General features: G+C 71.7%; 210 protein-coding genes, 4 tRNA genes, 1 pseudogene and 1 riboswitch (2 of these 216 only partly in view). Of the genes and pseudogenes, 99 read left to right on the top strand and 116 right to left on the bottom strand.

From position 1 onward, the window contains the following. Positions 1-1,677 carry the 3' portion of an accessory Sec system translocase SecA2 gene (gene secA2 / locus ACIBP6_RS01865; RefSeq protein WP_246074893.1) on the top strand. It extends 504 nt beyond the left edge of the window, so 1,677 of the gene's 2,181 nt are visible here — the last part of the coding sequence; the start codon falls outside the window, past its left edge; it ends in the stop codon at positions 1,675-1,677. Positions 1,678-1,690: 13 nt separating this feature from the next. Here the strand turns inward: secA2 and ACIBP6_RS01860 are convergent, their stop codons facing one another. Beyond that, a complete protein-coding gene (locus ACIBP6_RS01860) occupies positions 1,691-2,287 on the bottom strand; it encodes a nucleotidyltransferase (protein WP_132613172.1) in 597 nt (198 codons plus the stop codon). Positions 2,288-2,357: 70 nt separating this feature from the next. Here ACIBP6_RS01860 and ACIBP6_RS01855 point away from each other — a divergent pair, with 70 nt between their 5' ends. Then, complete coding sequence (locus ACIBP6_RS01855; protein ID WP_132613174.1) at positions 2,358-2,843, top strand: DUF1360 domain-containing protein; 486 nt, start codon at positions 2,358-2,360, stop codon at positions 2,841-2,843. Between the two features lies 1 nt (position 2,844). On the opposite strand, the gene ACIBP6_RS01850 is transcribed toward ACIBP6_RS01855, so the two are convergent. Further along, a complete protein-coding gene (locus ACIBP6_RS01850; RefSeq protein WP_397047778.1) occupies positions 2,845-3,798 on the bottom strand; it encodes a TIGR03557 family F420-dependent LLM class oxidoreductase in 954 nt (317 codons plus the stop codon). A 70-nt stretch (positions 3,799-3,868) separates the two neighbouring features. Here ACIBP6_RS01850 and ACIBP6_RS01845 point away from each other — a divergent pair, with 70 nt between their 5' ends. Both ACIBP6_RS01845 and ACIBP6_RS01840 read left to right on the top strand, forming a co-directional pair. Further along, positions 3,869-4,018 carry a GPGG-motif small membrane protein gene (locus ACIBP6_RS01845; protein ID WP_164903902.1) on the top strand — a complete coding sequence of 50 codons (150 nt, stop codon included), beginning with the start codon at positions 3,869-3,871 and terminating at the stop codon, positions 4,016-4,018. 145 nt (positions 4,019-4,163) lie between these two features. After that, positions 4,164-5,951: a PP2C family protein-serine/threonine phosphatase gene (locus tag ACIBP6_RS01840; protein WP_397047776.1), complete on the top strand. Its 1,788-nt coding sequence runs from the start codon at positions 4,164-4,166 to the stop codon at positions 5,949-5,951. Here the strand turns inward: ACIBP6_RS01840 and ACIBP6_RS01835 are convergent. Genes ACIBP6_RS01835 through ACIBP6_RS01825 form a run of 3 tightly spaced genes read right to left on the bottom strand, consistent with a single transcriptional unit; the run spans position 5,948 to position 8,029 of the window. Continuing rightward, positions 5,948-6,709 carry a metallophosphoesterase family protein gene (locus ACIBP6_RS01835; protein ID WP_397047774.1) on the bottom strand — a complete coding sequence of 254 codons (762 nt, stop codon included), beginning with the start codon at positions 6,707-6,709 and terminating at the stop codon, positions 5,948-5,950. The genes ACIBP6_RS01840 and ACIBP6_RS01835 overlap by 4 nt on opposite strands. Next, positions 6,693-6,941: a BON domain-containing protein gene (locus tag ACIBP6_RS01830; RefSeq protein ID WP_397047772.1), complete on the bottom strand. Its 249-nt coding sequence runs from the start codon at positions 6,939-6,941 to the stop codon at positions 6,693-6,695. Before ACIBP6_RS01830 ends, ACIBP6_RS01835 begins: the two co-directional genes overlap by 17 nt. Positions 6,942-6,997: 56 nt before the next feature. After that, complete coding sequence (locus tag ACIBP6_RS01825; RefSeq protein WP_397047770.1) at positions 6,998-8,029, bottom strand: DNA topoisomerase IB; 1,032 nt, start codon at positions 8,027-8,029, stop codon at positions 6,998-7,000. A gap of 55 nt (positions 8,030-8,084) precedes the next feature. Here ACIBP6_RS01825 and ACIBP6_RS01820 point away from each other — a divergent pair, with 55 nt between their 5' ends. From ACIBP6_RS01820 to ACIBP6_RS01810, 3 genes are all read left to right on the top strand, one after another. Next, positions 8,085-8,342 (top strand): hypothetical protein, encoded by a 258-nt coding sequence (locus ACIBP6_RS01820; protein WP_397047768.1) that lies wholly within the window; start codon positions 8,085-8,087, stop codon positions 8,340-8,342. Positions 8,343-8,348: 6 nt separating this feature from the next. Further along, positions 8,349-9,359, top strand: a complete 1,011-nt coding sequence (locus ACIBP6_RS01815) for an SDR family oxidoreductase (protein ID WP_397047767.1) — start codon at positions 8,349-8,351, stop codon at positions 9,357-9,359. A 124-nt stretch (positions 9,360-9,483) separates the two neighbouring features. After that, a complete protein-coding gene (locus ACIBP6_RS01810; RefSeq protein WP_397047765.1) occupies positions 9,484-11,310 on the top strand; it encodes a transketolase in 1,827 nt (608 codons plus the stop codon). Between the two features lie 162 nt (positions 11,311-11,472). On the opposite strand, the gene ACIBP6_RS01805 is transcribed toward ACIBP6_RS01810, so the two are convergent. Further along, entirely contained in the window at positions 11,473-11,856 is a 384-nt protein-coding gene (locus ACIBP6_RS01805) for a ChaB family protein (RefSeq protein ID WP_132613192.1), read from the bottom strand. Between the two features lie 13 nt (positions 11,857-11,869). After that, a complete protein-coding gene (locus ACIBP6_RS01800) occupies positions 11,870-12,151 on the bottom strand; it encodes a hypothetical protein (RefSeq protein ID WP_111177880.1) in 282 nt (93 codons plus the stop codon). A 38-nt stretch (positions 12,152-12,189) separates the two neighbouring features. Between ACIBP6_RS01800 and ACIBP6_RS01795 the strand changes: the two genes are divergently transcribed. The 3 genes from ACIBP6_RS01795 (at position 12,190) to ACIBP6_RS01785 (ending at position 17,075) form a co-directional block, all read left to right on the top strand. After that, positions 12,190-12,699, top strand: a complete 510-nt coding sequence (locus ACIBP6_RS01795; protein WP_397047762.1) for a shikimate kinase — start codon at positions 12,190-12,192, stop codon at positions 12,697-12,699. A 13-nt stretch (positions 12,700-12,712) separates the two neighbouring features. Beyond that, on the top strand, positions 12,713-13,267 hold the full coding sequence (locus ACIBP6_RS01790; protein WP_397047760.1) for a GNAT family N-acetyltransferase: 555 nt from the start codon (positions 12,713-12,715) through the stop codon (positions 13,265-13,267). 97 nt (positions 13,268-13,364) lie between these two features. Next, a complete protein-coding gene (locus ACIBP6_RS01785) occupies positions 13,365-17,075 on the top strand; it encodes a protein kinase domain-containing protein (protein ID WP_397047758.1) in 3,711 nt (1,236 codons plus the stop codon). On the opposite strand, the gene ACIBP6_RS01780 is transcribed toward ACIBP6_RS01785, so the two are convergent. From ACIBP6_RS01780 to ACIBP6_RS46805, 3 genes are read right to left on the bottom strand one after another with little or no spacing between them, the layout of a single operon-like run. Then, positions 17,072-18,385: an FAD-dependent oxidoreductase gene (locus ACIBP6_RS01780; protein WP_397047756.1), complete on the bottom strand. Its 1,314-nt coding sequence runs from the start codon at positions 18,383-18,385 to the stop codon at positions 17,072-17,074. The genes ACIBP6_RS01785 and ACIBP6_RS01780 overlap by 4 nt on opposite strands. A gap of 26 nt (positions 18,386-18,411) precedes the next feature. Beyond that, positions 18,412-19,122: a maleylpyruvate isomerase family mycothiol-dependent enzyme gene (locus tag ACIBP6_RS01775; RefSeq protein WP_397047755.1), complete on the bottom strand. Its 711-nt coding sequence runs from the start codon at positions 19,120-19,122 to the stop codon at positions 18,412-18,414. Then, complete coding sequence (locus ACIBP6_RS46805; RefSeq protein WP_449593540.1) at positions 19,122-19,562, bottom strand: fumarylacetoacetate hydrolase family protein; 441 nt, start codon at positions 19,560-19,562, stop codon at positions 19,122-19,124. The genes ACIBP6_RS01775 and ACIBP6_RS46805 overlap by 1 nt, the downstream gene beginning before the upstream one ends. 66 nt (positions 19,563-19,628) lie before the next feature. Here ACIBP6_RS46805 and ACIBP6_RS01760 point away from each other — a divergent pair, with 66 nt between their 5' ends. Continuing rightward, positions 19,629-20,405, top strand: coding sequence for an IclR family transcriptional regulator (locus tag ACIBP6_RS01760; RefSeq protein ID WP_397047753.1), 777 nt, complete (start codon positions 19,629-19,631; stop codon positions 20,403-20,405). Between the two features lie 17 nt (positions 20,406-20,422). On the opposite strand, the gene ACIBP6_RS01755 is transcribed toward ACIBP6_RS01760, so the two are convergent. Next, a complete protein-coding gene (locus ACIBP6_RS01755) occupies positions 20,423-22,366 on the bottom strand; it encodes a serine/threonine-protein kinase (RefSeq protein ID WP_397047751.1) in 1,944 nt (647 codons plus the stop codon). Between the two features lie 208 nt (positions 22,367-22,574). Here ACIBP6_RS01755 and ACIBP6_RS01750 point away from each other — a divergent pair, with 208 nt between their 5' ends. Both ACIBP6_RS01750 and ACIBP6_RS01745 read left to right on the top strand, forming a co-directional pair. Further along, complete coding sequence (locus tag ACIBP6_RS01750) at positions 22,575-23,675, top strand: winged helix DNA-binding domain-containing protein (RefSeq protein ID WP_397047749.1); 1,101 nt, start codon at positions 22,575-22,577, stop codon at positions 23,673-23,675. Between the two features lie 86 nt (positions 23,676-23,761). Continuing rightward, complete coding sequence (locus ACIBP6_RS01745; protein WP_397047747.1) at positions 23,762-25,423, top strand: catalase; 1,662 nt, start codon at positions 23,762-23,764, stop codon at positions 25,421-25,423. Positions 25,424-25,586: 163 nt separating this feature from the next. Here ACIBP6_RS01745 and ACIBP6_RS01740 read toward each other — a convergent pair whose 3' ends face one another. From ACIBP6_RS01740 to ACIBP6_RS01720, 5 genes are all read right to left on the bottom strand, one after another. Then, on the bottom strand, positions 25,587-26,489 hold the full coding sequence (locus tag ACIBP6_RS01740; protein WP_397049267.1) for a dihydrodipicolinate synthase family protein: 903 nt from the start codon (positions 26,487-26,489) through the stop codon (positions 25,587-25,589). Between the two features lie 134 nt (positions 26,490-26,623). Next, complete coding sequence (locus tag ACIBP6_RS01735; protein WP_397047745.1) at positions 26,624-27,613, bottom strand: ABC transporter ATP-binding protein; 990 nt, start codon at positions 27,611-27,613, stop codon at positions 26,624-26,626. Beyond that, complete coding sequence (locus ACIBP6_RS01730; RefSeq protein ID WP_397047743.1) at positions 27,606-29,534, bottom strand: dipeptide/oligopeptide/nickel ABC transporter permease/ATP-binding protein; 1,929 nt, start codon at positions 29,532-29,534, stop codon at positions 27,606-27,608. Before ACIBP6_RS01730 ends, ACIBP6_RS01735 begins: the two co-directional genes overlap by 8 nt. Continuing rightward, the gene (locus tag ACIBP6_RS01725) at positions 29,531-30,490 is read right to left on the bottom strand and encodes an ABC transporter permease (RefSeq protein ID WP_397047741.1); all 960 of its coding nucleotides are present in this window, start codon (positions 30,488-30,490) and stop codon (positions 29,531-29,533) included. The genes ACIBP6_RS01730 and ACIBP6_RS01725 overlap by 4 nt, the downstream gene beginning before the upstream one ends. Next, the gene (locus tag ACIBP6_RS01720) at positions 30,487-32,094 is read right to left on the bottom strand and encodes an ABC transporter substrate-binding protein (protein ID WP_397047739.1); all 1,608 of its coding nucleotides are present in this window, start codon (positions 32,092-32,094) and stop codon (positions 30,487-30,489) included. Before ACIBP6_RS01720 ends, ACIBP6_RS01725 begins: the two co-directional genes overlap by 4 nt. 165 nt (positions 32,095-32,259) lie before the next feature. Here ACIBP6_RS01720 and ACIBP6_RS01715 point away from each other — a divergent pair, with 165 nt between their 5' ends. Further along, positions 32,260-32,982, top strand: coding sequence for a FadR/GntR family transcriptional regulator (locus tag ACIBP6_RS01715; protein ID WP_397047737.1), 723 nt, complete (start codon positions 32,260-32,262; stop codon positions 32,980-32,982). On the opposite strand, the gene ACIBP6_RS01710 is transcribed toward ACIBP6_RS01715, so the two are convergent. After that, on the bottom strand, positions 32,983-33,564 hold the full coding sequence (locus ACIBP6_RS01710; protein ID WP_397047736.1) for an HD domain-containing protein: 582 nt from the start codon (positions 33,562-33,564) through the stop codon (positions 32,983-32,985). Positions 33,565-33,615: 51 nt separating this feature from the next. Here ACIBP6_RS01710 and ACIBP6_RS01705 point away from each other — a divergent pair, with 51 nt between their 5' ends. Both ACIBP6_RS01705 and ACIBP6_RS01700 read left to right on the top strand, forming a co-directional pair. Continuing rightward, a complete protein-coding gene (locus tag ACIBP6_RS01705; RefSeq protein WP_397047734.1) occupies positions 33,616-34,479 on the top strand; it encodes a DUF4429 domain-containing protein in 864 nt (287 codons plus the stop codon). A gap of 56 nt (positions 34,480-34,535) precedes the next feature. After that, entirely contained in the window at positions 34,536-34,862 is a 327-nt protein-coding gene (locus tag ACIBP6_RS01700) for a hypothetical protein (protein WP_397047732.1), read from the top strand. A gap of 52 nt (positions 34,863-34,914) precedes the next feature. Here ACIBP6_RS01700 and ACIBP6_RS01695 read toward each other — a convergent pair whose 3' ends face one another. The 5 genes from ACIBP6_RS01695 to acnA all read right to left on the bottom strand — a co-directional run bounded on the left by ACIBP6_RS01695 (position 34,915) and on the right by acnA (position 41,227). Further along, a complete protein-coding gene (locus tag ACIBP6_RS01695; RefSeq protein ID WP_397047730.1) occupies positions 34,915-36,456 on the bottom strand; it encodes a gamma-glutamyltransferase family protein in 1,542 nt (513 codons plus the stop codon). Beyond that, positions 36,453-36,962, bottom strand: coding sequence for an SGNH/GDSL hydrolase family protein (locus ACIBP6_RS01690; protein ID WP_397047728.1), 510 nt, complete (start codon positions 36,960-36,962; stop codon positions 36,453-36,455). Before ACIBP6_RS01690 ends, ACIBP6_RS01695 begins: the two co-directional genes overlap by 4 nt. Further along, positions 36,959-37,633, bottom strand: coding sequence for a GntR family transcriptional regulator (locus tag ACIBP6_RS01685; RefSeq protein WP_397047726.1), 675 nt, complete (start codon positions 37,631-37,633; stop codon positions 36,959-36,961). The genes ACIBP6_RS01690 and ACIBP6_RS01685 overlap by 4 nt, the downstream gene beginning before the upstream one ends. After that, positions 37,630-38,499, bottom strand: a complete 870-nt coding sequence (locus ACIBP6_RS01680) for a hypothetical protein (protein WP_397047725.1) — start codon at positions 38,497-38,499, stop codon at positions 37,630-37,632. Before ACIBP6_RS01680 ends, ACIBP6_RS01685 begins: the two co-directional genes overlap by 4 nt. 130 nt (positions 38,500-38,629) lie before the next feature. Then, a complete protein-coding gene (gene acnA / locus ACIBP6_RS01675) occupies positions 38,630-41,227 on the bottom strand; it encodes an aconitate hydratase AcnA (RefSeq protein WP_397047723.1) in 2,598 nt (865 codons plus the stop codon). Between the two features lie 77 nt (positions 41,228-41,304). Here acnA and rocD point away from each other — a divergent pair, with 77 nt between their 5' ends. After that, positions 41,305-42,528 (top strand): ornithine--oxo-acid transaminase, encoded by a 1,224-nt coding sequence (gene rocD, locus ACIBP6_RS01670; RefSeq protein WP_397047721.1) that lies wholly within the window; start codon positions 41,305-41,307, stop codon positions 42,526-42,528. Positions 42,529-42,531: 3 nt separating this feature from the next. Here the strand turns inward: rocD and ACIBP6_RS01665 are convergent, their stop codons facing one another. Beyond that, positions 42,532-43,431 (bottom strand): MurR/RpiR family transcriptional regulator, encoded by a 900-nt coding sequence (locus tag ACIBP6_RS01665; protein WP_397047719.1) that lies wholly within the window; start codon positions 43,429-43,431, stop codon positions 42,532-42,534. Between the two features lie 497 nt (positions 43,432-43,928). Between ACIBP6_RS01665 and ACIBP6_RS01660 the strand changes: the two genes are divergently transcribed. Genes ACIBP6_RS01660 through ACIBP6_RS01620 form a run of 9 tightly spaced genes read left to right on the top strand, consistent with a single transcriptional unit; the run spans position 43,929 to position 53,126 of the window. Further along, entirely contained in the window at positions 43,929-45,584 is a 1,656-nt protein-coding gene (locus tag ACIBP6_RS01660) for an ABC transporter substrate-binding protein (protein WP_397047718.1), read from the top strand. 2 nt (positions 45,585-45,586) lie between these two features. Next, positions 45,587-46,540, top strand: coding sequence for an ABC transporter permease (locus ACIBP6_RS01655; RefSeq protein ID WP_397047717.1), 954 nt, complete (start codon positions 45,587-45,589; stop codon positions 46,538-46,540). After that, a complete protein-coding gene (locus ACIBP6_RS01650; protein ID WP_397047716.1) occupies positions 46,537-47,400 on the top strand; it encodes an ABC transporter permease in 864 nt (287 codons plus the stop codon). Before ACIBP6_RS01655 ends, ACIBP6_RS01650 begins: the two co-directional genes overlap by 4 nt. A 5-nt stretch (positions 47,401-47,405) precedes the next feature. Further along, positions 47,406-48,215, top strand: coding sequence for an ABC transporter ATP-binding protein (locus ACIBP6_RS01645; protein ID WP_397049266.1), 810 nt, complete (start codon positions 47,406-47,408; stop codon positions 48,213-48,215). Next, complete coding sequence (locus ACIBP6_RS01640; protein ID WP_397047714.1) at positions 48,212-49,045, top strand: ABC transporter ATP-binding protein; 834 nt, start codon at positions 48,212-48,214, stop codon at positions 49,043-49,045. Before ACIBP6_RS01645 ends, ACIBP6_RS01640 begins: the two co-directional genes overlap by 4 nt. Positions 49,046-49,094: 49 nt before the next feature. Further along, on the top strand, positions 49,095-50,150 hold the full coding sequence (locus tag ACIBP6_RS01635; RefSeq protein WP_397047712.1) for an isocitrate/isopropylmalate dehydrogenase family protein: 1,056 nt from the start codon (positions 49,095-49,097) through the stop codon (positions 50,148-50,150). A gap of 21 nt (positions 50,151-50,171) precedes the next feature. Next, positions 50,172-51,548, top strand: coding sequence for an NAD-dependent succinate-semialdehyde dehydrogenase (locus ACIBP6_RS01630; RefSeq protein WP_397047710.1), 1,377 nt, complete (start codon positions 50,172-50,174; stop codon positions 51,546-51,548). Further along, positions 51,545-52,258 (top strand): cupin domain-containing protein, encoded by a 714-nt coding sequence (locus tag ACIBP6_RS01625; RefSeq protein WP_397047708.1) that lies wholly within the window; start codon positions 51,545-51,547, stop codon positions 52,256-52,258. Before ACIBP6_RS01630 ends, ACIBP6_RS01625 begins: the two co-directional genes overlap by 4 nt. A gap of 28 nt (positions 52,259-52,286) precedes the next feature. After that, a complete protein-coding gene (locus tag ACIBP6_RS01620) occupies positions 52,287-53,126 on the top strand; it encodes a hypothetical protein (protein ID WP_397047706.1) in 840 nt (279 codons plus the stop codon). 106 nt (positions 53,127-53,232) lie between these two features. On the opposite strand, the gene ACIBP6_RS01615 is transcribed toward ACIBP6_RS01620, so the two are convergent. Next, positions 53,233-54,243 carry an RNA-guided endonuclease InsQ/TnpB family protein gene (locus tag ACIBP6_RS01615; protein ID WP_397047704.1) on the bottom strand — a complete coding sequence of 337 codons (1,011 nt, stop codon included), beginning with the start codon at positions 54,241-54,243 and terminating at the stop codon, positions 53,233-53,235. Positions 54,244-54,419: 176 nt separating this feature from the next. Here ACIBP6_RS01615 and ACIBP6_RS01610 point away from each other — a divergent pair, with 176 nt between their 5' ends. Together ACIBP6_RS01610 and ACIBP6_RS01605 are read left to right on the top strand one after the other, a co-directional pair. Continuing rightward, complete coding sequence (locus tag ACIBP6_RS01610; protein WP_397047702.1) at positions 54,420-55,874, top strand: serine hydrolase domain-containing protein; 1,455 nt, start codon at positions 54,420-54,422, stop codon at positions 55,872-55,874. Between the two features lie 34 nt (positions 55,875-55,908). Beyond that, on the top strand, positions 55,909-57,093 hold the full coding sequence (locus ACIBP6_RS01605; RefSeq protein WP_397047700.1) for a copper resistance D family protein: 1,185 nt from the start codon (positions 55,909-55,911) through the stop codon (positions 57,091-57,093). 58 nt (positions 57,094-57,151) lie between these two features. Here the strand turns inward: ACIBP6_RS01605 and ACIBP6_RS01600 are convergent. The 3 genes from ACIBP6_RS01600 to ACIBP6_RS01590 form a co-directional block, all read right to left on the bottom strand. Then, positions 57,152-57,225, bottom strand: a tRNA-Lys gene (locus ACIBP6_RS01600). A 47-nt stretch (positions 57,226-57,272) separates the two neighbouring features. After that, positions 57,273-58,193: a nucleoside hydrolase gene (locus ACIBP6_RS01595; RefSeq protein ID WP_397047698.1), complete on the bottom strand. Its 921-nt coding sequence runs from the start codon at positions 58,191-58,193 to the stop codon at positions 57,273-57,275. Positions 58,194-58,477: 284 nt separating this feature from the next. Further along, positions 58,478-58,870, bottom strand: a complete 393-nt coding sequence (locus tag ACIBP6_RS01590) for an OsmC family protein (RefSeq protein ID WP_397047696.1) — start codon at positions 58,868-58,870, stop codon at positions 58,478-58,480. Positions 58,871-58,922: 52 nt separating this feature from the next. Here ACIBP6_RS01590 and ACIBP6_RS01585 point away from each other — a divergent pair, with 52 nt between their 5' ends. Continuing rightward, complete coding sequence (locus ACIBP6_RS01585; RefSeq protein WP_397047694.1) at positions 58,923-59,621, top strand: hypothetical protein; 699 nt, start codon at positions 58,923-58,925, stop codon at positions 59,619-59,621. 50 nt (positions 59,622-59,671) lie between these two features. Beyond that, positions 59,672-60,448, top strand: a complete 777-nt coding sequence (locus tag ACIBP6_RS01580) for an FAD:protein FMN transferase (protein ID WP_397047692.1) — start codon at positions 59,672-59,674, stop codon at positions 60,446-60,448. Between the two features lie 56 nt (positions 60,449-60,504). On the opposite strand, the gene ACIBP6_RS01575 is transcribed toward ACIBP6_RS01580, so the two are convergent. Then, positions 60,505-60,780, bottom strand: coding sequence for a hypothetical protein (locus tag ACIBP6_RS01575; protein ID WP_132622175.1), 276 nt, complete (start codon positions 60,778-60,780; stop codon positions 60,505-60,507). A gap of 113 nt (positions 60,781-60,893) precedes the next feature. Between ACIBP6_RS01575 and ACIBP6_RS01570 the strand changes: the two genes are divergently transcribed. Further along, the gene (locus tag ACIBP6_RS01570; protein ID WP_397047690.1) at positions 60,894-61,274 is read left to right on the top strand and encodes a phage holin family protein; all 381 of its coding nucleotides are present in this window, start codon (positions 60,894-60,896) and stop codon (positions 61,272-61,274) included. Between the two features lie 18 nt (positions 61,275-61,292). Here the strand turns inward: ACIBP6_RS01570 and ACIBP6_RS01565 are convergent, their stop codons facing one another. Then, complete coding sequence (locus tag ACIBP6_RS01565) at positions 61,293-62,282, bottom strand: LacI family DNA-binding transcriptional regulator (RefSeq protein WP_132622171.1); 990 nt, start codon at positions 62,280-62,282, stop codon at positions 61,293-61,295. 92 nt (positions 62,283-62,374) lie between these two features. On the opposite strand from ACIBP6_RS01565, the gene ACIBP6_RS01560 reads away from it, so the two are divergent. Then, entirely contained in the window at positions 62,375-63,232 is an 858-nt protein-coding gene (locus ACIBP6_RS01560) for an amidohydrolase (RefSeq protein ID WP_397047688.1), read from the top strand. Beyond that, entirely contained in the window at positions 63,229-63,768 is a 540-nt protein-coding gene (locus ACIBP6_RS01555) for a cysteine dioxygenase (RefSeq protein WP_397047686.1), read from the top strand. Before ACIBP6_RS01560 ends, ACIBP6_RS01555 begins: the two co-directional genes overlap by 4 nt. Here ACIBP6_RS01555 and ACIBP6_RS01550 read toward each other — a convergent pair. Both ACIBP6_RS01550 and ACIBP6_RS01545 read right to left on the bottom strand, forming a co-directional pair. Beyond that, positions 63,731-64,408, bottom strand: a complete 678-nt coding sequence (locus tag ACIBP6_RS01550) for a hypothetical protein (RefSeq protein WP_397047685.1) — start codon at positions 64,406-64,408, stop codon at positions 63,731-63,733. The genes ACIBP6_RS01555 and ACIBP6_RS01550 overlap by 38 nt on opposite strands. A gap of 2 nt (positions 64,409-64,410) precedes the next feature. Then, positions 64,411-65,583 (bottom strand): CynX/NimT family MFS transporter, encoded by a 1,173-nt coding sequence (locus ACIBP6_RS01545; protein WP_397047683.1) that lies wholly within the window; start codon positions 65,581-65,583, stop codon positions 64,411-64,413. A gap of 68 nt (positions 65,584-65,651) precedes the next feature. On the opposite strand from ACIBP6_RS01545, the gene ACIBP6_RS01540 reads away from it, so the two are divergent. Further along, the gene (locus ACIBP6_RS01540; protein ID WP_397047681.1) at positions 65,652-66,638 is read left to right on the top strand and encodes a LacI family DNA-binding transcriptional regulator; all 987 of its coding nucleotides are present in this window, start codon (positions 65,652-65,654) and stop codon (positions 66,636-66,638) included. Here ACIBP6_RS01540 and ACIBP6_RS01535 read toward each other — a convergent pair. Further along, on the bottom strand, positions 66,598-67,920 hold the full coding sequence (locus ACIBP6_RS01535; protein WP_397047679.1) for an MFS transporter: 1,323 nt from the start codon (positions 67,918-67,920) through the stop codon (positions 66,598-66,600). The genes ACIBP6_RS01540 and ACIBP6_RS01535 overlap by 41 nt on opposite strands. Before the next feature lie 59 nt (positions 67,921-67,979). Between ACIBP6_RS01535 and ACIBP6_RS01530 the strand changes: the two genes are divergently transcribed. The 9 genes from ACIBP6_RS01530 to ACIBP6_RS01490 all read left to right on the top strand — a co-directional run bounded on the left by ACIBP6_RS01530 (position 67,980) and on the right by ACIBP6_RS01490 (position 77,939). Further along, complete coding sequence (locus ACIBP6_RS01530; RefSeq protein ID WP_397047677.1) at positions 67,980-68,969, top strand: ArsR/SmtB family transcription factor; 990 nt, start codon at positions 67,980-67,982, stop codon at positions 68,967-68,969. Between the two features lie 82 nt (positions 68,970-69,051). Further along, positions 69,052-70,017, top strand: coding sequence for a sugar-binding transcriptional regulator (locus ACIBP6_RS01525; RefSeq protein WP_397047675.1), 966 nt, complete (start codon positions 69,052-69,054; stop codon positions 70,015-70,017). A gap of 132 nt (positions 70,018-70,149) precedes the next feature. After that, entirely contained in the window at positions 70,150-71,235 is a 1,086-nt protein-coding gene (locus ACIBP6_RS01520; RefSeq protein WP_397047673.1) for a sugar ABC transporter substrate-binding protein, read from the top strand. 7 nt (positions 71,236-71,242) lie between these two features. Next, entirely contained in the window at positions 71,243-72,034 is a 792-nt protein-coding gene (locus ACIBP6_RS01515) for an ATP-binding cassette domain-containing protein (RefSeq protein ID WP_397047671.1), read from the top strand. A gap of 101 nt (positions 72,035-72,135) precedes the next feature. Continuing rightward, positions 72,136-73,359 (top strand): sugar ABC transporter permease, encoded by a 1,224-nt coding sequence (locus tag ACIBP6_RS01510; protein WP_397047669.1) that lies wholly within the window; start codon positions 72,136-72,138, stop codon positions 73,357-73,359. Then, the gene (locus tag ACIBP6_RS01505) at positions 73,359-74,840 is read left to right on the top strand and encodes an FGGY family carbohydrate kinase (protein ID WP_397047667.1); all 1,482 of its coding nucleotides are present in this window, start codon (positions 73,359-73,361) and stop codon (positions 74,838-74,840) included. Before ACIBP6_RS01510 ends, ACIBP6_RS01505 begins: the two co-directional genes overlap by 1 nt. Next, entirely contained in the window at positions 74,837-76,324 is a 1,488-nt protein-coding gene (locus tag ACIBP6_RS01500) for an FGGY-family carbohydrate kinase (protein ID WP_397047665.1), read from the top strand. Before ACIBP6_RS01505 ends, ACIBP6_RS01500 begins: the two co-directional genes overlap by 4 nt. Continuing rightward, positions 76,321-76,935 (top strand): histidine phosphatase family protein, encoded by a 615-nt coding sequence (locus ACIBP6_RS01495; RefSeq protein ID WP_397047663.1) that lies wholly within the window; start codon positions 76,321-76,323, stop codon positions 76,933-76,935. The genes ACIBP6_RS01500 and ACIBP6_RS01495 overlap by 4 nt, the downstream gene beginning before the upstream one ends. Before the next feature lie 11 nt (positions 76,936-76,946). Further along, a complete protein-coding gene (locus tag ACIBP6_RS01490) occupies positions 76,947-77,939 on the top strand; it encodes a 2-hydroxyacid dehydrogenase (protein WP_449593524.1) in 993 nt (330 codons plus the stop codon). On the opposite strand, the gene ACIBP6_RS01485 is transcribed toward ACIBP6_RS01490, so the two are convergent. The 4 genes from ACIBP6_RS01485 to ACIBP6_RS01470 form a co-directional block, all read right to left on the bottom strand. After that, the gene (locus tag ACIBP6_RS01485) at positions 77,918-78,709 is read right to left on the bottom strand and encodes an AMP-binding protein (protein WP_397047662.1); all 792 of its coding nucleotides are present in this window, start codon (positions 78,707-78,709) and stop codon (positions 77,918-77,920) included. The two genes, ACIBP6_RS01490 and ACIBP6_RS01485, sit on opposite strands and share 22 nt — an antisense overlap. 313 nt (positions 78,710-79,022) lie before the next feature. After that, a complete protein-coding gene (locus tag ACIBP6_RS01480) occupies positions 79,023-81,377 on the bottom strand; it encodes an ATP-binding protein (protein ID WP_397047660.1) in 2,355 nt (784 codons plus the stop codon). Positions 81,378-81,449: 72 nt separating this feature from the next. After that, the gene (locus ACIBP6_RS01475) at positions 81,450-82,901 is read right to left on the bottom strand and encodes a penicillin-binding transpeptidase domain-containing protein (RefSeq protein ID WP_397047658.1); all 1,452 of its coding nucleotides are present in this window, start codon (positions 82,899-82,901) and stop codon (positions 81,450-81,452) included. Positions 82,902-82,937: 36 nt separating this feature from the next. After that, positions 82,938-83,297, bottom strand: a complete 360-nt coding sequence (locus ACIBP6_RS01470) for a MerR family transcriptional regulator (RefSeq protein ID WP_397047656.1) — start codon at positions 83,295-83,297, stop codon at positions 82,938-82,940. Between the two features lie 92 nt (positions 83,298-83,389). On the opposite strand from ACIBP6_RS01470, the gene ACIBP6_RS01465 reads away from it, so the two are divergent. After that, positions 83,390-84,034, top strand: coding sequence for an aldo/keto reductase (locus tag ACIBP6_RS01465; RefSeq protein ID WP_397047654.1), 645 nt, complete (start codon positions 83,390-83,392; stop codon positions 84,032-84,034). Further along, complete coding sequence (locus ACIBP6_RS01460) at positions 83,971-84,156, top strand: aldo/keto reductase (protein ID WP_397047652.1); 186 nt, start codon at positions 83,971-83,973, stop codon at positions 84,154-84,156. Before ACIBP6_RS01465 ends, ACIBP6_RS01460 begins: the two co-directional genes overlap by 64 nt. Before the next feature lie 6 nt (positions 84,157-84,162). Here the strand turns inward: ACIBP6_RS01460 and ACIBP6_RS01455 are convergent, their stop codons facing one another. Next, positions 84,163-84,786: a TetR family transcriptional regulator gene (locus ACIBP6_RS01455; RefSeq protein WP_397047650.1), complete on the bottom strand. Its 624-nt coding sequence runs from the start codon at positions 84,784-84,786 to the stop codon at positions 84,163-84,165. 34 nt (positions 84,787-84,820) lie between these two features. Then, positions 84,821-85,717 (bottom strand): coiled-coil domain-containing protein, encoded by an 897-nt coding sequence (locus tag ACIBP6_RS01450; RefSeq protein WP_397047648.1) that lies wholly within the window; start codon positions 85,715-85,717, stop codon positions 84,821-84,823. 194 nt (positions 85,718-85,911) lie between these two features. On the opposite strand from ACIBP6_RS01450, the gene ACIBP6_RS01445 reads away from it, so the two are divergent. Then, positions 85,912-87,345, top strand: a complete 1,434-nt coding sequence (locus tag ACIBP6_RS01445; RefSeq protein WP_397047646.1) for an aldehyde dehydrogenase — start codon at positions 85,912-85,914, stop codon at positions 87,343-87,345. 251 nt (positions 87,346-87,596) lie between these two features. Here ACIBP6_RS01445 and ACIBP6_RS01440 read toward each other — a convergent pair whose 3' ends face one another. The 4 genes from ACIBP6_RS01440 to ACIBP6_RS01425 are packed head-to-tail and all read right to left on the bottom strand — an operon-like array spanning position 87,597 to position 92,027. Beyond that, positions 87,597-88,349, bottom strand: coding sequence for an alpha/beta hydrolase (locus ACIBP6_RS01440; protein WP_397047644.1), 753 nt, complete (start codon positions 88,347-88,349; stop codon positions 87,597-87,599). A gap of 32 nt (positions 88,350-88,381) precedes the next feature. Beyond that, positions 88,382-88,756, bottom strand: coding sequence for an AMP-binding protein (locus tag ACIBP6_RS01435; RefSeq protein WP_132616375.1), 375 nt, complete (start codon positions 88,754-88,756; stop codon positions 88,382-88,384). A gap of 57 nt (positions 88,757-88,813) precedes the next feature. After that, complete coding sequence (locus ACIBP6_RS01430; protein WP_397047642.1) at positions 88,814-91,234, bottom strand: LuxR C-terminal-related transcriptional regulator; 2,421 nt, start codon at positions 91,232-91,234, stop codon at positions 88,814-88,816. Positions 91,235-91,286: 52 nt separating this feature from the next. Continuing rightward, complete coding sequence (locus ACIBP6_RS01425; RefSeq protein ID WP_397047640.1) at positions 91,287-92,027, bottom strand: AMP-binding protein; 741 nt, start codon at positions 92,025-92,027, stop codon at positions 91,287-91,289. A 189-nt stretch (positions 92,028-92,216) separates the two neighbouring features. Between ACIBP6_RS01425 and typA the strand changes: the two genes are divergently transcribed. Continuing rightward, positions 92,217-94,067 (top strand): translational GTPase TypA, encoded by a 1,851-nt coding sequence (typA, locus tag ACIBP6_RS01420; protein WP_132616381.1) that lies wholly within the window; start codon positions 92,217-92,219, stop codon positions 94,065-94,067. Positions 94,068-94,306: 239 nt separating this feature from the next. Here the strand turns inward: typA and ACIBP6_RS01415 are convergent, their stop codons facing one another. From ACIBP6_RS01415 to ACIBP6_RS01405, 3 genes are all read right to left on the bottom strand, one after another. Next, positions 94,307-94,957 carry a DUF2461 domain-containing protein gene (locus ACIBP6_RS01415; protein ID WP_397047638.1) on the bottom strand — a complete coding sequence of 217 codons (651 nt, stop codon included), beginning with the start codon at positions 94,955-94,957 and terminating at the stop codon, positions 94,307-94,309. 21 nt (positions 94,958-94,978) lie between these two features. Further along, on the bottom strand, positions 94,979-95,752 hold the full coding sequence (locus ACIBP6_RS01410) for a polysaccharide deacetylase family protein (protein WP_397047636.1): 774 nt from the start codon (positions 95,750-95,752) through the stop codon (positions 94,979-94,981). Positions 95,753-96,324: 572 nt separating this feature from the next. After that, the gene (locus tag ACIBP6_RS01405; protein WP_397047634.1) at positions 96,325-96,900 is read right to left on the bottom strand and encodes a helix-turn-helix domain-containing protein; all 576 of its coding nucleotides are present in this window, start codon (positions 96,898-96,900) and stop codon (positions 96,325-96,327) included. Between the two features lie 95 nt (positions 96,901-96,995). Between ACIBP6_RS01405 and ACIBP6_RS01400 the strand changes: the two genes are divergently transcribed. Together ACIBP6_RS01400 and ACIBP6_RS01395 are read left to right on the top strand one after the other, a co-directional pair. Then, complete coding sequence (locus ACIBP6_RS01400; RefSeq protein WP_397049262.1) at positions 96,996-97,823, top strand: EamA family transporter; 828 nt, start codon at positions 96,996-96,998, stop codon at positions 97,821-97,823. 24 nt (positions 97,824-97,847) lie between these two features. Continuing rightward, on the top strand, positions 97,848-98,786 hold the full coding sequence (locus tag ACIBP6_RS01395) for an anti-sigma factor RsbA family regulatory protein (RefSeq protein ID WP_397047632.1): 939 nt from the start codon (positions 97,848-97,850) through the stop codon (positions 98,784-98,786). 3 nt (positions 98,787-98,789) lie between these two features. On the opposite strand, the gene ACIBP6_RS01390 is transcribed toward ACIBP6_RS01395, so the two are convergent. Together ACIBP6_RS01390 and ACIBP6_RS01385 are read right to left on the bottom strand one after the other, a co-directional pair. Next, positions 98,790-99,374, bottom strand: coding sequence for a sigma-70 family RNA polymerase sigma factor (locus ACIBP6_RS01390; protein WP_397047631.1), 585 nt, complete (start codon positions 99,372-99,374; stop codon positions 98,790-98,792). Positions 99,375-99,852: 478 nt separating this feature from the next. Continuing rightward, positions 99,853-100,317 (bottom strand): MarR family winged helix-turn-helix transcriptional regulator, encoded by a 465-nt coding sequence (locus ACIBP6_RS01385; RefSeq protein WP_397047629.1) that lies wholly within the window; start codon positions 100,315-100,317, stop codon positions 99,853-99,855. Positions 100,318-100,457: 140 nt separating this feature from the next. Between ACIBP6_RS01385 and ACIBP6_RS01380 the strand changes: the two genes are divergently transcribed. Then, entirely contained in the window at positions 100,458-101,654 is a 1,197-nt protein-coding gene (locus tag ACIBP6_RS01380; RefSeq protein WP_397047627.1) for an MFS transporter, read from the top strand. A 31-nt stretch (positions 101,655-101,685) separates the two neighbouring features. Further along, positions 101,686-102,510: an aldo/keto reductase gene (locus ACIBP6_RS01375; RefSeq protein WP_397047625.1), complete on the top strand. Its 825-nt coding sequence runs from the start codon at positions 101,686-101,688 to the stop codon at positions 102,508-102,510. Positions 102,511-102,542: 32 nt separating this feature from the next. On the opposite strand, the gene ACIBP6_RS01370 is transcribed toward ACIBP6_RS01375, so the two are convergent. Next, the gene (locus ACIBP6_RS01370) at positions 102,543-103,520 is read right to left on the bottom strand and encodes an ABC transporter substrate-binding protein (protein ID WP_397047623.1); all 978 of its coding nucleotides are present in this window, start codon (positions 103,518-103,520) and stop codon (positions 102,543-102,545) included. 98 nt (positions 103,521-103,618) lie between these two features. On the opposite strand from ACIBP6_RS01370, the gene ACIBP6_RS01365 reads away from it, so the two are divergent. Genes ACIBP6_RS01365 through ACIBP6_RS01355 form a run of 3 tightly spaced genes read left to right on the top strand, consistent with a single transcriptional unit; the run spans position 103,619 to position 106,490 of the window. Further along, on the top strand, positions 103,619-104,653 hold the full coding sequence (locus ACIBP6_RS01365; RefSeq protein ID WP_397047621.1) for a FecCD family ABC transporter permease: 1,035 nt from the start codon (positions 103,619-103,621) through the stop codon (positions 104,651-104,653). Then, the gene (locus ACIBP6_RS01360) at positions 104,650-105,702 is read left to right on the top strand and encodes a FecCD family ABC transporter permease (RefSeq protein WP_397047619.1); all 1,053 of its coding nucleotides are present in this window, start codon (positions 104,650-104,652) and stop codon (positions 105,700-105,702) included. The genes ACIBP6_RS01365 and ACIBP6_RS01360 overlap by 4 nt, the downstream gene beginning before the upstream one ends. After that, a complete protein-coding gene (locus tag ACIBP6_RS01355; protein ID WP_397047617.1) occupies positions 105,699-106,490 on the top strand; it encodes an ABC transporter ATP-binding protein in 792 nt (263 codons plus the stop codon). Before ACIBP6_RS01360 ends, ACIBP6_RS01355 begins: the two co-directional genes overlap by 4 nt. Before the next feature lie 13 nt (positions 106,491-106,503). Here ACIBP6_RS01355 and ACIBP6_RS01350 read toward each other — a convergent pair whose 3' ends face one another. The 5 genes from ACIBP6_RS01350 to ACIBP6_RS01330 form a co-directional block, all read right to left on the bottom strand. Next, entirely contained in the window at positions 106,504-108,180 is a 1,677-nt protein-coding gene (locus tag ACIBP6_RS01350; RefSeq protein WP_397047615.1) for a tetratricopeptide repeat protein, read from the bottom strand. Positions 108,181-108,451: 271 nt separating this feature from the next. Next, the gene (gene ftsY, locus ACIBP6_RS01345) at positions 108,452-109,630 is read right to left on the bottom strand and encodes a signal recognition particle-docking protein FtsY (RefSeq protein ID WP_397047613.1); all 1,179 of its coding nucleotides are present in this window, start codon (positions 109,628-109,630) and stop codon (positions 108,452-108,454) included. A gap of 53 nt (positions 109,631-109,683) precedes the next feature. Beyond that, positions 109,684-113,535, bottom strand: a complete 3,852-nt coding sequence (locus ACIBP6_RS01340; RefSeq protein ID WP_397047611.1) for an AAA family ATPase — start codon at positions 113,533-113,535, stop codon at positions 109,684-109,686. A gap of 167 nt (positions 113,536-113,702) precedes the next feature. Continuing rightward, complete coding sequence (locus tag ACIBP6_RS01335; protein WP_043618321.1) at positions 113,703-113,897, bottom strand: hypothetical protein; 195 nt, start codon at positions 113,895-113,897, stop codon at positions 113,703-113,705. Positions 113,898-114,088: 191 nt separating this feature from the next. Further along, the gene (locus tag ACIBP6_RS01330; protein WP_132620460.1) at positions 114,089-114,376 is read right to left on the bottom strand and encodes an acylphosphatase; all 288 of its coding nucleotides are present in this window, start codon (positions 114,374-114,376) and stop codon (positions 114,089-114,091) included. A gap of 797 nt (positions 114,377-115,173) precedes the next feature. Between ACIBP6_RS01330 and ACIBP6_RS01325 the strand changes: the two genes are divergently transcribed. Both ACIBP6_RS01325 and ACIBP6_RS01320 read left to right on the top strand, forming a co-directional pair. After that, a complete protein-coding gene (locus ACIBP6_RS01325; RefSeq protein WP_397047608.1) occupies positions 115,174-115,332 on the top strand; it encodes a hypothetical protein in 159 nt (52 codons plus the stop codon). 288 nt (positions 115,333-115,620) lie between these two features. After that, the gene (locus ACIBP6_RS01320; protein ID WP_397047606.1) at positions 115,621-116,157 is read left to right on the top strand and encodes a dihydrofolate reductase family protein; all 537 of its coding nucleotides are present in this window, start codon (positions 115,621-115,623) and stop codon (positions 116,155-116,157) included. Between the two features lie 35 nt (positions 116,158-116,192). Here ACIBP6_RS01320 and ACIBP6_RS01315 read toward each other — a convergent pair whose 3' ends face one another. Next, a complete protein-coding gene (locus tag ACIBP6_RS01315; protein WP_397047605.1) occupies positions 116,193-117,089 on the bottom strand; it encodes a LysR family transcriptional regulator in 897 nt (298 codons plus the stop codon). 91 nt (positions 117,090-117,180) lie between these two features. Between ACIBP6_RS01315 and ACIBP6_RS01310 the strand changes: the two genes are divergently transcribed. After that, positions 117,181-118,347: an MFS transporter gene (locus tag ACIBP6_RS01310; RefSeq protein WP_397047603.1), complete on the top strand. Its 1,167-nt coding sequence runs from the start codon at positions 117,181-117,183 to the stop codon at positions 118,345-118,347. On the opposite strand, the gene mutM is transcribed toward ACIBP6_RS01310, so the two are convergent. The 7 genes from mutM to recG all read right to left on the bottom strand — a co-directional run bounded on the left by mutM (position 118,295) and on the right by recG (position 124,539). Beyond that, complete coding sequence (gene mutM, locus ACIBP6_RS01305) at positions 118,295-119,140, bottom strand: bifunctional DNA-formamidopyrimidine glycosylase/DNA-(apurinic or apyrimidinic site) lyase (protein WP_397047601.1); 846 nt, start codon at positions 119,138-119,140, stop codon at positions 118,295-118,297. The genes ACIBP6_RS01310 and mutM overlap by 53 nt on opposite strands. A gap of 90 nt (positions 119,141-119,230) precedes the next feature. After that, a complete protein-coding gene (gene rnc, locus ACIBP6_RS01300; RefSeq protein ID WP_132621260.1) occupies positions 119,231-119,950 on the bottom strand; it encodes a ribonuclease III in 720 nt (239 codons plus the stop codon). A gap of 215 nt (positions 119,951-120,165) precedes the next feature. Further along, positions 120,166-120,345: a 50S ribosomal protein L32 gene (gene rpmF / locus ACIBP6_RS01295; RefSeq protein WP_033409409.1), complete on the bottom strand. Its 180-nt coding sequence runs from the start codon at positions 120,343-120,345 to the stop codon at positions 120,166-120,168. 1 nt (position 120,346) lies between these two features. Further along, entirely contained in the window at positions 120,347-120,916 is a 570-nt protein-coding gene (locus ACIBP6_RS01290; RefSeq protein ID WP_397047599.1) for a YceD family protein, read from the bottom strand. A gap of 53 nt (positions 120,917-120,969) precedes the next feature. Beyond that, a complete protein-coding gene (coaD, locus tag ACIBP6_RS01285) occupies positions 120,970-121,446 on the bottom strand; it encodes a pantetheine-phosphate adenylyltransferase (RefSeq protein WP_397047597.1) in 477 nt (158 codons plus the stop codon). Positions 121,447-121,460: 14 nt separating this feature from the next. After that, entirely contained in the window at positions 121,461-122,027 is a 567-nt protein-coding gene (rsmD, locus tag ACIBP6_RS01280) for a 16S rRNA (guanine(966)-N(2))-methyltransferase RsmD (RefSeq protein ID WP_397047595.1), read from the bottom strand. Positions 122,028-122,352: 325 nt separating this feature from the next. Beyond that, a complete protein-coding gene (gene recG / locus ACIBP6_RS01275) occupies positions 122,353-124,539 on the bottom strand; it encodes an ATP-dependent DNA helicase RecG (protein ID WP_397047593.1) in 2,187 nt (728 codons plus the stop codon). A gap of 263 nt (positions 124,540-124,802) precedes the next feature. On the opposite strand from recG, the gene rpmB reads away from it, so the two are divergent. Further along, on the top strand, positions 124,803-124,988 hold the full coding sequence (gene rpmB / locus ACIBP6_RS01270; RefSeq protein WP_043618345.1) for a 50S ribosomal protein L28: 186 nt from the start codon (positions 124,803-124,805) through the stop codon (positions 124,986-124,988). A gap of 60 nt (positions 124,989-125,048) precedes the next feature. Here the strand turns inward: rpmB and thiD are convergent, their stop codons facing one another. From thiD to ACIBP6_RS01255, 3 genes are all read right to left on the bottom strand, one after another. Further along, complete coding sequence (gene thiD, locus ACIBP6_RS01265; RefSeq protein WP_397047591.1) at positions 125,049-125,852, bottom strand: bifunctional hydroxymethylpyrimidine kinase/phosphomethylpyrimidine kinase; 804 nt, start codon at positions 125,850-125,852, stop codon at positions 125,049-125,051. A gap of 8 nt (positions 125,853-125,860) precedes the next feature. Then, on the bottom strand, positions 125,861-127,516 hold the full coding sequence (locus ACIBP6_RS01260) for a hypothetical protein (protein WP_397047589.1): 1,656 nt from the start codon (positions 127,514-127,516) through the stop codon (positions 125,861-125,863). 125 nt (positions 127,517-127,641) lie between these two features. Continuing rightward, positions 127,642-128,610: a thiamine-phosphate kinase gene (locus tag ACIBP6_RS01255; protein ID WP_397047587.1), complete on the bottom strand. Its 969-nt coding sequence runs from the start codon at positions 128,608-128,610 to the stop codon at positions 127,642-127,644. Between the two features lie 48 nt (positions 128,611-128,658). On the opposite strand from ACIBP6_RS01255, the gene ACIBP6_RS01250 reads away from it, so the two are divergent. Both ACIBP6_RS01250 and ACIBP6_RS01245 read left to right on the top strand, forming a co-directional pair. Beyond that, positions 128,659-128,892, top strand: a complete 234-nt coding sequence (locus ACIBP6_RS01250) for an Lrp/AsnC family transcriptional regulator (protein WP_132621248.1) — start codon at positions 128,659-128,661, stop codon at positions 128,890-128,892. Positions 128,893-128,903: 11 nt separating this feature from the next. Next, entirely contained in the window at positions 128,904-129,332 is a 429-nt protein-coding gene (locus tag ACIBP6_RS01245; RefSeq protein ID WP_397047584.1) for a DUF3515 domain-containing protein, read from the top strand. Here ACIBP6_RS01245 and ACIBP6_RS01240 read toward each other — a convergent pair. From ACIBP6_RS01240 to ACIBP6_RS01230, 3 genes are all read right to left on the bottom strand, one after another. Next, positions 129,315-130,409, bottom strand: a complete 1,095-nt coding sequence (locus ACIBP6_RS01240; RefSeq protein WP_397047582.1) for a D-alanine--D-alanine ligase family protein — start codon at positions 130,407-130,409, stop codon at positions 129,315-129,317. The two genes, ACIBP6_RS01245 and ACIBP6_RS01240, sit on opposite strands and share 18 nt — an antisense overlap. 79 nt (positions 130,410-130,488) lie before the next feature. Beyond that, the gene (locus tag ACIBP6_RS01235; protein ID WP_397047580.1) at positions 130,489-131,499 is read right to left on the bottom strand and encodes an NAD(P)H-dependent glycerol-3-phosphate dehydrogenase; all 1,011 of its coding nucleotides are present in this window, start codon (positions 131,497-131,499) and stop codon (positions 130,489-130,491) included. A 4-nt stretch (positions 131,500-131,503) separates the two neighbouring features. Then, complete coding sequence (locus tag ACIBP6_RS01230; RefSeq protein ID WP_397047578.1) at positions 131,504-132,163, bottom strand: lysophospholipid acyltransferase family protein; 660 nt, start codon at positions 132,161-132,163, stop codon at positions 131,504-131,506. 129 nt (positions 132,164-132,292) lie between these two features. Here ACIBP6_RS01230 and cofC point away from each other — a divergent pair, with 129 nt between their 5' ends. Beyond that, positions 132,293-132,940, top strand: a complete 648-nt coding sequence (gene cofC / locus ACIBP6_RS01225; RefSeq protein ID WP_397047576.1) for a 2-phospho-L-lactate guanylyltransferase — start codon at positions 132,293-132,295, stop codon at positions 132,938-132,940. Here the strand turns inward: cofC and ACIBP6_RS01220 are convergent. After that, positions 132,921-134,114 (bottom strand): MFS transporter, encoded by a 1,194-nt coding sequence (locus tag ACIBP6_RS01220; protein ID WP_397047574.1) that lies wholly within the window; start codon positions 134,112-134,114, stop codon positions 132,921-132,923. The two genes, cofC and ACIBP6_RS01220, sit on opposite strands and share 20 nt — an antisense overlap. 52 nt (positions 134,115-134,166) lie before the next feature. On the opposite strand from ACIBP6_RS01220, the gene ACIBP6_RS01215 reads away from it, so the two are divergent. Continuing rightward, positions 134,167-134,373 carry a hypothetical protein gene (locus ACIBP6_RS01215; protein WP_397047572.1) on the top strand — a complete coding sequence of 69 codons (207 nt, stop codon included), beginning with the start codon at positions 134,167-134,169 and terminating at the stop codon, positions 134,371-134,373. Between the two features lie 52 nt (positions 134,374-134,425). Here ACIBP6_RS01215 and ACIBP6_RS01210 read toward each other — a convergent pair whose 3' ends face one another. The 4 genes from ACIBP6_RS01210 to leuC form a co-directional block, all read right to left on the bottom strand. Further along, positions 134,426-134,725, bottom strand: coding sequence for an HU family DNA-binding protein (locus ACIBP6_RS01210; protein WP_090760437.1), 300 nt, complete (start codon positions 134,723-134,725; stop codon positions 134,426-134,428). Between the two features lie 99 nt (positions 134,726-134,824). Then, a complete protein-coding gene (locus ACIBP6_RS01205) occupies positions 134,825-135,064 on the bottom strand; it encodes an SCO5555 family protein (RefSeq protein WP_132622793.1) in 240 nt (79 codons plus the stop codon). Then, positions 135,043-135,630: a 3-isopropylmalate dehydratase small subunit gene (gene leuD, locus ACIBP6_RS01200; RefSeq protein ID WP_397047570.1), complete on the bottom strand. Its 588-nt coding sequence runs from the start codon at positions 135,628-135,630 to the stop codon at positions 135,043-135,045. The genes ACIBP6_RS01205 and leuD overlap by 22 nt, the downstream gene beginning before the upstream one ends. Positions 135,631-135,642: 12 nt before the next feature. Beyond that, complete coding sequence (leuC, locus tag ACIBP6_RS01195; protein WP_397049260.1) at positions 135,643-137,028, bottom strand: 3-isopropylmalate dehydratase large subunit; 1,386 nt, start codon at positions 137,026-137,028, stop codon at positions 135,643-135,645. A 170-nt stretch (positions 137,029-137,198) separates the two neighbouring features. Here leuC and ACIBP6_RS01190 point away from each other — a divergent pair, with 170 nt between their 5' ends. After that, positions 137,199-137,915 carry an IclR family transcriptional regulator gene (locus ACIBP6_RS01190; protein WP_043618626.1) on the top strand — a complete coding sequence of 239 codons (717 nt, stop codon included), beginning with the start codon at positions 137,199-137,201 and terminating at the stop codon, positions 137,913-137,915. 58 nt (positions 137,916-137,973) lie between these two features. Continuing rightward, on the top strand, positions 137,974-139,683 hold the full coding sequence (locus ACIBP6_RS01185) for a hypothetical protein (RefSeq protein WP_132622789.1): 1,710 nt from the start codon (positions 137,974-137,976) through the stop codon (positions 139,681-139,683). Positions 139,684-140,417: 734 nt separating this feature from the next. On the opposite strand, the gene ACIBP6_RS01180 is transcribed toward ACIBP6_RS01185, so the two are convergent. The 5 genes from ACIBP6_RS01180 to ACIBP6_RS01160 form a co-directional block, all read right to left on the bottom strand. After that, positions 140,418-140,490, bottom strand: a tRNA-Glu gene (locus ACIBP6_RS01180). Positions 140,491-140,509: 19 nt separating this feature from the next. Then, positions 140,510-140,585: transfer RNA gene (locus tag ACIBP6_RS01175), tRNA-Glu, on the bottom strand. 478 nt (positions 140,586-141,063) lie between these two features. Next, entirely contained in the window at positions 141,064-141,861 is a 798-nt protein-coding gene (locus tag ACIBP6_RS01170; protein WP_397047567.1) for a DUF1963 domain-containing protein, read from the bottom strand. A gap of 60 nt (positions 141,862-141,921) precedes the next feature. Next, positions 141,922-142,536, bottom strand: coding sequence for a response regulator (locus ACIBP6_RS01165; protein WP_397047565.1), 615 nt, complete (start codon positions 142,534-142,536; stop codon positions 141,922-141,924). 248 nt (positions 142,537-142,784) lie between these two features. Continuing rightward, positions 142,785-144,137 carry a sensor histidine kinase gene (locus ACIBP6_RS01160; RefSeq protein ID WP_397047563.1) on the bottom strand — a complete coding sequence of 451 codons (1,353 nt, stop codon included), beginning with the start codon at positions 144,135-144,137 and terminating at the stop codon, positions 142,785-142,787. A 109-nt stretch (positions 144,138-144,246) separates the two neighbouring features. Between ACIBP6_RS01160 and ACIBP6_RS01155 the strand changes: the two genes are divergently transcribed. Further along, positions 144,247-145,182: an alpha/beta hydrolase gene (locus ACIBP6_RS01155; protein WP_397047561.1), complete on the top strand. Its 936-nt coding sequence runs from the start codon at positions 144,247-144,249 to the stop codon at positions 145,180-145,182. Between the two features lie 37 nt (positions 145,183-145,219). Here ACIBP6_RS01155 and ACIBP6_RS01150 read toward each other — a convergent pair. Next, positions 145,220-145,291: transfer RNA gene (locus ACIBP6_RS01150), tRNA-Gln, on the bottom strand. 166 nt (positions 145,292-145,457) lie between these two features. On the opposite strand from ACIBP6_RS01150, the gene ACIBP6_RS01145 reads away from it, so the two are divergent. Then, positions 145,458-147,428: a M3 family metallopeptidase gene (locus tag ACIBP6_RS01145; RefSeq protein ID WP_397047559.1), complete on the top strand. Its 1,971-nt coding sequence runs from the start codon at positions 145,458-145,460 to the stop codon at positions 147,426-147,428. 120 nt (positions 147,429-147,548) lie between these two features. Here ACIBP6_RS01145 and ACIBP6_RS01140 read toward each other — a convergent pair whose 3' ends face one another. Continuing rightward, positions 147,549-148,094 (bottom strand): PadR family transcriptional regulator, encoded by a 546-nt coding sequence (locus ACIBP6_RS01140; protein WP_132613481.1) that lies wholly within the window; start codon positions 148,092-148,094, stop codon positions 147,549-147,551. 54 nt (positions 148,095-148,148) lie between these two features. On the opposite strand from ACIBP6_RS01140, the gene ACIBP6_RS01135 reads away from it, so the two are divergent. Then, on the top strand, positions 148,149-149,405 hold the full coding sequence (locus ACIBP6_RS01135; RefSeq protein ID WP_397047557.1) for an MATE family efflux transporter: 1,257 nt from the start codon (positions 148,149-148,151) through the stop codon (positions 149,403-149,405). Here ACIBP6_RS01135 and gltX read toward each other — a convergent pair. Both gltX and ACIBP6_RS01125 read right to left on the bottom strand, forming a co-directional pair. Continuing rightward, the gene (gltX, locus tag ACIBP6_RS01130) at positions 149,299-150,630 is read right to left on the bottom strand and encodes a glutamate--tRNA ligase (RefSeq protein WP_397049258.1); all 1,332 of its coding nucleotides are present in this window, start codon (positions 150,628-150,630) and stop codon (positions 149,299-149,301) included. The genes ACIBP6_RS01135 and gltX overlap by 107 nt on opposite strands. A gap of 34 nt (positions 150,631-150,664) precedes the next feature. After that, positions 150,665-151,444 (bottom strand): fumarylacetoacetate hydrolase family protein, encoded by a 780-nt coding sequence (locus ACIBP6_RS01125; RefSeq protein WP_111176907.1) that lies wholly within the window; start codon positions 151,442-151,444, stop codon positions 150,665-150,667. A 182-nt stretch (positions 151,445-151,626) separates the two neighbouring features. Here ACIBP6_RS01125 and ACIBP6_RS01120 point away from each other — a divergent pair, with 182 nt between their 5' ends. Genes ACIBP6_RS01120 through ACIBP6_RS01090 form a run of 7 tightly spaced genes read left to right on the top strand, consistent with a single transcriptional unit; the run spans position 151,627 to position 154,928 of the window. Continuing rightward, positions 151,627-152,115 carry an Asp23/Gls24 family envelope stress response protein gene (locus ACIBP6_RS01120; protein WP_397047554.1) on the top strand — a complete coding sequence of 163 codons (489 nt, stop codon included), beginning with the start codon at positions 151,627-151,629 and terminating at the stop codon, positions 152,113-152,115. Beyond that, positions 152,112-152,480: a hypothetical protein gene (locus tag ACIBP6_RS01115; protein ID WP_397047552.1), complete on the top strand. Its 369-nt coding sequence runs from the start codon at positions 152,112-152,114 to the stop codon at positions 152,478-152,480. The genes ACIBP6_RS01120 and ACIBP6_RS01115 overlap by 4 nt, the downstream gene beginning before the upstream one ends. Beyond that, positions 152,477-152,665, top strand: coding sequence for a hypothetical protein (locus ACIBP6_RS01110; RefSeq protein WP_132613486.1), 189 nt, complete (start codon positions 152,477-152,479; stop codon positions 152,663-152,665). The genes ACIBP6_RS01115 and ACIBP6_RS01110 overlap by 4 nt, the downstream gene beginning before the upstream one ends. Further along, positions 152,662-153,045, top strand: coding sequence for an Asp23/Gls24 family envelope stress response protein (locus tag ACIBP6_RS01105; RefSeq protein WP_397047550.1), 384 nt, complete (start codon positions 152,662-152,664; stop codon positions 153,043-153,045). The genes ACIBP6_RS01110 and ACIBP6_RS01105 overlap by 4 nt, the downstream gene beginning before the upstream one ends. Before the next feature lie 17 nt (positions 153,046-153,062). Beyond that, positions 153,063-153,947 carry a DUF6286 domain-containing protein gene (locus ACIBP6_RS01100; protein ID WP_397047548.1) on the top strand — a complete coding sequence of 295 codons (885 nt, stop codon included), beginning with the start codon at positions 153,063-153,065 and terminating at the stop codon, positions 153,945-153,947. Next, on the top strand, positions 153,944-154,531 hold the full coding sequence (locus tag ACIBP6_RS01095; RefSeq protein ID WP_397047546.1) for a hypothetical protein: 588 nt from the start codon (positions 153,944-153,946) through the stop codon (positions 154,529-154,531). Before ACIBP6_RS01100 ends, ACIBP6_RS01095 begins: the two co-directional genes overlap by 4 nt. 16 nt (positions 154,532-154,547) lie before the next feature. Next, positions 154,548-154,928: an antibiotic biosynthesis monooxygenase family protein gene (locus ACIBP6_RS01090; protein WP_397047544.1), complete on the top strand. Its 381-nt coding sequence runs from the start codon at positions 154,548-154,550 to the stop codon at positions 154,926-154,928. Position 154,929: 1 nt separating this feature from the next. Here ACIBP6_RS01090 and ACIBP6_RS01085 read toward each other — a convergent pair whose 3' ends face one another. Next, the gene (locus tag ACIBP6_RS01085; protein ID WP_397047542.1) at positions 154,930-155,535 is read right to left on the bottom strand and encodes an HD domain-containing protein; all 606 of its coding nucleotides are present in this window, start codon (positions 155,533-155,535) and stop codon (positions 154,930-154,932) included. Between the two features lie 160 nt (positions 155,536-155,695). Here ACIBP6_RS01085 and ACIBP6_RS01080 point away from each other — a divergent pair, with 160 nt between their 5' ends. Beyond that, positions 155,696-157,330 (top strand): heparinase II/III family protein, encoded by a 1,635-nt coding sequence (locus ACIBP6_RS01080; protein ID WP_397047540.1) that lies wholly within the window; start codon positions 155,696-155,698, stop codon positions 157,328-157,330. A 1-nt stretch (position 157,331) separates the two neighbouring features. Here the strand turns inward: ACIBP6_RS01080 and cimA are convergent, their stop codons facing one another. Together cimA and ACIBP6_RS01070 are read right to left on the bottom strand one after the other, a co-directional pair. Beyond that, positions 157,332-158,909 carry a citramalate synthase gene (gene cimA, locus ACIBP6_RS01075; RefSeq protein WP_397047538.1) on the bottom strand — a complete coding sequence of 526 codons (1,578 nt, stop codon included), beginning with the start codon at positions 158,907-158,909 and terminating at the stop codon, positions 157,332-157,334. Positions 158,910-159,152: 243 nt separating this feature from the next. Next, positions 159,153-159,800: a DsbA family protein gene (locus tag ACIBP6_RS01070; RefSeq protein ID WP_397047536.1), complete on the bottom strand. Its 648-nt coding sequence runs from the start codon at positions 159,798-159,800 to the stop codon at positions 159,153-159,155. Between the two features lie 58 nt (positions 159,801-159,858). Between ACIBP6_RS01070 and ACIBP6_RS01065 the strand changes: the two genes are divergently transcribed. After that, positions 159,859-160,503, top strand: a complete 645-nt coding sequence (locus ACIBP6_RS01065; protein ID WP_397047534.1) for an O-methyltransferase — start codon at positions 159,859-159,861, stop codon at positions 160,501-160,503. Between the two features lie 59 nt (positions 160,504-160,562). Further along, a complete protein-coding gene (locus ACIBP6_RS01060) occupies positions 160,563-161,552 on the top strand; it encodes an aldo/keto reductase (protein WP_397047532.1) in 990 nt (329 codons plus the stop codon). A gap of 47 nt (positions 161,553-161,599) precedes the next feature. On the opposite strand, the gene ACIBP6_RS01055 is transcribed toward ACIBP6_RS01060, so the two are convergent. Together ACIBP6_RS01055 and ACIBP6_RS01050 are read right to left on the bottom strand one after the other, a co-directional pair. Continuing rightward, on the bottom strand, positions 161,600-162,697 hold the full coding sequence (locus tag ACIBP6_RS01055) for a branched-chain amino acid aminotransferase (protein ID WP_397047530.1): 1,098 nt from the start codon (positions 162,695-162,697) through the stop codon (positions 161,600-161,602). A gap of 213 nt (positions 162,698-162,910) precedes the next feature. Beyond that, positions 162,911-163,957 (bottom strand): 3-isopropylmalate dehydrogenase, encoded by a 1,047-nt coding sequence (locus ACIBP6_RS01050; protein ID WP_397047528.1) that lies wholly within the window; start codon positions 163,955-163,957, stop codon positions 162,911-162,913. Between the two features lie 106 nt (positions 163,958-164,063). Next, positions 164,064-164,206: riboswitch (cyclic di-AMP (ydaO/yuaA leader) on the top strand. A 160-nt stretch (positions 164,207-164,366) separates the two neighbouring features. On the opposite strand from ACIBP6_RS01050, the gene ACIBP6_RS01045 reads away from it, so the two are divergent. Continuing rightward, positions 164,367-164,849 carry a C40 family peptidase gene (locus ACIBP6_RS01045; protein ID WP_132613507.1) on the top strand — a complete coding sequence of 161 codons (483 nt, stop codon included), beginning with the start codon at positions 164,367-164,369 and terminating at the stop codon, positions 164,847-164,849. Positions 164,850-165,441: 592 nt separating this feature from the next. Here ACIBP6_RS01045 and serA read toward each other — a convergent pair. Next, positions 165,442-167,031 (bottom strand): phosphoglycerate dehydrogenase, encoded by a 1,590-nt coding sequence (gene serA, locus ACIBP6_RS01040; protein ID WP_397047526.1) that lies wholly within the window; start codon positions 167,029-167,031, stop codon positions 165,442-165,444. A 408-nt stretch (positions 167,032-167,439) separates the two neighbouring features. Here serA and ACIBP6_RS01035 point away from each other — a divergent pair, with 408 nt between their 5' ends. Both ACIBP6_RS01035 and ACIBP6_RS01030 read left to right on the top strand, forming a co-directional pair. Further along, the gene (locus ACIBP6_RS01035; protein ID WP_397047524.1) at positions 167,440-168,144 is read left to right on the top strand and encodes a hypothetical protein; all 705 of its coding nucleotides are present in this window, start codon (positions 167,440-167,442) and stop codon (positions 168,142-168,144) included. A gap of 60 nt (positions 168,145-168,204) precedes the next feature. Further along, positions 168,205-169,566, top strand: coding sequence for an MFS transporter (locus ACIBP6_RS01030; protein ID WP_397047522.1), 1,362 nt, complete (start codon positions 168,205-168,207; stop codon positions 169,564-169,566). Here ACIBP6_RS01030 and ACIBP6_RS01025 read toward each other — a convergent pair. The 3 genes from ACIBP6_RS01025 to ACIBP6_RS01015 are packed head-to-tail and all read right to left on the bottom strand — an operon-like array spanning position 169,526 to position 173,450. Then, a complete protein-coding gene (locus ACIBP6_RS01025; protein ID WP_397047520.1) occupies positions 169,526-172,255 on the bottom strand; it encodes an FtsX-like permease family protein in 2,730 nt (909 codons plus the stop codon). The genes ACIBP6_RS01030 and ACIBP6_RS01025 overlap by 41 nt on opposite strands. After that, a complete protein-coding gene (locus ACIBP6_RS01020; RefSeq protein WP_397047519.1) occupies positions 172,252-172,935 on the bottom strand; it encodes an ABC transporter ATP-binding protein in 684 nt (227 codons plus the stop codon). The genes ACIBP6_RS01025 and ACIBP6_RS01020 overlap by 4 nt, the downstream gene beginning before the upstream one ends. Continuing rightward, entirely contained in the window at positions 172,932-173,450 is a 519-nt protein-coding gene (locus tag ACIBP6_RS01015; protein ID WP_397047517.1) for a PadR family transcriptional regulator, read from the bottom strand. The genes ACIBP6_RS01020 and ACIBP6_RS01015 overlap by 4 nt, the downstream gene beginning before the upstream one ends. Positions 173,451-173,538: 88 nt before the next feature. On the opposite strand from ACIBP6_RS01015, the gene ACIBP6_RS01010 reads away from it, so the two are divergent. Then, positions 173,539-174,087: an FHA domain-containing protein gene (locus tag ACIBP6_RS01010; protein WP_397047515.1), complete on the top strand. Its 549-nt coding sequence runs from the start codon at positions 173,539-173,541 to the stop codon at positions 174,085-174,087. 99 nt (positions 174,088-174,186) lie between these two features. Then, positions 174,187-175,731, top strand: a complete 1,545-nt coding sequence (dacB, locus tag ACIBP6_RS01005; protein WP_397047513.1) for a D-alanyl-D-alanine carboxypeptidase/D-alanyl-D-alanine endopeptidase — start codon at positions 174,187-174,189, stop codon at positions 175,729-175,731. A 137-nt stretch (positions 175,732-175,868) separates the two neighbouring features. Here the strand turns inward: dacB and ACIBP6_RS01000 are convergent, their stop codons facing one another. Continuing rightward, positions 175,869-176,615: an ABC transporter permease gene (locus ACIBP6_RS01000; RefSeq protein ID WP_397047511.1), complete on the bottom strand. Its 747-nt coding sequence runs from the start codon at positions 176,613-176,615 to the stop codon at positions 175,869-175,871. A 38-nt stretch (positions 176,616-176,653) separates the two neighbouring features. Here ACIBP6_RS01000 and ACIBP6_RS00995 point away from each other — a divergent pair, with 38 nt between their 5' ends. Next, the gene (locus tag ACIBP6_RS00995; protein WP_397047509.1) at positions 176,654-177,625 is read left to right on the top strand and encodes an adenosine deaminase; all 972 of its coding nucleotides are present in this window, start codon (positions 176,654-176,656) and stop codon (positions 177,623-177,625) included. Positions 177,626-177,652: 27 nt separating this feature from the next. On the opposite strand, the gene ACIBP6_RS00990 is transcribed toward ACIBP6_RS00995, so the two are convergent. From ACIBP6_RS00990 to ACIBP6_RS00950, 9 genes are all read right to left on the bottom strand, one after another. Beyond that, positions 177,653-177,907 (bottom strand): hypothetical protein, encoded by a 255-nt coding sequence (locus ACIBP6_RS00990; RefSeq protein ID WP_397047507.1) that lies wholly within the window; start codon positions 177,905-177,907, stop codon positions 177,653-177,655. 335 nt (positions 177,908-178,242) lie between these two features. Then, positions 178,243-179,010 (bottom strand): type I methionyl aminopeptidase, encoded by a 768-nt coding sequence (map, locus tag ACIBP6_RS00985; RefSeq protein WP_397047505.1) that lies wholly within the window; start codon positions 179,008-179,010, stop codon positions 178,243-178,245. Positions 179,011-179,127: 117 nt separating this feature from the next. Then, positions 179,128-179,661 carry a LysR substrate-binding domain-containing protein gene (locus tag ACIBP6_RS00980; RefSeq protein WP_397049256.1) on the bottom strand — a complete coding sequence of 178 codons (534 nt, stop codon included), beginning with the start codon at positions 179,659-179,661 and terminating at the stop codon, positions 179,128-179,130. An 8-nt stretch (positions 179,662-179,669) separates the two neighbouring features. Then, on the bottom strand, positions 179,670-179,861 hold the full coding sequence (locus ACIBP6_RS00975) for a LysR family transcriptional regulator (RefSeq protein WP_397047503.1): 192 nt from the start codon (positions 179,859-179,861) through the stop codon (positions 179,670-179,672). Between the two features lie 608 nt (positions 179,862-180,469). Next, a complete protein-coding gene (gene ilvC / locus ACIBP6_RS00970; protein ID WP_132613545.1) occupies positions 180,470-181,453 on the bottom strand; it encodes a ketol-acid reductoisomerase in 984 nt (327 codons plus the stop codon). A gap of 23 nt (positions 181,454-181,476) precedes the next feature. Beyond that, positions 181,477-182,001, bottom strand: a complete 525-nt coding sequence (ilvN, locus tag ACIBP6_RS00965) for an acetolactate synthase small subunit (protein ID WP_132613531.1) — start codon at positions 181,999-182,001, stop codon at positions 181,477-181,479. Then, complete coding sequence (locus tag ACIBP6_RS00960) at positions 181,998-183,734, bottom strand: acetolactate synthase large subunit (RefSeq protein ID WP_397047500.1); 1,737 nt, start codon at positions 183,732-183,734, stop codon at positions 181,998-182,000. The genes ilvN and ACIBP6_RS00960 overlap by 4 nt, the downstream gene beginning before the upstream one ends. Before the next feature lie 205 nt (positions 183,735-183,939). Then, positions 183,940-186,558 (bottom strand): EAL domain-containing protein, encoded by a 2,619-nt coding sequence (locus ACIBP6_RS00955; protein WP_397047498.1) that lies wholly within the window; start codon positions 186,556-186,558, stop codon positions 183,940-183,942. Positions 186,559-186,794: 236 nt separating this feature from the next. Next, on the bottom strand, positions 186,795-187,613 hold the full coding sequence (locus ACIBP6_RS00950; RefSeq protein ID WP_397047496.1) for a 2-hydroxyacid dehydrogenase: 819 nt from the start codon (positions 187,611-187,613) through the stop codon (positions 186,795-186,797). A 128-nt stretch (positions 187,614-187,741) separates the two neighbouring features. Here ACIBP6_RS00950 and ACIBP6_RS00945 point away from each other — a divergent pair, with 128 nt between their 5' ends. Continuing rightward, positions 187,742-188,794, top strand: a complete 1,053-nt coding sequence (locus ACIBP6_RS00945) for a PQQ-dependent sugar dehydrogenase (protein ID WP_397047494.1) — start codon at positions 187,742-187,744, stop codon at positions 188,792-188,794. 218 nt (positions 188,795-189,012) lie between these two features. On the opposite strand, the gene ACIBP6_RS00940 is transcribed toward ACIBP6_RS00945, so the two are convergent. The 3 genes from ACIBP6_RS00940 to ACIBP6_RS00930 all read right to left on the bottom strand — a co-directional run bounded on the left by ACIBP6_RS00940 (position 189,013) and on the right by ACIBP6_RS00930 (position 193,474). Continuing rightward, positions 189,013-191,019 (bottom strand): VanW family protein, encoded by a 2,007-nt coding sequence (locus ACIBP6_RS00940; protein WP_397047493.1) that lies wholly within the window; start codon positions 191,017-191,019, stop codon positions 189,013-189,015. A 92-nt stretch (positions 191,020-191,111) separates the two neighbouring features. Beyond that, positions 191,112-191,786, bottom strand: coding sequence for a response regulator (locus ACIBP6_RS00935; RefSeq protein WP_397047491.1), 675 nt, complete (start codon positions 191,784-191,786; stop codon positions 191,112-191,114). Continuing rightward, positions 191,783-193,474, bottom strand: a complete 1,692-nt coding sequence (locus ACIBP6_RS00930) for an ATP-binding protein (RefSeq protein WP_397047489.1) — start codon at positions 193,472-193,474, stop codon at positions 191,783-191,785. Before ACIBP6_RS00930 ends, ACIBP6_RS00935 begins: the two co-directional genes overlap by 4 nt. Positions 193,475-193,612: 138 nt before the next feature. On the opposite strand from ACIBP6_RS00930, the gene ACIBP6_RS00925 reads away from it, so the two are divergent. The 3 genes from ACIBP6_RS00925 to ACIBP6_RS00915 are packed head-to-tail and all read left to right on the top strand — an operon-like array spanning position 193,613 to position 196,591. After that, complete coding sequence (locus tag ACIBP6_RS00925) at positions 193,613-194,584, top strand: Bug family tripartite tricarboxylate transporter substrate binding protein (protein WP_397047487.1); 972 nt, start codon at positions 193,613-193,615, stop codon at positions 194,582-194,584. Beyond that, positions 194,584-195,069 carry a tripartite tricarboxylate transporter TctB family protein gene (locus tag ACIBP6_RS00920; RefSeq protein ID WP_397047485.1) on the top strand — a complete coding sequence of 162 codons (486 nt, stop codon included), beginning with the start codon at positions 194,584-194,586 and terminating at the stop codon, positions 195,067-195,069. Before ACIBP6_RS00925 ends, ACIBP6_RS00920 begins: the two co-directional genes overlap by 1 nt. A gap of 1 nt (position 195,070) precedes the next feature. Continuing rightward, positions 195,071-196,591 carry a tripartite tricarboxylate transporter permease gene (locus ACIBP6_RS00915; RefSeq protein WP_397047483.1) on the top strand — a complete coding sequence of 507 codons (1,521 nt, stop codon included), beginning with the start codon at positions 195,071-195,073 and terminating at the stop codon, positions 196,589-196,591. A gap of 175 nt (positions 196,592-196,766) precedes the next feature. On the opposite strand, the gene gatB is transcribed toward ACIBP6_RS00915, so the two are convergent. From gatB to ACIBP6_RS00895, 4 genes are all read right to left on the bottom strand, one after another. Beyond that, positions 196,767-198,254 carry an Asp-tRNA(Asn)/Glu-tRNA(Gln) amidotransferase subunit GatB gene (gene gatB, locus ACIBP6_RS00910; RefSeq protein WP_397049254.1) on the bottom strand — a complete coding sequence of 496 codons (1,488 nt, stop codon included), beginning with the start codon at positions 198,252-198,254 and terminating at the stop codon, positions 196,767-196,769. A gap of 2 nt (positions 198,255-198,256) precedes the next feature. After that, complete coding sequence (gatA, locus tag ACIBP6_RS00905) at positions 198,257-199,747, bottom strand: Asp-tRNA(Asn)/Glu-tRNA(Gln) amidotransferase subunit GatA (protein ID WP_397047481.1); 1,491 nt, start codon at positions 199,745-199,747, stop codon at positions 198,257-198,259. Then, complete coding sequence (gene gatC, locus ACIBP6_RS00900) at positions 199,744-200,043, bottom strand: Asp-tRNA(Asn)/Glu-tRNA(Gln) amidotransferase subunit GatC (RefSeq protein WP_132622229.1); 300 nt, start codon at positions 200,041-200,043, stop codon at positions 199,744-199,746. Before gatC ends, gatA begins: the two co-directional genes overlap by 4 nt. Positions 200,044-200,133: 90 nt before the next feature. Then, positions 200,134-202,206, bottom strand: coding sequence for a putative bifunctional diguanylate cyclase/phosphodiesterase (locus ACIBP6_RS00895; protein WP_397047478.1), 2,073 nt, complete (start codon positions 202,204-202,206; stop codon positions 200,134-200,136). 626 nt (positions 202,207-202,832) lie between these two features. Between ACIBP6_RS00895 and ACIBP6_RS00890 the strand changes: the two genes are divergently transcribed. The 6 genes and pseudogenes from ACIBP6_RS00890 (at position 202,833) to ACIBP6_RS00865 (ending at position 206,877) form a co-directional block, all read left to right on the top strand. Beyond that, positions 202,833-203,054: an SDR family NAD(P)-dependent oxidoreductase gene (locus ACIBP6_RS00890; protein ID WP_397047476.1), complete on the top strand. Its 222-nt coding sequence runs from the start codon at positions 202,833-202,835 to the stop codon at positions 203,052-203,054. Positions 203,055-203,225: 171 nt separating this feature from the next. After that, the gene (locus ACIBP6_RS00885; protein ID WP_397047474.1) at positions 203,226-203,378 is read left to right on the top strand and encodes a hypothetical protein; all 153 of its coding nucleotides are present in this window, start codon (positions 203,226-203,228) and stop codon (positions 203,376-203,378) included. Beyond that, positions 203,327-203,812, top strand: coding sequence for a TetR family transcriptional regulator (locus ACIBP6_RS00880; protein WP_397047472.1), 486 nt, complete (start codon positions 203,327-203,329; stop codon positions 203,810-203,812). Before ACIBP6_RS00885 ends, ACIBP6_RS00880 begins: the two co-directional genes overlap by 52 nt. Positions 203,813-203,963: 151 nt before the next feature. Beyond that, a pseudogene (locus ACIBP6_RS00875) lies at positions 203,964-204,614 on the top strand (PAS domain-containing protein); the annotation flags it as partial. Positions 204,615-204,689: 75 nt separating this feature from the next. After that, positions 204,690-205,931, top strand: a complete 1,242-nt coding sequence (locus ACIBP6_RS00870) for a PP2C family protein-serine/threonine phosphatase (RefSeq protein WP_397049252.1) — start codon at positions 204,690-204,692, stop codon at positions 205,929-205,931. Positions 205,932-206,433: 502 nt separating this feature from the next. Next, entirely contained in the window at positions 206,434-206,877 is a 444-nt protein-coding gene (locus ACIBP6_RS00865) for a GNAT family N-acetyltransferase (protein ID WP_397047470.1), read from the top strand. Between the two features lie 471 nt (positions 206,878-207,348). On the opposite strand, the gene ligA is transcribed toward ACIBP6_RS00865, so the two are convergent. Beyond that, entirely contained in the window at positions 207,349-209,538 is a 2,190-nt protein-coding gene (gene ligA, locus ACIBP6_RS00860; protein WP_397047468.1) for an NAD-dependent DNA ligase LigA, read from the bottom strand. A gap of 66 nt (positions 209,539-209,604) precedes the next feature. Further along, on the bottom strand, positions 209,605-210,594 hold the full coding sequence (locus ACIBP6_RS00855; protein WP_397047466.1) for a methionine synthase: 990 nt from the start codon (positions 210,592-210,594) through the stop codon (positions 209,605-209,607). 23 nt (positions 210,595-210,617) lie between these two features. Here ACIBP6_RS00855 and ACIBP6_RS00850 point away from each other — a divergent pair, with 23 nt between their 5' ends. Beyond that, complete coding sequence (locus tag ACIBP6_RS00850; protein WP_397047464.1) at positions 210,618-211,250, top strand: MBL fold metallo-hydrolase; 633 nt, start codon at positions 210,618-210,620, stop codon at positions 211,248-211,250. On the opposite strand, the gene mnmA is transcribed toward ACIBP6_RS00850, so the two are convergent. Then, positions 211,243-212,301 (bottom strand): tRNA 2-thiouridine(34) synthase MnmA, encoded by a 1,059-nt coding sequence (gene mnmA, locus ACIBP6_RS00845; protein WP_397047462.1) that lies wholly within the window; start codon positions 212,299-212,301, stop codon positions 211,243-211,245. The two genes, ACIBP6_RS00850 and mnmA, sit on opposite strands and share 8 nt — an antisense overlap. A 66-nt stretch (positions 212,302-212,367) precedes the next feature. Between mnmA and ACIBP6_RS00840 the strand changes: the two genes are divergently transcribed. Then, positions 212,368-213,417, top strand: a complete 1,050-nt coding sequence (locus ACIBP6_RS00840) for a DUF695 domain-containing protein (RefSeq protein WP_397047461.1) — start codon at positions 212,368-212,370, stop codon at positions 213,415-213,417. Between the two features lie 225 nt (positions 213,418-213,642). On the opposite strand, the gene ACIBP6_RS00835 is transcribed toward ACIBP6_RS00840, so the two are convergent. Further along, positions 213,643-214,806, bottom strand: coding sequence for a cysteine desulfurase family protein (locus ACIBP6_RS00835; protein ID WP_397047459.1), 1,164 nt, complete (start codon positions 214,804-214,806; stop codon positions 213,643-213,645). Between the two features lie 54 nt (positions 214,807-214,860). Between ACIBP6_RS00835 and ACIBP6_RS00830 the strand changes: the two genes are divergently transcribed. The 4 genes from ACIBP6_RS00830 (at position 214,861) to ACIBP6_RS00815 (ending at position 217,520) form a co-directional block, all read left to right on the top strand. Next, positions 214,861-215,373, top strand: coding sequence for a TetR/AcrR family transcriptional regulator (locus ACIBP6_RS00830; RefSeq protein ID WP_397047457.1), 513 nt, complete (start codon positions 214,861-214,863; stop codon positions 215,371-215,373). A gap of 183 nt (positions 215,374-215,556) precedes the next feature. Then, a complete protein-coding gene (locus tag ACIBP6_RS00825) occupies positions 215,557-216,744 on the top strand; it encodes an MFS transporter (protein ID WP_132615782.1) in 1,188 nt (395 codons plus the stop codon). A gap of 16 nt (positions 216,745-216,760) precedes the next feature. Then, positions 216,761-217,258 carry an HIT family protein gene (locus ACIBP6_RS00820; protein WP_397047455.1) on the top strand — a complete coding sequence of 166 codons (498 nt, stop codon included), beginning with the start codon at positions 216,761-216,763 and terminating at the stop codon, positions 217,256-217,258. Positions 217,259-217,367: 109 nt separating this feature from the next. After that, the gene (locus tag ACIBP6_RS00815) at positions 217,368-217,520 is read left to right on the top strand and encodes a hypothetical protein (protein WP_397047453.1); all 153 of its coding nucleotides are present in this window, start codon (positions 217,368-217,370) and stop codon (positions 217,518-217,520) included. A 137-nt stretch (positions 217,521-217,657) separates the two neighbouring features. On the opposite strand, the gene ACIBP6_RS00810 is transcribed toward ACIBP6_RS00815, so the two are convergent. The 5 genes from ACIBP6_RS00810 to ACIBP6_RS00790 all read right to left on the bottom strand — a co-directional run. Then, a complete protein-coding gene (locus ACIBP6_RS00810) occupies positions 217,658-218,611 on the bottom strand; it encodes an electron transfer flavoprotein subunit alpha/FixB family protein (protein WP_397047451.1) in 954 nt (317 codons plus the stop codon). Between the two features lie 20 nt (positions 218,612-218,631). Continuing rightward, positions 218,632-219,411: an electron transfer flavoprotein subunit beta/FixA family protein gene (locus ACIBP6_RS00805; RefSeq protein ID WP_132615776.1), complete on the bottom strand. Its 780-nt coding sequence runs from the start codon at positions 219,409-219,411 to the stop codon at positions 218,632-218,634. 236 nt (positions 219,412-219,647) lie between these two features. Further along, on the bottom strand, positions 219,648-220,889 hold the full coding sequence (locus tag ACIBP6_RS00800; RefSeq protein WP_397047449.1) for a serine/threonine-protein kinase: 1,242 nt from the start codon (positions 220,887-220,889) through the stop codon (positions 219,648-219,650). A 36-nt stretch (positions 220,890-220,925) separates the two neighbouring features. After that, entirely contained in the window at positions 220,926-222,725 is a 1,800-nt protein-coding gene (locus ACIBP6_RS00795; RefSeq protein WP_397047447.1) for a serine/threonine-protein kinase, read from the bottom strand. Between the two features lie 16 nt (positions 222,726-222,741). After that, on the bottom strand, positions 222,742-224,668 hold the 3' portion of the coding sequence (locus tag ACIBP6_RS00790) for a protein kinase domain-containing protein (protein WP_397047445.1). It continues 98 nt past the right edge of the window; only the last 1,927 of its 2,025 coding nucleotides appear in the window; the start codon falls outside the window, past its right edge; the stop codon is at positions 222,742-222,744.

Genomic DNA, 224,668 nt, shown 5'->3' with positions numbered 1-224,668 from the left:
GACCGGCTGCGCACCGACCCGGAGGAGATCATCGTCCCGGCCCCCGAGGTCGCGCTCGTGGACGAGGCCGACTCGGTGCTCGTCGACGAGGCCCGGGTGCCGCTGGTGATGGCCGGCTCGACCGACCCGGGCAACGCGGTGCCGGAGATGGCGGCGCTGGTCAGGCAGCTCGTCCGCGGCTACCACTACGAGATCGACGAGCAGTCCCGCAACGTCTACCTCACCCCCAAGGGCGCCGACAGCGTCGAGAACCTCCTCGGCGTCGAGCTCTACGACGAGCACGAGCCCGGCACCCTGATCGAGCTCAACCTCGCCCTGCACGCCCACGCCCTGCTGGCCCGCGACGTCGACTACATCGTGCGCGACGGCAAGGTGCAGCTGATCAACCCCTCGCGCGGCCGGGTGGCCCTGCTGCAGCGCTGGCCCGACGGCCTGCAGGCGGCGGTGGAGGCCAAGGAGGCGCTGCCGCCGAGCGAGAAGGGCGAGATCCTCGACTCCATCACCATCCAGGGCCTGATCCGCCGCTATCCGCAGATCTGCGGCATGACCGGCACGGCGGTGGCGGTGAGCGAGCAGCTCGGCGAGTTCTACGGGCTCAAGGTCGCGGTGATCCCGCCCAACCGGCCGTGCGTGCGGACCGACGAGCCCGACCGCATCTACCCGACGGTGCCCGACAAGGACGCGGCGCTGGTGGAGGAGATCCAGGCGGTCCACGAGACGGGCCGGCCGATCCTCATCGGCACGCTCGACGTGGCCGAGTCGGAGAACCTCGCGAAGCTGCTGCAGCGGCGCGGCATGGAGCCGGTCGTGCTCAACGCGAAGAACGACGCCGAAGAGGCCGCGATCATCTCCCGGGCCGGCGAGCGCGGCGCCATCACGGTCTCCACCCAGATGGCCGGCCGCGGCACCGACATCCGCCTCGGCGACGGCGTGGCCGAGCTCGGCGGCCTCTACGTGATCGGCTCCGGCCGCCACCCCAGCAGCCGCCTAGACGACCAGCTGCGCGGGCGGGCCGGCCGCCAGGGCGACCCCGGCGGCTCGGTGTTCTTCGTCAGCGTGGAGGACGCGCTGATCACCCAGTTCGTCCCCGACGAGCGGCCGCCCGCCGCCGACCCCGACGGCGTCGTACGCCACCGGCGCGGCGCCTACCTCGTCGGCCATGCCCAGCGCGTGGCCGAGGGCGTCAACCTGGAGATCCACCGCAACACCTGGCGCTACACCCGGCTGCTGGAGCAGCAGCGCGAGCTCATCCTCGAGTGGCGCGACAAGGTGCTGCGCGGCGACGCCGCCGCACGTGCGCTGGAGGCGGCCGACCCCGAGCGGTGGGCGGCGATGCCGGAGGAGACGCGCGACGAGACGGCCCGCCAGATCGTGCTGCACGCGATCGACCGCTGCTGGACCGAGCACCTGGCGTTCCTGACCGACCTGCGCGAGGGCATCCACCTGCGCGCGCTGGGCCGGATGAGCCCGGTCGACGAGTTCCAGCGGGAGGCGGTGGCGGAGTACAAATCGCTGCTGGCCGAGGTGGAGCGGCGCTCGCTGGAGGCGTTCGAGGCCCCGGAGCCCGATCTGCGGCGGCCGGCGGCGACGTGGACCTACCTCGTGCAGGACAACCCGTTCGGCACGGAGTGGGACCGCATCCTCAAGCGGGTGTCCTCGGCCACCCGGCGAGGCTGACCCGGCTGACGAGTCACGGCCACTTGGGGTCGCCGGACGGCACGACCGGCCCGGTGAGCACGCCGAGCCGCTCCAGCAGCGTGATGAAGGTGGTCGCGTACGGCGAGTCGGCCGTCACCGCGGCCACCCGCGGCCAGTCGACCTGCTCGCGCAGCGCGCGCACCTGCGCCAGCAGAGCGCCGTAGTCGCAGGCGTGCTCCGACAGGGGCAGCAGCCACGAGATCACCAGGTCGGTGGCCTGCAGCACGGGGACGATCACCGCCGACGCCTTCAGCGGCTCGGCCCGGTCGAGCAGCTCGTCGGTGATGGGCAGGTCGGACACCCGGAAGATCAGGTCCACCAGCCGACCCTCGTCGTACGCCTTGACCAGCCAGTCCTCGGGCGGCTTGGCCGTCTGGAAGCCGAGCGCGCGCAGCGCCTCCAGGGCGGCCGGCACGTCGTGCTCGGTGACCACGAAATCCACGTCGTGCAAGGAGGGAGCGGCTCCCCGGGCATAGGCCGCGCAGCCACCGGCCAGCGCGAACTTCACCCCGGCGTCCTTCAGCCCGGAGCTGGCGCGCTTGAGGGTGTCCAGGATCGCGTCCGTGACAGCGTGCCCATGGCTGCTCATGTGGACGGGCTACCCAAACGATGGTCAAGTAGACGTTGGAAGCAGGTGCTTCCGGGTAGCGCCCCAAGTTATGACCGAAATTCTAGATAAGACGGAACAGGAGTACTCCAACGGCCATGACCGGCCACTCAAGAGCTACACCGGAATCCTCACCGCGTACGGCGGTACGGTCGCCGTGGCCACCGCCGCGGCGCTGGTCGCGGGCCGGCGGGCGCCCGATCACGTCGGCGTGATGGACCTGCTGCTCATGGCCGCCTGCACGCACAAGGTCTCGCGGCGGATGGCGAAGGACCCCGTCACCAGCCCGCTGCGCGCCCCGTTCACCCGGTACGAGGGACAGGGCGGCCCCTCCGAGGTGCGGGAGGAGCCGCGCGGCGCGCTGGGCGAGCTGCTGGCCTGCCCGTTCTGCCTGGCGCAGTGGGTGGCCACCGGGTACGCCGCCGGTCTCGTGCTGGCCCCCCGCGTGACCCGGCTGGTGGGCGCGACGATGACGGCGGTGGCGGTCTCCGACTGGCTGCAGCTCGCCTACGCGAAGATGATGAAGTCCGCCGAGTGAGCTAGCGGACCCGCGGCAGCACCTCCCGGGCGTAGAAGTCGAAGAACGCGTCCTGCTCGGGCCCGATCTGGTTGACGTAGACCTCGTCGAACCCGGCGTCCACGTACTGGCGGACGGCCTGGGCGTGGACCTCGGGGTCGGGGCCGATCGGGCTGCCCGCCACCGCCTCCTCCTCGGTGACCGACTCGGCGAGCTGGGCGAAGTGGCGCGGCAGCGGCAGGATCTGCGAGGCCTCCCCCTTGATGCCCTGCGTGGGCCACAGGCGGTGCACGGTCTTGCGGGCCGTCGCCTCGTCGGCGGCGTAGCAGGCCTTGAGCCCGCCGAGGGTGGGCTTGCCCGCTCCGCCGGACTCGCGGAAGGAGCGTACGGAGTCGGTGTTCGGGGCCGTGGAGATGTAGCCGTCGGCGATGCGCCCGGCCAGCTCGGTCGACTTCTGTCCCAGGCCCGACATGAGGATGGGCGCGGGCTCGTCCGGCAGCGTGTAGAGGCGGGCGGTGTCCACGGAGTAGTGACGGCCCCTGTGCGTCACCAGCTTGCCCGTGAAGAGCTTGCGCATGATCTCGACGGCCTCTTCGAGCATCTCCAGCCGTTCGCTGAGCGGCGGCCAGCGGGACTCGACGATGTGCTCGTTCAGCGCTTCGCCGGTGCCGACGCCGAGCCGGAAGCGGCCGCCGGTGAGCGCGGCCGTGGTGGCGGTGGCGTGGGCGATGACGGCGGGGTGGGTGCGGACGAGCGGGCACGTCACGGCCGTGGTGATGGGCAGCGACGTGGCCTCGGCCAGGGTGCCGATCACGGACCAGACGAACGGCGACTGTCCCTGCTCGTCGAGCCACGGGTGGAAGTGGTCGGAGATCCACAGGGCCTCGAACCCGGCGCGTTCGGCGGCTTTCGCCTGCCGGACCAGTTCTCGCGGGCCGTGTTCCTCGCACGACAGGAAATAACCGAATGTCGTCATAAAAACCCACTGCCCGTTAGTACCGGGGAAAACATGTTAAGCACCGGTTGCCTCGGGCAGTGGATGACGCATGGCTACTTTGCTCTGGATCATCGCCGTCATTCTCGTCATCGCCGGGATCTACGTCATCCTGGCCAGGCGCGACATCCTCTGGGGGATCGTGCTGATCGTCCTCGGGTTCCTGGTGGGGCCCGGTGGTGTCAGCATCTTCAATGTCTAAAGGCGTCGCGGCAGCGGTTCATCGTCCGACACGACAGGCACAGCCGCTGGGCCGATCTCCGAGAACGGCCCAGCGGCATTGCTACTTTTGCTGAAATATCAGCGTCTAACCTTCTTATTTCCCCCATCAAGGGCATGAGTGGCGTGTGACCGAATACGCGCCGCTCAGCCGCTACGAATCGGGCGCCGCCTCGGCGAGGATTCGCGACCAGCTCGCACGGTTGCGGCAGCACATGCGCGGCGAGGCCATCGTCGCGGAGGCCATCGCCAGGCTGGCGATCAGGCTGAACATCCGTCCCGGCGAGGCGGCGCAGGAGCTCGCCAGGACGGCGCAGCACAGCGGGCTCGCCCTGGTCGACGTCGCCAGGGGCGTGGAGCCCCCGCAGGAGGAGACCGAGAAGCCACCCGAGCCGCCCGGGTGGCTGCAGGGCGTCCTGGACACCGGCCACGCCTCGGTCGCCTACCTCACCCCCGTCCGCGACGCCACCGCCCGCATCGTGGATTTCCGGATCCTCGCCGCCAACGAGAGCGCCACCACCGTCGCCGGCATGAAGGGGCCGGACGTGGCCGGGCGGCGCCTGCTCTCCATCAGCCCAGGAAGCGCCGCGGGCCTGCTGGACGCCTACGTCCGCGTCTACGAGACCGGCGAGCCCTTCTTCCGCGAGCCGCTGGAGTACGTCGAGATCATGGACTCCGTGCTCTGGCCGGCCACGTTGAGCGTGCGCGTGGCCAAGATCGAGGACGGCATCCTGGCCACCTGGCGCCTGCTGGACGAGGAGGAGCTGCTCGTCTCGGGCTGGGAACGCGCCCAGCGCCTGGCCGAGTTCGGCTGGGCCGAGTGGAACCTGGCCTCGGACCACACGCTGTGGACGCCCCAGATGTACGAGATGTTCGGGCGCGACCGTTCCGAGGGACCGATGGCGCTGGAGGACCTGCCCACGGCGGTGATCCCGGACGACGTGCCCGTGGTCGAGGAGCAGCTGCGCTCGCTGCTGGAGTTCCGTGAGGCGGTCGAGACGGAGTACCGCGTCCTGCACCGGCACGGGGTGCGGCATCTCAGCATGTTCAGCGAGCCGATCCTCGACGCGAACGGCGTGCCGGTCAAGGTGCGCTGCCTGGCCCAGGACGTGACCCGCAGCCGGCGCAGGGAGCGTGCCCTGGCCGTGGCGCACCAGCAGGCGCACAAGCAGCGCCAGCGGGCCGAGGAGGAGCATCAGGTCACCGTCCAGCTGCAGAACACGATCCTGCCGATGCGGCGCGGCATCGTGCACCTGCCCGGGGTGACCGCCGCGGTGCGCTACCTGCCCGGCGAGGACCTCTTCCGGCTGGGCGGCGACTGGTTCAAGGTCCGCCAGATCCCGGACGGCAGGGTGCTCGTCGCCATCGGCGACGCGATGGGGCACGGCCTGACCGCGGCGAGCGTCATGCTCCAGACGCGCGCCGGCCTGGCCGGGCTGGCGTACACGGGCGCGCCGCCCAGCCGCCTGGCCACCTGGCTGAACGACCTCATCGTGAACTCCGCCGAGGGCGTCACGGTGACCAGCACGGCCCTCATCGGCCACCTCGACCCGGAGAACCGCACCCTGTGCTGGACGAACGCCGGCCATCCCGCGCCCATCCTCATCAGGGAGGGCCAGGTCGAGCTGGTGGAGGGCAGGTCGGGGATCATGCTGGGCGCGTTCGACGCCACCGAGTACGGCATGTCCACCGTGCAGCTGCGGCCCGGCGACACCCTGCTGCTCTACACCGACGGCATCGTCGAGCGCCGCGGCGCGGACTACGGCACCGGCCTGGACGCCCTGCTCGACGCGGCCCGCTCGTGCGACCACGACGGCCACGACGACCCCGAGGAGCTGATCGACTGCCTGCTGCGGGAGCTGGGGGTCGAGACGGCCGAGGACGACATCTGCGTCCTCGCCCTGCGCGTGTTCTAGTGCTGGTGTTCGTCGTGCGAGGGGCTCTCGGCGCAGGTCAGGCAGTAGACCGCGTACGCCCTGCCGAGCACCGGCAGGGCCACGTTGCGGACCCTGATGCCGCCCGGCGTCATGCCCTTCTCGCTGCCCTTGTGCGCGTGGCCGTGCAGGATGAGGTCGGCGCCCGCCGTGTCGACCGCCTCGGCCAGCAGGTAGCTGCCGAGGAAGGGGTAGATCTCGTGCGGCTCGCCCTCCAGCGTCTCCTTGATCGGGGAGTAGTGGGAGAGCACCACACGCTGGTCGGCCTCCATCTCCTTGAGCGCCATCTTCCAGGACTCGGCGATGCCGCGCGTGTGGGAGACGAAGTTCTTGATCTCGCGCTCGCCGAACTCGCTGGCGCACTTGCCCGCGAAGCCGCCGCCGAAGCCCTTGCCGCCGACCACGCCCAGCTTGTGCTCGCCGCACTGGACGACCACGCCGTCGTCGTTGAGCACGATGACGCCCGCGGCGCGCAGCTCCTCGGCGATCTCGTGCTCCAGGTCGGAGTGGTAGTCGTGGTTGCCGAGCACCGTGACGACGGGGATGGGCAGGCCGCGCAGCTCGTCGGCCACGAGTTTGCCCTCCTCGAGAGTGCCGTGCCGGGTCAGGTCGCCCGCGAGCATGAACACGTCCGCGCGCTCCTCGATGCCGACGAGCTTCTTGCGGTACTGGCCTCTGACGTCCTCTCCCAGGTGGATGTCGCCCACGGCCGCTATGCGCAGGTCAGTCAAGGTGCTCATCCTCCCCCGGCTCGGTGGCCTCGACGACGTTGATCTCGTTGTGCACGTGGAGCTCGGGCGCGGCCTCGTGCGCGACCTGGCCGAGCCTTTCGCGCTGCTCGGACCCGCTGACCTGGCCGCGCAGGAACAGCTGGTCGCCTCTGATGTCGACGCGAATTCCGAGCTCGTGCGTGCGTCCGTCCTCGGCCAGCGCCTGCTGGACACGGGCCGCGACGTACTGCGGAGCTTCCATCACTCGCCTCCTTCTTCACGTCGCCGCATGCCCGGGGACGAACAGCTCAAACGACTTCAAATACCGCGTATCAGTTCTATGACCGCCCGTTCGACGGGACCCGCCGTGGCGAGCTGCCCGAAGTCCGCGTCCGCCCCCAGCTCGGTCAGCGCCGCCGCGATCGTCCGGTCCCGGTCGTACGCCTCCACCACGCGCGGGTCCACGTACGACGCCCTCGCCACGGTCGGCGTGTTGCCCAGGTATTCGGAGACCTCCCGCATCACCCGGGTGATCGCCCGTTTCCTGCCGCCCGGCCCGGTCCGGCCCGCCGGCCGGGACACCGCGAGGCCGACCGCCGCGAGCACCGTGGCGTGCCAGGTGCGGAAGTCCTTCGCGGTGACCTCGTAGCCGATGATCTCGCGCAGGTACTCGTTGATGTCCTCGCTGCGCACGTCGTTCCAGCCGCCGGCGTGCCGGTAGCGCAGCAGCTCGCCGTCCACGCCCAGCGCCTTGAGCGAGCGCAGCACCTTGCACGCGCCCGGGTCGGCCACCTCGACCTCGCGCGGGATGTCGCCCTTGGCCTGGTAGGAGCAGACGACGATGCCGTTCGCGCAGGTGACGTGATCCATCCTGAGCGTGGCCAGCCCGTAGGTGTCGTAGCTCTCACCGCCGATGCGGAAGAAGCCGATGTCGAGCAGCCGGGCGGCGGCGGCCAGGACCCGCTGCCGGGTCAGCCCGCGCCCCTTGAGCTGGTCGTCCACGGTCTTCCTGAACGCGGGCAGCCGCTCGGCCACCTCCAGCACCCGGTCGAACTTCGCCCGGTCCTGCTGTTCGCGCCAGGCGTCGTGGTAGCGGTACTGCCGCCGCCCGGCGGAGTCGGTGCCGACGGCCTGCAGATGGCCGTGGGGCGAGGCACAGATCCAGACGTCCGCCCAGGCCGGGGGGATGGCCAGGGACCTGATGCGCTCCAGCGTCTCGCGGTCGCGCACCGGCCGGCCGTCGGGGCCGACGTAGCCGAACCCGCGCCCCCGCCGACGCCGGATGATGCCCGGCTCACTCTGGTCGCTGAGGTGCAGGTCGACGTCGTTCCGGACAGCTTGCTCGGGCACGTTGCGCGGCTACCCACGACGTTAGGCCGCAAACGGCACGGGCAGGTGATGCGGCATGCATGACAACGGAAAGTGGCACGAGGAGCGGGATTCCCGAGGGCACGCCATGGTGCCCGCCACCCCGCGCGACGTGGTGCACATCAGGGTGGGCTCCTTCCTGCTGGTGTTCCTGTTCGCGTTCGCGGTGCTCGGTTTCATCACCGGGGCTGTGGTGTTGAGCGGCATCGCGGTCGTGCTGGGCGTCCTGACGGTGATCGACATCACCCTGGCGGTACGACGGCAGAAACGGCGGAGCGACGGAGAGGCGGGCTGACCCGGCATGGCACCACTTCGAGGGCGGGTGGCGGTGGTGACGGGCGCGAGCGGCGGTGTCGGGCGTGCCGTCGCCAGGGAGCTGGGCGCGCGCGGGGCCAAGGTGGCCCTGATCGCCCGGGGCACGACCGGGCTCGGAGCCGCGGCGGTGGACGTCGGGGCCGAGGGCGGCACGGGCCTCGGCTACGAGGCCGACATGGCCGACTACGACCAGGTACGGAGCGCGGCCGAGCGCATCGAGGCGGAGATGGGGCCGATTTCCGTATGGATCAACACTGCTTTTTCATCAGTTTTCGCGAAATTCTCCGACATATCCCCCGATGAGTATGAACGTACGACCGCGGTGACCTACCTGGGCTACGTCTGGGGCACCAAGGTGGCCCTGGACCTGATGCGCCCGCGCAACGCCGGCACGATCGTCCAGACCGGCTCGGCCCTGTCGTACCGCGGCATCCCCCTGCAGTCGGCGTACTGCGGCGCCAAGCACGCCATCAAGGGCTTCACCGAGTCGGTCCGCACGGAGCTGCTGGCCGACCGCAGCGGCATCGACATCACCCTCGTGCAACTGCCCGCGGTGAACACGCCCCAGTTCGAGTGGGTGCTGTCGAAGCTGCGCCGCCACCCCCAGCCCGTTCCCCCGATCTACCAGCCGGAGGTCGCGGCCCGCGCGATCGTGCACGCGGCCGAGCACCCCGAGCGCAAGGAGTACTGGGTGGGCGCCAGCACGGCCGCCACCCTCCTGGCCCAGCGCGTGGCCCCCGCTCTGGTGGACCGGTACTTGGCGAGGACCGGCACGAAGTCGCAGCAGACCGACGACAAGGAGCCGACCGGCGTGGCCAACCTGTGGCAGCCGGCCGACGAGTCCGCCGACTACGGCGCCCACGGCGCGTTCGACGACCGCTCGCACGGGCGCAGCGTGCAGTTCTGGCTGTCCAAGAACCGCCGCCCGGTGCTCGTGACGCTGGCCGGGGGCGCGGCGGCGGCCGCCATGGCCGCGCTGCGCGCCAGGCGCGCCTGAAACCGGCTCGGACCTCATCGGACCTGCCCGGACCTCCTCGGGCCTCCTCGGGCATCGGGACGGCCGCGTTAAGCCCGCCGGGCGCGGGTAGGCGTGGCTGGAATCCGTATCGAGGAGGTCCATGATGCCCGAACGCGATCTGCAGTACCTGGCCGACCTGGCGGCGCAACTGCGCGTCGACTCCGTACGGGCCGCGGCCGAGGCGGGCTCCGGCCATCCGACCTCGTCCATGTCGGCGGCCGACCTGATGGCCGTGCTGTTCGCCCGGCACCTGCGCTACGACTTCGCCGAGCCGGGCGACCCGGCCAACGACCACCTGATCTTCTCCAAGGGGCACGCCTCTCCCCTGCTGTACGCGCTCTACAAGGCGGCGGGGGCGATCTCCGACGAAGAGCTGCTGTCGTTCCGGCGCAGGGGCAGCCGGCTGGAGGGGCACCCCACGCCCCGGCTGCCCTGGGTGGACGTCGCCACCGGCTCGCTCGGCCAGGGGCTGCCCGTGGGAGTGGGCCTCGCCATGGCGGGACGGCTGGAACGCATGCCGTACCGGGTCTGGGTGTTGTGCGGCGACAGCGAGCTGGCGGAGGGCTCCATCTGGGAGGCCGCCGAGCACGCGGGCACCGAGGGGCTGGACAACCTGACGGCGATCGTGGACGTCAACCGGCTCGGCCAGCGCGGCCCCACCCGCCACGGCTGGGACACCGGCGCCTACGCGCGCAGGTTCGCCGCGTTCGGCTGGCACACGATCGAGGTCGACGGGCACGACCCCGCGCAGATCGACTACGCCCTGGAGGACGCCTGCGGCACCCGCCGCCGGCCCACCGTCGTCCTGGCCAAGACCCGCAAGGGCGAGGGCGTGCAGGACGTCGCCAACCGCGAGGGCGCCCACGGCAAGCCGCTCAAGGACGCCGCCCAGGCCATCGAGGAGCTCGGCGGCGTCCGCGACGTCCGCGTCCAGGTGCGGGCGCCGGAGGCGAACGGCTCGCCGTTCCGGTTCGAGGACGGGAAGCTGGAGCTGCCCGCGTACGACGTGGGCGACGAGGTCGCCACCCGGACGGCCTACGGTCAGGCGCTGGAGGCGCTCGGCGCGGCCCGTGGCGACGTCGTGGCGCTGGACGGCGAGGTGGCCGACTCCACCAAGGCCGAGGCGTTCGCCAAGGCGTTCCCGGAGCGGTTCTTCGAGATGTTCATCGCCGAGCAGCAGCTCGTGGCGGCCGCCGTCGGGCTGCAGGTGCGCGGGTGGAAGCCGTACGCGGCGACCTTCGCGGCGTTCCTCACCCGGGCGTACGACTTCATCCGGATGGCCGCGGTGAGCCGGGCGTCCGTGAAGCTGGTCGGCTCGCACGCGGGCGTCGCGATCGGCGAGGACGGGCCGTCCCAGATGGGGCTGGAGGACCTGGCCATGCTGCGGGCCGTGCACGGCAGCACCGTGCTCTACCCGTGCGACGCCAACCAGACGGCGGCGCTGACGGCCGAGATGGCCGACCTGGAGGGGATCTCCTACCTGCGGACCACGCGCGGCGACACGCCGGTCATCTACCCGCCGGGCGAGCGGTTCCCGGTGGGCGGCTCACGGGTGCTGCGCCAGTCCCCCGCTGACCGGGCCACGATCGTGGCCGCCGGGGTCACCGTGCACGAGGCGCTGGCGGCGGCCGACGAGCTGCGCGCGTCCGGGGTGCCGGTCGGGGTCATCGACCTGTACTCGGTCAAGCCCGTGGACACGGCGGCGCTGGCCGAGGCGGCCACCACCACCGGCAACCTGATCACGGTGGAGGACCACCGGATCGAGGGCGGGCTGGGCGACGCGGTCATGGACGCGGTGAGCGAGCTCGGTCCGCGGGTGGTGAAGCTGGCGGTGACCGACCTGCCCGGCTCGGCGACCCCGCATGAGCAGCTCGCCGACGCCCGCATCGACCGCAACGCCATCGCCGGGGCCGTCAAGCGGCTGCTGTGACGAGCACGAGGAAGCCGGCGACCCGGGCCGCCGGCGGTGCGTCCACGAAGAAGCCGGCGAGCGGGGCGAGCGGTGGTGCGCCCACGAAGAAGGAGCCGGCGAGCGGGGCGGGCGGTGGTTCACCGCCGCCCCCTCGCCGGCTCCTGACGGCCGGGGCTCCGGTCAGCGGGACTTGGCCGTGGCCTTGCGGTTCGCCTTCTTGATGGCGTCGACCAGCTCCTGCTTCTTCATCTTCGAACGGCCCTTGACGCCCAGCTTGGCGGCCACGTCCTGCAGGTGCTCCTTGCTGGCGTTGGCGTCGACCCCCTCGGCGGTCCGGCCCGACCGGTCCGTCGCGCCCTTGTCCGAGGGGCCCTTCTTCGACTTCGGCTCCCAGTGGTCTCCCACCTTCTCGAAGGAGTGCTTGAGCGCCGCGAAGGCCGTCATGTGGGCGCGCCGCCCCTCTCCGTACTCCTTGACCGCGGAGTCGTGCGCCTTGATCCACGTGTTCTGCGCCTTCTTCGGCGAGCGCTTGATGGTCGAAGGCAGTTCTTCGACTGCTGGCATTCCGTTTCACCTCCTACAGCGGCGGTTCGTCGTAGTGCCTCCGCTCCTCGTACACGGTGGTGCGGCGAGCCTCGGGCTCCTCGTAGATCTCGTGGCGGTGCACCGGCTCGTCGATGGGGCCGACCGCCCTGCGCGTCACGCTGATCCGGTAGATGCCGAACCCGAGTCCGACCAGGCCACCGAGCATGAGGATCACGCCGACTACGTTGATGTCGAGGCCGGCGAGGTCGAACTCGACGGCCCAGGTGAGGATCGCCCCGAGCATGATGAGGATGATGCTTCCGGCGATGGTCATCAGATTTACCTCCTTGACACGAAGGAACCCCTATCCACATGTCGAAAAACAAACCCGTCGTGGTGATCGGACTGATGGGCTCAGGCAAGACGACCGCGGGCCGGCTGATCGGCGAGGCGCTCGGCCTGCCGTTGAGCGACAGCGACCCGTACCTGAAGGCCAGGCACGGAGGGACGGCCGCGCAGATCGCCGCCCGCGAGGGCGCCGAGGCATTGCACCGGTACGAGGCCGAGCACGTGCTGCACGAGCTGGAGGGCGAGCCGAAGGTGATCGCGGCGGCGGCCAGCACGGTGGAGGATCCGCGGGTGCGCACGGCGCTGAAGCAGGCGTTCGCGGTCTGGCTGGACGCCGCCGACGAGGTGCTGGCCGAGCGGATGCGATCCAGCGACCACCGGCCCGACTTCGGCCCGGCGGCGATGCGGGCGCGGCGCGAGCCGTACTTCCGTGCGGTGGCGGACGCGGTCTACGACGTCGGCGAGCTCCGCCCCGAGCAGGTGCGCGACGCGGTGCTGCGGGACCTCGGTTCGCCCGCCGCCGATCAGGCGTGATAGACCACGGGGGATGTTCGCCGACAAGCCCACGCTCGCGGGAGAGCGCGTCACCCTGGTCCCGGTCGGCCCCGAGCACGCCGAGGGCCTGGTCGAGCTGGTCTCCGACCCCGAGGTGCGCAGGCTGAGCGGCTCGCACGCCGGGGTCGACGCCGGCCTGGCCCGCCAGTGGTACGCCACCCGCGCCGGCCAGCCCAACCGCCTGGACCTCGCGATCACGGCCGGCGGCGCGTACGTCGGCGAGGTCGTGCTCAACGAGGTCGACACCGCCAACCTGTCGTGCAACCTGCGCATCGCCCTGATCGGCCCACGGGTCTTCGGCAAGGGCTACGGCAGCGAGGCCATCGAGCTGGTCCTCGCGCACGCCTTCCGCACCACGCCGCTGCACCGGATCAGGCTCAGCGTCTACGCCTTCAACGACCGCGCCCGGCACGTCTACGAGAAGGCCGGATTCGTCGCCGAGGGCGTCGAACGCGACGCCCTGCTGTGGGACGGCGCCTGGCACGACTGCGTGCTCATGGCCGTCCTGCGGCCGGATTGGCAGGCAAGATCCGGAAGGCTGGCATAATGATCATGGCGCCGGGGTCCCCCGAGGCGCGCGGGGGACCTGTGGCGTCGTTTTTGCCAACCATTGGGCGGTGTCGTGCATCTAAGCTGCAGTGACGATGCGCTTGGTGCCTGGTGACCCGGAAAGGCTTGGCGGCCTCTGGCTGGCCGCCAGGCTGGGCGCGGGCGGGAGCGGCGTGGTCTACGACGCCTACGACGACGAGGGCCGCAGGTTCGCCGTCACCGTCCCTCGGGGTGCGGCGAGCGCTCAGGAGTTCTCCGGGGTGCCCGGCCGGCACCTGGCGGAGGTGGTCGCCGTCGGCGTCGACGGCGGCGTCCCGTACGTCGTCAGCGAGTTCGTCGACGGCCCCGATCTGCGGCGTGCCGTCGAGCTGCACGGCCCGTACACCGGTGACGAGCTGGTGGCGCTGGCCGGCGCGCTCGCGTCCGCCCTGGACGCGTTGCACGCGGCCGGGCTGGCGCATCGCGGGCTGAACCCGGGCAGCGTGCTGCTGGCCCCCGGCGGGCCCAAGGTGATCGAGCTGGGGCTCCCGGCCGGGGAGACGGTCGGCGGGGCGTACACGTACCTGGCGCCCGAGGTGGTGACCGGGCAGGAGGCCGAGGCGGCGGCGGACGTGTTCGCCTGGGGCGCGGTGGTGCTGTTCGCGGCCACCGGGCGCGACCCGTTCCGCGGCGAAAGCCTGGGCGGCGTGATGAGACGGCTGCTCACCGCCGACCCCGATCTGAGCTGCCTGCCGGCGCCGCTGGGCGAGCTGGTCGGGCGGGCGCTGGCCAAGGATCCGGCCGAGCGGCCGGCGGCGTCCGAGCTGCTGGTCGAGAGCGCCGTCGAGCTGGGCCCGCCCGAAGGCCACGTACGCCCGCCGTCGCTGGGCGAGGCGGCCGAGCAGGTCTACCTGTCGCTCACGCCCGCCCAGCAGCAGGAGGTGCCGGGGCTGCTGCTGCGCCTGCTCGACGGCGACAGCCCCCACGACGAGGGTGACGTGCTGGCCCCGCTCATGGAGGCCGGCCTCGTCGTACGCCGCAGCGTGCGCGTGCCGCCCGCCGAGACCGCCGTCGGCAAGCTGGTGGCCGTCAGCGACGACCGGGTGGCGCCCGCCAGCGCCGCGCTCTACCGCGCCTGGCCACGGCTGCGCGGCTGGGTCGCCGACGAGCGCGACGGCCTGCCGGTGCACCGCCGCATCCGCGAGGCCGCCCGTCACTGGTCGGAGCACCGCCGCGGGCGCGGCCACCTGCTGCGCGGCGCCGAGCTCGACACGGCGCTCGGCTGGGCCGCGACCAAGCGCCGCCACCTGCGGCTCAACCAGCTCGAACGCGACTTCATCGCCGACAGCGTGGCGCAGTCCAAGCAGCGCAGGAAGCTGCTGGCGCCGTCGGTGGCGACGCTGGGTGCGCTGCTGGCGGCGGCGGTGACGATGTCCGTGGTGTCGGTGCAGGGGCAGAACGACCTGCGCGTACGCGTCATCGAGGCCGACGCCCGGGCCGTGGCCGCCAGGGCGGAGTCGCTGCGGACGTCCGACCCGCGGACCGCGATGCGGCTGAGCGTGGCCGCGTGGCGGCTGTCGCCGGTGCCGGAGGCGCGAGCGGCGCTGCAGGCCTCGCTCGTGCAGCCGGAGCTGGCCGTCTTCACCGCTCCCTGGGCCGAGCCGGGAGCCCGCCACGTGCTCCGCGGCGACGAGCTCGTCAGATGGGACACCGGCGGGGTCACCGTCTGGGACGTCGTCGGCGGGCGGCGGCCGGCGACGTACCGGCTGCCGGCCGGCAGCGCGGCGCTGAGCGGCGACGGCCGGTACGCCGAGGACGCGGACGGGCGGCCGTTCGAGGTGACCACCGGGCGGGCGCCCGCCGGGACGACGGTCTTCGCGATCGGGCGGGGCAACCGGACCAAGGTGTATCGGGGCACGCGCGTGCTGTTCGACGTGGCCGACCGGAAGGCGGCGATCTCGCCCGACGGGTCCAGGGTGGCGTTGTCGGGGCTGGACGGCCGGGTGGAGCTGTGGGAGGTCGCGCCGCGGCGGGCGCGGGTCGGGGTCGTGAAGGTCGAGCCGCTCACCGGCGCCGACGTCTCCGCGCCGGCCGTGGCGTTCAGCCCGTCGGGCACCACGCTGGCCGTGGCCGGGCGCGACGGGGTGACGCTCGTGGAGGCCGGCGTACGCGGCGTGACGCCCTCCACCAAGTATCCCCACCCCGTCACCGCCACCCGCACTCCTCCGGACTCCGGCCGGACCCTCGACCGCCTCTCCCCGAACCCGCGCGCCCTCACCACCACCTCCACGCCACGCCCCCGGAACGACACCGCCGCGGGCATCCGCGCCCCGCGCCCGAGCACAGACGCGAGCGCCTCTCGCCCGCTGGAGTCGCGCTCGGCCGAGGACACGCGCGCCGCTCGCCTTTCGGAGACGTCTCAGTCTCCGCTTCCCGCCGGTGGGGAGCGGCGCGGCACCGAGGTGGACGGCGGCTCCGAGGAGCTCCGCGTCATTCGACTGGCCCCCACACCCGCGACGCGTGGCACCTCCGGAGCCGGGAGGTCCTCCGGTGCGGGCACGACGCCTGAGCCGGGAACCCCGCGGGAGGCGTCTGGTGCGGAGGCCGGCTCGGCGGGTCGGGAGCGTGTTCCGGGGCCGGGGCGGGATGCGGCCGGCTGGGGCGTCGAGGTGCGGGACGGCGTCGAGGTCGTGCCGGGCGCCTCGGCCGGGCCGCCGGTCTTCAGCCCCGACGGCCGCCTGCTCGCCCTGCCCGGCGACGGCGAGGTACGCGTCTGGAACGTCGCCGAACGCCGCCTGACCGGCTCCTACCCTCTGAGGGACCCCGGCCACGGCCTGGCGTTCTCCGCCGACGGCCGCGTCCTGCGCTACCTCACCGCCACCGGCTCCGTCGTCTCGCTCGACGTCTCCGGCCTGCCGGCGCCGTCCGGCGACGACCACGTGGCCGAGTTCTCCGGCAACGGCCGCGTCGCCGCCAAGGAGGTCGGCAACACGATCGAGCTCACCGACGCCGTGCGGCACACCACGCTCGGCCGCATCGACGCCGCCGGCGACCTGGCGTTCGACGCGGCCGGTCGGCTGCTGGCCGTCGCGGGCGACCCGGTGACCGTGTGGGAGGTGGCCGGCGGCAGGCGGGTGGCCGCCATCGAGGCGGGCGGCGAGGTCCCGTCCGTGGCGCTCTCCCCCGACGGCCGCACGCTGGCCACGGCGCGCGGCGGCGTCGTGGAGACCTGGGACGTCCGCACCGGCCGCCGCGTCAAGGCGTACGAGGGGGCGGGCGCTCCGGCGCTGGCCTTCAGCCCCGACGGCACGACCCTGGCCGCCGGCGCGCGCCTGCTCGACCTGCGGACGGGTCAGGTCACCCCGCTGGAACGCGCGGCCCGCGCCGGTGACGGGGCCGAGGCGACCGCGCTGGCGTTCTCGCCCGACGGCCACCGGCTGGCGTTCGGGCTGGAGGGCGGCCGGGTGCTCCTCTGGGACGCCCGCGATCGAAAGCCTCTCGGCACGATCGAGGCGGGCCCCGCGCCGGTGGACGAACTGCGCTTCTCCCCCGGCGGCGACCTGCTGGCCGTGGACGCGACCCGGACGTCGTTGTGGGACGCCCGTTCGCTGCGCGAGGTCGGCCAGATCGGCTCGTGGGCCGGTGGGCTCGCCTTCAGCCAGGACGGCCGCCGGCTGCGCGGCGTCGCCCTCGACGGCACCGTACGCGAGACGGCGGTCGACCCGGCGCTGGCGGTGCGGGAGGTGTGCGCCCGCGCGGGCGGCCCGCTGAGCAGGGCGGAGTGGACCCGTCTGATCCCGGAGAGCGGCTACCGCGACATCTGCTAGGCCGTCGTCGGCGTGGCGTTCCCGGAAGCGGCGGACCGGGCCGAGCCGGTGCGGCCGGAGACGTCGACGGAGTCCAGCGGGACCGGCGTGAACATGGGCGGCTCCTCCTCGGGTGTCAGCGCCGTGGGCCCATAGATCCAATCGGTGAACGAGTAGTCGTGGGTGTCGCGGGCCCGCAGGAGCGCGTTGCGCCGGAGGCGGGCGACGCCGTCCAGGTGCCACAGCTCGCCCCAGGCGCGGGCCGTGGTCAGGACGCGTCGGCAGTGTTCGGGACGGACGGCTTCGTAGGCCGCGAGGGCGCCCCGCCAGTCGATCGAGCCGTCATCGGCGCGGCGCGCGGCGGCGTGCCTGGCGAGCACCCAGCCGTCCTCGATGGCCATGACCGCGCCCTGGGCCATGTACTGCAGCGGCGGGTGGGCGGCGTCGCCGAGCAGCGCGATGTGGCCGTCGACCCACGTCATGATGGGGTCGCGGTCGAACATCCGCCACCAGCGGTCGCGCCACATCAGCGGGATGCCGGCCTGGACGTCCGGGCAGGTCGCGGCGAAGGCGTGGTCGAGCTCGTCGGGTGTGCCCCAGTCCTCCTCACCCGCGAGGGCCTTGGGGGACTGGAAGACCGCGACCTGGTTGAGCATCTCGCCGCCGCGCAGCCCGTAGTGGACGAAGTGGCAGCGCGGGCCGACGTGGACCGAGACCTCGCTGAGATCGACGTCGCGGCCGACCTGTTCGATGGGTACGGCGGCGCGGTAAGCGACGTAGGAGGAGCTGACCGGCTGGTCGTCGGCCAGGAGTCCGCGTGCGACAGAATGCAGGCCGTCGGCGGCGATGACGATCCCGGCCTCGTCGGCGCGGCCGTCCGCCAGCAGTACCTGGGCGCCGGACGCGGTGTTCTCGTAGCCGCTGACCCGGGCGTCGGTGACCAGGTCGACTGCCGCGCGCCGGCAGGCGCGCAGGAAGATGCCGTGCAGGTCGCTGCGGTGGATGACCATGTACGGGAAGCCGTACACGCGTTCCAGGTCGGCCAGGTCCAGGCGGGTCAGCTCGCCGCCGTCGACGGCGTCGCGCATCACCATGCTCTTCGGCAGCACGCCGAGGCTCTTGGCCTCGTCCAGCAGGCCGTAGTCGTGCAGGATCCGGGTGCAGTTGGGCGCGATCTGCAGGCCGGCGCCGACCTCCCCGAACGCGCGGGCCCGCTCCAGGACGCGCACCCGCAGGCCCTCGCGGGCGAGGGCGAAGGCGGCGCTCAGGCCGCCGATGCCGCCTCCGACGATCAGGACATCGACGGGGTTCGCGGACACAGGTGTGGTCACGTCGCTCTCCTCGATCGGGTGACCGCTCACAACCACGCCGGCAGCGCCGGAGCGGGGAAGCCGCCGGCCGTGGTCAGCGCGTGCGGACGGCCGGCGAGGTACGCCGCGACCTCCGCGAGCGGGCCGGTGACGGCGGTGGCGTCGTCTTCACCGGACAGTTCCCAGCGGTCGCCGGTGTCGGCGGCGGCGAGGACGACCGAGGGCCCGGCAGCGTCGCCGCGCTTGCCCGCGATGTCGTCGGCCAGGGCGGCCAGGAAACCGGCGGGAAGGTCGGCGAAGGAGACACCGGCGGCCAGGTCGACGGCGTGCACCCAGACCTCGCGCGAACGCAACCACGGGATCTCGGTCGCGGGGACCGTACGGCCCTGGGCGGTGACCACTTCGGCGTTCCACTGGTCGGAGCTCAGCGCGGCGGTGCCTGCGGCGAGCCGGTCCGCGGACTCGTGCAGCCAGGCGGCCAGTTCGGCGGCGGGCTTGACGGAGCCGGCCTCGATGTCGGCATTGCGCTGGCCCATCGAGGAGTACATCGGGGTCTTCTCGCCGGTGGCGGCCCAGCGCACCAGGTTGCTCAGCGCGTCGGCGTTCGCCGCCACGTGCGCGACCAGGTGCTTGCGGGTCCAGCCGGGGAGCCCGCAGGGGGCGAGGTACTGCTCCTCGCCCCACCCGGCGACGGTGTCGAGGAACCGTTCGGTGCCGGCCGCGCTCCAGCTCATCGCGTCCTCGAACGTGCGGCGCATCAGGCCGCGCCCTCCTTGGCCACGGTGTTCTGGAGCCGGCCGATGCCCTGGATCTCGGTGACGACGCGCTCGCCGGCGGTCAGGTAGCGCTTGGGGTCGCGGGCGTGGCCGCCGCCGCCGGGGGTGCCGGTGGCGATGATGTCGCCGGGGTTGAGGCGCTTGCCCTGCAGCCACTGCTGGGTGCGGTACTGCCAGTCCCGGCGGGTGATGTCGTTGAGAACGGTGAATCCGGCGATCGCGGCCTCGGCCTCGGCGCCCCTGGCACGGCGGACCGGCGCGCCGATCACCACGGCGAGCTCGACCTCCCAGTCGAACTGGGAGGTCTCCTGCTCGAAACCGCGGTAGAGCTCTTCGAGCGCGGGGGTGACATCGGGCTGGCCAGGCGCGTCGACCGCACGGAGCCGCACCGGGGACTCCGGCGTGGTGACAGGGCTGCTCATGCGCCTAATATCGCTGCTGTCGCACTGTGCAGAACAGCAATTTCTGCTCTGCAGAATAGAGACGTCATGGACAAGCCGCTGAAGAACCCGCCGACCTACATGATCAACAGTGTTGATCACGCGTTGCGGATCGCCGCGATGCTGCAGATGGAGGGCGAGCTGACCGTCTCGGAGGTCGCCGAGCGGCTGGGCGTGGCCCGCTCCACCGCGCATCGGCTGCTCGCGATGCTGGTGTACCGGGACTTCGCGGTCCAGGGCGCTCGGCGCCTCTACCGGGCCGGCCCGGTCCTGGAGCTCGCCGCCCACTCCCCCTCGGTCGTGTCCCGGCTGCGGGCGGTGGCCCTGCCGCACCTGCGCCGGCTGGTCGACGTGCTCGACGAGTCCGTCAACCTGGCGGTGCGCACGGGGGACACGGTCCGGTTCATCGCCGGCGTCGAGTGCTTCCAGAGCCTGCGGGTGGGCTCCCGTGAGGGCATGGTGTTCCCCGCCCACCGCACCACGGCGGGACTGCTCCTGCTGGCCGAGCTGACCGACGAGGAGCTCGAGGCGGTCTACCCGGCCGAGCGGTACACCGACCGTCCCGGAGACCGGCCCGACCTGGAACGGCTGCGTACGGAGCTGGCCCGGGTGCGGCGCAACGGTTTCGTGCTCAACCAGGGCCGCTCCGAGCGCGGCGTGGTCGCGATCGGCGTGCCGCTCCGGGCCCGGGACGGGGACGCCCTCGCCGGCGTGTCGGTGTCGATGCCGAGCGGACGCTACCACCGGCACCGGCTGCCATCACTGGTCGACGCCCTCCGCCACGCCGCGGTCGCCATCGAGGCCGATCTCGCCCGCGGCGTCTGAACGGGCACCGGACGCGATCAGTCGTCCGGGGAGAGCTTGAGGATCTTGCCCTTGGGGCTGGCGACGAGGTAGCCGGAGCGGTAGCCGTCGGAGACGTAGACCAGCAGCACCTGCCGCATCGCGGCGAAGGCGTAGTCGGGGTCGACGATGAGGTAGCGGGAGGTGGGCTTGGGCACGCCGAGGTCTCTGTTGGCCCTTCTCAGCAGGGCGGGGATGGCGTCCCAGTCGAAGGCGCCGAGGTCGACCAGCGGCGTGCCGACCTTGCCGCCCCTGCCCGCGTGGATGACCGCGCCGTCACGGTAGGCGTAGGTGTCGTAGAGCTCGGGGTCGTCTTTGAGCGGGACGTCGATGGAGGCGTACGTCGGGTAGACCACCATCTCGACGATCTTGCTGCCGCCGATGACCGGGCGGAGTTCGGTGATCATGCTCCGGATGCCGGAAGGGGTCAGGAGGTTCTCCTCCTCCGGCTCGGCGGTGCCGGTCGGTGAGCCGGTCGGCAGGCCGGGGGCGGAGGTGGGCGTCACCCGGCCGGCGTACGGGACGGTGCCCATCCCCGGCGCGGGGAGGAAGTGCCAGACCAGCACCCCGGCCACCACGACCGCCGACAACGACAGCGCCACCGCCGCTCCCGCACCGCCGCGGCGGCGGGGGCGCGGCCCGGGGACCTCCCACGACGCCGGCCCATCCGGCGGGACGGCGCCGGACGACGGCACCGGCCCCCCGGAGCGCTGGGCCCGCCCCATGGACGCCGGCCCTCCGGGCCGCTGGGCCGATCCCATGGGGGGCTGCTCCGGCGCGGGATTCCGGCCGGGCGTCCCCGCGTCCGGCGCCGGAGTCCAAGGATCCCGGTCCGGTGTTCCGCCGGGCGCCGAGGTCCAGGAATCCCCGTCCGGTGTCCCCGCGCGCGGCGCCGAGGTCCAGGAACGCGGGTCCGGTGTTCCGCCGTGCCGCGCCGACGCTCGGGGATCCCCGTCCGGTGTCCCCGCGTGCGGCTCCGGCGTCCAGGGGTCCCGGTCGGGCTGCGCGGACGTCCAGGGACGCTCGGCCGGACCCATGGGGGCGGGCGTCCTGGGAGGGTGACCCGACGCTCTGGGATGCCGGGCCGAGCCCGTGGTGTGGGGAGGAGGCGCGGGGGCCTCGCCCGGGTCGGCCGCCGCGGCCAGCATGAGGTCGAGGGTCTCGGTGTCCGGCCGGGCCGCCGGGTCGCGCGTGAGCAGCGCCTTCAGGACGGGCCCGAGCGGCCCGGCGTGTCCGGGCGGCGGCACGTCCTGGTTGAGCACGGCCGCCAGCGTCGCCAGCGTGGTGCTCCTGCGCAGCGGATGCCGCCCCTCGACGGCGACGTACAACATCATGCCGAGCGACCACAGGTCGGAGGCCGGATCGCCTTCGACGCCGTTGATGCGCTCGGGCGCCATGTACTCGGGCGAGCCGATGAACGCTCCCGTGGCCGTCAGGTTCGTGGACTCGCGTACGGCCGCGATGCCGAAGTCGCTCAGCACCGACCGGCCGTCCTCGCGCAGCAGGACGTTGGCGGGTTTGACGTCGCGGTGCTGGATGCCGACCGCGTGCGCGGCCCGCAACGCGGACAGCACCTCGCGGCCGAGGCGGGCGGCGTCGGCGGGCGGCATGGGGCCGCGCTGGATGCGGTCCTGCAGTGAGCCGCCGGTGACCAGCTCCATGACGATCCACGGGTAGCCGTGCTCACCGGGGTCGACGATGTGGTGGATCGTGGCGACGTGCGGGTGGTTGAGCCGGGCGAGCGCGCGGGCCTCCCGCAGCACCCGTGCCCGCAGCCCGCGGGCGCCGTCGTGCCCGTCCATGGACGGATAGGGCGGACGCACTTCCTTGAGGGCGACTTCACGGTGCAGGGCGACGTCCCAGGCCCGCCACACCAGGCCCATGCCCCCGCCGCCGAGCCGCTCCACGAGTTCGAAGCGGCCGTCGATCACCCGATTGCCCATGCAGAGCAGCGTAGGCCGGACACGCCGCCCGCGGCCATGAGAAGCGTTATCAGAGACGAGATCGAGTCACACGGCCCTGACCAGGCTCTTCTTTCCAAGACCCGGCTGGGGAGGAAGCGCCGCGCAACGCCACGGGCGGATACGAGAGGGGATATCCGGGACGTATCGCGGTCCGAGGGTGGCCGCAAGAGGTTCTAGTTTGTCCTCCATGGATCCCCTCATCAGCCGCAGGGCGCTCAACCGGGCCACGCTCGACAGGCAGCACCTGCTGCGCCGTACCGACCGGACCGTGGTCGAGGTCGTGGAGCACCTCGCCGGGTTGCAGGCGCAGACCCCGCACACCTGGTACACCGGCCTGTGGAACCGCGTCGAGGGCTTCGACCCCGCCGACGCCGCCGGGCTGCTGCTCTCGCGTGAGCTCGTCCGCATCGTGCTGCAGCGCTCCACCATCCACCTGGTCTCGGCCCGCGACTGCCTGGCGATGCGTCCGCTGCTGCAGGAGGTCACCGGGCGCGGCACCAAGGGCGCGTACGGCCGCAAACTGGCGGGTGTCGACCTGGGCGAGCTGGCGGCGGCCGGACGGACGCTGCTGGAGGAGCGGCCGATGACGTTCGCCGAGCTGGGGCGGACGCTGGCCGAGCGGTGGCCGGGGCACGACCCGCAGGCGCTGAGCATGGGCGTGCGCTGGCTGGTGCCGCTGGTCCAGGTGCCGCCGCGCGGCCTGTGGGGCAGGAGCGGCCCGATCGCGCACACGAGCGCCGAGTCGTGGCTGGGTTTCCAGGCGCCGCCCATGACCCCGGCCGAGCTGGTGCTGCGCTATCTGGCGGCGTTCGGGCCGGCGTCGGTCATGGACGCGCAGACCTGGTCGGGCCTGACCCGGCTGGGCGAGGTGGTCGAGTCGCTGGACCTCGTCCGGTTCCGCGACGAGAACGGCAGGACCCTGTACGACCTGCCCGGCGCCGTACGCCCGCCCGAGGACGTCCCCGCCCCTCCCCGCCTCATGTACGACTTCGACAACCTCTTCCTGTCGCACGCCGACCGGTCGAGAGTGATCCCCGAGCGGGCGAAGGAGGTGCTCAAGGGGTTCGCCCGGGCCAACGTGGCGCCGCGCGTCATCCTGGCCGACGGCGTCATGGCGGGCGACTGGACGGTCACCCGCGCCGAGGGCGTCTCCACCCTGGGCCTGCACCTCTGGCAGCCGGTCGGCGCGCTCGACGAGATCGAGAAGGAGGCGCGGCGGCTGCTGGATTTCCTGGCCCCTGACGACGAACACCAGGTGAGGGTGTTCGACGGCCCTTCCAGGCCCTGACCTGCGTAAGGGCCCTGACCTGCGGTTTTCGTTCCAGGTTCGAGGGCAGGCGAGGTTGGAACGCATCCAGGGGAAGGAACGCTACGATGACCGACGTTTCCGGCATGGGTTCTCAGCCCGGAGACAAGCGCGAGGTGCTGACCAACCGTCAAGGGCACCCCGTCCACGACAACCAGAACCAGCGCACGGTCGGCGCACGCGGCCCCGCGACGCTGGAGAACTACCAGTTCCTGGAGAAGATCAGCCACTTCGACCGCGAACGCATCCCCGAGCGGGTCGTGCACGCCAGAGGAGCGCTCAGCTACGGCTACTTCGAGGCGTACGGCAAGATCGGCGACGAGCCGATCAGCAGGTACACCAGGGCCAAGCTCTTCCAGGAGCCCGGCAAACGCACCGACGTCGCCGTACGGTTCTCGACGGTCATCGGCGGGCGCGACTCGGCCGAGACCGCCCGCGACCCGCGCGGCTTCGCGATCAAGTTCTACACCGAGGACGGCAACTGGGACCTCGTGGGCAACAACCTGGCCGTCTTCTTCATCAGGGACGCCATCAAGTTCCCCGACGTCATCCACTCGCTCAAGCCGGACCCGGTGACGTTCCGCCAGGACCCGAACCGGATCTTCGACTTCATGTCGCAGACGCCGGAGAGCATGCACATGCTCGTCAACCTGTTCAGCCCGCGCGGCATCCCGGCCGACTACCGGCACATGCAGGGCTTCGGCGTGAACACCTACAAGTGGGTCAACGCGCAGGGCGAGTCGTTCCTGGTCAAGTACCACTGGATGCCCAAGCAGGGCGTCCGCAGCATGACCGCGGCCGACGCCGCCGCCGTACAGGCGAACGACCTGGGTCACGCCACGAAGGACCTGCACGACGCCATCGAGCGCGGCGACCACCCGGAGTGGGAGCTGCTGGTCCAGCTCATGAGCGACGACGACCACCCAGAGCTGGACTTCGACCCGCTGGACGACACCAAGGTCTGGCCCGAGAACGAGTTCCCGGCCAAGCCGGTCGGCCGCATGGTCCTCAACAGGAACGTCGAGAACCAGTTCGCCGAGAACGAGCAGATCGCGTTCGGCACCGGCGTGCTCGTGGACGGGCTCGACTTCTCCGACGACAAGATGCTGGTCGGGCGGACGTTCTCCTACAGTGACACGCAGCGCTACCGGGTGGGGCCGAACTACCTGCAGCTGCCGGTCAACCAGGCGAGGAACGCCGCCATCCGGACCAACCAGCGCGACGGCCAGATGACGTACTTCGTCGACACGGCCGGGGAGAGCCCGCACATCAACTACGAGCCGTCGGTACGCGACGGACTGCGCGAGGCCGAGTTCGGGCACCCCGACGATGTCGGGCCCGTCATCTCGGGCCGGCTCACCCGTAAGCGCATCCCGCGCACGAACGACTACACGCAGGCGGGCCAGCGTTACCTGCTCATGGAGCAGTGGGAGCGCGACGACCTCGTGCACAACCTGGTCACGGCGCTCAAGGACTGCGACCGGGTCATCCAGGAGCGCATGGTCTGGCACTGCCTGCTCGCCGAGGACGATCTGGGGCTGCGCGTCGGCGAGGGCCTCGGCATCCGCCCGGACGACGTGGCCCACCTGGAGCCGCTGCAGAGCCAGGACCTGACGGAGGAGGACCGCAACCGCCTGGCCAAGCTGGGCAGCAACGGCCCCCGCGACGTCTCGGACCTCAAGATGACCCACTGCGTCCCGAACGAGCGGGCCGCGCACGCCGAGGCGTGACGCGACACCGCCGCGGACGCCGGCCTGGGCCGCTGCCCGAGCGGGCCCAGGCCGCCGCGGACGCCCGGTCTGGGCCGCTGCCCGAGCGTGCCCTGGCCGCCGCGCACGCCGGCCTGGGCCGTCGCGGGAGCGTGCCGGGGCCGGCTGGTTGACGCCGGCCTGGTCACAGCAGGCCGGCGTCCTCCAGCAGCTTGCCGATCCGGCGGGTCTCGTCGTCGTTCAGCGGGATCTGCGGCAGCGCGGTGACCGGGCAGTCGATGATCCCGCGCAGGTGCAGCGCGGCCTTGAACGCCCCGAGGCCCGACGAGCTGCCGCCCATGCGCGCCCCGCCCACCCGGACGATCTCGAACAACCGGACCAGGCGCTCCTGCTCGGCCCTGGCCCCCGCCCAGTCGCCCCGGCGGGCGCGGCGGTACAGCTCGACGTACCCCTGCGGGTCGACGTTGCCGAGCCCTGGGACCACGCCGTCGGCGCCCATCCACAACGCGGAGTCGACGGTCACCTCCGACCCGGTGAGCACGCTGAACGGCTCCCGCCGCCGCATGATCACCTCCCGCAGGCCGCCGTCGTCGCCGCTGGAGTCCTTCAGCCCGGCCAGCGCGCCTTCGGCCGCCAGCTCCAGCAGCAGGTCCGCGCTCAGCTTCGTGTGCACGGAGACCGGCAGATCGTAGGCGTAGACCGGCAGCCCGCCCCGCGCGGCGACGGTCCGGAAGTGCACGCGGATCTCCTCCGGGTGCGTACGCGTGTAGAACGGCGCGGTCACCACCAGCCCCGACGCCCCGGCCGCCACCGCGACGCCGGCGTGTTCGAGCACCCGCGGCGTCGTCATGTCGATCACCCCGGCCAGCACCGGCACCTGCCCGCCGACGTGCCCGGCCACGGTCTCCAGCACCGTCCGCCGCTGCGCGTCGGTCAGGTACGCCACCTCCGACGACGATCCCAGCACGAACAGCGCGTCCACGCCCCCGCCGAGCAGATGGTCGACCAGCCGGACGAGCGAGCCGACGTCCACCTCGTGGTCGGGTGTCAACGGAGTGCACACCGGGGGGATCACCCCGGAAAGCATCACGGGCTCGGTGACATCAGGACTCGTCACGGACCCGGTGACATCAGGACTCGTCACGGACCCGGTGACATCAGGACTCGTCACGGACCCGGTGACATCAGGACTCGTCACGGGCTCGGTGACATCAGAACTCGTCATACGCGCTCCTGGATCAGTTCGAGGTCGGTGGCGCCGGCGGCCACCGGGTGATGGCAGTGGAAGAGGTGGTCGCCTTCGGCCCGCGCGGCCGGCATCTCCGCCGCGCACAGGTCGTCTGCCCGCCAGCACCGCGTACGGAACGGGCATCCGCTGGGCGGCCTGGTGGCCGACGGCACCACGCCGACCAGCGGGATGGGGGTGATCGGCGAGATCAGCCCGGGCGTCGCCGAGAACAGCGCCCGCGTGTACGGGTGCCGCGCGCCCAGCGGCACGACGTGCGCGGGCGCCCGCTCGACGATCCGGCCCAGGTACATGGTGACCACGCGGTCGCTCATCCTGCGCACCGTCTGGATGTCGTGCGAGACGAAGACCAGGGCCAGCCCGAGCCGTTCCTTGAGGTCGAGCAGCAGGTTGAGGATCTGCGCGCGGACGGACACGTCGAGGGCGCTGGTCGGCTCGTCGGCCACGACCAGGTCCGGTTCGAGGGCGAGGGCCCTGGCCACGGCGACCCGCTGCCGCTGCCCGCCCGACAGCTGGCCGGGCAGCGCGTCGGCGGCGCTCGGGGGCAGGCCCACGAGGTCCAGCAGCTCGCGTACGCGAGCGTCGCGCTGCGCCGGGGTGCCGCGCCGGTGCACGTTGAGCGGGTCGCGCAGCACCTGCCGGACGGGCAGCCGCCGGTTGAGCGCCGTGGACGGGTCCTGGAACACCATCCCGACGCTCGACCCGATCAGCGCGCGCCGCTCGGGCTCCTTCAGCGTCCACAGCTCCTGGCCGCGGAACGTCACCGTGCCGGAGGTGGGCCGCTGCAGCCCGACCAGCACCCTGGCCAGCGTGGACTTGCCGCACCCCGACTCGCCCACGACGCCGACCGTCTCTCCCGCGCCGACCGTGAGGTTCGCCTCGGTCAGCGCGTACACGCGGTCGCGGGAGAACACCCCGCCGGAGCGGGCCTTGTGCACGACGTGCACGTCCTTCAGCTCAAGCACGCTGCTCACTCCTCACCAGCGCGGGATGGTGGCAGGCCACCGCGTGCGTGGCGTCCCCCTCTAGCTCCGGCTTCTCGGTACGGCACACGTCCGTGGCCATCGGGCACCGGTCGGCGAACCGGCAGCCGGGCGGGAAGTCCGCGGGCGCGGGCACGACGCCGCGGATCTGGGTGAGCCGCTCGGCCCCCGCCTCCAGCGACAGCACCGAGCCCAGCAGGCCCCGGGCGTAGTGGTGGGCGGGCGCCCCGACGAGGGAGGCGGTCACGCCGGTCTCGACGATCTGGCCGCCGTACATGACCACCACGCGGTCGGTGACGTCGGCGACCAGCGCGAGGTCGTGGGAGACGAGGATGAGCGCGAACCCCAGCTCCTCGCGCAGCGCCAGCAGCAGCTCGATGATTTGCGCCTGGACGGTCACGTCGAGCGCCGTGGTCGGCTCGTCGGCGACGATCAGCTTGGGCTCGCGCGACAGCGCCATCGCGATCAGCACCCGCTGCCGCTGCCCTCCGGACAGCTCGTGCGGGTAGGCCGACAGGGTGCGGCGGGCGTCGAGGCCGACGAGTTCGAGCAGCTCGGCGGGGCTGCGCCGGCCGCCGCGCCGGGTGAGCTGCTTGAGCTGGGCCTTGATCGTCATGGCCGGGTTCAGCGACGACAACGCGTCCTGATAGATCATCGCCATCTCGTGGCCGAGCAGGCGGCGGCGGGCGCGGCGCGGCAGCGCGAGCAGCTCCCGCTGGTCGAAGCGGACGTGGCCGCTGACGCGGGCGTCGCGGGGTTGCAGGCCCATGACGGTGAGCGCGGTCAGCGACTTGCCGCAGCCCGACTCGCCCACCAGGCCGAGCACCTCGCCGGGGCGCACCTCGAAGCCGATGCCGTCCACGATGTCGACGCCCTCGGCGAAGCGGATGCGCAGGCGTTCGACGGCGAGGATCGGCGGGCCCTGCGGCAGCGGGCGGGCTCGTTCGGCCAGCCTTCGGGCGGCCTCGGCCAGGCCGGGCAGCTCGACGACCTCGCCGGAGCCGGGCTCGGCCTGCTCGAAGGCGTCGCCCTCCTTCTTCACCGGCGCCTTGCGGGCGGCGGGGGCGGCCCAGGCGTCGGAGACGCCCTCGGCCAGGATGTTCAGGGCCAGCACGGTGACCAGGATGAGCAGGCCGGGGAAGACGGTGGCCCACCAGCCGCCGAGCAGGACGAGGTTCTTGCCGTCGGCGATGACGCTGCCCCACGACGGGTCCGGCGGGCGCACACCGGCGCCGATGAACGACAGCGACGCCTCGAACACGATCGCGTCGGCCACCATCACGGTGCAGAACACCAGCACCGGGGCCGCGCAGTTGACCGCCACGTGCCGGACGAGGATGTGCGGCGTGCGGGCGCCGATGACGCGCTCGGCCGCGACGTAGTCCTCGCCGTACTGGGCGATCACGTTGGCCCGCACGACCCGCGCCACGGACGGCATGTAGAGGAACGCCATGGCCATGACCAGCACCGTGATGCTCCCGCCGAACACCGCCACCAGCACGGCGGCCAGGGCGATGCCGGGGAAAGCCATGATCACGTCGAGCAGGCGCATGATGGTCTCGTCCACGGCCCGGCGTGAGGTGGCCGCGACGGCGCCGATGATCGCCCCGGCGACCAGGGCGAGCCCGGTGGCGCCGAGCCCGATGATCAGCGACCAGCGGGCGCCGTACAGGAGCCTGGACAGGATGTCGCGGTTGGCGCTGTCGAGCCCCATCCAGTGCTCGGCGGACGGCCCTCCTCCGCCGGCCTCCTGGAAGTACGGGGAGTGCGGCGCGATCCACGGCGCGAGCAGCGCGGCCAGCACGACCACGGCGATGACGCCGACGGACACCCACGCCATGGGCGTCAGCCGGCCGAAACGCAGGCCGGGCCGGGAGAGGCGGTCCGCGAGTCCACGTCTCATGAGGCGCTCCTGAGGCGGGGGTTGACCAGCAGGTAGAGGATGTCGATCAGCAGGTTGACGACCATGAACCCGACCGCGATGGTCAGCACGACGCCCTGGACGACGGCCGGGTCGCCGTCACGGACGGCGTTGATCATGAGCTGGCCCATGCCCGGCAGGCCGTAGATCGTCTCGATGACGACGGTGCCGCCGATCAGGTAGCCGATCCGCAGGCCGAGCACGGTGAGCGGGTTGATCAGGGCGTTGCGCAGCACGTTGCGGCCGACGACCACGATCATCGGCAGGCCGCCGCCGACCGCCGTGCGCACGTAGTCGCGGTCCAGCTCCTCCACCATCGAGGTGCGGATGATGCGGGTGAGCTGGGCGGCGATCGGCAGCGACAACGACAGGGCGGGCAGGGTCATCGACCGCAGCCAGCCGGTCACGGAGTCGGCCGGGTTGATGTAGCCGCCGGTCGGGAAGAGCCCCTCGCCGACCGCCAGCCACTGGATCATCAGCAGCGCCAGCCAGAAGGCCGGGGCCGCGACCCCGATCAGCGACACCATGCGGATCACCTGGTCGGGCCAGCGGTCGCGGAACAGCGCCGCCGTCACGCCGAACACCAGCGCCAGCACCACGGCCACGGCCAGGCCCAGGAACGTGAGCTGCAGCGTGAGCGGCAGCGCCGTCGTGACCGACTCGACGACCGGCTTCTTGGTGAGCACGCTGGTGCCCATGTCGCCCTGCGCCAGATCCGCGACGAACCGGACGTAGCGCAGGGGAAGCGGGTCCAGCAGGCCGTTCTCCAGCTGGAACTGGCGGATCTGCTCGGGGGTGGGGTTCGCGCCCTGGAAGTAGGCGTACTCCGGTTTGCTGCCGGAGAAGCGCATGACGATGAACACGAACGCGACCACGCCGAGCAGGAGCGGGATCAGGATGAGGAGCCGCCGCAGCAGCATCCGGGCGACGACCGTCATGTCCTCTTGGCCTGCAGCAGGGTGATGCCGGGGTACGGCTGCGCGCGGACGCCGGACAGTTTCTTCGGGTCCCAGGCCGTCATGAGCTCGTTGTGGACGACGGGGTAGAGGACGGCCTGCTCAGCCACGAAGTCCAGATATTTGTGGATCAGCTCCGTTCGCTGAGCCTTGTCGGTCTCCTTGCCGGCCTCGTCCATCATCGCGAAGAGCCGCTCGGCGTCCTCGGTGCCGTCCCAGTGGGCGTACTTCATCCACAGGCCGCCGGGCACGTAGTTGTAGTGCAGGATCAGGTCGGCGTCCATGCCGAACTGGTTGGGGTTCGAGGCCGCGGCGACCACCTGGTAGTCCTGGAACTGGTCCATCTTGGTGAACAGCGCGGCCGTGTCCTGCGGCTCCAGCGTGGTCTTGATGCCGACGGCCTCCCACGAGGAGGCGATGGTCGGCAGGCAGTCGACGATCCAGCTCACGTTGACGGCCATGAGGTTGACCGTCAGGCCGCTCACGCCGGCCTCCTTGAGCAGCGCCCTGGCCTTGTCGGGGTCGTAGTCGTAGACGACCGAGGCCCGCTGGTGGTCGGGGTGGCCCTCGTTGAGGAAGGAGCTGGAGGCCGTGCCGTGGCCTTTGAGCGCCACGTCGATCATCTTCTGCTTGTCGATGGCGTAGTGCAGCGCCTGGCGCACCCGTACGTCGTCGAACGGCTTCGCGCCGGTGTTGAACATCAGGAACATGTGGTTCATGCCCCGGCCGCCCTCGACCGTGAGCCCCTGCTGCTTGAGCTGCTCGACGTTCGCGTACGGGATGTTGTCGGCGATCTGCGCCTCCGCCGAGCCGCCGGAGATCTTGGCCACCCGGGCGGCGGCGTCGACGATGGTCAGCCAGTTCATCTGCTTGACCGTGGCCGGGCGCGGCCCGTTGTAGCCCTCGAACGCCTCGAAGGAGGTGTTGGACTTGGGGTTGTGCGCCGCCAGCTTGTACGGCCCCGAGCCGACGGCCTTGCCGCCCTTGGCCTGGTCCCAGGCGCCCGGCAGGCTGAAGACGTGCTTCGGCATGATCTTCGCGATGGTGAGGCGAGGCGCCGCGTCGGGGAACGGGAACCTGAAGACCAGCTCCACGGTCCGGTCGTCGACCTTGCGCACCTCCTCCAGCCATGACCGGAAGAAGTTGCCGATCAGCACGTTCGCCTCGGGGTCGAGGACCCGCTCGAAGGTGAAGAGCACGTCGTCGGCGGTGACGGGCTTCCCGTCGTGCCACGTCGCGCCCTGTCTGAGGGTGAACGTCCACGTGGTCGCGTTCAGGTCGGCGGGCAGGGCGGTGGCGAGCGCCGGGTACGGCTCCCGGGTGATCGGGTCGGTGTCGAGCAGACCCTCGTAGACGTGGTTGATGCCGGCCATCGCGAAGGCCGAGGCGGTCTGCGTCGGATCCCAGCTCTGGTCGTTGCCGTAGCCGATGACGGCGGTGATGAGGTCTTTGTTGGATCCCGCGCCGACCGAACCGGTCGACGCCGGGCCTCCGGAACACGCGGAGAGCGTGGCCGCGATGAACGCCGCCGCGCCGGTGGCTCCGCTGTAACGCAGGAAGTCACGGCGGCTGAACTCAGAGCTCACGGATTCCTCCTGGGGGGTTGGTGCGATCCGCTGCCTGCTATTCGTAGAACGTGGGACATCCCATGTCCTATTGTGCGTAACGGCGACGCTAAAGGCGGCGACCGCTTGAGGTCAACAGTGCATTTCCGGAAAGTTACGTACGGGCCAAAGAGAAGGGGATTTTTCATGACCACTGTCCCGCGTTCGCCCCGGCCCAGTCGCGCCGTCGAAGCCCAGGAGGGCGTCAAGGACCTGATCGTGCGGCGCGGGCTCGTCGCCGGAGATCCCCTGCCGACCGAGTCCGAGCTCATGGAGGAGCTCCACGTCAGCCGTAACTCGATCAGGGAGGCGCTGAAGGCCCTGCAGGCGGTCGGCATCGTCGACATCCGCCACGGCTTCGGCATGTTCGTGGGCCGGATGTCGCTGGCCGGGCTGGTCGACGAGCTGACCTTCCACAGCCGCATCACGCTGCAGAACGGCGCCGACCACCTGTCCCACCTGGTCGAGATCCGCGAGATCCTGGAGAGCGGCCTGGTGCAGCGCCTCATCGAGCTGGGCCCCGAGGCCGACCTGTCGGCGGTCGCCGATGTCATCGCCCGGATGGAGGCCGAGTCCGGGGCTGGCCTGGTCTCCCCCGAGACCGACCGCCTCTTCCACGACCTCCTCTACCGGCCCCTCGGCAACCCGCTGGTCAGCCGGCTCCTGGGCGCGTTCTGGGATGTCTACTACCAGCTGCGCGACGCGCTCGGCGCGCCCGACGAGCCGCCGGGCGACGTGGCCAAGCGGCACCGCGACATCTACGACGCCGTGCTGGCGGGCGATCGGGCCGCCGCCGTGGCCGCCGTGCACGCCCACTTCGACGGCGTGCGCAACCGCGTGGCCAGGATCGGCGGGCGGCCGCGCCCGTGACTACGCGGGCCAGCGTTCGACGTGCCGCCAGCGGTCGCGCCACCGCGCGTACCACTCGGCGAACCACGGGTGGATCCCCGCCAGCGGCATCACGTACGCGACGGTCTCGGCGTAGTAACGGCGCTGGAAGCGCCACGGCATCCGCTGCAGCTCCTGCACGTTGCTCGCCCGGTCGGCCAGCTTCACCAGAACCGCCTGCCGCGGCGCCCTGACGAGGGCGGCCAGGTGGTCGGCCTTCGCCGCGCCGGGCGGCCTGGTCACCCAGCGCACCGCCTCGGCGACCCGGAGGCCGAACTCCCGCGTCAGCTCCGCCTCCGTGCACGAGGTGTCCTCCAGCACGTCGTGCAGCACGGTCGCGACCAGCACGTCCCGCTCGCTCAGCCCGGCCCCGGCCACGGCGACCTCCAGGGCCTCAAGAAGGTGCTCGACGTAGGGACGACCGGTGGGCCGCTGCTGGGCGCCGTGCTCGCGGGCCGCGAAGCCGACGGCCCGGCCCAGGTCGCCGACGGTGGACGGCGGCAGCGCCCGCGCCAGGTGCGCCTCCGCGTGCGCCCAGGACGGCCAGCTCGTGAAGGTCTCCATGTGTTCCTCCGTCGGTGTGATGCTGTCCCGAGCCTGTCCTAGGGTGAGGATATGGCTGAGATCGCCGTTCCCGACGGTTCCTGGGCATTCGATGGAGAAGTGCTGCGCATCGTTCCGGGCAGCGGCAAGGACGTCCACGATCTGCGCCGGACGCTCGGCGACGTGCGGGTGCCCTTGGAGGCGATCGCCGGGGTGACGTTCGAGCCCTCCCGCAAGGGCGGTCACCTGCGGCTGCGGCTGCGCAAGGGCGCCGACGCGCTCTCCGACGTGGTGGCGGGCGCGCTCGGCCCACCCGCCGACCCGTACCGGCTGACCGTGCCGAAGGACCGCGCGGGCGCCGCCGAATACCTGGCCGACGAGATCCTCGACACCCTGCGCGTCTACCAGACGCCGAGCGGCGCCTGCGACGACTATCTCGTGCCGATCCCCCAGGTGCCCGTCTCGGCGACGGCCGGTGACGGCACCGCGATTTTCGACGGCGAGCGCGTCTGGCTGGAGTGGACGGTCTTCGCCACCACCGACAAGGAGAAGGCCGGGCCGCAGGAGCTCCCGCTGTCCGACCTGGCGGGCGTCGAGTGGCGGCCGCAGGCCGCGCTCAACTACGGCACGCTGCGCTTCCGCGTGAAGGGCGAGGCCCGCCCGCCGCAGCCCCCGCAGAAGGACGTGCGCTGCGTCGCGTGGAGCATCCAGCGCTACGGCGGCGCGACGGCCCTGGTGGCCGCCGCCGTGCTGGCCCGTCTGCCGCGTGAGGCGCCGGAGTTGCCGGCCGCGCCGGCGCCGGTCTCCGACGACGTGCACGACGCGGTGCTGCGCCGCCTGGCCGAGCTGGGTGAGCTGCACCGCTCCGGCGTGCTGACCGAGGAGGAGTTCGCGGCCGCCAAGCAGGCGATGATCAGGCGGCTGCAGGAGTCGTGAGCCGCTGCCTCCGGGCGTACGATCGACTACGCACAGTAGCGATCCCTGGAGGGCACATGTTCACGGCGATGCGCATCGCGGCGGCGGCCGGGTCGTTCGCGCTCCTGCCGGCTGTCCTGCCGGCCCTGCCCGCGGTGGCCGGCCACCTCAGATGCGACACCTTCGTCCACGCCCAGGACAGCGACCTCGGCATCGCCTCGTGCAGCAACCCCACCGGCCGGACGTGGATGTTCCGGGCGGTGGTGGTCTGCGGCCGGGCGCCCGACGTGATGGGCGGCTGGGTGACCCTCCCGCCCGGCCGGCACGGCGAGTCGCAGGGCTACTGCGGCGGCGGCTCCACCACCGGCGTCGGCGCGGTCGGCGTCGACGAACGCCCGGTCTGAACGACGAACGCCCGGCCTGAGCGAGCACCGCGGTTGAGCCGTACGAAAACGATCAACGCTGCCCCACGACGGCCGAGCCGTCCGAGCGGGGGTCGCTGGCCGCCTCGAACCGCCCGCCGGGGCCGGCGCTGATCAGGTTGGCGTGGCCGAGCCATTCGTCGTGCGGCGGCACCGGCTTGGCGACGAACCCGTGGCCGGCCAGCGACCGTGCCGCCTCGGGCGGCACGTCGCCCTCGACGTAGACGGTCTCGTTGGTGTCCCCGCTCTCCTGCACGCCGACGATCCACCGCGGCGCGTCGACCGCCTGGGCCGGTGGCTCCCCGGCCATCGACCGCAGCAGCAGCTGGGTGTGGATCTGCGGCTGCCCGTGCCCGCCCATCGTCGAGCTCACCCACCTGACCTGCCCTTCCCTGGTGACCAGGACGGGCATGAGGGTGTGGCGGGGGCGCTTGCCCGGCGCGACGACGTTGGGCGAACGCGGGTCGAGCGAGAACGACCGCCCCCGGTTCTGCATGAGGATGCCGGTCGAGGGCTCCAGCACCGCCGACCCGAACGAGTTGTACACGCTCTGGATGAGCGAGACGGCGTACCCCTCCGAGTCGATCGCGGAGACGCCGACCGTGTCGCCGCCGACCCTCGCCGGTCCCGCCGGCCGCTCTTCGACGTCGAGGTCACGGCTCATCAGGTCGGCGGTGTCCATCTCGGCGAATCTGGGATCGGCGAGCAGGTGGTCGCGTACGGCGGTGGCCGCCGCGAAGACGGCCGCCAGCCGGCCCGCGCCCGCGCCGAGCACGTCGGCGGGGTCGCCGAGGCGGCGCAGCCGGTCCAGCGTACGCAGCAGCACGAACCCCTGGGTGTTCGGCGGGCTGGTGATCACCTCGTGGTCGCGGAACGTGCCCCTGAGCGGCTCGGCGATCTCCGGCTCGAACGCCGCCAGGTCGTCCGGCGTCATGACGGACCCGAGCCCGGCCAGTCCCGCCACCAGGCGTCGGCCCAGAGAGCCGCGGTAGAAGGCGTCCGGCCCTCCGTCCCGCAGCTCGGTCAGCGAGCGGGCGAGCGCCGGCTGCACGAGCAGGTCGCCCTCGGCAAGGGGGACGCCCCCGGGCAGGAACACCTCCGGGCAGCCGGCGTCCGCCGCCAGCACGTCGCGCTTCTCGGCGATCGCCGCGCCGAGGGACCGGCCGACCGGTGCGCCGTCCGCGGCTGACCGGATGGCGGCGGTGAAGTGGGCCGCCCACTCCAGGCGGGCGCCGAACGACCTGAGCGACGCCCAGCCGCGGACTCCGCCGGGCACCGTCACCGTGTCGATGCCGCGCATCGGAAGCTCGTCCCCGTGGATCTTCCGCAGGCGTTCCAGGGTCTGCCGGGCCGGGGCGGGGCCGGTCGCGTTCACGCAGTGGACCGCGCCGTCCGGGGTGCGGACGAGCGCCACGAGGTCGCCGCCCAGCGCCGTGTTGTTCGGGTAGACGACGGTCAGCACGGCCGCGGCCGTGATCGCGGCGTCGATGGCGTTGCCTCCGGCGCGGAACGCGTCCTCGCCGGCCTGCGTCGCCAGGTGGTGGGGGCTCGCGACGGCGAACGTGGTGGGGGTCATGCGCGGATCACCTCGGCGAGTGCAGGGATGAGGGTGGTGTAGGAGTCGGCGATCAGGTGGAGCCCGTCGGCTTCGAGGCCGCCGGTCAGCAGGCGAGGGGTGTCGAGGCACGCGTCGGCGGACGCCCGCAGCACCTCGCGGTATTGGTCGAGCACGCGGTTGCTCCGTGACGGCCGGCCGGCGTGCTCGTCGATCACCGGCGGGAGGAAGGCGACGCGGCGGGCGCCGTCGAAGGCCTTGGCGATGGCGGCGACGTTCTCGGCGAACCGGTCGACCGGCACGCGTTTCCACGGCGCGCAGTCGTTGGCGCCGAACGACAACACGACCACGTCCCAGCCGACGCGGGCGAGCAGCGGGGCCCGGCGCACTCCGTCGGAGCTGTCCCATCCGCCGGCGGCGCAGTTGCAGACCGTCGCCGTGCCGCCCAGCTCGCGTTCGAGCTGCTGGATGCGGTCCTTGGTGAAGCGGGCGAGCATGCTGTCGCCGAAGAGCATCACGTCGGTCACTGGCGGGCCTGGACCGGCCGGGCCGACAGCCGGGAGAGCGCCTTGGCGCCGAGGCTGGTGCGGATGTGCCCGCTCATGATTTCCGCGGCCACGGCGGCGGCGCCGGCGACGACCGCGTCCAGGAGGGCCTGGTGCTCGGCGGCGGTCTCGTCGCGCCGCGCCTGGTCGCGTTTCTCCTCCAGGCCGACCCGGCGGTAGCGGTCCGCTTTGTCCCACAGGCCGTCGAGGGTGCCGATCAGCAGCTCGTTGTGCGAGGCGACGTAGATCGCGCGGTGGAACCGGCGGTGCGCCACCAGGTCGACCACCTCGGGCTGGTCGGACAGCGGCTTCAGCTCCGCGAACGCCGCCCGCATGGCGGCGATGTCGGCCGTGGCGCGCCGCTCCGCCGCCAGCGAGGCGGCGAGGGGGTCCAGCGCCCGCCGCATCTCCAGCAGGTCGCGGGCCTCCTCGGCGGACAGGTCGGTCACCCGGGCGTCGCGGTGGGCGTCGAGCTCGACGAGCCCTTCCGACTTCAGCCGCCGCAGCGCCTCGCGCAGCGGGGTGGTGCTGATGCCGAGGTCGCGGGCCAGCATCGCCTGGTTGAGCACCGTGCCGGGGCCGTACTCGTGGGAGAGGATGCGGTTGCGCAGCGCTTCGTAGGCGAAGTCGCTCTTCCTGGAGAAAGTGTTCATCTGTGCACCTCGTGTCGGGCCGGCCCATCGCCGCCCGACGGTTCCTTGAGCACGGATCGGAAGAAGTCGGCGACGTGACCGATCACCTTCACCCCCTGATGTCCCACATCCGCGACCAGGTCGAACCGGGTGTCGATGCCGTGCTCCGCGAGGTTCCGCCGGAGCGTGCGCAACCGCTCGATCCTCGTGCCGCCCTGCTTGTCCAGCCCCGGCCGCCAGTTGGAGTCGTGCGGGTTGTTGATCTCCCAGCCTTCCACGTCCTGGTCGCCCACGACGAGCTGGATCCGTACGTTCCGCATCTCGGGCACGTCCAGATCCTTTCCGAAGATCGACACGAAGTCCTTGGTGCCGAGCCACCACTCCGTCGTGTCGTCGATCAGCGTCACCCGGCCGGGAGCGCCGATGGAGACGGCACGCAGCCGGTCCGGGTGCGCGTACAGGAAACGGTGCGCGAACTGCCCTCCGCCGGAGAACCCGTGCAGCAGGAATCGCCGCGTGTCGATCGGGACCCGGCGGGCGACCTCGTCCACCATCGCGAGCAGGACGAGGTCGAAACGGATGCCCCGGTACTCCAGGTATTTGAAGTTGTGCAGGTCGTCCGGGTCGATGATGCCCGCGGGAAAGTACGGCGCCAGCACGACCACGCGCTGTTCCTCGGCGAAACCGACGAACGCGTCGCGGTAGCGGGTGGCGGTGCGCGCGGTGCCGTGCTGGACCACCATGAGCGGGTACCGCTCGGGATCGCCCTCCCGGCGCTCGGGGATGTACAGCCGGTAGCTGAACCGCTGATCCATCTGGCAGGCGATCGCCGTGGTCGCGCCGGTGAAGAAGTGTCTGGCGGAGCTTTCCCGCGGAACTTCGCGCATCTGCCCTTTCCTTGTCATGGCGATGGTAGTCACGCCGCCCGCGGCAGGGCGACATCGGGATAGACCAGCACCTCACCTCCACCGCGCATCACAGGCTATAACCTATAGCGGTGGAGGCGCTATACGGGATTCACCCTGCCTGGAGGCGGCGGAGGACCAGGCGTGTGATGCCGCCGTGGCGGTGGATCTCGCGCTCGCGATCCGTGTCGAGGCGGACGACCGCGCCGAACTCCTTGCCGTCCGCCCGCACCGTCACGGTCGCCGCGCCGGCCGGGCTCTCGATGTCGAACAGCTCGTGGCCGGTCAGGCCGAGGCTGCGCGCGTTCTCACCCGGCAGGTACTGCAGCGGCAGCACGCCCATCCCGATCAGGTTCGAGCGGTGGATGCGCTCGAACGACTCGGCCAGGACGGCGCGCACGCCCAGCAACGCCGGCCCCTTCGCGGCCCAGTCGCGCGACGAGCCCGTGCCGTAGAGAGCGCCGCCGAGCACGACGAGCGGGATGCCCGCCGCGCGGTAGGCCATGGCGGCGTCGTACACCGTCCGCACCCGGCCGCCCTCGGCGAAGCTCGCGGTGTAGCCGCCCTCCACCTCCGGCACCAGCAGGTTGCGCAGCCGCACGTTGGCGAAGGCGCCCCTGACCATCACCTCGTGGTCGCCGCGCCGCGAGGCGTAGGTGTTGAAGCCGGTCGGCGCGACGCCGCGCTCGCGCAGGTAGCGGCCCGCCGGGGAGTCCGCGGGGATCGTCCCGGCGGGCGAGATGTGATCCGTGGTGGTCGAGTCCCCCAGCAGCACGAGGACCCGCGCCCCCTCGATGCCGGCCACCGGCTCCGGCTCGGGCGGCATCCCGTCGAAGAAGGGCGGGCGCCGCAGGTAGTCGCTGTCGGGATCCCAGCGGAACCGCTCGCCCTCCTGCTGCTCCAGGCTGTCCCAGCGGGCGTCGCCGGCGAAGACGTCGCGGTAGGCCGCGGTGAACATCTCCGGCGTGATCGCGCTCTCCGTGACCCGCGCGACCTCCTCCGGATCGGGCCACACGTCGGCGAGCCGGACGGGGCTCCCGTCGGGGGCGTGGCCGAGCGGGTCGGACGTCAGGTCGGTGTCCACGGTGCCGGCCAGCGCGTACGCGACGACCAGCGGCGGAGAGGCCAGGTAGTTCTGCCGGACGTCAGGATTGATGCGGCCCGCGAAGTTCCGGTTGCCGGAGAGCACCGCGGCCACCGTGACCCCGTCGTCGCGCGCCGCCTCCCGCACCTCCGCCACCAGCGGCCCCGAGGCGCCGATACAGGTCATGCAGCCGTACCCGGCCAGGTGGAACCCCAGCTCCTCCAGGTACGGCGTGAGCCCGGCCGCGTCGAGGTAGGAGGTCACCACCCGCGACCCCGGCGACAGGGTCGTCTTGACCCACCGCCTGCTGCGCAGCCCGCGCCGGACCGCGTTGCGGGCCAGCAGCGCGGCCGTGACCATCGCCGCGGGGTTGGAGGTGTTCGTGCAGGACGTGATCGCCGCGATGCCCACGACGCCGTGGCGCAGCCCGTTCGCGGGTGGCAGCTCCCCCGCCGCCTCCCGGAACCGCCGCCGGACCTGGGACAGCGGGACTCTGTCCTGGGGGCGGTGCGGCCCGGCGACCGACGGCTCGACGGCGCCGAGGTCGATCTCCACCGTCTCCGTGTAGTCGGCCGTGTGCTCCGGCCGGTGCCACAGCCGCTGGGCCTTCGCGTACGCCTCGACCAGCGCCGCATGCGCGGGCGGGCGGCCGGTGAAGCGCAGGTAGCGGATGGTCTCCTCGTCCACCGGGAAGTACGCGCACGTCGAGCCGAACTCCGGGCTCATGTTCGCGATGGTCGCCCGGTCGGGAAGCGACAGCGCCCGCACGCCCTCGCCGTGGAACTCCACGAAGGTGCCGACGACCCCGTGCGCGCGCAGCACCTCGGTGATCGTCAGGACCAGGTCGGTCGCGGTGGCGCCCCGGCGCAGGGCGCCGGTGAGCCGGACGCCGACCACCGGCGGCAGCGGCATGTTGAGCGACTCGCCGAGCATCGCCGCCCCGGCCTCGATGCCGCCGATCCCCCAGCCCAGGACCCCGACGCCGTTGACCATCGTGGTGTGGGAGTCCGTGCCGACGCACAGGTCGGGGTACGCCCAGCCCTCGTCGGCCACGACCACACGCGCGAGGTGCTCCAGGTTGATCTGGTGCATGATCCCTTTGCCGGGCGGGACGATGCGGACGTTGCGCAACGACGTCTGCGCCCAGCGCAGGAACCGGTAGCGCTCGCCGTTGCGCTCGTACTCCAGCTCGACGTTGCGCTCCAGCGCGCCGGGTGAGCCGAACACGTCGGCGATCACCGAGTGGTCGACCACCAGCTCGGCGGGGATCCGCGGGTTCACCGCCGCCGGGTCGCCGCCGATGGCGTGCATCGCGTCGCGCATGGCGGCGATGTCGGCGAAGGCCGGCACGCCGTTGGTGTCGTGGAGGAAGACCCGCGACGGATGCACGTCGATCGTGGAGGATCCGCCCGATCCCCACGCCAGCACCGCCTCGATCTGCTCCCGCGTCACCCGCTCGCCGTCCTCGTGGCGCAGCAGGTTCTCCAGCAGGATGCGGATCGTGTACGGCATGCGCGGCGTGACGAGCCCGTCGATCCTGGCGACCCGGTGACGGGCCGGGCCCGCGGACAGCTCGCCGAGGACGCCGAAGCTGTCGAGCCGGGCGGGCGATCTCAGTTCAGGCACGGGACATCTCCTCATGATCGGCGCCCGACGAACGTTATAACCTAGATATCGCAGGACAAGGTTATAACCTGTCGCGCATGACCCTCGTGTACGGCAACACCACCCCCGCCGACCTGATCGCGCTCGACGAACGATGGAGTGCGCACAACTACCACCCCCTGCCGGTCGTGATCGCCGAGGCCGAAGGGGCCTGGGTCACCGGCGTCGACGGCACCCGTTACCTCGACCTGCTCGCCGGTTACTCCGCCCTGAACTTCGGTCACCGGCACCCCGCGCTCGTGGCCGCCGCGGTCGAGCAGCTCGGCCGCGTCACCCTCACCTCGCGCGCGTTCCACCACGATCAGTTCGGCCTGTTCTGCCGGGAGCTCGCCGAGCTGACCGGCACCGAGATGGTGCTGCCGATGAACTCCGGCGCCGAAGCCGTCGAATCGGCCATCAAGGTCGCCCGCAAGTGGGCCTACCGCGTCAAGGGCGTCCCGAACGGCACCGGCGAGATCGTGGTCGCCGCGTCGAACTTCCACGGCCGCACCACCACGATCGTCTCGTTCTCCACCGACGAGACCGCGCGGGCCGATTTCGGGCCGTTCACCCCGGGTTTCGTCGTGGTGCCGTACGGCGACGCCGGCGCGCTCGCGGCGGCCGTCAACGAGCGCACGGCGGCCGTGCTGCTGGAGCCGGTCCAGGGCGAGGCGGGCGTGATCGTGCCGCCGCCGGGCTATCTCGCCGAGGCGCGCAGGCTCTGCGACGAGGCGGGCGCGCTGCTGATCGCCGACGAGATCCAGTCGGGCCTCGCGCGCACGGGAGCCGTGCTCGCCCTCGACCACGAAGGCGTCCGGGCCGACCTCTACACGCTGGGCAAGGCGCTCGGCGGCGGCATCGTCCCGGTGTCGGCGGTGGCCGGCCGGGCCGACGTCCTCGGCGTGCTGCGGCCGGGCGAGCACGGCTCGACCTTCGGCGGCAACCCGCTGGCGTGCGCGGTCGGCCGGGCGGTCGTCCGGCTGCTGCGGAGCGGCGAGTACCAGGAGCGGGCCACCACGCTCGGCGCCCGCCTGCACGCCAGGCTCGCGACGCTGGTCGGTCACGGCGTCGAGGAGGTCCGCGGACGCGGGCTCTGGGCCGGCGTGGACCTGACGCCGGGAGGGCTCGGCGGCCGGGAGGCGGCCGAGGCGCTCATGGCACGCGGGGTGCTGTGCAAGGAGACGCACGGCCGCACCCTGCGGATCGCCCCGCCGCTGGTGATCGGCGAGGCGGACCTCGACCGCGCGCTGGACGCGGTCGAGGAGGTCGTCCGCCTGCGGTGACCGCTACTTCCGCGTGCGGCGGGTGGTGCGCCCGCGCGGCTCGGTCAGCGCCGTACGCAGCGAGTTGAGCAGCTCGGACGTGCTGGTGGCCCGGTCGCGGTCGCGTGCGGCCAGGCCCAGCACCAGGCAGTCGGTGAGCAGCAGCGCGCTGAGCCCTTCACCGGTGTAGCCGGATCCCGAGTGCACGGCCGTCAGGGTGAGGGTCACCCGGTCGGCCAGCACCGGCAGCAGGGCGTCGGAGAACAGCAGCACCTGGGCGCCCACCGCCTGGGCGTGGTCGAGCAGGACGTAGACGTCGTTGAACAGCCGGCCGGGCACGTAGAGCACCATCACGTCGGACTTCTGCAGCCCGAGCAGGTCGTCGGCCAGCCGGAACCCGGTGCTGTTGATCAGCCGGGCCTGGCGGCCGAGGCGGCGCAGCCGCAGGGTCAGGTAGTGGGCGCACATCTCACTGGGGCCGAGGCCGAAGCTGACGATCTCGCGGGCTCCCATGAGCAGGTCGAGGGCCGCGACGAAGTCGTCCTCCGTGATCAGCCTGCGGGTCTCCAGCAGCCGCTCGGTGGCCTCGGCGAAGACGTGGTCCATCAACGACCCGGCCTCCGGGCCGGCCTTGTCGATGCGGCTGCGCAGCCGTGCCGACGGCCGGGTGCCGCCGATCGCCTGCCTGCCCGCCTCGCGCTTGAGCCCGGGCAGGCCCGAGTAGCCCAGCGCCTTGGCCGTGCGGATCACGGTCGCGTCGCTGGTGCCCGTGGCGGCGCCGATCTCACCCGAGGTCGCGAAGATGATCTCGTGCGCGTGGTCGCGCAGATATTCGGCGACGCGCCGCTCCGCGGGAGGCAGTTCGTCCAGCTTGCTGGCGATCTGCTCGCGCAACGGGTTGTCTCCGGGCTGATTGCGGCTCACGGCAGGGGGTTGACTTTCTTCTCGTAATGACTAATGTCGCACCGTAGTTGCCACTACGAAACCCGTCAATCGTAGGCTCCGCTACAGCTTCGGCTCCGGCGCGCCGTCCGGGGGGTGCGTATCCCTATCAGAGTATGAACTCACCATCGACCCAAGTCTCCCGTGCCACCCGCCGGCGGGCCCTCCGCCCGGCGCAGCGCGCCGAGACCCGCGCCCCCGGTCGCGTACCACCGGCCCCACCCACGAACCATCGGCACGCGTGACCCGCACCGCCGAGACCGTTCGCCTACCGCTACCAGCCCGTTGACCGCGGTCCACGACGGCGTGCGCGATCAGAAGACGACAGCGGTGGCCACCTCTCCTCAGCGAACCCCCCTTCCAGCCTGCTCTGCCGCGCCACGGCGACCCCTTGTAGTCGCGACTACGACTTCACGTCATGGCGTTCGCACGAGGGCCGGGCGGTGACCGACCTTCCCCCTAGACCACTGGGAACCGTCATGACAAAGCAGCGACTTTCCCGCCGGCTCGCCGCCGGCACGGCCACATGCGCCACGTTCGCGCTGGTCGCCGGGTGCGGCGGCGCGGCCGTCTCGCCGTCCCAGGCCGCCCAGCAGGCCAAGCAGAACGTACGCCTGGTCGACAGCACGCCCGCCGCCACGGGCCCGCTCGACAAGGCCACCTGGTTCATGCCCAAGGAGCCGGCCACCCTCGACCTCGACAACGACGCCGCGGGCGCCACCACCGACACCGTCATGGGCAACGTCTGCGAACGCCTCGTCCAGGCGCAACCCGACCTGACCGTCAAGCCCTGGCTCGCCGAGAAGTACGAGTGGAAGACGCCGGAGACGCTCGTCTTCACCATCCGCCAGGGCGTGCGCTTCCACAGCGGCAAGGAGATGACCGCCGACGACGTGGTGTGGAGCATGAACCGGCACGCCGCCGACGGCGCCAACGAGTCCGACGAGTACGAGAACGTCAGCGAGGTCACCAAGACCGGCCCCCATGAGGTGACGGTCACGATGAAGCAGGCCGACGCCGTGTTCCTGAAGGCGCTGGCCGGCACGGGCGGCGTCGTCCTCGAGCGCGAGGCCGTCGAGTCCCAGGGCGACGCCTTCGGCACGCCCCGCGGCGACGACGCGTGCACCGGGCCGCTGGAGCTGAAGGCATGGGAGTCCGGGCGGCAGATCGTCCTGACCAAGGCCGCCGACTACTGGAACCAGGAGCGCGCCTCGAAGACCGGCGAGCTCACCATCCGGTGGGCGGACGACGACGCGGTGGTCAACTCGCTGCTCACCGGCGAGGCCGACGGCGCGTACCTGGAGAACATCGCGTCGGCGACCCGGCTGGCCGGCGGCCCGAACACGACCGTCAGCCAGGGCCCCGACACCCGGGTCTGGAACTCGATGGTGACCGAGCGCGGCGGGCTCGCCGACGTACGGCTGCGCAAGGCGCTGTCGCTGGCCCTCGACCGGGACGGCGTCTCCCGCGCCGCGCTCGCCGGCCTCGGCGTGCCGGCCGCCGAGCCGGTCGGCCCCGGCGCGTGGGGGTACGAGGCCGGCACGTTCCGCGCGGCCTCGGAGAAGCTGGCCGCGAACGCGCCCGCCAAGCCCACCCCGCAGAGCATCGAGGCGGCCAAGAAACTCGTCGCCGAGGTCGGCGCCACCCAGCAGATCGTGGTCGCCAGCGACGGCACCACCGGCCGCGACGTGATCGCCAACGCGATCGTGGACGCCGCGAAGAAGATCGGCCTCGACGCCCGCATCATCCAGATCCCGCCCCAGCAGTACGGCGACTACTACAGCGACGCGGAGTTCAGGAAGCAGGCCGACCTGTTCACCGACGACTACTTCATCTCGAAGAACGACCCGGTCGGCTTCTACAAGAACGGCGCCTCCGACTCGACCGTCCAGTGGGTGCTCAAGGACCCCGAGTACGACGCCCTCGTGGCCAAGGCCAAGGCCGAGCTGGACGACGCCAAGCGCGCCGACCTCGCCGTCGATCTGGCGCAGCGGTGGGCGGAGGCGATGCCGTGGCTGTCGGTCGTGCAGAGCCCGACCACCGTCGTCCTGGCCAGTGACGTGACCGGGGTTCCCGCCTCCGGCGCGTTCAGGAACTACCCGTGGGCGGCCGACCTCGGGGCGAAGGGCGAGTAGACATGGCGGCGCTCCTCCTGCGACGGCTCGGCGCCATGGTGCTCACCCTGGCCATCAGCTCGTTCGTCATCTTCGTGGCCATCTACGCGGCGCCGGGCGATCCGGTGACGTTCCTGATCGGCAACCCGGAGAACATCACGCCGGAGCGGATCGCGGCGGTGCGCGCGGAGTACCACCTCGACCAGCCGCTGTTCGTGCAGTACGCCCTGTGGGCGCAGGGCATCCTGCACGGCGACCTCGGCACGTCGTTCTACTACCAGCAGCCGGTCTCCGACCTGTTGTCGTCGCGGCTACCGGTGACGTTGACGCTCGTGGGCATGGCGACGGTGCTGTTCGTGGTCCTCGGCGTCTCGCTGGGCGTCGCCTCGGCGCTGAGCAGGGGCGGCCGGGCCGACTCGTGGATCACCGGCGGCACCACGTTCGTGAACTCCGTCCCGAACTTCGTGGTGGCGCTGGGCCTCGTGTCGGTGTTCGCGGTGCAGCTGCGCTGGTTCCCCGTGGCCGGCGAGGGCGCCGGTTTCGCCGGCCGGCTGCGGCACCTGACGCTGCCCGCGGTCGCTCTGGCGCTCGGGTCGCTGGCGCTCATCAGCCGGGTGACCAGGCAGACCATGGTCGAGCAGCAGACACTCGACCACGTCGAGGCGGCGCGCAGCTACGGGCTCGGCACCTGGGCGATCGTGACCCGGCACGTGCTGCGGAACTCGCTCGGCCCGGTCGTCACGATGTGCGGGCTGACCCTGGCCGGGATGCTCGCGGGGACCACGGTCATCGAGAGCGTCTTCGGCATCAGCGGGGTCGGCAACCTGCTGGTGGAGTCGATCAACACGCACGACTTCGCCGTGGTGCAGGCGATCCTGCTCTACATGGTGCTCGCGTACATGGTGGTCACCATGCTCGTGGATCTGATCTATCCGCTCCTCGACGCGCGCACCCTCGTAAGGAGTGAGCGATCGTGACGATCGACGACATCGGCGCGCGCGCCGCCTCGGCACCGGTCGCCGACCGGCGCAGACGTTCCCCGTGGACGTTCCGGGTCTGCGTCGCGATCCTCGGCGTGGCCGTGGCCGCGGCGGTGTTCGCGCCGCTCGTCGCGCCGTACGCGCCCGACGCCACGGATTTCTCCGCCATCTGGGCGCCGCCCGGTCCCGCGCACTGGCTGGGCACCGACCAGCTGGGCCGCGACATCCTGTCACGGGCGATCCACGGCGCGCGGCCCAGCCTGCTCGGGGCCATCGCGCTGCTCGCCTTCGCGACGGTGCTGGGCGTGCTCATCGGGGTCGTCGCCGCCTGGCGGCGCGGCTGGGTGGACACCGTGCTCGCCCGGATCACCGACGTCATGTTCGCCTTCCCCGGGCTGCTGTTCGTGGTGCTCATCATCGCGGTGTTCGACCGGGGGCCGGCGACCGCCGTCATCGGCATGGGTCTGGCGTTCGCGCCGCTGATCGCGAAGTTCACCCGGGCGATCGCGCTGGAGGAGCTGGCGCGGCCGTACGTCGACGCCTACCGCCTGCAGGGCGTCGGCGGCGTCCAGCTGATCGGCCGGTACCTGCTGCCCAACCTGATGCCGACCCTCGTCGGCTACCTCGTGGTGCTGTTCGGGGAAGGGCTGATGAGCCTGGCCTCGCTCAACTTCCTCGGGTTCGGGGCGCAGCCGCCCAGCTCCGAATGGGGCCTGATGGTGCAGGAGGGCCGCGCCGGCGTGATCCAGGGCGTCCTCGGGCCCGCCCTCATCCCCGGGCTCACGATCGCGGTCGTCGTCGTCGCGACCAACGTCGTCGGGGTCCGCCTTTCCGACAAGCTCGCCGTGAGGACGTGACGCGCATGTTGCTGGCGATCGAAGACCTCCACCTGTCGGTGCCCTCCCCGGAGGGCTCCCGGCAGATCCTGCGGGGCGTCTCCCTCGACGTCTCCGAGGGAGAGACGGTGGGGCTGGTCGGCGAGTCCGGCTCCGGCAAGTCCACCACGGCGCGGGCGGCGCTGCGGCTGCTGCCCGAGCGCGCGTCGTTGTCGGGCGCGGTCTCGGTCTGCGGGCACGACGTGGCCGCGGGCGACCAGGCCGTGGTGCGGAAGGTCCGTTCCGAGCTGGCCGCCATGATCTTCCAGGAGCCGAGGGCCGTGCTCAACCCGGTGCGCCGCATCGGCAGTTCGGCCACCGAACGGCTCGTGCACGTCCACGGCGTCGCCAAGGCCGAGGCGCGGCGGCGGATCGCCGCGCTGTTCGGCGAGGTGGGGCTGGACGACACCGACCGGCTGCTGCGGGCGTATCCGCACCAGCTGTCCGGCGGCATGCTGCAGCGCGTGGTGATCGCCGCGGCGCTGAGCACCGGCCCGCGCCTGCTGCTCGCGGACGAGGCGACCAGCGCGCTCGACGTGACCACACAGGCGGAGGTGCTGGCCCTGCTGCGGCGGCTGCAGCGGGAGCGGGAGATGGGCGTCCTGTTCATCACTCACGATCTGCAGCTCGCCGCCGCCTACTGCGACCGCGTGTACGTGATGAAGGACGGCGCCGTGGTGGAGCACCAGGAGGCCGGCACCATCTTCGTCAGCCCGGCGGACCCGTACACGAAGGCGCTGGCGGACGCCGTCCCGCGTCTTCCCCAGCGCGACGACACCATGGAGGCGTCCGCATGAGCGAGGCGGTGCGGGTCAGCGGGCTGACCAAGACCTATCCGGCGCGGCGCGGCGGCGCCCGCGTGGTCGCCGTCAAGGACGTGAGCTTCGAGCTGGCCAAGGGCGAGTCGCTCGGCCTGGTCGGCGAATCGGGCTCCGGCAAGACCACGCTCGCCCGCATGCTGGTGGGCCTGGCCCGCCCCGACGCGGGCACGATCGTGATCGACGGCCGCACCCGGCAGGGGAAGGAACGCGGCAGGGCCGCGCGTCTGCGCAGGGCCAAGGAGGTCCAGATGGTCTTCCAGGACCCGTACGTTTCGCTGGACCGGCGGCTGAGCGTCGAGGCGGCGCTGCGCGACGTGTTGCGCCGGCACCTGCCCGACCCGGCCAAGGACACGGTGCAGGCGCGGATCTCCGAGCTGATGGGCCACGTCGGCCTCTCCGGCAAGCATCTCGGCTCGCGGCCCCACGAGCTCAGCGGCGGGCAGCGGCAGCGGGTCGCCATCGCCAAGGCGCTCGCGGTGGATCCCGCGGTGCTGGTGCTGGACGAGGCGGTGTCCGCGCTGGACGTCTCCGTCCAGGCGCAGATCCTCGCCCTGCTCAACCGGATCCGCGCCGAGACCGGCGTGAGCCTCGTGTTCGTCACGCACGACCTGGCCGTGGTCAACGAGGTGACCGGTCAGATCCTGGTGATGTACAAGGGCGAGGCCGTCGAGCGCGGCGTCACCGCCGAGGTGCTGCGCCGGCCCCGGCATCCCTACACCGACATGCTGCTGTCGTCCGCGCCGGGGCCGAACTGGCGGCCCGAGCGCGTCGCCGAGCTCCGGGCCGCCTTCGCGGGCACGCCGTGACGCTCCCAGCGACGCGCGCGGCGACGCTCCCAGCGATCAAGGAGATTTCATGAAAGTGCTCGTACTGCCCGGCGACGGCATCGGCCCGGAGATCGTCAGCGCGACCCTGGAGGTGCTGGACGCGACCGGTCTCGGGTTGGAGGTCGAGGTCGCCGACATCGGGTTCGCCGCCCTGGTCCGGCACGGCACGACGCTGCCGCAGCCGGTGCTCGACCGGGTCCCCGAGGTGGACGGCGTGATCCTGGGCCCGGTGTCGCACTACGAATACCCGCCGCGCGAGGAGGGCGGGCTCAACCCCTCCGCCGAACTGCGCATCCGGTTCGAGCTGTTCGCGAACATCCGCCCGTGCCGGTCGAGATCGGACCTCAGCGTGCTGCGCGCCCCGATGGACCTGGTCATCGTCCGGGAGAACACCGAAGGCTTCTACTCCGACCGCAACATGTACGCGGGCAGCGGCGAGTTCATGCCGGACGCCGGCAGCGCGTTCAGCATCAGGAAGATCACCGCGCGGGGCTGCGAACGGGTGGCCCGCGCGGCGTTCGAGCTCGCCCGCGGGCGCCGCGGCAAGGTGACGGCGGTCCACAAGGCCAACGTGCTCAAGCTCTCCGACGGGCTCTTCCTGCGCGTGGTCCGCGAGGTCGCCGCGGAGTTCCCCGACGTCGAGCTGGAGGAGCTGATCGTGGACGCCGCCGCGGCCGCGCTCATCCGGCGGCCGGACACGTTCGACGTGATCGTGACCACCAACATGTTCGGCGACATCCTGTCCGACGAGGCGGCGGAGCTGTCGGGCAGCCTCGGCCTCGGCGGCTCGCTCAACGCCGGGCACGAGGTCGCGGTGGCCCAGGCGCAGCACGGCTCCGCGCCCGACATCGCGGGCAAGGGCGTGGCCAATCCCACCTCGCTCATCCTGTCCGCGGCGATGCTGCTCGACTGGCGAGGCCGCCGCGACGGGAACGACGACCTGATCGCGGCGGCGGCCGACATCGAGTCGGCCGTGGAACGCGTGCTCGACCAGCCGGCGACCCGCACCCCCGACCTCGGCGGGAACCTCGGCACCGCCCAGTTCGCCGCTCACGTGGCGGCTCGGCTGCGCCGCGAGAGCTGACCCCCTTTCGAAAGGAAACCCTTGCCCTCCTCCCTCAACCCCGCGACCGGCGAGCCCATCGCCGACTACGATCCGCATCCACCCGAACACACGGACGCCGTCCTGAGCGCCGCCGTGGCGGCCCAGCGCGACTGGCGCGCGACCCCCGTCGCCCGGCGGCTCCCCCTGCTGAGCGCCATCGCCCGCGAACTGCGGGCCGATGCCGACCGTTTCGCCCGGCTGATCACGCAGGAGATGGGCAAGCCGATCACGGAGGCACGGGCGGAGATCGAGAAGTCGGCCTGGACGCTCGACCACTACGCCGGGCACGCCGAGCGTTACCTCGCCCCCGAGCCCGTCGCGTCCGGCGCGACGGAGAGCACGGTCGTCCTCGAACCGCTCGGCGTGCTGCTGGCCGTCATGCCGTGGAACTATCCGTTCTGGCAGTTCTTCCGCTTCCTCGCGCCCGCGCTGGCGGCAGGGAACGGCGCGGTGCTCAAACACGCGAGCAACGTGCCGGCCTGCGCGCTGGCGCTCGAAGAGCTCGTACGGCGGGCCGGCGCCCCGCCCGGGCTCTGTTCCACGCTGCTCACCGAGCCCGCCGCGGTCGCCGATCTCATCGCCGACGACCGGATCGCGGCCGTCACCCTCACCGGCTCCACCGAGGTCGGCGCGCTGGTGGCCGCGCAGGCCGGCGCGCACCTGAAGAAGCACGTCCTGGAGCTGGGCGGCTCGGACCCGTTCGTCGTGCTCGCCGACGCCGATCTGGACGAGGCCGCGACGGCGGCCGTGCGGTCGCGGTTCAACACCGTCGGCCAGAGCTGCGTCAACGCCAAACGTTTCGTCGTGGACGAGAGGGTCGCCGGCGCCTTCGTGCAGCTGGTCGCCGAGAAGACCGGCGCGCTGATCATGGGCGACCCCATGGACGAGGCCACCCAGATCGGGCCGCTCGCCCGGGCGGACCTCCGCGACACCCTGCACGACCAGGTACGCCGCACCGTGGCGGCCGGGGCGAGCCTCCTGCTGGGCGGCAACCCGGTCCCCGGCCCCGGCTTCTTCTACCCGCCCACCCTCCTCGACCACGTCACCCCGGACATGGCGGCGTTCCGCGAGGAGACGTTCGGGCCGGTGGCGAGCGTGACGCGGGTCGGCGGGCCCGAGGAGGCGATCGAGCTGGCCAACCGGACCGAGTACGGCCTCGGCGCCGCCCTGTGGACCTCCGACCTCGACCAGGCGCGCCGGCTCGTCCCCCTCCTCGACGCGGGCGCGGTCTTCGTCAACGGCATGGTGGCCTCCGACCCGCGCCTGCCGTTCGGCGGGATCAAGAAGTCCGGCTACGGCCGGGAGCTCGGCTCCTACGGCATCAGGGAGTTCGTCAACGTGAAGACCGTCTGGTTCGGCCCGGCGGTGACGGCATGAGCTCGATCTTCCGTCCCGACGAGCTGCCGGCCAAGGACCGCGGCGCCGGAGCGCGCACGGTGCCGCTCGTGACGAGCGCCCGGGGCGCGACGACCTTCCTCAACGGCATCACGAGCTTCGAGCCAGGAGCGGTGATCGGGCACCACACGCACAACGTCGCCGAATCCGTGATCGTCGTCCAGGGCGACGCCGTCGTGGACATCGACGGCGTCCGCACCCCGCTGCGCACCTTCGACACCACGTTCGTGCCGGCCAACGTCCCCCACCACTTCGAGAACGCCTCCGGCACGGCGCCCATGAAGATCTTCTGGACGTACGCGTCCGTCGAGGCGACCAGGACGCTCGTCGAGTCGGGCGAGCACTCCCGCATCGACGCCGAGCACCCCGGCGGGCCCGCCGGCCCGGCGGGCCTCGTGCACGAGAGCGCGCTGATCACCGTCCTGCCCGGCCATGAGGAGCGGTTCGAGGCGGCGGTCGCCGAGGCCGCGCCGCTGTTCCAGCGGGCGAAGGGGGCGCGCACGTTCGTCCTGGAGCGCTCGCACGAGAATCCGCGGCAGTATCGCCTCGTCGTCGGCTGGGAGTCGATCGACGACCACACCTCGGGATTCCGCGGCTCACCCGCGTTCCGGCGATGGCGTGAGCTCATCGGCGACACGATCGCCGGCCTGCCGGAGGTCACCCACTTCCGGCATGTGCTGACCGCCTTCTGACCCCCCACGATCGAGGAGTACGTCCCCCATGCCCACCACCGTCGACCCCGACCCCCAAGGGTTCTACTTCATCGGCGGGACCCCGTTCTTCGCCTCCCGCCACGACCAGCGCATCTCGTACGCCCTGTACGTCCCCAAGGACCACACGCCCCAGGCGGCGCCGCTGCCGCTCGTCGTCATCCAGCACGGCACCGGCCGCTCGGCGGAGCTCTACCGGGACCGGTGGAAGAGCTTCGCGATCGAGCACCGCTGCGTCATCCTCACGCCGCTCTTCCCGGCCGGGCTGGTGGAGCCGAGGGAGCTGCACAGCTTCAAGTTCCTCTCCTACGGCGGCATCCGTTTCGACGAGGAGCTGCTGCACATCGTGGACGAGGTCGGCGAGGTGTTCAACACCGAGACCGCCCGGTTCTACCTGCACGGATTCTCCGGAGGCGGGCAGTTCGCGCACCGCTTCTTCTACGTCCATCCCGATCGGCTGGCCGGCGTGTCGATCGGCGCTCCCGGCCGGATCACCCGGCTCGACGACTCCGTGCCGTGGTGGCTCGGCACCGGCGGGTTCGAGGAGATCTTCGGCACCGGGATCGATCTCGCGGCCATGCGGAAGGTGCCGGTGCAGATGGTGGTCGGCGGCGACGACGTCGAGACCTGGGAGATCAACAACGTCGGCGGCCCCAACTGGCTCGACGGCGTGGAGCAGACCGGCCGCACCCGGATCGAGCGGCTGGAGTGCCTGCGGGCGAACTTCGACGAGCACGGCATCCCGGTGCGCTTCGACGTCGTCCCCGGCGTCGGCCACCGGGGCAGCGCGGTGATCCCCGCCGTCCAGGAGTTCCTCGGGAAGCTGCTGAACGAGCGCCGCACCCGCTAGAGACCGGCCGGCTTCCGGCCCACCCACGAGAGCCCGCCCACCGCCCCACACACACGAGAGAACGGTATTCGTGACTCCTCCGCTCCCTGAAGGGAGCGGCTTCTCGCTAAGCCGCTTCCGCAGCCCGGCGAAGGGCAAGCCCTGCCCTCAAGATGTTGATCGCCGCGTTCACATCAGCGTGCGCAGCATGACCGCACGCCTGACATCGGAACTCGGCCTGGGTGACGCGGTTCTCCCTCACGCAGTGCCCGCAGCGGGCGCACGTGCGGGAAGTGCCGGCAGGGTTCACCGCGATCAGCTCTCGACCGGCCCTCTCAGCCTTGTGCGACAGGATCGTCAGGAACACCCCCCAACCCGCGTCCAAGATGTTTCGGTTGAGCCCGGACTTCTGCGCGACGTTCCGGCCGGGCGCCTCGACCGTGCCGGACGCCGAACGGGTCATGTTCGCGATCCGCAGGCCCTCGTGCACGATCACGTCATAGCCGCGCACCAGCGCGTTCGCGACCTTGTGCGCGTAGTCGACCCGCTGACGGCCGACCTTGCCGCACAGGGCGGCGATCCGTGCCACCTCCTTGAGGCGGCGCGTGGACCCGCGTTTCTTACGGGCCAGGTCCCGCTGAGCCGCCGCGAGACGATCGGCGGTCGCGGCGAGGCCCCTCACCGGCCGGTGCCGGTGCACCGGCACATGCCCGCCGCCCTGCAACCGCACGAACGTAGCCGAGGGATGTCCGGGCTGGGAATCCCACCGGCAGCCGTCGCCGTCCCTGGGCCACTCCACCGCGTCGAACCAGCCCCGCCCCTTGAACCGCGGAAAGCCCGGTGTGCGCCCGGCCTCGACGCGTGCGAAGAACGCGGCGAACGCCTTGTCGAGCCGCCGCAGAGTGGCCTGCTGGGAAGAGAACGACCACCGGGCCTGGCCTTCGGGGCCGTCGGCGCGGATGTGCTTCAACTCGCCCGACTGATCGCCGTACCGGATCGTGACACCAGCCTTGGCGTAGGCGGTGCGGCGGTGCTCCAGCGCGGCGTTGTACAGCTGCCGGTGATCCTCCAGGCACTGCGTGAGCGCGACGGCCTGCTTACCGGTGAGGCGCAACAGGAACCTGAACGACCTGCGCACCCCCACCTCCCACGCTCGGTAACGAGACGACCACGGTATCGGCCGGCACCGACAAAACCCGGAAGGACATCTGTGATCCGCAGACCCGGCAGGTCAGGGCACGCTCGGGCCTTGACGGCCCTCCCGCTCCCGATTCCCCCGACGGCTGAAGCCGCCGGTCCCCTCGGGAGGTTCTGATGGCGAACGACCACGCGACCATCGACATGCGCCCGGTGCACGCCTTCCTGGAGGAGCTGGCGGAGCGGGACATGCGGCTGCACTCCCTGATCGTCCACCGGCACGGGCGGACGGTCCTCGACCTGTGGCAGTGGCCGCACGAACCCCACCTCAAGCACAAGATCCACTCGGCCACCAAGAGCTTCACCGGCACCGCGATCGGGTTCGCCGAGGCCGAGGGCCTGCTCGGGCTGGACGACCCGGTGGTGAGCTTCTTCGACGGACGGCTGCCGGCCCCGCCGACGGAGAACCTGAGCCGCATGCGCGTCCGCGACCTGCTGACCATGCAGACGGGCCACGGCCGCGGCCTGTCCGGCGCGACGACCCGCCTGCGCCAGACGGGGTGGATCGGCGAGTTCTTCGAGGAGCCGGTGGTGGAGCTGCCGGGCCGCTGCTTCGTCTACAGCAGCACGACCAGCCATGTCCTGTCGGCGATCGTGCAGCGGGTGTCCGGTCAGCCCGTGGACGAATACCTGCGCCCGCGCCTGTTCGAGCCGCTGGGCATCACGGACTTCGCCTGGGAGCGCGACCCCGAGGGCGTGGCCAGCGGCGGCAACGGCCTGTCGATGCGCCCGCGCGATCTGCTGTCGTTCGGGATCCTCTATCTCCAGGACGGGATGTGGCAGGGCGAGCGCGTCCTGCCCCCAGGCTGGGCGCAGAAGGCCTCCGCCCTCCACGTACGCCGCGCCATCAGCGGCACGTGGAACGGCAGGGAGCTGCTGCCGCCCGCTCCGGACGCCGTCGCGGACTCCGGGTACGGCTACCAGTTCTGGACGACCGAGGACCGGATCTACAACGCCTCCGGCATCTTCGGCCAGGAATGCATGATCTTCCCCGACCAGGGCGGCGTGGTCGTGGTCACGGGCGCCATGGGCGAGGACACGTACCACGACCTGCCGGAGATGCTGCGCAGGACGTTCAGGAAGGCGTTCGACGGCGCGGAGCGGGAGGACGACGGGGTCGAGCAGTGGGTGCGGCGCGCCCGCGAGCCAGAGCCGCTGCGGCCCTCGGCGTGCCGGTCCGCCTTCCGCGAGACGTACGACTTCAAGCCCAACGAACACGGCGTCGATTCGCTGTCGGTCGACGTGACGGCGGACGCGGTGCTGCTCGTGATCGAGGACGAGCACGGCCGGCACACCGTCGAACACGGTGTCGGCCGGTGGCTCAGGCAGCACACCGGCGTGAGCGTGTGGCGGCTGCACCACTCCTACCAGGACGCCCGCGCCCCGATCCTGGCCGCCGCCGAGTGGACTTCCGCGGACGTCCTGCGGCTGACGTGGCACTTCCTCGAAGCGCCGTTCATCGACACGCTCACGCTCCGGTTCGACGCGGACGGCGTCACCGTCGAGCACGAGGTCAACGTCAACTCCGGCCCGACCGCGCTCCCCGCCGTCCGCGGGCTGCGCCGCATCTAGCACGCCCTATTTGGAAAGCCCCAGGAGGCAAACGGTGCTGTCACAGGTGTTGTCACAACTCGCAGCGGCCGATCCGAACCCGGACCCGGCGGCGTGGCGGATCATCACGAAGATCGCCTACTTCGCCGGCCTGATCGGGACGTTCGGCGGCACCCTGCTTCACGTGCTGGTGGTGCACCCCGTGCTGTCCCGCTCGCCGGTGAATCCGGCCCACCGCGATGTCCTGCGCCGTCGCGCCGCGCTGATCCTGGCCGCCGTCGGCACGTGGTTCCTCGTGGCGCTGTACTTCCAGCTCGCCGGGAAGGGGGCGCGGGTCAAGGGCCAGGAGATCCCGTACTCCGAGGCGGTGCTGCCGGGACGGGTGCTCGGCTACCTCACCGCGCCCGCCCAGCCCGGCGAGTGGATGTCCGCCGGCGCCCAGGCGGCGGTCCAGTACGGGCTGTGGGCGTTGTCGGCGGTCATGCTGATCCTCCTGTGGCGCTCCAGCCTGCACGCCCGCCTCACCCGCGTCGCCGGCGCGGCCTACGTCATCGCGTTCCTCGCCTACGCCGTCACGTGGGTGCCGACGGATCCGGGCGCGGAGACGTTCGACAGCGTGCTCGGCAGCGTCCTCGACCACGCGCACGTGTTGTCGGTGTCGACCTGGGTCGGCGGGATCGCCGGGCTCGCGCTGCTCGCCACGGCCCACCGCCGCCTGTCCCCCGGCGCGGGAGCCGTGTGGGCGCGGATCTGGTCGCGCTTCAGCGTCGTCGCGCTGACCGCCGTGGGCGGCATGGTCGTCAGCGGATCATGGCTGGCCTGGAAGAACGTGGGTGGCGCCGGCGACCTGCTCACCACCGAGTTCGGCCGGTTCCTGCTGGTCAAGCTCGTGCTGGTGGGCACCATGGTCGCGATCGGCGGGCTGCACGAGTTCGTCCTCATGCCGCGCATCGCCAGGGCGCGGGCGGCCGGGCAGGAGGGCTCGGTGTTCCGGCTCGCCGTACGCGTCATCCCCCGGCTCGTCGCCGTGGAGGCCGTGCTGGGGCTCGGGGTGCTGGTCGTGCTCACCTTCCTGACCGGGTCGGCCAGGGCGGAGAGCGGCTCGGCGGAGCCCGTGGTCAGCGGCGGAGTGATCATGATGGGGGTGCTGCTGGTCGCCGTGGTCGTGACGTCGTTCGTCACCACGGCAAAGATCTCCGCCCGGCTCGGCCGCACCGCCGCGGACCCCGCGGGCGGATGAGCGTCTTCACCGGGAACGCGAAAACGGCCCGTCGTGACGACGGGCCGTTTCCGGAAGGTGCGCCGCCAGGGACTCGAACCCCGGACCCGCTGATTAAGAGTCAGCTGCTCTAACCAACTGAGCTAGCGGCGCAACAGATGTAACTCTATCAGCCGCCGAACAGTGCCCGCGCCTGTCTTTCAGCCCAGCCGGCCCGCCAGCCTCTCGTACGCTCCGATCACCAGGTCCCAGAATCCCTTCACGTCGAGAGAGGTCGCCACCAGCGCGTTGGCCCGCCGGTCGCCGACCTTGAAATCGGTCACCGTCATGCCACGGGTGAACTGCCCGGCGGTCTCCACGTTCACCACGGCCGGCACGCAGGTGAACAAGGACGGGTCCAGCAGGTACGCCACCGCGCACGCGTCGTGGATGGCCGGCCCGCTCTCGGCCGTCACCACCCCGTACGACTGCGCGGCCGGCACCAGCAGCTCCGCCAGCCGCCCGAGCGGCTCCATGCGCTCCAGCACCTGCGTGGTCACCACGGCCGTCAGCGTCACGTCGAGGCCCAGCATCGTCACCGTCCACCCGGCGTCGAAGACGATGGCGGCGGCCTCGGGGTCGGCCAGCATGTTGAACTCGGCCGCCGGGTTGTGGTTGCCACGGGTGTAGGAGCCGCCCATGATGACCAGGTCGCGGGCCCATTCCACGACCCTCGGCTCACGCCGTACGGCGAGGGCGAGGTTCGTCAGCGGGCCCACGGCCACCAGCGTGATCTCGCCGGGCCGCGCGCGCAGCGTCTCCACGATGAAGTCGACCGCGTGGCCCGGCGCGGGCCCCCGCCGCGGCGCGGGCAGCAGCACGTCGCCGAGCCCCGTGGCGCCGTGCACGTGGCCCGCCCTGACGGTGTGCCGCAGGAGAGCCCCGGCGCTGCCGGGCGTGACCGGGACGTCGCCGAGCTCCAGGAACTCGCGCAGCGCCAGCGCGTTCGCGGTGGTCAGCGAGAGGTCGACGTTGCCGCCCACGGTGGTGATGCCCACAAGGTCGAGGGAGGATCCGGCGGTCAGCGCCAGGGCGAGCGCGTCGTCGATGCCGGGATCGCAGTCGATGAGAACCTTCGTCACGTCCGCAGCGTACGCATGAACCCGGACGAAGCACACACGTGACCCCGGGCATGGATCGGGCCGGGCAGTTCCCCCAAAGCTGCCCGGCCCGATCGGTGGCGGTCCAGGCCGACGCTTTCCCCCAAAAGCGCCGGCGGTCCCGCACTTTGCGAACCGCGGTCCCCCTCCGCGTCCGCATCGGTGAAGGTCCTCGGCCAGTCGCCAGAGCTACTGACCTGGTACAACGCTACCGAGGCGAATGCAACGGTCGCGTCATAACGGGGTCGAATATCGGTTTAATCCATTTACGGAAGTTCCAACCGCACGTCAGTGCCGTCCTGGAGTGTCCTGCTCACCGTGCAGTGCTTCTCGTGCACCCGTTCGGCGACCGCCCTGAAGACCTCGTCGGCCGCCTCCGACGGCAGCTCCACGTCGTACGTGACCGTCACCGGCCCCAGCTTGTTGCTCTCCACCTTCTCCGCCTGGACGGTCATCTCCAGCCGCACCAGCCGGTGCCCCCGCTTGGCGGTGAGCGGCTCGACGGTCACGATGTTGCACCCGCCCACCGCCGCCAGCAGGAGCTCCACCGGGGTGAACACCCCGGCCTCGTCTCCGCCTCCGATCCGCACCTCGGCACCGCGGGCGTTGGTGGCCCGGAATCCGCCGTCTTCAGTCCGCTCGACTCGCACGTTAGCCATGTTTAGAGACCCTACTCAGATGGCTCTCATGTTCGTTCAGCATGGTGAGGCCATGGCTAGCGAGGCGAATGCTCATCATGGCCCGATCCTCTTCTGGTCCGGTGTCGCGGTGGCCGAGTTCGGCGCCCTGCGGCCGGGATTCGGTCACCCGTGGACGCCGGTGGCCTACACCGCCGCGGCACTGCTCGTGGGTGTCGGGTTCCTCACCGTGCAGGCCGCCGACTACCTGCGCACCGAGGAGGCCAGGCAGCGGTTGCGGCTCGGCGGTTACCTGGCCGGCGCGCTGCTGGTGGCCCACCAGTTCAGCTCGACGGCGAACGTGACCGAGCCCGACCGGGTGGGCTCGCTGCTGCTGTACGCGGCGGCGGCCGTGATGGTCATCTGGAACCACCGGGTGCACCCGTCCCGGCCGCGGCTGCTCATCGCCACCGGGCTCGACCCGTCGGCGCTGCGCGAGCGCCTGGCCGGGGAGGCCGACACCGTGGCGGTCTACCGCGCCGACCGCGTCACCGACGAGCTGCGCGAGCTGGAGGCCCGTTACCGCCTCATCCTCGTCGTGGGCTCCGAGCACGACCCGCGCGCGAAGGAACGCGTCAGCGCCTCCGGGCTGAGTCGTGAGATCCCCGACATCGCCGAGCGCGCGGTCGAGGTGGCCGGCCCCCGCGGGTTCCAGAGGTACGTCGCCGGCGCCCTGACCCGGCTGTCCGTTCCCAGGTCACAGGTGAGTTTCAGTTCCCGGCAAAAGGTTTAGCCTGAGCATATGGCCTGTCTGAAAGCGTGGGCGCCGGACAAGGAGGCAAGGTGACGACTTTCCCCGGAAGCGCCCGTGTCGAAATGGTCATGGGCATGCCGGTCAGCGTGGACATCCGCACGGCCCTGCCGGAGCGCGAGCTGACACCCGTGCTCGATGACGCGTTCGCCTGGCTGAGGTGGGTGGACGACACCTTCAACCCCGCCAAGGAGGACAGCCAGGTCGGCCGGCTCAGCCGCGGTCAGACGATCCGCCAGATCCCCGAGCTGATCGAGGTCCTCCACCGCTGCGACGAGCTCAGCGAGGCCACGAACGGCTGGTTCGAGTCGCGTATCAACGGCGTGATCGACCCGTCCGGCTACATCAAGGGCTGGGCGCTGGAGCGGCTGTCCCGGGCGCTGTGCAACGCCGGGGCGGTCGACCACCGCATCAGCGCGGGCGGCGACATCAGGGTGCGCGGCTCGGCGATGCCGGGCACGCCGTGGCGGGTGACCGTACGCGATCCGCGCACCGGCGTCGTGCGCGCGGTCGTCCACGCCCACGACATGGGCATCGCGACCTCGGGGCGCAGGCCCATCGTCAACCCGCGCACCGGCAAGGTTCAGGAGGGGCTCGGCTCGGTCACCGTGGTCGGCCCCGACCTGGGCGTGGCCGACGCGTACGCCACCGCCCTGTACGCCATGGGCGCCGTGCTGGCTCGCCGTTTCGCCGCCGACCTGGCGGCGTCGGGGCCGTACGAGACCATGATCATCACGCGGGACGGCCAGGAGACCACCACGCCGGGCTTCACCCGCCACACCGGCGCGGCCACCCGCCTGGCCGTCTGACCCGCGGGCACACGGGACGGCCCGGCCGAGACGACCGGGCCGTCCACCTCTGCCGGCTAGGCGTCGGGGTGTTGGCGCAGGTATTCGATGTAGATCGGGCGCAGGGCCTCGCCCAGCTTGCCCTCGCCGGCGGCGATGGCGTCGCTGAGCAGCGCGGAGACCTTGCTGAGGTCGTTGGCGCTCTCGGTGGTGTGGCCGCTGGCGGCCTCGGCGGCCGGGATCACCTTCAGCAGGTCCCACAGGAACCCCAGGTCGCCGTGGCGGACGGCGTAACGCACCGCGCGCTCGTGCAGTTCGTGGGCCGGCAGCGACTCGAGCTCGTTCACGTCCATCTTGCTTCCTCCCCCTGCACGCCCTTCCCTCCGCCGTCAGCCCATAACTCGGAGGCATCGTAGAGGTACGGACCTATCGCGGCCCCCGTGCCGAAGTGGGAGGATCAAGCAGCGTGAGATTCATCATCAGAACCCTCGCGGCAGCGGTGGCCCTGTGGGTCGCCATCCAGCTCGTCGACGGCATCGACGTGGCCGCCCCGTCCAACTCGGCCAGATACTGGGGCGTCCTGCTCGTCGTTGCGTTGATCTTCGGCGTCGTCAACGCCATCGTCAAGCCGATCGTGAAGTCGCTGGGCTGCGCGATCATCGTGCTGACCCTGGGGCTGTTCCTGCTCGTCATCAACGCGGCGATGCTGCTGCTGACGGGCTGGATCGCCGGCCAGCTGGACATCCCCTTCCATGTCGACAACTTCTATCCGGCCGCCTTCTGGGGAGCCATCATCGTCAGCCTGGTGAGCTGGCTGCTCGGCCTCTTCATCCCCGACAACGACTGACCTTCTCCCCGGCGGCGCTCACGACAGCGGGGCGACCGAGCTGCGTTCGCGCAGCATGGGACGCTGGACGACCCGGCGGCGGCGGGCCCCGCCGTCGGCCGCCGCCGCGACCAGCCGGACGGCCGCGCGCACGATGCCGTCGATGTCCCAGTCGACGGTGGTCAGGCCCGGCGAGAGCAGCCCCGACATCGGGTGGTCGTCGTAGCCCATCACCGACACGTCGCCCGGGATCGACAGCCCCAGCTCCTGCGCCGCCGCGTAGACCCCGTAGGCGATGGAGTCGGCGAAGCAGAACACCGCGCTCGGCCGCTTTCCCGACAGCAGCTCATGGGCGGCGCCGGTGGCGGCGGCCAGGCCGTGGGAGGCGGTGACGACCTCGATGTCGAGCCCCAGCCGGTCGGCCTCGGCCGTGACGTGGACGTCGGCGGGCCGGTCGGGCGTGCTGGCCCGGGTCGGCGTGAGCACGGCGATGCGGCGGTGGCCCGACGAGCGCAGATGCTCCAGGGCGAGCGTGACCCCGCGCCGGTTGTCGAAGACGACCTCGCCGGCCGTGCCCGCGATCGAGTCGCCGATCGCCACCACCGGAACCGACTCGCACAGCTCGCGCCAGAACTCCGCCGCCGGGTCGATCGGCTGCACGATGAGACCGTCGACCCGCTGGTCGCGCAGCTGCCGGGCGAGCGCCCGCTCCCTGCCGGGATCGCCGACCGCGTCGAGGATCAGGGCGTAGCGCTCCTTCTCCCGCAGGCCCCTGCTGATGCCGACGGCCAGCGACTGCTGCCAGAGGTCTTCGAGCGAGCCGCACAACACGCCGATCATGCCGCTGCGGCCGCTGGCCAGCGCCCTGGCGATGGGATCGGCCTCGTAGCCGAGCTCGGCGGCGGCGGCGCGCACGCGCTCCATGGTCTCCTCGGAGACCTGCAGGCCGCGCAGCGCGTAGGAGACGGCCGCCGGTGACAGGCCCGTGGCCTGCGCCACCTCACGGATCGTGGCTCTCTTGCGAGGCATTCCGACAGCCTATTCCGTGACGCCGACACAACGGTGTTAGCCGCGACGGCACATTTACCTGTAATGTCAGTAGGGATTTGGGGGAGGAATCCGTGAGCATCGACGTGCACCAGCACCTGTGGACGCCTGCGTTCGTCGCGGCGCTGCGGGCCCGTACGTCGCCGCCCCGGCTGGACGGCTGGACGCTGCTGCTCGACGGCGAGCCGCCGTACGAGGTGGATCCGGCCGACCACGAGCGGCGCGACACCGGCGGCCTGGAGCTGGCGCTGGTGTCGCTGTCGAGCCCGCTGGGCGTCGAGTTCCTGCCGCCCGGGGAGGCGTGGCCGTTGATCGACGCCTACCACGAGGGCGCGCTGGGGCTGGGCGAGCCGTTCGGGGCGTGGGCGGCCACCTGCCACAGCGAGCCCGATCCCGACCGGCTGGCGGCCGATCTCGACCGGGGGTTCGCGGGCCTGCAGATCCCGGCCACGGCGGTGCCGGACGACCGGCTGCTGGAGGTGCTGACCGCGCGCGACCTGCCGCTGTTCGTGCACCCGGGACCGGCCGCCGCGCCGGCCGGCATGCCGGCGTGGTGGCCCGCGCTGGTGCCGTACGTGCAGCAGATGCACGCGGCCTGGCACTCCTTCCACGCCGTCGTACGGCCCCGGCATCCGCGGCTGCGCGTCTGTTTCGCGCTGCTCGCGGGCCTCGCGCCGCTGCACACCGAGCGCCTGACCGCCCGGGGCGGCGGCCGCGGCCTGGTCGACCCGAACTTCTTCGTGGAGACCTCGTCGTACGGTCCGCGCGCGATCGACGCGATCGTCCGCGAGCTGGGGATCGACGTCGTGGTCAACGGCTCCGACGCCCCCTACGCCACCGCCCCCCGCCCCGGCCTCGGCGCCGCCGCCGATCACGCCATCAAGGTCGTCAACCCCCGTCGTCTACTGAACAGAGAGGAGTCTCGTAAGTGAGTACGAACCAGATCAAGGGCGGGGGTACCTGCGCCGCACTGCCGGAGCGGACGCTGGACCGGCGCGAGCTGCGGGAGCTGGTCGACACGCTGGCCGCGCGGCCCGAGGAGTGGCGCCAGGAGGTCAGCTTCCCCGAGGACGGCGGGCGGCACTACGCCTCGCTCTACCGGGACGCGTACGTGGACGTCTGGCTGCTGTGCTGGCGTCCCGAGGACGACACGGGCTGGCACGACCACGACATCTCCTCCGGAGCCGTGCACGTGGTGCGGGGCGCGCTGCAGGAGTGCAATCCGCGCATCGGCGGCGAGCACCTGGAGACGGTGGTCACGGAGGGGCAGTCGTTCTCGTTCGGGCCGGACCACATCCACCGGCTCACCGGGGCGGTGGACGAGAGCGTCTCGATCCACGCGTACTCACCGCCGCTGTGGCGGCTCGGGCAGTACTCGATCGACGGCTCCGGCGTGATGCGGCGCGTGTCGGTGAGCTACGCCGACGAGCTCAGGCCGATGGACGAGCCGATCGAGTCGGTGGCCTGAGCACGCAGCAGCTCCCGCAGGGCTCCACGTCGGGCAGCGTGATCCACAGGCAGCACGTCCTGCGGAAGTAACCCTCCGCGGCGGGCTCGACCAGCCCGTCGACCGGCGGGCCGATCTCGCGCAGCAGCCGCAGGTAGTCGCCGGGCACGATCGAGGTCAGCGGCTGGGCGATCGCCTCCGCCGTGGAGCCCCACAGCGTGCGCTCACCCACCTTGGCCAGCGCGTTGACGGCCCGGATCAGCGGCAGCTGCGACTCCTGGAGCGCGCCGGCGATCGCGCCCGCGCCGGCGCCCCAGCTCACGCGCGTGGCCGCGATCGTCACCCCGGCCCCGGACACCTGGAAATACGTGTCCGCGAGCCGCATGAGCGGCACCCTGCCGTCCAGCGCCCAGCCGAGGGCCATCGGCAGGGTGTGCCAGTAGCCGTAGGTCTTCCAGAACAGCGCCGCGCCGACGTGCCGCGGGGCGTTCCAGCGCGCGGCCGTCTCGTCCACCAGCCCCGCCAGCAGCGTGTACGGCTCCCGCACGAGCTCACCGACCGGCGTCCAGGTCGCGTCGGGCTCGGTGACGAGGCCCGGCTCGACCCCGATCACCCCGCCACGCTCGTCGGCCAGCCGCTGGAGCGTCTCCGTCAGCACCATGGTTAGAGGCTAGCCTTGCCTAAAGTCGCGGGGCGCCCGGCGAACCAGCCGGCCACGATCTGCACGACCAGCACGCCGAGCCCGGTGAGCAGCGGCACCGTCCAGCCGCCCGACAGCTGCCGCAGGAACCCGAACGCCAGCGGCCCGAACGCCGCGATCACGTAGCCGACCGACTGGGCCACGGCCGACAGCGCGGTCACCGTCGCCGGGTCGGCCGGCCGCAGGGCGATGATGAGCAGCGCCAGCGCGAACGAGGCCCCCTGCCCGATCCCGAGCACGACCATCCAGAACCACGGCAGGGTCGTGGGCACGAGCAGCACGCCGAGGTAGCCCGCCACGGTCAGCAGCCCGGCCCCGACGACGTACGGCACCTGCGAGGCCCGCCGGCCGGCCAGCACGGGGACGGCGAGCGAGGTGCCGACCTGGACCAGGTTCGTCAGGCTGAGCAGATAGCCGGCCTGGTCGGCGGGCAGCCCGGCCTCCAGGAAGATCGTCGGAAGCCAGGCCAGCATGACGTAGAAGGTGAGCGACTGCAGGCCCATGAGGGCGGTGACGTACCAGGTGACGCGGCTGCGCAGCACCGTGCCGAAATGGCGGGGGCCATTCGCGGCGCGTTCCTGGCGACGCAGCGCCTGGGGCAGCCACAGCAGGGCCGCCAGCAGCGCGGGCACGGCGAGCAGGGCCGAGACGCCGCGCCAGCCGTACCCGGTGACGTGTTCGAGCGGGATCACCACGGCGGAGGAGATCGCGGCGCCGCCGACCACCATGGAGACGTAGACGCCGGTCATGAGGTTGACCCGGGTGGGGAAGTGGTGCTTGACGATGCCGGGCATGGACACGTTCATGACGGCGATCGCGATGGCGGCCAGGGCGGAGCCGAGGTAGAGGACAAGGGCGCCGTCGAGGCCGCGCAGCGACACGCCGGCGGCGATCACGACCAGCCCGGCGAGCAGCGTGCGGTCGAGCCCGAAACGCCGGGCGAGCAGCGGTGTGAGCGGGCCGAACACGCCCAGGCAGACCACCATGACGGTGGTGATCGCGCCGCCGCCCGCGGGCGTGAGGCCCGCGTCGTTCATGATCTCGTCGAGGAGGGGGGAGACGCCCGCGATGGCGGGGCGCAGGTTGAGCGCGGCCAGTGCGAATCCGGCCACGAGCAAGACGGATCTCAACGACATAGTCGAACACTCTGGCACACCTGCCTGACAACGTTGTCCGCCCCTCCGGAGTACGCGATGATCCTGGTGTGAGACCGACGATGAAGGACGTCGCCTCGGCGGCCGGCGTGGCGCTCAAGACCGTCTCGCGCGTGGTGAACGGCGAGCCCGGCGTCCATCCCCAGACCGCCGAACGGGTGCGGGCGGCCATCGACCTGCTCGGCTACTCCCGCAACGAGAGCGCCCGGGTGCTGCGCAGCGGGCGGACCGCCACGATCGGGCTGGTCATCGAGGACGTGGCCGACCCGTTCTACGCGGGCCTGAGCAGGGCCGTCGAGGACGTCGTCATCGAGCACGGATGCCTGCTGCTGAGCGGCTCGTCGGGCGAGGAGCCCGGCAGGGAGCGCGAGCTGGTCGAGACGTTCTGCGCGCGGCGGGTCGACGGCCTGATCGTGGTGCCGGCCGGTGACGACCACTCCTACCTGCGGCCGGAGCTGGACGCCGGCACCGCCGTGGTGTTCGCGGACCGGCCGCCCGAGCCGGGGGTCGACGTCGACACCGTGCTGGCCGACAACGCAGGAGGGGCCCGGCGGGCGGTCCGCCACCTGCTGGAGCACGGTCACCGCAGGATCGCCTTCCTCGGCGACGATCCGGCGATCTTCACGGCGGCCGAGCGGCTGCGCGGTTACCGCGAGGAGCTGGGTGACCGGTTCGACCCCCGGCTGGTGTCGATGCGGTCGCCCTCGGCGGCGGGCGTACGCGCCGAGCTGGACCGGCTGTTCGGCCTGGACGACCCGCCGACGGCACTGTTCACCGGCAACGGCCGCTACACCGTGACCACGCTGCGGGCCCTGGGGAGGCGGCGGGTGGCGCTGGTCGGGTTCGACGACTTCGAGCTGGCCGACCTGCTCGACCCCGGGGTGACCGTGGTGGCGCAGGATCCGGCGCGGATGGGGCAGGTGGCGGCCGAGCTGCTGTTCCACCGCGTGACCGGCGACGCGGGCCCGTCCCAGCACGTCGAGCTCCCGGTCCAGCTCATCGTCCGCGGCTCCGGCGAACTCCCGGCCAAGGCGTAGACCTGGCGCGTGCGGGCCCCGCCTGCTGGACGGCGGCGCGTTCTGGGGCGGGGCGGAGGGCGGGGGTCAGGGCGAGGGCGACGACGACGCCGGCGGCGCCCGCCACGGCGATGGCGTGGGCCGGTGCGATCACCTCGCCCAGCACTCCCACGAGCGCCGCGCCGGCCGCCTGACCCGACATCAGCCCCGCGTTCTGCAGCCCGAACGCCTGCCCGCGCACCTCCTCCGGCACCGCCTCCACGAACCGCCGCTGCAAGCCCAGCTGGTACGCCAGCCCGGCCCCGGCCACCCCCGCGCAGACGGCCGCCCAACCCACCCCCGGCGAGGCCGCGAACCCCAGCCATGGCGCCCCGAGCAGCACCGCGAGCGGCAGCGACAGCCGTTCGCGCAGCGCCGGCGCGGCGAACCGGCCCACGGCGAACTCCCCCACCGCCATCCCGCCCGCCGCCGCGGCCAGCACGACGCCCGCCTCCCCTTCGCCTCCCAGGTACGGCACCACCATGGCCTCCGCCCCGGCCATGCACACGCACGGCAGCCAGCAGGCCAGCAGCAACCCGCGCACCGGCCCGTCGGCCAGCAGTCGCCGGTTGACGCGCAGCGTCTGGCGTACGGCCCCCGGCCCGGCCGCGCCTGCCTGGCGTACGGCCCCTGGACCGGCCGCGCCTGCCTGACGTGCCGGACCAGGCCCGGCCGCGCCCCGCGCCGGCTGGTACGGCAGCCCCGTCCGCAGCACCACGGCGGCCACGACGGCCATCGCGGCCGTGGCGGCCAGCGCCGAGGACGGCCCCGCGAAGGCCAGGAACGCGCCGCCTGCCGCCATGCCCGCGATCTGCGCCCCGGCCGACACCATGGTGAGCACCGAGCGGCCCAGCACGAACGCGTCCCCGGGCAGCACCTCGGGCAGCATGGCGTTGCGCGCGGCGAGGAAGACCGGCGAGAACAGCCCCGTGGCCACCACCAGCGTCAGCATCGCCCACACCGGCAGCCCGGCGTAGGCGAGCAGCAGGCACGTGACCGCCCTGACCAGCTCCCCGGCCACCATCAGCCCGCGCGCCGGGATCCGGTCGGCCAGCGAGAGCAGCAACAACCCACCCAGAAGGTACGGAAGCCACCCGGCCATGTAGGCGGCGGCCGACAGCCCGGGCGACCCGGTCTGGGTGTACACCAGCACCGACAGGGCCAGCATCTTGATCTGGTCGCCGCCGATCATCAGCGCGAAGCTGCCGAACAGCACGCGGAACTCCTTGACGGCGAACACCTCGCCGAACGTCGCACCTTTCATGGACCCGATGCTGCGGCCACCCTCTGCCCCGGAGCGAGTTATTCGGATATAACCGAAAAGTGCAGGTGACGATCGAGGTCGTCCCCCAGGATCTGGTGGCGAGCAGGTTCGCGATCTCCCCGTTGATCGAGACCATGCACGCCCAGTGGGTGCTCGCCGGGCGCTACCGCGTGGGTGCGCACCGGGAATGGGCGGCGCGGTGGCGGGAGACGTACCGGGGGCTCGCGCGGCAGTACCCCGTGCTGCGGGCCGCGGCCGTGATCAGCGGCAACAAGGGGGCGGACAACGTCGACTTCATCGCCCCTCCCCCGACGGCGGTGGACGTGCCGTTCGAGGCGGAGCTGGCCGCCATGCGGGCGACGCCGCCGGAGCAGGCGCACGCGGAGATCACCAGGGTGCTGGCCGAGCGTCCGCCGGCGGCCGAGTGGGTGCGGGACCTGCTGCTGGGGCCCGACGTGGTGGAGCTGTTCGCCGAGGCGTACGCGGCGGTCTGGACGGAGATCCTCTCGCACGACTGGCCGCGCTTCCGCGCGGTCCTGCAGCGGGACGTGGCACAGCGGGCCGGGCGGCTGGCCGCCTACGGCTGGCAGGCGGCCCTGGAGGACTTCGGGCCGCAGGTCCACTGGCGGGCCGGAGGCCGGATCGAGATCGGGGCGGCCTCGGCCGGACGGGTCCACCGGCTCGGCGGGAAGGGGCTGCTCTTCCTGCCGTCGGCGTTCATGGGCGAGATCGCCGCCTATCTGGACGACGCCTGGCCGTACGCGTTGATCTACCCGGCGCGGGGCACCGCCGCGCCGCCGCCCCCGCCCGGTGGCGGGCTCGCGGCGCTGATCGGGCGCAGCCGCGCGCGCCTCCTCGTCGAGCTGGCCGAGCCCGCCACCACCACCCAGCTCGCCGCCCTGCTCGGGCAGAGTCCGGGGACGACGAGCGAGCACCTGACGGCGCTGCGCCGGACGGGCCTGATCGTCGGGACCCGCGTCGGCCGCGGCGTCCTCTACACCCGGACCCCCCTGGGTGACGCCTTGGTCACCGGTTACCCTGCGGCCTGAAGACATCGAGAACTGCGTCGGACCGCCGAATCGCGCATATCATCGATTGCGCATCGGTTCAGCACAAGTGTTCAGGAGTGCCATGAATGCCGCCGACGTCGCACCAGAGACGCAGGCCCGGTTCCCCCACGAGCTGATGTACGCGGCGGCACAGCAGTACTACCTGGAAGACGCCACCCAGGGCGACATTGCCAAGCGACTGGGCGTCAGCAGGGCCACCGTCAGCCGCCTGCTCACGGAGGCCCGCAAGCAGGGCATCGTCGAGATCAAGGTGCACAAGCCGGCCTCACTGGAGGACGGCCCGCTGGCCGCCGACGTGGCGCAGGCGCTCAACCTGCGCCGCGTCTACATCGTCCCCAAAGTGAGCGGCCCCGCCCTCGGCCCGTGGCTGGCCCCGGCCGTGGCCCGCGCGCTGGCCACCACCGGCCTGCGCTCGGGCGACGTCGTGCTGGTCTCCTCCGGCACCACGGTCTACGAGTGCGCCCGCGAGGGCCTCGGCCAGTACCCGGGCGTCACGATCGCGCCCGCCGTCGGCGGCCAGGAGGAGCCGCAGCCCTGGTTCCAGACCAACGAGACCACCCGCATCCTGGCCGAACGCGTCGGCGGCGTGCCCGCCTACCTGTACGCCCCCGCGCTGCCCGGCCCCGAGCTGTTCGCCTCGCTGCAGCACGAGCCGTCCGTACGCCGGGTGATGGACCTGTGGGCGCAGGCCAAGGCCGCGATCGTCGGCGTCGGCTCGGCCCCGCTGATGCGCCAGATGACGCCCTCGCTCATGCCTCGCGACGCCGAGAGCCTGCGCCGGGCCGTGGGCGACGTGTGCATGCGGGTCTACGACCGCGACGGCGCCCCGGTGACGTACCCGGGGAGCGAGCGGCTGGTCGCCACCCAGCTGGAGGAGCTGCGGCGCATCCCGCACACGATCGCGGTCGCCGTCGGCGCGGAGAAGGTGCTCTCGATCGTCGCCGGCGCCAGGGGCGGCTACTTCAACCAGCTCGTCACGGACACCCCGACCGCGGAGGGCCTGCTCGCGGCCGCGCACCAAATCTGAACACATTTGCTGGACAAAGTTTCTCACCCCGCGCTACCGTGAGCCGCACCACAGGATGTGCCTGCTTGTGAGGTATGTCCGTGTCTCGGGGGGCTGCGTCATGATCCCCAGTAGCGAGTGAGGAATGAACCCGTGAACAGAGCGAAGATGCGGACCACCGCGCTGGCCGCAGTGGCAGTGCTCGCAGGCTCGGCGCTGACGGCGTGCGGCTCCGGCTCGACCGCGGGCGGCGGCACCGGCGGTGGCGGCGACCTGGAGAACGCCAAGGTCGCCTTCCTCATGCCCGACCTCGCCTCCACCCGGTACGAACTCCAGGACAGGCCCCTGTTCGAGGCCAGGATGAAGCAGCTCTGCCCGAGCTGCGAGGTCATCTACCAGAACGCCGACTCCGACGCCGCCAAACAGCAGCAGCAGGCCAACTCGGCGCTCGCCCAGGGCGTCAAGGCCATCGTCATCGACCCGGTCGACTCCGCCGCCGCGGCCACCATCGTTAAGACGGCCCAGTCGCAGCAGGTGCCGATCATCGCCTACGACCGGCCGATCCCGGCCACGCCCGCCGACTACTACATCTCGTTCGACAACGAGAAGATCGGCCAGATGATCGCCCAGTCCCTGGTCGACCACCTCAAGGCCGAGAACGCCGAGGGCGGCATCCTCCAGGTCAACGGCTCCCCCACGGACGCCGCGGCCGGGCTGATCAAGAAGGGCATCCACAGCGCGGTGGACCCGAGCGGCTTCGAGCTGCTGGCCGAGTACGACACCCCCGACTGGCAGCCGGAGAAGGCGCAGACCTGGGTCAGCGGCCAGATCACGCAGTTCAAGGACCAGATCGTCGGCGTGGTCGCGGCCAACGACGGCACGGGCGGCGGCGCGATCGCCGCGTTCAAGGCCGCGGGCGGGGACGTGCCGCCGGTGACCGGCAACGACGCCGAGGTGGCCGCCGCGCAGCGCATCATCGCGGGCGACCAGTACAACACCATCTCCAAGCCGATCAAGATCGTCGCGGAGGCCGCCGCCAACGTGGCCTGGGACTTCATGCAGGGCAAGAAGCCCGCCGGCAAGGCCACGCTCTACGACACGCCCTCCGAGCTGTTCGTCCCCACGGTCGTGACCAAGGAGAACATCAAGGAGGTGCTCTTCGACAGCGGCATCATGAAGGCCGCCGACGTGTGCACCGGCGAGTACGCCGCAGGCTGCGACGAGCTCGGCATCAAGTAGGAGCGAGATGACCGTCCTGTCCCTGCGCGGCATCAGCAAGACCTTCGGCGCGGTCGCCGCGCTCACCGACATCGAGCTCGACGTCGACGCGGGCGAGGTCCTCGCCGTCGTGGGCGACAACGGCGCGGGCAAGTCGACGCTCGTCAAGATCCTTTCGGGCGTGCATCCCCCGGACTCGGGCACGGTCACGTTCGAGGGGCGCGAGGTGGCGATCACGAACCCGTCCGCCGCGCAGAAGCTCGGCATCGCCACCGTCTACCAGGACCTGGCCCTCTGCGAGAACCTCAACGTCATCCAGAACCTGTTCCTCGGCCACGAGGTCCGCCCGCTGCGGCTGAACGAGGTGGCCATGGAGACGCGGTCGTGGGAGCTGCTCCGCCAGCTGTCGGCGAAGATCCCGAGCGTACGGGTGCCGGTGGCCGCGCTGTCGGGCGGCCAGCGGCAGACCGTCGCCATCGCCAGGTCGCTGCTCGGCGACCCCAAGATCATCATCCTGGACGAGCCCACCGCCGCGCTCGGCGTCGCCCAGACGGCCGAGGTGCTCAACCTGGTCGAGCGGCTGCGCGAGAACGGCCTGGGCGTGATCATGATCAGTCACAACATGGCCGACGTGAAAGCCGTGGCCGACACCGTGGCGGTGCTGCGGCTCGGCCGCAACAACGGAGTGTTCCAGGTGAACGACGTCTCCACCGAGGACATCATCGCCGCCATCACCGGCGCCACCGACAACGTGGTCTCCCGCCGCGCGGCCCGTGAGGGGGCGGCGGGTCACACGCCGCAGGAAGGACGGTCGTCGTGACCACCCGCGAAGAGAACGCGAAGGAGCGGCGGGAGCGCGACGACCGGAGCGGAGGAAGGCGGCGGCCTCAAGGCGACCGAGCCGCCGAGCGGAGTGCGGCCATGAGCACAGACCTGCAGGACGAGCGGTTGCGCAGCCGTGACGGCGTGCGCGGGGTCGTCTCCGACATCGTGGACCGGGCGCGCGGCGGCGACCTCGGCGTCATCCCGGTCGTGGTCGGTCTCGTGGTGATCTGGACGGTCCTGCAGATCCTCAACCCGATCTTCCTGTCCAGCGCCAACCTGGTGAACCTCACCCTGGAGTCCGCCGCCGTCGGCGTCATCGCGCTCGGCATCGTCTGCGTGCTGCTCGTCGGCCAGATCGACCTGTCCGTCGGCTCCGTCAGCGGCCTGTCGGGCGCGGTGCTCGCGGTGCTGTTCGTCGGCGAGGGGCTGCCGGTCTGGCTGGCCATCGCGGCCGCCGTCGTCATGGGCGCGGTCGTCGGATGGGTGTACGGCCAGCTGTTCAACCGGTTCGGCGTGCCCAGCTTCGTGATCACGCTGGCCGGCCTCCTCGCCTTCCTCGGCCTGCAGCTGTACGTGCTCGGCAGCAAGGGGTCGATCAACCTGCCGTTCGACTCGGGGCTGGTGAACTTCGCGCAGCTGGCGTTCGTGCCGGCCTGGCTGTCGTACACGCTGGCCGTGGTCGCGGCGGTCTGGTTGTTCGTCAGCGGATACCTGCACGCGCGCGAGCGGCGGCGGGCCGGGCTGTCGGCCCGCGGCACGTCGGTGCTGGCGGTGCGCAGCGCCGCGCTGCTGGTCGTGCTGGCGTTCGTGGTCTGGTACCTGGGGCAGACGCGCGGCGTCGGCTGGATGTTCGTCTTCTTCGTCGCGCTGGTGCTGATCATGCACTACCTGCTGTCGCGGACGAAGTGGGGCCGCGCCGTCTACGCCGTGGGCGGCAACGTGGAGGCCGCCCGCCGGGCCGGCATCAACGTCAAGGCCGTCTACACCTCGGTGTTCGTGCTCTGCTCGACGTTCGCCGCGGTCGGCGGCATCCTGGCCGCCGCCCGGCTCGCCGCGGCCAACCAGAGCAGCGGCGGCGGCGACGTCAACCTCAACGCGATCGCCGCGGCCGTGATCGGCGGGACGAGCCTGTTCGGCGGGCGCGGCACGGCGTTCGGCGCGCTGCTCGGCATCATCGTGATCCAGTCCATCTCCAGCGGCCTGACCCTGCTCAACCTCGACTCCTCGATCCGGTTCGTGGTCACCGGCGTCGTGCTGCTGCTCGCCGTCGTCGTCGACTCCGTGTCGCGGCGGTCGCGGACCTCCCACGGCAGGGCCTGATGGGCGTCATCTGCGTGGACGCCGGGACCACGGTCATCAAGGCGGTCGGCTACGACGACTCCGGCGCGGAGGCGGCCGTCGCCCGGCGCGAGACCGTCGTGTCGCGGCCCGCGCCCGGCCACTGCGAGCAGGACATGGCCGCCGTCTGGGACGCGGTCGCGGCCACGGTGCGCGAGGTCGCCGCCCAGGTGGGCGGCGCCGATGTGGTGGCCGTCACCGCCCAGGGCGACGGGTGCTGGCTGGTCGGCCCCGACGGCGAGCCGACCGGCCCCGCCATCCTCTGGAACGACGGCCGGGCGGCCGGCACGGTGGACGCCTGGACCCGCGAGGGGGTCGCGGCGACGGCCTTCCGCCGCAACGGCTCCTCGGCCGCGTCCGGGCTGCCGCACGCCATCCTGACGTGGCTGAAGGAGCACGACCCCGAGCGGCTCGCCCGGTCCCGTGCCAACCTGACCTGCGGCGGCTGGATCTTCTCCCGGCTGACCGGGGAGCTGGTGGCCGACGAGTCCGACGCCTCGGCGCCGTTCATGGACCTGCGGGCGCGGGCGTACTCGCCGGAGCTGCTGGCCCTGTTCGGGCTGGAGTGGGCCGAGCGGCTGCTGCCGCCGGTCCGGCCGTGCCCGGTCGCCGGTCTGACCGCGACGGCCGCCACCGCGCTGGGCCTGGCCGCCGGGACGCCGGTGGTCATGGCGCCGTACGACATCGCCTCGACGGCGCTCGGCGCGGGAGCGGTGCGGCCGGGGCAGGCGTGCGCGATCCTCGGCACCACGCTGAGCACCGAGGTCGTCGTGGACTCCCCCAGCCTGGACGGCGAGCCGACCGGCATCACCATCGCGCTGCCCGGCGGCTACCTGCGGGCCTTTCCCACGTTCGCGGGCACGGAGGTCGTGCAGTGGACGTGCCGCCTGCTGGCTCTGGCCGGCCCGGCCGAGCTGGGCGAGCTGGCCGAGCGGGGCGAGCCGGGGGCGGGCGGCCTGGCGTTCCTGCCGTACCTGTCGCCGGCCGGTGAGCGGGCGCCGTTCTCCGACCCGCTGGCCAGGGGGTCGCTGCTGGGCATGTCGTTCGAGCACCGCCGCGAGGACGTCGCCAGGGCGGTGTTCGAGGGGCTGACCATGGTGATCCGCGACTGCCTGACGGCCACCGGGGCGGCGCCCACGGAGCTGCGGGCGTGCGGCGGCGGCGCGGCCAGCGGCTTCTGGCTGCGGCTGATCGCCGACGTGACCGGCCTGCCGGTACGCCGCTCGGCCGACGACGAGGTGGGCGCGAGGGGGGCCTACCTCGTCGGCCTGGCCGCCACCGGGGCGGCCCCGTCCGTCGCGGCGGCGGCGGAGCGGCACGTACGCCTGCGCGACGCGGTCGAGCCCGACCCCACCCGCCGCGAACGCTACGACCGGCTGTTCGCCGACTTCCTGACGTTGCGCGACGGCGCCGCGGACTCGTGGCCGCTGCTCGCGCAGATGCGTACGAGAGGCCGTACATGAGCGTGTGGATCGGCATCGACCTGGGCACCCAGAGCGTGCGCGCGCTGGCCGTCACCGGCGAGGGGCGGGTGCTCGGCACCGGCAGCCGCCCGCTGACCAGCCACCGCGACGGCCCCCGCCACGAGCAGGACCCGCGGCAGTGGTGGAGCGCGCTGGCGGCCGCCACCCGGGAGGCCCTGCGCGACGTGCCCGCCGGCCGGGTCGAGGGCGTGGCGGTGGACGCGACATCTGGCACGATCCTGCTCACCGACGCCGGGGGCGACCCGCTCACCCCGGCCCTGATGTACGACGACCGGCGCGCCGACGCGACCCGCGTCAACGAGGCGGGCGCGCACGTGTGGGATCGGCTCGGCTACCGGCGCATGCAGCCGAACTGGGCGCTGCCGAAGCTGCTGTGGCTGCTGCCGGACGCCCCGGCGGGCGCGCGGCTGGCCCACCAGAACGACTTCGTCAACCGGCGCCTGACCGGGCACGAGGTGGCCACCGACCTGTCCAACGCGCTCAAGACCGGCGTGGACCTGATCGAGGAACGCTGGCCGATGGAGGTGTTCGACGCGCTGGGCGTGCCCGCGGGGATGCTGCCCGACGTCGTCCGGCCCGGCGCCCGCCTCGGCGAGGTGTGCGCGGCGGCGGCCGAGGAGACCGGCATCCCGGCGGGCACCCCGGTCGTCGCCGGCACCACGGACGGCTGCGCGGCCCAGCTCGGCGCGGGCGCCCTGCTGCCCGGCAACTGGAACTCGGTGCTCGGCACCACGCTGGTGCTGAAGGGCGTCACGAAGCAGCTGATCCACGACCCGCTCGGCGTGGTCTACTCCCACCGCGCCCCCGACGGCTCCTGGCTGCCCGGCGGGGCGTCCAGCACGGGCGCCGGCGTCCTGACCCGCGACCTGCCCGGCCGCGACCTCGACCTGCTCAGCACGCAGGCCGAGGCCCGCTACGGCGGCGGACGCGGCTTGGCGGGAGGGCTTCCCGCGCCCGTGCCGCCCGCGGGCGCCGGCGGGCCGCTGCCGCCCGCCGTCACCTACCCGCTGGTCTCGCGCGGCGAGCGCTTCCCGTTCGCGGCCCCGGAGGCCGAGGGCTTCACGCTGGGCGAGCCGGCCGACGACGTCGAGCGCTACGCTGCCGTCCTGCTCGGCGCCGCCTTCGTCGAACGCCTCTGCTTCGACTACCTCGACCTGCTGGGCGCCCCGGTGGACGGGGAGCTCACCCTGACCGGCGGCGCCACCAGGAGCCCGTACTGGACGCGGCTGCGGGCGGACGTCCTGCGGCGGCCGGTCACACTGCGCGAGAACGCCGAGCCCGCGCTGGGCATGGCCGTCCTGGCGGGCGGCGACCCGGCCCGCATGATCAGGACGCGCGCCGTGGTCGAGCCGTCGGGCGCCGACCTGCGGGAGCCGTACCTACGCTTCGTCGCCGAACTGGAAGAGCGGGGCTGGCTGGACGCCAGAGCCGCCGCGCACGCCCGTGAGAGGACCACCCGATGACCGACCTCGTGCTCGTCCGCCACGGCGAGACGGTGTGGCACGCCGAGAACCGCTACGCGGGCAGCAGCGAGGTCGAGCTGACCCCGCGCGGCCACGAGCAGGCCGACCTGCTGGCCGGCTGGGCGGCGGGGGCGGGCCTGACGGCCGTGTGGGCGTCCACGCTCAGCCGGGCGAAGATCACCGCCGCCGCGAGCGCCGCCAAGGCAGGTGTGGAGCTGCGGGTGGACGCCCGGCTGCGCGAGCTCGACTTCGGCGAGGGCGAGGGCCTCACCTCCGCGGAGATGAAGGCCCGCTTCCCCGAGGCCAGGGCCGCCTTCGAGGCCGACCCCGCCGCCAACCCGCTGCCGGGCGGCGAGGACCCGCACGCGGCCGCCGAGCGGTTCGCCGCCGCGCTGTACGACATCCACGCCGCGCATCCCACGGGCCGCGTGCTGGTGGTCGCGCACACGACCGCCATCAGGCTCGCACTGTGCCGGCTGATCGGGGTGCCGCTCGGCGAGTACCGGCGGCTGTTCCCGCGTCTGGACAACTGCGCCCTGACCGAGCTGCGCTTGAGCATCGGGCAGGTCGCGATGCTGCAGTACAACTCCCCGATTGGAGTCGTTCGTTGACCATCCGAGTCTTGGCCGCAGGCGACCACTTCGTCCAGAACCGGCTGTTCGTCGAGGCGCTCAGGCGCGAGGTGCCCGGCGAGCTGGACATCCGTGAGCTGACGCTCCCGTGGCCGCTGGTGCCGTTCGGCAAGGTGGGCGAGGTGGACGAGGCCTCCGACGTGGAGGACGAGCTGATCGAGGCTCTCGACGGCGTGGAGGTCTGCGTGACCCAGATGGCGCCGCTGACCAGGCGGGTCCTGGAGGCCAGCCCCGGGCTGCGGCTGTTCTGCGTGAGCCGGGGCGGGCCGGTCAACGCCAACCTGGAGGCCGCCACCCGGGCAGGGGTGGCGGTGACGTTCGCGCCGGGCCGCAACGCCGTGGCCACCGCCGAGCACACCCTCGCCATGCTGCTGGCCGCCACCCGCCGGATCCCGCAGACGCACGGCGACCTGGCCGGGGGCGTGTGGCGCGGTGACTACTACACCTACGACAACGTCGGCCCGGAGCTGGAGGGCAACACCGCCGGCCTGATCGGGTACGGCGCCATCGGCCGCCGCGTGGCCCGCATGCTCGAAGGGTTCGGCGCGGAGGTGCTGGTCTACGACCCGTACGTCGACGTGCCGAACCGGGTGGACCTGCCCGAGCTGCTCGAACGCTCCCGCTTCGTCTCCCTGCACGCCCGCGCCACCCCGGAGACCGCCGGCATGATCGGCGCCGGGCAGATCGCCGCCATGCCGCGCGGCTCGGTGCTGGTCAACTGCGCCCGCGGCGCGCTGCTCGACTACGACGCGCTGTGCGACGCGCTGGATTCCGGTCACCTGTTCGGCGCCGCGATGGACGTCTTCCCCGAGGAGCCGATCCCGACGGGCTCGCGCCTGCTCACGACCCCGAACCTCATCATGACGCCGCACCTGGCCGGGGCCAGCAAGGAGACGGCGATGAAGGCGGCCTCGATCGTGGCCGCCGACGTGGCCCGCTACGTGCGCGGCGAGCCACTCTCTCACCTGGCGAACCCCTCCTGACCGACCCGCTCCAGCGCACCGTCCGGGCCGGTCACCACGGTGACGCTGAAGTCGTACGCGGTGCCGGGCAGGTCGGCGTCGTGGGCCGCGACCACCAGCGCCCCCTTGGAGACACCGAGGCCGACCAGGGCGATGAGGTCGCAGCCGCCGTCGGGCAGCCACGTGGTCAGCACCACGTCGGACTCGGCCAGGCGTACGGGGACGTCGATCTCCGCCATCCGGCCGACCAGGTCGGCGTGGGACAGGCGACGGCCCTCGGCGAGCAGCAGGGCGTCCTGGCGGCGGGCGTCGAGCGTGGGCAGCGCGGTCGGCTCCAGCGTCAGCAGGCCGCGGAAGTCGATCGTGTCGAGGGCCGGGCCGAGCGAGACGACCTGCCGCACCCGGGACTCCTCCGCGGCGAGCACCGCCGTGCGCGCGAGATCGGGGGTGGTGATCAGGGTGCGGGCGTCGCACGCGCGCAGCCGTTCGGCGATCTCGTCGGGGCCGAGCCCTGGGTCGATCGGCGCGGCCACCCCGCCGGCCGCCACCACCGTGTGGACCGCCAGTGTCTGCGCGCCCACGGTGGGGACGTGCACCCCCACCACCTGGTCGCGCCGGGCGCCCCTGCGGACGAGCCCGGAGGCGGCCCTCGTCACCTCGGTGACCAGCCGCCGGTAGCCGTAGACGTGGCCGCCGCGCAGGTCGATGAGGGCCGGACGGTCGCCACGCTCGTAGGCCCGGCGGAACACCTCATGGATCACGGTGCCGGTGGACGAGGCGGTGGGTTTCATGCCCGCCAACGTATGGCCGCACGGGCGGCCCCAGCATCCACCGATGTATGTAGGAGACTGTGCATTCGCCCGAGCTCTGGGCGGGCCCGAGCCCTGCGCGACTCGAGCCCGCTGTCACGCGCCCGGAGCCGGACCCCCACCCCTCCGAGGAGGCCCAGCCCCACGGGACGCGTGACGTCCCCGGTGGATCCTCCGCCCCGTGCGGCGCGGCCGATCGCCGGAAGAAACGCTAGGGGTGCACGGCCTCCTCGCGCATGCGCTGACATGGCCATTCGACGATGTACGCGGCCACGCCCCGCCATGTGTAGAGAGGTCACCTCCCGCCGATGACCCATGCGGCGATCTGTGTACGCGTGGAGAAGCCCAGCTTGGCCAGGATGTTGGCCACGTGGCGGGCCACGGTCGCGGGGCTGATGACGAGTTCGTCGGCGATGGCCCGGTTGCTCAGGCCGCGGGCGACCAGCCCGGCGATCTCGCGTTCCCTGGCGGTGAGCCTGCTCTCCTGGCTGACCGGCACGACCGGCTCGGGCGGCGGCTCGGGCAGGTCGCCGTCGAGGGCGCAGGCCACCGCCTGGTCCACGGTCAGCGCGCCGCCCTCGGCCCACAGCAGCCCCGTCACGGCCTCGCCCAGGGCGGCCCTGGCCGGCCGCAGCACCTCCTCGGTGCGGGCGTCCGGCTGCCGCCCGCCGAGCGTCACCGAGGCCGCCGCCAGCAGGACCGCCCGCCGGTGGTCGCCCTCGGCAGCGACCAGGCTCGCCCACGCCTCCAGCCGCCGGGCGATGCTCGCGCGCAGCCCCGCGTCGCGGCTGAGCACCAGTGCCTCGGTCAGCCTGGCCCTGGCCTGCGCGAGGTCACCCTGGTCGAGCGCCACCCGGCCGAGCCCGGCCAGGCAGCTCACGGTGTGCTGGCGGGCGTCGACGTGCCGCAGCAGGCGCAGCGCCGCCTCGTAGTGGCGCCGGGCGGTGGCCGGGTCGCCGCAGCGCCGGGCCACCTGCGCCAGGCCGATGTGGTCGGAGGCCTGCCCGTAGTGGTTGTCGAGCTCCTCGTCGATCGACAGGGCCTCCTCGAACGCCCGCCGCGCCTCGTGCAGCCGGCCCTGGTGCAGGGCGGCGCGCGCCCTGGCGCCCTGGGCCAGGGACTCCAGGATGAGGTCACCGCACTGCCTGGCCGCCTCCAGCGCGCGCTCCACCACCTGCTGCTCGCCGGTGAGCCGGGCCAGCACCACCGTGCCCGCGGCCTCGCCGTAGGCGTCCCCGGCGGCGGCGCACAGGTCGAGCCCGGCGCGTACGTGCCGCAGCGCCGGCTCCAGGTCGCCGGCCGCCAGTGCCAGCTCGCCGCGCACGATCTGCGCCTGCCCGTGCAGCGCCCGCGGCACCCGTGGCGAGCCGAGGGCGAGCAGCCGGTCGAGCCGCTCGGCCATGTCGAGCTTGCGCCCGCTGCCGATCAGCACGAACCGTACGTCGACCAGCAGGCCGAGCGCGGCCTCCGGCAGCCCGGCGGCGATCGACCAGTCGCAGGCGGCGCCCATCTCGGCCTTGAGCCCGTCGATGAGGTTGATGTGCCGCTCGACCACCGGCCACGACGTGCGCGCGCCCGGCGCCAGCGTCTGCCTGAACCGGTTGGCGAGCCCGGCCATCCCCAGCAGATGGCGGCGCCGTACGTCGGTCTCCTCGCCGGACTCGGCGAGCTGCTCCAGCGCGTATTCGCGGACGGTCTCCAGCAGCCGGTAGCGGGCCTGGCCGGCGATCTCACCGTCGAGGACGACGAGCGACTTGTCCATGAGGTCGCAGAGCCTGGGCAGCACCTCCGGCTCGGCCAGGCCGGGACCGGAGCAGACCGCCTCCGCCAGGTCGAGCGTCCACGCCGAGCGGAAGGCGGCCGTACGGCGCAGCAGCAGGCGTTCCTGCGGGGTGAGCAGGCGGTAGCTCCAGTCGACGGCGGCCCAGAGCGTGCGGTGGCGCGGCGGAGCCGTACGGGGACCGACCCGCAGCAACCTCAGGCGGTCGTCGAACCGCTCGACGAGCTGCCCCACCGACAGGAACCGCACCATGGCGGCGGCCAGCTCGATCGCCAGCGGCAGCCCGTCGAGCGCCCGGCAGAGCTCCACGACGAGCGGAGCGGTCTCGCCGGTCAGCTCGAACCCGGGCCGCGCGGCCACGGCCCTGGCCACGAACAGCCGCACGGCCTCGCTGTCGACGCCGTCGACCGACAGCGGCGGCACCCGCCACACCGTCTCGCCCGGCACGCGCAGCGGCTCGCGGCTGGTGGCCAGCACGCTCACCGACGGGCAGGCGCCCAGCAGGTCGCGGCAGAGCTCGGCGCACTCGGCCACGACGGGCTCGCAGTTGTCGAGCACGAGCAGCACGCGCCGGTCGCCGACCGTCTCGGACAGCTCGCCCGCGATGCCGAGCGCGGCGGCGGCGTGTCCTCTGACCCCGCCGTTCTCCACGTCGGCCAGCTCGACCAGCCAGACGCCGCCGGGGTGCTCGGGGGCGATGCGGGCGGCCAGCCGCAGGGCCAGCCGGGTCTTGCCGATGCCGCCGGCGCCGTACAGGGTCACCACCCGCGAGACGCGCATCAGGTGGGCGAGCTCGTCGACATCGGACTCGCGGCCCACGAACGCGTTCGGCTCGGCCGGCAGGTTGCTGAATTCGGCGGATCGCAGCATCACTGTGAGTGTGGCATCAACTACGCCGCGCGCCCAGACGTCGGCGGCGAAGAAGTCTCCCTCGGTCGAGGCTCAGGAGAGCGCCGCCTCGATGATCGCGCGGGCGACGGGCCCGACCGCCGGGGCGCGTTCCCCTGCGTCCTCCAGGACGACGCCGACCGCCACCTCCGGCGCGTCGGCGGGCGCGAAGGCGGTGACCAGCGCGTGCCGTTCCGTCCCCGGCGCCTCCCGCGTGACGGCGGTCCGCGCGGCGACCCGCACGCCGGGCACGGCCACCTGCGTGCCCCCGCCGCGCCGCACCGTCGTCATCATCAGCGCCAGGTACTTCGCCAGCGTCGGCGGCACCGCCGTCCGATACGGCACGGGGTTGGCCCGGTTCATGACGGACCCGTCCGGCAGCCGGACCTCCTGCACCAGGTACGGCCGCATCAGCACCCCGTTGTTGGCCACCGCGGCCGACATCATGGCGACCATCAGCGGCGTCACCCGGCTCTCGTGGCGGCCGATGGCGGTCAGGGCCGTCTGCGCCCGGTCCATCGCGACCGGGTACCGGCTCGGCGTCGCCGGCAGCGGGATCGTCAGGTCGCGGGCGTTGAACCCGAACGCCTCCGCCTGGTCCCTGAGCAGGTCCTGCCCGAGCTGGAGCCCGATGCCGGCGAACGCCGTGTCGCACGCCTGCTGGAAGGCGTACAGCAGGGTCGGCCGGCCGTTCCCGCACGGGCGGTCGCCGGCGTTGCGGACGTACGTCGACGTGCCCGGCAGCCGCAGGCGGGCGGGCGCGTTCACGGTCGCCGTGGGCGTGTACTCGCGTGAGGCCAGCGCCGCCGCCGTGGTGACCAGCTTGAACGTGGACCCCGGCGGATAGAGCCGGTCGAGAGCCCGGTTGACCAGCGGCCGCTCCGGGTCCCCGCGCAGCCGCCCGGTCACCCTGGCCAGCCGCTCCCGGTCGAACGTGGCCAGCACGTTGGGGTCGTACGTCGGGTAGGTGGCCAGCGCGAGGATCGCCCCGGTCGCCGGGTCGACGGCCACCGCCGCCCCCGGCACCCCCGTCGCCTTGAGGCTCTGGTAGGCCGCCCACTGCACCCGGTCGCTGATCGTCAGCCGGACGTCGGCCCCCTCGACGGCGCCGTCCCTGACCAGCGACCGGACCTTGACCCTGGCGTCCTGCCCGGACAACACGCCGTCCTCCGCCTGCTCGATGCCCGTGGCGCGGTGCAGCGAGAGGTGGCCGGTGACGGCCGCGTACAGCTCGCCGTGCCGGTAGACGCGGCGGTAGCGGTAGGGGCCGCCGCGGTCGAGCCGGCTGGTCGCGACGGGTGTGCCGTCGTAGGTGAGGATGTCGCCGCGCGGGTGGTCGTAGCGGGCGATCAGGGGGCGTTCGTTCCTGGGGTCGGAGTTGAGCGCGCGCGAGCCGAACGCCTGGATCACCGTGACGTGCCCGAGCAGGACGAACAACATCACCGCGCAGGCCCTGGCGACGTGGCGCAGCGGCACGTTGATCCGCCTCGCCCTCGATCCAGCCATGCACCTCGGTCTAACAACCGCGGCGCAAAGACACGGCTAGAGGACGCTGCGGTAGTAGGAAATCTTGTTCCGGATGTAGCCGCGCCGCGCGGCGAGGTTGTCGATCTGCCCCTGGACGTGCCGCTCGTGCTCCTCCAGGAGCTTGATGCGGTCGGGGATCGTGTGGTCGCCGGCGCGGGACAGCTCGGCGAAGCGCAGCATCTGCGCGATCGGCATGCCGGTGTCGCGCAGGCAGCGGACCATGCCGAGCCAGCTGAGGTGCTCCTCACTGAACCTGCGCTGCCCGGACGAGTTGCGCTCGACGGGCTCGAGCAGGCCGATCTTCTCGTAGTAACGCAGGGTGTCGAGGGTGAAGCCGGTCTCCTCGACGACCTCCGCCGGGGTGTACACGCTCATGCGCCCAAGAATCCCACCTGGAGCGGGCTCCAGGTCAACTCGGATTCGGGGGGCTTGACATGGAGTGGACTCCAGCTCCCAGCGTCTGGCCCATGCACATCGCACTCGGCACGATTCCGTTCGGCACCACCGTCGGCATGGACGACACGAAGGTCGGCGCGCGGCCGACCGTCCCCGGTGACACGACGCTGGACTCGGCGGAGGGCCTGTCGGCACCGGTGGTCGCCGAGGCCGCCGAGGCCGCCGAGGCCGCCGAGGCCGCCGAGGACAGCCTGCGCCGGCTCGGGACGGACCGCATCGACCTGTACTGGGCGCACGTCGAAGACCGTTCCGTGCCGCTGGAGGAGACCCTGGGGGCGTTCGACGAGCTGGCCAGGGCCGGCGAGGTGCGCGGCATCGGCGCCGGCAACGTGGCCGCCTGGCGGCTGGAGCGGGCCAGGAACGTCTCGGCGGCGCACGGCTCCCGTACACGTATGCGCAGCTGCGCCACACGTACCTGCGACCGCGGCCGGGCACGACAGGCTGGTGACCGACGAGACGCTCGACTACCTGGCCGCCGAGCCGGACCTGACGTTGTGGGCGTACAACACGCTGATGTTCGGCGCGTACACCAGGCCGGACCGGCCGATCGGGGAGATCTACCACCACCCGGCGGACGACCCGGCGGCTCGCCGTGCTGGGCGAGGTCGCCGGTGAGCTGGGTGCCACCCCGAACCAGGTGGTGCTGGCCCGGCTGATGGCCGGCGGGATCGTCCCCGTCGTCGGCGTCTCCACGCTGGAGCGGCTGGAGGAGGCCATCGGCGCGACCGAGGTCACGCTGGACGACGAGCTGCGCGCCCGCATGGACGCCGCCTGCTGAACGGCGTCACGGCAGGTGGTCGGCGAGGTAGCGGCGGACGAGCTGCTTGCACTCGGCGATGAGCTCCGGGTCGCCCGCGGGGGCGGCCTGGAAGGCCAGCTTGAGCACGGCGTCCGCGGCCTCGACGGCGACCAGGAGCGCCCGGTCGAGCCCCGGGCCCGCGGGGGCGCCCAGGAGTTCGCGCGTCAGGACGCGCAGGCGCTCGGCGACGACGACGTTGTTCTCCTGGGTGTCGTCGAGCGTCCACCTGGCGCCGTCGGGGCCGGTGAGCACCGCGCCGAAGTCGACCGCCCCGAACCCGGGGGTGGCGCGCTTCATGGCGACGAACTCGTCGACGGCCAGGTCGACCAGGCCGGTCCAGTGGCCGAGACCGGCCGACGGGATGCGCTCGCTGATGCGCTGGAGGAACGCCTCCAGGTTGCGCCAGGCCAGCGCCCGGACCAACCCCTGCTTGTCGGGGAAGAACTGGTAGAAGGTGCCGATCGGCACCCCGGCCCGGCGGGCGACCTCTTTCGTGGTCAGCGCGTCGTAGCCGGCCTCGTCGAGCAGGAGCGCGCACTCGTCGAGCATGCGCTCCACCCGTTCGGCGCTCCGGCGCTGGGCGGGGCGGCGGCGCAGGGTCTGGGTCATGACCTCCATCCTGGCCCATGCCCGGCCGGCGGGGTCAGAAGACCGACACGTGCACGTGGTCGTAATGGTTGGCGGTCGCGCCGCCGCGGTCGGACATCGGATCCCAGCCGCCGCCCGACCGGATGTCGTAGTAGCGCTGTTTCCAGATGATGTACATGACGCCGATCCTGGCGCCGTTCTCGATGAGCCAGGCGGCCAGCGCGTCGCCGGTCGCGGCGTCGTTCCCCGTGGCCATCCGGCCGCCGCTGGACATCATGAAGTCGCAGGCCCGGCCCTTGCCGTGTTCGCCCGGGTCGCCGGGGCGCAGGCAGCCGACGCCGTAGCGCATGGGGAAGTTCTGCATGATCTCGGCGCGTACGGCGACCATGCGCGGAGTCAGGCCCTCGGAGCCGCCGGGCTGCTGGAAGCCGTACTTGGCGAGCAGTCGCTCGATATCCTTGCGCTTGCTCTGCAGCTTCTTGATCTCCTGGCGCAGCTTCTCGATCTTCTCGTTGGCGTTGAGCTTCGCCTCTTTGGAGTCGTCGATCAGCTTCTGGATGTTCCTGACCCGCTGCGCGCGCTCCTCGGCCATGTAACTCATGTTGGCCGCCTGCCCCAGCACCTTGTAGGGGTCGGTGGCCGGGGCGATGATCTGCAGGCCGTCGAGGGGGCCGACCATGTAGGCGGTCTGCGCGATGCGGGCGACCTCGTCCTCGGCCGCCCTGAGCCTGGCCTCCAGATCGCCGGAGGTGTCGGTGGCCTTCTTGGCCTGGATCCTGATCTCCTCCAGGCTCTGGATCTGCCCGCGGTAGCGCTCGTTGAGCTGGGTCGCCTGTTTGGTGAGTTTGCGCAGCTCGGTGATGGTGGGGTCGGCTGCCGCCGGACGAGGGGACGACAGTCCGAGCAGCCCGGCGAGGACGGCGACAAGAACGGCGAAGCGCCCGATCCTCACACCCGTCCCCTCCCCTCATAGACGGACCGAAACTATAGAAGATGATCTTGATTTCTGTCACCCGAACCCGGGAAGTCCCGCACCTTTGGCGAAGTTTGCCCGACTTTGCGGGAGCCGCGGTCCCTTGCGCCTCCGGACAGAACATGGTTCGGTCGCCTTGACAGCAAGCATTCGGCCAGCAGGAGGCTCACGACATGCGCCAGCACGACAAGCTGTTCATCGAGGGCGAATGGGTGAACCCAGCGGGTACCGGCACGGTAGACGTCATCTCCCCCCACACCGAGGAAGTCGTCGGCCGCGTGCCTGACGGCACCGCCGAGGACATGGATCGCGCGGTCGCCGCCGCACGGGAGGCGTTCGACCACGGGCCGTGGCCGCGGATGACGTTCGCCGAGCGGGCCGAGGTGATCGCCCGCCTGGCCGCGATCTACAACGAACGCCAGAGCGAGATGGCGCAGCTCATCACCGAGGAGATGGGCTCGCCGATCACCTTCTCCAACCTCGCGCAGGCGCCCCAGCCGCTCGGCATGCTGCAGTTCTACGCCGAGCTCGGCAGGACGTTCGAGCAGGAGGAGCAGCGGCAGGGCGTGTTCGGCCCGATCACCGTGCGCCGGGAGCCGGTGGGCGTGGTGGCGGCCGTGGTGCCGTGGAACGTACCGCAGTTCGTGACCATGACGAAGGTGGCGCCCGCGCTGCTGGCCGGGTGCACGATCGTGCTCAAGCCGGCGCCGGAGACGCCGCTGGACGCGTACCTGCTGGCCGAGTGGGCGGCCGAGGCGGGCGTCCCGGCGGGCGTGTTCAACGTCGTGGTGGCCGGGCGCGAGGTCGGCGAGCACCTGGTCTCGCACCCCGGCGTGGACAAGGTGGCCTTCACCGGCTCGACGGCCGCCGGCCGGCGCATCGCGGCCATCTGCGGCGAGCAGCTCAAGCGGGTCAGCCTGGAGCTCGGCGGCAAGTCGGCCGCGATCGTCCTGGACGACGCCGACCTGGCCTCCAGCATGGGCTTCCTGGCCATGGCCTCCCTCATGAACAACGGTCAGGCGTGCGTCGCCCAGACCCGCATCCTCGCCTCCCGCAACCGCTACGACGAGGTCGTGGACGCGGTCGCCGGCATGGTCAACGCGCAGGCCGTCGGCGACCCCGCCGATCCGGCGACCGGCATCGGCCCGCTGGTGGCCAAGCGCCAGCAGGAGCGCGTGGAGGGCTACATCAAGATCGGCATGGACGAGGGCGCCAAGGTCGTCGTCGGCGGCCTCGACCGGCCGTACGACAAGGGCTGGTACGTCGCCCCCACCGTCTTCGCCGGCGTCTCCAACGACATGCGCATCGCCCGCGAGGAGATCTTCGGCCCGGTCCTGGCCGTCATCCCGTTCGAGGACGAGGCCGACGCGATCCGTATCGCCAACGACAGCGACTACGGCCTGGCCGGCACCGTCTGGACCGCCGACCCGGAGCACGGCATGGACGTCGCCCGCCAGGTCCGCACCGGAACGTACGGCGTCAACTGCTTCATGCTGGAGACCAACGCGCCCTTCGGCGGATACAAGGCCAGCGGCGTCGGCCGCGAGCTCGGCCCCGAAGGACTGAGCGCCTACCTGGAGTACAAGACCATCTCGCGGCTCGGTTAGCCTCCGCCGCTAGCCTCCGCCGCGTCGAGGGCCCCGGGCTACGGGGCCCTCGCGCGGCCGGACGCACCCAGCGCGCCCCCGCGACGCTGGATGCGGAACCCCGCGGCCGCCCGCGCCACCCCCCAAGAGCACGCTCGGCGACCGTCCGGCTACCAGAAGTATGTCCCAACGCCGCCGCAGGGGCGGTTTTCTTCCGGAGGGACTTTCTCCCGGCGGTTTCCTTCCTTACGTCCTAGATAGACGTGGATTACTCAGGAAAGGTTGGCGGAAATCCATTTGCCGATCCGGCCGATGAGTTCCGGGGTGGCGGCGGTCTCCGCGTGCCCGTATCCGGGCTCGACCCACAGCTCCTTGGGATCGCGCGCGCCCGCGTAGAGCTGCTCGGCGTGCTCCACCGGGAAGAACGTGTCGGCGTCCCCGTGGACGATCAGCAGCGGCGTCGGCGTGATCAGCGCGACGGCCTCATGGGGCGGCATCGGGATCGGGTCCCAGGGGCCCCGGGCGATCCTGGTGCGCTTGGCGATCCGCGCCGCCCACCGCCCGACCGGCCGCTCGATGACCCAGTGGACCTGCCGCATCGGCCGGGTGCCCCGGTAGTACCAGCGGGCCGGGCCGCTCACCGACACCACCGCGTCGACGCCGCCGCGCAGCCCGGCATGGCGTACGGCCACCGCCGCCCCCATCGAGAAGCCCACGATCGCGATCTTGGAGTAGCCCACCACGCGGGCGTGCCGGACCACGGCCTCGACGTCGAGGACCTCCAGGTCCCCGACCGTGGTCAGACCGCCGGAGCGGCCGTGGCCGCGGAAGTCGAAGGCGAGCACGCCGCCGTAACCGCTCAGCACGTGGACGATGCGGCGCGCGGTGCGGTCGCGCCAGGAGCCGGTGAAGCCGTGCGCCAGCACGATGCCCACGTCCGTACGGCGGGACGGGGTGTGCGCGGCGTCGATGCGGACCCCGTCCTCGGTGCGCAGCATGACGGGGAAATGGGACGCGAAGGGCATGAGAACGAGCTTAGGCTCGCTCCCCGCCGAGCTCAGACAGGGTGCGGGTGTGGCGCGCACAGGTCGTCGACGCCCATGACGACGCGGACGCGCGACTCGTCGGCCGCGTCGACGGCCGGCGGGACGTTGGAGATCATCACCCGCGCGCAGCTCCCCCGGACGAGCTCGCGCAGCGTGCCCGCGTCGAGGTCGGCGGGCAGCGACCAGATCACGCCGCCCGCGGCCATCACCGCCACGAACGCCACCAGCAGGTCGGGCCCAGCGGGCAGGCACACGAGCACGCCGTCGCCCTCCCGCACCCCCCTGCGCCGCAGCTGGACGGTCGCCATCGCGGACATCTCGTCCAGCTGCTCCTCGGTGAGCCTCAGGCCGGTCCCCGAGTCCACCATCACGATGCGCTCGTCCATACCGCCCAACGTTAGGGAGGGCATCTCCCGGACACATGGGGCGGAATATGCAGATCCCTATGCAGAAGCTCTCGGGGGCGCCTGATGGTGTTCCGACGCCCAGACCGCGATCTGCGCCCGCGAGGTGTAGCCGAGCTTCTCCATGATGTTGGCGATATGCCGCGCGACCGTCGCCGGGCTGATGACCAGCTCCTCGGCGATGGCCCGGTTGGACAGCCCCCGGGTGAGCAGCCCGGCGATCTCGTGCTCGCGCGCGGTCAGCAGCGACGGGCGTACGGAGCGGGCCGGCACGGGCACGCGCGCCGGCGCCCGCCGACCCTCCAGCACGTGGCGGGCGGCGTCGTCGGGGCTCATCGCCCGGCCGCGTGACCACAGCGCGGCGGTACGGCCCTCGCCGAGCTTGGTGCGGGCCCGGCCGAGCAGCTCCTCGATGCGGATCGTGGCGGAGTGCTGGCCGATCGACTCACGCAGCGCCGCCGCCGCGGCGGCCGTCAGCACCGCGCCCTCCAGGTCGCCTTCGTACTCGGCCAGCACCGACAGCCCGACCAGGCACCGGGCCACGCCCTGACGCTGGCCCGTCTCCCGGCCCAGCGCGAAACTGGCGGCGAGACGCTCGCGCGCGGCGGCGAACTCGTGCAGCATCGCTGCCACCCGGCCGATCCTGGCCAGGCAGCGCGCCAGGTCGAGGTCACCGCCGACCTCGCGCAGCCACGGCTCGGCCATCTCGTACTGGGCCTTGGCGGTCACCAGGTCGCCGCGGGCCTCGGCCACCGCGCCGAGCTGACCGGCCGTCCTGGCCATGATCCAGCGGTGGCCGTGCTCGCGCGCCCTGACCAGCGCCTCCTCGCCGTGGCGCTGCGCCTCGCGCAGGCGGCCGCGGGTCAGCGCCACCGCCGACAGCCCGGCCAGGCCCGCGGCCTGGTTCCAGGTGTCGCCGGCGCGCTCGGCGATCGCCAGGCCCTGCTCGGCGTGGCGCAGCGCGTCGTCGGCGCGGCCCATGCGCAGCAGCAGCACGACCATGAGGCTGTGCACGACGCAGCGCGGGAACAGGCTGCCGGGCGCCAGGCCGGCCAGCGCCTCCCGCGCCATCTCCAGCGCGCGGCCCAGCTCGTCGCGCGTCTCCAGCCCGTACGCCAGGCACGCCTTGGTGTAGGCGATCTCGTCCTCCGTCAGGCTCGACACGTCGAGCGCGAGCAGCCGCTCCAGCCAGCCGACGATCTCCGCCAGGTTGCCCCCGATGGGGTAGAGCCCCGTGCTGGCCCGGCACAGCCGCAGCCCCAGCCCCACGTCGCCGGACGCGGCGGCCCAGTCGAGCGCCGCCCGCTGGTCGGGCAGGAGTGTCCTGGTCGCGGTCAGCGCCTCCAGCCGGCGCGGCCACGGCACGCGCGGCTCGACCATCTCCGCCAGGAAATAGCGCTCCTGCAGCTCGCAGAGCACGTCCAGGTGACGCTGCCGCAGCGCCTCCTGCTCGCCGGCCTGCCGCAGGCGTCCGACGGCGAAGCACCTGATGGTCTCCAGCAGGCGGTAGCGGCTCTCGTCGCACAACACGAGCGACTTGTCGACCAGGCCGCCGAGCAGGTCGACGATCTCGCCCGCCGCGATGGGCGGCCCGGCGCAGACCCGCTCGGCCAGGTCGAGGTCGAAGTCACCGGCGAACACCGACAGCCGGCTCAGCAGCACCTGCTCCTTGTCCGCCAGCAGGTCGTAGCTCCACTCGACGGCGGCCAGCAGCGTGCGCTGCCGGGCCGGGGCCGTGCGCCCGCCGGTCGTGAGCAGCGAGAACCGGTCGTCGATGCGGTCGGCGATCTGCCCGGGGCTGAGCAGGCGCGTACGGGCCGCCGCCAGCTCCAGCGCCAGCGGCAGCCCGTCGAGCGCCCGGCACAGCCGTACGACGTCGGGCAGGCTCTCCGGGCCCAGCCGGGTGCCCGCCGCCGCCGCGCGGTCGAGGAAGAGCTGTACGGACTCGGCGTCGGCGGTCACCTTGTCAGGCAGGTCGAGCGGCGGCACCCGCCAGATCAGCTCGCTGGCGATGCGCAGCGGCTCTCTGCTGGTGGCCAGCACGCGCACCGGCGGGCACGCCGCGACCAGCGCCTCGACCACCTCGGCGCACCGGTCGACCAGATGCTCGCAGTTGTCGAGCAGCAGCAGGCAGCGCTGGTCGCGCAGCCGGCCGGCGACGGTGTCGAGCAGCGGCCGGCCGCTCTCCTCGCGTACGCCGAGCACCCGGGCGATCTCCTGGTCGACGAGCTCGGGGCGGCGCAGCCCGGCCAGCTCGACGAGCCACACCCCGTCGGGATGGGCGGCCGTCAGCCCGGCGGCGACCTGAAGGGCCAGCCGTGTCTTGCCGATGCCGCCGACACCACAGAGAGTGACCACGCGCGTCTCGGCGAACAGGCCGCGCAGATCATGCAAATCGCGCTCGCGGCCCACGAAACGGTTGGGATCGGCGGGAAGATTGTGCCGGGGGGAGTCTGGCATGTGGTCACCCTGCGTCGCGGAAGGATCACACTCTCCCACAGTGTCGCACTTTTCACAGGCCAAGCGAGCTGACGACCGCCCTTTCGTCGACGACGCGCAGAACGGGGTCGCCGAGCAGCCGCCTGGCCAGGTCGTACGGGGCCACCACGACGGTGGCCCGGCGCTCGGCGGCCAGCACGCGGCAGCCGATCAGGGTCGGCTCGTGGGGCACCACGACGTGGGCGCCGGCCGTCATCGCCAGGTCGATCACCCGCAGGCCGCGGAACGGCTCGCTGACCGCGTTGATCACGATGTCGTCCTTCCCGATGACCAGGCGGGTGGCGAGCCTGCGCAGGTCGGTCGCCAGCTCGTCGTTGTCGAGCAGCCGTTCGCCGTCGAGGGACAGGGCGGGCCCCGCGAGCGGCCCGAACTCGACCGTGCCGCCGGCCAGCAGCTCGGCGAACGGTGTGGCGCCCGGCGCGGGGCGCAGGGTGAAGACGTGCTCGACCTCGGCCGCCGGGGGGACCTCGTGCTGGGTGATCAGCATGCGGGCCGGACCGGACGGCGCGAGCACCGCGATCCCGCCGGCCCAGGCGACGGCGTGCACCGCCACGGGCAGCGCCGCGCCGAGCGGGAGGTCGACCAGAACCCGGTCGCCGTAGCGCAACCCGTGGGCGCGCAGCCCACCGGCCGCGCGGCCGACCCGTCTGGCGAACGCGGCGTACGACAGCACCTCGCCGGTCCGGACGTCGCTGACCGCCGGCTGGTCGCCCTGTATGGGTGCCGCCGCCATCACCAGCTCTGTCCAGGTCATGCCGACAATCTAAGGAGCCCCGCCCGGCTTGCCATGCGCACAATTGTGCAACCCGCTATGTAGGTGCGCGTAACCTGCGCGTACGCCCGCCGCCATGTCGTCCCGCTCCTTCCATCAGGGGGGATCAACTAGACTTATGCAGTCGCGACTTCGCGCGGCGAGCCCCACGACACAGAGCGAGACGTCATCATGCCTTTGAACAGCCGCGACGACCTGCGGAACATCGCGATCATCGCGCACGTCGACCATGGCAAGACCACGCTGGTCGACGCCATGCTCTGGCAGTCCGGGGCATTCCGCGCCAACCAGGATGTCGACGACCGCGTCATGGACTCCAACGATCTGGAGCGCGAGAAGGGCATCACCATTCTCGCGAAGAACACCGCCGTCCAGCACGGCGGCATGACCATCAACATCATCGACACGCCCGGCCACGCCGACTTCGGCGGAGAGGTCGAGCGCGGCCTTTCCATGGTCGACGGCGTCGTGCTGCTGGTCGACGCCTCCGAGGGCCCGCTGCCGCAGACCCGGTTCGTGCTGCGCAAGGCGCTGTCCGCCAAGATGCCGGTCATCCTGTGCATCAACAAGGTCGACCGCCCCGACGCCCGCATCAAGGAGGTCGTCGACGAGGTCTACGAGCTGTTCATGGACCTCGACGCCACCGAGGAGCAGATCGACTTCCCGATCGTCTACGCCTCGGCGAAGGCCGGCCGGGCCTCGATGAACCGCCCGGAAGACGGCGGCATGCCTGACTCGCCCGACCTGGAGCCGCTGTTCGACATCATCAAGTCGACCATCCCGGCGCCCACGTACGACCCGAGCGCGCCGCTGCAGGCCCACGTCACCAACCTCGACGCCTCCTCCTACCTCGGCCGCATCGCCCTGTGCCGCATCCACCAGGGTCGGCTGCGCAAGGGTCAGCAGGTGGCCTGGTGCCGCACCGACGGCACGATCCAGCGCGTCAAGATCACCGAGCTGCTCATGACCGAGGCGCTCGAGCGCAAGCCGGCCGAGGAGGCCGGCCCCGGCGACATCATCGCCATCGCCGGCATCCCCGACATCATGATCGGCGAGACGCTGGCCGACCCCGAGGACCCGCGCCCGCTGCCGCTGATCTCGGTCGACGAGCCCGCCATCTCGATGACCATCGGCACCAACACCTCGCCGCTGGTCGGCAAGGTCAAGGGCTCGAAGGTCACCGCCCGCATGGTGAAGGACCGCCTCGAGAAGGAGCTGGTCGGCAACGTCTCGCTGCGCGTGCTGCCCACCGACCGCCCCGACTCGTGGGAGGTGCAGGGCCGCGGCGAGCTGGCCCTGGCCATCCTGGTCGAGCAGATGCGCCGCGAGGGCTACGAGCTGACCGTCGGCAAGCCGCAGGTCGTCACCAAGGTCATCGACGGCAAGGTGCACGAGCCGGTCGAGCGCCTGACGGTCGACTGCCCGGAGGAATACCTCGGCGCGATCACCCAGCTCCTCGCCGTCCGCAAGGGCCGCATGGAGCACATGACCAACCACGGCACCGGCTGGATCCGCATGGAGTTCGTGGTGCCGGCGCGCGGTCTGATCGGCTTCCGCACCGAGTTCCTCACCGAGACCCGCGGCACCGGCCTGGTGCACCACGTGTTCGACTCGTACGAGCCGTGGTTCGGCGAGCTGCGCACCCGCAACAACGGCTCCCTGGTGGCCGACAGGTCCGGCCCGGTGACCGCGTTCGCGATGCTCAACCTGCAGGAGCGCGGAACGTTGTTCGTCTCCCCGACGACCGAGGTCTACGAGGGCATGATCGTCGGCGAGAACTCCCGCTCCGACGACATGGACGTCAACATCACCAAGGAGAAGAAGCTCACCAACATGCGCTCCTCCACCAGCGAGGAGACCGAGAAGGTGATCCCGCCGCGCAACCTGTCGCTGGAGCAGGCCCTCGAGTTCATCCGCGAGGACGAGTGCGTGGAGATCACGCCTGACGCGGTGCGCATCCGCAAGGTGGTCCTCGACGCCGCCATCCGCGGCCGCGCCGCCGCCCGCGCCAAGCGCGCGTAACGTCGCTCTCCCTCCGCCCGGCCTTCCCATCGGGAGGCCGGGCGGTCGTCTTTCAGCGAGCGCGGGTGTCTGTGGGAGCCCGCACACGCCTGTGGGCCGCACACGCCGGTGGGCCACGCACGCCGATAGGCCGCACACGCCGATAGGCCGCGCCCGCCGGTGGGCCACGCACGCCGGTGGGCCGTGGGTGCCGTCTGCCGGAGGCCCCGGCGCGGTTGTCCGCGGAGCGAAGGTGTCGTTCAGCGGCGGGGTAGTTCGCTGCCGCGCACGTGCGTGCACAGCCAGTCGACCAGCGGCTCGACGTCGCGCCACGTCCGCGCCACCCGGTCGCGCACCTCGGCCGTGTGCACCCACTCCGCAGGCTCGAAGCGCATCCCCGCGAACAGCGACCGGTGCCGCAGAAGCTCGATGTGCGGATGGTCCTCGCCGAACCCGCGCGGCCTCGTCTTCAGGCGTTCGCCGTACAGCGTGTAGCCGGCCGCCGTCAGCGCCCCCGTGATGGCGGCCAGCGGCTTGCCCGACAGGTCCTCGTCCACCGCCGCGCGGTAGCGGGCCACCTGGTCGGAGGCCTGCGTGTAGCAGCCGCCCGCCGCGAAGAGCCCCGCCGCGCTGATCTCGACGTAGAGCCCGATCCCGGGCATCCGTTCGACGAAGGCGCCTTGATGCGTCTTGTACGGCGACTTGTCCTTGGCGAACCGTACGTCACGGTACGGCCGGAACAGGTGGGCCTCCCCGAACTCCGGTCCGAGCTCCTCGGTGAGCGCCAGCATGGGAGCACGCACGGCCTGCTCGTAGAGGTGCTTGTGCGCACCGAAGTAAATCTTGGAATTGTCCGCCTCGAGGCCCTCGTAGAACAGGAACGCCTCGTCGGGGAAGCCGGTGAAACCCATGCCGACAAGGGTGCCACGCGCTCAGCGCGCCCCGTACGTACGCCCCGGCACCGGGCCGTTCCCGTACAGCTCCGAGACCGTGACGAAGGTGAAGCCCTTCGCGGCGAGCCGGTCGAGCACGGCCGGGACGGCCTCGACGGTGCTGCGGTGGATGTCGTGCATGAGGATGATCGAGCCGGGCCGCGCGTGCGCCGCCCGGGCGGCCACCTTCGCGGGCTCGTGGTCGCGCCAGTCGAACGTGTCGACGTTCCACAGGATCTGGGCCAGGCCCTCGCGGCGCGTCTCGGCGGCGACCCGCGCGTCCGTCGACCCGTACGGCGGCCGCATCACCCGCATCCGCACCCCGGTCAGCTGCCGTACGAGGTGTTCGGTGTGGGTGAGCTGGCGTTTGACCGCGCGCCGCGGCAGGCCGGTCAGGGACAGGTGGCTCCAGGAGTGGTTGCCGAGCTCGTGGCCGTCGGCGGCGATGCGGCGTACGGTCTCGCCGTGCCGGTCGGCGGCGACCATCTCGCCGACGACGAAGAACGTCGCCCGCACGGCGCGCTGCCTGAGCAGATCGAGCAGCCCCCCGGTGTGCCGGCTGGGTCCGTCGTCGAAGGTCAGGGCCACACACTTGAGCAGACCGCAGTCGACGTCACGGCCGGCCGGTACCGGTCGCCCAGCCGGAGCGCCCGTCGGCAGGCCCGCAGGAAGGGCGGCCGGAAGGATCGAGTGGCCGGGCTCGCGGCGCGGCGGCGCGTGGCTGACGCAGCCTGCCAGCGCGAGCAGGGCCACGGGCAGGGCCCATACACGCATGTTTCCCCCCGCAACGTGGCATGCGGGAGCCTGTTATGGATAGTCCTGGACCGGTGCCCCCCGCAGCTCCTTGGCCAGGTCGTCCCACCAGAGTGGGATATCGGCCTGGAGCTCCCTGTAGCGGCGCGCCACGCGCATGGCACATCCAGCCGGATCCGTACCCAGATGCCGACGTTTCACCGGGCCTTCCTGCCAACGGTAAAAACCATCTCTATAGTGCACGACCAGCCCTATCCACACGGAGATCGTGGCCCCGTCGCCCACCTCGTACGCGCTGGTGACGCCCAGACCGTGCAGCTCCGCCTCGAGTTTCTCCGTCGCCGCCCGCGCCTCACTCACCGCGACCGCCCGCGCGGGGACGCTCCGGATGGCCGGGGCGGACGAACCGCGAACCTCAACCTGACCTCCTGTCGGCGTAGCAACGGGGGGATATGTCCCACCTTCACTTCGGGCAGGGACGGATGTTAGGCGTTCTGGCCCGTACCCAGGGATGTACCCAGCTACGGGCGCCAGCCGTCCAGGACATGAGGTCATGATGAAACTCCGCCGGAGCTTCCGGGAGGCGTTCGACGTTATTGGTCCTGCGTCTCGCGCGGCTCGGCGACGACCATCACGAACCTGAGGTCGGCCGGGCCCGCGTTCGCGTAGCGGTGCGGCCGGTCGGCGGTGAACAGCACGGCGTCGCCCTGCCCGATCACGTGACTCCTGCCGTGCACGCTGAGCGTCAGCTCGCCGTCGAGCACGGTGAGCATCTCGCGGGTGCCGGGGGTGTGGGCGTCGCCGTCGTGGTGCTCGCCGGGGACCAGCCGCCACTCCCACAGCTCCATGATCACGGGCATGTCCGCGCCGACCAGCAGTTTCGCCTCCCCGCTTCCCTGGCGGAACGTCACCACGTCGGCTTTGTCGACCACGCGCACCATCGGCACGTCGGAGACCTCCACCAGCCGGGCCACGGTGACGCCGAGCGCGGAGGCGATGCGCGTGAGCGTCGAGACGCTCGGGTTGGTACGCCCCTGCTCGACCTGCACGAGCATGCCTCTGCTCACTCCCGACCGGGCGGCGAGCGCGTCGAGGGTGAGCCCGCGGTGCGCCCGCTGCGCGCGGACGTTGTTGGCGATGGCCTGCGTGATGAGCTCTGGGTCTTCCACAGAAGTGCAGTGTAGTGAATGCGTTTGGCAGTGTAGTGAACTCTATGTACTGTACTGCCAGTACAACACATTGAACTGGAGGCACACCGTTGACGATGCTCCTGGCGACGGCCTGTGCGATCGTGATGGGCGCGGGCGACTTCTTCGGCGGGCTGGCGACGAAGCGTTCGCAAGTGTTGTCCGTCGTCGTGGTCTCGCAGATCGCCGGGCTGGCGCTGGTGAGCTGTCTGCTGCCGCTGCTGCCCGGCGCGTTCGACGCCCGCGCGCTGACCTGGGGCGTGGCCGCCGGCCTGTCCGGGGCGGCCGGGCTGGTGCTGTTCTACCGGGCGCTGGCCACGGGGGTCATGTCGGTGGTGGCCCCGACGACCGCGGTGACCTCGGCCGCGCTGCCCGTGGTGTTCGGGCTGGCGACCGGCGACCGGCCGGGCCCGTGGGCGCTGGCGGGGGTGGCGCTGGCGCTGGGCTCGGTGCTCCTGGTCAGTCAGGACAGGTCGGGCTCCGGCCAGGTCAGCGCGTCGTCGATGCTGATCTCGCTGGCGGCCGGCGCCGGGTTCGGCGGGTTCTTCATCCTGCTGTCCATGGCGCCGCACGAGGCCGGCCTGTGGCCGCTGATGGGCGCCCGGCTGTCGTCGGTCTCGACGGTCGCCCTGCTCGCCGTGGTGACGCGGCGCACCCTGAGGCCCGGCCCGCGTTCGCTGCACGCCATCGTGGCGGCGGGCGTGCTCGACATGGTGGCCAACGTGCTCTACCTCCTGGCCCAGCAGGACGGCCTGCTCAGCCTCGTCGCCGTGCTGGTCTCGCTCTACCCGGCGAGCACGCTGCTGCTGGCCCGCCACGTGCTCGGGGAGCGGCTGCGGGGCGTGCAGGTCGCCGGGGTGGGCTGCGCGCTCGTCGCGGTGGCTCTCATAGCCGTTGCACAGTAACTTCGGCCTTGCTACGTTTCGCCCGTGCGCCCCGACCGGGCACGTGCAGACGGTGAGTCCTTCCAGCACGTCGCGGTGCCGTACGACTCCGACGCGTCCTTACTCGGCCTCGTCGTGCCGCGCGTACGGGCCGCGCTGGGCGAGGGCCGCCGTGTGCTGCTGATCACGACGAGGCTCCACCTGCTGGCCGAGGCCCTGGGGCCCGACGCCGATCGGGTCGAGACCCGCCGCCCCGCCTCCTGGTACGCCCACCCGTTCCGCATGCTGGCCGCCTGCCATGACTACACCCGCGGCCGCCGCACGTTCGTCGTCGGCGAGCCCGGCCGGCAGGGCAGGACCGAGCGCGAGACCGGGGAGCTCATCCGCTGCGAGTCCGTGCTCAACGCCGCCCTCCGCCCGGCCACGGCGACGCTGCTGTGCCTGTACGACCTCCGCGCCGTCCCCCGCGACGTCGCCGACTCCTGCCAGGTCAACCACCCGGTGCTGCTCGGCCCGGACGGCGAGGTCCCCAGCGCCCGCTACGTCGAGCCGTACGAGCTGGTCCTGCCCCACGACCGCGCCCCGCTCCCCCGCCCGCCCGGCGACGCCGTGACCATCGGCTTCGGCGGTCACGGGCTGAGGCGGGCGCGCCAGGCCGTCGCCGCCTACGCCAGGGCCGTGGGCATGGACCCCGACCGGGTCACCTCCCTGGTGATCAGCGTCTCGGAGATCGCCGCCAACAGCATCGAGCACGGCGCCGGCCACGGCGTGATCACCATGTGGCGCGCCGGCGGCGAGCTGGTGTGCGAGGTCACCGAGCCCGGCGGCGCGCTCGACGATCCCTTGGCCGGCTGCATACCACCAGAGCCCGCATCCCCTCGGGGATACGGGCTCTGGATCAGCAGACAGCTGTGCGACCTGGTGGAGTTGCGCTCCGGAGGCGGCGCGTTACGCGTCCGCCTCCATCTGTCTCTGGGGTCGTAGGGTCTACGCGGCGTTCTGGGCGGGAAGGCGTACGGCGCCTTCCTCACGGGCGTACTCCTCCAGCATGCCGCGCAGCTGACGGCGGCCACGGTGGAGTCGCGACATGACGGTCCCGATCGGGGTGCCCATGCGCTCGGCGATCTCCTTGTACGCGAACCCCTCCACGTCGGCCAGGTAGACCGCCACGCGGAAGTCCTCGGGAAGGGAGCGCAGGGCGTCCATCACGACGGTGTCGGGCAGCCGGTCGAGCGCCTCGGTCTCGGCCGACCGCAGGCCGGTCGAGGTGTGCGACTCGGCGGCGTGCAGCTGCCAGTCCTCGATGTCCTCGGCGGCCGACAGCTTCGGCGAACGCTGCTTCTTGCGGTAGTCGTTGATGAAGTTGTTGGTCAGGATGCGATGCAGCCACGCCTTGAGGTTGGTGCCCTCGCGGAACTGGTGGTACGACGTGTACGCCTTGGCCACGGTCTCCTGCACCAGGTCCTCCGCGTCGGCGGCGTTACGGGTCAGGCGCATGGCGGAAGCGAACAGCTGCGACGTCACGGGCACGACATCGCGCTCGAACCAGTCCTGACGCTGCTCATCGGTCATCGAGATCAATTCATTCCCCCTTGCGCTCTCCCCCGTATCGGCACAAGCCGCCTGATAGCGGTCCCATCATCGCAAGCCCTCAGTAAGGGGCGCGTTAGAGCGGTTCCGCACCAATCAGAAGGGGTTTCGGTCCAAGTGCTCGCGGCGTGCGTCGTCACGTCCACGGCCGGACAAGTCTCGCTATCATAACACTACCCACCCAAATTTGCATGAATAGTGGCTAGAGTCACATCGGATAGCGTATATGGACGAACTTCGTGGACCGGCGCGGCACGGGCCGCACGCCATCGGCCGGTGCCGGTCCCGCGAGCGGGCGAACCCGCCGCCGACCGCTGGTGTGACACTCATCCGCACGTCTTTTCGCCTGCCCAGGCACTGGGGAGTAAACCTCACCCTGGTAGACGCGCTGTTACCCACGGTCGGTTCACCACAACACCAACCAACCCCCATCTATTCCCCATGGGCCTGCGCGGCGGGGTCAGCCGGCGGACGGACTCGGGACTGATTCGAGGGCTCGCACCAGGGGCTCGAGCTGAGGGTCCTGGACGGCCTCACCCAAGGCTTCGCGCAGGGCGGCGTCGTGGGTGGGGCGGGCCTGACGCAGGAGGGTGAGCCCGGCGTCGGTGACGTCGGTGTAGATGCCGCGCCGGTCGGTGGGGCACAGATAGCGTGACAGCAGACCGCGGTTCTCCAGGCGGGTCACCAGGCGCGTGGTGGCGCTCTGGCTGAGCACCACCGCGTCGGCGACCTGCTTCATCTGCAGGTGCCCGCCCTCGCCGTCGCGCTGCCGGCTGAGGACGTCGAGCAGTGAGTACTCGCGCGCGCTCAGGCCGTGCCGGCTCTGCAGGGCGCGTTCGAGATGCGACTCGATCCTGCCGTGGAGCAGCGAGAGAGCGCACCAGCCCTCCGCCAGGGCGGTGAGCGAGGGATCGGTCGCGGTCACGACGGCCTCCTTCAGTCTCCATCAATCCTTGCACACGATGGCAGACTTCGCGGGAATTAGTGGGCGCTTGCAATAGCCAGCGTATGCAACTATTGTTTCCGCTTGCAATCTCCTGACGCAACCACTTGGACGGCTTTTCCATGCCTCTCGCCCTGCTCGCCCTGGCCATCGGGGCCTTCGGGATCGGCACCACCGAGTTCGTGATCATGGGGGTGCTGCCCCAGGTCGCCGCCGACTTCGGCGTCTCCATCCCCACCGCCGGCTGGCTGGTCACCGGTTACGCGCTCGGGGTGGTCCTCGGGGCACCGCTGCTGACGGTGCTCGGCACCAAGGTGTCCAGGAAAAAGATGCTGATGTTCCTGATGGCGCTGTTCGTGGCAGGCAACGCGCTTTCGGCCGTGGCTCCCGTATTCGGGGTGATGCTGATCGGCCGGGTCGTCGCCTCCCTCGCGCACGGCGCGTTCTTCGGGATCGGCTCCGTCGTCGCCGCCGGCCTGGTCGCCCCGCACAGGAGGGCCTCCGCCATCTCGCTGATGTTCACCGGACTGACGGTGGCGAACATCGTCGGCGTCCCCGGCGGCACCTACCTCGGGCAGGCCGCCGGCTGGCGGACCACCTTCGCCGCCGTGGCCGCGCTCGGCATCGTCGGCCTGCTCGGCGTGGCCAGGCTGGTCCCCGAGGTGGGCAAGCCGCAGGCCGCCGACGTGCGCACCGAGCTCGCGGCGTTCCGCAACGCCCAGGTGTGGCTGGCCATGGCGATGACCGTGCTCGGCTACGGCGGGGTCTTCGCCGCGATCACCTACATCACGCCGATGATGACCGAGGTGACCGGCTACGCCGAGGCCGCGGTCACCTGGCTGCTGGTGTTGTTCGGCATCGGCATGTTCCTCGGCAATCTCCTCGGCGGCAGGTTCGCCGACCGGGCCCTGATGCCGATGTTGTTCACCGCGCTGGGCACGCTGTCGCTGACGTTGCTGCTGTTCACCGCGACCGCCCACCACAAGGTCCTGGCCGCCGTCACGCTCACGCTGATCGGCGCCCTGGGGTTCGCCACCGTCCCGCCGCTGCAGAAATGGATCCTCGACCAGGCCTCCGCCGCTCCCACCCTGGCCTCGGCGGCCAACATCGGGGCCTTCAACCTCGGCAACGCGCTCGCGGCCTGGCTCGGCGGGCTCGTCATCTCCGCCGGACTCGGCTACACCGCCCCGAACTGGATCGGTGCGCTGCTCGCCGGCACCGCCCTGCTGCTGTCCTTCCTCGCCACCCACCTCGACCGCCGCACCCGCACCTCGGGCAAGGTCGTGACCGACGCAGGGCGACCCGCCCTCGAACACTGACCGCGCCGCACACCTCGGAAAGGAACGCACCATGACGTCCGTCCCCACGGTCACCCTCAACAACGGCGTGGAGATCCCGCAGCTCGGCTTCGGCGTCTTCCAGGTCCCCGACCAGGAGACCACCGCGGCCGTGACCGCCGCCCTGCGCGCCGGCTACCGCTCCATCGACACCGCGGCGATCTACGGCAACGAGGCGGGCGTCGGCAGGGCACTGGCCGACGCCGGTCTCCCCCGCGACGAGCTGTTCGTCACCACCAAGGTGTGGAACGCCGACCAGGGCTACGACTCCACCCTCAGGGCCTTCGACGCCTCCTCGGCCAAGCTGGGCCTCGACCACGTCGACCTGTATCTGATCCACTGGCCGGCCCCGGGCCGTGACCGCTACCTGGACACCTGGAGGGCCATCGAGCGACTGGTCGCCGACGGCCGCGTCCGCGCCGCCGGGGTCTCCAACTTCCAGCCCCCGCACCTGCGCCGCCTGCTGGACCACGGCTCGCTCGTCCCCGCCGTCAACCAGATCGAGCTGCACCCCGCCCTGCAGCAGGCCGAGCTACGCGCACTGCACGCGGAGCTCGGCATCGCCACCGAGGCGTGGAGCCCCCTGGCCCAAGGCGCGGTCCTGCGCGAGGACGCGATCGTGTCCATCGCCCGGCGGCACGGCAGGTCGTCCGCCCAGGTTCTCCTGCGGTGGCACGTGCAGCTGGGCAACATCGTGATCCCGAAGTCGGTCACTCCTGCCCGCATCCGGGAGAACATCGACGTCTTCGACTTCACCCTGTCGGACGACGAGATGGCCGCCGTCGCCGCCCTCGACCGCGGCCTGCGCACCGGCCCGGACCCCGACACCACGAACTGACGCCCGTCCCGCCCCGGGCGGGACGGGACCCGTCAGGAGACCGGCTTGGCGGGGTCCACCGCGAAGAGCTCGGCCAGGTCGTCGAGGATGGCGTGGGCGCCCTGGATGCCCACCGCGCTCATCCACGTCAGGTCGCTGACCTCGTGCTTGTCGCCCTTGAGCTTGCCCCACAACGGGTTGCCGACGAACTTCTCCTTGGGCTCGTCGGTCGCCGGGTCCGGGTAGCTCGCGACGAAGATGTGGTCGGCGTCCAGCTCGCCGATGCGCTCCTGGCTCACGTCCACCGCGATCGCGTCGTCCGCGGTGGGCTGATCCTCGGGGCGCGGGAAGCCGACGTCCTTCATGACGACGCCGGAGTAGGAGTTCTCCACGTACAGCCGGACGGTCGGCTCGCCCGCGAAGCGGACGATCGAGATCGTCGGCAGCTCGCCCTCCTTCTCCTTGATGGAGGCGCCGATCGCGGCGGCGCGCTGCTCGAACTCCTTGATCCGGGTGTCCGCGAGCTGCTCCTTGCCGAGGGCCTGGCCCATGAGGCGGAGGTTGTCCTTCCAGATGGCCCCGGTGGTCTCGCTGAACACGGTCGGCGCGATCTTGGAGAGCTGGTCGTAGAGCGCCTCGTGCCGTACCTTCGCCGAGACGATGAGGTCGGGCTTGAGCGAGATGATCTTCTCCAGGCTCGGTTCCTCCAGCGTGCCGACCGGGGTCGCGTCCTTGCCGTACGCCTCGGCGACCGCGCCGAGGTAGCCGGGCAGCTCGGTCTCGATCGAGCGGTACGTCGTGTAGCCCACCACCGGGGTCTCCAGGGTCAGCACCGCGTCCACGAAGCTCTGGTCGAGAGCCACCACCCGCTTGGGCTGCGCCGGGATGACCGTCTTGCCCATGGCGTGCTCGACGGTCCTGAACGGGGCCGCGCTCGAGGACGGCGGGGTCTCCGCCGGGTCCGGCGTGGAGCCGCAGGCGGCGAGCCCCACCAGGAGGAGAGCGCCGGCCAGCACCCGCAACGGTCTCATCAGATGCCTTTCGCAGAAGTAAGGCAACCCTAAATTAGGTTAGCCCTGCCTAAGCTGGCATACTCAGCGAGATCGGGCAAATGGGGAGGTGGACACGGGTGAGCGCTACGGCCGTCGCCCCGCGGCTTCATGGCATCCGCCATCGTCGGCTCACCGTGCTCGTTGCCCTGCTCGGCGCGCTGGCCGTGACCGTGGTGCTGAGCATCACGATCGGCTCCAAGTCCGTACCGGTCTCCGACGCCTGGCACGCGCTGACGGCAGCGACCGGCACCGAGAACGACCTCGTGATCCGCTCGCTGCGCGTCCCGAGGACCGTCTTAGGCGTGCTCGCCGGTCTCGCGCTCGGCGTGTCGGGCGCGCTCATGCAGGGCCACACCCGCAACCCGCTCGCCGACCCCGGCCTGCTCGGCGTCACGCAGGGGGCCGCGTTCGCGATGGTGGCCTCGATCATCCTGCTCGGCGTCGACAGCCTGCTCGTCTACATCTGGTTCGGCCTGGCGGGAGCGCTGGTGGCGAGCGTGGCCGTGTTCGCGCTCGGCATGGTCGGCGGCAGAGGCGGCCCGACGCCGGTCACGCTGGCCCTGGCCGGCACCGCCGTGAGCGCCTTCCTGGCCGCCCTGACCTCGGCCGTCGTCCTCCTGGACGAGCAGGCGATGGACGTCTTCCGCTTCTGGCAGGCCGGCTCGATCTCCGCCAGGGGCGCCGACGTGGTCTGGCAGGTGCTGCCGTTCATCCTGGCGGGGCTCGTGCTGGCGATGATCAACGCCCCCGGCCTGAACGCGCTGTCGCTCGGCGAGGACGTCGCCCGCAGCCTCGGCCAGAACATCGCCCTGACCCGCACCATCGGCGTCGCCGCCGTCACCCTGCTGTCGGGCGCGGCCGTCGCCGCCTGCGGCTCGCTCGCCTTCGTCGGGCTCATCGTGCCCCACCTCGCCCGACCGCTGTCGGGCACCGACCACCGGTGGCTGCTGCCGTACTCGGGGCTGATCGGCGCGGCGCTGCTGCTGTTCGCCGACGTGATCGGCCGCGTGGTGGCCCCGCCGGGCGAGCTGGAGGTCGGCGTGGTGCTCGCGCTGATCGGCGCCCCGTTCTTCGTCTTCCTGGTACGCCGCAGGAAGCCGGTGCGCCTGTGACCACGCTCACCACCCGCTCTCTGCGCGTCGGCCGCATGTCCTGGCAGATACGGCTGCGCAGCGTCACGGTCGCCCTGACCGGCCTCGTGCTGCTCGCCCTGCTGATGGCCCTGAGCATGCGCATCGGCGACATCGACATGTCGCTGGCCGAGGTCGTCGCCGGCACGTTCGACGTCAACAGCGCGGCCCACTTCGTCATCATGGAGCTGCGCCTGCCGCGCGCGCTCACCGGCGCCCTGGTCGGCGCGGCACTCGCGCTGTCGGGCGCGATCATCCAGTCGATCGCGCGCAATCCGCTGGCCAGCCCCGAGATCCTCGGCGTCACCACCGGCGCCTCGGTCGCCGTGGTGGCCGGTGTCGTGGCCAGCGGCAGCGTGAACAGCGGCGTCAGCGGCTTGCTGGCCACGCTCGGCATCCCGGCGCTGGCCCTGCTCGGCGGCCTGCTCGGCGCCGCGGTCGTCTACGGCCTGGCCTGGCGACGCGGCCTCGACGGCTACCGCCTGGTCCTGGTCGGCATCGGCGTGGCCGCGGTGTTCACGAACGTCAAGTTCTGGCTCCTGACGATCGGCGACGTGAACGACACCGGCCGCGCCATGGTCTGGATCAGCGGCTCGCTGAACGGCCGCGGCTGGGAGCACGTCACACCCACGGCGCTGGCCCTGGCCGTGCTGGTGCCGGTGACCCTGCTCGGCACACGTTCGCTCGACGCCCTGCGCTTCGGCGACGACACGGTCACCGCGCTCGGCGTGCGGATGAACCTGGCCCGCGCCCTGATGATCCTCGCGGCCGTGCTGCTGGCCGCCGTGGCCACCGCGTCGGCGGGGCCGATCGCGTTCGTGGCCCTGGCCGCACCGCAGATCGCGCTGCGCCTCGCGCGCTCCGGACAACCCCCGCTGCTGTGCTCGGCGGTCATCGGCGCCGTGCTCACCACGGGCGCCGACCTGATCGCGCGGACCGCGTTCTCGCCGATCGAGCTGCCCGTCGGTATCGTCACGGCCGTACTGGGCGCTCCGTACCTGATCCACCTCATCTGGAGGTCGCGAAAGTGAGACTGCAGGCCGCCGGCGTCAAGCTGGGGTATGGCGACCGCCTCATCGTGGACGGCCTCGACCTCGGCATCGAGGCGGGCACCGTGACCACGATCATCGGCCCGAACGGCTGCGGCAAGTCCACTTTGCTGCGCGCCCTCGGCCGGCTGCTCAAACCGCAGGGCGGCGAGGTGCTGCTGGACGGCAAGCGCATCGACAAGACCCCCACCCGCGAGGTGGCCAAGGTCCTCGGCATGCTGCCGCAGGCGCCCACGGCGCCCGAGGGGCTGACCGTGGCCGACCTGGTGGCGCGGGGCCGGCACCCGCACCAGACGTGGTACCGCCAGTGGTCCTCCGACGACGAGGGCGCGGTCGCCGCGGCGCTCGACATGACCGGCCTCGCCGACCTCGCCGAGCGGCCCCTCGACGAGCTGTCGGGCGGGCAGCGGCAGCGGGCGTGGATCTCCATGGCCCTGGCCCAGGGCACCGACCTGCTGCTGCTCGACGAGCCGACGACGTTCCTCGACCTGGCGCACCAGGTGGAGGTGCTTGAGCTCGTACGCCACCTGCACCAGGAGGCCGGGCGCACGGTCGTCATGGTCCTGCACGACCTCAACCTGGCCGCCCGCTACGCCGACCGGCTGGTCGCCATGCGCGCCGGCAAGGTCGTCTCCTCCGGCACCCCGCACGAGGTGCTGACCGAGGACCTGTTGCGGGAGGTCTTCGAGCTGGACGCCAAGGTCATCGCCGACCCGGTGGCCGGCACGCCCCTGGTCATCCCGATCGCCCCTCTGTCGGCACGGGGCTGACCCGCCGTAAGGCTCAGAGCGCCGACAGCGCCGCCGCGACGTCGGGATCGCCGGGGGCCAGCTCCGCGGCCCGCAGCAGGTCACGGCGGGCCTCGGCCGCCCGCCCGGCGGCCCGGTGGACCATCGAGCGGTTGAACAGCAGCTCCGGCGTCTCCTCCAGCTTCAGCGCCCGGTCGAAGGCGGCCAGCGACCCCTCGTGGTCGCCCCGCTCGTACGCCAGCTCGCCCCGCCCCGCCCAGGCCGCCGCCAGGTCGGGGTGCAGCTCCAGCGCCCGGTCGAAGGCGGCCAGCGCCTCGGCGTGGCGGTGTCCGGCCAGCTCGACCTGCCCGAGCACGCACAGCAGATGGGGGTCGGCGGGCGTCAGCGCGAGCCCCCGCTCGACGTCCCGCCGGGCGGCCGCGTGGTCGCCGGCGGCCACGCGCAGCCCGGATCTGTTCACGTAGGCGCGCGCGAACTCGGGGTCGAGCTCCAGCGTGTAGTCGAGGTCGGCGCGGGCCCCCTCCAGGTCGCCCGCGGCGTAACGGATCTCGGAGCGGTTGTAGTACGCCTCGGGGAACGGCGGGCTGAGCCGCATGACCGCCTCGTAGTCGGCCAGCGCCTCCTCCGTCCGCCCCAGCTCCTGCAGCAGGTTGCCGCGGTCGAGGTAGTAGTCGGGGTAGCCGGGGTCGGTCTCGATGGCCCGCGTGTAGTCGGCCAGTGCCTCCTGCTTCCGCCCCGACATGGCGAGCAGCTGCCCCCGGTTGGCGTACAGGACGAGCCGGTGGATCGGGTGTTCGCCGGCCAGGTCGGTCTCGGCCAGCTCGATGGCCTGCCGCACCAGCTCCATGGCGGCCTCCGGGCGGCCCCTGCGCACCTCGACCAACGCCTTGCCGTTGAGGTCGAACCCGAGGTGGAAGGCCCGCTCCCGGCGGTCGGGCATCAGCGACGTGATGGTGATGGCCTCGTTGATCCAGGCCAGCGCCTCCTCGGGGTCGCGCCGCGCGTGGTCGTGGTGGCGTACGAGGATCATGGCGGTGGCGTACGCGGCGGTGGCGCGATAGCGCGGATGCGTGCTCCTGCGCCGGGCCCGGTCGTAGAGCTCCCGGGCCTCCTCCTCGCGCTCGATGGCCTCCAGGGACGCGGCGACCCGCAGCAGGAGCCGCTGCCACCCCTCGGCGTCGTCCTCGTACGCCCTGCCGCGCAGCGCCTCCAGCCCCGCCTCGGTCAGCGCGTGGTGGAAGCCCTCGTCACGGTATCGGTCGAAGTCGGTCTGGAAGGGGCCCCCGCCGGGAGCCGAGGGCCCCTCCTCGATGATCAGCAGGCCGGGGTCGATCCGGCGCCGCAGCACGGTCACCAGCTCGGCGTCGGTCTGGTCGGCCTCGCCGAGGCCGGTCACGGTGACGGTGAGCGGCCCCGTACGGCTCAGATGGTCTCGGACGAACTCCGCGATGCCGTTGGCCAGCCTGAGGGTGCGGCGCGCGCCCGGCACGAGCACGCGCTGCTCCCTGGGCAGGGAGTCGGCCAGTGAGCGGCGGCGGGCCGGCACGGCGTCGTGCAGGCCGGGTGCCGCGGCGCGGATCTCGATGTCGTGTGCGGTGACCAGGTCGGGCCAGCGCTCAAGCGCCGGCGGGACGAGATGCGCGAGCAGCCCCGCGCCCAGTGTGTAAGGGCCGCCGATCCGGCGGTCCGCGTCAAGGAAGATCGTGTCCACGTGAAAGCCTTTCCCGTGGTCCCGGGCGGCCGGCGCCCGCGCAGTGGGCGCCGGCCTTCAGTGGATCAGCCGCAGTGCCGCGGCGCGGCCGCGGCGGTGGGCTTCACGGTTCCGGGCCGGTGAACAACGATCTTCTTCATGTGCGCCCTCTCGCGTTCATGCGGGATCGAACGATCATTGATGACGATATATGTGACCACAGACAAAAGCCGCAGATCAACATTTATCTGGTAAGGGCTACTCCCGCGTGAATTATGGGCGTGACCGTAACCTAATCGCCCAAAATGGCGTCGACGAAGACCTCCGGATCGAACGGTGCCAGGTCGTCGGGCCCTTCACCCAGCCCCACGAGCTTCACCGGAACCCCGAGCTCCCGCTGCACGGAGATCACGATGCCGCCCTTGGCGGTGCCGTCGAGCTTGGTCAGCGCGATGCCGGTGATGTTGACCGCCTCGCCGAAAACCTGGGCCTGGCGCATGCCGTTCTGGCCGGTGGTCGCGTCGAGGACGAGCAGCACCTCGTCGACGGTGGCCTTCTTCTCGATGACCCGCTTGACCTTGCCCAGCTCGTCCATCAGGCCGGTCTTGGTGTGCAGGCGGCCGGCGGTGTCGACGATGACGACGTCGACCTTCTCCTCGATGCCCCGGGCCACCGCGTCGAACGCCACGGAGGCCGGGTCACCGCCCTCGGGGCCGCGCACGGTGTCGGCGCCGACCCGCTCGCCCCAGGTCTGAAGCTGGTCGGCCGCCGCGGCGCGGAAGGTGTCGGCCGCGCCGAGCACGACCTTCTTGCCGTCGCCGATGAGCGAACGGGCGAGCTTGCCGGTGGTGGTGGTCTTGCCGGTGCCGTTGACGCCCACGACCAGGACGACCGCCGGGCGCTCGCCCGGCGCCGCCACCTTGAGTGTGCGGTCGAGGCCGGGGTTGATCTGGGCGAGCAGCTGCTCGCGCAGCAGCCCGCGAACCTCGTCGTGGGAGCGGCTGCCGAGCACCTTCACCCGGGTGCGCAGCTCCTCGACGATGGCCTGCGTGGGCGCGACGCCCACGTCGGCGGTGATCAGGCTCTCCTCGATCTCGTCCCAGACGTCGTCGTCGAGCCGGTCACGCGAGAGCAGCTCCAGCAGCCCGCGCCCGAGCGCGTTCTGCGAGCGGGCCAGGCGCGAGCGCAGCCGCACCATCCGGCCCGCCGACGGCGGCGGCACCTCGATCTCGGGCGGCGCCACGACCGGCTCGGCCGGCTTGACCGGCGGCGGAAGCGTGGTCGTCGCGCCTTCGGCCTCCTCACCCGCCGCGGCGGGCCGCTTCTCCTCCTCCTCGGGAAGCGTCGGGGCCTCGGGCGGCAGGACCGGTGGGGGCGCTTTACGGCCCGGCCGGAAAAGCAGGAAGAGGCCGCCGGCCGCCAGCAGGGCGACGACGGCCACGATCACGATGACGGCGAGGTAACCTTCCACAACACGTCAGTTTTCCAGATCATCCGGCGTGGTCAGGCCCAAGGCCACACCGATCAGGCCGATTCGCGTTCCCTGAGCCGCTGGCTGACCACCTGCGTCACACCGTCACCGCGCATCGACACGCCGTAGAGCGCGTCGGCGATCTCCATCGTGCGCTTGTTGTGGGTGATCACGATGAGCTGCGAGCTCTGCCGCAACTCCTCGAAGAGCGTCAGCAACCGCTGCGTGTTGGTGTCGTCGAGCGCGGCCTCGACCTCGTCCATCACGTAGAACGGCGACGGCCGCGCCTTGAAGATCGAGATCAGGAACGCCACCGCCGTCAGCGACCGCTCACCGCCCGACAGCAGCGACAGGCGCTTGACCTTCTTGCCCGGCGGCCGCGCCTCGACCTCGATGCCGGTCGTCAGCATGTCGGACGGATCGGTCAGCACCAGCCGGCCGTCGCCGCCCGGGAAGACCCGGCCGAAGATCTGCTCGAACTCCCTGGCGACGTCCTCGTACGCCGAGGCGAACATCCGCTCCACCCGCTCGTCGACCTCCTTGACCACGGTCAGCAGGTCGCGCCGCGTCTTCCTCAGGTCTTCCAGCTGGGAGTTGAGGAACGCGTGCCGCTCCTCCAGCGCCGCGAACTCCTCCAGCGCGAGCGGATTGACCTTGCCGAGCTGGTTCATCTGCTTCTCGGCGATCCTGGCCCGCTTCTCCTGCTCCTCCCGTACGTACGGCACCGGCGGGTCGCCGGGGACCGGCGCGTCGGGGCCGTACTCGGAGATCAGGGACTCGACCTCGACGCCGAACTCCTCCAGCGCCCGCTGCTCCATCTGCTCCAGCCGCAGCCGTTGCTCCGTGCGGGCCACCTCGTTGCCGTGCACGCGGTTGACCAGTTTGTCCAGCTCCTGGCCGAGTTCGCGGACGCGGAGGCGTATCTGCTTGAGCTCGGCGTCGACGGCCACCCGGGCGAGGTCGGCCTCGTCACGCTCCCTGGAGGCCAGCTGGACGGACTCGGCCAGCGCCGCGAGCACCCGCTTGGCGCCCTTGCTGACGGCCTCGGCCAGCGCGGCCTGACGCCTGCGCCGGTCGCGCTGGGCGGCCGCCTGGGCGCGTTCCTCACGTTCGCGGCGCGCGGCGCGCAGCAGCCCGTCGGCGCGGCCCTCGATGCCCTTGACCCGCTCCTCGGCGGTACGGACCTGCAGGCGGGTGTCCATCTCGCGCTGGCGGGCGGACTCGCAGCCGCTCGCCAGCTCGTCGCGCAGGTCGGTGGTGGGCTCGGACTCCAGCTCCTGGGCGTATTCGGCCTCGGCCAGCCGGACCTCCAGCTCGGCCAGCTCCTCCAGCCCTTCGGCGCGGGCCGCCTCCGCCCTGGCCACGCTCGCGGTCAGGCGCTCGGCCTCGTCGCGGGCGGCGTTCGCGGCCGCCTCCAGCTGGGCCAGCCGCTTGGCCGCGGCGGCGGTGCGCTGGTCGGCCTCGCGCTGGCGGCCGCGTACCTGGTCGAGGGCGCCCTGCGCGCCGCTCACACCGGCCTGGGCGGTGGTGACGGCGTGCTGGGCCTCACTCACGCGGGCCTGGGCGGCCTCCAGCGCGCTCTGAGCGGCCTGCTCGCCGGCGACGGCCTCGTCGAGCGCCAGCGCGGTCTCCTCGGCCCTGGCCTCGGCCTCCTCCAGGTCTCTGACGGCCTCGTCGAGCGCGGCCCGCACCTGCAGCACGGAGGTCCCGCTCTCCGACCCGCCGCTGGCCAGCCGATCTCCGACCAGATCACCCGCCTTGGTGACGGCCCGCAGCTCGGGGTGACGCTCGACCAGCTTCCTGGCGGCATCGAGCTCGTCCACGACCGCCACGCCGGCGAGCACATGATCGAGAGCGGCCCGCAGATGCTCGGGCACGCTGACCAGCTCGGCCACCCACCGGCTGCCCTCGGGCGCCGGCCGACGCATGCTCCCGCTGAGACGTCCGGCGGCCCCGCCCGGAGCGGGGTCCCCTGCGGCACCGTCACCCAGGACCGCCGCACCCTGCGAGTCCATCTCGCCCGCGTCCGTCTCGCCCGCATCCGACTTGGCGCCGTCCAACGCGGCGCCATCCAACGCGGCGCCATCCAACGCGGCGCCGTCTGACTTCGCGCCGCCGTTGAGCGCGACGAGGAGCGTCGCCTGGCCCAGGCTGCGCGTGCGCAGCAGGTCGAGGGCCTCCACGGCCGTGTCGAGGGTCTGGACGGTGATCGCCTCCGCGACCGGGCCGAGAACCGCCGCGACGGCCGGCTCGGCCCCCGGCGTCACCTGCATCGAGGCCGCCAGCGGCCCCAGCACCCCGGCCAGGCCGGCCTCCAGCAGCGCGGCCCCGCCGTCGCCCTTGGCCAGCCCCAGCTCCAGGGCGTCGCGGCGAGCGGCGAGCGCTGCCACCGCCCGCTGGGCCTCCTGGTCGGCGGCCCGCGCGGTGCTCACCCCCGCCTTGGCCTCCCGCAGGGCCGCACGCGGCGCGTCGAGAGCCGACGTCGCCTCCTCCAGCCCCGCGCGCGCCTCGTCGGCCGCCGCCTTGGCCTCCTCCACCGTGGCCTGCGCCGCGGCCAGCTCCTCGGCCAGCTCAGGATCGACGGCCGGCGACTCCAGCCGCTGGGCCTCCAGGTCCTCCGCGGCCCGCCGCTCCCGCTCGGCCGCGTCGGCCACGGCCTGCCGGAGGCGTCCGATCTCCTCCTCTGCGGCCCTGGCCCGGCTGCGTACGGAATCGACCTGCCCGCGCAGTTTGGCCAGCCCCTCGCGGCGGTCGGCGGCGGCCCGCGCGGCCATGGCGAGCCGCTGCTCCTCGACGCTCAGCTCGGCCTCGGCCTCGGCCCGCGCCTGAACGGCCTCCTCCAGCAGCTCCCGCGCGTGGTCCAGCTCCGCCCTGAGGATCAGCTCCCGCTCGCGCACCTCGGCGGCCTCGCGTTCGAGCTCCTCCGGGTCGCGGCCGCGGCGCTCGATGGCGGCGGCGTCGAGGGCGTGCCGGTGGCGTTCGGCGGCGAGCTGCTCCAGGCCGCTGATGCGCTCACGCAGCGACGACAGCCGGAAGTACGTCTCCTGCGCCGCCGCGAGCCGCGGCTGGGCCTCGGCCTCGGCGGCCTCCAGCGCGGCCTCCCGCTGCTGCCCCTCGGCGAGCTCGGCCTCGACCTGTCGGCGTCGCTGCGTGATCGCGGCCTCGTCGGCCGCCTCGCGCTCCAGCGTCACGCGCAGCACGCACACGTCGTCGGCGAGCAGCCGCAGCCGGGCGTCGCGCAGGTCGGCCTGGATGACAGCGGCCTTGCGGGCGATCTCGGCCTGGCGGCCCAGCGGCTTGAGCTGGCGCCGCAGCTCGGTGGCGAGGTCCTGCACACGGGTGAGGTTGGCCTGCATCGCGTCGAGCTTGCGCAGCGCCTTCTCCTTGCGCTTGCGATGCTTCAGGACGCCCGCGGCCTCTTCGATGAACGCCCGGCGGTCCTCCGGCCCCGCGTGCAGCACCGCGTCGAGCTGGCCCTGTCCGACGATGACGTGCATCTCACGGCCGATGCCGGAGTCGGACAGCAGCTCCTGGATGTCGAGCAGGCGGCAGGTGTCGCCGTTGATCGCGTATTCGCTCTGCCCCGACCGGAACATCAGCCGGCTGATCGTGACCTCGGTGTAGTCGATCGGCAGCGCGCCGTCGGAGTTGTCGATGGTCAGCGTCACCTCGGCGCGGCCGAGTGGCGGCCGGGACGAGGTGCCGGCGAAGATCACGTCTTCCATCTTGCCGCCGCGCAGCGACTTGGCGCTGTGCTCGCCCATCACCCAGGCGAGGGCGTCGACGACGTTGGACTTGCCGGAGCCGTTGGGCCCGACGACACAGGTGATGCCCGGCTCGAACCGCAGGGCGGTCGCGGAGGCGAAGGACTTGAAGCCGCGCAGGGTCAGGGTCTTCAAATACAAAGCACGTCCCCCTCTCCCTGTACGGACAAGGGAAAAGACTACTGGTCCCGGCTAGCCCACGCGGGCATCCGCGCCCGTGCGGCAGCTTGACCAGGTTTTTCCTGAAGGGGGCAAATAACAAGGGACGCCTCTTCGAGACGTCCCTGAATCTTGCGCTCCGATCACTCTCAGGTGAGTGCCGGCTCGCGCTCCTGCACGCGGCTTAGCGCCTCGTCGCGGGTTTGCGCTGCAAGAGCGTCATTGGTGGCCTGAAGTCGGATGAGTTCTGCCTCCAGATCCCGGATACGCTGCTGCAGGCGGCGCATCTCCGAGACCATTCGAGGGTCAGGACCGCCGACGTGGCCGAGTAGAGCCTTCGCCATGGTAAAGGGTCCTCCACGCTGAGTGACCAGACTGGTTCGCGCACTTCTGTTCCGCGGGAGGGGTGCGCGTGGTACCTAACAAGAGTCGCACCGGCAGTGTGGGCGGTCAAGTCGATCGAACCGCTGAGCCCCTACTGATGGGCACTCCCGACATACAACTATACCCTATTTGGGCTGTTTAACGAAACCGGCTACCGCTCTACAAAACCGGCCAAACTACCTCGGGCTTCGCTCCAACGTTCCACTACTCCATCCACCCTGCCCGGCGTGTCGCAACCCCGGAGCGACTCCAGCAGCTTGACGCACGCCTCCCTCGGGCCCTCGGCCACCACCTCGACCCGGCCGTCGTCGGTGTTGCGCGCCCAGCCCACGAGGCCCAGCTCCAGCGCCCGCGCCCGCGTCCACCACCGGAAGCCCACGCCCTGGACCCGGCCCCGCACCCAGGCGGTCAGCCGGACGTCCCCGCTCTCGTCAGGCATCTCGAACTCCTTCGGACGTCACGCCGTCCGCCGTCTCCGCGATCTCGATCCCGGAAGAGGCGCCCGGCGCCCCCTGGGTCGTGGCCACCTTACCGGCCCGGGAATCGGCCGTCCGGAAGGCGTCACGGAGGGTGCGGGTCATTCCCCGACGACGGCGCACGCGCCAGGCAGGCGGCCGCCCAGCCGTTCTCACCGGCCGTCTCGGCCGCGGCGGTCAAGTGGCGGTCCGCGTCGGCCATCACGGCCGGCTCGGCTCGGCCGGCTCGGCCGGCTCGGGCGGCTCGGGCGGCTCGGGCGGCTCGGGCGGCTCGGGCGGCTCGGGCGGCTCGGGCGTAGGCGGCGGGTCAGGCCGTGGGCGAGCCGGCGAAGGCCCGGGCGACCAGGACCGGCACGTCCTCGGCACCCCTGTGACAGCGGCGAGCGTCCACGAAGGCGGCGAAGATCATGGCTTCGGAGGCCGGGCCCGGGCCGCCGGGCCCGGGCCGAGGGCGCGTTCGGCGCGGGCTCGCCGGAGCCGGTAGGCCACCCGGTCGCCGCGCAGGCCGCAGGCCGCAGGCCGCAGGCGAGCGTGATCGCCGAGGCGGCGGGAGAGAGCCAGGCGGCGATCGGCATGCCGGACCGCCGCCATGGCCGCCACAGCGGCTCGGCGCGCTCGATCGCCTCGTCGAGGCGCTCGGTGACGGGCACGCGGCGCCACCTCGACCACGGCCACGGACAGCCCGTCCCCCTTGTGCACACCGCCACCGCGCCGAACGCGGTCCCGCCACACCCTGCCCGCGCTGCCCCAGAAGCTGTGGATGCCCGGCCTGACCGCGGTCTGGACGACCACCGCGGCGATCTCCTCCGCCTACGCACCGCCCGAGGCCGACTTGATGACGTGCTCGTCGGCGTGGTCGACCGCCCGGGTCCAGGACCTCCGCGACGGCGCCGGGACCGTCGGGCGGGGTGGGCAGTGACGAGCGCGGCGCGCCGCGGCCACCGGGTCCGCCAGGCGGGCCGGCACCTCCTCCGCGGTGGCCGCCGGCACGAGGAGGCCGTACGCGGTCCCGTCGCCGACCCGCCGTCACCGACACCGCGGCCGAGGTCTGCACCCGCACCGGCGACCCGGACGCGCCGGCCGCCGCCCTCCGCGTCGCCCAGCTCGTCCCGCCCGGGCGACCGTAAGCGGATCAGTAGAAATCGGTAAGCGGGCTCGGACAAAGTCGTGCTCACCAGTTCGACAACGCAACCGAAGGAGATGTGCCATGAGGAAACTGATCGAGTCGACGTTCGTCACCCTCGACGGCGTGATCAGCTCGCCGCACGTGTGGGGACCGCCGTACTGGAACGAGGAGCACCACGAGTACGCGGGCAAGCTGCTGTTCGCCGCCGACGCGCTGCTCCTCGGCCGTGAGACGTACCAGGGATTCGCGCAGTCCTGGCCGGCGCGGACAGGTGACCCGTACGCCGACCGGATCAACAGCCTGCCGAAGTATGTGGCGTCCACCACGCTGAAGGAGGCCGACGCCTGGAACGGCACCCTGATCCAGGGCGACGTCGCGACGGCGGTGGCGGAGCTGAAGCGGCAGCCGGGCGAGAACATCCTCAAGTTCGGCACCGGCGAGCTCGACCGCACGCTGATCGCCCACGATCTGGTGGACGAGTTCCACTTCTGGACGTTCCCCACCATCGCGGGAAGCGGAGACCGGCTCCTGGACGGCCTGGACGTGACGCACCTGAAGCTGCTGGAGACGACGCGGTTCGAGTCCGGCATCGTCGTCCTGACCTACGGACCCAAGTGATCGAAGCGCCGTGAAGACGACGTCCCCGTCGGTCGTCACGCCGCCCGCGGCTCGGCGGCGTGGTCGGCCGCCGCCGCCTCGAAGGCCCGCACCGCGGCCGTCTCCGCGGCCTTCACCCAGGCCAGGCCGAGGATCGAAGGAGGCAGCCCGGTGACGGGCACGAAGCGGATGTCGGACCGGCCGTGCTGGTCCGCCGAAGGCGTGCAGAACACCATGCCGCCCCTGCCGAGCGCCACCTGGGTCAGGCCCTCCTGCGTGGTGGCCACCTTGCCGGCCCGGGGAATCGGGCGGCCGGAAGGCGTCACGGAGGGAGCGATCCGTTCGTGCCAGAAGCGCGGCGCGGGACCGTCCAGCCCGATCAGCGGGACGCCGGCCAGCTCCTCCGCGCCGATGCGCGCCCGGCCCGCGAGGGGGTGGCGCACGGAGAGGCCGAGCCGGTGGGAGACCCGGTTCAGGCCGCCGCCCGTGGCGAGATCGGGCTCGTCCACCGGCAGCAGCGTGAACGCGACGTCCACCTGCCCGGCCCGCAGCTTGCCGAAGGGGTCGGACAGCGGGATCTCCACCAGCTCGGCCACGCACCCCGGATGCCGCCGTTCGAAGACGCGTACGGTCCCCGTGACCACGTCGGTCGGCGTGGCCAGGAACCCGACCCTGATCACGCCGGTCACCTCCCTGGCCGCGGCCCTGGCCCGGCTCACGGCGCTCTCCAGCCCGTCGTACGCGGGGCGCAGGTCGGCCAGGAACCGCTCGCCGAGGGGCGTGAGCCGCACCCGCCTGCTCGTGCGCTGGAAGAGCCGCCCGCCGATCCTGGCCTCCAGCGACCGGATGAGCTGGCTCACCCTCCCCGGCGACAGGTAGAGGCGCTCCGCCGTACGCGCGAAGTGCAGCTCCTCGCTGAGCACGACGAAGCACTCCAGTTCCCTGAACTCCATGACCCCCTCCGGCCGATCACTTAGCCCGGTTAAACCAAGCCTTCGGGGTTCGTCATTGTTCCCACCGACGCCCCGCAACAGGCTGGACGCCATGACGATCACTGATGTTTCCGTACGGGCGCGCCCGCTCGCCGTGGCCTCCGTGGCGGTGGGCACGTTCGCCATCGTGACCAGCGAGATGCTCCCGGTCGGCCTGCTGACCTCGATCGCCGCCGACCTCGGCGTGTCCGCCGGTACGGCCGGGCTGACCATGTCGGCCCCCGGCCTGGTCGCCGCCGTCGCCGCGCCCGCCCTGGCGGTCACCGCGCGGCGGCTCGACCGGCGCGTGGTCCTCCTGGCGCTGATGGCGGTGCTGGCCGTGGCGAACCTGGCGGCGGCGCTCGCGCCGAACCACGCCGTCATGCTGGCCGCCCGCGTGCTGACCGGGGTGAGCATCGGCGGTTTCTGGGCCTTCGCGGCCGGTCTCGGCCAACGCCTGGTCCCCGCGCGCCACGTCGGCCGTGCCACGTCGATCATCTTGGGCGGGGTGTCCGTGGCGTCGGTGCTGGGGGTGCCGGCGGCGACGTTCGTCTCGTCCTACGCCGGGTGGCGCAGCGCGTTCGCCGCCGCGGGGGTGCTGGCGCTGCTTCTGGTCGGAGTGCTGGCCGCGACGCTGCCGCCGCTGTGGCAGCCGGCGGGTGACGCGCCTGCGGAAACGGCGGAAAAGCGCTTCACGTGGCTCTCAGGGCCGCTGAGGGTGATCCTCACCCTGACGGCCCTGACCGTCTCCGGGCACTTCGCCGCCTACACCTACGTCCGCCCGTTCCTGGAGCAGGTCTCACACGCCGGTCCCGCCCTGATCGGCACCGCCCTCCTCCTGTACGGCGCCGCGGGCGTGGCGGGCAACTTCGCCGCGGGCGCGCGGGCCGCCAGGAACCCGAGGGCGACCCTCGTCGTGCTGGCCGTGCTCATGGCGGCGGCCACCGCGCTGCTCCCGCTCGCCGGCCTGCCCCTGGTGCTCCTCATGGTGTGGGGCCTCGGCTACGGCGGAATCGGGGTGACCCTGCAGCTGTGGATCATGCGGACGGGCGGCGGCGAGCTGGGCACGGCGCTGTTCGTCGGCGTCTTCAACGTCTCCATCGCGCTCGGCGCGTTCGCCGGAGGCCGGATCGCCGACGGCGTGTCCGTCTCGGCGGTGATGGGGGTGGCGGCGGGTCTGGCGGCGCTCAGCGCGGCCGTCGCTGGCATCGCGGGCAGGAGTAGGACGACCGGTTCATGAACGCCTCCCGCATGACCGGCGTGCCGCAGCGCGAGCACGGCAGGTCGCGGCGGCCGTACACCTCCAGCGAGCGCTCGAAGTAGCCGCTCTCGCCGTTGACGTCGACGTACAGGCTGTCGAACGAGGTGCCGCCCTGCTCCAGCGCCGCCCCCATGACCGTGCGCACGGCGGCGACCAGCTCGGCCACCTTCGGCCGGGTGAGCGTCTGCGTCGGGCGCGACCAGTGCAGCCGGGCGATCCACAGGGCCTCGTCGGCGTAGATGTTGCCGACGCCGCTGATCAGCGACTGGTCGAGCAGCGCCCGCTTGATCTCCGTGCGCCTGGCCCTGAGCCTGCGGGTGAACTCGGCCTCGTCGAACGCCGCCTCGAACGGGTCGGGGGCGATGTGGGCGATCGGCGCCGGCACGCCACCGACCAGCGGGGTGAGCATGACATGGCCGAACGTGCGCTGGTCGACGAACCTCAGGTCGGGGCCGCCGTCGGCGAAACGCAGGCGTACGCGCAGATGTTTCTCCGGCGGCGAGTCCGGGGCCACGACCAGCAGCTGCCCGCTCATCCCCAGGTGGGCGAGCAGCGCCTCGTCGCCGCCCGACAGCGGCAGCCACAGGTATTTGCCCCGGCGCTCGGCGGACAGCACGACGCGGCCCTTGAGCCGGGCGGCGAACTCGTCGGCGCCGGACAGGTGACGCCTGATCGCGCGGGGGTGCAGCACCTCCGCCTCGGCGATCTCACGGCCGACCACCCATTGCGCGAGGCCGCGCCTGACGACCTCGACCTCCGGCAGTTCCGGCACTACGGACCTCGCCCTCTCACCATGGGTCGCCTCACCGCCGGGCCACCCATTTCTCACCGTCAGGCCGGCGCCCGCCGGCCGCGGGGACGGTCAGCCGGCCGGCTGACTCTCGCGCTGCTCGCGGCGGGCCCTGATGCGGGTCCAGGCCGCCTCGGCCGCCTGCTGCTCGGCCTCTTTCTTGCTGCGGCCGCTGCCCGAGCCGTAGGACTCGCCGCCGACGCGGACCATGGCCGTGAACGACTTGGCGTGGTCGGGGCCGCTCTCTTCGACGTGGTACTCGGGCACGCCGAGCGCCTCGGAGGCGGTGAGCTCCTGCAGCGAGGTCTTCCAGTCGAGCCCGGCGCCCAGCGACGCGGAGCGCACGATGAGCGGGTCGAACAGCAGGTGGACCACGCGGAACGCCTCGTCGAGGCCCTTGTCGACGTAGATCGCGCCGATGAGCGCCTCAAGGGTGTCGGCCAGGATCGACGACTTGTCGCGCCCGCCGGTGCCCTCCTCGCCCCTGCCGAGCCGCATGAACCGGCCCAGCCCGAGCCCCCTGGCCACGTCGGCCAGCGCCCGCATGTTGACCACGGCGGCACGCAGCTTCGCGAGCTGGCCTTCCGGCAGGTCGGGGTGGTTGCGGTAGAGGGTGTCGGTGACCACCAGGCCCAGCACCGAGTCGCCCAGGAACTCCAGGCGCTCGTTGGTGGGCAGGCCGCCGTTCTCGTACGCGTAGGAGCGGTGGGTCAGCGCCCGCTCCAGGATGTCGGGGCCGAGCTCGACCGACAGGACCCGCTCCAGCTCGTCTCTGGCGACCTCCACGGCCACCGGCTTAGGACCTGCGCCCACGTGTTTCCTCCTCGGACATCTTCACATGGCGCGTCGGCTGCGAATGATGCCCGAAAACGTGGTGGGCGTCGGGGTAACGCGTAGCCCCGGCGTCCACCACGGCCGCGGGCGAACCGCCGCCGCACGCATCTGAGACGGTAACGCCGACCGAGGCACTTTGGCACCCGGTCGGCATCACGTCAACTGCTGGCGGATCAGGCGGACGGCTCGATGACCTGACGACGGTTGTAGGTGCCGCAGGTGGGGCACGCGATGTGCGGCTGCTTGGGCGACCGGCACTGCGGGCAGCTCACCAGGGCGACGGCAGTCGTCTTCCACTGGGAGCGACGGGCGCGGGTGTTGCTCCGCGACATCTTTCGCTTCGGGACGGCCACGTCACTTCTCCTGATCGTTATCTGTGTCGGTAATCAGACCTTGCAACGACGCCCAGCGGGCGTCGATCTTCTCGTGCCGGTGGTCGGCGCCGGCCTCCGCCAGCTTGACTCCGCACTCCACGCAGAGCCCCGCGCAGTCTTCACGGCAGACGGGGCTCAGCGGCAGTGCGAGCACCACCGCGTCGCGGAACGTCGGCTCGAGGTCGAGCAGCTCTCCGTCGAGCAGTGAATCCTCCTCCGAGGCGTCCTCGTCGGAGTAGAAGAACAGCTCCTGCAGGCCGACCTCGATCTCGGAGGAGACCGGGTCGAGGCACCGCGCGCACTCCCCCGCGAGGGGGGCCCGCGCCGTGCCCGAGACGAGCACGCCTTCCATCACCGCTTCGAGCCGGAGATCCAGCTCGACTTCGGCGTCTTTGGGGACGCCGATCATGTCGACGCCGAGTTCCACCGGTGCCGGGAGGACCAGGGACATCTGCCGCATCGTGCCCGGCCGCTTTCCCAGGTCGTGAGTGGAGATCACCCAAGGGGAGCGGGGGTCGAGGTGCTGAGTCATCCTGCTCTCGCTAGGCATGGCGAAAATCTCGCCGTCGTACAAGGCCGAAATCAAAGGATAGCAGGTCGCGGTCAGCCCCTGAGCCGCTCGATGAGCAGCTTGTGGACGAGGTCGGGCACCAGTCCCGAGACGTCGCCGCCGTAGCGGGCGATCTCCTTCACCCGCGAGGAGGACAGGAAAGAGTATTCGGGATTGGTCGGCATGAACAACGTCTCCACGCCCGACAGACGGTAGTTGAGCTGGGCCATCTGGAGCTCGTAGTCGAAATCGCTGACGACCCTGATGCCTTTGACGATGGCCGGAATGTCGTTCTGCTTGCAGAAATCGACGAGAAGGCCGTGGAATTTGCGTACGTTGACGTTCGGGAAGTCCTTGGTGACGGTCCGCAGGACCTCGATCCGTTCATCGACTGTGAACAGACTGCTTTTCTCGACGTTGATGAGGACTGCCACGGTCACCTCGTCATAGAGCCGTGCGGCTCGGCCGATGATGTCGAGGTGGCCATTCGTGATGGGGTCGAACGACCCCGGGCAGACTACGCGGCGCAAGACGCCTCCCAGGTCTACGGGTTCCCGGCGGCGCGACCGTACCAAACGGATGCTTCGCCATAACGACGGACCCTCTCCTCAACGTACCCTTCAGGCCACATCAGGGGCATTCCCCTGCTTTCCCTCTCGAACGCCACCAAGCCCCCGTCAACCAGCCAACCGTTGTCGCGCAAAAGCGCCAAAGTCGCCGCGACCTCGCTGTCCGCCATCACGTACGGCGGATCGGCGAACACGATGTCGTACGGCTCTTCGGGCTCCTTGCCGAGCACCCGCTCCACCTTGTCGGCCACCAGGCGAGCGCCGTCGAGGCCGAGCGACCGGATGTTCTCCTTGATCGTGCGGACGGCCTTGGGGTCGGACTCCACCAGCACGGCCTCGGCCGCGCCCCGCGACAGGGCCTCCAGGCCGATCGCGCCCGATCCGGCGTACAGGTCGAGTACGCGGGCGTCGCGCAGGCCGTACAGGGAGTCGAGCGTCAAGAAGATGCCTTCCCGGGCCCTGTCACTGGTCGGTCTCGTGCCGCGCCCCGGCGGGACGGCCAATCGGCGCCCACCCGCCACGCCTGCGATGATCCGCGTCATGTGACCCATTGTTCCGCATGGTCACGCAGGTCAAGAGTGGACAAGTGTCTGCCTCGACTGCGCAAGGGTGATTCACATCGGCCGGTGAGCCACGCAAGATGAGTCTGCGGCCTTCGAGATGACCCACGTGAAGGCCGACCGGCGTGATCGTGAGCCCTTCCGCACGCCGGTTCCCTCGGCACCTGACCCGAGGGTGGGCCCAGCCGGGGACGGCATTCGGGGGGAGGCCGTCCCCGCGGCTGGGTTCGTCTTTTCGATCAGCTCTCCGCCGGCTCTCCGGCGCCCTCGCCTTCAGCGCTCCCCGCGCCCTCGCCTCAAGCCGCCTTCAGGTCTTCTCCAGGTATTCGGCGCGCTCGTCGGCCAGCAGCCGGTCGATCTCGGCGCGCAGCGCGTCGTGCGCCCGCAGCTCGGGATCGCTCTCCAGCAGCCTCGCCGCCTCCTCGCGGGCCGTGGCGATCACCTCTTCGTCGCGCAGCAGCTGCAGCAGCTTCAGCGACGACCGCTTGCCCGACTGCGCCGCACCCAGCACGTCGCCCTCGCGCCGCTGCTCCAGGTCCACCCGCGACAGCTCGAACCCGTCGAGGGTGGCCGCCACCGCGTCGAGCCGGGCGCGGGCCGGGGTGCCCTCGGGAAAGTCGCTGACCAGCAGGCACAGGCCCGGCAGCCCGCCCCGGCCGACGCGGCCACGGAGCTGGTGGAGCTGGGAGACGCCGAAGCGGTCGGCGTCCATGATGATCATGACGGAGGAGTTGGGCACGTCGACCCCGACCTCGATGACCGTGGTGGCCACCAGCACGTCGATCTCACCCCGCGTGAACGCCCGCATGACGGCGTCCTTCTCCTCGGGCGGCAGCTTGCCGTGCAGCGTGCCCATGCGCAGGTCGTGGAAGGGGCCCTGGGCGAGCAGGTCGGCCACGTCGAGGACGGCGAGCGGCGGCCGTCGCTCGTCGCCGGAGGCGCCCGCTTCCGCGACCTGCAGGTCGCCCTCGTCGCCCTCCAGATCGCCGATGCGCGGGCACACGATGTACGCCTGACGGCCCAGCGCCACCTCCTCGCGCACCCGCTGCCACGTGCGCTCCAGGTAGTGCGGCTTCTCGGCGGCCGGGACGACGTGGGTCGTGATGGGCGCCCGGCCCGACGGCAGCTGCGACAGCGTCGAGACCTCCAGGTCGCCGAAGACGGTCATGGCGACCGTGCGCGGGATCGGGGTGGCCGTCATGACGAGGACGTGGGGACGGGACTGACCGGCCTTCTCGCGCAGGGCGTCGCGCTGCTCGACGCCGAAGCGGTGCTGCTCGTCGACCACGACCAGCCCCAGATCGGCGAACTGGACGTGCTCCTGCAGCAGGGCGTGGGTGCCGACGACGATGCCGGCCGTGCCGGAGGCCACGTCGAGCAGGGCCGCGCGGCGGGCGGCGGCGCCCATCGAGCCGGTCAGCAGCGTGACCGCGGTGCCGCCGAACATCCCGCCCTGCGCCAGGTCTCCGAGCATGGCGCTGATCGAGCGGTGGTGCTGCTGGGCCAGCACCTCGGTGGGGGCGAGCAGCGCGGCCTGGCCCCCTGCGTCGACCACCTGGAGCATCGCGCGCAGCGCCACCACGGTCTTGCCCGCGCCGACCTCGCCCTGCAGCAGGCGGTGCATCGGGTGTTCGAGCGCCAGGTCGGCGGCGATCTCCTCGCCGACCGCGGCCTGCCCCTCGGTGAGCGCGAACGGCAGCCGCCCGTCGAAGTCGGAGAGCATGCCGTCGGAACGCATCGGCCGCGGCTTGGCCGGCCAGGCGGTCGCGGCCTGGCGCCGCTGCAGCAGCACGGACTGCAGCACGAACGCCTCGTCGAACTTCAGCCGCTGGCGCGCCCGGCCCACCTCGGCGAAATCCTTCGGCCGGTGGATGGCGACCAGCGCCTCGCCCAGATCCTGCAGGCCGTGACGGGCCCGCAGGGCGGCGGGCAGCGGGTCGTCGAGCGGCCCGAGTGTGTCGAGGACCACACCGACAGCGCGCCTGATCGCCCACGGCGTCAGGTCTTTGCCGGCCGGGTAGATCGGCACCGGCGCCGCCGCGAACTCCTCGGCGCTCGCCTCGCTCTCCTCGAACAGCTCGAACTCCGGGTGGGCGAGCTGCCAGCGGGGCTTGCCGCGCGAGCCGAACAGCCCGACCTTGCCGGCGAACATGCCGCGCCGGCCCGGCTTGAGCCGCGACTCGGCCGCGTGGGAGCCCTTGCCGAAGAACGCCAGGTAGAGCCGGTTGCCGTTGCCGTCGACGACCTCGGCCTCCAGCCACGTGCCGCCGCGGTTGCGCATGGGCTTGCGCATCAGCCTGCTGACCTCGCCGACCACGGTGACGTGCTCGTCGACCTCCAGCGCGTCGAGCGTGGTCAGCTCGCCGCGCTCGGCGTAGCGGCGCGGGTAGTGGCGCAGCAGGTCGCCGACCGTCTCCAGGTCGAGCACGCTGTGCAGCAGCTTGGCGGTCTTCGGGTCGAGCGCCTTCGTCAGAGGCTCGTCGAAACGGCTCACGGCATTTAGTTCTACCGCCTGCGGCCGACAGGAATCCTCGATGACGCCGCCGGGGCGTCGCCGGGCGGGGCGTCCAGGACTCCCCGGATGCGCTAGCGTTGCCGCTGGAGAATACCGACGTCCTGGTCCGGTCCAGATGCTCTGGTTCGCGTCCACAGGTGTGGATCGGATATTCTCGTCTGGCTAGCCGGTTGTCCCGGCATGCCCTCCGCCCGGAAACATCAGCGGACAGGGCTACATCGACTGTTTTAAGGAGCGATACCGTGGCTTCCGTCTGCGATGTCTGCCGCAAGGGGCCGACGTTCGGCAACAACGTGTCCCACTCCCACCGCCGCACCCGCCGTCGTTGGAACCCCAACATTCAGACGGTTCGTGCGGTCGTCGGTGGCACGCCGAAGAAGCTGAACGTGTGCACGTCGTGCATCAAGGCGGGCAAGGTCACCCGCTAAATTCCACGTCCGCGAAGCCCGCCACTCCTGGGGAGCGGCGGGCTTTCGCTGTGTCCGGGGTCAGCGCCAGCGCCAGGCGTGGTCCACGGGGCCGATGCCGGAGCCGAGGGGGAAGCCGCGGGCGATGGCGCCCGTCACGTACTCCTTGGCCGCGCCCACCGCTGCCGGCACGTCGTCGCCCAGGGCGAGGCGGGAGGCGATGGCCGAGGCGAGCGTGCAGCCCGTGCCGTGGGTGTGGCGGTTGTCCAGGCGCTCGGCGGTGAAGCGGTATTCGTCGGTGCCGTCGGTGAGCAGGTCCACCGGCGCTCCCGGCAGGTGGCCGCCCTTGATCAGCGCCCAGGTGGGGCCGAGCTCCAGGACGGCGTCCGCCGCCCTCCTGAGCCCGCTCTCGTCCTCCACCTTCACGGAGGTGAGCTGCTCCACCTCCCACAGGTTCGGGGTCACCACGGTGGCCACGGGCAGCAGCCTGCTCCGCATCGTCTCGACGGCCTCGGGTGCGAGCAGCGAGTCGCCGTGCTTGGAGACCCCGACGGGGTCCACGACGAGCGGCGCGGCGTACCGGCCGAGCACCCGCGCCACCGTCTCCACCAGCGCGGGCGAGGCCAGCATGCCGGTCTTCACCGCCTGCGCCCCGATGTCGCCGAGCACGGAGTCGAGCTGAGCCTGTACGGCCTCGGGCGGCAGCTCCCAATAGCCCTGGACGCCGAGTGAGTTCTGGGCCGTCACCGCGGCGATGACGCTCATGCCGTGGACGCCCATGGCGAGCATCGTCTTCAGATCGGCCTGGATGCCCGCGCCGCCGCCGGAGTCGGAGCCGGCGACGGTCAGCACACGTGGAGGGGTCGAAACCGTCATGTCCCCCATCCAACCATTCAGGTGACGGCGCACTCCCCGGTGACGAGCCCGCAGTTCTGCGCCTTGGCGCCCTTGCCGAGCGCCGTGAACGACACGTCCACCGACTGCCCGGCCGGCAGCGGGGTCTCCACGTCGAGGATCAGCAGGTCACCGTCCTGCGTCCAGCCGGCGCCGTCCACGTCCACGACCCTGCCGTTCACCGGCATGGAGACCGTGGCGCTCTGCAGCGTCCTCGCGGAGGTGTTCGAGACCGTCAGCTCGGCCTTGTACGAGGCCGGGCGCTGGCTGATGGACTGCTCGACGTCGACGGAGCCGCCGGGCGCCAGCTCCTGCGGCTGCCGTGGCTGTTGTTGTGACTGCTGGGGTTGCGGCAGGTCCGGCGTTCCCGTGTCGGCGGGCGTAGGCGCGCGCTCGGCTCTCGGAAGCGTGTCGGTGACGGCGTCGTCCAGCACGGAGACCTCCTGCCTCGGCGTCTCCGGCGTCTCCTCCACCTCCTCGACCGGCACGTCGGGGGGCGGCTCGTCCTGCGTGGCGCCCGACGGGCTCTGGGCCTTCGTCCTCGTGGGCGCGGCCGAGGCCGTGCGGCGCGGGGGGCTGACGTTCGAGGCGGCGGTCGGCGTGGGGGTCTCGGGCGCGGCGGACTCCTCGTCCTGCACGGGCTCCTCGTCCGGCACCGTCTCGGACTCCTCCTCGTCCGGGTCGGCGACCTCGGGAGCCGGCTGTCCGGCGGATTCCTGCACGGCCGCGCAGGACGTGCCCTCACACGCGGCCGGGTCGCCCGGCGAGCTGATGAACGAGACGCCCGCCACGGTGCCGCCCAGCACGACGGCGACGGCGGCCACGGACAGCAGCGCCATCCGGCCCTTGCCGGCGCCCTCCGGGGCGGCCAGCACGTCGTCGTCGCCGCGTTTGCGGCGGCCGCGGCGGCTCCTGGGCTCGTCGTGGCCGGAGTCTCCCGACCAGCCGGAGTCGAGGAAGCCGGTCTCGGCGTTCGCCCAGGCCGGGGCCGGTGCGGGCGTCGGCGAGCCGGCCACCTTGACGTCGCCGGGCTCGGGCGGCCCGCCGTACGGCGCGTCGAACCTGGCCGTACCGTCGCCAAGCTCGGGCGGCGCGTCGAATCTGGCCGTACGGTCGCCTTGCTCGGATGGCGCGTCGAACCTGGCGGTGCGGTCGCCGTCGAACGTGTCCCTCCCGTCAGCGCCGCCGCCGAAGACGGCCGTCCGGTCGGCGGACACGGGGAAGAAGTCCCCGGTGTCCGGCCCGTCGAAAGACCTGTCGAAGGGGCCCGTGGACGGGCCGGAACGGTCGGGCGGACCGGAGGGCTGGTTCAGCGGCGCGTCCCACTCCGGCGGGCGGGCGAAGGCGCCGGTCGTCTCGAAAGGCCCGGCCCCCTCCGGCACTCCCGGAGGGAAGCCTCCCGCACCGCCGGCCGGGGGGAAGGCGGGATCACCGGGCAGCGCGAAGGCGCCGGTGGTCTCGTACGGCTCCGACTGCGGCGGGGACTGCGGCGCGTCGGCGCGCCGGGGCATGGGGGCCCACTGGCCCGTCACCTCGGGCTGGTCCGGCAGCGACGGCCAGCCCGGCGGCTCGGCCTGCTCGTCAGGACCCCAGAATGCGCTCTTCCCCCACTCGTCCCCGTCGTCGGATCCACCTCTGCCGTGACGGCGGCCCATGGTTGCCCTTTCTTCCGGTTACCGTGGCCGCCAATCTTCATAACACCTTTACTACGCCGCTGTCACAATAATCCCGGCAGTGCTACCCCAAATCGGGAAATTATCACTCAAATCGGGACAACACATCACTGAAAGTGATCCCACCCGCGCCGCCCGACCTCCCGGCCGCGCACCACGACACCCTCGCCCTCGCTCACCCGCCCCACGACCCGCCACGCCGCGGGAAGACGCACGTCGGCGGGGAACACCGCGGCCAGCGCGTGGTCCTCGCCTCCGGTGAGCACCCACTCCAGCGGATCGGCCCCGAGCTCCTTGGCCGCCGCCGCCACCGGCTCCGCCACGGCGAACGCCTCAGGATCGAGCTCGACCCGAACCCGGCTGGCCTCGGCGACGTGGCCGAGGTCCTGCAGCAGCCCGTCGCTGACGTCCAGCATCGCCGTGGCGCCCAGCCCGGCCGCCACGGGCCCCATCGCGTACGGAGGGCAGGGCCGGCGATGGCCCGCCACGGCCTCCCTCAGCGCGGGGCCGTCGGCCGGGACGCCCGCCTCCAGCAGGGCCCACCCGGCGGCGGCGTATCCCAGCCGCCCCGCGACCGCCACCACCTGGCCGGGCCGCGCGCCCGACCGCCGCACCGGAGCGCGCCCGTTCAGGTCGCCCAGGGCGGTCACCCCGAGGACCACCAGGTCACAGCGGGTCACGTCGCCGCCGGCCACGCTCGCGCCCACCGTCGCGCACTCGTCGCGGAACCCGTCGGTCAGCGCGTCGAGCCAGTCGAGGGGCAGGTCGGCCGGAATGCCGAGCCCCACCACGATGGACGTCGGCGTCGCGCCCATGGCGGCGATGTCGGCGAGGTTCTGAGCGGCGGCCTTGCGGCCCACGTCGTACCCGCCGGACCAGTCACGGCGGAAGTGCCTGCCCTCCAGCAGCAGGTCCGTCGAGACGACCACACGCCCGTCGGGCGCGCTCATGACGGCGGCGTCGTCTCCGGGGCCGAGGATTACCGCCGCTCCCTGGGGCAGACGTGCGGTAATACGATTTACCACACCGAATTCGCCGAGATCTCCGACTGTGATGGCGCACCTCCTGACGCACACAGGGTACGGTGGCCCTTCGGCGTGATCCAATCGCCCGGGGAGGACGTGATGGTGCAGGCCTACATCCTTATCCAGACCGAGGTCGGCAAGGCTGCCGCCGTGGCCCAGGAGATCGCCGGGATCCCCGGGGTGACCCAGGCCGAGGACGTGACGGGGCCCTACGACGTGATCGTGCGCGCTGAGGCCAACAACGTCGACGAGCTGGGCAAACTCGTCGTCGCCCAGATCCAGGCCGTGCAGGGCATCACACGTACTCTTACGTGTCCGATCGTTCACATCTGAAGGTCGTTCGCATGCGTGCCGCAGCCGCGCTGCTCATGCTCCTGACGCTCGCCGGTTGCGGCACCGTACGCGTCGAGCCGCCCGTCCCGCAGGGCGAGGCGGTGGCGGCCTGCGCCAAGCTCGCCACCTTGCTGCCCGAGACGCTCGACGGCGACGAGCGAAGCCCCTCGGAGCCCGAGTCGCCGTACGTCGCCGTCTGGGGCTCCGGCGCCATCGCGCTGCGCTGCGGCGTGCCCCGCCCGGCCAGGATGGCACCCACCGACCAGCTCCAGGAGATCGGCGGCGTGGGCTGGTTCGCCGATCCCGACAGGCCCACGTTGTTCACCGCCGTGACCGATCCGGCCTACATCGAGGTCACGGTCGGTGGCGAGCACGTGGCCGCGGAGGTGCTGGCCGACCTGTCGAAGCCGATCGCCCAGGTCTCAGCGCAGCCCGGGTGAGCGCGACAGGGCGAGCTGGACGAGCCGGTCGACCAGCGCCGGGTACGACAGCCCGGAGGCCGCCCACAGCTGCGGCGCCACCGACAGCGACGTGAAGCCGGGCATGGTGTTGATCTCGTTGAGGATCAGCATGCCGTCGGGCGTGTAGAAGAAGTCGACCCGCGCGAGCCCCTCGCACTCCAGGGCCTCGAACGCCCGCACGGCCATCGCCCGCAGCTCCTCGCCGGTCTCCTGCGGGATGTCGGCGGGCACGGTGAGCGACATCTGGTCGGGGTAGTACTTCGCCTCGAAGTCGAAGAACTCCTGGCCGCCCTCGACCCGCACCTCGCCGGGCAGCGACGCGGCGGCCGGCTCGTCGCCGAGCGACTGCAGCACCGCGCACTCGATCTCACGGCCGGCGATGGCGGCCTCGATGAGCACCTTGGGGTCGTGTTGACGGGCGAACTCCACGGCCGCCTCCAGGCTCGCCCGGTCGTGGGCCTTGGAGATGCCCTGCGACGAGCCCGCCCTGGCCGGCTTGACGAACACCGGGTAGCCGAGCTGCTCGGCCTCCTTGAGCACGCACTCGCGGTTGAGCCGCCAGTCGCGGTCGCGGACGACGACGTAAGCGCCCGTCGGCAGCCCGGCGGCGGCCAGCACGGTCTTCATGTACGCCTTGTCCATGCCCACGGCGCTGGCCAGCACGCCGGAGCCGACATACCGTACGCCGGCCATCTCGAGCAAGCCCTGGATCGTGCCGTCCTCGGCGAACGGCCCGTGCATCACGGGGAAGACCACGTCGACGGAGCCGAGCTCCACGGGGATGCTGCCGGGGTCGTAGGCCACCAGCGAGCTGCCGTCCGTGGGGAGTGCCAGCGCCGCGCCGCTGGTGTCGACGGCGGGGAGCTCACCGCCCTCGATGGCGTACCGCTGGTCGGAAGCGGCCAGCACCCACCTGCCGTCCTGGGCGATCCCGATGGGGATCACCTCGTACTTGGTCCTGTCGATCGCGTCCAGCACGCTGCCCGCACCCATCAGGGACACGGCGTGCTCGGAATTGCGACCCCCGAAAACGACGGCGACACGTGGCTTGCTCATGGTGTCCGAATCTACCGGGACGGCCCTGGCACGGCGAGACGAGCACGCCGTATTGCGATACTTCCGCAGGCAGAGCGGGTCAGACGCCGTACCTCTCGGGTTTCGGCGAGCGGGACATGAGCAGCATGCCGGCCTCGGACGGCGACATGCCGTCGTGGACCACCCCGACGACGACCTCGGTGATCGGCATCTCGACGTCGTGTTTCCTGGCCAGCTCCAGCACCGACTCGCAGGACTTCACTCCCTCGGCGGTCTGCTTGGTGGCCGCGACGACCTCGTCGAGCGTCATGCCCCTGCCGAGGTTCTCCCCGAACGTACGGTTGCGCGACAGCGGTGACGTGCACGTCGCCACGAGGTCGCCCATGCCGGCCAGGCCCGCGAACGTGTGGGGGTCGGCCCCGAGCGCCGCACCCAGCCGGGAGATCTCGGCCAGGCCCCTGGTGATGAGCATGGCGCTGACGTTGTCGCCCATGCCCATGCCCGCCGAGACGCCCACGGCCAGCGCGATCACGTTCTTCACCGCGCCGCCCAGCTCGACCCCGACGACGTCGGGATTGGTGTACGGGCGAAACCACGGCGGCAGGTGGCAGATGGCCTGGAAACGCTCGGCGACCGCGATGTCGGTGCAGGCGACCACGGTGGCGGCGGGCTGGCGGTGGGCGAGCTCCTGGGCCAGGTTGGGCCCGGAGACGACCGCGACCCGCTCCTCGGGCACCTCGGCGACCTCCAGGATCACCTCGCTCATGCGCTTGGTCGTGCCGAGCTCGATGCCCTTCATCAGGCTGACCAGCACGGCCTTCGGCGGGATGTACGGCCGCCAGGCCGCCAGGTTGGGGCGCAGCCGCTGCGACGGCACGGCCAGCACCACGAAGTCCGCTCCGGCGAGCGCCCGCTCGGGGTCGGTCGTGGCCCGCAGCGTGGGCGGCAGCGGCACACCGGGCAGGTAGTCGGGGTTGACGTGGTCGCGGTCGATCACCTCGACCAGCTCGCGCCGGCGGCCCCAGAGCGTGACCTCGTTGCCGGCCTCCGCCAGGATCATCGCGAACGTGGTGCCCCACGAGCCCGTTCCGAACACGGCCACCTTCGTCATGCCATCACCGTCCGGCGGGGTCGTAGGGAGTCTCGGGAGCCTTCTCGCCCCGCAGCTCCGCCAGCTGCGTGGTGACCGCCGCCATGATGTCGGCCGTCGCCGCGCGCAGCACGTCGGCGTGCGGCGGCTGCCCCGCGTACTTCGACAGGTCGACCGGTTGCCCCACCGACACCCGGAAGGTCTTGCGCGGGAACAGCCTCGGCCTCTTCTCACCGTACGGCAGCAGTTCGTGTGCTCCCCAATGGGCCACCGGGATGACCTGTGTGCCGCTCTCCAGCGCCAGCCGGGCCGCGCCGGTCTTGCCCACCATGGGCCACAGGCCGGGATCGCGGGTGCAGGTGCCCTCCGGGTAGAACAGGATCGCGCAGCCGTCGGCGAGCCGTTCGGAGGAGATGCGCAGCGACCTGGCCGCCTCGGCGCTGCCCCGGTCGACCGGGATGGCGAGCAGGCTGCTCACGGCCTTGCCCAGGAGCGGCACCTTGAACAGCGCCGACTTGGCCAGGATCACCGGCCAGCGGCCGTGGTTGTACAGGAAGTGCGACAGCAGCACCGGATCGGTCCACGACAGGTGGTTGGCGGCGATGATGACGCCGCCGGTGCGCGGCATGCGCTCGCCGTGTCGCCAGTCTTTCTTGACCAGGAGCCAGGACAGGGGCTTCACCACAACGACTGCCAGGGTTTCCCAGAAACGCGACGGTCTCGTGGGGCGGCTCATGGTCTCCTCCAACACGTACGGGTGCGCCCCAAGTCTCCCGGTTGGCCGGAGGAGATGTCGAGGCGGGATGCTTACCCTATGAGCATCCGCTGGTCCCTGGTCATTCCGGTGAAGACGCTGGTCGCGGCGAAGACCCGGCTGGCCGCCGCGACGGGGCCCCACCGAGCGCGGCTGGCCGTGGCCGTGGCCTGCGACACCGTGGCTGCGGCGCTGTCGTGCCCGCAGGTCGCCCGGGTGGTCGTGGTGACGGCCGATCCCGCCGCCGCCGGGCCGCTGGCCGCGCTGGGGGCCGACGTCGTGCCCGACCCCGACCGCGGGCTCAACACCGCGCTGCGCACGGGCGCCGCCCATGCCGTACGCCTGGCCCCGGGCGACGCGGTGGGCGCGCTGCAGGCCGACCTGCCCGCCCTGCGGCCGGCCGAGCTGGGGCGCGCGCTGGAGGCGGCGGCGGAGTTCGACCAGTCGTTCGTGCCGGACGCGCTCGACGTCGGCACGACGTTCTACGGGGTGCTGCCCGGGCGGCCGTTCACACCGCGCTTCGGCGGGGAGTCGCGGGCCAAGCACCTGGCCGTGGGCGCCAAGGAGTTGTGCGTGCCGGGCATCGACTCGGTCAGGCGCGACGTCGACACCCCCGACGACCTGCGCGCGGCGATCCGCCTGGGGCTCGGCAAGCACACCGCGGCGATCGTCGCCGACCTGTGGCCGGTCACGCCGCCACCCGCCTGATGCCGGGGGCGGTGACGATCGGGAGGTAGGACAGGCCGAGCAGGGCGACGCCGGCGGCGAAGACCCCTTGGCCGCCGAGCCACTCCCCCAGCGCCCCGCCCGCCAGCCCGCCCAGCGGCATCGCCCCCCACATGAGGAAGCGCATGCTGGCGTGGACGCGCCCCAGCATGCGCTCGGGGGTGATGCGCTGGCGGTAGCTGAGCTGCGCCACGTTGAAGACCGTGGCGGCGGCGCCCGCGAGGGCGGAGGCGACCGGGAAGATCAACAGCCGCCATCCTGGCCCGGTGGCCGCGCCGGGCAGGTGCAGGACCACGGTGAGCAGCGCGGAGCCGTACAGGGTGGGGCCCACGCCGTGCCGCCAGGTCACCCGGGACGCCAGAGCCGCGCCGGCCAGGGCGCCCACGGCGGCGGCCGACAGCAGCAGGCCGTAGCCGGCGGTGGCCACGCGCAGCTCCACGACCAGGTAGAGCAGGTAGCCGACGGCGCAGACGCCGAGGGCCACCCGGGTGAGCGCGCCCCCGGCCGCGACCCTGCGCAGCACCGGCTCCCGCAGGACGAACGCCATGCCCTCGGCCACCTGGGCCCGCAGCCCGCCCTTCCCACCGTCCCTGGACGGCTCCACAGCCCGTACGCCGGACACCAGCGCCGCGGAGCCGAGGTAGGCGACGGCGTCGGCCAGCAGCGCGAACGGGGCCGTGAGCGCGGCCACCAGCCACCCGCCCAGTCCGGGACCCGCCAGGACGGACACCTGCCGGGTGGCCTCCAGCCGCCCGTTGGCCCGCTCCAACTGCTCCTTGGGCACGATCGCGGGCAGGAAGCTCATCTGGGCGACGTCGAAGAACACCGTGCCCACGCCGAGCACCAGCGCGACGGCGTACAGATGAGGCAGGGGGAGCGCGCCGAGGCAGGCGGCGGCGGGCACCGTCAGCAGGGCCACGCCCCTGACCAGCTCGGACCAGACCAGCACCGGACGACGCCGCCACCTGTCCACCCACACCCCCGCGGGCAGCCCCACCAGCAGGAACGCGACCGTCTGGACGGCGGACAGCACCCCGAGCTCGAAGGCACCCGCGTCCAGGACGAGGACGGCGGTCAGTGGCAGGGCGACGACGGTGACCTGGGTGCCGAGCTGGGTGACCGCGTTCGCCCACGTGAATCGCCGCAGATCCCCCATGACGTGATCATGTTCGCTCGCCCGCCGCCGGACAACCTCTTACCCTGGTGGCATGCAGGCGACCGTACGCAGCTTCGACGAGGCCACCCGCTCGGGCACGGTGTTCCTTGACGACGGCACCGTGCTGGAGTTCGGCACGGCCGCCTTCGACGCGGGCCCGCTGCGGCTGCTGCGCAGCGGCCAGCGGGTCAACCTCGCGATGACGGGCGGCGAGATCACCTACGTCACCCTGTCGACCTTCCCGGTCCCCGACCGGTGAACGCGAAACGCCCGGGCCACCGTGGCCCGGGCGTTTCGCAGCGACAACCGGTTTACTTCTTCTTGCCGATTTTCTTGCCGCCCTCGTTCACCAGCTCCTTGAAATCGGAACCGGGACGGAACTTGGGCGCCCAGCTCTCAGCGACATTGATTTCCGCACCGGTGGACGGGTTGCGCGCCGTTCGGGCGGGCTTGTTCACCATCTCGAACGCGCCGAAGCCCGTGATCGAGACCTTGTCGCCGGAGGCCACGGCCTTTTGGATGGCGTCGATGACCGCGTTCACGGCCTCGGTGGCCGTCTTCCTGTCGCCCACGCGATCCGCGATGGCCTCGACGAGTTCTCGCTTGTTCATGTAAGTCCTGCTCCCCCAGTTACGGCTCGGGGTTCCGGCTCACGAGTACGACGTAGAAACCCCTTACGCGCTCGAAAGTAGGCGGGATCGCGGGGGAACTCAATCACCCTGCGTGTTTTCTACGTCTCGTGGCGTGTCGAAAGTGGCGTCGAGGGAGGTGAGAAACGCTTCCAGACGTGCCGCGGCCCTTTCCGGGTCACGCTTGGCAAGGTCACAAATGGCGAGATAACGGCGCGCGAGGCGCTCTTTGTCGGCGGCGGGGAGCATGCGGACGCGGCGGTGCGCTTCGCGCAACCGCCGCGCCAGTTCGTCGTCTTCTAGACGGTCGTCGGCAGCCATGGCTGCCGACCATTCTCGTACGTGGTGACGTCGTCGGCGTGACGCAGGGTCAGGCCGATGTCGTCGAGGCCCTCCATGAGCCGCCAGCGGGTGTAGTCGTCGATCTCGAACGCCACCGCCTCCTCGGCCCAGCGCACCTGGCGCCCGACCAGGTCGACGGTGACCTCCAGCGTGGGCTCGGCCTCGACGGCCGCCTGCAGCAGCTCGACCTTCTCGGCCGGCAGCACGACCGGCAGCAGGCCCATCTTGGTGGAGTTGTTGCGGAAGATGTCGCCGAAGCGGGCGGCGATCACGACGCGGAACCCGTACTGCTGCAGGGCCCACACGGCGTGCTCGCGGGAGGAGCCGGTGCCGAAGTCGGGGCCGGAGACGAGGATCGTGCCGCCTTCGTGGACGGGGTCGTTCAGCACGAAGGTGGGGTCTTCGCGCCAGGCGGCGAACAGGCCCCTCTCGAAGCCGGTGCGGCTGACCTGCTTGAGCCAGACGGCCGGGATGATCTGGTCGGTGTCGACGTTGCTGCGGCGCAGCGGCACCGCCGTACCGGTGTGAGTGGTGAAGGCTTCCATCGTTGTCGTTCCTTACAGGTCGGCGGGGGCGGTCAGGCGGCCGGTGACGGCGGTCGCGGCGGCGACCTGCGGCGACACCAGATGGGTGCGGCCGCCCTTGCCCTGGCGGCCCTCGAAGTTGCGGTTGGAGGTGGACGCGCTGCGCTCGCCCGGCCGGAGGGTGTCGGGGTTCATGCCCAGGCACATCGAGCAGCCGGCCTCGCGCCACTCGGCGCCGGCGGCCTTGAACACCTCGTGCAGGCCCTCCTGCTCGGCCTGCAGCTTGACCATCATCGAGCCCGGCACGATCAGCGTGCGGGTCTTCACCTTGCGGCCGCGCAGGACGTCCGCGGCCGAGCGCAGGTCCTCGATGCGGCCGTTGGTGCACGAGCCGACGAACACCGTGTCGACCTCGATCTCGCGCAGCGGCGTGCCGGCGGTCAGGCCCATGTACTCGAGGGCCCGCTCGGCGGCGGCGCGCGCCACCGGGTCGTCGAAGGACTCGGGGGTCGGGACGGACTCGCCCAGCGGCAGGCCCTGGCCCGGGTTGGTGCCCCACGTGACGTACGGGGTCAGCGTCGAGGCGTCGATCTCGACGACCTTGTCGAACACGGCGTCGTCGTCCGTGTGCAGCGACTTCCAGTATGCGACCGCCTGGTCCCACGCCTCGCCCTGCGGCGCGTGCGGGCGGCCCTTCAGGTAGGCGAACGTGGTCTCGTCCGGCGCGATCATGCCGGCGCGGGCGCCCGCCTCGATCGACATGTTGCAGACGGTCATGCGGCCCTCCATGGAGAGCTCGCGCACGGCCTCGCCGCGGTACTCGACGATGTAACCCTGGCCGCCGCCGGTGCCGATCTTGGCGATGATGGCCAGGATCAGGTCTTTGGCGGTGACGCCGACGGGCAGCTCGCCCGAGACCTCGATGGCCATCGTCTTCGGCCGGTAGGCCGGCAGCGTCTGCGTGGCCAGCACGTGCTCGACCTCGGAGGTGCCGATGCCGAACGCGATGCCGCCGAACGCGCCGTGCGTGGAGGTGTGGGAGTCGCCGCACACGATCGTCATGCCGGGCTGCGTGAGGCCGAACTGCGGCCCGATGATGTGCACCACACCCTGGCCGGCGTCGCCCATCGGGTGCAGCCGGATGCCGAACTCGGCGGCGTTCTTGCGCAGCGTCTCGACCTGCGTCTTGGACACCGGGTCGGCGATCGGGCCGAGCACCGTCGGGACGTTGTGGTCCTCGGTGGCGATGGTGAGATCGGGCCGTCGCACCTTACGCCCGGCGAGACGGAGCCCGTCGAACGCCTGCGGGCTGGTCACCTCGTGAATGAGGTGCAGGTCGATATAGAGCAGGTCCGGTTCGCCCTCGGCGCGCCGGACGACGTGTTGCTCCCAGACCTTCTCGGCCAGTGTGCGGGCCATGATCTCCTCCTGCTGGTGTGCGATGCTGCCCATCGCCGCTCGGTCGCTCGGACCCGGTCTCTTCCGTCCGCGGCGCCGTTCTCCGCGCTCGTCGTCAGAGACCGGCGCTTCCCCTCGCGGGAGAAACCTACGACTTGCTTTCTCATATGTCGAGACTGCAGTATCGGTTTATGGACAACTCTAGCGGAGTCGGAGTACTCGACAAGGCCGTTCTGGTACTCAACGCCCTCGAAGCGGGGCCCGCTTCACTGGCGCAGCTGGTTCAGGCCACCGGCCTGGCCCGACCCACGGCCCACCGGCTGGCCGTCGCACTCGAACATCACCGCATTGTGAGTCGTGACACACAGGGGAGGTTCGTCCTCGGCCCCCGGTTGTCGGAGTTGTCCACCGCGGCGGGCGAGGACCGGCTGCTGGCGGTGGCCGCGCCCGTACTGATGCAATTGCGTGATCTGACGGGGGAAAGCGCCCAGTTGTATCGCCGCCAGGGTGACGAGCGCGTGTGCGTCGCGGCGGCCGAGCGGGCCAGCGGCCTGCGCGACACCGTCCCCGTGGGGTCGGCGCTGCCCATGACGGCGGGCTCGGCGGCGCAGATCCTGCTGGCGTGGGAGGAGCCCGACCGGCTGCACAGAGGGCTGCGCGGCGCGAAGTTCACCGCCGCCACGCTGGCCTCCGTACGCCGCCGGGGCTGGGCCCACAGCGTCGGCGAGCGCGAGCAGGGCGTGGCCAGCGTGTCGGCGCCGATAAGGGGCAGCGGCGGCAAGGTGATCGCGGCCGTGTCGGTTTCCGGCCCCATCGAACGCCTCACCAGGGCACCGGGACGCCTCCACGCCGTGCCCGTCATGGCCGCCGCCGAACGCATCACCGAGGCGATGCGCCGCACGTCATGATCGGCAAAAGCAGGTATTTGGGGAGCCGAGTGCCTCAGGAGCGCACTAGCCTGAGTGCGTGACAGATCGCATCGAGGTAGCCGCCACTGAGCTGCGACCCCTGCTCGAAGAGTTCATCATGTGGGCGCGTGCGAACGCCCCCGGAAGCGACCCCGAGCTCGTGGGGCCCGCCGCACTGTGGCACCGTCTCGCCTTCTCGCAGGACCTCGGCACGTGGAAGCGTGCCGACCTGCGCAACCTGCTGCTCGAGCGCATGCCCAAGGTCGTGGAGGATCCCGACGCCGCCGCCGACGGGATGCTCCCGGCCGTGGACGCGTACCTGACGTTCCTCGACCAGACCGGCAGGCTCGCGAAGGGCTCGGACTCCCTCGCCGATCTGCAGGCCGAGCTGGACGACGTCGAAGACGAGTTCGTCGACCTCATGGAGGAGCTGCTCGAAGACTCCGAGGACGGCGACGACGACGAGGAGGCCGGTGACCTGGGCGACTTCGAGCCGTTCGCCGACCAGCTGGCCGCGCTCGACACGATCAGGCTGCGTCCCGACGCCGAGCTGGCCGAGGCCGCCCGCCGGGCGCCGCTGATCGCCATGGCGCGCGACCTGGCCGTCTGGGTCGGCCCCGGCCGGCGTGTGGGCGAGGAGACGTTGCTCACCGACGCCGAGGTCGAGGAGGCGCTGGTGGCCAGCGGGCTGCCCAGGCCCGAGACCGACGGCCCCGTCTCCGAGGCCGTGCCCCAGCTGTGGAACATCTGGAACCTCGCCGTCGACCTCGAGTTCCTCGAGCCGGGCGAGGGCAGCACGGTCGGGGTGCAGGACGACACGGCGGAGTGGCCGTTCGACGACGACGAGGACGTCCTCGACGCCTGGATGCTCGGGCTGCACTCCGTCGACTACGGCGACCCCGAACTCGACGACGAAGACCTCACCATGGCCCTGACGGGGCTGACCCGGGGCCTGCTCGCCAGGCTGCTCCTCGCGGGCGGCTCGCGCGAGCGCGACGAGCTGGCGCGGGAGCTGTCGGAGGCCGCGGCCGAGCTCGACGAGCTGGGCTCCGACGCGTGGGAGGCGGCGGGTGACCCGCTGGCGCCCGCGATCGACTGGCTGATCGGCTACGGCATGGTCGAGGTCGACGGCGACACGGTCCGCCTGACGCCGCTCGGCACCGAAGGCGTCGTCCACCTGATCGACGACGCCGACATCGAGGTCGACGCCCGTCCCGCGATCGAGTCGATGAGCGCCCACGAGCTGCTCGCGCTCAGCGCCGAGCTGCCGGAGGAGGAGGCCGACGCCGAGTTCGCGGCGTGGATGCGGCTGCGCGAGCCCCACCGGGCGGCCGAGGAGCTGCTGGAGGCGGCGTCCGAGGACGACAGCGACGCGCTGATCAGGGTGCAGGCGGCCAGCGTCGTCGGCACGCTGGGCGAGGCCGCCGTCCCGGCCTGGCAGAAGGCGCTCGAGGAGCCGTCGCTGCGGCCGTACGCGGCCACCCACCTGAGCCAGTTGGGCGTCGAAGGGGCGCCCGAGCCGTCGCAGGACGACACCCACTGGCTGATTCTCGACATGTGGACGATCTCGGCCGGGCTGGGCCGGTCCGAGTTCGTGGGCAGCCTGCGCGACATCGGCGACGAGATGACCACGGGGCTGCTCGAGGTCATCTGGAAGATCCCGCACGCCCACGTGGAGGAGCTGCTCGACCTGATCTCCCAGGTCCACCCGGACAAACAGATCGCCAAGGCGGCCCGCCGCGCGCTGTTCAAGGCTCGCTCGTTGTAGCCCGCCCTTCGGCGCTCGAACCGCCGTACAAGAGGTCCCCGCCGTCCCCGGCGGGGACCTCTTCGTTTTCTTCACGCTCACGGCGGCCGGCCCCACCCCCCCGCACGTGGCGGGCCTCCCTCCAGGGAAACGCTCCTCCAGCTCACATGGCCACCCACCGTTACGTGCGCCCACTGGGCCCTGTCCGCGAGACCCTGCTGCCCGCAGAACCACCCCCGAGATCCCCTGACCCGGAAAGCCGCCCACCAGGGGAAAGCAGCGGTGAGTGATCGGACCCTGCTGTGGGGTCGGTGGTTTCCATGCGGCATCGGGGCCTGGTCGGCGGCTTACCCGAGAAGGTGACCGTCCCCGAACGACTCCGAAGAGGGCCGGCTGCTGGGACCCCTTACAAGATCAGTTTCATCGACTCGGCTACCCACAAAGTCGCCGCCCGGGGACCATCACCTTCACCTGGTCGGCCCCGCCGGATCAACCGCGGCCGCTCGTGGCGCCGCACGACCCGGAGCCCCACCTCGCGCCGATCGATCCGACGCGCGGCGCATCCAGGTAGACCGGCCGGCCCACCGTACGAAGAATCGCCGTTCCCGAATGCCGATACATCGAGCGGCCGTTGCGTGGACGTGGACGCTGAAGCCGCACACGTGAAAGTCGGACAAAAGGGATGTGGTGCTGGAGCCGGGCACCGAAATGCGAAACGCTCCGGGCTTGGCGCACCGGAGCGGTTGTTGCAGACGTAGTCCCGACCGGATTCGAACCGGCGCTACCGCCTTGAGAGGGCGGCGTCCTGGGCCACTAGACGACGGGACCTTCGTGAGCTTGTGACAAGTGGTAGTCCCGACCGGATTCGAACCGGCGCTACCGCCTTGAGAGGGCGGCGTCCTGGGCCACTAGACGACGGGACCCTGTCCACAAGCTGATGTGCCGGGCTTCCCCGGCGACGCAGGTAACTCTACCGCACCCGCAAGACCACTCCAAACCGCTTATCCGCCCGCGAGATCGGGCCTGTGGCGTCCTACCCCCGCCCCACCACGCCGTGTTTCCACGCCGAATCGAAGGCTTGAGCAGGCTCGCCACTCCCTGCCGTCCGGCGGCGACATCCGCCGAACCGTGGTCGGCGCCAAGGGGTTCGAATCGGGCCGTGGGAGCGGCGCCAGACGCTCGCCCTGCGCGCATTCGCACAGGCCGCACTTCTGACCGGCAAGCGACTCGCCCGGGCCCGCCCAGAGCAGCGACGCCACCGGCGCCGCCGCCCCGGGGCGGCGGGAACGCCCTGGTCGCGCTACTCCCACAACAGGGATCCTGGCGACGTCGGGCCTGACAACCCGGCCAGGCGACGTCTGGCCTGGGTAACTCGTGCAGGCCTGACCGGCCGCTGGGTGGTCAGCAGCAACGCATGTCCGCCACGGCCTGACTGAAGTCACCGGCCGCGAACGCCTTCGCCGAAATCGTGAAGTACATCGTCCCGGCGTCACCCCAGCCCCACCCGAGATCCGCGTCCTCTGCCAGCTGGAGCAGGTGGATCGCGGGGCCGTCGGCGTCGCGGCGGGTCACCTGAGACGCGTACGAGGTGTCGGGCCAGCCGAAGGCGCAATGGCTGCCGGCGGTGTTCCCGTCAAGTCCGTCCATCTTTTCGAGGATGAGCGCCGACGCGCCCCAGTACGCGTCCTCGTCGAACTCGACGTCGCCATCCTCCACGTCCCAGGGATCGGGGAGCATGAGCGTCGCGGCCGCGTGTACAGGTGTGGCCGGGTAGCTCCTCGCCGGCTCGGGCGCGGCCGTCTCCACCGCCTGTGCGGGATCGGCGGGAATCACCCGCCACGCCTCAGGCGCGTAGACATCAAGCATCCGGTACTCCTCGTACGGCACGTCCGGATCGAGAGAGAAGAAATTGAGCAAGCCCGGCCGAGTGGGCACATGCTCTCCGAGCCAGGGGGCCAAGGCATCGGTGTCGAGTACGGCGTACAGGGACAACGGGACGCCGCCCACCTCCGGCCATGGGTTGCCCGGTGCGAGCAGCGCGGGGCCGGCGAGCCGGCACTGACCGGTGGCCTGGGCGTCATCCATCGCGCGCTCCAACCGGAAACCCGGGCGAGCCATGGTTGCGTACTGCCGACCGGCCTTGTCACCAAGCCGTTCGACGCATGCTCGCAGCATGCCGGCAGGGTCGTTGAAATCCACGCCGAGATCTTCGCAACCGCCACCGACAGTAATTGCTGCGAGCCCGGAGGCGAGGCGGAGTCAGGAGGCGAGGAGGCCGCGGCGGTAGGCCTCGGCCACGGCGGAGGCGCGGTCGCGGACGTCGAGTTTCGCGTAGATGTGCAGCAGGTGTGTCTTGACACTGGCCTCGCTGATGAACAGGTCGGCCGCCGCCTTCTTGTTGGTCGCTCCCCCGGCCACCAGCCGCAGCACCTCCAACTCGCGCGGGCTCAGCCGCCCGCGGGCGGGCCTGCGCAGGTCGCCGGCCAGCCGCCCGGCCACGGCGGGGGCGAGCACGGTCTCGCCCCGGTGCGTGGCGCGTACGGCACGGACCAGTTCCTCCGGCGGGGCGTCCTTGAGCAGGTAGCCGCTGGCCCCGGCCTCCAGCGCGGGCAGCACGTCGGTGTCGAACGTGGTGAGCACCAGCACGCGCGGCCCGGTTCCGCTGAGCAGGCGGATGGCGGTGACGCCGTCCATACCGGGCATGCGCAGGTCCATGAGGACGATGTCGGGGCGCAGCTCGGCGGCCAGGCGTACGGCCTGCTCGCCGTCGGCCGCCTCACCGACGATCTCGAAGTCGGCCTCATCGCCCAGCGCGGCGCGCAGGCCGTCGCGCACGATCGGATGATCGTCGGCTATCAGCAGCCTCAACGCCATCGGCCCTCCCCGCGAACGTCCTTCACCGTCTCATCGTGCCCCGACAAGCGGGCTGACGGAAACGGCCCCGCCTGCCGCCCCATGCCGGCGCGGCTGAGCGGGGGAACGAACAGACCGGCCTCAACATCGCCGATCACAGGTCCGCCTCCACCCTGGAACGACCGGCCGGTAGCGCCGATCGCGGCGTTCCGCGCCCTGGTGAACCCCGTCCCACGGTGCGGCCGACCAGGCGGGGCGGCGGTACGGGGTCAAGGAGTCTCGCTGGTCGGGATGATCGGGACGGTGGCGGCTATGGCGGTGCCTTCGTCCCGTGCCGATTCGATCTCCAACGTGCCGCCTACTGAGCGGACGCGTTGGCGCATGCTGTCGAGGCCGAAGCCGTCAGAGGGCGTCTGCGGGACGAAACCGGTGCCGTCGTCGCGGATGTCGAGGAGGACCAGATCGTCCGTGTACGACAGGGTGAGGCCCGTCCTGGTGGCCGCTGCGTGCTTGGCGACGTTGGCCAGGGCCTCCTGCGCGACCCGGAACAACGCGGCCTCCACATCCTGGGACAGGGCCACGGGGGTGCCGGTGACCTCCATCCGCAGTTCGACGCCTGCCGCGTCGGCCCACGAGCGGGCCATGTCGCCGATGGCCTCGGGCAGGCGTGCGTCCTCCAGCGGCTCGGGACGCAGGGCGCGTACGGAGCGGCGGACTTCCGACAGGCCGCGGCGGGCCAGTTCGCCGGCGCGGCCGAGGTGACGGCGGCGGGCGTCGTCGTGGCCGGCGCGGTCGGCGGCGTCGATCTGGCCGATCAGGGCGACGAGGTCCTGGGCGACCGTGTCGTGGATCTCGCCGGCCATCCGGTTCCGCTCGTCGAGCACGCCCGCCCGCCTGGCCTGGTCGAGCAGCCGGGCGTTCAGGGTGGCGTTCTCGTCGAGGGCGGCCCGGAGGCGCTCGACGAGGCGGCGGCGCCGGTCGTGTTCGCCGGACACGTACCAGCCGGCCAGGACCAGCGGCAGCGCCACTCCGGCGAGCACGGCGGGCAACGTGGCCTGCGCGCCGGGGCCTGCCTGGGTGGCGACGTTGACGATGGCGGTGAGTGTCACCCCGGCCATGGTCAGCCGGACGGGGAGCAGGGCGATCGCCAGCGGGTAGCCGATGGAGGCGAACACGACGAAGGCGGCGCTCTGCATGGTCATCGCCCCGGCCAGGGCGATGAGGACGACGTAGTGACCGACGACGAGCAGGCGGTGGGTGTCGCGACGGGCGTGCAGCCAGCCGATGGGGACGAGCCACAGCGCGGAGACCGCCGCGAGAGCAGGCCACGGCGGCAGAACGAGCCACGGCACACCCGGCCACGACACACCCGCCCACGGCGCCTCACGCGCCGGGGCGTCCTCGTCCGGGACCACGTCCGAGGCCGGGGCGCTCTCCTGGGGGGCCGCGTCCCTGCCCGGAGAGCCCTCGTCCGGGGCCGGGGCGCCCCCGTCACCCGCCACCCATCCGAAGGCGTCCCAGGAGAACTCGCCCGAGAACGCGGCCACGGTCGTCGAGACCGCGAGCAGCGCGTACGCGAGCGCCGTGTAGACCCAGCGCTCCGGGCGGTCCTGCCAGCTCATGACACCCAGCCTGGCACGCCGTCCACCGATCGGTTGATGCCCGGCTTCCACCGCACGACGAACCGGCCGGGCGATGTGCGCCGCGACCGCCCTCCGCGACCATCGGGACATGAACACACCGACCCGCAGAACCGCCCTCCAACTCGCCGCCGCCACAGGCGCCGGCACCGTCACCGCCGCCGTCGCCCCGAAGGCCAGGCGGAAGAAGGACGTCACCACGTACGTCTTCGTGAGCGGCTCGAACGGCGTGGCCTCGACCGACCCCGAGCTGACCATGCGCGGCCACCGCACGGTGGGCGTGAGCCTGCCGGGCCACGGGCCCGAGGAGCAGTTCCACGTGGCCTACCAGGCGCCGCAGGACCTGGAGACGCTGGCGAAGCTGCCGTCGCCGGTGGCCGGCGTGACCCTGGACGACTACGTCGAGGCCACGGTGAACGTCGTACGCCGCGTCGCCGACCACGGCCCGGTGATCCTCGTCGGCGGCAGCCTCGGCGGCCTGACGATCACGAGAGCGGCCGACGAGGTACCGGACCTCATCGACCGGCTGGTCTACGACACCGCCTTCTGCTGCACGAACCTGCGCTCGGCCAACGACTACGTCAACACCCCCGAGGGCCGGACGAGCCTGACGCCGAGCTTGCTGGCGGGCATCGTCGCCGACCCCACGGTGATCAACGCGGTACGCATCAACTGGCGCACGAACAACCGCACGTTCATCGACGCGGTCAGGGCGGCGTTCATGGCGGACGCGAGCGACGGCGAGGTCCTCGCGATGCTGAACTCGGTGCTGCCGGACGAGAGCATGCTGGTGGGCAGCGCCGACGCCCGGGGCAGCAAGGAGAGGTGGGGACGGGTGCCGCGCGTCTTCATCCGGCACACGAGGGACCGGACGATACCGCTCGCGCTGCAGGACCGGATGATCAGGGAAGCGGACGCGGCCACCCCCGGCAACACGTTCAAGGTCTTCACCCTGAACATGACCCACGCACCGACCGCCAGGACCTACCCGCAGATCACCGAGATCCTGCACGGGCTGGCGAAATGAAAAAACGGACGCCTCGGTCGGAGACATCCGTTCAATGCTGGGGTACCAGGACTCGAACCTAGACTAACTGAACCAGAATCAGTCGTGCTGCCAATTACACCATACCCCACCGTTACGAGCCCCTTTGCGGAGCGCGCTTGGCGACGTCCGAAAGAATAGCCCAGCTCGGGGGCTAAGACCAAAACGATTCCCGAACCGGCGCTCCACCGCCCCCGGCGGGTGCCCGTCCGTGCCAAGCTGAAGGGGACAAAACACCACGTGGAGGAGCCCCAGCGTTGGCAGAGAACCCCTTCTTCGCCCCCAGTGATCTCCCTTACCAGCTGCCTCCGTTCGGAGAGGTCCGCGAGGAGCACTACCTGCCCGCGTTCGAGCGCGGCATGGCCGAGCACCTGGCCGAGGTCGAGGAGATCGCGAACAACCCCGAGCCGCCGACGTTCGAGAACACGATCGCGGCGCTGGAACGGTCGGGACGCATCCTCGACCGTACGGCCACGGTGTTCTTCAGCGTGGCCGCGTCCAATTCCAGCGACGGCATCATGGCGATCGAGAAGGAGGTCTCGCCGCAGCTCACCCGGCACAGCGACGCGATCCGGCTGAACCGGGCGCTGTGGGCGCGCATCAAGCAGGTCACCACGGACGTCCCTGAGGAGTCCTGGCTGCTGGAGAAGTACCGCGACGACTTCATCCGGGCGGGGGCCGACCTGTCGGAGCCCGACCAGGCGCGGCTGCGGGAGCTCAACGAGGAGCTGTCGAAGCTGTCCACGGAGTTCGCGCAGAGTTTGCTGAAGGCCTCCACCGAGTCGGCGCTGGTGGTGACCGACCCGAAGGAGCTCGACGGCTTCGACGAGGCGAAGATCGAGTCTTTGCGCAAGGACGACGGCACGTACGTCCTGCCGCTGCTCAACTTCACCAACCAGCCCGGCCTGGCCCAGCTCACCGACCGCGACGTGCGGCGCCGGCTCTACGAGCTGAGCGTCGGCCGGGCGCCGGGCAACTTCGGGATCGCGGCCGAGATGGCGACGCTGCGGGCCGAGCGGGCGGAGCTGCTCGGCTTCCCCAACCACGCCGCCTACTCGGTGGCCGACCAGACCGCCAAGACCGTCGAGGCGGTGGAGCAGATGCTCGGCCAGCTCGTCGGCCCGGCCGTGCGCAACGCGCGCAAGGAGGCCGAGGAGCTGGCGGAGCAGGCCGGGTTCGCCATCGAGCCGTGGGACTGGTCGTACTACTCCGAGAAGGTCCGCCAGGCCCGTTACGACTTCGACGGCGCGGCGATGCGGCCGTACTTCGAGCTGAACCGGGTCTACCGCGACGGCGTGTTCTTCGCGGCCACCAAGCTGTACGGGATGACCTTCACCGAGCGGCCGGACCTGAGCGGCTACCACCCCGACGTGACCGTGTTCGAGGTGTTCGAGGAGGACGGCGACCGGCTCGGGCTGTTCGTGCTCGACCCGTACGCCAGGGAGAACAAGCGCGGCGGCGCGTGGATGAACAACCTCGTCGACCAGTCGTTCCTGTTCGGGCTCAAGCCGGTGGTCATGAACAACCTCAACGTCACCAAGCCGGCCTCGGGGCCGACGCTGCTGACGTACGACGAGGTGAACACGGCCTTCCACGAGTTCGGGCACGCGCTGCACGGGCTGTTCTCGCAGGTGCGCTACCCGCGGGTGTCCGGCACCAGCGTGCCGCGCGACTTCGTCGAGTACCCGTCGCAGGTCAACGAGATGTGGGCGACCTGGCCCGAGGTGCTGGCCAACTACGCCAAGCACTACGAGACGGGCGAGCCGATGCCGGCCGAGCTGGTGGAGAAGCTGAAGGCGGCCGAGAAGTTCAACCAGGGGTTCCAGACGGTCGAATACCTGGCCGCCACGCTGCTCGACTGGGCCTGGCACAAGCTGGAGCCCGGTGAGACGGTGGCCGACCCCGAGGCGTTCGAGGCGATCGCCCTGGAGGCCGCGCAGATCGCCTTCCCGCTGGTCAGGCCGCGTTACCGGACCAACTACTTCGCCCACGTCTTCACCGGCGGCTACAGCGCGGGCTACTACTCCTACATCTGGAGCGAGGTGCTCGACGCGGAGAGCGTGGAGTGGTTCAAGGAGAACGGCGGCCTCACCCGGGCCAACGGCGACCACTTCCGCCGCCAGCTGCTCTCGCTCGGCGGCAGCCTCGACCCGCTGACCGCGTTCCGCAACTTCCGCGGGCGCGAGCCCAGCATCCGGCCGCTGCTGTCCCGCCGCGGCCTCGACTGAGCGTTCACCGGAACGCGCCGGCGTGTTCGGCGGCCCACTGCGCGAACGTGCGCGGTGGGCCGCCCCGTGCGCGGGGCCGCGGCGGGTACGCGGCGTCGGCGGCCCGCACGACGCGCGGAATCATCGCGGCACGCCCAGTTCCTCGATGCGCTGCCGCAGCCACTCCTTCTCCGCCTGACTCGACGCGCGGGCGACGATCAGCATGCCTCTCCGGTACGGGTCGGGCTCGTCCTTCGCCCTGACCGGCCTGCCGCCCTCGGAGAAGAAGCTCGCCGGCGCCTCCAGGAAGGCCAGCCGGCGGCGCAGGACGTTCGCCTGGTCGGCGGGGTCGGGCAGCGCCGACAGGAACGCCAGCAGGGCGAAGAACCTGGTCTGGTCGCTGATGTCGAGGTCGGCGGGCTCGCGCAGCCGTCGCAGCAGCTCCTGCCTGCCCGCCTCGGTGATCGTCAGCACCTGCCTGCGGGCCGCCGCCGCGCCGGCCTCCTCGTGCCGTTCGAGCAGCCCTTTCGCCTCCAGCCGGGCGATGGCCGGGTAGAGCGCGCCGTCGCTGACGGGGCGCAGGTGGCCGGTCAGCGCGGCCAGGTGCGCCTTGAGCTCGTAGCCGTGCATGGGGCGCTCGTTGAGGAACCCCAGGATGGTCAGGCTCAGATCACCGCCGCTTGCCATGGGCGCATCGTAACGCTATACCTCTAAACGAGGTATATCGAAGCGAGGTAAACGATGATCCGGCTGGCCCTGCCCGTCTACGTGGAACTGCTCACCGCCGTGGTCGCGGTCGGCCTGATCGACCTGCTCTGGGTGTCCTCGCTGGGCGAGGCGGCCATCGCGGCGGTCACCGTGGGCACGACGGTCGAGCATGTCGCGTACGGGGTGTTCCTGGCCGTGCCGACCGGCGTGACCGTGCTGGTCGCCCGGCGGGACGGGCGCGCGCCACTGGCCCCCGTGATCAGGGCGGGGTGGCTGCTGTGGGCGGCCCTCTCCCTCGCCGTCGTGGTGCCGGGAGTGCTGCTGCGCGAGCCCCTGGCCGCGCTGTTCACCGACGAACCGCAGCTGACGGCCGGCTTCCTGCTGATCTCGCTCGCCGGGCTGCCGGTGTTCTTCGCCCAGACGGTCGTGGACGGGATCCTGAAGGGCCTCGGTGACACCAGGCGGCCCATGCGGCACGCGCTGATCTGCAACGCGCTGGTGATCGGCCTGGACCCGCTGTTCATCCACGGCCTGGGCATGGGCGTGCGGGGGGCCGCGCTGGCCACGGTGATCGCGCGGGTCGTCACGCTGGCGGTCGCGCTCGGATCCGTCGTACGCCTCCACTCCGCCGGCGGCGGGCTGAAGGTGTGGGAGGTGATCCGGACAGGGCTTCCCATGTCCGGAGATTTCCTGGCTCGCGACCTGGTGGGGATGGCGCAGATGGCCATCCTGGCGGGGTTCGGCACGGCGGCCGTGGCCGGCTACGGCATCGGGCAGAGGATCATGCTGGCCGGCGTCATGGTGTTCTACGCGCTGCGGCAGGCCGCGATGATCAGCACCGCCCGCTCCGCGTCCGCCGGGTCGCCGCTGCTGCTCGGGCTCGCCTCGGGAGCGGTGGTCGCGGCCGTGCTCAACGCGGTGGCCGCGCCGGTCGCCGGATGGTTCACCGGAGACCCGGCGGTGTTCCACCCGGCCGTCGACTTCCTGCGGTGGATGACGCTCTACCTGGTGCCGTTCGGCGGGCTGATCACCGTCGGCGGGGTGCTCCAGGCGAGCGGGAGGGGCGGCCGCCTGCTCGCCGCCACGCTGGCGGGCTTCGCGGTGCAGCTGCCCCTCGCGTACGGGCTGAGCGCCTGGCTCGGCGTCACCGGCGTGTGGCTGGCGATGGCCGCCGGAGCCGCGATCAGCCTCGCAGGCGCGTCAGCGCCGCGCGGATGCGGTCCTGGGAACGCTCGCGGCCCAGCACCTCGATCGACTCGAACAGCGGCAGGCCGACCGTCCGGCCGGTGACCGCGACCCGGACGGGAGCCTGGGCCTTGCCCAGCTTGAGCCCGTGGGCCGCGCCGACCTCCTCCAGAGCCTGCTTGAGCGACTCGGGATCCCAGCTCACGCTCTCCAGCCGCTGCAGGTAGCCGGTGAGGATCTCCTCGGGGGCGTTCTTCATCGCCTTGTCCCACGACGCCTGGTCGAAGACCGGCTCGTCGAGGAAGAGGAAGTCGACGTTCTGCCGGATCTCCGACAACACCGAGATGCGGGTCTGGGCCAGGCTCGCGACCTTGCTGAACCGCTCGCGGTCCCACATCGGGTCGAGGTAGGGCGCGCAGCGCTCCTCGAACGTCTCCAGCGGCAGCGCCCGGATGTACTCGCCGTTGAACGCGCGCAGCTTCTTCTCGTCGAAGAACGCGCCGGCGGAGTTGACGTCTTCGAGGCGGAACAGCGGGACCATCTCCGACCACGGCATGATCTCGCGATCGCCGCCGGGGCCCCAGCCGAGCAGCATCAGGTAGTTGACCATCGCCTCGGCGAGGTAGCCCTCCTCGCGGTAGCTCTCCAGGGCCACCTTGTCGCGGCGCTTGGACAGCTTCTTGCGCTGCTCGTTGACGATCACCGGCAGGTGCGCCCAGACCGGCGGCGTCGTGCCGAGTGCCGGCCAGAGCAACATCTGCTTGGCGGCGTTGCCGAGGTGCTCCTCGCCGCGTACGACGTGGGTGATGTTCTGGGTGATGTCGTCGACCGCGTTGGCCAGCACGTAGAGCGGCGAGCCGTCGGTGCGGGCGATGACGAAGTCTTCCTGGGCCTCGTTGGGGAACTCGACGTCGCCCCTGATGAGGTCGTGCACGATCGTCACGCCGTCGTCGGGCGTGCGGAAACGCACGGCGCCCTCGGTCAGGCCGCGCTCGCGGCAGAAGCCGTCGTAGCCGCGGTGCTCGGAGCCGGTGCGGGCGACCAGCGCCTCGCGGGTGCAGTCGCAGTAGTAGGCCCGGCCGTCGGCCAGCAGCTTGGCCACGGCCTCGCGGTGCTGCGGCTCGTACGCCGACTGGAAGTAGGGGCCCTCGAAGGTCGGGTTGGTGCCGTTGATGCCGATCCAGTCGAGGGCGGAGATGATGCCCTCGGTCCACTCCGGACGGTTCCTCGACGCGTCGGTGTCTTCGATGCGCAGCACGAAACGGCCGCCGGACTGCTCGGCCAGCGCCCAGTTGAACAGCGCCGTGCGGGCGCCGCCCACGTGAAACATGCCGGTTGGTGACGGGGCGAACCGCACCCGTACTTCAGTCACGGGAGACCACCTTGTTCGTGAGTGTGCCGATGCCTTCGATGCCGACGCTGACCTCGTCGCCGATCTCGACCGGGCCGACGCCCGCCGGGGTGCCGGTCAGGATGACGTCGCCCGGGATCAGCGTCATGACCGCGCTGACGTACGCCACCAAGGCCGGGATGTCGTGGATGAGCTGGCTCGTGCGCCCGCTCTGCCGGATCTCGCCGTTGACCGTGGTCGTCAGCGCCAGGTCGCTCGCGTCGAGATCGGTCTGGATCCACGGGCCCAGCGGGCAGAACGTGTCGAACCCCTTGGCCCGGGTGAACTGCACGTCCTTCTTCTGCAGGTCGCGGGCGGTGACGTCGTTGGCGCAGGTGTAGCCGAAGATGACGTCCTTGACGCGCTCGACCGGGACCTCACGGCAGAGCCGGCCGATCACCACGGCCAGCTCGCCCTCGAAGTCGACCCGGTCGGACAACGACGTGGGGTAGGCGATGTTCTCGCCGTGGCCGATCACGGTGGTGGACGGCTTGATGAAGATCAGCGGCTCCTCGGGCACCTCGTTGCCCAGCTCGGCCGCGTGCTCGGCGTAGTTTCTGCCGATGGCGACCACCTTGCTCGGCAACATCGGGGCCAGCAGCTTCACCTGGGACAGCGCGAACCGCTCGCCGGTGAACTGCACCTGACTGAACGGGTGACCGGCGATCGTGGAGATGAACTCCTCGCCGGGACCGCCCTCGACCACGCCGAACGCGACGGCACCTTCGCCTGTGGAGAACCTCGCTATACGCACCCGACAAGGCTATCGCCGCCTCCGGAGGGGTCGGCCCATCCGCGGCGCGCCTGCCCGCAACGAGTCAGCAACTGTCCATTATTAACCCCAAAGTCCGTTTTGGTGAGCTTCACTGGTGCAGCTGGGGTTATTTCCCCTTATTAGGGACGACATCCAGGGGGTGACGGATCGTGTCGGACACGATGTCTAACCGGCCCGGCGGAACCGGCGCGACGGGAACCGTGCCACGGGCCAGGACGCAGGAGGGCGCCGGCATGGCGACCTCACTGGTGACCGAGAGAGGCACCACCAGCATCGACGACGGTGTCGTCGCCAAGATCGCCGGTCTCGCCGCCCGCGAGGTGTCGGGCGTGTACGCCATGGGCGCGGGCGCGGCGCGAGCGCTCGGCAGCATGCGCGGCATGGTCGGCGGCTCCAGCGTCGCCCAGGGCGTGACCGTCGAGGTGGGCGAGCGGCAGGCGGCCGTGGATCTCGACCTCGTCGCCGAGTACGGCACCGCGATCCCCGACCTGGCGGCGGCGGTGCGCAAGAACGTCATTTCGGCCGTCGAGCGCATGTGCGGGCTGGAGGTGACCGAGGTCAACATCCGGGTGGACGACGTCCACCTGCCTGAGCAGGACCGGGGACGCGAGGCTCAGAGCGAGCCCGAGCAGGAGCCCCGGGTCCAATGACCGAGTCCCCGGCATCCTCCGAGACCACCGTCTCCAGGAACGCCGCCTCAGAGGCGGCCGGAGCCGCCGCCCCTGGGGATGCCGGGCAGGCTCGGGCGATCGCCGAGCGGGCGCGGGCCTGCTCCGGGGTGGTCAAGCTGTCCGGCGGCCCCTTCGGGACGGTGGCGACGTACCTGCCCGGCGAGCGGCTGACCGGAGTCTCGGCGGACGAGCGCGAGGTGGAGATCGCCATCGTCGCCACGCTCGCCCGCCCGCTGCCGGAGACCGCCGAGGAGGTACGGCGGGCGGTGGCGGACCTGGCCGGGAACCGCCCGGTGCACGTGCGCATCGACGACATCATCGACGACACCGTGGAGGGATCATGAGCAACGTCCAGTGGATGCCGGTGATCGGCATGGCCGCCGGGATCGCCCTGGGGTTCGCGGGCGCGTTCGGCGGGCTCGGTGCGTTCCTGCTGGTGCTGGTGCTGGGCGCGGTCGGCTTCCTGATCGGGCGGATCGTGGAGACCGGGGAGATCAACGTGTCCGGCCTGTCCGTGAGGCGGAAATGACCGCCGTCACCCCTGGCCGCGTGACGGTTCCCGCGCAGCGGCCCGCCCCCCTGCCCGCGCCCGAGCGCCGCGGGCGAACGGAGATCGCCGACCGGGCGGTCGCCAAGATCGCGTGCTGCGCCGCCAAGGAGGTGCCCGAGGTGCGCGACGTGCGCGTCGGAGGGTCGCCGTGGACGCGGCCGTCCACCGCGCGGGTCCGCGACGACCGGGCCACTCTGCGGTTGAACGTGAGCATGGCCTACCCCATTCCGCTGCACGCCGCGGTGGCGCGGCTCCGGGAGCACGTGATCCGCCGCGTCGAGCTCCAGACCGGCCTGGAGGTACGCCGCCTCGACATCGTCGTGACCGAACTCGGCGGCGACCTGGCGTGGGGCGGCTGACGGAAGGAACCTGACCGATGACCACGCACGACTCTCCCCCCGATGGCCCGGAAGACCGCAGACCTGCCCGCGATCGCACGACAGCGGATCATGAGGCGGACACCGAGCCGCAGGTCTGCGCCCTTCCGGACGAGGAGACGACTCCGCTTGGGAAGGCGGCCGGGGAGACGGCTCCGGGTGGACGAGCAGCCCGGGAGACGACTCCGGCGACGGAAGCCGGAGACGGCGCGGCCGGGGAGACGGCCGGGGAGACGGCCCGCGACGGTGAAATGCCGTCCGGGGCGCTTCGCGGCGGGGAGGTGCCGTCCGGGGCGCACAGCGCGGCGCTCGAAACGTTGCACGACAAGGTGGCCGACCGGGCCGCCGTACGGGCGTTCCGGCCGCGCCGCCGGATCCCCGCCGTCATCGTCGCCGTCCTGCTCACCCTGCTGGGCCTGCTGCTGGCCGTCGAGACGCTCTCGGCCCTGTTCGGCCGCCCGCTGCGCCTGGTGCCGTACGACCGGATGCTGGCCTGGGCCGCGTCGACGTCGTGGTCGAACCCGTGGTTCCTGCTCGGCTCGGCCCTGGTGACCCTGCTGGGGCTCGCGCTGCTGGCCACCGCGCTGGTGCCGGGGAAGCTGAAGATGGTGCCGGTACGCAGCGGCCACCGCGACCTCATCGTCGGCGTGCGTCCCAAGAGCGTCGCCCGGGCGCTGGCCCACGCGGCCGAGCAGGTGCCCGGGGTGCGCTCGGCGCGGGCCACCCTGCGGGGCGGCACGTTCACCGTCACACCGACCACGTCGGGCTGGCGCAAGCGCGACGAGTTCCGCAAGGACGTACGTGACGCCGTGCTCGCCAGGCTGGCCGAGCTCGATCCCGCGCACCCGTACCGGGTGGCCGTGCACGTCAAGGAGCGCAAGTGAACAGGAAGCCGGGCCGGGGCAACCGGTGGGGGCTGGCGATCGTCGGGCTGGTCCTGGCGCTGCTGGGCGGGTCGGCGCTGGCCCGTGGAATGGGCGCGTTCCCGCAGAACTGGGCCGCCTCGCGGACGACGATCGTGGACGCCAACGTGGTGGGGTTCTTCGCGCGTACCAGCCCGTGGATCTGGTGGCTGGTGGCACTGGCGGGGCTGATCCTCGGTGTCCTGGGCGTGCGCTGGCTGCTCGCGCAGTGGCACAGGGAGCCGCGCAGGACGTTCGTCCTGGACAACACGCCGACCGGCGTGACGGACGTGTCATCGCGCGCGATGGCGCGCGCGATGGCCGCCGACGTCGCGACCGGCCCCTCCGTGCTGGACGCCGACGCCCGCATGACGGGCTCCCGCCAGGACCCGGAGGTACGGCTGCGCGTGGTCGCAGACGAGTCGGCCTCGCTGCCCGAGCTCAGCCGCCATCTGGTCCGCGTGGCGCTGCCGAACATGCGCGACGCGCTGGACCGGGATCACCTGCCGGCGGTGGCCCGCGTTAGCCTGGAGCCCTCACCTGCACCGCAACGAACTGTTCGCTGACGAGAGGGGTCCTCGCGTGTCCGTCGTGAAGATCAACGTGCTGACCGTGCCCGCCGACATGCGGGAGGAGCTGGAACGGCGCTTCTCCAACCGGGCGGGGATGGTCGAGTCCGCCGACGGGTTCGAGTGGTTCGAGCTGCTGCGGCCGCTGGAGGGCACCGACCGCTACCTCGTCTACACGCGCTGGCGCAGCGAGGACGACTTCCAGCAGTGGCAGCAGGGCCAGGCGTTCCAGCGCGGGCACGCCCAGGCCGCTCAGGGCGCCCACGATCAGGGACCCGCGCAGGGACCCGCGCAGGGGCACGGGCAGGGCCACGGCCATGGGCAGGGCCCTGCCGCGTCGGGCTCGGAGCTGTGGAGCTTCGAGGTCGTCGAGAGCGCCGCCCCGAAGTCCTGAGTCAGGCGCCGGGCGCGTCGAGAGGGTTGCGGGCGATGCGCTCGGTGATGCCGCCGCGGACGAACCGCCCGGCGATGCTGCCGGGCTTGCGCGTGCCCTGCGCGGAGATGCAGGCGGCGAACTCCTCGGCGATCTCCAGCCGCGGGTGCAGCGCCAGCACCTCGCGGCGCACCTCGGCGGGGATCTCCTCGGTACGGCGGCCGGAGATGTCCATGCCGGTCGACAGTTCGAGCAGGTGACCCTCGGGGTCCTCCGCCAGGGGCACCTCGTCCCACATGTGCCGGACGATGACCTCGCTCGCCCGCGCCCGGCGCTCGGCCGACCAGCCGGCCCCGGCGCAGAACGCCCAGGCCACGTGCCCGCCCGCCTCCTCGAACGGCACCGTGTGGCTGTCGAACTCGGGTGCCATCCCGATGTCGTGCAGCATGGCCGACACGTAGAGCAGCTCGGCGTCGAACGCGATGCCGTTGTCCCGGGCGTACGCCGCCGCCCACAGGTAGGCGCGCACGGAGTGGTTGAGCAGCGAGGGCGTGTGGTAGCGGGCGGCCACCTCGTACGCGCCCCGGCAGGCGGGTGTGTCGGGAATCACCAGGTCGTCGAGTTTCACGCCCACCAGCATGTCGCAGCCGGTACGCGCAGCGGAATGCGGGGCCGCGCGGCAGACGGACGGCTAACGAATCGGGCACTCTGCTTGACCGGATGATCGCGATTCCGAAAGCATGTTCCGCCCTGACTTTCGTCCCGATCATGCCCCCGGAGGCCCCGCCGTGCGCCGGCTCGCGATCCCTCTTGCTCTCACGCTCGCGTTCGGCGCCCTCGTGAGCCCCGCGCACGCCGACAAGGTGGCCCGCACCGCGGAGTGCCAGGGCGACTGGCTGCCCGGCACGCCGACGGTGTCCGACGTCATGAACGGCGAGATCTCGCTGGTCGGGCTGCCGTCGTACCAACTCGGCAAGAAGATCAACTGGGACGCGAGCCCGTACAAGAACCGGTCGTGGGAGTACGTCTTCCAGTCGCTGCGCTGGATGGGCACCCTGGTCGTGGAGTACGAGAACACCGGCGAGAAGCGCTACCTCGACCGCGCCACCGAGATCGCCGAGGACTGGGTGGAGAACAACAAGTACGGCGCACGCGGCACCCAGCCGTACGTGTGGACCGACCATCCGGTCTCGCTGCGCACGCAGCCGCTGCTCTGCCTGAGCCGGCACGTGAACGCGAGCTGGCTGAAGGACAGCCTGGCCGTGCACGCCAAGCTCCTGTCGGACCCGAAGCTGTACAAGAAGGGCCACAACCACGGCATCGACCAGGACATCGCCCTCATGGGCATCGGCTGCCGCTACGGCCGCAAGGACTGGCAGAGCCTCGCGACGAGCCGGCTCACCAGCACGGTGAAGCTCGACGTCGACTCGCAGGGCGCGCTGATGGAGCAGGCGCCGCGCTACGCGGTCTACGTGCACGGCCGCCTGCAGGTCGCGATGGCGAACATGAAGGCCTGCGACCGCAAGGTGCCCGCCGAGATCGCCAAGCGCACCGACGCGCTGAAGGACTTCGTCGCGCACGCGACCATGCCGAACGGCTACATGGTGCCCATCGGCGACGGCAGCGCCGACACCGAGCCCAAGATGGAGACCGGCACGCCGAAGCAGGAGGTCAAGGTCTACAACGCCGGCTACGTCTTCGGCCGCACGGCCTTCGACGACCCGGAGTCGGCGTACTACTCGGTCCGGTTCGGCCCGGGGATGAAGTTCCACGGCCATGAGGACCACCTCGGGGTCACCTACTACGCGCACGGCCGCGACATCCTGGTGGACGGCGGCTTCCACTCCTACGAGAAGAGCTCCTACCGCTACTGGACGCTCTCGCCGGAGGCGCACAACATACCCACGGTGGTGGGCCAGAAGTTCCGCCCGCGTACGGCGAGCAAGCTCGTGAAGGCGCGCTACGGCGACGACCGGCAGTCGTTCCGGCTGACCGACCAGGCGTACGGCGTGAGCCGCACCCGGTCGGTCATGGTCGACCACGACAACGACCACGACCTGATGGCCGTGCTGGACACCGCCTCGGGCGGCAAGAAGATCAGCAACATCTGGCGCTTCCACCCCGACCTCAAGCTCGTCTCCACGGGCGGCGGCAAGGTCGTGCTGGGCGACGGGAAGTTCAGGGTCACCCTGCTCCAGCTGACCTCCTGCGACCGGATCGGCGGGCAGAAGGTCGAGCGGGGCGGCAAGCTGGGCTGGGTCTCGCCCGCTTACCTGGCGAAGAAGCAGGCGAACGTGGTGGTGTCGCCCGCGGCGACGTCCCTGCTGACGGTGATCGTGCCGGGGACCGACTCGCCCAAGGTGTCCTGCTCCGGCGGGAAGGTCACCGTGGACGGCGTGTCCTTCCCTGCCGGGGTGCTCTGACTTACGAAAGCTCGCGGCCGGCACGCAGCAGGCCGTACGTCACCGCCTGCTCCAGCGCCTGCCAGGAGGCGTCGATGATGTTCTCGGCGACGCCCACGGTGGCCCACTCGGCGCGCTCGTCGCTGGAGGTGATGAGCACGCGGGTCACGGCGTGGGTGCCGTGGGTGCCCTCCAGGATGCGGACCTTGTAGTCGATCAGCTCCAGCTTGGCCAGCTCGGGGTAGAGCTGCTCCAGCGCCAGGCGTACGGCCTTGTCGAGGGCGTTGACGGGGCCGTTGCCCTCGCCGGTGGCGACGATGCGCTCGCCCTTGGCGTGCAGCTTGACCGTGGCCTCGCTGACCAGCTCGCCGCCCTTGGTGCGCTCGACGATGACGCGCCAGGACTCGACCTCGAAGTGCCGCCGGCGCTCGCCCTGCACGGTGTCGCGCAGCAGCAGCTCGAACGACGCGTCGGCCGCCTCGAACGTGTAGCCCTGCGACTCCATGTCCTTGACCCGGTCGACCAGCGCCTTGGTGTGGTCGGGGGTGAGCTCGTAGCCCAGCTCGCGGCCCTTCAGCTCGACCGAGGCGCGGCCCGCCATGTCGGAGACGAGCATGCGCATGTCGTTGCCGACCTGGGCCGGGTCGATGTGCTGGTAGAGGTTGGGGTCGACCTTGATGGCGCTGGCGTGCAGGCCCGCCTTGTGGGCGAAGGCCGACATGCCGACGTAGGGAGCGTGGGAGTTGGGCGTGACGTTGGTCACCTCGGTGATGGCGTGGGCGATGCGCGTCATCTCGGCCAGCGACTCGCGCGGCACGAGGTCGTAGCCGCGCTTGAGCTGCAGGTTGGCCACGACCGTGAAGAGGTTGGCGTTGCCGGAGCGCTCGCCGTAGCCGTTGGCGCAGCCCTGCACGTGGGTGGCGCCGGCCTTGACGGCGGCCAGGGTGTTGGCGACGGCGCAGCCGGTGTCGTCGTGGCAGTGGATGCCGACCCGGGCGCTCGTGCCGACCGCCTCGTGGACGACCTCGGCCAGCTCGTCGGGGAGCATGCCGCCGTTGGTGTCGCACAGCGCGATGACGTCGGCTCCCGCCTCGGCGGCCGTTCTGATCACCTCCAGCGCGTACGCCGGGTTGGAGCGGTATCCGTCGAAGAAGTGCTCGGCGTCGAGGAAGACGCGCTGGCCCTCGGCCCGCAGGTGGGAGACCGTGTCGCGGATCATCGCGAGGTTCTCCTCAAGGGTCGTGCGCAGGGCCAGCTCGACGTGCCGGTCGTGGCTCTTGGCGACAAGGGTCACGACCGGCGCGCCGGACTCGCGCAGGGCGGCCACCAGGGGATCGTCGGCGGCCTTCACCCCGGCCCGGCGGGTCGCGCCGAACGCGGCGAGCTGCGCGTGCTTCAGGTCGAGCTCGGTCCGGGCCCGCCTGAAGAACTCGGTGTCCTTGGGGTTGGCGCCCGGCCAGCCCCCCTCGATGAAGCCGACGCCGAGGCCGTCCAGGTGACGCGCGACGGCGAGCTTGTCGGCAACGGTGAGGTTGAGCCCCTCCTGTTGCGCGCCGTCACGCAGCGTCGTGTCATATACGTGGAAACGGTCGTCGGCCATGGCTCTCTCTTCTTTCCGGATGGAATCATGGGTGGTCTGCGCGGGTGTCCGGGAAAACAAAAAGACCCCTCACGGACGTGAGAGGTCTGCGCGCCGGCGGTGTCCTTCGTCAGCCGGCGCGCCTGCCGATAATGAGCAGACCGTAGAACATGGTGCCACCCAGTGTGCCATACGGATCCAGCATCCGGCACACCGGTCCCACAGGTTGGACACGGGTGGGGACACGGGGCCGGATGCCGGTGGTCACACCGTGATGCCGTCGCCTCCCGTGATGACCCGCTCCAGCGCCGCCGCGTCGAACACCTCATTGCCCAGCATCCGCCCGTCGAGCAGCACGGTCGGCGTACCCTCCAGCTGGATCTTGGCGTTCTGCGCCAGGTGCGCCTTCGCGTACGACTGCGAGGTGATGCACGAGTCGACGTTCGCGCCGACCTTCCTTGCCGCCCGCGCCAGGTCCTTGGGCCGGAAGCCGGAGGCCACGCCGTGCGGGGCGGGCTGCATGGTGTACAGCTCGTCGCGGAAGGCCAGCCAGTTCGCCTCCGGAACGCAGCGGGCGGCCGCGGCGGCGCGGATGGAGTTGGACCGCATGGGCTCGTCACGGAAGATCGTCACCGCGTGGTAGACGACCTTGACCTGGCCGGACATCGCCAGCCTCCGGATCGTGGCGTCGACCTTGGCGTGCATGTCCTTGCAGACCGGGCAGTCGAAGTCCTCGAACACGTCGAGCACGGGCGCGTCGCTCGACCGGTCGGCCAGCACCATCGACCCGTCCGCCTGCCGGGTCAGCCGTACGCCCTCGGACGACGACACGCCCGGCTCCGAGAACGCCAGCACCCCCATCACGACGATCGCCGCGCACGCCACCGCGACCGCCACCAACCGCTTCATCATCAGCCCACTCTCACCTCATTGATCGCGCAGACCCTACCCGAACCGCGACAATGGCCGGATGAAGGCATATCTCCTCGACCCCGCCGTCGCGCGGTACGTGATCGAGCACACCACACGGCCCGACCCTCTGCTGGAGCGACTCGCCGAGGAGACCGCCGAGGTCACGGCCTCGAACGCAGGCATGCAGATCTCCCCCGACCAGGGCCGCTTCCTCACCATGATCACGAAGCTGGCGCAGCCGCGCGTGGCCGTCGAGGTGGGCACGTTCACCGGCTATTCCTCCATCTGCATCGCCCGCGGTCTGACCGGTGGCCGGCTGCACTGCTTCGACGTGAGCGAGGAGTGGACGTCCGTCGCCCGCCGGTACTGGACGGAGGCCGGGGTCGCCGACCGGGTGACGCTGACCCTCGGACCCGCGCTGGAGACGCTCGCCGCCTTCGACGAGACCATCGACCTTGCCTTCCTCGACGCCGACAAGGTCAACTACCCCGGCTACTACGAGCTGCTGATGGAACGCCTGCGCCCCGGCGGGCTGCTGCTGGCCGACAACACGTTGCGCCGGGGCTGGGTGGCCGACCCGGCGCACGACGAGGACACGACCGTGGACATCCGGCAGTTCAACGACCTGGTGATGGAGGACCCCCGGGTGACGGTCGTCATGTTGCCGGTGGCCGACGGCCTGACGATGATCATGAAGAACTGACACGCGTGTGCCGGTCCCCCGGCGGGCATCCCCACGAGGGGACTTCCGAGGGGGCAGACATGCAGTTCCGTACGCTCGGGCGGGGCGGGCCGACGGTCTCGGTGCTGGGCTTCGGCGCGATGACACTGGCGCCGCACGTCTACGCCGACGTGGACGAGCAGGAGGCGACCGACACCTTGCGCACCGCGCTGGACGCGGGCGTCACGCTGATCGACACCGCCGACGTCTACGGCGCCGGGCACAGCGAGAGCCTGATCGGGCGGGTGCTGCGGGGCCGGCGCGACGAGGTCGTGCTGGCCACCAAGTTCGGCGGGAACACCGACGACCAGGGCACGCTGGTGCCCGGCCTCGGCAAGCCGGAGTACGTGCGCCGCGCGCTGGAGGCCAGCCTCGACCGGCTCCGCACCGACCATGTCGACCTGTACTACCTGCACCGGCTCGACCCGAGCACGCCGATCGAGGAGACGATGGGCGCGCTGGCCGAGCTGGTGCGGGCGGGCGCCGTGCGGCACATCGGGCTGTCGGAGGTGTCCGTACGCACGCTCAGGCGCGCCTGCGCGGTGCATCCGGTCACCGCCGTGCAGTCGGAGTACTCCCTGTTCAGCAGGGAGCCCGAGCGGGAGATGCTGCCCGCCTGCGCGGAGCTGGGCGTCGGGTTCGTCGCCTACAGCCCGCTCGGGCGCGGCCTGCTCGGCGGCGCCATCCGCACGCGCGAGGAACTGGAGGAGGGCGACTGGCGCCGCGGCCATCCCCGCTTCGACGACGGCAACCTGCGCCGCAACGTGGCGCTGGCCGACGCCGTGGCGACGCTGGCCGGCGAACGCGGCCTGACGGCCGCCCAGCTCGCCCTGGCCTGGCTCATGCACCGCGGTGTGGTGCCGATCCCGGGCACGCGGCGCGCGGCGAACCTCCGGGCCAACGCCGCGGCCGCCGACGTGACGCTGGACGAGGAGACCGTGCGGCGGTTGGAGGAGCTGGTGCCGCCGGACGCGGTCGCCGGTGCGCGGGGCGACGAGACGTACCTCGGCAACGTGGACGAGCGGGCCTGACCTCGGCGCAGGTCTGGCCCGCGGTGGCCGCGCGGGGGCCCGTTCGCTCAGAGGATCTTGTGGACCCAGTTGTGCGGGTCGGGGCGGGTGCCGTACTGGATGCCGATCAGTTCCTCGCGGACGCGCATGGTCACCTCGCCGGGCGAGCCGTCGCCGATGGTCCAGGAGCGGTCGGCGCCCTTCACCGAGCCCACCGGCGTCACGATGGCGGCCGTACCGCAGGCGAAGACCTCGGTGAGCTCACCCGACGCGCAGCCGGCCTCCCACTCGTCCACCGTGACCAGCCGCTCCTCGACTTCCAGCCCCAGCTCGCCGGCCAGCGTCAGGATCGAGTCGCGGGTGATGCCGGCCAGCAGGGAGCCGGTCAGCGCGGGGGTGACGAGCTTGTCGCCGAAGACGAAGAACAGGTTCATCCCGCCCATCTCCTCGACGTAGCGGCGCTCGTGGGCGTCCAGCCACACGACCTGGTCGCACCCCTGCTCGACGGCCTGGCGCTGGGCGACGAACGCCGCGGCGTAGTTGCCGCCGCACTTGGCCTCGCCGGTGCCGCCGGGCGCGGCCCGGGTGTACTCGGTGGACAGCCAGACGGAGACCGGCTTGATTCCGCCGGCGAAGTAGGAGGCCGCCGGGGAGGCGATGACCATGTACTTGTAGGTCTTGGACGGGTAGTTGACGCCCAGGCCAGGCTGGGTGGCGATCATGAAGGGCCGCAGGTAGAGGCTGTGCCCCTCCGGCGTCGGCACCCACTCCCGCTCGGTCTGGACGAGAAGTTCGAGCGACTCGACGAAGGTCTCCTCGGGAAGCTCCGGCATCGCCAGGCGGACCGCCGAGCGGTTGAAGCGGGCGGCGTTCGCGTACGGCCGGAACGTCACGATCGACCCGCCGCTCTGGCGGTAGGCCTTCATCCCCTCGAAGATTTCCTGGCCGTAGTGGAAGACCGAGGTCGCGGGCTCGAGGGCGAGCGGGCCGTACGGCATGAGCCTGGCGTCGTGCCAGCCGCGGCCCTCGGTGAAGTCGATCGAGATCATGTGATCCGTGAAGACCTTCCCGAAGACGGGGTTCGCCATTACCTGCTCCCGCTCGGCCGCGGTGCGAGCGTGGTCGGATAGCTGCACGTCGAAGCTGAGCTTCTGAGCGATGGTCATGACGGCGGTCCTTCTCTCTACGATCTGGCGAAATGTCACGGTATCTGCCCGATGACGGCACGGTGCGTGCCCCGCGTCGGGGGGTGTCCGTACTTCCTATTGTCTCGCTATATGGGATGGCAAGCGGCCGATAGGGCGATTAGCCGCTTTGGACGCAAAAAAGCGCCCGGCAGTCCTTCGCGGACCGCCAGGCGCTTCCGGGGCTAGGCGGTCCTAGCCGGATACTCGCGCGGCGATGTCGTCGCCGATCTCCCGTGTGGTGCGAGCCGCCCAGCCGGCCAGCCGCTCGACGATGTCGTCGGCGACGGCCTGCTCGACCCTGGCGGCCTCGGCCTGCAGCCCGAGGTGGTCGAGCAGCATGGCGACCGACAGGATCGTCGCGGTCGGGTCGGCCTTGTCCTGGCCGGCGATGTCGGGCGCGCTGCCGTGGACCGGCTCGAACATGCTGGGCGCGGTGCGCTCGGGGTTGATGTTGCCGCTGGCGGCCAGGCCGATGCCGCCGGCGATGGCCGCGCCGAGGTCGGTGATGATGTCGCCGAACAGGTTGTCGGTCACCACCACGTCGAAGCGCTCGGGCTGGGTGACGAAGAACATCGAGGCCGCGTCGATGTGGCAGTAGTCGGTGGTGACCTCGGGGTATTCCTCGCTGATCCGGTTGACCGTGCGCTGCCACAGGTCGCCGGCGTAGGTGAGCACGTTCGTCTTGTGGACGAGGGTCAGCTTCTTGCGCGGGCGCGTCATGGCCTTGTCGAAGGCGTAGCGCACCACGCGCTCGACGCCGTGGGCGGTGTTGAGCGACTCCTGGGTGGCGATCTCGTGCGGGGTGCCGCGGCGCATGACGCCACCGGTGCCGGCGTAGAGGCCCTCGGTGCCCTCGCGGACCACGATCATGTCGATGTCTTCGGCGGACGAGTCGCCCAGCGGCGTCTCCACGCCCGGGAACAGCTTGACCGGGCGCAGGTTGACGTAGTGGTCGAAGGCGAAGCGCAGCTTGAGCAGCACGTCGCGCTCCAGGATGCCCGGCGGCACGCTCGGGTCGCCGATCGCGCCGAGCAGGAGCGCGTCGTAACCGCGCAGCTCCTCCATCACGGAGTCGGGGAGCGTCTCACCGGTGCGGTGATAGCGGGCAGCGCCCAGGTCGTAGTGCGTGGGCTCGAACTTCGTGCCCACGGCCTCCAGGACCTTGAGCCCTTCGGCGACGACCTCGGTGCCGATCCCGTCTCCGGGGATCACGGCCAGGCGGATGTTGCGCGACTCCATGGCGGTACCTTACCCGCTCGTCTCGCCTGACGAGCAACCATCTCAAGCTCCGGACGTCCGATATTTTACCTTTTTTACCCTTTACGTCCGTTTGACCGTTTCGTTAGAGTCCGACGGGCCTAATCCACGCAGCGGTTGCGTGGAGCCGGGGACCCACTTCCCCCAGGGGCGAATCGGCGACCCCACGCCGTAGGGCTGCTTCCAAGCCCGAGCCCGTCAGCTAACCCGGCCGGCCGTATGGAAGGACAAGTCCCCCTTGTCACGTATTGCCATTGCCTCGGCCGCGGGCGTCGCCGGGCTTCTCCTGGCCGCCCCCGCCGCACAGGCGACGACCGCCAAACCTCCGGCACAGCAGGCCGCAGAAGAGAAAACCCCAGCTCAGAAAGCCCCCGACGCGTCCACCATCACCTTGGACGGACACAAGCTCAAGGAGATCCAGGACAAACGCGCACCCAAGCCGGCCTGGAAGATCGCGCTCAAGTTCGCGATGAACAAACGGGGCACCCCCTACGTGTGGGGAGGCACCAGCCCACGCGGCTATGACTGCTCCGGACTCATGCTGCGGGCGTACCAGAAGGCGGGGATCCAGCTCCCGCGCGTCGCCGCGGACCAGTACGCGGCGTTCGACAAGAAGGTCTCCTGGAAGAACCTCAAACCGGGCGACCTGGTCTTCTTCAGCAACCTCGGCCACGTCGGGATGATCTCCCGGCCCGGCTACATGGTGCACGCCCCGCGCACGGGTGACGTGGTGAAGGAGGAGAAGCTCTCCGCCTGGCGGCGCAGCGCCTTCGTGGGCGGGGTGCGCCCGGACCGCAAGGGCGTGCGGGAATGGCGGGAGTTCGTCAAGCAGCGCGACGAACCCGCGCCCTCCATGCCCACCGCCACTCTCTGACGGCACCCTCTGACGGCGCCCTCTGACGGCGCGCCCTGAACGGCACCCCATGGACGGATCGGCCGGATCGCGGAGACGTCCGTGATCCGGCGCCTGTGCCGGCAAGCATGGAGCGGCTCCGCGGAGACGTCCGCGGGGCCGCTCGTCACGGCACGGCCCGGCTAGCTGCCGGAGTTCTGCGGGGCGCCGCCGTTGTCGCGGCGGTCCAGTGCGATCTGCACGGCCTCGGCCGCCTTGTCCTCGTGGTCGTCGGCACGGTTCCAGGCATACATGTCGTACATGTCACTCATCTCGTTTCGCGGAAGCGTTCCAGTGACGCCGGACTCCGGTCGCGAATCCGACCCAGCCTGATCTCGTGGTCCGGGTCGCGGACCGGACGAAGGGACTTACCGGCCGACAACGCGCCGAACACCGCGGCGAGTCGTCGACCTGCCCTAACAGGCCTCGCCGCGGCAGGTAATGAGTACGAGCACCTGGCGCATCACTCGCTACAGTACCCGAGGCATCTCGTTGGATGTCCTACTATCTCGCATGCTGAGACGCAAAGGGCCGTCACCCGGACGGGTGACGGCCCTGCGACGGCGTGGGGAGGTCAGTCCTCCAGGTCGACCGAGCGGCCGCTGTCGGCGCCGATCTCGGCCACGATCTGCTCGACCACGTCCGCGGGGATCGCGGAGTCGACGGTCAGCGCGATGAGCGCCTTGCCGCCCTTGACGTCGCGGGCCACCTGCATGGAGGCGATGTTGACGTTGTGCTCGCCGAGCAGCCGGCCGACCACGCCGACGATGCCGGGGCGGTCGGCGTAGGTGAGGAAGCACAGGTGGGCCGTCGGCTCGATCTCCATCTCGTAGCCGTTGACCTCGACGATCTTCGTGATCTGGCGCGGCCCGGACAGCGTGCCGGAGACCGAGACCTGGCGGCCGTCGGCGAGCACGCCGCGCACGGTCACCACGTTGCGCCAGTCGGGGCTCTCGGAGCTGGTGACCAGCTCGACCTCGACGCCGCGCTCCTTGGCCAGCAGCGGGGCGTTGACGTAGGTGACCTGCTCCTCGATCACGTCGGCGAACACGCCCTTGAGCGCGGCCAGCTCGATCACGCGGACGTCCTGCGAGGCGATCTCGCCGCGGACCTCGACGTTGAGCTTGGTGGCGACCTCGCCGGCCAGGGCGGTGAACACCCGGCCCAGCTTCTCGGCCAGCGGCAGGCCGGGCTTGACGTCCTCGGCGACCGCGCCGCCCTGGACGTTGACCGCGTCGGGCACGAACTCGCCCGCGAGCGCCAGCTTCACGCTCCGCGCGACCTGCGTGCCGGCCTTCTCCTGGGCCTCGTGGGTGGAGGCGCCGAGGTGCGGGGTGACGACGACCTGGTCGAGCTCGAACAGCGGGCTGTCGGTGCACGGCTCCTTGGAGAACACGTCGAGGCCGGCGCCGGCGACGCGGCCCTCCTTGATCGCGGAGTAGAGCGCGCCCTCGTCGACGATGCCGCCGCGGGCCACGTTGACGATGCGGACGGTCGGCTTGACCTGGTGCAGCTCCCGGTCGCCGATGAGCCCGAGCGTCTCCTTGGTCTTGGGCAGGTGGACGGTGATGAAGTCGGCCTGCTTGAGCACCTCTTCGAGGCTGAGCAGCTTGACGCCCATCTGCGCGGCGCGGGCCGGCGGCAGGTAGGGGTCGTAGGCGATCAGCTCGACACCGAACGGCTGCAGCCGCTGCGCCACGAGCTGGCCGATCTTGCCGAGGCCCAGGATGCCGATGACCTTCTCGTCGAGCTCGACACCGGTGTACTTCGACCGCTTCCACTCGCCGTTCTTGAGCGCGGCGTGGGCCTGGGCCGTGTTGCGCGCGCTGGCCAGGATCAGGGCGATGGTCTGCTCGGCGGCGCTGGTGATGTTGGAGGTCGGGGCGTTGACGACCATGACGCCGGCCTTGGTGGCCGCGTCGACGTCGACGTTGTCCAGGCCGACACCGGCGCGGGCGACCACGCGCAGCCTGGGGGCGGCGGCGATCGCCTCGGCGTCCACCTGCGTGGCGGAGCGGACGATCAGCGCGTCCACATCGGCGAGAGCGGGCAGCAACTGGGAACGGTCGGCGCCGTCGGTGTGGCGGACCTCGAAATCAGCGCCGAGAACGGCGAGGCCGGCTTCGGACAGCTCCTCTGCGACCAGAACGACGGGCTTGTTCACTGGTGTGAATCCTTAGGGCACGGCTGGCTTGCGAGGGACACGTCGACGGATCCCCCGATGTCCCACAGAGTCTATCCACGCTTGTGAAAGCGTTCACGAAAGACCCAGGATGTGAGACGCATCGCACGATGCGAGACGGGCCTCAGGCGTACCCCGGTGTCGGCAAACTCACTCACCCGGCTCACAACTTTGTCTTGATCGGGGGATTTCTTGCCCATTAGCCTGATAAGCCGTGGCCGACTACCTAGGGTTCGTCCTATGAGCATCGGGAATCCTGCGCTCGCCGACGTGCTCGCCCAGCATGGCTCCCCGCATCGCCTGCTGAGCGCTCTTGCCGACGGTGGAGTCCTGGTGGCAGTACGTGCAGATCGTTCCGTCGTCCTCGGGACGACGCAAGCAGGTGACCGAGTGCTGCTCGGTTACACCAGCCCCGCCACCTACGCGAGGCACCGTGGCAGCCATTCCCTGTCGGCCTGCGACGCCGACACCATCCTGGACATCCAGCGCGTCACCGGGGTGCGCGAGATCGTGATCGACGCGGCCGGACCAGCCGCCGCGGCCGTGCCCATCGCCGATCTGCAGCGCTTCCTCACCACGACGCGCACAGGGCCGACGCCCGTGTTGTCGGGGGCGGCTCCGGCCGCCTACGCGACGGGCGCGATGGCGACCGTGTCGCGCGGTGCCGCGCTGGCCCAGGTGGCTCCCCCGACGCCCGATGCTCCCTCGATGCCGTGGGTGCCCGCGCCCCGGCCGCACCTGTCCGGGCCGATGCAGCAGGTCGATCCCGGCTACCGCCGCTGCACCCACCCGATCCTGCCCGCGCTGCGCCAGGCCATCGCGCAGCTGCTCATGGACTTCCCGCTCGTGCACCACGTCTGGATCTCCGAGGCGCGGACGGCCTCCGGAGCGCCGGGCATCATGCTGCACGTCAAGGTCCACATGTCGGCCGCCGAGGACGTCGTACGCGACCTGCACCGGCTCGTCCGCGCCCGGCTGCCGCAGCTGGCCGCCTCCGGCGCGCCGATCCTCATGGCCCGGGTGGCCGACACGCGCAGCGAGCGCCGCATGATCGAGATCGGCGCGCACGTCGTGTGCGCCGACGTACGCGAGTGACCGGCGGGCCCGCGAAAGTGGGCCCTACCGGACCGAGCGGCGCTCGGCTTCAATGAGGGCATGATCGCACCGGCGGCGGCCGTGACCACCGTCCCGCGGAGCGTGCGCCTGGGCTACGGCGTGGGCTCGTTCTGCACGGCCACGGTCGGCGCCGTGCCGGGGCTCCTGCTGCTCTACTACATGACGAACTTCCTGGCCGTGCCCGCCTGGCTGGCCGGGGTGGTGGTGACCGCGCCGAAGGTGTGGGACCTGGTCGTCAACCCGCTGGTCGGCCGCTGGTCCGACCGCACGCGCTCACGCCTCGGCCCGCGCCGGCCGTGGATGCTCGCCGGCGCGCTGACCCTGCCGGTCGCGTTCTTCCTGGTCTTCGCCGGGCCGTCGCTCAGGGGCGTGCCCGCCGCCCTGTACGTCGGCGCCTGCTTCATGGCGGCGGCGACGGCGTACGCGTTGTTCGAGGTGCCGTACAAGGCGATGCCGGGCGAGATGACGCACGACTACCACGAGCGGACGTCGCTGCTGCAGTGGCGGATGATCTTCATCGGGGCGGGCACCGCCATCAGCGGCGTGCTCGCCCCGGCCATCGCCGGCAGCCAGGGCGCGCAGGGCACGCTCGCCAGCTACCGGATGATGGGCCTGACCATCGCGGTGATCCTGCTGCTGGCGATGCTCGGCGCGTTCTTCGGCACCGCCCGCGCCCCCATGACCGGCGCGCCCGAGCCCGACCGGGGCGGATGGCGCGAGCAGTTCGCCGCGATCAAGGGCAACTCCGCGTTCCTCTGGATCACGGTGCTGGCCTGCACGCAGATGCTGGCGGTCAGCATGATGCTGGCGGCGGCGCCGTACTTCGCGGCCTACACCCTCGGCGACCCGCGGTCGACGCAGACGCTCTTCGCCGCGCTGGTGGGGCCGATGCTGCTGACCATGCCGCTGTGGGTGCGGCTGGCCAGGCGGTTCGACAAGCGCGGCGCGATGATCCTGGCCGCGCTCATGTTCGGCGGCGGCACGGCGGCGGCCATGGCCACCCCGCTCTTCGGCGCGCTCTACGCCCACGTGGCGATCCTGCTGGTCGGCGTGGGCATCGCCGGGGTGCAGCTGCTGCTGTTCTCGATGCTCGCCGACGTGGTCGCGGCGGACGCGGCCGAGACCGGCAAACGGCGGGCGGGCGTGCTGACCGGCCTGTGGACGGCCATCGAGAGCGGGGTCAGCTCGTTCGGCGCGCTGATCTTCGGGATCATCCTGTCGATCGGCGGCTTCGTCGAGTCGGAGCCGAGCCGGCCCGTGCGGCAGCCGGAGAGCGCGGTGACGGCGGTGCTCGTCGGGCAGACCACCGTCCCCGCCGTGATCATCTTCATCTCCGTGCTGATCACCCTGAAGTACCGCCTCAGGCCACCCGCCGCGCCCGCGCCGGCCGCGTCCGGGTGAACGTCCCGGCCACCAGCGCCGCCAGCACCGGCAGCCCGACCACCAGCCCGGCCAGGAAGAGCCACGGGATCTCGACGACCAGTGGGTGGCCCCCCGGGTGGATGCCGGTCTCCCAGTTCCAGAGGATCAGCGCGGCGCCGGCGACGGCTCCGCCCGCCAGCCCCACGGCGGCGCCCAGCCCGGAGAGGTACGCGGCCTGGGCCGCCACCACGAGCCTGCGCACCCGGGGCGCCGCGCCGACCGCGGACATGGTGTCGAGGTCCTGGCGCATGTCGGCCGCGGCCAGCCCGGTGGCCGCGAAGGTGCCCCCGAGCACCAGCACCGTCGCCGCGCCGAGCAGCACCAGCAGGACGGGGAGCGCTTCCTCGTCTCCCCTGCGCTCCACGAGGATGTTCACGCCACTGGCCACGGTGCTGAGCGCCCGCTGCAGGCGGGCTTCGTCCGCGGGCACGTGGGCGGCGTACAGGTGACGCTCGACCACCGTGAACCCGGCCTTCTCCAGCGCCGACGCCGGGATCAGCACACCGGTCTGCGCGGGCTCTGCCGCCTTCGTCACCACGGTCGGCAGCGTGAGGCGCTCGTCCTCGCCGCCCTCCCATGGCTCGGCCACCAGTTCCACCACGCCGTCGTGCGCCATCCCGGAGCCGATCACCACGGCGCTGCCCCGCGCCAGCGCCGCCTCCGCCTGCGGGTCGTGGCGTTCGAGGAGGAACGTCAGCAGCCGCTCGTCACCGACCGGCAGGATCCCGCTGCCGTCCCACATGGGCGGCAGGCACTTCGGCGGGCCCGCGCAGTGCAGGGGGTGCCTGTCGCCTTGCAGCCGCACCTCCTTGCCCTCGGCGTTCACCGCCACCGCGCCGGGGACCAGTGGCACGCCGGGCAGCAGGCGCTCCGCTTCCACGCGCAGCCTGGACCACTCGCCGTCGGTCGTGGACGCCCAGGTGCGGATCGTCAGGGTGCCCAGCGGCTCGACAGAAGTGCGCTGCGCCTCGCGCTGCGCGAAGGCGCTGGCGGCCACCAGGCCCAGGACCACCGCCGCCATCGTGGCCCCCATGACGGCCCCGGCGGCGGAGGACGTACGGACGCGGTGGCGGGCGGCGTCGCGGACGGACAGGCGCAGCGGGAGCGGCAGGCGACCGGCGAGCCGTCCGGTGCTCTCGACCAGCCACGGCATCAGCGCGATCAGGCCGAGCGCGAGGACAACGGCGGAGATGACGACCGCCAGGTCATCGTGGCGCGCGGCGGCGAAGCACCCTCCGGTACCGAGCACGACCAGGACGAGGCCGAGCAGGGGACGGGCCGCGCGGCCCGGCGGGTCCACCGCGGCGCGCCCGGCCAGCACCCGCGCCGGGCTCTGCCGGCTCGCGTGCACCGCGGGCACCAGCGCGGCGGTCACCCCGCTGACCACGCCGAGCGCGGCCACGGCGAGCACCTCCGGCCACGGGACGTCGAGCGGGCCGTGCGTCCAGTTCAGCAGCGGAGCGCCGAAGGACGCGAACAGCGCGCCCGTCCCGATGCCGAGCACCATGCCCATCAGCGCCGCCGCGCCGCCCAGCACGAGCCCGTCGGCCAGGACCACGGCCTTGAGCTGCCGCCCCGAGGCGCCCTGGGCGGCCAGCACGGCGAGCTCCCTGCGCCGGCGCCGCAGTCCGACGGCGAAGGCCGGCCCCGCCAGCAGGACGGTCTCCATGACGACGAGCACGATGGCGACGCCGAGCGAGACCGCGCCACGCGTCGGCGAGCCGGACATGGCGGGCACCGGGCTCTCACCGTCGTCCGGCAGGCGCTCGATCAGCGCCCGGGACTGCACGGCGAGCCCCGCCTGGTTCAGCCGGCGGACGTCCGCCCGCTGCACCGAGCCGGGGGTGTCGGCCAGCCAGCCGCTGTTGTCGCCGTCGTTCTGGTGACCGAGCACGGCCTCCGGCAGGGCCGTCAGCTCGGTGCTCCCGGGACGGTTGGGGTTCTGGACCACGCCCACCACGCGCATCGGGCGGTTGTCACGCGTCACCGGAAGCGTGCCGCCGATCCGGGCACCCCGGCCGGTCAGCGCGGGAGAGACCGCGACCTCACCGGGGGCGGCCGGGAAGCGGCCCTCCACCAGCTCCCGCATGCCGCGGGTCATGGGGTCGCGCAGGTCCACCTCCAGCACGTCCACCCAGTCGTAGCCGTCGGCCAGGCGCACCTCGCCGGTCTTCTGCTGGTAGCGCAGCAGGCGGCCGTCGAGCAGCGTGCCGAGCTCGGCGGGGGTCCATTGACGGTCGGGGCGCGACGCCTTGTGCTGCCCGACGCTCCGCGCGGCCGCGTCCTGCCGCACCCGGCCACGCGTCGGGAACGTGATCAGACGCGCGTCGGCCGAGCCCAGTGTCGAGTCCAGCTGCTCGTACGGCGTGACATCGGTCGTGGCCCGGCCGGTGATCAGTGCGGTGATCACCAGCACCGGCAACCCGATCATCACCATGATCAGCGCCGTGCGGCCCTTGGCGCGCCAGGCGTCCCTGCGCGAGATGCGCAGCGCCGCCCGCAGCACCGCCCAGCGGCCCGTGAAGACGGTGAAAGCGGTGAGGTGCGGCACGCCACCTTCCGGCGCACCCGCCGCGCGCCCCTCCGGAGTACTCGCCGCGCGCTGCTCCTCCGCGCTCGCCGCGCGCTGCTCCTCCGCGCTCGCCGCGCGCTCTTCCTCCGCGCTCATCGGGCGCTCTCCAGGTGGACGCTCCCCGACTCGGCGATCAGCCCGTCGCGCAGGTAGACCACGCGGTCGGCCCACGCCGCGTAACGGGGCTCGTGGGTGACGAGCAGCACCGCCGCGCCCGCGTCGTCGCAGCGGGAGCGCAGCAGACGCAGGATCTCGTCGCCGGTGGCGGTGTCGAGCGCGCCGGTGGGCTCGTCGGCCAGCAGCAGCCGCCGCTCCCCCGTCAGCGCCCTGGCGATCGCCACCCGCTGCCGCTGCCCGCCGGACAGCTCCTCGGGGAACCGCCCGGCGATCTCCTCGGCGCCGGCCTCGGCCAGCGCGGCCATGGCCTCCGTACGGGCCTGGCGGGACCGTACGCCGTCGAGCTCTCGCGGCAGCATCACGTTCTCGGCGGCGGTCAGGGACGGAATCAGGTTGAGGTCCTGGAAGACGTACCCGACGCTGCGGCGCCGGAGGGCGGCCAGGTCGGGCACGCCGGCCAGGTCGCGGCCCTCGATCTCCACGTTTCCGGAGGTGGGCCGATCGAGGCCCCCGGCCAGGTTGAGCAGGGTCGACTTGCCCGAGCCCGACGGCCCCATGACGGCGACCAGCTCGCCGGCCGACACCTCCAGGCTCACGCCCCTCAGCGCCCGGACCTGGCCGTGCTCCCGGGTCACCTCTCGCAACCTCACGACAGTCACGTGTTCTTCTCCTTGGACGCCTTGGACACGGCATCGCAGTGGTCCAGCCAACGCTGCTCCGCCTCGGCCTTGAAGATCAGCCCGTCGAGGACCAGCCGTTGCGCGAGCCCGTCCGCGGCGCGCTTGGCGCGGGTGAGCGCCTGCAGCGTGCGCATGGTGGCCGTGCGCTGGGTGTGGATGACGGCGCCCACGTCGACGTCCGCGCCGGCCACGGCCATCGCGATCTTGATGGCGAGCTCGTCCCTGGGCCGGTCGCTCTGCGCGACCGGAGTGGCGAACCAGCGCTCCAGCTCCACGCGGCCGGCCTCGGTGATCGCGTAGAGCGCGCGGCCCTGCTCGTCGGCGCCGGCCGGCGTGACGAGGCCGTCGCGTTCGAGCCGCGAGAGCGTGGTGTAGACCTGGCCGATGTTCAGCGGCCAGGTCGCCCCCGTGGACGCCTCGAACTCCACCCGCAGCTGATAGCCGTAACGTGGCCCGCCTCTCAGCAGCGCGAGGATTCCGTGTCTGATCGACATGGATACCGAGTATGCATACTGAGTATGCCCGGCGCAACAGATGCGCGTATTCTGGACAGGGCACGAGGTTCAGGCCGATACTCCCTACATGAGTTCCACGCATCCGCCCTTTCGCGCCTCGGACGGGGAACGTGACCGGGCGATCGACGAGCTCAGAGATCGTGCCGCGGAGGGCCGGATCTCCCACGACACGTTCGTCGGCCGGGTGGACCAGGCGCTGCGCGCCCGCAGCCGGGAAGAGCTCGACAAGCTGGTGGCCGACCTGCCCCAGCGGCCGACGTTCCGGCAGCGGCTGACCGACGCCGTCTCCTCGGTGTCGGAGTTCACCACCAGGCTCCAGTCCGCCTGGCGCAGGCCGCGCCTGCCCCGGCTGGCGCTGCCCGACGACGACCGGCCGCGTTACGTCGTGGGCCGCGGGTCGGCCTGCGATCTCGTGCTGTCGGACCTGACGGTCTCCCGCGTCCACGCCGAGCTGCGGCGCGCCGCCGACGGCGAGTGGATGCTGGTCGACCTCGGCTCGCTCAACGGCACCCGGCTCAACGGGTGGCGACTGGTGGGGCCGGCGCGGGTGAAGTCGGGTGACGAGGTGTCGTTCGGCGACTGCGGCTTCCTGGTGACGTCGGGACTGCCGTCCTAACATCGCGCTAATCCCCGATAAATACGGATATTTGCGGATTACAGGCTGACTGCGCTGATTCATGCTGCAGGCGATCCCCCAGTCACCCTTGGAGACCCCATGCGGCGTACTTCAGCCTCCCTCGTCGCGGGCGCGCTCGTCGCGGCCCTCGCGTGGGCGTCCGGCCCCTCCTCCCCCGCCGTCGCCCTCGACCCCACCGCGGGCGTGGCGGACCTGACCCAGGACATCAACCAGATCCTCAGCGACTCACGGCTCACGATCGCCCGGGCGGGCGTGGTCGTGAAGAGCGCCCAGACCGGCGAGGACCTGTACGCCACCGACGCCGGCAAGCTGCTCACCCCGGCCTCCAACACCAAGCTGTTCACCTCGGCCGCGGCGGCGGAGACGCTCGGCCTCGACTACCGCTTCCCCACCACCGTCCTGAACGCCGGCCGCAAGGCGGGCTCGGTGCTGACCGGCGACCTGGTGCTGCGCGGCACCGGCGACCCGACGATGCTGGCCGAGGACTACGACGCCCTGGCCGCCGCAGTGGCGAAGGCGGGCGTGAAGCTCGTCACCGGCAGGCTGGTGGCCGATGACACCTGGTTCGACGGGCAGCGGCTCGGCAACGACTGGGCCTGGGACGACGAGACCGCGTACTACGCGGCGCCGATCTCGGCACTGACCGCCTCCCCCGACCGCGACTACGACGCCGGCTCGGTGATCGTCGCCGTCTCCGCGGAGGACGGCAAGGTCAAGGTGACCACCACGCCGCCGACCGACTACCTGAAGATCGTCAACCAGGCCACGACCGGTGACGAGACCGACGTGCTCATCGAACGCCGGCACGGCACCCGTACCGTGGTGATCACCGGCACGGTGGCGGATTCGTACCAGGAGTGGGTGGCCGTGGACGACCCCACCGCGTACGCGTCCACGCTGTTCCGCGCCGCGCTGAAGAAGCACGGCGTCAAGGTGCTCGGCCCGACCGTCACCGGCGCCGCCCCGGAAGGGGCCGGGGAGCTGGCCCGGCACGAGTCGATGACGCTCGGCGAGCTGCTGGTGCCGTTCATGAAGCTGAGCAACAACATCCACGCGGAGATCCTCACCAAGGCCATGGGCCGCGAGGCGGCGAACCAGGGCACCTGGGCGGCCGGGCTCAAGGTCGTCACCGACTTCGCCCGGGCGAACGGCGCCCAGGTGATCAACATGCGGGACGGCTCGGGGCTCTCGCGCCGCGACGGTTTCTCCCCCGCCTCGATCGCGCAGTTCCTGACCGCCGTACGGGGCAAGCCGTGGTTCCCCACCTGGTACGAGTCGCTGCCCGTGGCCGGCAACGCCGAGCGGTTCGTCGGCGGCACGCTGCGCAGCCGGATGCGGAACACGCCGGCGGCGGACAACGTCCGGGCCAAGACGGGCTCGCTCACCGGGGTCACGGCGCTGTCCGGCTACGTCACCAGCGCCGACGGCGAGCCGCTGGTCTTCTCCATCATGCTCAACCAGTACCTGTCGGCCTCGCCGAAGGACATCGAGGACCAGATCGCCGTACGGCTCGCGCGGTTCTCCCGGACGGCGGCGACCGCGGACGTCAGCCCGCTGCGCGCCGGCCAGGCGAGCCAGGCGGGCGACCTGGAGTGCTCGTGGCTGAAGCCCGTCGAGTGCTGACATCCCGCTGAACGGCGGCCCTCCACGACGCGTGGGGGGCCGCCGCGGTTTACCGGGCCCATCCTGGAGCTCCAGCTTTGCCATGGAATTTCAGTACAAACCCGACTCGGAGCGGCCAGAATTTCGTTCGACGCACTTCAGAGGCGTCCCTGGACCACGAGAGCGCCGGGCTCAGCCGCCGGCCCATCCCCCCGAGCCGGCATCCCACCGCACGCCCCTTGCGCTCCTTCCGGGCGGACCCGGCCGCGTCCCACCCCGCACACGGACGGCGGCCGGGTCCGCGATCTCCTTCGTCGATCACGCCTGGCGGCGGTCGGAGAACCGGGCCAGACCAGCGACTCGACCACGCCGACCACCGCGTACGCGAACACGGACACCCCCGTGACGACCACGATGTCGGCCCACACCTCGTCGTAGCGGAACCCGCCGATCACCCGCAGGATCTCGGCGCCGATGCCCTTCCCCGTGGCCGGCCACTCGGCGATGAGCGCGCCGATGATCGAGGCGGGCACGGAGATCCGCGCCGAGGCGAAGACCGCCGGCATCGCCGTCGGCACGGCCACCTTGCGCAGCACGGTCAGACGCGTGCCGCCGTAGGCCAGGATCAGGTCCGTGGCCTGCGGCGAGGCCGAGCGCAGCCCGAAGGCGATGTTCACCAGCGCGGGGAAGAACACCACGATGCCGCCGATCACCGCGACGCCCACCAGGTCGCGTCCGAACGCCAGCGTGATCAGCGGGGTCAGCACCACGAGCGGCACCGACCGCAGCAACATGGCGACCGGCATGAACGCCTGCTCGACCGTACGGAACAACACGGACGCCACCGCGACGACGCTCTCGGCGATCATCCCGAGCTCACAGCGTGAGAGTTCAGAGGTTCGCACGATACCTCCAACCTGCCTGGTCCGGTTTACTCGTCGTCATGCGTCCCAAAGCGGAACTCCACCTGCACATCGAGGGCACCCTCGAGCCCGAGCTCGTCGTCGAGCTGGCCCGGCGTAACCGGATCGACCTGCCGACCTTCGATGGGGAAGCCATCCGCGCGCGCTACTCGTTCACGAATCTGCAGTCGTTCCTGGACGTCTACTACGAGAACCTGGCGGTCCTCCGTACCGAGCAGGATTTCTACGACCTGGGCTCCGCCTATCTGCGGCGGGCGGCGGCGCAAGGGGTGCGGCACGCGGAGATCTTCTTCGACCCGCAGGCCCACCTGAGCCGGGGCGTGCCGCTGGAGGTGGTGTTCGGCGGGTTGTCGGAGGCGCTGAAGGACGGCGGGCTGTCGGCCGCGCTGATCCTGTGCTTCCTGCGCGACCGGGGGGCGGCGGAGGCCGAGGAGGTGCTGCGGGCGGCGCTGCCGTACCGGGACAGGTTCATCGGGGTGGGGCTGGACTCGGCCGAGGTGGGCTATCCGCCGTCGTTGTTCCGGCGGGTCTTCGACATCGCCGCCGCCGAGGGGCTGCACCGGGTGGCGCATGCGGGCGAGGAGGGCGGGCCCGACTACGTGTGGGAGGCGCTGGACGTGCTCAGGGTGGAGCGGGTGGACCACGGCATCAGGGCGATGGAGGACCCGCAGCTCGTGGCCCGGCTGCGCGGCGAGGGCATCCCCCTGACCGTGTGCCCGCTGTCGAACGTACGGCTGCGCGTGGTGCCGTCCCTGCGCGACCACATCCTGCCCGCGATGCTGGACGAGGGGCTGGTCGTGACCGTCAACTCCGACGACCCCGCCTACTTCGGCGGCTACGTGGAGGACAACTACGCGGCGCTGCGGCGGGAGCTGGGGATGACCGACGCCCAGCTCGACCGGATCGCCGGCAACTCCTTCGAGGCGGCCTTCACGGAGGTCCCCACAGACACAGTTAAGGGGCCCACCCGTGCGGGCAGGCCCCTTAACTAGGGTTTGTTCAGCCTATGAGGACTGAGTTCAGCGGGACGAGCACTCGACCGTGTCCGCGGCGGTGCCGAGGAGGAGCCCGCTCAGGAGCTCGTCGGTGTCGACGTTGATCAGGCCGTTGGTGTTGTTCTCAACCTCGCGGCCGAAGACGTTCTCGTCGCCGCAGACGAAGAAGGCCTTGTCCGCGTCGTCGTGGCCGTTCGGCCAGTCGTTGGCGAAGGCGGCGCCGCTCGTCAGAACCAGACCTCCGACGACCCCAGCGAGGATGAGCCCTGTCTTGAACATGAATGTATCTCCTCTGATACCGATTGACTACGCTCCGTAGCTACCGGGGGAAGATCTGCCCTGCCGCCCAATTCGAGAAACCATGAGATCTTTATCCTTAACCAGCCCGTGTGCAACGCCTGTACAAAACCCAAACGGAGATCATCCGTTTTGGTGATCGCGTGTGGTGCACCCGGCGTTCAGGCGGCGATCACATGACCTTTTCCGGACCATGGCGCAGAGCCCCCGAGCGGCTGCCGCCTGGAGGAGGTTCATGGTCACACGCACCGTACGCCCCATTCCATTACCCTTGAACGCCGTTCTGAACTCGGCCGAAGTCCGAGATATGCCCCTTACTACGGCAGGGTGAGGACGACCGGACCGTCGTCGGTGATGGCCACCGTGTGCTCGACGTGCACGCTTCTGCTGCCGTCGCCCGAGCACACCGACCAGCCGTCGGAGGCCATGACGTAGTCGTCGGCGCCGCCCGCCATGAGGCTGGGCTCGATCGCGATCACCAGCCCCGGCCGCAGCCGCAGCCCGCGCCCCCTGCGGGCCTCGTTGGGGACGAACGGCGACTCGTGCATGGCCCGGCCGATGCCGTGGCCGCCGAAGTCGTTCTGCATGCCGTAGCCGGCGCCGCGGCCGACCGTGGACATGGCGTGGCCGATGTCGCCCATCCGGCCGCCGGGCAGGGCCGCCTCGATGCCGGCGGCCAGCGTCTCCTCGGCGACCTTGACCAGCTTGAGATCGTCGGCGCGGGGGTGCCCGACCGTGAAACTGACCGTGCCGTCGGCGTGCCAGCCGTCGACGTACGCGGCGCAGTCGACGCTGATCAGGTCGCCGTCGCGCAGCCGGTACGACGTGGGCAGTCCGTGCAGCATGACCCCGTTGACCGAGGTGCAGATCACCCCCGGGTACGGCGTCGCGCCGAACGACGGGTGGTAACCGAGGAACGACGCCCCCGCCCGCGCCTCCTCGATGACCGTCCTGGCCACCTCGTCGAGCTGCTGGAGCGACACTCCGACGCCCGCGCTCCCGCGCACCGCGGCGTGCACGGCGGCGACCACCCGGCCCGCCTCCCGCATGGTCTCGATCTCCCCGGCCGACTTGAGCTCGATCACTTCGCCTCCCTGCGTCGATAATAATACCGGTATTATTATCACGCTCAGGCGCGTCCGGCGGACGACAGGGTGCGCAGTTCGTCGAGCGGATCGCCGATCAGCGCCGATCCGGCGAGCTCACGGGTGGTCACGTAGCCCACACGACGCAGCGGCCCTCCGTCGCCGGGCTTGGCCGTGGCCACCTTGGGCGGCGCCCCCACGGCCGACAGCCTCGGCACGATCGCCGCGCCGAGCCCGTGACCGACCATGGGCATGACCACCCCGTCGTCCTCGACCGTGATGTCGCCGGGCGGGATCCACTCGTGCGCGGCCGGCCGGCGCCGGGTGTCGCCCGAGCAGTTCTCGGGCCAGTCGATCATCGACAGCGCGCGGATCCGGATGGGCCGGCACGTACGGCTCGGCGTCCAACTCCCGGCCGAGCAGGCCCTCGACGTGCACAGACCCCACGTCGGCCCGCCCGTCGGCCACCTCGCCGGCGAGGTCCCTGCCCAGGTCGGGCACGATGCGCACGTCCACGCTGACCCGGGGATGGCGCCGCCCGAACCGCACCAGGACCCTGGGCAGCAGGCCGAAGGCGGCGCTGCGGAAGGCCGCGAGCCGGATCGTCCCCGTGGCCTCGCCCCGGGCGGCGTTCCGCGTGCCGGTCCTCATGACCTCCATCAGCGCAGGATCTGCCGCGCATGGACCGACCGCCGCCTGCCCCGCCGCAGTGGCCCGGGCGCCGCCGCGCCGCGGTCGAACAGCACGGTCTCCGTCTCGCGCTCGGCGGCGCGCAGCGCGTGCGAGACTGCTGACTGGGTTCCGAGCCGGTCCCCGGCCGCCGGCACGCTGCCCTCGCCGTCCACTGCCACGTTCGGTCGGGGTGAGATCGTTTCATGCGACGAGAACGCATGGAAGGCGTACGTTCCTGCGGAAACACCGCCCGATGGCATGCCCGGCGGGCAGGCCCTGGCGTCAGGGTCCGAGAGTGTGATGCGTGCCGAACGGCTCGGGCCTCGGCACGGACGCGGCGATCGACGGCGCCGCGGACGGCTACGCCGCGCGGGCGATCGACGCCAACGGCCGCTCGCCGGTGAACGTGGTGCAGGACGCGGTGGGCGGCCCTGTGTTCGACGCCGCGCCGCCCCCCCTTCGGCCGCCTCATCCCGTAGGGGACCTCGGGCGGCGCCGACCCGAGACCGGTCGACGCCGGCCTGCTCACCGAGCGCGACATCGCGGTCGGGGGCCACGGGCTGGGCGCGCACCTGCGCCTGCCGGGAAGCACCGCGGCCGAGCCGCTGACCGGCCTGATCGAGCTCGCCGCCGGGCGGGTGCGCCCGCTGACCGGCGGCGAGTACGCTCGCCCAGGCGCCGACGGACCTGGCGGCCGGGCGTACCGTCGGGAGGGTCGTCCTGCGGATGACGCTGGGACAGAGAGACGGCGGGCGGGAACCCCCGCCCGCCGCTGCTCCTGCGTCGGTCAGGCCTTGAGCCAGCTCATCATCGGGCGGAGCTTGGCGCCGGTCTTCTCGATGGCGTCCTCGGCCAGCTCGGCGCGGTAACGCTTGAACTCCTGCTGGCCGCCGTCGAACTCCTCGACGAGCTGCCGCGCGAAGGTGCCGTCCTGGACCTCGCCCAGGATGCGGCGCATCTCCTGACGGGTCTCCTCGTTGACGATGCGCGGGCCGCGGGTGTAGCCGCCGTACTCGGCCGTGTCGGAGACCGACCAGTACATCTTCGAGATGCCGCCCTCGTACATGAGGTCGACGATGAGCTTCATCTCGTGCAGGCACTCGAAGTAGGCGACCTCGGGCTGGTAGCCGGCCTCGATGAGCGTGTCGAAGCCCGCCTTGATCAGCTCGGAGACGCCGCCGCACAGCACGGCCTGCTCGCCGAACAGGTCGGTCTCCGTCTCCTCCTTGAACGTGGTGCGCAGCGCGCCGGCCCGCGTGCCGCCGATGCCCTTGGCGTACGACAGCGCGAGGTCGAGGGCCTTGCCGGAGGCGTCCTTCTCGACGGCCACGAGGACGGGCACACCGCGCCCGGCCTCGAACTGGCGGCGCACGAGGTGGCCGGGGCCCTTGGGGGCGACCATGCAGACGTCGACGCCCTCGGGGGCCTCGATGAGGCCGTAGCGGATGTTGAGGCCGTGGCCGAAGAACAGCGCGTCGCCCTCGACCAGGTTGGGGGCGACGTGCTCCGCGTACAGGTGGCGCTGGATGTGGTCGGGCGCGAGGATCATCGTGAGGTTGGCCTCTTCGACCGCCTCGGCCGGGGTGAGCACGCGCAGGCCGTCGTTCTCGGCCTTCTCGCGGCTCTTGGAGCCCTCCGGCAGACCGACGCGCACGTCCACACCGGAGTCGCGAAGCGAAAGCGCGTGGGCGTGGCCCTGGCTGCCGTACCCCAGCACGGCCACGTGGCGTCCCTGGATGATGGACAGGTCGGCCTGGTCGTCGTAGTAAATATCGGTCACTTGCTCTAAACCTTTCAGGCGGTACGGTCCAATGCCCTGAGGGACCGGTCGGTGATGGAACGGGCGCCGCGGCCGATGGCCACCATGCCCGACTGGACGAGTTCTTTGATCCCGAACGGCTCGAGAACCTTGATGAACGCCTCCAGCTTGTCGTGTGTGCCGGTGACCTCGATGGTCACGGCGTCGGCCGCGACGTCGACGCAGCGCGCCCGGAAGAGCTGGACGAGCTCCAGCACGTGGGAACGGCTCTCGGCGTCGGCCTTGACCTTGATCAGCATCAGCTCACGCTGCACGGACTGCGCCGGGTCGAGCTCGACGATCTTCAGCACGTTCACCAGCTTGTTGAGCTGCTTGGTGACCTGCTCCAGCGGCAGCTCCTCGACGTTCACCACGATGGTGATGCGGGAGATGTCGTCATGCTCGGTGGGCCCGACCGCGAGCGAGTCGATGTTGAACCCGCGCCGGCTGAACAGCGCCGACACCCGCGCGAGGACACCCGGCTTGTTCTCGACAAGCACCGACAGCGTGTGTCTGGTCATTCCTCGTTCTCCCACTTCGGCGCCATGTCCACGGCGATCTGGATGGTGTCGTTGCTGGCGCCTCCCGCGATCATGGGCCAGACCATGGCGTCCTGGTGGACGACGAAGTCGATCACGACAGGCACGTCGTTGATCTCCATGGCCTTCTCGATCACTGCGTCCACGTCCTCCGGACGCTCACAGCGCAGGCCCACACAACCATAGGCCTCGGCCAGCTTGACGAAGTCGGGAATGCGGCGCGTGGTCTGCAGGTCGGTGTTGGAGTAACGCTCGTCGTAGAAGAGCGTCTGCCACTGGCGCACCATGCCGAGGTTACCGTTGTTGATCACGGCGATCTTGATCGGCACCCCCTCGATGGCGCAGGTGGCGAGCTCCTGGTTGGTCATCTGGAAGCAGCCGTCGCCGTCGATGGCCCACACCGTGGCGTCGGGGCAGCCCATCTTGGCGCCCATCGCGGCCGGGACGGCGAAGCCCATCGTGCCGAGACCGCCGGAGTTGATGAACGTGCCGGGCTTCTCGTACTCGATGAACTGCGCGGCCCACATCTGGTGCTGGCCGACGCCGGAGACGTAGTAGGCGTCGGGGCCGACGATCGCGCTCAGCCGCTCCATGACGTACTGCGGGGCCAGGGAGCCGTCTTCGGCCGTGTCGTAGCCCAGCGGGTAGGTCTCCTTGAGGCCGTTGAGCAGCTTCCACCAGTCGCTGTAGTCGCCCTTCTGGCCGGAGGCCCGGATCGCGGCGATCAGGTCGGTGATGACCTCCCTGCAGTCGCCGACGATCGGCACGTCGGCGTGGCGGTTCTTGGAGATCTCGGCCGGGTCGATGTCGGCGTGCACGATCTTCGCGCGCGGCGCGAACGTCGACAGGTCGCCGGTCACCCGGTCGTCGAAGCGCACGCCCAGGCCGATGATCAGGTCGGACTTCTGCAGCGCGCCGACCGCGGAGACGCTGCCGTGCATGCCGGGCATGCCGAGGTGCTGCGGATGGCCGTCGGGGAACGTGCCGCGCGCCATCAGCGTGGTGACCACCGGGATGTCCGCCAGCTCGGCCAGCTCCAGCAGCTCGGTGGAGGCGCGGGCCTTGTGCACGCCGCCGCCGACGTACAGGACCGGTCGCTTGGCCTCGGCGATCAGCTTGGCGGCCTCGCGGATCTGCTTGGAGTGGGGCCGGGTGACCGGGCGGTAGCCGGGCAGCTGCATGGTGGGCGGCCAGCGGAACTCGGTCTGCGCCTGCAGGGCGTCCTTCGAGATGTCCACGAGAACGGGGCCGGGCCGGCCGGTGGAGGCGATGTGGAAGGCCTCCATGATCGTACGAGGGATGTCGTCGGCGTCGGTGACCAGGAAGTTGTGCTTGGTGATCGGCATGGTGATGCCGGAGATGTCGGACTCCTGGAACGCGTCCGTGCCGATCATCGACGAGGCCACCTGACCGGTGATCGCCACGATCGGCACCGAGTCCATGAACGCGTCGGCGATCGGCGTCACCAGGTTGGTCGCCCCTGGGCCGCTCGTCGCCATGCACACCCCGACCCTGCCGGTCGCCTGCGCGTAGCCCTCGGCCGCGTGCCCCGCACCCTGCTCATGCCGTACGAGCACGTGCCGGACCTTGGTCGAGTCGTAGAGAGGATCGTAGGCCGGGAGGATGGCACCGCCCGGGATCCCGAACACTGTGTCGACTCCCACGTGCTCCAGCGCCCTGACCAGGGCCTGTGCACCTGTCATCCGTTCGGTCATCGGCTCGTTCCTTGCGTGGCTACTCGCTTAAGGACATAAAAAATGCCCCGTCCCACCGAACGGCGGGGCTGGGGCGGCGCGCAGGTCGTCGTGCTTCGCTATCGGCCTGCGCGCCGGCGAAGTACTACGAGAATCTCACTGCGAAGCATGTTCAACACCATAGCCGCTCCGAACGCCCCGGTGTCAACTTGGTGGACACCAAGTCTCAAACAGTGAGACTCGTCCGCATCAGCGAGTCGACCCCGCGCGCCGCCATCGGACGCGCCACCAGGAAGCCCTGCCCACGCGTGCAGCCCATCTGCTTGAGCAGCTCGAGCTGCTCCGGACGCTCGATCCCCTCGGCCACCACGGTGAGCCCGAGGTCGTGACCGAGCCGCACGATCGTCCGGGTGAGCAGCGTCAGCGTGTCGTCGCTGCCCAGCCCCGCCACGAACGACGGGTCGATCTTGATCATGTCGACGGGCAGCTGCCGCAGGAACGCCAGCGACGCGTAGCCGGTGCCGAAGTCGTCGATCGCCAGCCGCACGCCGAGCGAACGCAGCTCCGACAGGCGCCTGACGGTCTCGTCGGCGTCCTCGACCAGCATCTCCTCGATGACTTCCAGGGTCAGCGCCGAGGCGGGCAGCCCGCTCTCGGCCAGCGCGTCCGCCACGGTCTCGACGAACCTGGGCGCCGTGATCTGGCGCGCCGACAGGTTGAGCGACAGCCCGATGTCCCACGACGAGGCCCGCCAGGCGGCCACCTCGCGGCACGCCTCACGCAGGATCCACTCGCCCAGCGGCACGATCAGCCCGGTGTCCTCGGCCGGGCCGAGGAACTGCTCAGGCGGCACGAACTCCGAGCCGCGCAACCAGCGCACCAGCGCCTCCACCGCGGTCACCCGCGAGGTGGCCAGGTCGACCACCGGCTGGTACTCGATCGCGAACTGCTGGTCGATCAGCGCCCGCTGCAGGTCGGCCGCGAGCTCCAGGCGGCGTACGACGTCGGCGTGCATCTGGGCGGCGAACACCTCGACGCGCCGGCCGCCCAGCTCCTTAGAGCGTGCCATCGCCACGTCGGCGTTGCGGATGAGGTCGCCGGCCGGCATGCCGTCCTCGGTGAAGGCCACGCCCACGCTCGCCGTGAGCGCCACGTCGCGGTCGGCGACCCGGAACGGCTCCTGCGAGACCGTGCGCACCAGCCGCTCGGCCAGGTCGACCGCGACCTGCGCCTCGCCGCCGGTCTCCACCAGCACCGCGAACTCGTCGCCGCCCCACCGGGCCAGCGTGTCGTCGGCGCGTACGGCGCCGCGCAGCCGGCGGGCCGCCTGCCCGAGCAGGTAGTCGCCGCTGGCATGGCCGACCGAGTCGTTGACCGAGGTGAACCCGTCGAGGTCGAGGAAGATGACCGCGACGTTTCCCGACGTGCGGCCGGAGAGCACCTCGCGGGTGCGCTCCTCGAAGTAGGCGCGGTTGGGCAGCCCCGTGACACCGTCGTGGAAGGTCAGGTGGGCGACCTGGTTGCGCAGGGCCTCCTGGTCGCTGACGTCTCTGGTGGTCACCAGCATCAGGTCGTCGCCGCCGACGTGGCGGGTGGCGACCGACTCGGTGGGCCGCCACGTGCCGTCGGCCGCGCGTACGCGGCAGGCGATCATGCACGCGCCGGGCGACGGGCTCTCCTCGTCGGGGTGCATCGCGCGCATGGCGAGCTGGATGCCCGGCACGTCCTCCGGATGGATGTAGTCGAAGATCGAGCCGCCGACCAGCTCGTCGGGAGGGTAGCCGTACGTGACCTCGACGCCGGGGCCTATCTCGCGGACGACGCCGTCGTGGTCGCAGACGAACACCACGTCGCCGGTGCTCTCGGCCAGCTCCATGAGCTGCCGCTCGCCGGTGCGGACCAGGCCGCGCAGCCGGGAGTTGACGGCGGCGAGCACGAACAGGCGCACGAGCAGGAGCAGCACCACCGACACCGCGACCACCACGACGCCCGTCACCGGCTGCCCCGGCCGGCCGCCCGCCAGGTGGGCGAGGATCGTGCAGGCGGCCACGGACACCAGCACGAGCGGTGCCAGCGCGACGGCGTGGCCGATCACGGCGCGTCCGGCCACCCGCGGGCGCGGCCCCCACGGGACCGCCGCGAGCAGCAGGAACACCACCGGCGCGAGCAGGACGCTCCACAGCTGCGGCTCGCCGTCGCTCAGCCGGGCGACCGCCGTGCCGACCCCCGCCACGGTCATCGAGGCCAGCACGCCTCCGCCGGCCACGCCGAGCAACCACGAGGACGACGTGCTGGTGAGCACCGGCGGGATCACGGCGCACGTCACCAGCAGCGCCACCATGGGCGGCAGCATGACGAGCGTGAACGTGCCGGCGTCGCCCGTGTCGGCGTAGACCTGCCGCAGCGCCACCACCCAGCCGACGAGGAAGATCGAGGCCGTGCACAGGTAGGCGTCGCTCAGGCGCCGCAGGGCCGAGGCCGCGGGGAACACGCGGTCGGCCGCGACCAGCGCACCGCCCGCCGTGACCACCGTGCCGAGCAGCACGAACATGTCGGCGAAGTTGACGACGAAGCTTTCGGCGAACGGCCGCAGCGCCACCCCGGCGGCCCAGATGACGGCGCCGCCGCCCATCCAGCGCGCGGCCGAGGCCGTCTGACGGTGTGTGGCCGCCTGGCGGACCGAGGCGACCAGCAGAGACGCGGCGGCGACCAGCGCCGCGAGGCCTCCGGCGACCGCGCCGGTGACCGAGGCAGGAACGTGCGCCAGGAGCGCGGCGGCGACCGCCACCACGCCTGCGGCCGCTGCGGCGGCCGGCGGCACCCGTGGATCACGCCAGCGGATCACAGTCGTTGCCCATCCCGTCTCGTACTCTGCACCTGCGACCGCCGAAGTCCGGTCGATCACTTCGCCAGTGTGTGCGGTCGTGGGTGCGCGGGTGGTGACAACGCCGATGTCGTCACCGATCTGATAACCACACAGACCAATTGCCGCCAAGAACCCCTTGACAGTGAGTCAGGAACTTCCCGCAAGCGCAACCGTACGCACCGAAGGTCACGGACCTGACACGTTCCGGAATCCTCTCAGTACGCTTCGGTGATGACGTTGATCAGCTCTTCTCCGGCGAGATAGCGCTCCAGCTGGGCGCGGATCAGGCGCAGCATCCGCCGCCCGGAGGCCGGGGTGCTGCCCGCGACGTGGGGGGTGATCAGCACGCCGGGAGCGCTCCACAGCGGGTGACCCTCGGGCAGCGGCTCGGGCGCCGTCACGTCGAGCGCGGCCCGCAGCCTGCCGGTCTTGAGCTCCGCGACCAGGGCGTCGGTGTCGACGACGCCGCCCCGCGCGGCGTTGACCAGCACGGCGCCGTCCTTCATCCGGGCGAGGAACTTGGCGTCCACCATCCCCGCCGTGTCAGGCGTGGCCGGCACCAGCAGCACGACGACGTCGGCGGCGGGCAGCAGCGCGGGCAGTTCCTCCATCGCGTGCACGCCCTCGCGGGCGCTGCGTGCCACGCGGACGACCTCGACCTCGAAGCCGGCCAGGCGGCGTTCGAGCGCGGCGCCGATGGAGCCGTAGCCGAGGATGAGCACGGTCGAGTCGGCCAGCACGCCGGTGTGGCGGTAGGTCCACTCGCCGCGGCGCTGGGCGTCGACGAAGGCGGGGAACTCCCTGAGCACCGCGATCATCGCTCCGACCGCCCACTCGGCGGTCCCGGCGTCGTGGACGCCGCGCGCGTTGCACAGCACCGCGCCCTGCGGCATGTGCGGCCGGTACGCGTCCACGCCCGCCGTCACGGTCTGCAGCAGCCGCAGCGAGGTCATCCTGGCCAGCGTTCCGGGGACGTCGGGCACGCTGAGCAGCGGCGGGATCCACACCTCGACGTCCGCCACGCCTTCCGGCATCGGGGACGTGCCATCGTAAACAGCGCAATCAACCCCCGGAAGGCCGGAAAGCGCATCGGCCACCGCATCGGACGGAACCCAGGTCTTCATGCCGAGAACCTTACGACTCCGGGGGAAGTATGGAACACATGAGGAAGCTCTGGACGATCATGCTGATGGCCGTCGTCACCGCGTGTTCCGCCGGCGGCGGAGAGGTGCTCCCCACGGCCGCCGTGTCGGCCGAGGCCGCCCCCGGCGAACCGAAGGACGTCGCGACGAACCTGTCGGTGCCGTGGGGGATCGCCTTCCTGCCCGGCGGCGACGCGCTGGTGACCGAGCGCGACACCGCCCGCCTGCTGCGGGTGAGCCCGGCCGGTGACGTACGGGAGCTGGCGACGATCGAGGGGGTGCGGCCCGACGGCGAGGGCGGGTTGATGGGCGTGGCCGTGCGGGGCGACCAGGTCTTCCTCTACTACACGGCGGAGCAGGACAACCGGATCGTCCGCTACCGGCTGACCGGCGACACGCTGTCCGAGCCTCGGGTGATCGTCCAGGGCATCCCGAAGGGCGGCATCCACAACGGCGGGCGGCTCGCGTTCGGGCCCGACGGGCACCTGTACGCCACCACCGGCGAGGTCGGCGACGGCGAGCTGGCCCAGCGGCGCGACTCGCTCGGCGGCAAGATCCTGCGCATGACCCCGGACGGGGCGCCCGCGCCGGGCAACCCGTTCGGCACCCTCGTCTACAGCTACGGGCACCGCAACGTCCAGGGGCTGGCCTGGGACCCGTCAGGGCGGCTGTACGCCTCGGAGTTCGGCGCCAGCTCCTACGACGAGGTCAACCTGATCAGGGCGGGGGCCAACTACGGATGGCCCGAGGTCGAGGGGCGCGGCGACGATCCGCGCTTCGTGAACCCGATCCTCACCTGGACCACCGACGAGGCGTCGCCCTCGGGGATGGTGTACGCGGACGGGTCGTTGTGGGTGGGGGCGCTGCGCGGTGAACGGCTCTGGCAGGTCCCCTTGGGGCAGGACGGCTCGGCCGGTCGTCCGGTGGCCCACCTGGCCGACCGCTACGGCCGTCTCCGCGCCGTCGCCAACGCCCCCGACGGCACCCTGTGGGTGGGCACCAGCAACAAGGACGGCCGCGGCTCCCCCCGTCAGGGCGACGACCGCATCGTCTCCCTCACCCCGACCTCCTGACCGGCCTCCGTCCACCCGGGCTTCCCCCGTTCGCAGGAGGGCGGCCCCGGGCGGCTGTCCCGCCACACAGTCCCGTTGGACGGACGAAAAGGGGCATGCGCCCCCCTTTCCGCAGGCTCACCACCCCGAAGCGCCGGGATGGTGGTCACCCGTTCAGGCCTCGGCGCCGAAGGGACCGGGCACGAACGGACGGTGGTCCGGGTCCGGCCTCGGTGCCGTCAGGTGCAGGTGAGCTGGGGTTGGGGGCGGTACTCGGTGGTCAGCTTCGGGTCCTTTTTTGCGACCTTGCCGTCCTGGTGGAAGACCCGCGTGACGTCGATCGTGAATCCCTGCTGCCCCGTCGTCGGCACGCACGCCGGCGACGTGCTGGTCTCACGCCGGAACGGGGTGAAGTCCCGCCGTTCCGACTCGACCGCCTCGATCTTCTCGTACCGCTTCGTGCCCCACAGCGTGACGGTGACCGACGTGTCGGTGTACGCCGTCTTGATGAGCACCCCGTTGTCGGAGTCGTTGCGCCACTTGAGGTCGACGTCCGGGTACACCAGGTCCGCGTCCCGCCCGGCGGGATAGCCGGTGGTGGAGTACTGGACCGGCCGGTGCTCCACGTCCTCGAAACCGCCGAAGAACGCCGCGTTGTACATCGTGGTCGCGACCTGCGCGACGCCGCCGCCGACCATCGTCACCATCCGGCCGTCGACGATCTGCCCCGCCTCGACGTAGCCGTCGCCGACCGTCGGCTCGCCCGCGAAATCGTTCAGCGAGAACGTCTCCCCCGGCTTGACCACGTGCCCGTCGAGCTCCTGCGCCATGCGCTGGATGTTCTTCACCCGCTCCTGGCAGCACGCGAACGTCGTGGTGAACGAGCTGACCAGCTCGTTGATGCCGAGCCCGTCGATCTGCGAGGTTTGCACGGCGGGCGCGATGGCCTCGAGCCGGACGGGGATCGTCCGGTCGCCGCCCTCGGCGAAGACCTGCTCGGCGGCTGTGGCCAGCTGCCGGTCGTCGACCCCGCGCCCGGTGCGCGCCGGCACCAGGACGGGCTTGCCGGCCACGATCTCGTACGTCGCGTCGCGCGGCAGCTGCGCCGCGTCCACCAGGCTGCTCTCCATGCCGGCCAGCGCGGCCTCGGCGTCGAACCGCGGCGCGAGCCCACCCTCTCCGTCGGAGACGTACGTCAGGTTCGCGGCGATCACGGTCTGCGGCAGCTGCACCCGCTTGGCGCCGAGGGCGAGCGTGATCGGCGCGGCGACGGCCTGCCTGGCCTTCTCCAGCGCGTCAGCGACGGCCTCGGGGGTGGTGACGGGCGTGGCGGGGCGCAGGGTCAGCCGGAGCGTGCCGCCGCCGCTCATGAAGGTGTCACCGATCCTGCGCACGGCGTCGTCGCGGTCGAGCACCACACCGTCGGCGGGGCGACGGGACCTGGGCTGCAGCCCGGCGAAGAACACCCGGCCTTCGGCGGCCGGCTGGTCGACGGTCTCGGCCAGGCCCTCGACGAGCCTGGTGAGCTGGGAGGCGTCGACGCTGATCTCCGGCTGGAGCTCGGTCGTGCCGGTGAGGCCGCGCCACACCTCGGCGGGGGTCGGGAAGCCGCTGGGGGCCTGCCCGATCGTGCCGACGACGTCGAGTTCGAGCCCGGCCTCCTGGGGCTGGAGGGTCTCTTTCCTGTCGCCGATCTGCACGACGACGGGCCCGCTGAGCTGCGCGCCGAGCTCGGTGCGGAGTTTGTCGGCCGCCTGCGTCACGGTGAGGCCGCCGATGTCCACGCCGGCCACGTGCGTGCCGCGCAGCACCGACCCCGACATGAGCACGGCCGGCACCACGTACGCCAGCACCCCGAGCAGGACGACGAGAGTCACCAGGCCGGGCAGCAGCCGGCGGCGCCTGGGCGGCTCGGGGTCGTACGCCGGCGGCCGCTCGGGCTCGGAGCCGAACATGGGCGCGGAGGGCTTCTCCTTGCCGGCCATCGGCCAGGGCTGCGCGGGCGGCGCGGGCGGGGGCAGCGTGCCGCCGCCTGAGGGTCCGCCCGGTCCGCCCGGTCCGCCCGGTCCGCCCGGCCCGGCTCCCGGGCTCGATCCTGGCTCCTGCCGGTCCTGCGGGCCGAAGATGTCCCGGGAGACGCCGGGCGGCAGCCCTTCGATGCGCGGCTTCCTGGACTTGCCCGACGTGGGCAGAGGCACCGAGGCGAACGGGTCGGTCGGTGATTCGATCGGTCCGGCGTTACGCACGCCTCAATCTCCTCCCGGTCCGCAGCCAAGTCTCAGGCAACAGTAAGGCACGAGGATCGGCATATGTCACGGGAAATGGCTACGAGACTGTGTCAACCCAGCCACCGGTAACGGTGCTCCGGCCGCCCGGCGGTGCCGTACCGCGGCCGCAGCTCGGCCCGCCCCGCCGCGCAGAGGTGTTCGAGATAGCGGCGGGCGCTCACCCGTGAGAGGCCGGCGAGCTCGGCGGCCTCGGCGGCCGACAGGTCGCGGCCCGCATCCCGCAGCGTGTCCGCGACCAGCGCGCAGGTCGCCGCGGACAGCCCCTTCGGCATGGGCGCGGCTGTCTTGAGCGTGCCGAAGAGCCGGTCCACGTCGTCCTGGCGGGCCTCGGCGCCGATGGCGGTCAGCCGGCTGCGGGTGTCGGCGTACTGCCGGAGGCGTTCGGACAGCGCGTCGGCGGTGAACGGCTTGATCAGGTAGTTGACCGCGCCGCCGCGCATGGCCTCCCTGACGGTGGGCACGTCGCGGGCGGCGCTGACCATGAGGACGTCCACGTCGTGGAGCTGCTTGAGCACCTCCAGGCCCGACATGTCGGGCAGGTAGATGTCGAGCAGCACGAGATCGGGCCGCAGCTCGGCCACCGCGGCCAGCGCGTCCGCCCCGTTGTGCGCCACCGCGACCACGCTGAACCCCGGCACGCGCGCCACGTACCCACTGTGGATCCGCGCCACCATGAAGTCGTCGTCGACCACCAGGACGCGCAGGTCGCTCCTGATCCCGCTCATGGCCTCGCTCCGCTCGGCGGGCTCGCCCGCTCCGGAGCCGTCGTCCCCGGTGACCGCCGCGGTCGCGCCGCTCGCTCCGCTCCTCCATCCGCCCACGGCGCCGCCTCGCCCGCCTTCGCGGGCAGGAGGGCGGTGAAGACCGCGCCGCCGTTGTTGCGGACGCGGACCCAGCCGCCCCGGCGCAGGCACGCCTGCCGGGTCAGGGCCAGGCCGAGGCCGCGCGGCCCCGAGTGGGCGGCCTTGGTGGTGAAGCCCTCCCTGAAGACCTCCTCCACCAGATCAGGGGCGATGCCGGGGCCCGAGTCACCGACCCGTACGTGCAGCCCGTCGGCGTCGGCCCGTACCGACACCCCGATCGTGCCCTCGGCGCCGTCGAGCGCGTCGATGGCGTTGGCGACCAGGTTGCCGACCACCAGGACGGCGTCCTGCGGGTCGCCGAGGGTGCCTTCGGGCACGCGGGAGTCGTCCGAGAGCACGAGCCGGGCCCCGCGTTCGGCCGCCTCGGCGGACTTGGCCAGCAGCAGCGCGGCGAGGGTCGGCTCCTGGATGCGTTCGCGCAGGTCGGCGGCGTACGTTCCGCGCGTGGTGCGGGTGATGAAGCTGACGACCGCCTCGTGCTCGCCCAGCTCCAGCAGCCCGACGACCGTGTGCATCCGGTTGGCGAACTCGTGCGCCTGCGCCCGCAGCGCCTCCGTCGCGCTGCTGGTGTCGTCCAGCTCGCGGGCCAGGCGGATCAGCTCGGTGCGGTCGCGCAGGGTGACGACCCAGCCGCGGTGCCGGCCGCGTACCGACACCGGGGTGCGGTTGAGCACCAGCACGCGCTCGCCGTGCAGCACGATGCGGTCCTCGCCGGGGTCGTCGCCGCCGAGCACGTCGCGCATCCGGTCGGAGACCGGCAACCGCGTGAGGTCCTCCCCCGCGTCGATGGGGACGTCGCCGAGCAGCTCGCGCGCCGCGTCGTTGACCAGCGTCACCCGCCCGGCCAGGTCGAGCGCGAGCACGCCCTCCTTGACGCCGTGCAGCACGCCCTCGCGCTGCTCCAGCAGCGCAGCGATCTCCCGCGGCTCCAGCCCGAACGTCTGCCTGCGCACCCGCGCGGTGATGAGGGCGGCCAGGGCCAGCCCGGCCAGCAGCACCGCCAGCGCGGTCCAGATCAGCGGCGGCAGCGCGTGGGCCAGCTCGCTGGTCACCGTGGTCTCCAGCACGCCGACCGAGACGAGCCCGATGACGGTGCCGTACTCGTCGCGGATGGGCGCCTTGCCCCTGACCGTGGTGCCGATCGTGCCGGTCTCGGTGCCGACCCAGCTCCTGCCCGTACGCAGGACCGGGCTGCCGTCGGTGGACAGTCGCTTGCCGATCAGCGAGGCGTTGGGATGCGCGTAGCGTCTCTGCTCGGCGTTGGCGATCACCACGTAGTCGGCGCCGGTCTCCTGCTGGACGCTCATGGCCAGCGGCTGCAGCACGGTCTCCGGCTGCGCCAGCGCGAACGCCTCGCGCACCTGCGGGAGCGCGGCCACCGACTGCGCGATCGCCAGGGCGCGCTGCTGGTGCAGGGAGTCGAGCTGGTCGCGCGTGTGCTCCGCCCACACTCCCGCCGTGCCGCCGACGGCCAGCAGCACGATCACCATCTGGAGCGCGAACAGCTGTGTCCCGAGGGAGGCGTCGCGGACCCGTCTCACCTTGCACATGGAAACAAACCGAGGTCACGGCCAGGTCGCGACCAATACGACCACTATGACGGGAACCGTGCAAAAGCTCGACGCGGACGGAAGGGCGTTTCACCATCCCAGTTCTGACACCGTGAAATAACCCCCCATGGAGTGATCATGCGCTTGCGCGTACTCGCCGCTGTCGCGGCACTCTCCCTCGGCGCGCTGACGGCATGCGGCGCGCAGGGCGGCGGCACGTCCGCCGACGCCACTTTGCGCGTCATGGCGCCGGCCGCGCCCGGCGGCGGCTGGGACCAGACGTCCCGTGTGGCCGAGCAGGCGTTCAAGGCCGCCGATCCCCAGCGCAAGGTCGAGGTGTACAACGTGCCGGGCGCCGGCGGCACGATCGGCCTGGCCCAGCTCGCCGGCGAGAAGGGCAACGGCAACCTGCTGATGACCATGGGCCTGGTCATGGTGGGCGCCATCGAGCAGAACAAGTCCAAGGTCACGCTCGCGGAGACCACGCCCATCGCGAAGCTGACCGAGGAGTACGAGATCGTCGTGGTCCCGGCGGAGTCGCCGTTCAAGACGCTGGCCGACATGGTGGCGGCGTGGAAGGCCGACCCGGCGAAGGTGTCGATCTCGGGCGGCTCGGCGGGCGGCACCGACCACATCGTGGCCGGGCTGATGGCCAAGGCCGCGGGCATCGACCCCAAGCAGGTCAACTACATCGCCCACTCCGGCGGCGGCGAGGCGCTGAACGAGCTGCTCGGCAACAAGGTCAGCGCCGGCATCTCGGGCGTCGGCGAGTTCGCCGAGCACGTGAAGTCCGGCAAGCTGCGGGCGCTGGGCGTCACGTCCGGTGAGCGGCTGCCCGACCTGGACGCCCCCACGCTGAAGGAGGGCGGCCTCGACGTGGAGCTGTCCAACTGGCGCGGCTTCGTCGCCCCCGCCGGGCTGTCCGAGGCCGACAAGAAGGCGCTGACCGACCTGGTCACCAAGATGCACGACGCGCAGCCCTGGAAGGACGCCGTGGCCAAGAACGGCTGGATCGACTCGTTCCAGACCGGCCAGCAGTTCGCCGACTACCTGAACGCCGAGCAGACGCGCGTGAAGGCCATCATCGCCGAGATGGGGCTCGTCTCCTGATGACTCGCTGGTGGCGGCCCGAGCTCGGGCTGGCGGTCGTGGTGCTGGTGCTGGGCGTGCTGGTCGTGGCCGGGACGCTCGACGTCTCGGCCGCGGCCTCCCAGCTCGGGCTCGGGCCGCGCTTCTTCCCCATGCTGGTGGGCGGCGCGATGGTGGTCATCGGCGTCTTCTACGTGGCCGACGTGCTGCGCGGCGGCCGCGCCGACCCGGAGGAGAGCGAGGACGTCGACGTGGACGCGCCCACCGACTGGCGCAGCGTCGGCCTGGTCAGCGGCATCTTCCTGGCGTTCGCCGCGCTGCTGAACGTGCTCGGCTGGATCATCGGCGCGTCCCTGCTGTTCTTCGGCCTGTCGGTGGCCCTCGGCGCGGCGCACAAGGGCCGTGCCGCGCTGATCGCCGTGGTCGTGGGCGTGGCGACGTACGCGCTGTTCGTCTGGGGCCTCGGCGTGTCCCTGCCGGGCGGACCGCTGGAAGGGCTGATCTAGCGTGACCTCGTTCCAGCTGCTGCTCGACGGCTTCGCCGCCGCGCTCACCCCCGTCAACCTCCTGTACGCGCTCGTCGGCGTCACCCTCGGCACCCTCGTCGGCGTGCTGCCCGGCATCGGGCCGGCGATGACGGTGGCGCTGCTGCTGCCCATCACGTTCACGGTGCCGCCGGCCAGCGCGTTCATCATGTTCGCCGGCATCTACTACGGCGGCATGTACGGCGGCTCGACCACGTCCATCCTGCTCAACACGCCTGGCGAGTCCTCCTCGATGATCACCGCGCTGGAGGGCAACAAGATGGCCCGGCGCGGGCGGGCCGCCCAGGCGCTGGCCACCGCCGCGATCGGGTCGTTCGTGGCGGGCACGATCGCCACGGCGTTGCTCGTCGTGGCGGCCCCGGCGGTGGTGAGCTTCGCGATCTCGTTCGGCCCGGCGGACTACTTCGCCCTCGCCATCCTCGCGTTCACGGCCGTGTCGTCGGTGCTGTCCCGCTCGATCGTTCGCGGCCTGGCCTCGCTCGGGCTGGGCCTGGTGATCGGGCTGATCGGCATCGACCAGCAGACCGGCCAGGCCCGGCTCACCCTCGGCATCCCGCAGCTGCTCGACGGCATCGACGTGGTGATCGTCGCGGTCGGCCTGTTCGCCCTCGGCGAGGCCCTGTACGTCGCCTCCCGGCTGCGTCACGTGCCGCCCGAAATCGTGCCCGTCGGGCGGGCGTGGATGGGGCGTTCCGACTGGCGCCGCTCGTGGCTGCCGTGGTTGCGCGGCACCGCGCTCGGGTTCCCGTTCGGCGCGCTGCCGGGCGGCGGCGCCGAGATCCCCACCTTCCTGTCGTACGCGGCCGAGAAGCGGCTGGCCCGCGGCGTGTCCCGCGAGGAGTACGGCAAGGGCGCCATCGAGGGGGTCGCCGGGCCGGAGGCGGCCAACAACGCCTCCGCGGCCGGCACCCTGGTGCCGCTGCTGACGCTCGGCCTGCCCACGTCGGCGACGGCCGCGATCATGCTGGCCGCCTTCCAGCAGTACGGCCTCCAGCCCGGGCCGCAGCTCTTCGAGCACAACCCGGCGCTGGTGTGGGGCATGATCGCCTCACTGTTCATCGGCAACGCGATGCTGCTGGTGCTGAACCTGCCGCTGGCGCCGCTGTGGGCCCGCATCCTGCGGATCCCCCGGCCGTACCTGTACGCCGGGATCGTGGTCTTCGCCGCCCTCGGCGTCTACGCCCTGAACGCCACCGTGGTGGACCTGTTCGTCCTGTACGTCCTCGGCCTGCTGGGCTACGCCATGCGGCGCTTCGGCCTGCCGGTCGCGCCGGCGGTGATCGGCATGATCCTGGGCCCGATGGCCGAGATCCAGCTCCGCCGCGCCCTCGCCATCGGCGCCGGCGACCCCACCGTCCTGGTGACCAGCCCGGTAGCCGCCGTCTTCCTGGCCCTGGCCGCCCTGGCCCTTCTGACGCCCGTGTTCAGGAAGCTGGCCGCCCGCCGCACCCGAGTCCCGCTCCCCTCCCGTGAGGAGGACTAGCCACCTCCTGCGGAACCGCCCCGGCTGCACGGTACGGATCGCACACGGCCCGCACCCTGGACCACCGATGGTCATGGACCCGTCGCATGACGCGGCCCCGCCGATCCCTCGGGACCGGCGGGGCCGCGTATCGGGTCACGTTCCTACCGGAGACCGGCAGGGCCGCGTGGCGGGGTCACTCCGAGACGCCGAGCTTGTCCAGGATGAGCTGGCGGGCGCGGGCCGCGTCGGCCTTGCCCTTGCTGGCTCGCATGACGCCGCCCACCAGGGCGCCCGCCGCGGCGATCTTCCCGGAGCGCACCTTCTCGACCGCGTCGGCGTTGTCGGCCAGCACCTGGTCGATGATCGCCGACAGCTCGCCCTCGTCGTTGACGATGCGCAGCCCGCGCTTCTCGACCACCTCGTCGGGCGTGCCCTCACCGGCCAGCACGCCTTCGAGCACCTCCCGCGCCAGCTTGTCGTTGAGCGCGCCCGAGGCCACCAGCTCGGTCACCCGGGCGATCTGGGCCGGCGTGATGGGCAGCTCGGCCAGTGACGTGCCGGTCTCGTTGGCACGCCGCGCCAGCTCGCCCATCCACCACTTACGCGCGTCGGCCGGCGGCGCTCCGGCCGCGACCGTGGCCTCGACCAGGTCGAAGGCGTCGGCGTTGTGCATGGCCTGCATGTCGAGGTCGGACAGACCCCATTCGGCCTGCAGCCGCTTGCGCCTGACCGACGGCAGCTCGGGCAGGGCCGCCTTCAGCTCGGCCACCCACGCCGGGTCGGGCGCGATCGGCACCAGGTCGGGCTCGGGGAAGTAGCGGTAGTCCTGCGCCTCCTCCTTGGACCGGCCCGAGGTCGTGGTGCCGCTGTCCTCGTGGAAGTGGCGGGTCTCCTGGGTGATCTTCCCGCCTGCGGCGAGGACGCCCGCCTGACGCTCGATCTCGCTGCGCACCGCCCGCTCGACGCTGCGCAGGGAGTTGACGTTCTTGGTCTCCGTACGGGTGCCCCACTCGGACGAGCCGCGCGGCATCAGCGAGACGTTGACGTCACACCGCAGCGAGCCCTCCTCCATGCGCACGTCGGAGACGCCCAGCGAGCGCATGATCTCGCGCAGCTCGGTCACGTAGGCCTTGGCCACCTCGGGCGCCAGCCGGTCGGTGCCCGGGATCGGCTTGGTGACGATCTCGACCAGCGGGATGCCGGCGCGGTTGTAGTCGACGATCGAGTAGTCGGCCCCGTGGATGCGCCCGGTCGCGCCACCCACGTGGGTGGACTTGCCGGTGTCCTCCTCCAGGTGGACCCGCTCGATCTCGATCCGCACAGTCTCGCCGTTGATTTCGACGTCGATGTAGCCGTCGAAGCAGAGCGGCTCGTCGTACTGCGAGATCTGGTAGTTCTTCGGCATGTCCGGATAGAAGTAGTTCTTCCGGGCGAAGCGGCACCACTCGGCGATCGAGCAGTTCAGCGCCAAGCCGATGCGGATGGTCGACTCGATGGCCATGGCGTTGGCCACCGGCAGGGCACCCGGGAACGCCAGGCAGGTCGGGCAGACCTGCGTGTTGGGCGGAGCGCCGAAGGCGGTCTTGCACCCGCAGAACATCTTCGACCTGGTGCCCAGCTCGACGTGCGTCTCCAGCCCGAGCACCGGCTCGAACCGGTCGAGAGCTTCGTCATAGAGCATCGTCATAGCGACGGGGCCTCCTTCAGCAGCGGGCCGCCCCAGCGGCTCTCCAGGGCCTGCTCCACGGCGGCGCCGACGCGGTAGCAGCGGTCGTCGGCCAGGACCGGGGCCATGATCTGCAGGCCGACCGGCAGGCCGTCCTCGTCGGCCAGGCCGCACGGCACCGACATGGCCGCGTTGCCGGCCAGGTTGGACGGGATGGTGCACAGGTCGGCGAGGTACATCGCCATCGGGTCGTCGGCGCGCTCGCCGATGGAGAACGCCGTGGTCGGCGTGGTCGGCGACACCAGCACGTCGACCTGCTGGAACGCGGCCTCGAACTCGCGCGAGATGACCGTGCGCACCTTCTGTGCCTGGCCGTAGTAGGCGTCGTAGTAGCCGCTCGACAGTGCGTACGTGCCGAGCATGATGCGCCGCTTGACCTCGGGACCGAACCCGGCGGCGCGGGTCAGCGCCATGACCTCCTCGGCGCTGCGGGTGCCGTCGTCGCCCACGCGCAGGCCGTAGCGCATGGCGTCGAAGCGCGCGAGGTTGGACGACGCCTCGGACGGCGCGATGAGGTAGTAGGCCGGCAGCGCGGTCGTGAACGACGGGCAGGAGACCTCGACGACCTTGGCCCCGAGCGACTCCAGGAGCTGCACGGCCTCGTGGTAGCGGGCGAGCACGCCCGGCTGGTAGCCCTCGCCGCCGAACTCCTTGACCACGCCGATGCGCAAGCCGGCGATGTCGGGGTTCTTCGCGGCCTCGACCACCGACGGCACGGCCGCGTCGATCGACGTCGAGTCCATCGGGTCGTGGCCGGAGAACGCCTCGTGCAGCAGCGCCGCGTCGAGCACGTTGCGCGCGAACGGCCCAGGCGTGTCGAGCGAGCTCGCGAACGCGATCAGCCCGTAGCGGGACGAGCCGCCGTAGGTCGGCTTCATGCCCACGATGCCGGTCACCGCGGCGGGCTGCCGGATCGAGCCGCCGGTGTCGGTGCCGGTGGACAGCGGCGCCTCGTAGGCGGCCACGGCGGCGCTGGAGCCGCCCGACGAGCCGCCCGGCACCTTCGTCAGGTCCCACGGGTTGTGCGTCGGCCCGAAGGCGGAGTTCTCCGTCGAGGAGCCCATGGCGAACTCGTCGAGGTTGGTCTTGCCCAGGATGACCAGGCCCGCCTCGCGCAGCCGCGCGGTCACGGTCGCGTCGTACGGCGGCCGCCACCCCTCGAGGATCTTGGAGGCGGCCGTCGTGGGCATGTCGCGCGTGGCGAAGATGTCTTTGTGTGCGATCGGCACCCCGGCCAGCGGCCCGAGCTTCTCGCCGGCCCTGAGCCGGGCGTCGATCGCCCGCGCCTGCTCCAGCGTCGTCTCGCGGTCGACGTGCAGGAACGCCTGGACCTTGGGCTCGACCTCGGCCATCCGGTCGAGGTGCGCCTCGGCCACCTCGGCCGCCGTCACCTCGCCGCCGGCGATCATCGCGCCCAGCTCGGCGGCCGTCTTGCGGATCAGGCTCATGCCTCCTCCCCGAGGATGCGCGGAACCCGGAAGCGGTCGTCCTCGACGGCGGGAGCGCCCGAGAGGGCCTGCTCCGGCGTCAGACACGGACGCACCTCGTCGGCACGGAAGACGTTGGTCAGCGGAAGCGCGTGCGACGAAGGCGGCACATCTTCGGCGGCGACCTCGGCGACCTTCGCGACCGACTCGATGATGGCATCGAGCTGGGTGGCGTAGTGGTCGAGCTCGTCGTCGGTCAGCGCCAGCCTGGACAACCGGGCCAGGTGTGCGACCTCGTCGCGGGTTATGGCGGACATGAGTCGGTTAACCCGTTTCGTGGATGGAGTCTTTGGACACTGCCATCCTAGGGGCCTTGACGGATTAGCCCCGAACCATTAACTCCAGCATCAGGCGGAACGGCTGACCTCGGGCCGATAGCCGTAGCCGGCCCCGGGCCCGGCGGCGGGCCGCTCACGCAGCCAGGCCGTGACGTCGGAGGCCGGCATCGGCTCGCCGAAGAGCCAGCCCTGCCCGACGTCGCAGCCCATCTCCGCCAGCTGTACGGCCACCTCGTCGGACTCCACGCCCTCGGCCACCGACCGCAGCCCGAGCGAGCGGACCAGGTCGACGATGGAGCGCACGATGCGGCAGTCGTCCTGGGACTCGGCGATCCGGCGGACGAACGAGGCGTCGATCTTGACCTCCGACACCGCCAGCCGCTGCAGCCGGATCAGCGACGAGTAGCCGGTGCCGAAGTCGTCGAGCGCCAGCGGCACGCCCAGCGTGGCCAGCGCCTTGATCGTCTCCTGGGTGTAGGCCTGCTCGCCGGTCAGGATGCGTTCGGTGACCTCGAGCTGGATGGCCGTCGGCGGCAGCCCGTAGCGGGCCAGGCCCGCCTCCAGCCGCTGCGGCAGGGCCGCGCCGAGCAGGTCGCGCGCCGAGATGTTGATCGAGATCTGCAGCCGCGTCCCGTTGTGCCACCAGCGGGCGGCCTGCTCCAGCGCCTCCTCGATCACGTACGCCGTGAGCTGCCGCATCAGGTAGGACTGCTCGGCCAGCGGCACGAAGTCGGACGGCGCGATCGGCCCGTGCACCGGGTGGCGCCAGCGCAGCAGCGCCTCGACGCCCGGCACTTCGCCGGTGGCGAGGACGACCTTGGGCTGGTAGTGCAGGCGCAGCTCATGGTTGTCGATGGCGCGGCGCAGGTCGCCGAGGAGGGTGAGGCGTTCGGGAGAGTTGCGGTCCTTGTGCGGCTGGTAGAGCTCGACACCGGTACGCCCCTCCTTGGCCAGGTACATCGCCACGTCGGCCCGCTGCAGCAACAGCTCGAAGTCGGGCGCGTGATCGGGATACAGGGCGATCCCGACGGAGGCGTCCATGTCGAACGTCATGCCTTCAAGGCGCACCGGCTCGGTGAGCGCGGCCCGCAGCCGGGCGGCCACCTCCCTGGCCGCGTGGGCGTCCCTGATGGACGGCAGCAGCACCGCGAACTCGTCGCCGCCGAGCCGCGCCACGACGTCGCCCGGGCGTACCGAATGGGTGAGGCGGTGGGCGACCATCTGCAGCAGCCGGTCACCCACCGGGTGGCCCATCGTGTCGTTGACCTCTTTGAACCGGTCGAGGTCGAGCAGGAACAACCCCACCCGCTCGTCCTGGCGCACCTCGGCCAGCGCCTCTTCGGTGCTGACGACGAGCATCTTGCGGTTGGGCAGGCCGGTCAGCTCGTCGTGCAGGGCCTGGTGGTCGCGGCGCATGGACAGCGTGGCGGTGAAGTAGACGGCGGCCAGCGGCGCGACGAACAGCGGCACGAGCCCCGGCGAGTGGTTCATCACCACGACGACCAGGGGCGCCAGGCCGAGCAGCCCGGCGTACACCAGGCTCTGCGGACCCACGGTGGCCTTGAGCACGCGCACGATCGAGCGCCGCTCGTGCAGCGCCACCGCGCCGCAGACGAGGGCCGCCCTGGTGGCGAAGTAGGCGATGCCGGCCAGCGCGATCGCCGGCAGGTCGCCGCCGTCCGGCACCCAGGGCACGGCCGGGCTCGGATGGATCCCGAACGTCCCCAGGACGACGGCGGCGGCGGTGAGCGCGATGGTGGACTGCGCGATGTTGAACATGACCCGATGCCATGATTTCCGCGTGACCACGCCGTTCAGGGCGACGGCGATGGCCTGCATGAGCACCGCGACGGGCAGCCCGAAGTGCAGCAGCACCGCGAAGGTGAACATGGTGGACGGGTACGTGCCGCCCACGGCGGTCGACGAGGACACCATGACGGGCCTGAGCTCGCCCAGGATCACCAGCACCATGAGCACCCAGAACAGCGGCGTGCGAGCCAGCCCGACCAGGTCGGTCAGGTCCAGCCGCACCATGGCCACCACCAGGGCGGTGCAGCCGATCACGGTGATCCCGGCGAGGTACGCCCACAACGGCGTGCCGACGCGGGGACCGGTGTCGCGGGTGTCGGTTGGGTCAGTCATCGGTAACAGAACCCCCATCAGGTCACTATGGGAGAGTACGACCTTCACCCCACTTCGCGAAACCGAGCGCGTACGTTCCGTCACTTCTCCTTTCCGACATATACCCAAAAAGCACACTGTGTAGCAACACGTACACACTATGCCGCGATAAATCACACCGATTCGGGCGCCGCGCCGACGGGCAAGGCCGTCAGAAGCAGTCGAAGCGAGAACTCCTGGAGGCCGCGCAGGCACCCGAAAGAAGTCCGCCAGGACCTGACGATCAAGCAGATCCCCGACCTGGTCGTCGCCCGCCGCAACGCCGCCCATCGAGCCGACCTTCCAGACCGCCTCGACGCCCTGCGCCCCCGGCCGCTACCGCCGCCCGGCAGCCCTGCCCCTGACGCCCGGCTGGGACGGCGTGCCTTCACCCAAGCCACCATGGCCGCCGGGCACACGGCCGGTCCGCTCCGCGGAGGACCTGCGGGCCTCGAACCCGGGCACGCCCACGGCCGCATCCTGGACGTGACGGGCGACGACGCCGTCTCAAGTGTGGCCGCGGGGGTGGAGCAGATCGTCGGCCCTTTGGATGTCGCAACGCCGGTTACGGCCTGGAGGGCACTTTCGAGGAAACCCCGCCGGCCGAGGTGCGGCGGCAGTTCGAGGTCAACGTCTTCGGGACAGTCGCCACCCCGCAGGCAGCGCTGCCCCCTGTGCGCCCGCGCCGCCTCGGACATCCGATGGCCGTCACCTCCATGGGCGGGCTCATGGCCGTACCTGGCATGTCCGCCCACTGCGGCAGCAAGTTCGCCCTGGACGGCATCCTCGCGGCACTGGGCAAGGCGGTCGCACGTTCGAGATCCACGTGACGGCGATCGAGCCAGGTTCCTTCGTACCGACTGGGCCGGACCGTCCATGACACCCGCCGCGCGGACCATCGACGGCTACGACGAGCTGTTCACCCCCGTTCGTGAAGCGCGGCAGAAGGCGAACGGAAGCAACCGGGCAAGCCGGCCAAGGCCGGGGACGCCGTCGTGCACATGGCGTCGGTCGATCGGCCGCCGGCTCATCTCGTCCTGGGCTCGGACGCGCTGCGACTGATCACCGCCGCGCGCATGGTTGTGGACGAGGACATCCGCGCATGGGAGGCGCTCTCCCGTACGACCGACTTCGCGGAGGGGGCTCAGCTCTGATGCGCGACCGCCCTCCCGCGCGAAGCCGACGTACCACCGAACGCAAGAGTGTCCGGCAGCGGGCCATTCTGGACACCTCCGAGGGTCTGCCGGCGCAAAAGGGTTACGACGTCATGACCGTCGGCGACGTCGCCCAGGGTGCCGGCATCACACGCGGCGCCCTGTACTTCTCCTTCTGGAAGTGGCCACGGCGCTCGTGGCCCGGACCGTTGCGCCTGTGGGAGCGGTCCCGGGCGACTGCGGAGGCCGACGATCCGCGCCAGGCCATCGCAGCAGCCCTACCGCGCCTCGCAAGAGTTCCGCGAGAAGTTGCGTCAGGAATCTTCGGCCTGCGAACACAAGGGCTGATCAGCGCCGGTCTGACCGGCGCTCGGATTGAGCAGATCTCCGCCCTGGGGGACCGACGGAAATTCTTGCGTTTCCGAGCCACATAGCCCTATAAATCACGACAAAGCTTGGTCAAATCTTAAAGAACTGCAGGTAGGCGCAGCTACCCTGAAAAATTCTGGCAACGAACTCGTCCCCACCAGAGATCGGTGATGGCATGGAAGCAGCCGGCAGCGTCGTGGAGGGGCGACCTCAACGGTCGCCGTCGTCGATGGCGCCGGCACGGTGATCGGCTGGACCCAGGCCGCCGAGGAGCTCACCGGCTACCCCGCCGCCGACATGCTCGGCCGCCCCATCGGTACGCTCCTCCCGCTCGACGGCCACGACCGCGACGGCGAACGCGGACATCTGCCCCGTACGGGATTGATGGAGGTGCGGCGGCGGGACGGCGAGGTGGTCATCGTGCGCGTCGAGGCTGCTTCGCTCACTTTCGGTGACGACGCCGGGAGCCGGCAGGGATCCTGGCTGGTGTCGGCGATCCCGGCCGCCACCGAGCTGTCCACCGGCACCGGCGCCCTGCTGGGGTCGCTCATCAGCGGCTTCCCCGTTGCCATGGCCATCTGGGACAGGAACCTGCGCTGCGTCTGGATGAACGAGGCGGCCGAGCAGCTCAGCGACGGCTATCCGTACTACCGGGTCGGCCGCTCCCTGACCGAGGTCATCGAGGGGATCGACACGGAAGCAGTGCAGGACGCGATGCGCAAGGTGCTGGCCGACGGCCGGCCCGTGATCGACCGCGAGGCCCGCTGGTTCCACCGGAGTCACGAGCGCGCGATGTCCATCTCGCTGTTTCCTTTGGAGGGCGCGGACGGCCGGCCGCTGGGCGTGCGCTCGGTGGCCCTGGATTTCAGCAACAGCAAGGCGCGGGATCGCCTCAAGCTGCTGCGCAAGGCCAGCGTCCGGCTCGGCAGCACGCTGGACGTCATGAAAACCGCCCAGGAGCTGGCCGAGCTGGCCATTCCGGTCCTCGCCGACTACGTGACCGTCGACCTGCCGGAAGCGATGCTGCCCGGCGAAGAGCCGCTGCAGCGGTCGGCCACGACGGAGGCCGGCATTCCCGTTTTCCGGCGGGCCGGCGTGGCCTCGGTGCACGACGGGGCGCCCGAGTCGCCCTGGGAGCGCAAGGAAACCGTGTTCGTGCCGCCGGGATCACCGTTCATGGAGGTGCTGCACTCGCGCAGGCCGCACTTCGAGCCCGTGCTGGACACCTCGCCCGGCACCTGGCTGGACCTGGACCCCGACCGGGCGCGGACCGTCCACGCCACCGGCATGCACTCGCTGATCGTCATTCCGCTGCAGGCGCGCGGCGACGTGCTCGGCGTCGCGGTGTTCGGGCGCACCACCAACCCGGCGCCGTTCACCAGGGACGACCTGCTGCTGGCCGAGGAGCTGGTCACGCGGGCCGCGCTGAGCCTGGACAACGCCCGCCAGTACACGCGCGAGCGGCTGACCGCGCTCGCGCTGCAGCGCGACCTGCTGCCGCACGAGCTGTGCGGCACCGGCACCGTCGAGGTGGCCTCGCGTTACCTGCCCTCCGCCACGCACGAGGGGGTGGGAGGCGACTGGTACGACGCCATCCACCTGCCCGGCGCCCGCATCGCCCTGGTCGTCGGCGACGTGACCGGGCACGGCATCAACGCCGCGGCCACCATGGGCAGACTGCGCACCGCCGTGCGCACCCTGGCGTACCTGGACCTGCCTCCAGACGAGCTGCTCACCCACCTCGACCACCTGATCGCGAGGGACGCCCGCGGCTTCGAGGCCACGGGCGCCACCTGCCTGTACGTGGTCTATGACCCGCAGACCGGCCGCTGCACCATGGCCACGGCCGGGCATCCACCGCCCGCGATCGTGACCCCGTCCGGCGACGTGACGTTCCCGTCGCTGTCCGCCGGCACGCCGATCGGCGTGGGGCTGGGCACCTTCCAGTCGCACGAGCTGTACCTGCCGGCCGGAACCCTGCTGGCCCTCTACACCGACGGCCTGATCGAGACGCGGCAAGCCGACCTCGACACGGGCATGGCCAGGCTCGGCGACGCTCTCGCCCGTGAGGCGCCGCAGTCGGTGACGCTCGAGCACCTGTGCACGGCCGTGATCGGCTCCATCGTGGGCGACACGCCCGCCGAGGACGACATCGCCCTGCTCATGGCCCGCATCCACGCCTGACCCCGGCGTGGAGAGTCACGTCCTAGGGTGACGTGGTCCGCGATGTCGATGTGGTCGATGACTGGCGATGGGGGCGCAGTAGTCGAGCAGGCGCCCGCGTCCGTTGAGCGCTCGGGTGACCTTGAACAGCGACCTGGTGTTGAGCTCGATCACCTCGATGTGGATGCTCCGCGGTCCCCGCCAGTGCATGAACCGGCAAGAAGACGCGACCACCCGTAACGGATGACCTCCCACGACGATCAGCAGCTTGCACCAGGCCGAGCATGCCCGGACACGATCACACCAGCCCCGTGAACTGCCGCGACTTCAGGGTGGAATCCGGCCAATGCCGGTCGGCCGAAGTGGTCTTCGGGTATCGCTGATAGGTGGCCGTGTCCCGACCGTTCACTTCTCTCTACATTGTGGTCGCAGCCGCTTGCTCCGCCCACCGGTCCAGCCCGTCGCGTCCAGCCGAGGGCGGCCGTCCTGTGCCTGACCGCCTCGTACCACCAAGGGGAATCTCATGATCGATATCGGCACGCTTCTCCCCAGCGAGCGGGACGCGTGGGAAAGCTTGTTCCGCGCGTACATCCACTTCTACGGGCGGGTCGAGCCGGACGAGATGTACGAGCGGGCGTGGCTCGAGTTCCAGGCGGACACCCGGCTGCACGCCTTCGGGGCGAGACTGGACGGGCGACTCGTCGGTATCACGCACTTTTTCACCCACGGGAACACGTCCGCACCCGACACCGACGTCTGCTACCTGCAGGATCTCTTCACCGCGTCGGACGTTCGCGGCAAGGGGGTGGGGCGGGCGCTGATCCAGGCCGTCGCGGACTGGGCTCGGGACAGGGGCTGCTCCCGCGTGTACTGGAACACGCATGAGTCGAACAGCACAGCCCGGCTTCTGTACGACAAAGTCGCTGAGAATCGCGGCTTCATCCGGTATCAGATCGAACTGGCGTAGACGTCCAGCGAGAGGGACGGCGGCGGGTGCCGTCAGGTTCCTGTTGGAGGGTGTACGTCGGATGCGCGGTGGGCAGGCTCGGCGAGCATCTGGGTGACGACCTGCTCGGCCACGCTCACCCGGTCGAGTTCGCGTCAGACGTCGGCCAGATGTCGGCCAGACGTCGGCCAGGTGCTCGGTCAGGTGCTGTGCCTGCCGTCCAGGTGGCGCCGTCGTACGGCGAGTACCAGGAGCCGGCGACGGCCGCGCCCGTTGAGCTCGTCACGACCGCCGTCGCGCATGAGCACCGTCCCGCGGGTGTTACAGGTGGTCTTGCACGGTGCTGCAGTGCGGGAACAGGGTCCGATCGCAGGTGTCGGCGTTCTCCACGCAAGAACCGAAACCGCCGGTGCGGCGGCCGGCCTGAATGACCGCCGAGGGCCGCCTGTGAGGGTCGCCGAGGAGTCGCCCGGCTGCGCGCGAGGGCGGGTGTCAGGATTCGGGCGGGACGACCTTCTCCGAGGCCGCTTCCGGGCCCTCCTTGAGCAGGACCTCGAACCCCTCCCCGTCGAGGATCGGCACCCCGAGGCTTACCGCCTTGTCGTATTTCGACCCGGCGTTCTCCCCCGCGATCAGGAACGACGTCTTCTTCGACACCGAGGAGGCCACCTTGCCGCCCTGGCTCGTGAGCGCCTCGGCCGCCGAGTCGCGGGTGTAGCCCTCCAGCGTGCCCGTCACCACGAACGTCAGCCCTTCGAGGGTCTGCGGCCCCTTCTCCGGAGCCGGCTCGTCCTCCATGCGGACCCCGGCCGCCCGCCAGCGTTCGACGATCTCGCGGTGCCAGTCGACCTCGAACCACTCGCGGATCGTGGCCGCCACCCGGGGCCCGATGCCCTCGACGGCGGCCAGCTCCTCCTCGGAGGCGTTCATGATCGCGTCGATCGAGCGCATCTCGGCCGCCAGGGCGCGGGCCGTGGGCGGGCCGATGTGGCGGATCGACAGGGCCACCAGCACCTGGGCGAGCGAGGCCTGCTTGGCCTTCTCCAGCTCGTCCATCAGCACCAGGGCGTTCTGGCTGGGCTCGCCGTCGAGGTTGCGGAACAGGGAGACGACCTTCTCCTCACCCGTCTTCGGATCGATCTTGGGCAGACCGGTGTCGGGGTCGCGGACCACCGACCTGATCGGCATGATCTGCTCCAGCGTCAGGTCGAACAGGTCGGCCTCGGTGCGCACCACCGGCTGCTGCGGCGGCAGCGGCTGGGTGAGCGCGCTGGCCGCGACGTAGCCGAGCCCGTCGATGTTGAGCGCGCGCCGGCTCGCCGCGAAGAAGATGCGCTCGCGGATCTGCGCCGGGCAGCCACGCGCGTTGGGGCAGCGCAGGTCGGCGTCGCCCTCCTTCTCGTACGCCAGCTCCGTGCCGCACTCCGGGCAGTGGGTCGGCATGACGAACTCCCGCTCGGACCCGTCGCGCAGCGCCGCCACCGGCCCGACGACCTCGGGGATGACGTCGCCCGCCTTGCGCAGCACCACGGTGTCGCCGATGAGCACGCCCTTCTTCTGGACGATGGCGGCGTTGTGCAGCGTGGCCCGCTCGACGGTCGAGCCCGACACCACGACCGGCTCCATCACCGCGAACGGCGTCACCCGCCCCGTGCGCCCGACGCCGACCTGGATGTCGAGCAGCTTGGTGTTGACCTCTTCCGGCGGGTATTTGAAGGCGATCGCCCACCGGGGCGCCCGCGAGGTCGAGCCCAGCTCCCGCTGCGTGCGGAAGTCGTCGACCTTCACCACGACCCCGTCGATCTCGTAAGGGGGGTCGTGCCGGTGGGCGCGGTAGTGCTCGATGAACTCGTTGACCTCCTTGATGCCCGGCACCACCCGGTAGAGGTCGCTGACCGGCAGCCCGAACTCGCGCAGCCGCTCGTAGCAGTCGGACTGCGCCCGCGGCTCGCTCGCGCCCTCCCAGATGCCGATGCCGTGCACCAGCATGCGCAGCGGGCGCTGCGCGGTGATGCGCGGGTCTTTCTGCCGCAGCGTGCCGGCCGCGGAGTTACGCGGGTTGGCGAACGGCGCCTTGCCCTGCTCCACCAGCTGCTCGTTGAGCTTGACGAAGTCGTCGACCGGGATGTAGACCTCGCCGCGGACCTCGACCAGGCTGGGCACGTCGTCGCCCGTGAGCCGGTGGGGCACGCCCTTGATCGTGCGGACGTTGGCCGTCACGTCGTCGCCGAGGCGGCCGTCGCCGCGGGTCGCGCCGCGCTCCAGCTTGCCGTCGCGGTAGACCAGCGCCACGGCCAGCCCGTCGATCTTGAGCTCGCACAGGTAGGGGCCGGGGTCGCCCTCGGCCAGCCGCTCCACCCGTGCCTGCCAGCCCGCCATGTCGTCGGCGTCGAAGGCGTTGTCGAGGCTCTCCATCCGGTTGAGATGCTCGACCTTGGCGAAGTCGCCCGACACGGGGGCGCCCACCTTCTGGGTGGGCGAGTCGGGCGTCTGGAGCGTCGGATGGGCCTCCTCCAGGGCGAGCAGCTCACGGAACCACTCGTCGAACCGGGCGTCGCTGACCGTGGGCTGGTCGAGCACGTAATAGCGCCAGCGGGCCTCCTCGACCAGCTCGCTCAGCTCGGCATGCCGCTTGAGCGCGGCGACCGGCACGCCTTCGACCTCGGAGCCTGGCTCACTCACCGCGGGGCCTCCCTTCGTCCGACACCCTCAGCAAACGCTACCGCCGACCACCGACAAGAACACGCCTCATCCGCCCTGTGACCAGGCCGGATCTTCCCGCAGCACGCGCGCGGCCTTCCGGCAGGCCGTCAGCGCCGCCTTCGCGTACGCCGGCGAGGCCCCCGCCAGCCCGCACGCGGGGGTCAGCACGACCTGCTCGGCCAGCCGGTCCGGCGCGAACCCCAGCCGCCGCCACAGCTCCACGGCCGGCCTCGCGACCGCGCCCGCGTCGCCCAGCCGGGTGTCACGCCCAGGCACGACGCCCAGGAACAGCACCATCCCCGCCTCGAAGAGCTCCCCGAGCGCGTCGTCCGCGCGGCGGCGCAGCAGGGACGCGTCCACCGACACACCGCGCACCCCCGCACGGCGCAGCAGGTCGAACGGCACGGACGGCGCGCAGCAGTGCACCATGGGCTGCTCGAACAGCCGCAGCGCCTCCTCCACCCGCCACTCCTCCACGGCCGCGAGCCGCCCGAACCCGGACGCCGTCGGCACCGTGCCCGCCAGCACCCCCGGCAGCCCCGGCTCGTCGAGCTGCACCACGACCTCCGTCACCCCGGGCACCCGCCGCCGCACCTCGGCGCAGTGGTCGGCGAGCCCCTGCGCCAGCGAGGCCGTCAGATCGCGTACGGCCCCGGCGTCGGACAGCGCCTTGTCGCCGTGCCTGAGCTCCAGCGAGGCGGCCAGTGTCCACGGCCCGCAGACCTGCAGCTTGATCGGCCCCGCGTAGTCGTGCGCGATCTCCTCCAGCCCGTCGAGGTCGCGCCGCAGATGGTCGACGGCCCTGTGGTGGTCGCGGCCTGGACGGTCGGTCAGCCGCCATCCCGACGGCTGCACCTCGACCGCCAGGTCGACGAGCAGCCCCGCCGTCCGACCGACCATGTCGGCCCCGACGCCCCTGGCGGGGAGCTCGGGGAGGTACGGCAGCCCGGGCACCTCCCCGAACACGACCCTGATCGCCTCAAGATGATCCTCGCCCGGATGCGAACCGACCCCGGTGGCTTCCCACGTAGACATGGCACCAGCGTAGGGTCAGAACAATGAGGCTCACGAAATTCGATCATGCGTGCGTCCGCGTGGAGAAGGACGGCAAGGTCCTCGTCATCGACCCGGGCACGTTCACGGACGCCCCGGTGCTCGACGGCGCCGACGCGGTGCTCATCACCCACGAGCACGCCGACCACGTCGACGTCGCCAAGCTGAAGGCCGCCTCGCCCGACCTGGAGATCTGGACGTGCGAGGGCGTCGCCGCGGGGCTCACGGAAGTGCCGGGGAAGGTCCAGGTCGTACGCCACGGCGACGGCTTCGAGACGGCCGGTTTCCGGGTGAAGGTGTTCGGTGAGTGGCACGCTCGCAACCACCCCGACCTGGACGTCGTCCAGAACGTCGGCTTCCTGCTCGACGACGAGGTCTTCTATCCGGGCGACGCCCTGACGGTCCCCGGCGTGGAGGTGCCCACCCTGCTGGTGCCGACCGGCGCGCCCTGGCTGAAGCTCATGGAGATGGTCGAATACCTCAGGACCGTCCGCCCGGCGCGGGCGTTCTCCACCCACGACGGGCTCTACAACGAGATCGGCCTGGGCCTGGTCGACAGGTGGCTGGAAGCGGAGGGCGAGCGGCTGGGCGGCGACATCCGCCGCATCCCCGTCGGCGAGTCGGTGACGCTCAGCTAGCCGAGACGATGGTGGCCGAGCCGATGACGGTGGCGCCGGAGTAGAGCACCGCGGCCTGGCCGGCCGCGACCCCCGTCGCCGGGCGGTCGAGCTCGATCGTGAGCTCCCCGCCGCTCTCCTGGAACCGGCACGGGTAGACCTCGCCGTGCGCCCGCAGCTGCACGGTGAGGTCGCCGCGCCGCGACGGCCCGTTCCACACCGGACGGCCGCAGGTGATCGTGGTGACCTCCAGCGCCGAACGCGGGCCGACCGTCACCGTGTTGGACACCGGCTCGATCGACAGCACGTAGCGCGGCCTGCCGTCGGCCGCGGGCCGGTCGATGCGCAGACCCTTGCGCTGCCCCACCGTGAACCCGTGGGCGCCCTGGTGGCTGCCCACGACCTCGCCCTCCTGGTCGACGATGGGCCCCTCGGCCGAGCCGAGGCGCTTGGACAGGAAGCCGCGGGTGTCGCCGTCGGCGATGAAGCAGATGTCGTGGCTGTCAGGCTTGTCGGCCACGGTCAGGCCGCGCCTGGCGGCCTCCTCGCGCACCTCGACCTTGGTGGAGTCGCCCAGCGGGAAGATCGCGTGGCTCAGCTGCTCGCGGGTGAGCACGCCCAGGACGTACGACTGGTCCTTGCCCTGGTCGACGCTCCTGGACAACACTCCGTCGACCAGCCGGGCGTGGTGGCCGGTGGCGACCGCGTCGAAGCCCAGGGCGAGCGCCCGGTCGAGCACCGCGGCGAACTTGATCTTCTCGTTGCAGCGCAGGCACGGGTTGGGCGTGCGGCCCGCGGCGTACTCGGCCACGAAGTCCTCGACCACGTCGCGCTGGAAGCGCTCCGCCATGTCCCAGATGTAGAACGGGATGCCGATCACGTCGGCGGCACGGCGGGCGTCACGGGAGTCTTCGATCGTGCAGCAGCCCCTGGCTCCCGTGCGGTGGGATTGGGGGTTGGCGGACAGGGCGAGGTGGACACCAGTGACGTCGTGACCGGCCTCGGCGATCCGAGCGGCGGCCACGGCGGAATCGACGCCGCCCGACATGGCGGCAAGCACACGCAGTCCCATGACGCTTCCAGCGTACTGGCCGCCCGGGAGTGCGCGACCATGGCGGGGGTCTGGAAGTATGCGTCCATGCGACTGTTCGGGCGCAAGGACGCAGACGAGGGGGCGGGGCGCTCCCAGGAGGCCATCGCGGGGTTCTGGGCGTGGTGGCAGGAGACCAGACCGCGGCTCGACGCGCTGGTGGCGGCCGGCGACAGGAGCGGCCTCGACGAGCTGCTCGGGCCCGCGGTGGCGGCGATCCACCCCGGCCTGGTGTGGGAGGTGGCGCCCGGCGGCGAGGCCGCCCACGCCCTGGTGGTGACCGCTGCGGGCGACGCCGAGCTGCGGCCGCCGGCCCACCGCTGGGCCAAGGCGGCGCCGCCGTCCGACCTGCTGTGGGAGTTCCATCCGTCGCGGCGGGCCAACCCGCGGGCGAGCGAGCTCACGATCGAGGCGGGCGGTTACGAGCTGGCGCTCGGCAAGTTCGCGCTGGGTCTGCGGGTGCCGCCCAACCAGCCTCGGGTCGACGTGACGGCGTACCACCCGATGTTCGGCGAGCTCGACGCCGACACCCGCATGGAGGCCACCCTGCTGGCCCTGGACCACCTGCTGGGCGAGGACGACGTGGCCAGGTGGGTGGGTGAGATCGCGCCCGCGACGTTCGAGCCGATCGACGCCGTGGCCGCCGTCCACCTGCCGGTCGTGGTCGCCGACGTCGCCTCGGGCTACTCCGGCGAGGAGTGGCTGCGGCTGGAGGGCCGTTCCGGTCGCGGGGCGGCGCTGGTGGCGCAGGCCCGTCACCCGCTGCGGCCGGTCGACCGCCCGCTGCTCGACCAGCACATCGCCGTCACCGTCCCCTACAAGCACCGCGACGGCGACGGCCTGCCCGCGGGCGCCTCACTCGAGGCGCTGCGCGACGTCGAGGAGCGCCTGTCGGCCCTCCTCGACCCACGCGACGACGCCGTCCTGGCGGTGCACCTGAGCACGGAGAGCCGGCGCCTCTTCCACGTGTACGCCGACTCCACGGGCGACGCGGCCTCCCACGTCAAAAGCCTGTTCACCGCCTGGCCCGAGGGCAGGGCCCGCGTCGAGGTCGCCCTCGACCCGGCCTGGACCGCAGTCGCCCCCTTCCTCAGCTAACCGAGGAAGCCGCCCTCCCGCCCACGAGGAAGCTGCCCTCACCCGCCCGCGAGGAAGCTGCCGTCGCCTGCCCGGCGAGGAAGCTGCCGTCGCCTGCCCGGCGAGGGAGCTGCCGTCGCCTGGAGGAGCGGAGGGAGCGCAGCGACCGGAGCGGGGGAAGGCGGCGGCATTCGAGGCGACCGAGCCGCCTCACGAAGTGAGGCCATCAACACCAGCGGCGGCCGGTCAGCTCAGCCCCGCGCGGCGGGCGCGTTCGACGGCGGTGGGGAGGACTTCGATGAGGCGGTCGACGTCGGCGCCCGTCGAGGTGTGGCCCAGCGAGAACCGCAAAGAGCCTCGGGCCGCCGCCGCGTCGGCGCCCATGGCCAGCAGCACGTGGGACGGCTGCGACACCCCCGCCGAGCAGGCAGAGCCCGTCGAGCACTCCACGCCCTTGGCGTCGAGCAGCATGAGCAGCGCGTCGCCCTCGCAGCCGGGGAAGGAGAAGTGGGCGTTGCCGGGCAGGCGCCCGGCGGGGTCTCCGTTGAGCACGACGTCGGGCACGGCGTCGCGTACCCGCTTGATGAGGTCGTCGCGCAGCGCGGCCAGGCGGCGGGCGACGGCCTCCTGGTCGCGGACGGCGGCGGTGACGGCGGCGGCGAGCCCCGCGATGGCGGGGGCGTCGAGCGTGCCGGAGCGCACGTCGCGCTCCTGACCGCCGCCGTGCAGCACGGAGACCGGCGTCATGCCCCTGGCCAGCAGCAGCGCGCCGGCGCCCATCGGGCCGCCGAGCTTGTGGCCGGTGAGGGTGAGCGCGTCGGCCCCCGACCCGGCGAACGACACGGGCAGCTGCCCCACCGCCTGCACCGCGTCGGTGTGGAACGGGATGCCGTGGTCGTGGGCGATCGCGGCCAGCACTTGGACGGGCTGGACCGTGCCGACCTCGTTGTTGGCCCACATGACGCTGACCAGGGCCACGTCGTCGGGGTCGCGCTCGATGGCGTTGCGCAGCGTGTCGGGGTGGACGCGGCCGTGCTCGTCGACCTCCAGCAGCTCCACCTGGGCGCCCTGGCTGTCGCCCAGCCAGTGGGCGGGGTCGAGCACGGCGTGGTGCTCGACGGAGCTGATCAGCACGCGCCGCCGCGGCCGGCGCGCCCAGTAGAGGCCCTTGATCGCCAGGTTGTCGGCTTCGGTGCCGCCCGAGGTGAAGACGACCTCGCTGGGCCGGGCGCCGAGCGCGTCGGCGATGGTCTCGCGGGACTCCTCGACGACCCGGCGCGCCTGACGGCCCGTGGCGTGCAGCGAGGAAGCATTTCCGGGGCGTTTGAGTTGCTCCGTCATGGCCTCGATCGCCTCGGGCAGCATGGGTGTGGTAGCCGCATGATCAAGATAGGCCGACGGTCTGGTCACCCGTCCAGCGTATCCCGTTTGCGACTGTACCGTCCGGACGGTACAGTACAGGGCATGCGAAGGGACGAGCTTTTGGACGCGGCGGAGCAGATCCTCTGCGACCAGGGCTCGGCCGCGCTGACCCTGTCCGCGGTGGCCGACCGCGCCGGCGTGAGCAAGGGTGGCCTGCTCTACCACTACGGCTCCAAGGAAGCCCTGATCAAGGGCATGGTGGAGCGGTTGATCGACGACTTCGACGAGCTGACGGCCGCCCAGCCCGGTGAGACCTACACCGAGCGCTATCTTGACGCCACGCTGGCCTCCGTGAGGTCCGGCCGGCAGCGCCGATGGGCCGTCGTGACCAGCGCCTCGGGCAGCATCGACCTGCTCGCGCCGCTGCGCGACGCGATGACCCGCTGGCACCGCGAGGGCCTGGCGGAGGAGCCCGACCCGGTGGCCGCCCAGATCGTACGGCTGGCCTGCGAGGGCCTGTGGGACGTGGCGAGCCACGACCCGGAGCTCAACACCGAGGCGGACCTCCAGTCCCTGGAGCTCCGACTGAAAGCCCTGCTCCGCCCGTCCGCCTGAAAGCCCTGCTCCGTCCCTCGGCCTGATTTCCTCGGCGCCCTCACGCGCCACTCACCCGCCTGAACACCGCGGTCGTCCGACCGCGGGTACACGCCGCGCCCCGGGGTGCGGCGTGCGGCATGCCAGGCATGCCTGTTTTGTCACAAAAAAGCACGAAGAAGTACGACTCTAGTGAGGTGTCTGATGACCAGCGAGCTGAGGAGTGCCCGTTACGGGGCGGTCCTCACCTTCGTCCTAGCCGGCCTGATGGTGGGCACGATGACCGTGCGCATCCCTGCCCTGACCGACAAACTCGGCCTGACCGAGGCCACCGTCGGCACCATCCTGCTGGTGTGGGGCCTGGGCGCCCTGGTCACCATGCAATCCATGCGCCGCGTCATGGCCCGCGTGGGCAGCCGCGCGGTCCTGCGGGCGGGCGGTCCCCTGACGGCGCTCGGCCTCATCGGTGTGGCCTTCGCCCCGAACCTGCCGCTGCTGCTGGTGGCCGTGGCGTTCTTCGGCATGGCCTTCGGCATGGTCGACGTCGCCATGAACGCCCAGGGCTCCGCCGTCGAGCAGGCGTACGGACGTCCCCTGATGAACGGCATGCACGCCGGCTGGTGCGTGGGCGCCATCTCGGCGGGCGCGCTCGGCAGCCTGGCGATCGCCGCGGGCCTGCCGTTCACCGCGAACGTGGCGCTGGTCGGGCTGGTGTCGCTCCCGGTCATGGCGTTGCTCGGGCGTACGTACCTGCCGGAGTCCCCCGCCTCCGCGACGGACACGGGCGGACGGCGGCGCATGCCGCCGATCGTCTACCTGCTCGGCGCGATCATGTTCTTCGCCTTCATGGTGGAGGGCACGGTCGCCGACTGGAACGGCCTCTACCTGCGCGACGAGCTCGGCGCACCCGAGGCGGTGGCGGCGCTCGGCTACCCGGTGTTCGAGGTCGGCATGCTGGTCGCCCGGCTGACCGGCGACCGGCTGCGGGCGAGGTTCGGGGTGCGCGGCATGCTGACCGTCTCCGGCCTGGCCACGGCGGGGTTCTTCAGCACCGTGCTGCTGGCGCCGGCGGCGCTGGTGGCGGTGGCGGCGATGTTCTTCGTAGGCCTCGGCGTGGCGACGATCTCGCCGCTGACGTTGTCGCTGGCGGGCACCGCGACCGACGCCCCAGGGCCGGCGATCGCCCAGGCAGGCGCCATGGGGTACGCGGGGCTGCTGCTCGGCCCGGTCGTGATCGGCTACCTGTCGCACGCGACCTCGCTGCACACGGCGCTCGGCATCGCGGTCGTCCTCGGCCTGCTGATCGCCGGCGCCTCCCGCCTGCTGCCCGGCCACGAGCCGTCCCAGGTCACGCCTCTGCCGGTACGCGAGCCCGCCGAGGCCGCCGCCTGACCGCCACAATCGAGGCATGTCCCTCGAAAGGAACGTCCCCTTCGACATCCGGGCGTACGAGGCGCGGGTGCGGTCGTCCTCCTGCTTCATCTGCGCCATCGTGGCCGGCGACCCGGCCTACGACCTGGAGCAGATCGTCTACGAGGACGACCGTCACCTGGCCTTCCTCAACCGCTACCCCACCCTGCCCGGCTACCTGCTGGTGAGCCCGAAACGGCACGTCGAGCACGTCGTACGCGACCTGTCCGAGGACGACTACCTCGCGCTCATGCGGGTGGTCAGGAGGGTCGCGCTGGCCGTGGAGTCGGTGGTGCCGTCGGAACGCACGTACCTGCTGTCGCTCGGCAGCCGGCAGGGCAACGCCCACCTGCACTGGCACGTGGCCCCGCTGCCACCGGGCACGCCGTACGAGCGGCAGCAGTACCACGCGCTCATGTCGGAGAACGGCCTGATGCCCTGGACCCGCGAGCAGGCCGAAGACCTGGCCGGCCGCGTCCGGCGGGCGCTGGCGTGAGCCTGCCGACGGGCGCGCGCCGTGCCAGTCGAATCCGGCCCTTCACCCCATGGACCGGGCGTCCGCCGTCTGCCCACGATGGATCCCCCACATCTCGAGGAGGTGGCCTGTGGCGATCAGGCTCCGGCTCAGCGCCAAGGCGAAGACGGTCTATGTCGAACACGGCGTGTGGTTCGACGACGGCACGAAGAGCATCCACGTCACGATTCCCGGCGCCGAGGGCGCGCACTGGTCGTACTCGCGTTCCGGCGACCCGAAGTGATACGCGATCTACAAGGCGATCCTGCAGAGTCAAGAACGGTGGCCTGACGGCCAGGAGTGACGGCCCGGGGACGATGGGAGAGGGAAGAAGCGGCGCCGCATCGCGCGACGCCGCTTTCCGCTGGGGGTCTGGAAGCGCTACTTGCGCTTCTTGACCTCCTCGGTGAGCTGGGGGACGACCTGGTGGAGGTCGCCCACCACGCCGTAGTCGGCCAGCTCGAAGATGGGCGCCTCGGGGTCCTTGTTGATGGCCACGATGGTCTTCGCGGTCTGCATGCCCGCCCGGTGCTGGATGGCCCCGGAGATGCCGGCCGCGATGTACAGCTGCGGCGAGACCGTCTTACCGGTCTGCCCGACCTGGAACTGGTGCGGGTACCAGCCGGCGTCCGTGGCGGCGCGGGAGGCGCCCACGGCGGCGCCGAGCGAGTCGGCCAGCTCCTCGATGACCGAGAAGTTCTCCGCCGAGCCGACCCCGCGGCCGCCCGAGACGACGATCGCGGCCTCGGTCAGCTCCGGCCGGGCGCCCTTCTCCTGCTTGACCCGCTCGACCACGCGGGCGGCCTTGGCGGCGTCGGACAGGGTGACCGAGACCTCCTCCTCGGCCCCCGCGCCCGCGGCGGCCTCAGGGGCGGTCGAGTTGGGGCGTACGGCGATGATCGGCGTGCCCCTGCGCACCCGCGCGTGCACGTTGATGCCGCCCCCGAAGATCGACTGGTCGGCCACGAAGCCGTCGCCCAGGCCGACGGCGTCGGTGATGACGCCCGAGTCGGTCTTGACGGCCAGGCGGCCGGCGACCTCCTTGCCCTCCGCCGTGGCGGCCACCAGCACGGCGGCCGGCGACTTGGCGGCGACGAGCTGGGCGAGCAGCTCGGCCTTGGGCGCGACGACGTGGTCGACGATGTCGTCACCGGCGGCGACGTAGATCTTCTCCGCGCCGTACTCGGCCAGGCGGGCCTTGGCCTCGGCGGTGATGCCCGGACCGGCCCAGACGGCGGCGGGAGTGCCGAGGGAGCGGGCCAGGGTCAGCAGCTCGAGCGTGACCTTCTTGACCTCGCCTTCGACCTGCTCGACGAGAACGAGAATCTCCGACATTTCTCTCAAAACCCCCGTTCTCAGATGAACTTCTTGGACGCCAGGAAGTCGGCGGCGCTCACGCCACCGTCGCCCTCGTCCTTGACGATCGTGCCGGCGGCGCGCGGCGGCGCGGCGGCGAAGTCCACCACCTCGGACCAGGCGGCGCCGAGGCCGACCTGGGCGGCGTCGATGGAGGCGTCGCCGATGGCCAGCGTCTCGACCGGCTTCTTCTTGGCCGCCATGATGCCCTTGAACGACGGGTAACGCGGCTCGTTGATCTTCTCGACCACGGAGACGACGGCCGGCAGCGTGGCCTCGACCCGGTCGAACCCGTAGTCGGTGATGCGCTGGATCTTGATCGAGGAGCCCTCGACGTCGACCTTGTTGGCCAGCGTGAGCTGCGCCGTGCCGAGGCGCTCGGCGAGCATCGCGGCCAGCACGCCGGTGCGCGCGTCGGTGGACTCCGAGCCGAGGATGACCAGGTCGAACCCGATCTTCTTGAGCACCTGGGCCATCGCGTACGAGGTGGACAGCGCGTCGGAGCCGTGGAGCGCGTCGTCACTGAGGTGGACGGCCTTGTCGGCGCCCATGGCCAGCGCCTTGCGGATGGTCTCGGTGGCCTTGGCCGGACCCATGGTGAGGACGGTCACCTCACCGCCGTGGGCCTCCTTGAGCTTCAGTGCCTCTTCGACCGCGTACTCGTCAAGCTCGTTGACCACGCCGTCGGCGGCGTCGCGGTCGAGCGTGTTGTCATCGGACCGCAGCTTGCGCTCGGTAGCCGTGTCGGGGACCTGCTTCACGCAGACGACGATGTTCATGGCCGGTGGCCGACCTCCCGTAGTTCGCGTGCGCCACCGCGGCTGCGGTCGGCGCCGAATGCATCTGTCAAGACTGCCAGGTGCCCCACCGGGCATCCGACAGAGGGTCTGCCGTCGTTGTCGCGGTTATGTTACCCACCGGTAGCTTACGCGCAAACCGGCGCCCCGGGCGGCCGGCCACACATCAGCTACCGTCTCCCACCATACCGAACTTTATTCGGTACGCATCGAGCGGGTCACGCCGACAACAGGAAGACGATCCCGACGACCAGCGCCGTCCCCGCGAACAACGCGAGCACGGGGGTGCTGAACGTCGCGGCCAGCCCGAAGCACAACCCCACCACACCCGCGACGGAGACGAAATCCACGATCATGCGGCTGCGCCGGTAGGGGCCGCGCGAGAACAGCGCCACCCCGGCGTCGCAGACCACCGCCAGCGCGTACGCCGCCAGCAGGAACAGCGCCACCTCCGGCCACGGCTCGCGGGCGGCGGCCGCCAGCAGCGACACGAACAGGCCGGAGCCGATCAACCAGCGCCGGCGCACCTTCTCCCGGTGCCGCGCCCTGGACTCCTCCACCGAACGGCGGTGCCGCTCCTGACCGGGACGCCACTCGCGGGTCTCCAGATCGTCGCCGGCCGACCGCGAGCGCACCACCGGGACGGGCTGCGGCGGGACGGGCTGCGGCGCGACGACGTGGCGCACGTGTGAGACGGGCGCGACGCCGAGCCTGGCGCAGATCTGCGCGGCCGTGGGCCGTGCGGCGGGCTCGGTGGACAGGCACGCGCGTAACAGCGGCTCCAGCCACTCCGGCGCGCCCTCCAGGTCGGGCGGGTGGTGCACCACCCGGTAGGCGACCGCCGAGGCCGGGCCCTGCCCGTACGGCTGCCGCCCGGTGGCGGCGTAGGCCAGCGTCGCCCCGAACGAGAACACGTCGGCCTCCATGCCCGCCTCCCGGCCCTCCAGGATCTCGGGCGCGAGGTAGCCGGGCGTGCCGACGACCGCGCCGGAGGCGGTGACCGACAGCGAGTCGAGCGCGCTCGCGATGCCGAAGTCGATCACGACGGGCTCGCCCTCGGTCACGATCACGTTGGCCGGCTTGAGGTCGCGGTGGACGACGCCCGCCTCGTGCATGGCGTGGAGCGCGTCGGCCAGCCCGGCGGCCAGCCGCCGCAGATCGGCGACCGGCACGGGCACGGCGCTGAGCGGCCTGCCCTGGACGTAACGGGTGACGAGGTAGGGGCGTTCGCCGTCCAGCGAGGCGTCGAGCACCTCGGCGATGTGCGTGCCCCCGACCCTGCGCATGGTCTCGACCTCGCGCGCCAGCCGGGCCAGCGCGCCGCCGTCGGCGGCGACGTGCGGATGCAGCACCTTGACCGCGACCGTGCGCCCCTCGTGATCGAGCGCCAGGTGGACCTCGCCGAAGCCACCGGCGCCGAGCCGGGAGAGGAGCTCGTACGGGCCGAGGTGGTCGCTCATATCTCTCACTCTCCCCCGGGGCGGTGGCGAGGACACTCAGGACCAGGGATTCACGAACCCCAGCCCGAGACCGTCCATGAGGCTGCCGATCAGGCCCGTGATGAGGCCCATCGTGGTCTGCGTGGCCTCGTCGGCCAGGTCGTCGATGACCGACTCGGGCGCCCGCCAGGGCGCCCAGACGGGATCCTGGCCCAGCGCGAACATCACCGCGAACATCGCGGCCGTGCCCATCAGCACGACGGCGACCAAGGCCGCCCCCGGGCTGCGCAGCACGCTCGTGAGCGTGCGGGTGACGGCCTGGCGCGGCGCGCCGCCGCCGGGCAGCACGAACAGGCCCGCCGCGAAGGCGCCCGCCGCGTAGGCGGCGGCCTCGTTGACGCTCATCTGCCCGGCCCAGTGGAGCACGCCCCAGACGCACACGCCGAACAGCAGCGCGAACGGCACGTGCACCACCGACACGAGCGCGGACTTGATCAGCGCCCATGGGGTGCCGACCAGGACGAGCAGCGGGTCAGCGGCGCTGCTGCCGCGCGTCTGGCGGCGCTTGACGAGGTCGCCGAAGAGGTATTCGCCCGTGCGCAGCACGATCGCGAGCGCGACGGCGATCGCGCCCACCATGACCGGCATCATGACGGTCAGCGCGACCAGCGTGACCAGCGTGAGCAGGCCGACGAACTGGCTGCCGAACAGGTAGCGCCTGCGCTCGGCGGGCGGGGTGTACTGGCGCGGCGCGGCCGACGGCGGGGTGTACTGGCGCGGCGCGGTCGACGGCGGCGCGGGCCTGGCCTGCGTCGGGGCCGGATAGCCGGCCACCCGCTGGTCGGCGCGGGGCAGCGGCCGGGCCGCGACCGGCGCGGGCACGTAGGGCGGCGGGCGCTCCTCACGGCGCGGCGCGGGCGGCGGCGGAGGCGGCGGCGCCGGCTCGGCGTAGTCGACCGGCGGCAGCAGATCGGAGAACGAGTCCATGGTGCGGGTGCGGTCGGCCAGCCGTTTGGTGCCCGTCGGCCCCTCGAAGGACGTCTCGTTGAACGTGGTCACCGCCGGGTCGAGCGCCCTGGCCATCCGCAGCAGCGCGGGCGCGCTGGGCCTGGCCTCCGCGTCGACCTGCAGGGCCCGGGAGAGCCAGTGGCGCAGCCAGGCGGGCGCCTTGTCGAGCTGGGCCCGCCCCTCCATGATGTTGAAGCAGACCGCCTCGAACGTGCCCGTGCCGAACGGCGGCGCGCCGGTGGCGGCGAAGAACACCGTCGAGGCCAGTGAGTGCACGTCGGCGGCCTGGGTGATGTCGGAGTCGCGGATGATCTCGGGCGCGAGGTAGCCGGGCGTGCCGACGAACATGCCGGTCTGCGTCAGCCGGGTGGCGTTGACCAGGTGGGCGATGCCGAAGTCGATGACCAGCGGCTCTCCGTCGACCAGCATCACGTTGGACGGCTTGAAGTCGCGGTGGATGACGTCGGCCGCGTGGATGGACACGAGCGCCTGGCAGAGCCCCTGGGCCAGCCTGATCAGCTCGCGCGCCTCCAGAGGACCGTCGGTGAGGACGGTCTCCTCCAGCGTGCGCCCGGGCGCGAACCGCGTGACGACGTACGGCTGACCGCCGACCAACTCGGCGTCGATCACCTCCGCGACGTACGGGCTGCGCACCCGGCGCATGGTCTCGACCTCGCGGGTGAGCCGGTCGCGCGCCTTGAGGTCGGCCGCCACGTGCGGATGGAGGACCTTGATGGCGACCTCGCGGCCCTCGCCGTCGAGGCCGAGGTGGACGACGCCCATGCCACCCTCGCCGATCTTCCTGACCAGCCGGTAAGGGCCGAGGCGTTCTGGTGCTTGGGTGCTCATCGCCGCCTTCCCCGCGTCATCCCCCGGAACTCTCCCTCAGTCCTGCCAACTGCTCGATGATCGGATCGACGTTCAGCGGAGTCCATACGGCTCCCCTCGGATTGTCCCCGAACGTGCTGGCCGCGACGACCAGCGAGAGCCCCGCGCCTGCCGCGAGCACTCCCGCCAACACCATCGCCGCTGTTCTCGAGGGTACGAGGGATGCGAGCGTTCTGCGCATCTGCTTGCCGGGACCCTCGACTCCGGGGCCCGCGCACAGCGTCCACAGGGCGACGGCCGCGCCCCACGCCAGCGCGTACGACGCGTCCATTCCGGCCACCACGGTGAGCAGCAGCGTCACCGGCAGGCCGAGGATGAGCGCGTAGAGGACGAGGGCGAGCGTGATGCCCGCCGACCTGGCCAGCGCCGCGGGGAACGCGAGCACCCTGACCAGGTCGAGCGCCGCCGCTCCTGCCGCCCTGCGGGCCGTGAGCTGCGGCTGGGCCATGTCCGCCGCGCGCAGCAGGATCGCGACCGGGATCGCGACGACGGCCACGACCACGGGCGCCAGCACGGCCGCAACGATCATCAGGATCAGCAGCATCGCGCTCGCCACGCCGTACGCCTTGGAGCGCTGCAGCAGCCTGCCCGGCTGGACGCCCGGGACGTACGGCTCGCGCTGGGTGGGCGGATCGGGCTGGTAGGGCGGCTGCGCCGGGATGTAGGGGGGCACCTGGACCGGGATCGGGTTGGGCCGCTGGTAGCCCGGCCCGCCGGCCTGCGGCCCGGAGCCCGGGTACGGGCCCGGCTGCGAGCCCTGCTGGGAGCCCTGCGGCGCCGGCGGGAAGCCTGGCCGCCGCTGGTCGGGGGCCTCGGGACGGACGCGCCTGGTGGGCACGTCGGACTCGCCCGGGGGCGCCACGGGCCCGTTGGCGGAGGCCGGGGGCGGCGCGTAGGGGCCCACGTCGCGCTGCTGGATGCGCCGCAGCTCCTCCGGCGTCACCCTGCGGGTCGGGTAGGGGTCGGCCTGGTCGGGCAGCAACGACTCGTACGGCTGGTCACGGGAGGCGCCGCCGAGCAGCGACTCGTACGGCCGGCCGGGCGCCGACGGTTGTTCGGCGCCGTCGATCAGCCGCCGCGGCGTCATCGGCGGCGTGGAGACGTCGTAGGGCGGTTTGTCCCCCACCCGCGGCGGAGGCGGGAACGGCACCGGCCGCGGCGGGTCGGTGCGCGCCGGCACGGTGGTGATCTCCTCGGACCGGCCCGGCGGCTTGGACGGCAACATCCGCGCGGTCTGCTCGGCCAGCTCGGCCGCCTTGGGGCGCTTGGCCGGGTTGCGCTGGAAGGCGGCCTTCAGCAGCGGCCGCAGCTCGGGAGGCGCCGCGCCGATGTCGGCCTTGCCCGCGGTGATGTTGTAGAAGACCATCTCCAGCGTGCCCTTGCCGAAGGGCGGCTGGCCGGAGGCGGCGAAGAGCAGGGTGCCGGCCCAGGCGTGGACGTCGACCTCGGGGCCGGCCTCGTGGCCCTCGATGATCTCGGGCGCGAGATAGCCGGGTGTGCCGATGAACATGCCGGTCTGCGTCAGCCGGGTCGCGTCGACCGCCTGCGCGATGCCGAAGTCGATCAGGACGGGCTCGCCGTCGAGGATCAGCACGTTGCCGGGTTTGAGGTCGCGGTGGATCACTCCCACCGAGTGGACCGCGGCCAGCGCGGACGCCACTCCGTGGGCGACCTTGACCAGGGCGGGCAGATCGAGCGGACCGTCGTCCTTGACGATCTCGTCGAGAGGGCGGCCGGGCACGTAGCGGGTGACGATGTAGGGGCGATGACCGGTGACGTCGGCGTCGAGCACCTCGGCGATGTAGCCGCTGCGGACCCGCTGCATCGTCTCGACCTCGCGCGAAAGCCGCCGCCTGGCGACCTCGTCACCGGCGACCTCCGCGCGCAGGACCTTGACCGCCACC

This window comes from Nonomuraea terrae, assembly GCF_044465245.1.
Taxonomy (GTDB): Bacteria; Actinomycetota; Actinomycetes; order Streptosporangiales; family Streptosporangiaceae; genus Nonomuraea; species Nonomuraea terrae.
The sequence above is the reverse complement of the archived record's forward strand: the minus strand, read 5'-3'. Positions and strand labels throughout refer to the sequence as shown.

Coding starts and splice junctions, on each gene's coding strand:
- ACIBP6_RS00960 (WP_397047500.1), bottom strand. CDS start 183,734: ATGACCGAACGGATGACAGGTGCACAGGCCCTGGTCAGGGCGCTGGAG.
- ilvN (WP_132613531.1), bottom strand. CDS start 182,001: ATGACCAGACACACGCTGTCGGTGCTTGTCGAGAACAAGCCGGGTGTC.
- ACIBP6_RS01705 (WP_397047734.1), top strand. CDS start 33,616: ATGGCTGAGATCGCCGTTCCCGACGGTTCCTGGGCATTCGATGGAGAA.
- ACIBP6_RS01055 (WP_397047530.1), bottom strand. CDS start 162,697: ATGACCATCGCTCAGAAGCTCAGCTTCGACGTGCAGCTATCCGACCAC.
- ACIBP6_RS01245 (WP_397047584.1), top strand. CDS start 128,904: ATGCGTGCCGCAGCCGCGCTGCTCATGCTCCTGACGCTCGCCGGTTGC.
- ACIBP6_RS01215 (WP_397047572.1), top strand. CDS start 134,167: ATGCAGGCGACCGTACGCAGCTTCGACGAGGCCACCCGCTCGGGCACG.
- ACIBP6_RS01730 (WP_397047743.1), bottom strand. CDS start 29,534: ATGAGACGTGGACTCGCGGACCGCCTCTCCCGGCCCGGCCTGCGTTTC.
- rocD (WP_397047721.1), top strand. CDS start 41,305: ATGACCCTCGTGTACGGCAACACCACCCCCGCCGACCTGATCGCGCTC.
- ACIBP6_RS01785 (WP_397047758.1), top strand. CDS start 13,365: ATGCGCTTGGTGCCTGGTGACCCGGAAAGGCTTGGCGGCCTCTGGCTG.
- ACIBP6_RS01325 (WP_397047608.1), top strand. CDS start 115,174: ATGCCCGGCCTGACCGCGGTCTGGACGACCACCGCGGCGATCTCCTCC.
- ACIBP6_RS00990 (WP_397047507.1), bottom strand. CDS start 177,907: ATGTTCAAGACAGGGCTCATCCTCGCTGGGGTCGTCGGAGGTCTGGTT.
- ACIBP6_RS01860 (WP_132613172.1), bottom strand. CDS start 2,287: ATGAGCAGCCATGGGCACGCTGTCACGGACGCGATCCTGGACACCCTC.
- ACIBP6_RS01625 (WP_397047708.1), top strand. CDS start 51,545: ATGAGCTCGATCTTCCGTCCCGACGAGCTGCCGGCCAAGGACCGCGGC.
- ACIBP6_RS01400 (WP_397049262.1), top strand. CDS start 96,996: ATGCTCCTGGCGACGGCCTGTGCGATCGTGATGGGCGCGGGCGACTTC.
- ACIBP6_RS01320 (WP_397047606.1), top strand. CDS start 115,621: ATGAGGAAACTGATCGAGTCGACGTTCGTCACCCTCGACGGCGTGATC.
- gatA (WP_397047481.1), bottom strand. CDS start 199,747: ATGAGCCTGATCCGCAAGACGGCCGCCGAGCTGGGCGCGATGATCGCC.
- ACIBP6_RS01440 (WP_397047644.1), bottom strand. CDS start 88,349: ATGCCCTTCGCGTCCCATTTCCCCGTCATGCTGCGCACCGAGGACGGG.
- ACIBP6_RS01260 (WP_397047589.1), bottom strand. CDS start 127,516: ATGGGCCGCCGTCACGGCAGAGGTGGATCCGACGACGGGGACGAGTGG.
- ACIBP6_RS00800 (WP_397047449.1), bottom strand. CDS start 220,889: ATGAGCGACCACCTCGGCCCGTACGAGCTCCTCTCCCGGCTCGGCGCC.
- ACIBP6_RS00930 (WP_397047489.1), bottom strand. CDS start 193,474: ATGTGCAAGGTGAGACGGGTCCGCGACGCCTCCCTCGGGACACAGCTG.
- ACIBP6_RS01550 (WP_397047685.1), bottom strand. CDS start 64,408: ATGGTGCTGACGGAGACGCTCCAGCGGCTGGCCGACGAGCGTGGCGGG.
- ACIBP6_RS00825 (WP_132615782.1), top strand. CDS start 215,557: ATGACCAGCGAGCTGAGGAGTGCCCGTTACGGGGCGGTCCTCACCTTC.
- leuC (WP_397049260.1), bottom strand. CDS start 137,028: ATGGCCCGCACACTGGCCGAGAAGGTCTGGGAGCAACACGTCGTCCGG.
- ACIBP6_RS00935 (WP_397047491.1), bottom strand. CDS start 191,786: ATGAGCGGGATCAGGAGCGACCTGCGCGTCCTGGTGGTCGACGACGAC.
- ACIBP6_RS01190 (WP_043618626.1), top strand. CDS start 137,199: ATGGACAACTCTAGCGGAGTCGGAGTACTCGACAAGGCCGTTCTGGTA.
- ACIBP6_RS01710 (WP_397047736.1), bottom strand. CDS start 33,564: ATGGAGACCTTCACGAGCTGGCCGTCCTGGGCGCACGCGGAGGCGCAC.
- thiD (WP_397047591.1), bottom strand. CDS start 125,852: ATGGGGGACATGACGGTTTCGACCCCTCCACGTGTGCTGACCGTCGCC.
- ACIBP6_RS01375 (WP_397047625.1), top strand. CDS start 101,686: ATGACGTCCGTCCCCACGGTCACCCTCAACAACGGCGTGGAGATCCCG.
- mnmA (WP_397047462.1), bottom strand. CDS start 212,301: ATGGGACTGCGTGTGCTTGCCGCCATGTCGGGCGGCGTCGATTCCGCC.
- ACIBP6_RS01645 (WP_397049266.1), top strand. CDS start 47,406: ATGTTGCTGGCGATCGAAGACCTCCACCTGTCGGTGCCCTCCCCGGAG.
- ACIBP6_RS01745 (WP_397047747.1), top strand. CDS start 23,762: ATGACCGACGTTTCCGGCATGGGTTCTCAGCCCGGAGACAAGCGCGAG.
- ACIBP6_RS01590 (WP_397047696.1), bottom strand. CDS start 58,870: ATGGCTAACGTGCGAGTCGAGCGGACTGAAGACGGCGGATTCCGGGCC.
- ACIBP6_RS01635 (WP_397047712.1), top strand. CDS start 49,095: ATGAAAGTGCTCGTACTGCCCGGCGACGGCATCGGCCCGGAGATCGTC.
- ACIBP6_RS01815 (WP_397047767.1), top strand. CDS start 8,349: ATGGCACCACTTCGAGGGCGGGTGGCGGTGGTGACGGGCGCGAGCGGC.
- ACIBP6_RS01220 (WP_397047574.1), bottom strand. CDS start 134,114: ATGGGGGATCTGCGGCGATTCACGTGGGCGAACGCGGTCACCCAGCTC.
- typA (WP_132616381.1), top strand. CDS start 92,217: ATGCCTTTGAACAGCCGCGACGACCTGCGGAACATCGCGATCATCGCG.
- ACIBP6_RS01805 (WP_132613192.1), bottom strand. CDS start 11,856: ATGCCAGCAGTCGAAGAACTGCCTTCGACCATCAAGCGCTCGCCGAAG.
- ACIBP6_RS01525 (WP_397047675.1), top strand. CDS start 69,052: ATGAATGCCGCCGACGTCGCACCAGAGACGCAGGCCCGGTTCCCCCAC.
- ACIBP6_RS01165 (WP_397047565.1), bottom strand. CDS start 142,536: ATGGCGTTGAGGCTGCTGATAGCCGACGATCATCCGATCGTGCGCGAC.
- cimA (WP_397047538.1), bottom strand. CDS start 158,909: ATGGCCGACGACCGTTTCCACGTATATGACACGACGCTGCGTGACGGC.
- ACIBP6_RS01575 (WP_132622175.1), bottom strand. CDS start 60,780: ATGGACGTGAACGAGCTCGAGTCGCTGCCGGCCCACGAACTGCACGAG.
- ACIBP6_RS01210 (WP_090760437.1), bottom strand. CDS start 134,725: ATGAACAAGCGAGAACTCGTCGAGGCCATCGCGGATCGCGTGGGCGAC.
- ACIBP6_RS01505 (WP_397047667.1), top strand. CDS start 73,359: ATGGGCGTCATCTGCGTGGACGCCGGGACCACGGTCATCAAGGCGGTC.
- ACIBP6_RS01830 (WP_397047772.1), bottom strand. CDS start 6,941: ATGGAAGCTCCGCAGTACGTCGCGGCCCGTGTCCAGCAGGCGCTGGCC.
- ACIBP6_RS01250 (WP_132621248.1), top strand. CDS start 128,659: ATGGTGCAGGCCTACATCCTTATCCAGACCGAGGTCGGCAAGGCTGCC.
- ACIBP6_RS01565 (WP_132622171.1), bottom strand. CDS start 62,282: ATGCCTCGCAAGAGAGCCACGATCCGTGAGGTGGCGCAGGCCACGGGC.
- ACIBP6_RS00840 (WP_397047461.1), top strand. CDS start 212,368: ATGCGACTGTTCGGGCGCAAGGACGCAGACGAGGGGGCGGGGCGCTCC.
- ACIBP6_RS01060 (WP_397047532.1), top strand. CDS start 160,563: ATGCAGTTCCGTACGCTCGGGCGGGGCGGGCCGACGGTCTCGGTGCTG.
- ACIBP6_RS00870 (WP_397049252.1), top strand. CDS start 204,690: ATGAAAACCGCCCAGGAGCTGGCCGAGCTGGCCATTCCGGTCCTCGCC.
- ACIBP6_RS01160 (WP_397047563.1), bottom strand. CDS start 144,137: ATGAGCTGGCAGGACCGCCCGGAGCGCTGGGTCTACACGGCGCTCGCG.
- ACIBP6_RS01835 (WP_397047774.1), bottom strand. CDS start 6,709: ATGAGCACCTTGACTGACCTGCGCATAGCGGCCGTGGGCGACATCCAC.
- ACIBP6_RS00945 (WP_397047494.1), top strand. CDS start 187,742: ATGAGGAAGCTCTGGACGATCATGCTGATGGCCGTCGTCACCGCGTGT.
- ACIBP6_RS01015 (WP_397047517.1), bottom strand. CDS start 173,450: ATGTCGATCAGACACGGAATCCTCGCGCTGCTGAGAGGCGGGCCACGT.
- ACIBP6_RS01495 (WP_397047663.1), top strand. CDS start 76,321: ATGACCGACCTCGTGCTCGTCCGCCACGGCGAGACGGTGTGGCACGCC.
- ACIBP6_RS01315 (WP_397047605.1), bottom strand. CDS start 117,089: ATGGAGTTCAGGGAACTGGAGTGCTTCGTCGTGCTCAGCGAGGAGCTG.
- ACIBP6_RS00865 (WP_397047470.1), top strand. CDS start 206,434: ATGATCGATATCGGCACGCTTCTCCCCAGCGAGCGGGACGCGTGGGAA.
- ACIBP6_RS01455 (WP_397047650.1), bottom strand. CDS start 84,786: ATGACCCAGACCCTGCGCCGCCGCCCCGCCCAGCGCCGGAGCGCCGAA.
- ACIBP6_RS01390 (WP_397047631.1), bottom strand. CDS start 99,374: ATGACCGATGAGCAGCGTCAGGACTGGTTCGAGCGCGATGTCGTGCCC.
- ACIBP6_RS01415 (WP_397047638.1), bottom strand. CDS start 94,957: ATGGGTTTCACCGGCTTCCCCGACGAGGCGTTCCTGTTCTACGAGGGC.
- ACIBP6_RS01030 (WP_397047522.1), top strand. CDS start 168,205: ATGATCGCACCGGCGGCGGCCGTGACCACCGTCCCGCGGAGCGTGCGC.
- ACIBP6_RS01755 (WP_397047751.1), bottom strand. CDS start 22,366: ATGGGCAATCGGGTGATCGACGGCCGCTTCGAACTCGTGGAGCGGCTC.
- ACIBP6_RS01700 (WP_397047732.1), top strand. CDS start 34,536: ATGTTCACGGCGATGCGCATCGCGGCGGCGGCCGGGTCGTTCGCGCTC.
- ACIBP6_RS00920 (WP_397047485.1), top strand. CDS start 194,584: ATGACTCGCTGGTGGCGGCCCGAGCTCGGGCTGGCGGTCGTGGTGCTG.
- ACIBP6_RS01795 (WP_397047762.1), top strand. CDS start 12,190: ATGTCGAAAAACAAACCCGTCGTGGTGATCGGACTGATGGGCTCAGGC.
- ACIBP6_RS01685 (WP_397047726.1), bottom strand. CDS start 37,633: ATGAACACTTTCTCCAGGAAGAGCGACTTCGCCTACGAAGCGCTGCGC.
- ACIBP6_RS01695 (WP_397047730.1), bottom strand. CDS start 36,456: ATGACCCCCACCACGTTCGCCGTCGCGAGCCCCCACCACCTGGCGACG.
- ACIBP6_RS01475 (WP_397047658.1), bottom strand. CDS start 82,901: ATGGCTGGATCGAGGGCGAGGCGGATCAACGTGCCGCTGCGCCACGTC.
- ACIBP6_RS01105 (WP_397047550.1), top strand. CDS start 152,662: ATGACCGCCGTCACCCCTGGCCGCGTGACGGTTCCCGCGCAGCGGCCC.
- ACIBP6_RS01465 (WP_397047654.1), top strand. CDS start 83,390: ATGCACATCGCACTCGGCACGATTCCGTTCGGCACCACCGTCGGCATG.
- ACIBP6_RS01655 (WP_397047717.1), top strand. CDS start 45,587: ATGGCGGCGCTCCTCCTGCGACGGCTCGGCGCCATGGTGCTCACCCTG.
- ACIBP6_RS01680 (WP_397047725.1), bottom strand. CDS start 38,499: ATGCGCGAAGTTCCGCGGGAAAGCTCCGCCAGACACTTCTTCACCGGC.
- ACIBP6_RS01760 (WP_397047753.1), top strand. CDS start 19,629: ATGGACAAGCCGCTGAAGAACCCGCCGACCTACATGATCAACAGTGTT.
- gltX (WP_397049258.1), bottom strand. CDS start 150,630: ATGTTTCACGTGGGCGGCGCCCGCACGGCGCTGTTCAACTGGGCGCTG.
- ACIBP6_RS46805 (WP_449593540.1), bottom strand. CDS start 19,562: ATGAGCAGCCCTGTCACCACGCCGGAGTCCCCGGTGCGGCTCCGTGCG.
- ACIBP6_RS01485 (WP_397047662.1), bottom strand. CDS start 78,709: ATGAAACCCACCGCCTCGTCCACCGGCACCGTGATCCATGAGGTGTTC.
- ACIBP6_RS01065 (WP_397047534.1), top strand. CDS start 159,859: ATGAAGGCATATCTCCTCGACCCCGCCGTCGCGCGGTACGTGATCGAG.
- ACIBP6_RS00850 (WP_397047464.1), top strand. CDS start 210,618: ATGAGGCTCACGAAATTCGATCATGCGTGCGTCCGCGTGGAGAAGGAC.
- ACIBP6_RS00950 (WP_397047496.1), bottom strand. CDS start 187,613: ATGCCGGAAGGCGTGGCGGACGTCGAGGTGTGGATCCCGCCGCTGCTC.
- ACIBP6_RS01515 (WP_397047671.1), top strand. CDS start 71,243: ATGACCGTCCTGTCCCTGCGCGGCATCAGCAAGACCTTCGGCGCGGTC.
- ACIBP6_RS01110 (WP_132613486.1), top strand. CDS start 152,477: ATGAGCAACGTCCAGTGGATGCCGGTGATCGGCATGGCCGCCGGGATC.
- ACIBP6_RS01335 (WP_043618321.1), bottom strand. CDS start 113,897: ATGGCGAAGGCTCTACTCGGCCACGTCGGCGGTCCTGACCCTCGAATG.
- gatC (WP_132622229.1), bottom strand. CDS start 200,043: ATGTCCGCCATAACCCGCGACGAGGTCGCACACCTGGCCCGGTTGTCC.
- ACIBP6_RS01010 (WP_397047515.1), top strand. CDS start 173,539: ATGAGTTCCACGCATCCGCCCTTTCGCGCCTCGGACGGGGAACGTGAC.
- ACIBP6_RS01290 (WP_397047599.1), bottom strand. CDS start 120,916: ATGCCTAGCGAGAGCAGGATGACTCAGCACCTCGACCCCCGCTCCCCT.
- cofC (WP_397047576.1), top strand. CDS start 132,293: ATGAGCATCCGCTGGTCCCTGGTCATTCCGGTGAAGACGCTGGTCGCG.
- ACIBP6_RS01715 (WP_397047737.1), top strand. CDS start 32,260: ATGACCACTGTCCCGCGTTCGCCCCGGCCCAGTCGCGCCGTCGAAGCC.
- ACIBP6_RS01430 (WP_397047642.1), bottom strand. CDS start 91,234: ATGCCAGACTCCCCCCGGCACAATCTTCCCGCCGATCCCAACCGTTTC.
- ACIBP6_RS01100 (WP_397047548.1), top strand. CDS start 153,063: ATGACCACGCACGACTCTCCCCCCGATGGCCCGGAAGACCGCAGACCT.
- ACIBP6_RS01445 (WP_397047646.1), top strand. CDS start 85,912: ATGCGCCAGCACGACAAGCTGTTCATCGAGGGCGAATGGGTGAACCCA.
- leuD (WP_397047570.1), bottom strand. CDS start 135,630: ATGGAAGCCTTCACCACTCACACCGGTACGGCGGTGCCGCTGCGCCGC.
- ACIBP6_RS00830 (WP_397047457.1), top strand. CDS start 214,861: ATGCGAAGGGACGAGCTTTTGGACGCGGCGGAGCAGATCCTCTGCGAC.
- ACIBP6_RS01310 (WP_397047603.1), top strand. CDS start 117,181: ATGACGATCACTGATGTTTCCGTACGGGCGCGCCCGCTCGCCGTGGCC.
- gatB (WP_397049254.1), bottom strand. CDS start 198,254: ATGCTCTATGACGAAGCTCTCGACCGGTTCGAGCCGGTGCTCGGGCTG.
- ACIBP6_RS00995 (WP_397047509.1), top strand. CDS start 176,654: ATGCGTCCCAAAGCGGAACTCCACCTGCACATCGAGGGCACCCTCGAG.
- ACIBP6_RS01750 (WP_397047749.1), top strand. CDS start 22,575: ATGGATCCCCTCATCAGCCGCAGGGCGCTCAACCGGGCCACGCTCGAC.
- ACIBP6_RS01510 (WP_397047669.1), top strand. CDS start 72,136: ATGAGCACAGACCTGCAGGACGAGCGGTTGCGCAGCCGTGACGGCGTG.
- ACIBP6_RS01025 (WP_397047520.1), bottom strand. CDS start 172,255: ATGAGCGCGGAGGAAGAGCGCGCGGCGAGCGCGGAGGAGCAGCGCGCG.
- ACIBP6_RS01410 (WP_397047636.1), bottom strand. CDS start 95,752: ATGCGTGTATGGGCCCTGCCCGTGGCCCTGCTCGCGCTGGCAGGCTGC.
- ACIBP6_RS01050 (WP_397047528.1), bottom strand. CDS start 163,957: ATGGAGTCGCGCAACATCCGCCTGGCCGTGATCCCCGGAGACGGGATC.
- ACIBP6_RS00805 (WP_132615776.1), bottom strand. CDS start 219,411: ATGAACATCGTCGTCTGCGTGAAGCAGGTCCCCGACACGGCTACCGAG.
- ACIBP6_RS01775 (WP_397047755.1), bottom strand. CDS start 19,122: ATGCGCCGCACGTTCGAGGACGCGATGAGCTGGAGCGCGGCCGGCACC.
- ACIBP6_RS01800 (WP_111177880.1), bottom strand. CDS start 12,151: ATGACCATCGCCGGAAGCATCATCCTCATCATGCTCGGGGCGATCCTC.
- ACIBP6_RS01640 (WP_397047714.1), top strand. CDS start 48,212: ATGAGCGAGGCGGTGCGGGTCAGCGGGCTGACCAAGACCTATCCGGCG.
- ACIBP6_RS01135 (WP_397047557.1), top strand. CDS start 148,149: ATGATCCGGCTGGCCCTGCCCGTCTACGTGGAACTGCTCACCGCCGTG.
- ACIBP6_RS00810 (WP_397047451.1), bottom strand. CDS start 218,611: ATGTCGGAGATTCTCGTTCTCGTCGAGCAGGTCGAAGGCGAGGTCAAG.
- ACIBP6_RS00980 (WP_397049256.1), bottom strand. CDS start 179,661: ATGAGGACCGGCACGCGGAACGCCGCCCGGGGCGAGGCCACGGGGACG.
- ACIBP6_RS01820 (WP_397047768.1), top strand. CDS start 8,085: ATGCATGACAACGGAAAGTGGCACGAGGAGCGGGATTCCCGAGGGCAC.
- ACIBP6_RS01620 (WP_397047706.1), top strand. CDS start 52,287: ATGCCCACCACCGTCGACCCCGACCCCCAAGGGTTCTACTTCATCGGC.
- ACIBP6_RS01725 (WP_397047741.1), bottom strand. CDS start 30,490: ATGACGGTCGTCGCCCGGATGCTGCTGCGGCGGCTCCTCATCCTGATC.
- ACIBP6_RS01155 (WP_397047561.1), top strand. CDS start 144,247: ATGAACACACCGACCCGCAGAACCGCCCTCCAACTCGCCGCCGCCACA.
- ACIBP6_RS01500 (WP_397047665.1), top strand. CDS start 74,837: ATGAGCGTGTGGATCGGCATCGACCTGGGCACCCAGAGCGTGCGCGCG.
- ACIBP6_RS00855 (WP_397047466.1), bottom strand. CDS start 210,594: ATGTCTACGTGGGAAGCCACCGGGGTCGGTTCGCATCCGGGCGAGGAT.
- rsmD (WP_397047595.1), bottom strand. CDS start 122,027: ATGACGCGGATCATCGCAGGCGTGGCGGGTGGGCGCCGATTGGCCGTC.
- ACIBP6_RS00925 (WP_397047487.1), top strand. CDS start 193,613: ATGCGCTTGCGCGTACTCGCCGCTGTCGCGGCACTCTCCCTCGGCGCG.
- ACIBP6_RS01855 (WP_132613174.1), top strand. CDS start 2,358: ATGACCGAAATTCTAGATAAGACGGAACAGGAGTACTCCAACGGCCAT.
- ACIBP6_RS01070 (WP_397047536.1), bottom strand. CDS start 159,800: ATGATGAAGCGGTTGGTGGCGGTCGCGGTGGCGTGCGCGGCGATCGTC.
- ACIBP6_RS01535 (WP_397047679.1), bottom strand. CDS start 67,920: ATGAAAGGTGCGACGTTCGGCGAGGTGTTCGCCGTCAAGGAGTTCCGC.
- ACIBP6_RS00885 (WP_397047474.1), top strand. CDS start 203,226: ATGGCGTCGGTCGATCGGCCGCCGGCTCATCTCGTCCTGGGCTCGGAC.
- ACIBP6_RS00895 (WP_397047478.1), bottom strand. CDS start 202,206: ATGACTGACCCAACCGACACCCGCGACACCGGTCCCCGCGTCGGCACG.
- dacB (WP_397047513.1), top strand. CDS start 174,187: ATGCGGCGTACTTCAGCCTCCCTCGTCGCGGGCGCGCTCGTCGCGGCC.
- ACIBP6_RS01235 (WP_397047580.1), bottom strand. CDS start 131,499: ATGACGAAGGTGGCCGTGTTCGGAACGGGCTCGTGGGGCACCACGTTC.
- ACIBP6_RS00880 (WP_397047472.1), top strand. CDS start 203,327: ATGGGAGGCGCTCTCCCGTACGACCGACTTCGCGGAGGGGGCTCAGCT.
- ACIBP6_RS01850 (WP_397047778.1), bottom strand. CDS start 3,798: ATGACGACATTCGGTTATTTCCTGTCGTGCGAGGAACACGGCCCGCGA.
- ACIBP6_RS01140 (WP_132613481.1), bottom strand. CDS start 148,094: ATGGCAAGCGGCGGTGATCTGAGCCTGACCATCCTGGGGTTCCTCAAC.
- ACIBP6_RS01790 (WP_397047760.1), top strand. CDS start 12,713: ATGTTCGCCGACAAGCCCACGCTCGCGGGAGAGCGCGTCACCCTGGTC.
- ACIBP6_RS01380 (WP_397047627.1), top strand. CDS start 100,458: ATGCCTCTCGCCCTGCTCGCCCTGGCCATCGGGGCCTTCGGGATCGGC.
- ACIBP6_RS01330 (WP_132620460.1), bottom strand. CDS start 114,376: ATGCCTGACGAGAGCGGGGACGTCCGGCTGACCGCCTGGGTGCGGGGC.
- ACIBP6_RS01205 (WP_132622793.1), bottom strand. CDS start 135,064: ATGGCTGCCGACGACCGTCTAGAAGACGACGAACTGGCGCGGCGGTTG.
- ACIBP6_RS01240 (WP_397047582.1), bottom strand. CDS start 130,409: ATGAGCAAGCCACGTGTCGCCGTCGTTTTCGGGGGTCGCAATTCCGAG.
- ACIBP6_RS01740 (WP_397049267.1), bottom strand. CDS start 26,489: ATGCTTTCCGGGGTGATCCCCCCGGTGTGCACTCCGTTGACACCCGAC.
- ACIBP6_RS01435 (WP_132616375.1), bottom strand. CDS start 88,756: ATGGACGAGCGCATCGTGATGGTGGACTCGGGGACCGGCCTGAGGCTC.
- ACIBP6_RS01660 (WP_397047718.1), top strand. CDS start 43,929: ATGACAAAGCAGCGACTTTCCCGCCGGCTCGCCGCCGGCACGGCCACA.
- ACIBP6_RS01120 (WP_397047554.1), top strand. CDS start 151,627: ATGTCTAACCGGCCCGGCGGAACCGGCGCGACGGGAACCGTGCCACGG.
- ACIBP6_RS01370 (WP_397047623.1), bottom strand. CDS start 103,520: ATGAGACCGTTGCGGGTGCTGGCCGGCGCTCTCCTCCTGGTGGGGCTC.
- ACIBP6_RS01610 (WP_397047702.1), top strand. CDS start 54,420: ATGGCGAACGACCACGCGACCATCGACATGCGCCCGGTGCACGCCTTC.
- ACIBP6_RS01545 (WP_397047683.1), bottom strand. CDS start 65,583: ATGTCGTTGAGATCCGTCTTGCTCGTGGCCGGATTCGCACTGGCCGCG.
- ACIBP6_RS00820 (WP_397047455.1), top strand. CDS start 216,761: ATGTCCCTCGAAAGGAACGTCCCCTTCGACATCCGGGCGTACGAGGCG.
- ACIBP6_RS01585 (WP_397047694.1), top strand. CDS start 58,923: ATGGCTAGCGAGGCGAATGCTCATCATGGCCCGATCCTCTTCTGGTCC.
- ACIBP6_RS01810 (WP_397047765.1), top strand. CDS start 9,484: ATGCCCGAACGCGATCTGCAGTACCTGGCCGACCTGGCGGCGCAACTG.
- ACIBP6_RS01470 (WP_397047656.1), bottom strand. CDS start 83,297: ATGAGCGTGTACACCCCGGCGGAGGTCGTCGAGGAGACCGGCTTCACC.
- ACIBP6_RS01425 (WP_397047640.1), bottom strand. CDS start 92,027: ATGACCTGGACAGAGCTGGTGATGGCGGCGGCACCCATACAGGGCGAC.
- ACIBP6_RS01480 (WP_397047660.1), bottom strand. CDS start 81,377: ATGCTGCGATCCGCCGAATTCAGCAACCTGCCGGCCGAGCCGAACGCG.
- ACIBP6_RS01115 (WP_397047552.1), top strand. CDS start 152,112: ATGACCGAGTCCCCGGCATCCTCCGAGACCACCGTCTCCAGGAACGCC.
- ACIBP6_RS00795 (WP_397047447.1), bottom strand. CDS start 222,725: ATGAGCACCCAAGCACCAGAACGCCTCGGCCCTTACCGGCTGGTCAGG.
- ACIBP6_RS01845 (WP_164903902.1), top strand. CDS start 3,869: ATGGCTACTTTGCTCTGGATCATCGCCGTCATTCTCGTCATCGCCGGG.